General features: G+C 43.1%; 196 protein-coding genes, 5 tRNA genes, 3 pseudogenes and 1 other annotated feature. Of the genes and pseudogenes, 142 read left to right on the top strand and 62 right to left on the bottom strand.

The window, feature by feature from the left end:
• The 3 genes from EV690_RS18275 to EV690_RS13695 all read left to right on the top strand — a co-directional run.
• Nucleotides 1-598: MBG domain-containing protein (locus tag EV690_RS18275; RefSeq protein ID WP_267901934.1), on the top strand; the 598-nt coding region annotated here is incomplete at its 5' end.
• On the top strand, nt 573-2,360 hold the full coding sequence (locus EV690_RS13690) for a ShlB/FhaC/HecB family hemolysin secretion/activation protein (protein WP_224054995.1): 1,788 nt from the start codon (nt 573-575) through the stop codon (nt 2,358-2,360). The genes EV690_RS18275 and EV690_RS13690, both read left to right, overlap by 26 nt.
• Before the next feature lie 85 nt (nt 2,361-2,445).
• Nucleotides 2,446-3,030, top strand: coding sequence for an invasion associated locus B family protein (locus EV690_RS13695; protein WP_131913574.1), 585 nt, complete (start codon nt 2,446-2,448; stop codon nt 3,028-3,030).
• 401 nt (nt 3,031-3,431) lie between these two features.
• On the opposite strand, the gene hutC is transcribed toward EV690_RS13695, so the two are convergent.
• Nucleotides 3,432-4,172: a histidine utilization repressor gene (hutC, locus tag EV690_RS13700; protein ID WP_131913575.1), complete on the bottom strand. Its 741-nt coding sequence runs from the start codon at nt 4,170-4,172 to the stop codon at nt 3,432-3,434.
• Between the two features lie 114 nt (nt 4,173-4,286).
• Complete coding sequence (hutH, locus tag EV690_RS13705; protein WP_131913576.1) at nt 4,287-5,822, bottom strand: histidine ammonia-lyase; 1,536 nt, start codon at nt 5,820-5,822, stop codon at nt 4,287-4,289.
• 537 nt (nt 5,823-6,359) lie between these two features.
• On the opposite strand from hutH, the gene EV690_RS13710 reads away from it, so the two are divergent.
• Complete coding sequence (locus EV690_RS13710) at nt 6,360-6,995, top strand: RpiB/LacA/LacB family sugar-phosphate isomerase (RefSeq protein WP_131913577.1); 636 nt, start codon at nt 6,360-6,362, stop codon at nt 6,993-6,995.
• Between the two features lie 47 nt (nt 6,996-7,042).
• Here EV690_RS13710 and EV690_RS13715 read toward each other — a convergent pair whose 3' ends face one another.
• Complete coding sequence (locus EV690_RS13715) at nt 7,043-7,597, bottom strand: lipocalin family protein (protein ID WP_131913578.1); 555 nt, start codon at nt 7,595-7,597, stop codon at nt 7,043-7,045.
• 192 nt (nt 7,598-7,789) lie between these two features.
• On the opposite strand from EV690_RS13715, the gene EV690_RS13720 reads away from it, so the two are divergent.
• The gene (locus EV690_RS13720; RefSeq protein ID WP_131913579.1) at nt 7,790-8,944 is read left to right on the top strand and encodes a pyridoxal phosphate-dependent aminotransferase; all 1,155 of its coding nucleotides are present in this window, start codon (nt 7,790-7,792) and stop codon (nt 8,942-8,944) included.
• A 514-nt stretch (nt 8,945-9,458) separates the two neighbouring features.
• A complete protein-coding gene (locus EV690_RS13725; RefSeq protein ID WP_131913580.1) occupies nt 9,459-10,412 on the top strand; it encodes a LysR family transcriptional regulator in 954 nt (317 codons plus the stop codon).
• Between the two features lie 22 nt (nt 10,413-10,434).
• On the opposite strand, the gene acuI is transcribed toward EV690_RS13725, so the two are convergent.
• Entirely contained in the window at nt 10,435-11,415 is a 981-nt protein-coding gene (gene acuI, locus EV690_RS13730; RefSeq protein ID WP_131913581.1) for an acrylyl-CoA reductase (NADPH), read from the bottom strand.
• A 335-nt stretch (nt 11,416-11,750) separates the two neighbouring features.
• Here acuI and EV690_RS13735 point away from each other — a divergent pair, with 335 nt between their 5' ends.
• From EV690_RS13735 to EV690_RS13755, 6 genes are all read left to right on the top strand, one after another.
• Nucleotides 11,751-14,765 carry an NADH-dependent flavin oxidoreductase gene (locus tag EV690_RS13735; protein WP_131913582.1) on the top strand — a complete coding sequence of 1,005 codons (3,015 nt, stop codon included), beginning with the start codon at nt 11,751-11,753 and terminating at the stop codon, nt 14,763-14,765.
• Between the two features lie 72 nt (nt 14,766-14,837).
• A complete protein-coding gene (locus EV690_RS13740) occupies nt 14,838-15,806 on the top strand; it encodes an FAD:protein FMN transferase (protein ID WP_131913583.1) in 969 nt (322 codons plus the stop codon).
• 1,028 nt (nt 15,807-16,834) lie between these two features.
• A complete protein-coding gene (prfC, locus tag EV690_RS13745; RefSeq protein ID WP_131913584.1) occupies nt 16,835-18,424 on the top strand; it encodes a peptide chain release factor 3 in 1,590 nt (529 codons plus the stop codon).
• Nucleotides 18,425-18,610: 186 nt separating this feature from the next.
• A complete protein-coding gene (locus EV690_RS18280; RefSeq protein WP_165872765.1) occupies nt 18,611-18,784 on the top strand; it encodes a hypothetical protein in 174 nt (57 codons plus the stop codon).
• 50 nt (nt 18,785-18,834) lie between these two features.
• Complete coding sequence (locus EV690_RS13750) at nt 18,835-19,533, top strand: TatD family hydrolase (protein WP_233458711.1); 699 nt, start codon at nt 18,835-18,837, stop codon at nt 19,531-19,533.
• Nucleotides 19,534-19,718: 185 nt separating this feature from the next.
• Entirely contained in the window at nt 19,719-20,978 is a 1,260-nt protein-coding gene (locus tag EV690_RS13755; RefSeq protein WP_131913586.1) for a NupC/NupG family nucleoside CNT transporter, read from the top strand.
• Between the two features lie 47 nt (nt 20,979-21,025).
• Here the strand turns inward: EV690_RS13755 and EV690_RS18770 are convergent, their stop codons facing one another.
• Complete coding sequence (locus EV690_RS18770) at nt 21,026-22,201, bottom strand: IS1/IS1595 family N-terminal zinc-binding domain-containing protein (RefSeq protein ID WP_131913587.1); 1,176 nt, start codon at nt 22,199-22,201, stop codon at nt 21,026-21,028.
• A gap of 922 nt (nt 22,202-23,123) precedes the next feature.
• Here EV690_RS18770 and tal point away from each other — a divergent pair.
• From tal to deoD, 5 genes are all read left to right on the top strand, one after another.
• The gene (gene tal, locus EV690_RS13765; protein WP_131913588.1) at nt 23,124-24,077 is read left to right on the top strand and encodes a transaldolase; all 954 of its coding nucleotides are present in this window, start codon (nt 23,124-23,126) and stop codon (nt 24,075-24,077) included.
• Between the two features lie 134 nt (nt 24,078-24,211).
• A complete protein-coding gene (gene add, locus EV690_RS13770; protein WP_131913589.1) occupies nt 24,212-25,228 on the top strand; it encodes an adenosine deaminase in 1,017 nt (338 codons plus the stop codon).
• A 3-nt stretch (nt 25,229-25,231) separates the two neighbouring features.
• Nucleotides 25,232-26,554: a thymidine phosphorylase gene (deoA, locus tag EV690_RS13775; protein ID WP_131913590.1), complete on the top strand. Its 1,323-nt coding sequence runs from the start codon at nt 25,232-25,234 to the stop codon at nt 26,552-26,554.
• Between the two features lie 12 nt (nt 26,555-26,566).
• Entirely contained in the window at nt 26,567-27,799 is a 1,233-nt protein-coding gene (locus EV690_RS13780; protein WP_131913591.1) for a phosphopentomutase, read from the top strand.
• A 55-nt stretch (nt 27,800-27,854) separates the two neighbouring features.
• Nucleotides 27,855-28,559, top strand: a complete 705-nt coding sequence (gene deoD, locus EV690_RS13785) for a purine-nucleoside phosphorylase (RefSeq protein WP_131913592.1) — start codon at nt 27,855-27,857, stop codon at nt 28,557-28,559.
• Here deoD and EV690_RS13790 read toward each other — a convergent pair.
• The gene (locus EV690_RS13790) at nt 28,542-29,198 is read right to left on the bottom strand and encodes a YtjB family periplasmic protein (RefSeq protein ID WP_131913593.1); all 657 of its coding nucleotides are present in this window, start codon (nt 29,196-29,198) and stop codon (nt 28,542-28,544) included. The genes deoD and EV690_RS13790 overlap by 18 nt on opposite strands.
• A gap of 161 nt (nt 29,199-29,359) precedes the next feature.
• Between EV690_RS13790 and serB the strand changes: the two genes are divergently transcribed.
• A complete protein-coding gene (gene serB, locus EV690_RS13795; protein ID WP_224054996.1) occupies nt 29,360-30,313 on the top strand; it encodes a phosphoserine phosphatase SerB in 954 nt (317 codons plus the stop codon).
• On the opposite strand, the gene EV690_RS13800 is transcribed toward serB, so the two are convergent.
• The gene (locus EV690_RS13800) at nt 30,307-32,652 is read right to left on the bottom strand and encodes a PilZ domain-containing protein (protein WP_131913594.1); all 2,346 of its coding nucleotides are present in this window, start codon (nt 32,650-32,652) and stop codon (nt 30,307-30,309) included. The two genes, serB and EV690_RS13800, sit on opposite strands and share 7 nt — an antisense overlap.
• Before the next feature lie 137 nt (nt 32,653-32,789).
• On the opposite strand from EV690_RS13800, the gene radA reads away from it, so the two are divergent.
• Entirely contained in the window at nt 32,790-34,157 is a 1,368-nt protein-coding gene (gene radA, locus EV690_RS13805; protein ID WP_131913595.1) for a DNA repair protein RadA, read from the top strand.
• Here radA and EV690_RS13810 read toward each other — a convergent pair whose 3' ends face one another.
• Both EV690_RS13810 and EV690_RS13815 read right to left on the bottom strand, forming a co-directional pair.
• On the bottom strand, nt 34,158-34,535 hold the full coding sequence (locus EV690_RS13810) for a PilZ domain-containing protein (protein ID WP_131913596.1): 378 nt from the start codon (nt 34,533-34,535) through the stop codon (nt 34,158-34,160).
• 132 nt (nt 34,536-34,667) lie between these two features.
• Nucleotides 34,668-35,279 (bottom strand): lysophospholipid acyltransferase family protein, encoded by a 612-nt coding sequence (locus EV690_RS13815; protein ID WP_165872766.1) that lies wholly within the window; start codon nt 35,277-35,279, stop codon nt 34,668-34,670.
• Nucleotides 35,280-35,592: 313 nt separating this feature from the next.
• On the opposite strand from EV690_RS13815, the gene EV690_RS13820 reads away from it, so the two are divergent.
• Nucleotides 35,593-36,339 (top strand): hypothetical protein, encoded by a 747-nt coding sequence (locus EV690_RS13820; RefSeq protein ID WP_131913598.1) that lies wholly within the window; start codon nt 35,593-35,595, stop codon nt 36,337-36,339.
• A 261-nt stretch (nt 36,340-36,600) separates the two neighbouring features.
• Here EV690_RS13820 and EV690_RS13825 read toward each other — a convergent pair whose 3' ends face one another.
• The 4 genes from EV690_RS13825 to ygfZ are packed head-to-tail and all read right to left on the bottom strand — an operon-like array spanning nt 36,601 to nt 39,792.
• Nucleotides 36,601-37,818 carry a flagellar assembly protein T N-terminal domain-containing protein gene (locus tag EV690_RS13825; protein ID WP_131913599.1) on the bottom strand — a complete coding sequence of 406 codons (1,218 nt, stop codon included), beginning with the start codon at nt 37,816-37,818 and terminating at the stop codon, nt 36,601-36,603.
• Nucleotides 37,806-38,564: a flagellar basal body L-ring protein FlgH gene (locus EV690_RS13830; protein ID WP_131913600.1), complete on the bottom strand. Its 759-nt coding sequence runs from the start codon at nt 38,562-38,564 to the stop codon at nt 37,806-37,808. Before EV690_RS13830 ends, EV690_RS13825 begins: the two co-directional genes overlap by 13 nt.
• Nucleotides 38,565-38,620: 56 nt before the next feature.
• Nucleotides 38,621-38,806, bottom strand: coding sequence for a DUF1289 domain-containing protein (locus EV690_RS13835; RefSeq protein ID WP_131913601.1), 186 nt, complete (start codon nt 38,804-38,806; stop codon nt 38,621-38,623).
• A 41-nt stretch (nt 38,807-38,847) separates the two neighbouring features.
• Nucleotides 38,848-39,792, bottom strand: a complete 945-nt coding sequence (gene ygfZ / locus EV690_RS13840; RefSeq protein ID WP_165872767.1) for a tRNA-modifying protein YgfZ — start codon at nt 39,790-39,792, stop codon at nt 38,848-38,850.
• A gap of 234 nt (nt 39,793-40,026) precedes the next feature.
• On the opposite strand from ygfZ, the gene EV690_RS13845 reads away from it, so the two are divergent.
• From EV690_RS13845 to EV690_RS13905, 12 genes are all read left to right on the top strand, one after another.
• Nucleotides 40,027-40,299, top strand: coding sequence for an FAD assembly factor SdhE (locus EV690_RS13845; RefSeq protein ID WP_131913603.1), 273 nt, complete (start codon nt 40,027-40,029; stop codon nt 40,297-40,299).
• A 618-nt stretch (nt 40,300-40,917) separates the two neighbouring features.
• Entirely contained in the window at nt 40,918-41,499 is a 582-nt protein-coding gene (rpoE, locus tag EV690_RS13855) for an RNA polymerase sigma factor RpoE (protein WP_131913605.1), read from the top strand.
• A gap of 15 nt (nt 41,500-41,514) precedes the next feature.
• A complete protein-coding gene (locus tag EV690_RS13860; RefSeq protein ID WP_131913606.1) occupies nt 41,515-42,090 on the top strand; it encodes a sigma-E factor negative regulatory protein in 576 nt (191 codons plus the stop codon).
• Between the two features lie 5 nt (nt 42,091-42,095).
• Nucleotides 42,096-43,181, top strand: a complete 1,086-nt coding sequence (locus EV690_RS13865; protein ID WP_131913607.1) for a MucB/RseB C-terminal domain-containing protein — start codon at nt 42,096-42,098, stop codon at nt 43,179-43,181.
• Entirely contained in the window at nt 43,174-43,626 is a 453-nt protein-coding gene (locus tag EV690_RS13870) for a SoxR reducing system RseC family protein (RefSeq protein WP_131913608.1), read from the top strand. The genes EV690_RS13865 and EV690_RS13870 overlap by 8 nt, the downstream gene beginning before the upstream one ends.
• 91 nt (nt 43,627-43,717) lie before the next feature.
• Entirely contained in the window at nt 43,718-45,511 is a 1,794-nt protein-coding gene (gene lepA, locus EV690_RS13875; protein WP_131913609.1) for a translation elongation factor 4, read from the top strand.
• A gap of 3 nt (nt 45,512-45,514) precedes the next feature.
• A complete protein-coding gene (lepB, locus tag EV690_RS13880; protein WP_131913610.1) occupies nt 45,515-46,429 on the top strand; it encodes a signal peptidase I in 915 nt (304 codons plus the stop codon).
• Nucleotides 46,429-47,103, top strand: a complete 675-nt coding sequence (gene rnc, locus EV690_RS13885) for a ribonuclease III (RefSeq protein ID WP_131913611.1) — start codon at nt 46,429-46,431, stop codon at nt 47,101-47,103. The genes lepB and rnc overlap by 1 nt, the downstream gene beginning before the upstream one ends.
• Nucleotides 47,100-48,020, top strand: a complete 921-nt coding sequence (gene era / locus EV690_RS13890) for a GTPase Era (RefSeq protein ID WP_131913612.1) — start codon at nt 47,100-47,102, stop codon at nt 48,018-48,020. Before rnc ends, era begins: the two co-directional genes overlap by 4 nt.
• Nucleotides 48,021-48,024: 4 nt before the next feature.
• Nucleotides 48,025-48,705 carry a DNA repair protein RecO gene (gene recO / locus EV690_RS13895; RefSeq protein ID WP_131913613.1) on the top strand — a complete coding sequence of 227 codons (681 nt, stop codon included), beginning with the start codon at nt 48,025-48,027 and terminating at the stop codon, nt 48,703-48,705.
• 54 nt (nt 48,706-48,759) lie between these two features.
• Complete coding sequence (gene acpS, locus EV690_RS13900) at nt 48,760-49,131, top strand: holo-ACP synthase (protein ID WP_131913614.1); 372 nt, start codon at nt 48,760-48,762, stop codon at nt 49,129-49,131.
• Between the two features lie 124 nt (nt 49,132-49,255).
• Nucleotides 49,256-50,443 (top strand): MFS transporter, encoded by a 1,188-nt coding sequence (locus tag EV690_RS13905; RefSeq protein WP_131913615.1) that lies wholly within the window; start codon nt 49,256-49,258, stop codon nt 50,441-50,443.
• A 9-nt stretch (nt 50,444-50,452) separates the two neighbouring features.
• Here EV690_RS13905 and barA read toward each other — a convergent pair whose 3' ends face one another.
• Complete coding sequence (gene barA, locus EV690_RS13910; protein ID WP_131913616.1) at nt 50,453-53,260, bottom strand: two-component sensor histidine kinase BarA; 2,808 nt, start codon at nt 53,258-53,260, stop codon at nt 50,453-50,455.
• A 154-nt stretch (nt 53,261-53,414) separates the two neighbouring features.
• Between barA and rlmD the strand changes: the two genes are divergently transcribed.
• Entirely contained in the window at nt 53,415-54,653 is a 1,239-nt protein-coding gene (gene rlmD, locus EV690_RS13915) for a 23S rRNA (uracil(1939)-C(5))-methyltransferase RlmD (protein ID WP_165872768.1), read from the top strand.
• A gap of 19 nt (nt 54,654-54,672) precedes the next feature.
• Nucleotides 54,673-56,901, top strand: a complete 2,229-nt coding sequence (gene relA / locus EV690_RS13920; protein WP_131913618.1) for a GTP diphosphokinase — start codon at nt 54,673-54,675, stop codon at nt 56,899-56,901.
• A 400-nt stretch (nt 56,902-57,301) separates the two neighbouring features.
• Here relA and EV690_RS13925 read toward each other — a convergent pair whose 3' ends face one another.
• Entirely contained in the window at nt 57,302-58,156 is an 855-nt protein-coding gene (locus EV690_RS13925; protein WP_131913619.1) for an AraC family transcriptional regulator, read from the bottom strand.
• Between the two features lie 226 nt (nt 58,157-58,382).
• Between EV690_RS13925 and EV690_RS13930 the strand changes: the two genes are divergently transcribed.
• Nucleotides 58,383-58,775, top strand: a complete 393-nt coding sequence (locus EV690_RS13930) for a hypothetical protein (protein ID WP_131913620.1) — start codon at nt 58,383-58,385, stop codon at nt 58,773-58,775.
• Nucleotides 58,776-59,109: 334 nt separating this feature from the next.
• On the opposite strand, the pseudogene EV690_RS13935 reads toward EV690_RS13930, so the two are convergent.
• Nucleotides 59,110-59,247: pseudogene (locus EV690_RS13935) on the bottom strand (phage integrase N-terminal SAM-like domain-containing protein); the annotation flags it as partial.
• 435 nt (nt 59,248-59,682) lie between these two features.
• On the opposite strand from EV690_RS13935, the gene EV690_RS13940 reads away from it, so the two are divergent.
• From EV690_RS13940 to EV690_RS14035, 20 genes and pseudogenes are all read left to right on the top strand, one after another.
• Nucleotides 59,683-63,381, top strand: coding sequence for a hypothetical protein (locus EV690_RS13940; RefSeq protein WP_131913622.1), 3,699 nt, complete (start codon nt 59,683-59,685; stop codon nt 63,379-63,381).
• A gap of 131 nt (nt 63,382-63,512) precedes the next feature.
• A complete protein-coding gene (locus tag EV690_RS13945; protein WP_131913623.1) occupies nt 63,513-64,052 on the top strand; it encodes a hypothetical protein in 540 nt (179 codons plus the stop codon).
• A gap of 116 nt (nt 64,053-64,168) precedes the next feature.
• The gene (locus EV690_RS13950; RefSeq protein ID WP_131913624.1) at nt 64,169-64,930 is read left to right on the top strand and encodes a DUF2971 domain-containing protein; all 762 of its coding nucleotides are present in this window, start codon (nt 64,169-64,171) and stop codon (nt 64,928-64,930) included.
• Nucleotides 64,931-65,055: 125 nt separating this feature from the next.
• Entirely contained in the window at nt 65,056-66,105 is a 1,050-nt protein-coding gene (locus EV690_RS13955; RefSeq protein ID WP_131913625.1) for a hypothetical protein, read from the top strand.
• Nucleotides 66,106-66,252: 147 nt separating this feature from the next.
• Nucleotides 66,253-66,300 (top strand): annotated as a pseudogene (locus tag EV690_RS18495) (hypothetical protein); the annotation flags it as partial.
• Between the two features lie 156 nt (nt 66,301-66,456).
• Nucleotides 66,457-66,816, top strand: coding sequence for a hypothetical protein (locus EV690_RS18500; RefSeq protein WP_224054997.1), 360 nt, complete (start codon nt 66,457-66,459; stop codon nt 66,814-66,816).
• Between the two features lie 118 nt (nt 66,817-66,934).
• Nucleotides 66,935-67,429, top strand: a complete 495-nt coding sequence (locus tag EV690_RS13965) for a GNAT family N-acetyltransferase (protein ID WP_131913626.1) — start codon at nt 66,935-66,937, stop codon at nt 67,427-67,429.
• A gap of 80 nt (nt 67,430-67,509) precedes the next feature.
• Nucleotides 67,510-68,205, top strand: a complete 696-nt coding sequence (locus tag EV690_RS13970) for an aspartate/glutamate racemase family protein (protein WP_131913627.1) — start codon at nt 67,510-67,512, stop codon at nt 68,203-68,205.
• Nucleotides 68,206-68,296: 91 nt separating this feature from the next.
• Nucleotides 68,297-68,671: a VOC family protein gene (locus EV690_RS13975; RefSeq protein WP_131913628.1), complete on the top strand. Its 375-nt coding sequence runs from the start codon at nt 68,297-68,299 to the stop codon at nt 68,669-68,671.
• Between the two features lie 291 nt (nt 68,672-68,962).
• Nucleotides 68,963-69,223: a hypothetical protein gene (locus tag EV690_RS13980; protein WP_131913629.1), complete on the top strand. Its 261-nt coding sequence runs from the start codon at nt 68,963-68,965 to the stop codon at nt 69,221-69,223.
• Between the two features lie 89 nt (nt 69,224-69,312).
• Complete coding sequence (locus EV690_RS13985) at nt 69,313-69,720, top strand: hypothetical protein (protein ID WP_131913630.1); 408 nt, start codon at nt 69,313-69,315, stop codon at nt 69,718-69,720.
• Nucleotides 69,721-69,797: 77 nt separating this feature from the next.
• Nucleotides 69,798-70,148: a hypothetical protein gene (locus tag EV690_RS13990; RefSeq protein WP_131913631.1), complete on the top strand. Its 351-nt coding sequence runs from the start codon at nt 69,798-69,800 to the stop codon at nt 70,146-70,148.
• A gap of 85 nt (nt 70,149-70,233) precedes the next feature.
• A complete protein-coding gene (locus EV690_RS13995) occupies nt 70,234-70,743 on the top strand; it encodes a GNAT family N-acetyltransferase (protein ID WP_131913632.1) in 510 nt (169 codons plus the stop codon).
• Between the two features lie 138 nt (nt 70,744-70,881).
• Nucleotides 70,882-71,397: pseudogene (locus tag EV690_RS14000) on the top strand (GNAT family N-acetyltransferase); the annotation flags it as partial.
• A 158-nt stretch (nt 71,398-71,555) separates the two neighbouring features.
• On the top strand, nt 71,556-72,560 hold the full coding sequence (locus EV690_RS14005) for a S66 family peptidase (protein ID WP_131913633.1): 1,005 nt from the start codon (nt 71,556-71,558) through the stop codon (nt 72,558-72,560).
• 114 nt (nt 72,561-72,674) lie between these two features.
• Nucleotides 72,675-73,205, top strand: a complete 531-nt coding sequence (locus EV690_RS14010; protein ID WP_131913634.1) for a GNAT family N-acetyltransferase — start codon at nt 72,675-72,677, stop codon at nt 73,203-73,205.
• Between the two features lie 71 nt (nt 73,206-73,276).
• Complete coding sequence (locus EV690_RS14015; RefSeq protein ID WP_131913635.1) at nt 73,277-73,591, top strand: putative quinol monooxygenase; 315 nt, start codon at nt 73,277-73,279, stop codon at nt 73,589-73,591.
• A gap of 70 nt (nt 73,592-73,661) precedes the next feature.
• Entirely contained in the window at nt 73,662-74,024 is a 363-nt protein-coding gene (locus EV690_RS14020; RefSeq protein ID WP_131913636.1) for a VOC family protein, read from the top strand.
• 75 nt (nt 74,025-74,099) lie between these two features.
• Nucleotides 74,100-74,375, top strand: a complete 276-nt coding sequence (locus EV690_RS14025) for a putative quinol monooxygenase (RefSeq protein ID WP_131913637.1) — start codon at nt 74,100-74,102, stop codon at nt 74,373-74,375.
• 136 nt (nt 74,376-74,511) lie between these two features.
• Nucleotides 74,512-75,024, top strand: coding sequence for a GrpB family protein (locus tag EV690_RS14035; protein ID WP_131913639.1), 513 nt, complete (start codon nt 74,512-74,514; stop codon nt 75,022-75,024).
• 627 nt (nt 75,025-75,651) lie between these two features.
• Here EV690_RS14035 and EV690_RS14040 read toward each other — a convergent pair.
• A complete protein-coding gene (locus tag EV690_RS14040) occupies nt 75,652-76,557 on the bottom strand; it encodes a beta-1,6-N-acetylglucosaminyltransferase (protein WP_131913640.1) in 906 nt (301 codons plus the stop codon).
• Nucleotides 76,558-76,838: 281 nt separating this feature from the next.
• On the opposite strand from EV690_RS14040, the gene EV690_RS14045 reads away from it, so the two are divergent.
• The 19 genes from EV690_RS14045 to mazG all read left to right on the top strand — a co-directional run bounded on the left by EV690_RS14045 (nt 76,839) and on the right by mazG (nt 91,913).
• Nucleotides 76,839-77,345 (top strand): GNAT family N-acetyltransferase, encoded by a 507-nt coding sequence (locus EV690_RS14045; protein ID WP_131913770.1) that lies wholly within the window; start codon nt 76,839-76,841, stop codon nt 77,343-77,345.
• Nucleotides 77,346-77,433: 88 nt separating this feature from the next.
• Nucleotides 77,434-78,069, top strand: coding sequence for a DUF4937 domain-containing protein (locus EV690_RS14050; RefSeq protein ID WP_131913641.1), 636 nt, complete (start codon nt 77,434-77,436; stop codon nt 78,067-78,069).
• Between the two features lie 116 nt (nt 78,070-78,185).
• Nucleotides 78,186-78,704 carry a phosphoribosyltransferase gene (locus tag EV690_RS14055; protein WP_131913642.1) on the top strand — a complete coding sequence of 173 codons (519 nt, stop codon included), beginning with the start codon at nt 78,186-78,188 and terminating at the stop codon, nt 78,702-78,704.
• Nucleotides 78,705-78,944: 240 nt separating this feature from the next.
• The gene (locus EV690_RS14060; protein WP_131913643.1) at nt 78,945-79,652 is read left to right on the top strand and encodes a dihydrofolate reductase family protein; all 708 of its coding nucleotides are present in this window, start codon (nt 78,945-78,947) and stop codon (nt 79,650-79,652) included.
• 95 nt (nt 79,653-79,747) lie between these two features.
• Nucleotides 79,748-80,209: a RidA family protein gene (locus tag EV690_RS14065; protein WP_131913644.1), complete on the top strand. Its 462-nt coding sequence runs from the start codon at nt 79,748-79,750 to the stop codon at nt 80,207-80,209.
• Between the two features lie 111 nt (nt 80,210-80,320).
• Nucleotides 80,321-80,686: a VOC family protein gene (locus EV690_RS14070; protein WP_131913771.1), complete on the top strand. Its 366-nt coding sequence runs from the start codon at nt 80,321-80,323 to the stop codon at nt 80,684-80,686.
• Between the two features lie 63 nt (nt 80,687-80,749).
• Nucleotides 80,750-81,214, top strand: a complete 465-nt coding sequence (locus EV690_RS14075; RefSeq protein WP_224054999.1) for a GNAT family N-acetyltransferase — start codon at nt 80,750-80,752, stop codon at nt 81,212-81,214.
• A 170-nt stretch (nt 81,215-81,384) separates the two neighbouring features.
• Complete coding sequence (locus EV690_RS14080) at nt 81,385-81,849, top strand: GNAT family N-acetyltransferase (RefSeq protein ID WP_131913645.1); 465 nt, start codon at nt 81,385-81,387, stop codon at nt 81,847-81,849.
• A 106-nt stretch (nt 81,850-81,955) separates the two neighbouring features.
• Nucleotides 81,956-82,396, top strand: coding sequence for a GNAT family N-acetyltransferase (locus EV690_RS14085; protein ID WP_131913646.1), 441 nt, complete (start codon nt 81,956-81,958; stop codon nt 82,394-82,396).
• Nucleotides 82,397-82,506: 110 nt separating this feature from the next.
• A complete protein-coding gene (locus tag EV690_RS14090; RefSeq protein ID WP_131913647.1) occupies nt 82,507-82,983 on the top strand; it encodes a GNAT family N-acetyltransferase in 477 nt (158 codons plus the stop codon).
• Nucleotides 82,984-83,184: 201 nt separating this feature from the next.
• Entirely contained in the window at nt 83,185-83,673 is a 489-nt protein-coding gene (locus EV690_RS14095) for a 2-thiouracil desulfurase family protein (protein ID WP_131913648.1), read from the top strand.
• A gap of 672 nt (nt 83,674-84,345) precedes the next feature.
• Nucleotides 84,346-85,929, top strand: a complete 1,584-nt coding sequence (locus EV690_RS14100; RefSeq protein WP_131913649.1) for an ABC transporter substrate-binding protein — start codon at nt 84,346-84,348, stop codon at nt 85,927-85,929.
• A gap of 46 nt (nt 85,930-85,975) precedes the next feature.
• The gene (locus EV690_RS14105) at nt 85,976-88,090 is read left to right on the top strand and encodes a methyl-accepting chemotaxis protein (protein WP_131913650.1); all 2,115 of its coding nucleotides are present in this window, start codon (nt 85,976-85,978) and stop codon (nt 88,088-88,090) included.
• Nucleotides 88,091-88,420: 330 nt separating this feature from the next.
• On the top strand, nt 88,421-88,669 hold the full coding sequence (locus EV690_RS14110; protein WP_131913651.1) for a hypothetical protein: 249 nt from the start codon (nt 88,421-88,423) through the stop codon (nt 88,667-88,669).
• Nucleotides 88,670-88,697: 28 nt separating this feature from the next.
• The gene (locus tag EV690_RS14115) at nt 88,698-88,940 is read left to right on the top strand and encodes a putative quinol monooxygenase (protein WP_131913652.1); all 243 of its coding nucleotides are present in this window, start codon (nt 88,698-88,700) and stop codon (nt 88,938-88,940) included.
• 11 nt (nt 88,941-88,951) lie between these two features.
• Nucleotides 88,952-89,503 carry a nucleotidyltransferase family protein gene (locus EV690_RS14120; protein ID WP_131913653.1) on the top strand — a complete coding sequence of 184 codons (552 nt, stop codon included), beginning with the start codon at nt 88,952-88,954 and terminating at the stop codon, nt 89,501-89,503.
• Between the two features lie 132 nt (nt 89,504-89,635).
• Nucleotides 89,636-90,022 carry a hypothetical protein gene (locus tag EV690_RS14125; protein WP_131913654.1) on the top strand — a complete coding sequence of 129 codons (387 nt, stop codon included), beginning with the start codon at nt 89,636-89,638 and terminating at the stop codon, nt 90,020-90,022.
• 434 nt (nt 90,023-90,456) lie between these two features.
• Complete coding sequence (locus EV690_RS14130; RefSeq protein WP_131913655.1) at nt 90,457-90,993, top strand: GrpB family protein; 537 nt, start codon at nt 90,457-90,459, stop codon at nt 90,991-90,993.
• A gap of 116 nt (nt 90,994-91,109) precedes the next feature.
• Nucleotides 91,110-91,913, top strand: coding sequence for a nucleoside triphosphate pyrophosphohydrolase (gene mazG / locus EV690_RS14135; RefSeq protein ID WP_131913656.1), 804 nt, complete (start codon nt 91,110-91,112; stop codon nt 91,911-91,913).
• A 10-nt stretch (nt 91,914-91,923) separates the two neighbouring features.
• Here mazG and acs read toward each other — a convergent pair whose 3' ends face one another.
• Nucleotides 91,924-93,837 (bottom strand): acetate--CoA ligase, encoded by a 1,914-nt coding sequence (gene acs / locus EV690_RS14140; protein ID WP_131913657.1) that lies wholly within the window; start codon nt 93,835-93,837, stop codon nt 91,924-91,926.
• 445 nt (nt 93,838-94,282) lie between these two features.
• Here acs and EV690_RS14145 point away from each other — a divergent pair, with 445 nt between their 5' ends.
• The 11 genes from EV690_RS14145 (at nt 94,283) to rpoS (ending at nt 103,849) form a co-directional block, all read left to right on the top strand.
• On the top strand, nt 94,283-95,920 hold the full coding sequence (locus EV690_RS14145) for a CTP synthase (protein ID WP_131913658.1): 1,638 nt from the start codon (nt 94,283-94,285) through the stop codon (nt 95,918-95,920).
• 51 nt (nt 95,921-95,971) lie between these two features.
• Nucleotides 95,972-97,270, top strand: a complete 1,299-nt coding sequence (eno, locus tag EV690_RS14150; RefSeq protein WP_131913659.1) for a phosphopyruvate hydratase — start codon at nt 95,972-95,974, stop codon at nt 97,268-97,270.
• Nucleotides 97,271-97,500: 230 nt separating this feature from the next.
• Nucleotides 97,501-97,791 (top strand): cell division protein FtsB, encoded by a 291-nt coding sequence (gene ftsB / locus EV690_RS14155; RefSeq protein WP_131913660.1) that lies wholly within the window; start codon nt 97,501-97,503, stop codon nt 97,789-97,791.
• Entirely contained in the window at nt 97,784-98,473 is a 690-nt protein-coding gene (gene ispD, locus EV690_RS14160; RefSeq protein ID WP_131913661.1) for a 2-C-methyl-D-erythritol 4-phosphate cytidylyltransferase, read from the top strand. Before ftsB ends, ispD begins: the two co-directional genes overlap by 8 nt.
• A 2-nt stretch (nt 98,474-98,475) precedes the next feature.
• Nucleotides 98,476-98,955, top strand: coding sequence for a 2-C-methyl-D-erythritol 2,4-cyclodiphosphate synthase (gene ispF, locus EV690_RS14165; RefSeq protein WP_131913662.1), 480 nt, complete (start codon nt 98,476-98,478; stop codon nt 98,953-98,955).
• Nucleotides 98,948-99,970: a tRNA pseudouridine(13) synthase TruD gene (gene truD, locus EV690_RS14170; RefSeq protein WP_131913663.1), complete on the top strand. Its 1,023-nt coding sequence runs from the start codon at nt 98,948-98,950 to the stop codon at nt 99,968-99,970. The genes ispF and truD overlap by 8 nt, the downstream gene beginning before the upstream one ends.
• Before the next feature lie 9 nt (nt 99,971-99,979).
• Nucleotides 99,980-100,732: a 5'/3'-nucleotidase SurE gene (gene surE / locus EV690_RS14175; protein ID WP_131913664.1), complete on the top strand. Its 753-nt coding sequence runs from the start codon at nt 99,980-99,982 to the stop codon at nt 100,730-100,732.
• A gap of 5 nt (nt 100,733-100,737) precedes the next feature.
• The gene (locus tag EV690_RS14180) at nt 100,738-101,373 is read left to right on the top strand and encodes a protein-L-isoaspartate(D-aspartate) O-methyltransferase (RefSeq protein ID WP_131913665.1); all 636 of its coding nucleotides are present in this window, start codon (nt 100,738-100,740) and stop codon (nt 101,371-101,373) included.
• Nucleotides 101,370-101,945 (top strand): YqaA family protein, encoded by a 576-nt coding sequence (locus EV690_RS14185; RefSeq protein WP_131913666.1) that lies wholly within the window; start codon nt 101,370-101,372, stop codon nt 101,943-101,945. The genes EV690_RS14180 and EV690_RS14185 overlap by 4 nt, the downstream gene beginning before the upstream one ends.
• A gap of 13 nt (nt 101,946-101,958) precedes the next feature.
• Nucleotides 101,959-102,816 carry a peptidoglycan DD-metalloendopeptidase family protein gene (locus EV690_RS14190; RefSeq protein WP_131913667.1) on the top strand — a complete coding sequence of 286 codons (858 nt, stop codon included), beginning with the start codon at nt 101,959-101,961 and terminating at the stop codon, nt 102,814-102,816.
• Between the two features lie 55 nt (nt 102,817-102,871).
• Nucleotides 102,872-103,849: an RNA polymerase sigma factor RpoS gene (gene rpoS / locus EV690_RS14195; protein ID WP_131913668.1), complete on the top strand. Its 978-nt coding sequence runs from the start codon at nt 102,872-102,874 to the stop codon at nt 103,847-103,849.
• 49 nt (nt 103,850-103,898) lie between these two features.
• On the opposite strand, the gene mutS is transcribed toward rpoS, so the two are convergent.
• Nucleotides 103,899-106,475: a DNA mismatch repair protein MutS gene (gene mutS, locus EV690_RS14200; protein ID WP_131913669.1), complete on the bottom strand. Its 2,577-nt coding sequence runs from the start codon at nt 106,473-106,475 to the stop codon at nt 103,899-103,901.
• Nucleotides 106,476-106,856: 381 nt separating this feature from the next.
• On the opposite strand from mutS, the gene EV690_RS14205 reads away from it, so the two are divergent.
• From EV690_RS14205 to luxS, 18 genes are all read left to right on the top strand, one after another.
• On the top strand, nt 106,857-107,804 hold the full coding sequence (locus EV690_RS14205; protein ID WP_131913670.1) for a bile acid:sodium symporter family protein: 948 nt from the start codon (nt 106,857-106,859) through the stop codon (nt 107,802-107,804).
• A gap of 356 nt (nt 107,805-108,160) precedes the next feature.
• A complete protein-coding gene (locus EV690_RS14210; protein ID WP_131913671.1) occupies nt 108,161-109,123 on the top strand; it encodes an ABC transporter substrate-binding protein in 963 nt (320 codons plus the stop codon).
• 103 nt (nt 109,124-109,226) lie between these two features.
• A complete protein-coding gene (locus EV690_RS14215) occupies nt 109,227-109,973 on the top strand; it encodes an ABC transporter permease (protein WP_396022823.1) in 747 nt (248 codons plus the stop codon).
• Entirely contained in the window at nt 109,970-110,755 is a 786-nt protein-coding gene (locus EV690_RS14220; RefSeq protein WP_131913672.1) for an ABC transporter ATP-binding protein, read from the top strand. Before EV690_RS14215 ends, EV690_RS14220 begins: the two co-directional genes overlap by 4 nt.
• Before the next feature lie 182 nt (nt 110,756-110,937).
• The gene (recA, locus tag EV690_RS14225) at nt 110,938-112,011 is read left to right on the top strand and encodes a recombinase RecA (RefSeq protein WP_131913673.1); all 1,074 of its coding nucleotides are present in this window, start codon (nt 110,938-110,940) and stop codon (nt 112,009-112,011) included.
• 79 nt (nt 112,012-112,090) lie between these two features.
• Nucleotides 112,091-112,540, top strand: a complete 450-nt coding sequence (locus EV690_RS14230; RefSeq protein ID WP_131913674.1) for a regulatory protein RecX — start codon at nt 112,091-112,093, stop codon at nt 112,538-112,540.
• Nucleotides 112,541-112,785: 245 nt separating this feature from the next.
• The gene (alaS, locus tag EV690_RS14235; protein WP_131913675.1) at nt 112,786-115,401 is read left to right on the top strand and encodes an alanine--tRNA ligase; all 2,616 of its coding nucleotides are present in this window, start codon (nt 112,786-112,788) and stop codon (nt 115,399-115,401) included.
• Nucleotides 115,402-115,432: 31 nt separating this feature from the next.
• A complete protein-coding gene (locus EV690_RS14240; RefSeq protein ID WP_131913676.1) occupies nt 115,433-116,671 on the top strand; it encodes an aspartate kinase in 1,239 nt (412 codons plus the stop codon).
• 102 nt (nt 116,672-116,773) lie between these two features.
• Entirely contained in the window at nt 116,774-116,965 is a 192-nt protein-coding gene (gene csrA / locus EV690_RS14245) for a carbon storage regulator CsrA (protein WP_131913677.1), read from the top strand.
• 310 nt (nt 116,966-117,275) lie between these two features.
• Nucleotides 117,276-117,368 (top strand) — tRNA-Ser (locus EV690_RS14250).
• 25 nt (nt 117,369-117,393) lie between these two features.
• Nucleotides 117,394-117,470: transfer RNA gene (locus EV690_RS14255), tRNA-Arg, on the top strand.
• Between the two features lie 34 nt (nt 117,471-117,504).
• Nucleotides 117,505-117,581: transfer RNA gene (locus EV690_RS14260), tRNA-Arg, on the top strand.
• A 29-nt stretch (nt 117,582-117,610) separates the two neighbouring features.
• Nucleotides 117,611-117,687: transfer RNA gene (locus EV690_RS14265), tRNA-Arg, on the top strand.
• Between the two features lie 28 nt (nt 117,688-117,715).
• A tRNA-Arg gene (locus EV690_RS14270) sits at nt 117,716-117,792 on the top strand.
• Between the two features lie 391 nt (nt 117,793-118,183).
• Complete coding sequence (locus EV690_RS14275) at nt 118,184-118,777, top strand: beta-phosphoglucomutase family hydrolase (protein WP_131913678.1); 594 nt, start codon at nt 118,184-118,186, stop codon at nt 118,775-118,777.
• 110 nt (nt 118,778-118,887) lie between these two features.
• The gene (gene gshA / locus EV690_RS14280; RefSeq protein ID WP_224055001.1) at nt 118,888-120,453 is read left to right on the top strand and encodes a glutamate--cysteine ligase; all 1,566 of its coding nucleotides are present in this window, start codon (nt 118,888-118,890) and stop codon (nt 120,451-120,453) included.
• 2 nt (nt 120,454-120,455) lie between these two features.
• Nucleotides 120,456-121,073 carry a transglycosylase SLT domain-containing protein gene (locus EV690_RS14285; protein ID WP_131913679.1) on the top strand — a complete coding sequence of 206 codons (618 nt, stop codon included), beginning with the start codon at nt 120,456-120,458 and terminating at the stop codon, nt 121,071-121,073.
• Nucleotides 121,074-121,209: 136 nt separating this feature from the next.
• Entirely contained in the window at nt 121,210-121,719 is a 510-nt protein-coding gene (gene luxS / locus EV690_RS14290; RefSeq protein ID WP_131913680.1) for an S-ribosylhomocysteine lyase, read from the top strand.
• Between the two features lie 66 nt (nt 121,720-121,785).
• Here luxS and EV690_RS14295 read toward each other — a convergent pair whose 3' ends face one another.
• Together EV690_RS14295 and EV690_RS14300 are read right to left on the bottom strand one after the other, a co-directional pair.
• Nucleotides 121,786-123,069: an HlyC/CorC family transporter gene (locus EV690_RS14295; RefSeq protein ID WP_131913681.1), complete on the bottom strand. Its 1,284-nt coding sequence runs from the start codon at nt 123,067-123,069 to the stop codon at nt 121,786-121,788.
• Nucleotides 123,070-123,235: 166 nt separating this feature from the next.
• On the bottom strand, nt 123,236-124,021 hold the full coding sequence (locus EV690_RS14300) for a cytochrome C assembly family protein (protein ID WP_131913682.1): 786 nt from the start codon (nt 124,019-124,021) through the stop codon (nt 123,236-123,238).
• Nucleotides 124,022-124,244: 223 nt separating this feature from the next.
• On the opposite strand from EV690_RS14300, the gene ffh reads away from it, so the two are divergent.
• On the top strand, nt 124,245-125,624 hold the full coding sequence (ffh, locus tag EV690_RS14305; protein WP_131913683.1) for a signal recognition particle protein: 1,380 nt from the start codon (nt 124,245-124,247) through the stop codon (nt 125,622-125,624).
• Between the two features lie 96 nt (nt 125,625-125,720).
• Here the strand turns inward: ffh and EV690_RS14310 are convergent, their stop codons facing one another.
• From EV690_RS14310 to hpf, 5 genes are all read right to left on the bottom strand, one after another.
• A complete protein-coding gene (locus tag EV690_RS14310; protein ID WP_131913684.1) occupies nt 125,721-127,388 on the bottom strand; it encodes an alpha-keto acid decarboxylase family protein in 1,668 nt (555 codons plus the stop codon).
• Between the two features lie 70 nt (nt 127,389-127,458).
• Nucleotides 127,459-128,646, bottom strand: a complete 1,188-nt coding sequence (locus tag EV690_RS14315) for an amino acid aminotransferase (RefSeq protein ID WP_131913685.1) — start codon at nt 128,644-128,646, stop codon at nt 127,459-127,461.
• 258 nt (nt 128,647-128,904) lie between these two features.
• Nucleotides 128,905-129,399: an Lrp/AsnC family transcriptional regulator gene (locus EV690_RS14320; RefSeq protein WP_131913686.1), complete on the bottom strand. Its 495-nt coding sequence runs from the start codon at nt 129,397-129,399 to the stop codon at nt 128,905-128,907.
• 51 nt (nt 129,400-129,450) lie between these two features.
• Nucleotides 129,451-131,457 (bottom strand): chorismate mutase, encoded by a 2,007-nt coding sequence (locus EV690_RS14325; RefSeq protein WP_131913687.1) that lies wholly within the window; start codon nt 131,455-131,457, stop codon nt 129,451-129,453.
• A gap of 19 nt (nt 131,458-131,476) precedes the next feature.
• Nucleotides 131,477-131,603 (bottom strand) — a sequence feature (Phe leader region).
• A gap of 80 nt (nt 131,604-131,683) precedes the next feature.
• Nucleotides 131,684-132,019: a ribosome hibernation-promoting factor, HPF/YfiA family gene (gene hpf, locus EV690_RS14330; protein ID WP_131913688.1), complete on the bottom strand. Its 336-nt coding sequence runs from the start codon at nt 132,017-132,019 to the stop codon at nt 131,684-131,686.
• 235 nt (nt 132,020-132,254) lie between these two features.
• On the opposite strand from hpf, the gene EV690_RS14335 reads away from it, so the two are divergent.
• Together EV690_RS14335 and EV690_RS14340 are read left to right on the top strand one after the other, a co-directional pair.
• Entirely contained in the window at nt 132,255-134,483 is a 2,229-nt protein-coding gene (locus tag EV690_RS14335) for a sensor domain-containing protein (protein ID WP_131913689.1), read from the top strand.
• Between the two features lie 57 nt (nt 134,484-134,540).
• A complete protein-coding gene (locus EV690_RS14340) occupies nt 134,541-136,487 on the top strand; it encodes a transglycosylase SLT domain-containing protein (RefSeq protein ID WP_131913690.1) in 1,947 nt (648 codons plus the stop codon).
• On the opposite strand, the gene pdxH is transcribed toward EV690_RS14340, so the two are convergent.
• On the bottom strand, nt 136,468-137,127 hold the full coding sequence (gene pdxH / locus EV690_RS14345; protein ID WP_131913775.1) for a pyridoxamine 5'-phosphate oxidase: 660 nt from the start codon (nt 137,125-137,127) through the stop codon (nt 136,468-136,470). The genes EV690_RS14340 and pdxH overlap by 20 nt on opposite strands.
• A gap of 264 nt (nt 137,128-137,391) precedes the next feature.
• Here pdxH and EV690_RS14350 point away from each other — a divergent pair, with 264 nt between their 5' ends.
• From EV690_RS14350 to EV690_RS14370, 5 genes are read left to right on the top strand one after another with little or no spacing between them, the layout of a single operon-like run.
• Complete coding sequence (locus EV690_RS14350; protein WP_131913691.1) at nt 137,392-138,225, top strand: SDR family oxidoreductase; 834 nt, start codon at nt 137,392-137,394, stop codon at nt 138,223-138,225.
• Nucleotides 138,225-139,232 (top strand): low-specificity L-threonine aldolase, encoded by a 1,008-nt coding sequence (gene ltaE, locus EV690_RS14355; protein ID WP_131913692.1) that lies wholly within the window; start codon nt 138,225-138,227, stop codon nt 139,230-139,232. Before EV690_RS14350 ends, ltaE begins: the two co-directional genes overlap by 1 nt.
• 9 nt (nt 139,233-139,241) lie before the next feature.
• A complete protein-coding gene (gene yciA / locus EV690_RS14360) occupies nt 139,242-139,709 on the top strand; it encodes an acyl-CoA thioester hydrolase YciA (RefSeq protein WP_131913693.1) in 468 nt (155 codons plus the stop codon).
• 54 nt (nt 139,710-139,763) lie between these two features.
• The gene (locus EV690_RS14365; RefSeq protein ID WP_131913694.1) at nt 139,764-141,032 is read left to right on the top strand and encodes a CinA family nicotinamide mononucleotide deamidase-related protein; all 1,269 of its coding nucleotides are present in this window, start codon (nt 139,764-139,766) and stop codon (nt 141,030-141,032) included.
• Nucleotides 141,029-141,226, top strand: coding sequence for a hypothetical protein (locus EV690_RS14370; protein ID WP_131913695.1), 198 nt, complete (start codon nt 141,029-141,031; stop codon nt 141,224-141,226). Before EV690_RS14365 ends, EV690_RS14370 begins: the two co-directional genes overlap by 4 nt.
• Nucleotides 141,227-141,229: 3 nt before the next feature.
• Here EV690_RS14370 and mltC read toward each other — a convergent pair whose 3' ends face one another.
• The 4 genes from mltC to EV690_RS14390 form a co-directional block, all read right to left on the bottom strand.
• Nucleotides 141,230-142,414, bottom strand: coding sequence for a membrane-bound lytic murein transglycosylase MltC (gene mltC, locus EV690_RS14375; RefSeq protein ID WP_131913696.1), 1,185 nt, complete (start codon nt 142,412-142,414; stop codon nt 141,230-141,232).
• A 14-nt stretch (nt 142,415-142,428) separates the two neighbouring features.
• A complete protein-coding gene (locus EV690_RS14380; RefSeq protein ID WP_131913697.1) occupies nt 142,429-142,701 on the bottom strand; it encodes an oxidative damage protection protein in 273 nt (90 codons plus the stop codon).
• A gap of 89 nt (nt 142,702-142,790) precedes the next feature.
• Nucleotides 142,791-143,807, bottom strand: a complete 1,017-nt coding sequence (mutY, locus tag EV690_RS14385) for an A/G-specific adenine glycosylase (RefSeq protein WP_131913698.1) — start codon at nt 143,805-143,807, stop codon at nt 142,791-142,793.
• 67 nt (nt 143,808-143,874) lie between these two features.
• Nucleotides 143,875-144,348, bottom strand: coding sequence for an Lrp/AsnC family transcriptional regulator (locus EV690_RS14390; protein WP_131913776.1), 474 nt, complete (start codon nt 144,346-144,348; stop codon nt 143,875-143,877).
• A 156-nt stretch (nt 144,349-144,504) separates the two neighbouring features.
• Here EV690_RS14390 and EV690_RS14395 point away from each other — a divergent pair, with 156 nt between their 5' ends.
• Together EV690_RS14395 and trmB are read left to right on the top strand one after the other, a co-directional pair.
• Entirely contained in the window at nt 144,505-145,785 is a 1,281-nt protein-coding gene (locus EV690_RS14395) for an L-cysteine desulfidase family protein (RefSeq protein ID WP_131913699.1), read from the top strand.
• A 152-nt stretch (nt 145,786-145,937) separates the two neighbouring features.
• Nucleotides 145,938-146,654 carry a tRNA (guanosine(46)-N7)-methyltransferase TrmB gene (gene trmB / locus EV690_RS14400; protein WP_131913700.1) on the top strand — a complete coding sequence of 239 codons (717 nt, stop codon included), beginning with the start codon at nt 145,938-145,940 and terminating at the stop codon, nt 146,652-146,654.
• Nucleotides 146,655-146,685: 31 nt separating this feature from the next.
• Here the strand turns inward: trmB and hemW are convergent, their stop codons facing one another.
• The 9 genes from hemW to EV690_RS14445 form a co-directional block, all read right to left on the bottom strand.
• Complete coding sequence (gene hemW, locus EV690_RS14405; RefSeq protein WP_131913701.1) at nt 146,686-147,831, bottom strand: radical SAM family heme chaperone HemW; 1,146 nt, start codon at nt 147,829-147,831, stop codon at nt 146,686-146,688.
• Nucleotides 147,825-148,421 (bottom strand): RdgB/HAM1 family non-canonical purine NTP pyrophosphatase, encoded by a 597-nt coding sequence (gene rdgB / locus EV690_RS14410; protein WP_131913702.1) that lies wholly within the window; start codon nt 148,419-148,421, stop codon nt 147,825-147,827. The genes hemW and rdgB overlap by 7 nt, the downstream gene beginning before the upstream one ends.
• A gap of 95 nt (nt 148,422-148,516) precedes the next feature.
• Nucleotides 148,517-150,205, bottom strand: coding sequence for an NAD-dependent malic enzyme (locus tag EV690_RS14415; protein WP_131913703.1), 1,689 nt, complete (start codon nt 150,203-150,205; stop codon nt 148,517-148,519).
• A 24-nt stretch (nt 150,206-150,229) separates the two neighbouring features.
• On the bottom strand, nt 150,230-151,069 hold the full coding sequence (locus tag EV690_RS14420; RefSeq protein ID WP_131913704.1) for a response regulator: 840 nt from the start codon (nt 151,067-151,069) through the stop codon (nt 150,230-150,232).
• A gap of 15 nt (nt 151,070-151,084) precedes the next feature.
• Nucleotides 151,085-152,959, bottom strand: a complete 1,875-nt coding sequence (locus tag EV690_RS14425; protein WP_131913705.1) for a sensor histidine kinase — start codon at nt 152,957-152,959, stop codon at nt 151,085-151,087.
• Between the two features lie 11 nt (nt 152,960-152,970).
• Nucleotides 152,971-157,845 carry an EAL domain-containing protein gene (locus tag EV690_RS14430; RefSeq protein ID WP_131913706.1) on the bottom strand — a complete coding sequence of 1,625 codons (4,875 nt, stop codon included), beginning with the start codon at nt 157,843-157,845 and terminating at the stop codon, nt 152,971-152,973.
• Nucleotides 157,846-158,121: 276 nt separating this feature from the next.
• Nucleotides 158,122-158,670 (bottom strand): YggT family protein, encoded by a 549-nt coding sequence (locus EV690_RS14435; RefSeq protein WP_131913707.1) that lies wholly within the window; start codon nt 158,668-158,670, stop codon nt 158,122-158,124.
• A gap of 17 nt (nt 158,671-158,687) precedes the next feature.
• Nucleotides 158,688-159,506 carry a pyrroline-5-carboxylate reductase gene (gene proC / locus EV690_RS14440; protein ID WP_131913708.1) on the bottom strand — a complete coding sequence of 273 codons (819 nt, stop codon included), beginning with the start codon at nt 159,504-159,506 and terminating at the stop codon, nt 158,688-158,690.
• 26 nt (nt 159,507-159,532) lie between these two features.
• Complete coding sequence (locus EV690_RS14445; RefSeq protein ID WP_131913709.1) at nt 159,533-160,231, bottom strand: YggS family pyridoxal phosphate-dependent enzyme; 699 nt, start codon at nt 160,229-160,231, stop codon at nt 159,533-159,535.
• 225 nt (nt 160,232-160,456) lie between these two features.
• Here EV690_RS14445 and yaaA point away from each other — a divergent pair, with 225 nt between their 5' ends.
• Nucleotides 160,457-161,227, top strand: coding sequence for a peroxide stress protein YaaA (gene yaaA, locus EV690_RS14450; RefSeq protein ID WP_131913710.1), 771 nt, complete (start codon nt 160,457-160,459; stop codon nt 161,225-161,227).
• 603 nt (nt 161,228-161,830) lie between these two features.
• Here yaaA and EV690_RS14455 read toward each other — a convergent pair.
• The gene (locus EV690_RS14455) at nt 161,831-162,436 is read right to left on the bottom strand and encodes a uracil-DNA glycosylase family protein (RefSeq protein WP_131913711.1); all 606 of its coding nucleotides are present in this window, start codon (nt 162,434-162,436) and stop codon (nt 161,831-161,833) included.
• 197 nt (nt 162,437-162,633) lie between these two features.
• Nucleotides 162,634-163,824, bottom strand: coding sequence for an SAM-dependent methyltransferase (locus EV690_RS14460; protein WP_131913712.1), 1,191 nt, complete (start codon nt 163,822-163,824; stop codon nt 162,634-162,636).
• 745 nt (nt 163,825-164,569) lie between these two features.
• Between EV690_RS14460 and EV690_RS14465 the strand changes: the two genes are divergently transcribed.
• The 6 genes from EV690_RS14465 to rlmM all read left to right on the top strand — a co-directional run bounded on the left by EV690_RS14465 (nt 164,570) and on the right by rlmM (nt 169,657).
• Nucleotides 164,570-165,853, top strand: a complete 1,284-nt coding sequence (locus EV690_RS14465) for an O-antigen ligase family protein (protein ID WP_131913713.1) — start codon at nt 164,570-164,572, stop codon at nt 165,851-165,853.
• A gap of 2 nt (nt 165,854-165,855) precedes the next feature.
• On the top strand, nt 165,856-166,326 hold the full coding sequence (locus tag EV690_RS14470; protein ID WP_131913714.1) for a YhcH/YjgK/YiaL family protein: 471 nt from the start codon (nt 165,856-165,858) through the stop codon (nt 166,324-166,326).
• Between the two features lie 387 nt (nt 166,327-166,713).
• On the top strand, nt 166,714-167,628 hold the full coding sequence (locus EV690_RS14475; protein WP_131913715.1) for a transcriptional regulator GcvA: 915 nt from the start codon (nt 166,714-166,716) through the stop codon (nt 167,626-167,628).
• Nucleotides 167,615-168,256, top strand: a complete 642-nt coding sequence (locus EV690_RS14480; protein ID WP_131913716.1) for an alpha/beta fold hydrolase — start codon at nt 167,615-167,617, stop codon at nt 168,254-168,256. The genes EV690_RS14475 and EV690_RS14480 overlap by 14 nt, the downstream gene beginning before the upstream one ends.
• Nucleotides 168,229-168,600 (top strand): DUF423 domain-containing protein, encoded by a 372-nt coding sequence (locus EV690_RS14485; protein WP_131913717.1) that lies wholly within the window; start codon nt 168,229-168,231, stop codon nt 168,598-168,600. Before EV690_RS14480 ends, EV690_RS14485 begins: the two co-directional genes overlap by 28 nt.
• A gap of 4 nt (nt 168,601-168,604) precedes the next feature.
• A complete protein-coding gene (gene rlmM, locus EV690_RS14490; RefSeq protein ID WP_131913718.1) occupies nt 168,605-169,657 on the top strand; it encodes a 23S rRNA (cytidine(2498)-2'-O)-methyltransferase RlmM in 1,053 nt (350 codons plus the stop codon).
• Between the two features lie 45 nt (nt 169,658-169,702).
• Here rlmM and EV690_RS14495 read toward each other — a convergent pair whose 3' ends face one another.
• The 6 genes from EV690_RS14495 to queF all read right to left on the bottom strand — a co-directional run bounded on the left by EV690_RS14495 (nt 169,703) and on the right by queF (nt 178,096).
• Nucleotides 169,703-170,710, bottom strand: a complete 1,008-nt coding sequence (locus EV690_RS14495) for an isocitrate dehydrogenase (RefSeq protein ID WP_131913719.1) — start codon at nt 170,708-170,710, stop codon at nt 169,703-169,705.
• A 254-nt stretch (nt 170,711-170,964) separates the two neighbouring features.
• On the bottom strand, nt 170,965-171,753 hold the full coding sequence (locus EV690_RS14500; protein ID WP_131913720.1) for a 5'-3' exonuclease H3TH domain-containing protein: 789 nt from the start codon (nt 171,751-171,753) through the stop codon (nt 170,965-170,967).
• Nucleotides 171,746-173,116 carry a nucleotide 5'-monophosphate nucleosidase PpnN gene (gene ppnN, locus EV690_RS14505; RefSeq protein ID WP_131913721.1) on the bottom strand — a complete coding sequence of 457 codons (1,371 nt, stop codon included), beginning with the start codon at nt 173,114-173,116 and terminating at the stop codon, nt 171,746-171,748. The genes EV690_RS14500 and ppnN overlap by 8 nt, the downstream gene beginning before the upstream one ends.
• A 159-nt stretch (nt 173,117-173,275) precedes the next feature.
• On the bottom strand, nt 173,276-174,811 hold the full coding sequence (locus EV690_RS14510; RefSeq protein ID WP_131913722.1) for a GGDEF domain-containing protein: 1,536 nt from the start codon (nt 174,809-174,811) through the stop codon (nt 173,276-173,278).
• Nucleotides 174,812-175,013: 202 nt separating this feature from the next.
• A complete protein-coding gene (locus tag EV690_RS14515) occupies nt 175,014-177,227 on the bottom strand; it encodes a tetratricopeptide repeat protein (RefSeq protein WP_131913723.1) in 2,214 nt (737 codons plus the stop codon).
• Nucleotides 177,228-177,247: 20 nt separating this feature from the next.
• Nucleotides 177,248-178,096: an NADPH-dependent 7-cyano-7-deazaguanine reductase QueF gene (queF, locus tag EV690_RS14520; protein ID WP_131913724.1), complete on the bottom strand. Its 849-nt coding sequence runs from the start codon at nt 178,094-178,096 to the stop codon at nt 177,248-177,250.
• 70 nt (nt 178,097-178,166) lie between these two features.
• On the opposite strand from queF, the gene syd reads away from it, so the two are divergent.
• On the top strand, nt 178,167-178,715 hold the full coding sequence (syd, locus tag EV690_RS14525) for a SecY-interacting protein (protein ID WP_165872769.1): 549 nt from the start codon (nt 178,167-178,169) through the stop codon (nt 178,713-178,715).
• Between the two features lie 47 nt (nt 178,716-178,762).
• On the opposite strand, the gene EV690_RS14530 is transcribed toward syd, so the two are convergent.
• Genes EV690_RS14530 through EV690_RS14545 form a run of 4 tightly spaced genes read right to left on the bottom strand, consistent with a single transcriptional unit; the run spans nt 178,763 to nt 181,203 of the window.
• The gene (locus EV690_RS14530) at nt 178,763-179,533 is read right to left on the bottom strand and encodes a Zn-ribbon-containing protein (RefSeq protein ID WP_131913726.1); all 771 of its coding nucleotides are present in this window, start codon (nt 179,531-179,533) and stop codon (nt 178,763-178,765) included.
• An 8-nt stretch (nt 179,534-179,541) separates the two neighbouring features.
• Nucleotides 179,542-179,817: a hypothetical protein gene (locus EV690_RS14535; protein ID WP_131913727.1), complete on the bottom strand. Its 276-nt coding sequence runs from the start codon at nt 179,815-179,817 to the stop codon at nt 179,542-179,544.
• A complete protein-coding gene (locus tag EV690_RS14540) occupies nt 179,817-180,176 on the bottom strand; it encodes a DUF3301 domain-containing protein (protein ID WP_131913728.1) in 360 nt (119 codons plus the stop codon). The genes EV690_RS14535 and EV690_RS14540 overlap by 1 nt, the downstream gene beginning before the upstream one ends.
• Nucleotides 180,169-181,203: a DUF3549 family protein gene (locus EV690_RS14545; RefSeq protein WP_131913729.1), complete on the bottom strand. Its 1,035-nt coding sequence runs from the start codon at nt 181,201-181,203 to the stop codon at nt 180,169-180,171. The genes EV690_RS14540 and EV690_RS14545 overlap by 8 nt, the downstream gene beginning before the upstream one ends.
• An 817-nt stretch (nt 181,204-182,020) precedes the next feature.
• Between EV690_RS14545 and EV690_RS14550 the strand changes: the two genes are divergently transcribed.
• Both EV690_RS14550 and EV690_RS14555 read left to right on the top strand, forming a co-directional pair.
• Entirely contained in the window at nt 182,021-182,341 is a 321-nt protein-coding gene (locus tag EV690_RS14550; protein WP_131913730.1) for a YqcC family protein, read from the top strand.
• Nucleotides 182,325-183,077, top strand: a complete 753-nt coding sequence (locus tag EV690_RS14555; RefSeq protein WP_131913731.1) for a pseudouridine synthase — start codon at nt 182,325-182,327, stop codon at nt 183,075-183,077. Before EV690_RS14550 ends, EV690_RS14555 begins: the two co-directional genes overlap by 17 nt.
• Nucleotides 183,078-183,127: 50 nt before the next feature.
• Here EV690_RS14555 and EV690_RS14560 read toward each other — a convergent pair whose 3' ends face one another.
• From EV690_RS14560 to map, 4 genes are all read right to left on the bottom strand, one after another.
• Complete coding sequence (locus EV690_RS14560; protein WP_131913732.1) at nt 183,128-183,505, bottom strand: DUF3461 family protein; 378 nt, start codon at nt 183,503-183,505, stop codon at nt 183,128-183,130.
• Between the two features lie 235 nt (nt 183,506-183,740).
• Complete coding sequence (dapD, locus tag EV690_RS14565) at nt 183,741-184,778, bottom strand: 2,3,4,5-tetrahydropyridine-2,6-dicarboxylate N-succinyltransferase (protein ID WP_131913733.1); 1,038 nt, start codon at nt 184,776-184,778, stop codon at nt 183,741-183,743.
• Between the two features lie 19 nt (nt 184,779-184,797).
• Nucleotides 184,798-187,425 (bottom strand): bifunctional uridylyltransferase/uridylyl-removing protein GlnD, encoded by a 2,628-nt coding sequence (gene glnD / locus EV690_RS14570; RefSeq protein WP_131913734.1) that lies wholly within the window; start codon nt 187,423-187,425, stop codon nt 184,798-184,800.
• A gap of 35 nt (nt 187,426-187,460) precedes the next feature.
• Nucleotides 187,461-188,252, bottom strand: a complete 792-nt coding sequence (map, locus tag EV690_RS14575; protein WP_131913735.1) for a type I methionyl aminopeptidase — start codon at nt 188,250-188,252, stop codon at nt 187,461-187,463.
• A gap of 336 nt (nt 188,253-188,588) precedes the next feature.
• Here map and rpsB point away from each other — a divergent pair, with 336 nt between their 5' ends.
• The 18 genes from rpsB to tilS all read left to right on the top strand — a co-directional run bounded on the left by rpsB (nt 188,589) and on the right by tilS (nt 208,879).
• Nucleotides 188,589-189,323 carry a 30S ribosomal protein S2 gene (rpsB, locus tag EV690_RS14580; RefSeq protein ID WP_131913736.1) on the top strand — a complete coding sequence of 245 codons (735 nt, stop codon included), beginning with the start codon at nt 188,589-188,591 and terminating at the stop codon, nt 189,321-189,323.
• A gap of 99 nt (nt 189,324-189,422) precedes the next feature.
• Complete coding sequence (tsf, locus tag EV690_RS14585; RefSeq protein ID WP_131913737.1) at nt 189,423-190,298, top strand: translation elongation factor Ts; 876 nt, start codon at nt 189,423-189,425, stop codon at nt 190,296-190,298.
• Nucleotides 190,299-190,379: 81 nt separating this feature from the next.
• The gene (gene pyrH / locus EV690_RS14590) at nt 190,380-191,132 is read left to right on the top strand and encodes a UMP kinase (protein WP_131913738.1); all 753 of its coding nucleotides are present in this window, start codon (nt 190,380-190,382) and stop codon (nt 191,130-191,132) included.
• Between the two features lies 1 nt (nt 191,133).
• A complete protein-coding gene (frr, locus tag EV690_RS14595) occupies nt 191,134-191,691 on the top strand; it encodes a ribosome recycling factor (protein ID WP_131913739.1) in 558 nt (185 codons plus the stop codon).
• A gap of 60 nt (nt 191,692-191,751) precedes the next feature.
• Complete coding sequence (uppS, locus tag EV690_RS14600) at nt 191,752-192,516, top strand: polyprenyl diphosphate synthase (RefSeq protein ID WP_131913740.1); 765 nt, start codon at nt 191,752-191,754, stop codon at nt 192,514-192,516.
• Between the two features lie 20 nt (nt 192,517-192,536).
• Nucleotides 192,537-193,382 carry a phosphatidate cytidylyltransferase gene (locus tag EV690_RS14605; RefSeq protein WP_131913741.1) on the top strand — a complete coding sequence of 282 codons (846 nt, stop codon included), beginning with the start codon at nt 192,537-192,539 and terminating at the stop codon, nt 193,380-193,382.
• The gene (gene ispC, locus EV690_RS14610; RefSeq protein ID WP_131913742.1) at nt 193,379-194,572 is read left to right on the top strand and encodes a 1-deoxy-D-xylulose-5-phosphate reductoisomerase; all 1,194 of its coding nucleotides are present in this window, start codon (nt 193,379-193,381) and stop codon (nt 194,570-194,572) included. The genes EV690_RS14605 and ispC overlap by 4 nt, the downstream gene beginning before the upstream one ends.
• A complete protein-coding gene (rseP, locus tag EV690_RS14615) occupies nt 194,572-195,924 on the top strand; it encodes a sigma E protease regulator RseP (RefSeq protein WP_131913743.1) in 1,353 nt (450 codons plus the stop codon). Before ispC ends, rseP begins: the two co-directional genes overlap by 1 nt.
• 20 nt (nt 195,925-195,944) lie before the next feature.
• A complete protein-coding gene (gene bamA / locus EV690_RS14620; RefSeq protein ID WP_131913744.1) occupies nt 195,945-198,371 on the top strand; it encodes an outer membrane protein assembly factor BamA in 2,427 nt (808 codons plus the stop codon).
• A gap of 20 nt (nt 198,372-198,391) precedes the next feature.
• Complete coding sequence (locus EV690_RS14625; RefSeq protein ID WP_131913745.1) at nt 198,392-198,901, top strand: OmpH/Skp family outer membrane protein; 510 nt, start codon at nt 198,392-198,394, stop codon at nt 198,899-198,901.
• 20 nt (nt 198,902-198,921) lie between these two features.
• The gene (lpxD, locus tag EV690_RS14630; protein WP_131913746.1) at nt 198,922-199,959 is read left to right on the top strand and encodes a UDP-3-O-(3-hydroxymyristoyl)glucosamine N-acyltransferase; all 1,038 of its coding nucleotides are present in this window, start codon (nt 198,922-198,924) and stop codon (nt 199,957-199,959) included.
• 28 nt (nt 199,960-199,987) lie between these two features.
• Nucleotides 199,988-200,443 (top strand): 3-hydroxyacyl-ACP dehydratase FabZ, encoded by a 456-nt coding sequence (fabZ, locus tag EV690_RS14635; RefSeq protein ID WP_131913747.1) that lies wholly within the window; start codon nt 199,988-199,990, stop codon nt 200,441-200,443.
• On the top strand, nt 200,440-201,228 hold the full coding sequence (lpxA, locus tag EV690_RS14640) for an acyl-ACP--UDP-N-acetylglucosamine O-acyltransferase (protein ID WP_131913748.1): 789 nt from the start codon (nt 200,440-200,442) through the stop codon (nt 201,226-201,228). Before fabZ ends, lpxA begins: the two co-directional genes overlap by 4 nt.
• A complete protein-coding gene (gene lpxB / locus EV690_RS14645) occupies nt 201,228-202,379 on the top strand; it encodes a lipid-A-disaccharide synthase (RefSeq protein ID WP_131913749.1) in 1,152 nt (383 codons plus the stop codon). Before lpxA ends, lpxB begins: the two co-directional genes overlap by 1 nt.
• Complete coding sequence (gene rnhB, locus EV690_RS14650) at nt 202,376-202,990, top strand: ribonuclease HII (protein WP_131913750.1); 615 nt, start codon at nt 202,376-202,378, stop codon at nt 202,988-202,990. The genes lpxB and rnhB overlap by 4 nt, the downstream gene beginning before the upstream one ends.
• Nucleotides 202,980-206,459 carry a DNA polymerase III subunit alpha gene (dnaE, locus tag EV690_RS14655; RefSeq protein WP_131913751.1) on the top strand — a complete coding sequence of 1,160 codons (3,480 nt, stop codon included), beginning with the start codon at nt 202,980-202,982 and terminating at the stop codon, nt 206,457-206,459. The genes rnhB and dnaE overlap by 11 nt, the downstream gene beginning before the upstream one ends.
• 13 nt (nt 206,460-206,472) lie before the next feature.
• Nucleotides 206,473-207,429: an acetyl-CoA carboxylase carboxyl transferase subunit alpha gene (gene accA / locus EV690_RS14660; RefSeq protein WP_131913752.1), complete on the top strand. Its 957-nt coding sequence runs from the start codon at nt 206,473-206,475 to the stop codon at nt 207,427-207,429.
• A 94-nt stretch (nt 207,430-207,523) separates the two neighbouring features.
• Nucleotides 207,524-208,879, top strand: coding sequence for a tRNA lysidine(34) synthetase TilS (gene tilS / locus EV690_RS14665; RefSeq protein WP_131913753.1), 1,356 nt, complete (start codon nt 207,524-207,526; stop codon nt 208,877-208,879).
• On the opposite strand, the gene EV690_RS14670 is transcribed toward tilS, so the two are convergent.
• The 6 genes from EV690_RS14670 to EV690_RS14695 form a co-directional block, all read right to left on the bottom strand.
• Nucleotides 208,800-209,768 carry a GGDEF domain-containing protein gene (locus tag EV690_RS14670; RefSeq protein ID WP_131913754.1) on the bottom strand — a complete coding sequence of 323 codons (969 nt, stop codon included), beginning with the start codon at nt 209,766-209,768 and terminating at the stop codon, nt 208,800-208,802. The genes tilS and EV690_RS14670 overlap by 80 nt on opposite strands.
• Nucleotides 209,769-209,842: 74 nt before the next feature.
• On the bottom strand, nt 209,843-211,552 hold the full coding sequence (locus EV690_RS14675; protein WP_131913755.1) for a proline--tRNA ligase: 1,710 nt from the start codon (nt 211,550-211,552) through the stop codon (nt 209,843-209,845).
• A gap of 65 nt (nt 211,553-211,617) precedes the next feature.
• Nucleotides 211,618-212,250, bottom strand: a complete 633-nt coding sequence (locus EV690_RS14680) for an acyltransferase (protein WP_131913756.1) — start codon at nt 212,248-212,250, stop codon at nt 211,618-211,620.
• On the bottom strand, nt 212,220-212,897 hold the full coding sequence (gene tsaA, locus EV690_RS14685) for a tRNA (N6-threonylcarbamoyladenosine(37)-N6)-methyltransferase TrmO (protein ID WP_131913757.1): 678 nt from the start codon (nt 212,895-212,897) through the stop codon (nt 212,220-212,222). Before tsaA ends, EV690_RS14680 begins: the two co-directional genes overlap by 31 nt.
• Nucleotide 212,898: 1 nt before the next feature.
• On the bottom strand, nt 212,899-213,291 hold the full coding sequence (gene rcsF, locus EV690_RS14690) for an Rcs stress response system protein RcsF (RefSeq protein ID WP_131913758.1): 393 nt from the start codon (nt 213,289-213,291) through the stop codon (nt 212,899-212,901).
• A gap of 45 nt (nt 213,292-213,336) precedes the next feature.
• Nucleotides 213,337-214,371 carry an NADP(H)-dependent aldo-keto reductase gene (locus tag EV690_RS14695; protein WP_131913759.1) on the bottom strand — a complete coding sequence of 345 codons (1,035 nt, stop codon included), beginning with the start codon at nt 214,369-214,371 and terminating at the stop codon, nt 213,337-213,339.
• 187 nt (nt 214,372-214,558) lie between these two features.
• Between EV690_RS14695 and gmhB the strand changes: the two genes are divergently transcribed.
• Nucleotides 214,559-215,116: a D-glycero-beta-D-manno-heptose 1,7-bisphosphate 7-phosphatase gene (gene gmhB / locus EV690_RS14700; protein WP_131913760.1), complete on the top strand. Its 558-nt coding sequence runs from the start codon at nt 214,559-214,561 to the stop codon at nt 215,114-215,116.
• Nucleotides 215,117-215,520 lie beyond the last annotated feature (404 nt).

Here is a 215,520-nt window from a genome sequence, read left to right on the forward strand (position 1 = left end):
TAACGCATCTGGCGGAACCTTCAATCCAGCCAACTACACCATCACTTATGTACCGGGCAAGTTGACGGTGGACAAAGCGCCACTGACGGTGACGGCCAACGATGCCTCTAAGACGTTTAATGGGCTGGCGTATAAAGGTGGCAATGGTGTGACCTATTCTGGTTTGGTGAATAACGAAACCGGTTCAGTCATAGGTGGAACACTAACCTATGGTGGTTCTTCCCAGGGGGCCGTCAATGTGGGCAATTATACCATCGACGTGTCGGGCCTGACGTCGGGGAATTATGCCATCAGTTATGTACCGGGTCAGTTGAATGTGACGGCACCACCCAGCGCCCAGCCGAATGCCAGCTTAAGCGTCAATGCGCCGACCCTTAAACCGGTTCAATTGTTTGCCAGCGCAGGAAGTCAGTTAGTGACTTATCCAGCTGGCTCTATTGAGACTACGGTCCGTAAGGGTGCGGGTACTGAAGGGGCTTCCGCTACTGGTGCAAATACCAATGGGCAAGGGGATATTATGAGCACGCAAGACATTCACCTGTCGGGTGCGGTGTGTTTTTCGGGCAGTGATAATGCAATTTCTTGCAGCGCTAACTAAAGGGCGAGATAGATTTATGATGGTATCGAACAAACTGACGCCAGTGATGGCAGCACTTGCATTGGCCGGATGGTCCCTGATGGTGCCAGCCCCCGCGTTTGCTCAGACAGCGAGTCAGGTAACACAGCCCAGCTATGCTCCGCCGGTGACCCGTCCGGCACAAGGTGGCGGTCTGAATGTCCCAGCGACGTCCGGCCTGACGGCTCCGGCGGGCGCGGATAAACTGTTTGTCACCCCTTCAGGGCTGGCGGTTCAGGGGCAATTGCCTGCACTGCAAGCTGCGACGGCCAAAATAGCGGCGACTATCAAAGACAAACGCGTGAGCGGGACGGCCCTGTTTGCGGCTGCCCGGGCTCTGGAAACCGCCTATGTGCGAGCAGGCTATCTACTGGCCCGTGTCACCCTGCCTCCGCAGACTCTTAAAAGCGGTATGCCGCTAAAATTGATTGTGACCCTTGGGTATGTGGAACGCATTGATGCGTCGGCCTTTCAGGGGGCCACACGTCGTCGGATTGAGGCGGTATTGCAGCCTCTGGTGGGCAATCATGCGATCACCAAGGGCGAACTGGAACGGCGGTTGTTGCTGGCGGGGGATATCCCTGGGGTGTTGCTGAAATCCACCCTGAAAGCGGGCGACACGCCGGGTGCCACCGAGCTTGTGGTGACGGGGCGCTATAGCCCGGTGACATTTAGTGCCGCCGTTGATAACAGTCTGGGCTCGGGACTGGGGCATTACAGTGCCAGTCTCGGGGCTAACTTTAACAATACTCTGGGCCTTGGCGATGTAGAGTATTTGCAATTAGGGGGCTATCCGGGGCGCAACAACAACGTGTTCACGGGGGAACCACGCAACCGCCAGATGGTCGCAGGGGTGACCGTGCCCCTGTCCATCAATGGAGTTTGGCTGAACGTGGAGGGGGTGGACAGTCGGACCCATCCGACATCTAGCCTCAGTTATACGCTGCTTGACCACTATCAACGGTTGTCGGCGAAGGTGGGCTACAGTTGGATCCGTAGTCGTAACCTGAACACCAGCTCCGAGATTGGTTTTGGTATCGAAAACGAAACGCAGAAACTGGCCATCGGCGGAAATCGCACGAACTGGAGCAAAGACCGGCTGCGGGTGCTGCGGGTGACCCAAAATGCCAATGTGTACACTCGCTGGGGTGGGGTTCTGTCGGGGAGTGCCACGGCGTCTTTCGGATTCGACGGATTAGGCGCCCGGCATGGGACAACGGCGTTGCCCCTGTCGCGCAGTGGTGCGAGTCCGAATTTCACCAAGCTGGCCATCAGCGGGCGCTATTCGCAACCGTTTGCGCAGAACCGGGTTCGGTGGTCCTTGTCTGGCAAGGCCCAGACCTCTTTTGGGGATGTGATGGCGTCCTCTGAGGAATTTGGCGTGGGCGGTTTTGATGGACTCTCGGCGTTTGAGGGCGGAGCCTTGATGGGCGATTCAGGGGCGATGGTGCGCAGTGAGCTGGCCTTTCCATTGGTTCTGCCACGGTTTGGGTCTGAGTCCACGTTGGGCACAGCCGTGGCCCCGTATGTGTTTGGGGCGGCCGGGGTGACCTCGTTGGAACAACCGACAGCGGTGGAGCATGCCACCACCTATGCCAATTCGTTCGGGGTTGGTCTGCGCTTTGGGGTGTCGCAAGCGGACTCATCCAATGGCACGACGCTCATGCTGGAATATGCCCACGGGGATCAAACCCATGGCCCGGTGGAAAACCGTTTCAATTTACGCTGGCTCGCACAGTTCTGACGGGCCGGTTGAGCAAGGCGCCTTCAGCCGTGATGGCGGCTGAGGGGGTGGTATTTTAACCCAAAAAGAGTGAATAAAGAGAGTGATGAGAATTCGTTTGAAGGCGGTTTTAGCATGGTGGACCGCGTCCCTTGTTGTGGCCTCGCCGCTGGTGTTGGCCGCAGGCACTGCGACATCGGTATCTTCTGAGCCTGTTGCGACGAGCGCCACTTATGGCAATTGGGTATTGCACTGTGTCCGAACCCCTTCGTCTGCAGCGGGCAAGCACACTCAGGTGGGTGCGGATAGTTGTGAAATTGTGCAATCAGCGCAAGTGCGCGGGCAATCACGTCCGGTAATGGAAATGGCCATTGGGCGATTGCCGGGGCAAAAAACGTACCGGGTGACGACGGTCCTGCCGACGAATGTATCGATCCCGGGCCGGGTTCACGTGTCGATAGATGGCAAAGCCGATAATAAAGAAAAAGCGGGGTTTGACCTTGCGCTGACGCGCTGTCTGCCTGGCGGGTGTGTGGCCCAAGCGACATTGCGTCATCGGATGCGAGAGCAGATGAGTGCGGGGAAAACCGGACAGCTTCGCTTTATGAGCGCCGATGGGCAAACGGTCGGCATTCCGCTGTCCTGGATGGGCTTTTCTCAGGCCATGAAGGCGTTAGAGAAAAAGGATTAGATAGATAATAGGTAACACTGGGCGCATGTGCGCTCTGGTGTAACTATTCTGGCCCCACAAATTTTGCATGAGATCTGTTTATTATAGAAACGATCTCATTTTTTTATCTTCCTCTTTATGAATGCTTTATTCTGCCATCCAAAAGGTTGTTATCACCGAGAAGACGTTGCAAATACAATACTGAACAGAGAGCGGGTAGTTTTAGCTGTTTATTGGAGATCTTGAAGCGTTTTGAACGGTTGCTAAAGGCGTTAGATTGGTTCCAATCAGTCAGTCAACGCCCTGTTGATCCAGCAAAACATTCGCGTTTTTGGCTTTGCCCGGCGGCTTAACCACGATTAGATTATGCCGTCATCCTCCATGATAACGCGTAAGTTAATAGTGAGGAGTGTCGCGAATGATTATCCAGCCGAATGCGTGGGTGAAACATGCATTCTCCCACCTAGACGGTAGCGAGAAGACGGGTGTAAAAAGCGTACATAAGTTACAATTTGATTGTGTGCCCAAGTGCGTCGCATGAGCATCAGGCAGGGTTCATTCTGTTCTATTTGGAGCACTTTGGCTTGTTCCTGTTCCGGCATAGTTGCATCCACAATATGCTCCATCTCATCAACGGGTAATTGCCCAAGTAGGTATTGTGAAGGCGTTAGCTCTTCACTAAAGTTTTGTTCAATAAAATTGCTGGCAACGGCAGGATTGACAAACCGATTCTCCAATTGTACAGGCATATCTTCTTCATAGTGGATGCAGATGATGTGATAAACCGATTGGCCTGTTGAAATGGATAACGCTGCAGCGATTTCAAAAGATGCAGATTCTCGAGAAAGTTTAATGACTTCACAGCGGTATCGATGATTACGGGCACGAATTTCATCCCCAATATTGGCAATCATTAACAGGCTTGACTGAGGTTTGCGATCAGCAACAAAAGTGCCAACTCCCGCTACACGGTTGATGATCTGCTCTTGAGCGAGTTCTCGCAATGCTCGGTTAACGGTCATCCGTGATATTTTAAACTGTTCGACCAACTGATGCTCTGATGGAATTAACATGCCGGGTAACCACTGGCCAGATTCTATCTGGTTTGTCACATATAGTTTGACTTGCTGGTACAATGCTTGGGGAAGTTTCTGACCCGGCATGTTGTTCTCCAAAATAGGTGCTATCACAGAGGTTAAATTGCTTCGCCAACGCCGTTAGGTGCGATAAAAGCACGTTATTGTAGCAGTGCACGAAGCTGAATCAAACCAAGTCGATTAGTGTTCTTCATACATTTCGCTGGGACTGAGCCATTGGTTTAAGGCACTGGTTTCAATGAGTGCTCGCGCTTTGGCTAAATCAGGGGCAAAGAAACGGTCTGTTTCATAATGTGGTACTTGCTTGCGAACCACATCAATGACCTCTTGCAAAGCGGGGCAAGTTTTTAAAGGTGTATGAAAATCAACCCCTTGCACACTGGCAAGTAGTTCAACAGCAACGATAGCACTGCTATTGCCTGCCATCTGTTTTAAGCGCCGAGCTGCATACGTTGCCATGGATACATGGTCTTCCTGGTTGGCTGAGGTTGGTAAACTATCAACGCTGCCAGGATGCGCCAAACTTTTGTTTTCTGATGCTAGTGCCGCTGCGGTCACTTGAGCAATCATAAAGCCTGAGTTAACACCGCTTTCTTTAACTAAGAAGGCGGGCAGTCCTGACATATTCGGATCCACTAACTGTGCAATGCGTCGTTCACTTAAAGCGCCCATTTCGCTAATTGCAATCGCCAAGTTATCGGCAGCCATGGCAACAGGTTCAGCATGAAAATTGCCACCAGAGAGCACATCGCCTTGTTCGGCGAAGATCAGAGGGTTATCAGAAACTGCATTGGCTTCGCGTAAAATAATAGCTGCGGCATGGTTAATCTGATCAAGACACGCCCCCATGACTTGCGGCTGACAGCGCAATGAATAGGGATCTTGGACGCGGTCACAATTGATGTGTGAATGGTGGATTTCACTATCAGTTAACAGTTTACGATAATGGCTGGCCGCTCGGATTTGTCCTAATTGGCCCCGAACTTCGCCGATGCGTGGATCAAATGGAACATAGGATCCTTTGAGTGCTTCGACGGTTAATGCTCCTGCGATCACGGCACTGGTATAGACCTGTTCTGCACCGAACAACCCGCGCAGCGCTAAAGCTGTGGATGTTTGTGTTCCGTTGATTAGTGCCAACCCCTCTTTAGGACCCAATTCGATTGGTTGTAATCCTGCTTCGCTAAGCCCCTCGAGAGCATCTTTAATTTGCCCTTTATAGCGAACCTGACCGACGCCAATCATTGCGCAGGCCATGTGTGCCAATGGCGCTAAATCGCCAGAAGCGCCAACAGAGCCTTGTTCAGGAATACATGGATAAACGCCACCGTTGTACATTGCTAATAAGTGTTCGATTAACTCTATACGAACGCCAGAAAAGCCTCGTGACAATGAACCAACTTTTAATGCCATAATCAGCGCTACACTGGCATCATCGAGCAATTCGCCAGTTCCTGCTGCGTGGGATAATAATAAATTACGCTGCAGTTGACTCAGCGACTCGGCTGGGATTGAGGTTTGAGCTAGCAAGCCAAAGCCCGTATTAATTCCATAGACAGTCTGCGAATTGTCTAAAATGGTTTTAATCTGCTGATGACTGGTCTCAATCTCTTGATACGCGCTTGGTGCCAGTGTCAGTGTTGGTTGTTGAGTAAAAATCTGTCGCAGTTCATCTAAGGTGAACTGTCCGGGGTGAATACATATCGATGTTGGCATGTCGTCCTCGTGTACAACGTGTTTGTTATTTTATCTCTTTAATATAAGTACATGTATATACAGCTGCAAGCTATTCTTCACTTAAATTTACCATTTAAGTGTTATTAGGGACTGTTGACCTTTGGTGATTAGTTTTGCAGAAATCTGAGAGGGATTTAGGCAAGGCAAACGTTGTGCCGTGTCGTTATTCTCCACAAAGAACGTTTAACGCTGGATAAATTCCTCTCAGATACTGCCCTTGGGGTTCATTTAAACGCATCCTGAACTTTGTTGCCCGCTGCTTGCTTAACTCATTAAGCGACGCAGGGGGCGCCGCGTTCAAAATGCGTTTAATTTGAACAAAATTCAACCACCAAAGGTCAACAGTCCCTAGTTAATGGAACGCTGGTTAAAGCTGCTGATCGGCACTTAAAAAAGTGAAATGGATCAAGCTGTACAGAATTCTTCAGGTAAAAGTGGTACGGATAAAGAAATAGTGTGGTATTTTATTTGAAACATTGTTTTATTTATATATTTGTTCGATAAAAGGAGCGCACCATGCAAATCGCGTTGATGAACGAATTTAGTCAAGCGGCTAAAAACCCAATGATCTTAAAAGAGCTGCAGGGCGTTGCTAATCAACAAGGTCATCAAGTCTTTAATGTCGGAATGAATGGCGATGATGATCATCGCTTAACGTATATTCATCTAGGCATTATCGCCAGCTTATTATTAAATTCCAAAGCAGTTGATTTTGTGATTGCGGGCTGTGGGACTGGCCAAGGTGCCTTGATGTCTCTGAATGCTTATCCTGGTGTCGTTTGTGGTTACTGTATTGATCCAGCTGATGCTTATCTATTTGCGCAGATTAATAACGGTAACGCGCTGGCTATTCCGTTTGCGAAAGGCTTTGGTTGGGGAGCTGAACTGAATCTTCGTTATATTTTTGAAAAAGCCTTTACGGGTGACACGGGGTTAGGCTACCCACCAGAACGGCGTGATTCTCAAGTTGCCAATGCTGGCATTTTAAATCGTGTGAAACAGGCGACTGGAAAAGCGTATTTGGATGGGCTCAAAGCGCTTGACCCTGAACTTGTTAAAACGGCGGTTGGTGGTGAACGCTTCCAGCAATGTTTCTTTGAAAACTGCCAAGATGCCCAATTGACCGATTTTGTTAACAGGGTATTGAACTAACAATACAAACTTCCTTGGTTGAATCAATAAAGCCGCAATTGCGGCTTTTATTTTTGAGCCACGGTGGTCGGCGGGGCGGGTACTTTGCTTGTTTGAGCAACCATGATTAATTGGTCAGTCGCAAATCCTTTTGATTTGGCTTCGTTTATCAGTCTATTGAGGGTTTCTTTCGGCAGCGTTGGTGTGCGTGATAATATCCACAAGTAGTCTTTATTGGGGCCTGCAACCATGGAATAACTATAATCACTGGCTAAATCGAAGATTGCATAGGTGCCATAAAACGGACCGAAGAATGAAACCTTAAGATAGCCTTCGTGATCTGAGTGCACAAAATAAGCCTTGCCAATAGCCTGACTCCATTTCTTTTTCGCAATGGAATAGCCACGATTAATGACTTTTATCCCGCCATCATCACGCAGACTATATGTTGCACTCACGTGGCTTAAGCCAGATTCAAAGCTGTGGTCAAGGCGCGCTATTTCATACCATTTGCCGAGGTAGCGTTGTGCGTTAAAGTCGCGAACTGGTTGAACACCATGGGGCAAACTAGTACAGCCAGTTAACAGTAATAGCGGTAGGGTTGCCAGAGTCCATCTTTTCATCTGCTTCTCCTTGGATGATCACGTTTATTTTAACGCCTTTGTTGATTAAGCAATAAGTTAGTTATATCTGTTAGAAAGAATTTTTGCATCTTATATAGCTTGATTTTTTAGACGTCTATATGTCTTTATTGCTAAATAAAGTCGTCATGATATAGTAATCGCCATACATGAGATACTTTAATAGGGGGATAAATGGTCAGGCTTTCTTTGGATTCTAAGCTACCATCTCTGGGAACCACGATTTTCTCGCAAATGAGCGCATTGGCACAAAAATATCAGGCGATCAATTTGTCGCAAGGTTTTCCCGATTTCGATGGTCCTGACTATTTGCAGCAGCGATTGGCGTATCATGTTGCTCAGGGTGAAAACCAGTATGCCCCGATGACGGGCGTTCGGTCACTGACTAAGGCGATCGCTCAGAAAAACAAAACTCTTTATGGTGATACGATTGATGCAGATAGCCAAGTTACAGTAACTGCCGGTGCCACTGAAGCTTTGTATGCTGCGATTACTGCATTGGTTCGCCCCGGTGATGAAGTGATCTGTTTTGACCCCAGTTACGACAGTTATGCCCCAGCTGTTGAACTGTCTGGCGGCGTGTTAAAACGTTTGCCTTTGCAACCCCCTGAGTTTCGCGTGGATTGGCCGGCGTTTAGCAAGTTACTTAGTAAACAAACGCGGTTGGTGATTTTAAATACGCCACATAATCCGACTGGAACGCTCTGGCAGGCCAGTGATTTTGCAGCGCTCTGGCAGGCAATTAAAGATTTTCCGGTGTTTGTCTTGAGCGATGAAGTGTATGAACATATCTGTTATAACCCCGGTGGCCATGTCGGTGTGCGAAGCCATGCACAGTTAAAAGAGCGCGCGGTGGCTGTATCATCTTTTGGTAAAACGTTCCATATGACGGGATGGAAAGTGGGATATTGCATTGCTCCAGATTACATTAGCAGCGAAATCCGTAAGGTACATCAGTTTCTAACATTTGCTGTCAATACGCCTGCACAACTGGCGTTGGCGGATATGCTGAATGCCCAGCCTGAACACTATCTTGGATTACCCGAGTTTTATCAGGCTAAACGTGACCGCTTTATTGATGCGTTATCCAATAGTCGCTTTAAAGTTTTACCCTGTCAGGGCACTTATTATTTGGTCGTGGATTACAGTGCAATTTCAGATATGAATGATGTGGATTTTTGTGTGTGGTTGACTGAGGAAGTTGGTGTTGCTGCGATTCCTTTGTCCGTTTTCTGTGGTCAGCCATTCGATCATAAACTGATCCGTTTGTGTTTTGCGAAACAGCAAAGAACCTTAGATGCTGCGGCAGAACGATTGCAAAAAATCTAGTTTCTCAGGCGTGTGGCTCGCTATTATTTTTTTGGGGCATTGCCTCGTTAGATTAAGTCAGCGCCAATAAAGCGTGCTTTTGAATCAGGTTAATCAGTGTGATATGAAGCCGTTCGGTAACCGAAGTGTGTGGTGATTAAGTGCTTTGTCGTACTTTGTGACCCGAGCAGTATCATTGTCCTTATTAATTTAATACCAGTTGGCAGTTATTCGGCCAATAGTTGGTGTTTAGGCTTGAATCAAAACGATCTCTGATGCCATCTTAATGCAAGAAATTGCCTATCGTCGCCCCTTTGCGGTTTCCGCTGCCTCGGATGCCGCCTAGCGTTTCAATGCTTAAAATCATCAAGGTTTGTTATTGTTTTTGTGGTTGTTGCAAATTCAGCGAGTCAATTAACTCAGCGGTGCTTTTTCGATGGAGAATTTTATCAGCATGAAATTCTCCAACTTAACAGATATTTTCCACAATTTATTGGTTACACTATCAATATTGTTAGCTCGCTTAAGATTGGGTATGGAAGTAGAAGAGATTTATCGTCGAGATTTAAATCTGTTAGTGGCGCTACGAATTTTGGTCGAAGAACGCAGTGTCAGCCGAGCTGCGAATCGTTTAAACCTAAGTCAGTCAGCCATGAGTCGGGTTTTAGGTCGCTTACGTAGTTTACTAGCGGATCCCTTATTCACACGTCAGGGACAATATCTTATTCCGACTGAAAAAGCGTTATCGGTGAATAAGGCTTTAGGTGAACCGCTTGAGTCTCTTCGACAACTCTTGTCCCCCATCGATTTTGATCCCAAGTGTTGTGATCAAACATTCACGATCGCAACGACTGACTATGCGATGCAAACCATTTTACCCTTTGCTTTGCCGCGTATTTATCAAGAAGCACCGAATGTTGCATTTGAGTTTTTGCCACTCCAAAATGAGCATTTGAAAGATCAGCTCACCTATGGCAGAGCTGACTTAGCGATTTGTCGCCCAATCCACTCAATTGAAGCATTGCATTATGAAATCTTGGGTCGTGTCGGGGTGTTATGCTTATTGTCGAAGCAGCATCCACTAGCGAATGAACAAATGGGAATCGATGACTATTTGAAGTTCCCGCATGCCATGATTGCCATTAGTGATGGGGTGAAATCACTCATTGAACAGGCTCTCGAAGATAAACCTAAACGGCGTATGGTTTTGAGGGCATATCATTTAGAGGCGGCGTTAGCGATTATCGAGATGATGCCTCTTATTATCACCGTACCTGCCGATTTGGCCTACTTAGTCTCTGAGCGTTATGATCTGAGTGTAAAACCTTTACCATTTCATTTTACGCCGTTTGATTATTCAATGATTTGGCACCCTCGTTGTGAACATTCACCTGCTCAGAAGTGGTTGAGAAGCATCGTAAAAGAAGAATGTGGCAGGTTAATCGCTAAGCGTGTGGAAGATATGGGGCTGGATGAATTAAGGCCCTGAGAGGGCCTTACTCGATAGAGATCTAAAGCTTTATGACAACACGCCCGGTATTCTGACCGGTGGTGATTTTCTCTGCATATTGTGGTGCTTCATTTAAGGTGATTTCGGTACACGCTTGTTCAAAATACTGAGCAGGTAATAATTCTGCCAGTGTTTCCCATGCGGCCATACGTTTTTCACGTGGACAGCTGACTGAGTCCACACCTTGCAAGCGTACATTACGCAAAATAAATGGCATGACCGTCGTGGGCAGGTCAAATCCTCCGGCAAGGCCACAGGCCGCGACCGCGCTGTTATAATCCATTTGCGATAAGACTTTGGCTAACACTTTGCTGCCCACTGTATCAATGGCACCTGCCCAGACTTGTTTTTCTAACGGACGGGCCGGTTCTTCAAATGCGCTGCGATCAATCAGTTGATTTGCACCGAGTTGTTCGAGTAATGGACCATTTTGTTCGATACGGCCCGTCACCGCAGCGACTTTATAGCCAAGTTGAGAGAGTAGGGTGACTGCAACAGAGCCGACACCCCCACTGGCACCGGTCACCAAAATCGTGCCGTCTTTGGGTTGAATATCCGCGTCAATTAAAGCCTGAACACACAGCATCGCAGTTAGGCCAGCGGTGCCAACCATCATGGCTTGTTTGGCGCTGAAGCCATGTGGCAGTGGAACCAACCAGTCTGCCTTCAGGCTGGCTTTTTGCGCCATCCCTCCCCAGTGGTTTTCGCCAACGCCCCAACCGGTCAATACGACAGAGTCACCTTCTTGGTAACGCGAGTCATCTGAACGGAGTACTTGTCCTGCTAAATCGATTCCGGGGACCATCGGGAAATGACGGATAATTTTGCCCTTGCCGGTAATCGCTAGGCCATCTTTATAATTCAGTGACGAGTAATCGACTGCGACTAGCACTTCACCTTCCGGAAGATGTGATTCATCAAGTTGTTCGATCGTTGCAACGGTTCTTTTCTCTTCTTGATTTAGGATTAAAGCATCAAACATAAAGGTCTCCAAATAGGGCGAGGACAAATTGACGGCAGTCTAGCGCTGATAGCTCTATGAATTAAATGAAGCTTTAGCATATATGGATATGCAAAATAGTCATACATATTGTAGGTGTATCGAATGAATGTGTATGGCGCTGAACAGGCTCGCTGAGGTTATATATGCATAATAATCATGATTTAAATGTAAATAAGTCATTTTACTCATACACTCATTTCCATGATATTAATGCGGTTATTTGATCCTGAAGTTTTCATATTAAACAGGCTCATGCGCCCACAATCTTGGGGGGCACGTTTGCTATGAGAATTAATCAGTTAGAGGAAAAATCAATGACTAAGTTAACGGATGACATCGTATTCCAATCGGGTGGTAAGCTGCATAATCGCATTGTCATGGCACCCATGACGATCCAATCTGCGTTTTTCGATGGTGGGGTCACCGATGAAATGATCACTTATTACGCCGCGCGCGCGGGTGATGCAGGTGCGGTCATTATCGAAAGTGCGTTTGTTGAAAAGCATGGCCGAGCATTCCCTGGTGCGCTGGGGATCGATACGGACAGCAAAATAAAGGGCTTACGCAAGCTCGCTGAAGCGATTCAAGCCAAAGGCTCAAAGGCAATTTTGCAGATCTACCATGCAGGACGGATGGCAAATCCAGAATTCAACGGTGGGCAGCAACCTATTTCTGCCAGTCCAGTTGCAGCTTTGCGTGATAATGCAGAAACGCCATTGGAAATGACTCAAGCACAAATCGAAGATATGATTGAACGCTTTGGTCACGCTGTGAAACGAGCGATTCTTGCCGGTTTTGATGGGGTCGAAATTCACGGTGCAAACACCTATCTCCTCCAGCAGTTTTTCTCTCCACATTCAAACCGCAGAAGTGACCAATGGGGAGGCGATATTGAGAAACGTACGACTTTCCCGCTTGCTGTGCTGGCAAAGACAAAAAAAGTGGTTCAAGAACAGGGTACATCCGATTTTATTATCGGTTACCGATTCTCTCCAGAGGAGATTGAACAACCAGGTATTCGTTTTGCAGATACAATGTATCTGTTAGATAAGCTAGCAACATGTGGTTTGGATTATTTACATTTTTCCATGGGGAGCTGGGCTCGTAACTCGATTGTGACGCCAGAAGATCTCGAACCGCTTATCAATAAGTACCGTCAACTGCAGTCGGATACGTTGGCGAAAGTGCCGGTGATTGGTGTCGGGGGGATTGCGCAACGTCGTGATGCTGACCAAGCCCTTGAACAAGGTTATGACCTCGTTGCCGTGGGTAAAGGTTTCTTGGTTGAGCCCACTTGGGCGGCGAAGGCGCTTAACAATGAATCGTGTGCCGAATTTGCTGATATTGAGCAACAAAAAGAGTTAAAAATCCCAACGCCATTATGGGAAATCATGGACTACATGATTGTCGATAGTGCCGCTGAAGCGATTAAACACCAACGAATTAAAGAATTGCAGAGCATTCCGATCAAGTTTAATGCGGGTGAATATACGGCATTCGGCCGTGGTCATAACGATGACTTGCCTGTGACCGTGACTTTCTCTGAAGAAAAAATTCTCAATATCGTTGTCGATTCCTCTAAAGAATCAGATGGGATTGCCAACCCGGCATTTGAACGCATTCCACAACAGATTCTCGATGGTCAAACGCTCAATATTGATGTGATTTCAGGGGCAACGGTGAGTAGCCAAGCTGTGATTGATGGTGTGGCTAACGCTGTGGATCTTGCTGGCGGTAACTCTGAAGCACTGCGCTGTAAAGCGAGAGAAGCGATTGAGTGGTCAACTAAAATTGTTGAAGAAACAGTCGATATTGTGGTCGTTGGTGGTGGCGGTGCCGGTTTAAGTGCAACACTGACGGCATTGGATCAAGGCAAATCGGTTATTTTACTTGAGAAATTCCCTGCGATTGGTGGGAATACCGTCCGTACCGGGGGATGGGTGAATGCGGCTGAACCTGCGTGGCAGAATGCGTTTGATGCACTTCCTGGTGAAAAAGAGACATTAATGCACCTTGCCGATACCCCTGAGTCTGAGTTTGCTGAGGAATATTTAGCCGACTTTAGAACGTTGAAATCTCAACTGGATGGTTATTTCACAGAGCTAGAAGCAGGCAAACACTATCTCTTCGATTCAGTTGAACTGCACCGGATTCAAACTTATCTGGGCGGTAAACGTACCGATCTCAATGGTGAATCAATTTATGGTCAATATGATCTGGTACAAACGCTCACTGCTCGTTCAATGGAGTCCATTGATTGGCTGACTGAGAAGGGCATCGATTTTGACCGCAGTGTGGTTGAGATTCCAGTGGGGGCATTATGGCGTCGCGCGCATAAACCCAAACGTCAAAAAGGCGTTGAGTTTATTGACAAGCTATCAAAACGCGTTCAGGAGCAAAATGGTCGCATTATCACGGATACACGTGCGACGGATCTCATCGTTGAAGATGGTAAGGTTGTTGGAATTAAAGCGCTGCAAGCCGATGGGACAAAACTTGTTCTGCATGTGAATAATGGTGTGGTCATGGCCTCGGGTGGTTTTGGCGCTAATACGCAAATGATCAAGAAATACAACACCTATTGGAAAGAGATTGCCGAAGATATCAAAACAACGAACTCCCCAGCACTGGTTGGTGACGGGATTGAGATTGGTGAAAAAGTGGGTGCCGATCTCGTCGGTATGGGCTTTGTGCAGTTGATGCCAATTGGCGATCCAAAATCGGGTGCATTGTTGACGGGCTTGATTGTACCCCCTGAAAACTTTGTGTTTGTGAACCAACAAGGTAAACGTTTTGTGGATGAATGTGAGAGTCGCGATGTGTTATCTGGAGCCATCTTCGACAACGGTGGTCTCATTTATATGATTGCCGATGAAAATATTCGTCACACTGCGGCTAATACGTCAGATGAAACCATTGAACGAGAAATCAAAGAAGGCATCATCATTAAAGCGGACACCATTGAAGCATTAGCTGAAAAAATTGGTGTGCCTGTACAGACGTTGTCGAATACGATTACCCAATACAATCATTACGTTGAGCAAGGGCATGATCCTGAGTTCAATAAGGGTGCGTTTGGCCTCAAAGTGGAACAGGCCCCATTTTATGCTACGCCACGTCAACCGTCAGTCCACCACACGATGGGCGGCTTGAAAATTGATACCAAGGCACGGGTTATTGGTAAAGATGGTCAGGTGATTCAAGGCTTATATGCAGCTGGTGAAGTTGCCGGTGGGATCCATGCGGGTAACCGTTTAGGGGGGAATGCCCTGATTGATATCTTTACCTATGGTCGTATTGCGGGTGACAGTGCTGCTAATCTTGTGTAGCAGCAGCTCAATAGAGTAGGTTGTATAGAGGGGAGTTTTGCTCCCCTCTTTTATTTTATACGCGATGACGATATGACGATGAATAGCTATAGCGTAAGATTTGAAATGATGGGCACCTTTATTGATTTGGTGGTTTACCATCCAAACGGTGAGCAGCTCATTAAAGAAGCCTATCTTCAATTACAGGATTACGCGACTCGATTTACGGCCAATCAAGCCGACTCTGAGTTGATGCGCGTTAATCAAAGTGCCGGTATTGCACCTATCGCCGTTGCACCAGATCTCTTTGAGCTGATCAAGCTCGGTAAATATTATAGCGAAGATGTCAGCACTCCCTTTAATATTGCGATTGGTCCTTTGGTTAAGACGTGGCGTATTGGCTTCAAAGAAGCGAGCGTTCCATCCCAAGCAGTTGTCCATGAAAAACTGGCATTAGTTGATCCCAATCAGATTATGTTGAATGAGCAAGAGCACTCGGTGTTTCTTCGCCAGAAGGGAATGGAGATCGACTTAGGTGCGATTGCGAAAGGTTATTTTGCCGATCAAGTGAAGCAAAGGCTGATAGACGCAGGGGTAGAGAATGGCTTTATCAGTTTGGGTGGCAATGTGCTCACGATTGGACATTCACCTAAGAATAGCAATAAAGCTTGGAACGTGGGGATCCAGAATCCATTATCCGAACGCGGTGATGTGATACGAATCGTCCCGCTTAAAGGGATGTCGATGGTTACTTCTGGGATCAATGAACGTTTCTTTGAATTCAATGGCCAGCGCTATCACCATTTGTTGGATGGCAAAACGGGAATGCCGCTTGCTACCGATATTGCAAGTCTGACCATTGTGTCTAAGCGTTCCGTGGATGGCGAGATTTGGAGTACTGCGGGCTTCCTTTCTTCTGCTTCGCAATCGATCCATTATCTCAACGCGATTGAAGGGATTGAGGCGGTGGTTATCTCAGTAAAAGGCGATGTGATGATAACGAGTGGGTTAGTCGAGTATAAACAACACTCAACGGACATCGCTCTGTTGTTGATGCAATAGTATTTAGTGCCAACAAGCGATCGCTTCGTTAGCTTGAAGATGCAAAGCACACCGGCTAGATCCAAAGAAGGTCATGGCCTAACGTTGAATGACTCTGGTTTTATAATTCTAAGCAATTCTATTTTTTTGCGCTTTTTCCCATAACTTATCTATCCGGTTTTACCCGTGTTAATTCAATTGATGGTGATGTGTTCAACATGGCGTTTGTTGATTTCAGTTTGGCTGATACTGATTTGTTAGTTTTTGAGTGTATCTACAGAGGCATGAAAATAAATAGTGTCATGATGAAGTATGCTGCGATATTAATGTGCATGAGCTTGAATGCATGGGCTGCACCTCATACAAGATAGATGTAAGAATTGAAAGTCATCAACAGGTTGTATAGTTTGAGCCTTTTTCTGTTGCTTTGAGCCGATGGGGAAAGACAGAAGCGAGTATTTGCGCGTATCATGGCCAATTACTTGGCAAAATAATGGTCTGCTACTTGAAACTAAGATGAAGTTACCGTGATGGTAATATGGCTTCTCATTCTTAAATGTGAGTCTTCGTCGTGGCGAGTCTAGGTAAAAATGTCAGCATCGCCTACAAAGATGGAGTTTATTTTTGGACATACTCAGCAAAGATTCATCCTGCAAAATGGCACTTAGTCACGCAATAGTGGGTCATTGATGGTAAATAAAAATACCTCAAACCTTGGAACTCTTAATCCCCTGCAATAACAGACACCATCTCATGAGTGTCGTTTGATAAGCTATCATCGGCTGTGGCTAGCGAAAGAAATTTATGGTTTCGCTATAGTTGCTCAGAGCCAAAGCAGTAACAATTGCCAATAGCTACAACTGAGCATTGGCAGATGCTGAGAATAAATGGTAGCCGATTAGATGACCATTGATTGTTTATAAAGCTAAGATCAGCGAAAATAGTGGCCAGTTACGATTAACACGACGGATTTGACAGGCGAGGCACTCTAAAGAGAGTACTTCTAAAAGCGTGTACAAATCCGTGTACAAACTAAAAAGAATTTATACATGGAAAACCAAAATTTGCTTAATGAAATCAATAAGCGAAGAACCTTTGCGATTATCTCGCACCCGGATGCGGGGAAAACAACTATTACCGAAAAAGTACTTTTGTTCGGACATGCCATTCAAACAGCTGGAACGGTGAAAGGACGGGGCAGTGATCATCATGCAAAATCTGACTGGATGCAGATGGAGCAAGAACGTGGGATTTCGGTCACTACCTCGGTGATGCAGTTTCCATATGCTGATTGCATTGTGAATTTGTTGGATACGCCTGGACATGAAGACTTCTCAGAAGATACTTACCGCACGCTGACCGCGGTCGATTCATGTTTGATGGTGATTGATGCCGCCAAAGGGGTCGAAGCTCGAACGCGAAAATTGATGGAAGTAACGCGGCTGCGTGATACACCGATCCTTACCTTTATGAACAAGTTAGATCGCGATACTCGTGACCCAATGGAGTTACTTGACGAAGTTGAAGATGAGTTAAAAATTGCTTGTGCTCCGATTACTTGGCCAATTGGTTGTGGGAAAGAGTTTAAAGGGGTTTATCACATTCAGCGGGATGAGATTATTCTCTATAAAAGTGGTCAAGGCCATACAATTCAAGAACGCCGGGTGATTGAAGGTCTGGACAATCCGCAAGTTGAGCAAGCGATTGGTTCTGCATTGGCCCAATCTCTGCGAGAAGAGTTGGAACTGGTCATTGGTGCCTCAAATGAGTTTGATGAAGAGTTATTTTTGGCTGGTGAATTAACGCCTGTATTCTTTGGTACCGCACTGGGTAACTTTGGTGTGGATCATATGCTTGATGGTTTAACCGAATGGGCACCGGCACCGAAGCCTCGACAGACTGATCTCGGTGAAGTGACTGCTCAAGATGCCAAATTCAGCGGTTTTATCTTTAAAATTCAGGCGAATATGGATCCTAAACATCGTGACCGTATCGCTTTTATGCGCGTGGTTTCGGGTGAGTATACCAAAGGTATGAAAATGCACCATGTGCGTTTAGGCAAAGGGGTTAGTATCTCTGATGCCGTGACGTTTATGGCCGGTGATCGAAGTGCTGCAGAGCGAGCAATTGCTGGAGACATTATCGGTTTACATAACCACGGAACAATTCAAATCGGCGATACCTTTACTCAAGGTGATGCATTTAAGTTCGCTGGGATCCCTAATTTTGCGCCAGAAATGTTCCGTCGGATCCGCTTAAAAGATCCGCTTAAACAAAAACAGTTACAAAAAGGGCTGATTCAGCTCTCGGAAGAAGGCGCGGTGCAAGTTTTTCGACCGCTTCGCAACAATGATTTGATCGTTGGTGCCGTAGGGGTATTGCAGTTTGATGTGGTGGTTCACCGACTTAAAACAGAATATAAAGTTGAAGCGATTTATGAAGCGATCCATATTGCGACTGCACGATGGTGTGCATGTCAGGACTCTCGTAAATTAGATGAGTTTCAGCGCAAAGCTTCAGAGCATTTGGCATTAGATGGGGCTGATAACTTAACCTATTTGGCGCCGACAATGGTCAACCTGAATTTAGCGATTGAACGGCATCCTGATATTGAGTTCTTTAAAACTCGTGAACATTAAGCACAAAGTAGCATGAAGGGATATTAGCGTCAGCTCTCTTCTTTGCGGTTGTTAGATGCATTCCTTAGCGTTTTAATTGTCTTATAGGATGATTAAAACGCTTTTTTGTGCGCTCTTTCGATAGACAATGTGTCGATATTTTATACACTCTAAGTATCGGTGATTTGAATCAGGGGCGCATTGATTATGAATAAACTAGCCGCAAAAGTAAGGCAATGGCTTGCCAGTTATGACCGATGGTTAGCTCATCTGGGGTTGCACGATTATGGCTGCCCTTGCGCTAATATGGGCAAAGCGGTTAAAGATAAAAAGCTTGTAAAGCACTCAGATGACAAGGAGTCTGGTTCATCGCATTTATAGATACGCATTGCCATATTGATTTTCCCTGTTTTGAGCCGCTGGCTAGGCAACTGTCCAAGTGGCAATCTTTGGGGATTGAGCAATTTGTGGTCCCAGCCATTGGGCCTGAAAATTGGCAACGGGTCATGGATATCAGTGCTCAGCATTCGCAGATTATGCCCGCTCTTGGCATTCATCCTTGTTTTAGCGATGGGTTTAGCTCGCTCGGTGAACTTTCTCAATGGGTTGAGCGCTACCGTCAACAGATCGTCGCAATTGGAGAGTGCGGTTTGGATCGGCGCTTTAAAGAGACAATGGAGCGCCAAAAAAAGGTATTTATTGAGCAACTGCGATTGGCACAGCAGTTTGACCTGCCGGTGACGATTCACAGTGTTCGGATGAATGATGAAATATATGCACTTTTAAAACAGTACCCATTGGCTCGTGGCGGAGTGATCCATGCCTTTCAGGGCTCACTTGTGCAAGCCCAAGCTTTTATTAAGCTTGGTTTTAAACTCGGGATTGGTGGCGCCATTACTTGGCCACGAAGTGGCAAACTGCGGGAGGTTGTCGCAACCATTGGCCCCGAGAATTTGGTGTTGGAAACTGATTCGCCCGATATGCCGATTGTGGGGCAACGTAAAGGTGAGAATACCCCAGCTACAATTTGTTTCATTTTTGAAATACTTAGCTCTGTTTTGGTTATGAGGCCAGAATTTTTATCTGAAGTTTTATATAAAAATAGTAGAGATATCTTTTTTGCTTCATGAGTTTTTAATTCTATGGCCTTTTTATTTAATTTGTGATGAATCGTTCATTTAACTCGGTGTTACTCGTTTGGAATCAGAGGGGTTTTCAGGCAAAATATGGCTCCAACGAGCTTTCCCAGTTGGTTTTGGATTATCTCGTCAAAAAACTCTCTTCTTAAATCTATGTTGACTATCGGAACTTCACGATGAATGTATTGATGAGTCTAATAGGTATGGCTGTATTGTTGTTTATTGCTTACCTATTATCAGAGAACCGCAAAGCGATTCGATTACGGACTGTCGGACTGGCTTTTTGTATTCAGTTTGGTATCGGTGTGTTGGTTTTATTTAGCAGTAGCGGTAAAACCGTGTTAGGGGATATGGCAACTGGTGTGCAGGTCGTCATTGATGCTGCTCAAGCCGGGATGTCCTTCCTTTTTGGTGGATTAGCAACGGGCGCGGCTGGTAAAGCTGGATTAGGGTTTATTTTCGCAGCACAAGTTTTGCCGTTAATTGTCTTTTTCTCCTCATTAATTACGGTGTTATATCATCTCGGTATTATGCAGTGGGTGATTCGTATTATTGGTGGATTCTTACGGTTTTGCCTCAGAACCAGCCGCACGGAATCTCTTTCGGCGACGGCTAATATCTTTATGGGCCAGACTGAAGCGCCTTTGGTTGTACGCCCGTTTATCGCCAAAATGACTCGCTCGGAACTGTTTGCTGTGATGGTCGGAGGGTTAGCTTCTGTCGCTGGGTCGACATTGGCTGGTTATGCTGGATTAGGGATCAAACTTCAGTATCTGATTGCGGCTTCATTTATGTCGGCGCCAGGTGGATTACTGATGGCCAAAATGATTGTGCCAGAAACACAGAAATATCATGATGATATAGAAGGCGCCTTGGCCGATGTAGAAAAAAGCGTCAATGTCATTGATGCGGCGGCATCAGGGGCTGCATCGGGGATGTCGCTAGCCTTGAACGTAGGCGCGATGTTATTAGCATTCATCGGTATTATCGCCTTATTGAATATGATCTTAGGTGGTGTAGGTGGTTGGTTTGGCGTCGATCACTTGACGATTCAGCTCATTCTTGGTTGGATATTTGCTCCTATTGCGTTCTTAATTGGTGTGCCTTGGCATGAAGCTGTGGTTGCTGGCTCATTTATTGGCGAAAAAATAGTCTTAAATGAATTCGTGGCCTATACCCACTTAGTTCCTTATATTAAAGGAACCGAATTGGTTGCTGCAACTCATGCGGTGATGACGACCCATACTCGAGCGATTATTACCTTTGCGCTCTGTGGGTTTGCTAATATCAGCTCCATTGCAATTTTGCTGGGGGGATTGGGTGGAATGGCACCTAATCGTCGCCATGAAATGGCTGAACTGGGGGTGAAAGCGGTGATTGCCGGCACACTTTCTAACCTGATGAGTGCGACAATTGCCGGATTATTTATTCATTAATTGATGAGCGTAAATTGTCATGCAAAGGCCAGCAATGCTGGCCTTTGTTATTTATGCGCTTGTTTGGCATCAACATAGGCGTTATAAGCGGCGTGCAACAGCGCTTCACTGGTTTTAAATGTTGGCATATTTAAATAATGAGCAGGTGGTGCTTCGGTTGCCCGGTGAATGAAGTTATAACGGCATCTTTGGATCTGTAAATGGTCGTTGAGTGGGGCTAAGCGTTTCACTTTAGAGTTTAGATTGACACTCAAATAATCGAAATAATGTTGATTCGTGTGAATGTCACGCATCTGGAAAGGATAACTGTACTGAACTCGTTCAGTGATTGGGCAATAGCCCCCAAACGGTGTGCTAAACCAGCGATCTTTCCACCAGCCAACTGGGCGTCCATCGGCTAAAAAAGCAGTTTGTCGATCCGGATGGGCAAACAGATAGAAAATTTCAGCTTGTTGTTGAGCGATCTCATCGACGACGCCCATGATAGCGGCACTACGAATACAGCTATCTTGTTCCAGATAATGGTGAATGTGTTCTTTGTTCGAATACGTTAAGCGCAGCAGTTGAAAATGAGCATAAGCGATAGGGGCGGGTTGTATCAGAGGCGCATCTGGCCACCCCTTACTCGCACCATATTGTAGGTCTTCAAAGTGATAGCGATTCATTAATTGCTGATAACGTTTTTTTAGTGCATCCGTCAATGGTCGTTCGGCAAAAGTATCCAACCGGTTATCAACGTCCCCCTGATAAATCCCACGGCTTGTTCCTTTGGCGCCAATATTATGTGTCGTTAAGAGTTGGTAACCACTTACTGATTCGGCACTAGTAATGAGCCAGACTCTCAGTCCTGATTGCAAATTAAGAACATAACTTTCACTTTGCAAGGCCAGGAAGTTAGTGGGTAGGCAGAGTGATTCAAGCAAGCGACTATAGCCAGTTAAGATAATGGCGCACCAGTGCAGTAACTGATAATAGCGTTTGGGTGATAAATTTAGCCTTTCGATAGCAGCTGTTGCTGGGCGCCTTGCCACTATTTCTTGCATGAGTAACGCAAGCTCTGCGTAATCAGGTGGCTTCGGTTGCGTAAAGACCTTTGCGCAATCACGGCAGCGAAATCGTTGGTTCCCTGAAGCCGTTTTACCACTGCGTTGAATGTTCAGTTTTTGACAATTTGGACAACGGTTGCGCCAGGTTGGCAGCTGGACTGGGATAAACTGTGTCATAAGTGTCTCCACTAATGAGTTATCCACTAGCGGTGGGTAACTTCCACAGTTTTTACAATGCAGTGCAGGATAACCAAGATGATAACTTATTGGTTCATAGTCAGGACTGTTGGGTTTTCCAAAGTTTTTACATCCCCAACTCTTACAGCAATTTAATTGCAAGGCGTCTAGTTACATTGTGGTGTATTTGAGCCAATCATGATAATGGATTAAAAATAAATCAACATATTTGGGAAATATTTTTTAAAAAGTATGATTTTATACGCAAAAGATGGTTTTTTAGCTTTTTCGGTGGAGTTATTGCTATAAAATATGCCTGTGTGTTGCTGGTAATACCAGTTCACTAGGCGTTAAGCCTAATCCACATTCAGTTCGGCTAATTTGGGCAAATTTCCTTGCTGCTTGCTCGATTAGTATGGTTATCAGTTAGTTGTAGTGTATGCGTGGACCAATGGGGGGGACACTATTCCTATACAATTGCGCTGATGATCGAATTGAATGTGGCCTTCCTTACTTCTCTTTTTTCTTCTAAATCCTGGTTAGCGGTTTTATCCATCGATAAAAATAGATTAGCTATATCTATTGTTCCTATCAGATTTGTAAAATTTTATTTGTAAATTACTATGTTAATATAACACAAAGACTGAATTGATTTATAAAGGTCTGTTGTTACAAATTGTTATTGTTGTTCCTAAAAGGCAGAAGCCGAGCGCTCTATAGTCTGTTCATGATGTTGCTTAGATTTTAGAAAGTTTGTGAAGATCAACAGTTGATCATTGGCGCTCTATTCTATCTAATGGTGAATAATATGTTTACAACATGGTTGACCTTGAGCAATAAGAATTTTTTCCTTTTTACTCACTGATGATTCATGTTAACCGTATTTACGAATACAGAAACGATAGTAAGAGGTTTATTATTCATGGCGACTTTACTAAGTCAGTTAAAACAGTACACAACCGTTGTCGCTGATACCGGCGATATTGATTCAATTGAGCAGTATCAGCCAGAGGATGCGACTACCAACCCTTCATTGGTACTTAAAGCTCTGCAAAAGCCCAGTGGTAATGAACTTATTAGTCAGGCTGCTAAATGGGCTGTGAAAAAAACGAGTAAGGTTGAAGAGCAAATCATCGAGGCGGGTGATTGGCTGGCCGTTCATATTGGGACTGAAATTTTAAAACTTGTCCCTGGGCGTGTTTCTACCGAAGTCGATGCTCGTTTGTCATATAACACGGAAGCTAGTGTTGCTAAAGCCCGTAAAATTATTAGCATGTATGAAGAAAATGGAGTTGGCCGTGAACGAGTGCTGATTAAACTCGCTTCAACCTGGCAGGGGATTAAAGCCGCAGAGATCCTTGAAAAAGAAGGTATCAACTGTAACCTGACACTGCTGTTCTCATTCGCTCAAGCTCGTGCATGTGCAGAAGCCGGCGCATTTTTAATCTCGCCATTCGTAGGGCGTATTCTTGACTGGCACAAAGCAAAAACGGGTGAAGAATATACGGCTCAGAATGATCCTGGCGTGTTATCCGTTACTCAGATTTATAATTATTACAAAAAACATGGTTATAAAACTGTGGTTATGGGCGCAAGTTTCCGTAACATTGGCGAGATTTTGGCTTTGGCTGGGTGTGACCGGTTGACCATCAGTCCTAAATTGCTTGAAGAACTTAATAGTTCTGAAGACAAGTTAGAACGGCATTTGACTGATAATTTCGAAATCCAATCATCACCAGAGAAAATGTCTGAACACGAGTTCTACTGGGAACATAACCAAGATCCAATGGCCGTTGATAAGTTGGCCGAGGGGATCCGTAACTTTGCAGCTGACCAGTTAAGTATGGAAGAGATGATTCGCGCTAAATTGAGTTAATTTTCCAACTCACTGATGCTCATAATGGCTGCCTACGGGCAGCCTTTTTGTTAGCTGAAGACTCTCAGAGAGCATGAACAAATTTTCAATGGTATAGTGGTCATCGTCAGTTATTTCTTTGCGGGGGATATTTTTTGTTTGATCCATCACTACCACTAGTTGATCTGCACCGACACCTGGATGGGAACGTCCGTGTTGAAACTATTTTTGAGTTGGCTCAACAACATCAGATTAGCCTTCCGGCTAACAATGTTGCAGATATGCGTCAGTTTGTACAAATTCAGGGCAGAGAAAACGACTTACTTGGCTTTTTAAAAAAATTGGACTGGATGGTCAATGTGCTTGTTGACCTAGAGGCAGTGCGGCGTGTTGCCTATGAGAATGTCGTGGATGCAGCTCAGTCAGGATTAGATTATGCAGAATTGCGGTTTAGTCCCTATTACATGGCGATGAATCATCAACTGCCAATGGTTGGGGTTGTTGACGCGGTGATCGATGGAGTTTATGCCGGATGCCAAGACTATCCGGTCAAAATTGCCCTTATTGGTATCATGTCGCGAACGTTTGGCCAACAAGCTTGTTTAGATGAACTTGAGGCGATTTTAGCGCGTAGGAAACATTTTGTCGGGGTTGATTTAGCAGGGGATGAAAAGGGCTTTCCGGGTGAGTTTTTTATTAAACATTTCAATAAAGTGCGTGATGCAGGATTAAATATTACGGTGCATGCTGGCGAAGCGCTAGGGGCTCAGAGTGTCTGGCAGGCAGTAACACAATTAGGGGCAATGCGTATAGGTCATGGTGTGAGAGCTGTTGAAGATCCGCGCTTGATGGATTATCTCTACGAGCACCAAATTGGTATTGAATCTTGTCCGACGAGTAACCTACATACTTCGACGGTCAGTGATTATGCACATCACCCATTAAAACAATTTATTAATGCTGGGATCCCCGTTAGCTTGAATACGGATGATCCTGGGGTGAGCAATATTGATATTGCGCATGAATATGCAGTTGCTCACCATCAATTGGGATTGTCATTTAGTCAGTGTCAGCAATGTCAGCGAGACGGTGTTGCAATGGCATTTTTGACTCAATCAGAGCGATTAGAGCTTTATCAAAGAGCAGTAGGCCATATTAAAAATAGAGGATAAAACATGTATCTGCCACAGGAGTTAATTCGTCGTAAAAGAGATGGTTATACATTGTCAGATGATGAAATTACCTTTTTGGTGTCGGGAATCAGTTCTGGGCGGCTGGTGGATAGCCAGGTTGCTGCATTGGCGATGGCCATTTATTTTAAAGATATGTCAGTTCAGGAATGCACCGCTTTAACTACAGCCATGTTAAACAGCGGTGAGCGCTTGAATTGGCAAGAATTCTCGTTGCCGGGCCCGATTGTTGATAAACATTCAACGGGTGGTTTAGGGGATATGGTTTCTCTGGTTTTGGCGCCGATTATTGCCGCTTGTGGTGGCTATGTGCCGATGGTTTCCGGGCGAGGTTTGGGGCATACCGGTGGGACAATCGATAAGCTTGAATCGATTGCCGGTTATAATGTCAATCCGAATCGGAGCCAATTTCAGAACCTAGTCAAAGAAATAGGGCTAGCTATTGTTGCGCCAAGTAGTGATATTGCCCCGGCCGATAAACGGCTTTATGCCATTCGGGATATTACCGCCACTGTCGATTCACTTGCGCTGGTGTGTTCTTCTATTTTAAGTAAGAAATTATCCGAAGGGCTGAATTCATTGGTCATGGACATAAAAGTCGGAAGCGGTGCCTTTATGCCTAGTCAAGAGCAATGTGAGCGGCTAGCCCGTCGAATGGTTGCCGTAGCAACACAAGCAGGGTGTAAAACTAGCGCTATATTAACCGATATGAATCAACCACTTGCTCCTAGTTGTGGTAATTCACTAGAAGTGATGGAAGCGATGGATTATTTGACTGGTCAGAATAAGAGTTCACGGTTGCATCAAGTTGTGATGGCGTTATCTGAAATGTTGTTAGTTGACAGTAAACTGGTGGATAATGCTGAACAGGCAAGACTAAAAATTTCACGAGTGCTGGACAGTGGTGAAGCCGCTGAGCGCTTTAATCGGATGGTTGCAGCGTTGGGTGGCCCCCGTAATCTGCTTGAGCAGGGCAAGAGTCATTTCCCGAAAGCACCGGTGATAGCACCGCTGTTAGCTGAGAGTTCAGGTTATTTGACGCATCTTGATTGTCGCGAGATTGGCATGAGTGTGGTTGCATTAGGTGGTGGTCGCATTCAAAGTGATCAGATGATTGACCATCGAGTTGGACTGAGTCGTTGGCGACAAATTGGGGATTATATCCATGAGAATGAACCTTTGGTTATGATTCATGCCAATGATCAAAGTAGCTGGCAAAAAGCAGCTCGAAGACTACACGGGGCGATTAGTCTTGAGGGTGAACCGGGCGAAATTCCGTCAGTTGTTTACCAACAAATTGTTAGCTGATTTGGAGAAGGTATGAAAAGAGCAGTCTTATTAGTTCTCGATTCTTTTGGTGTGGGCGCAGCCGATGATGCTGAACGTTTTGGGGACCAAGGTTCGGATACTCTGGGCCATATAGCTGAGCAATGTTTTAAAAATTTAGCCGAAGAGAATCGGCATGGACCACTTGAGGTGCCACATCTTAATCAACTTGGGTTAGGTCGATTAGCTCAGAATAGCCGGGCAAAAGCGGTTGATGGGCTAGCTGAAATTGCTAAACCGAGTGGTGCATATGGATATGCCAAAGAAATTTCCAGTGGCAAAGATACACCGAGTGGCCACTGGGAAATCGCCGGGGTTCCGGTGTTATTTGATTGGGGATATTTCCCTGATAAAGAAAATAGTTTTCCCAAGGAACTGTTAGATGAAATAGTTGCTCGTGCTGAATTGCCTGGGTTCTTGGGAAACTGTCATGCTTCAGGAACGACCATTATTGAACAGTTAGGGCTTGAGCATATGCAAACAGGTAAGCCCATTTTTTATACATCCGCTGATAGTGTTTTTCAGATTGCCTGCCATGAGCAAACGTTTGGTTTAGAGCGACTCTATGATTTGTGCCACATTGTTCGAGAACTACTGGATGACTATAACATAGGCCGAGTGATTGCCCGGCCATTTGTTGGGGATCAACCGGAAAACTTTAGCCGTACTGGTAATCGCCATGATTATTCAGTAACACCACCGAGTGCAACGGTTCTTGATAAGTTGGTAAAAGCGGGTGGCAGTGTGATTAGTATCGGTAAAATTGCTGATATATATGCGCATCAAGGGATCACTCGAGCGGTTAAGGCAACGGGATTAGAGCAACTGTTTGATACGACTCTTCAAGAGCTCGCAGTAGCCGGGGAAGATTCGCTGGTCTTTACTAATTTTGTCGATTTCGACTCTTCTTATGGACACCGTCGTGATGTGTCAGGATACGCCCGTGCTCTTGAGTATTTTGATCGGCGTCTACCTGAATTATTGTCAGCGCTTAACGATGATGATCTCCTGATTATGACCGCTGATCATGGCTGTGATCCCACTTGGCAGGGCACTGAACATACCCGCGAACATATTCCAGTTCTTGTTTATGGTAAAAAAATACAGTGTGTTGATTTAGGTAAGCGTGAGACCTTTGCCGATATTGGGCAGACACTAGCTGATTATTTTTCATTGACTGCAATGGAATATGGCAGTAGTTTCTGGCCGGATATCAAGCCAGAGTAAAGGTTGCTTTTGCTCTGATTTTTTCGGAATAAACGAATGATTGTAAGGATAAATGATGCCTACACCGCACATTAATGCTAACCCAGGTGATTTCGCTCAGACTGTTTTGTTGCCTGGCGATCCGCTTCGAGCGCAATATATTGCAAAAACTTTTTTACAAGATGCTAAAGAAGTCACCAATGTTCGCAATATATTAGGTTTTACTGGGACCTATCAGGGACAGAAAGTCTCGGTGATGGGATCCGGTATGGGGATCCCCAGCTGCTCTATTTATGCGCATGAGCTTTATAACGAATATGGTGTTGAAAACATTATCCGGGTAGGCAGTGCCGGTGCTATTAGCCCAGATGTACACATTCGTGACGTCGTTATTGCAATGGGAGCTTGTACTGACTCTAATGTAAACCGTGTACGGTTCAAAGGTCATGATTTTGCTGCGATTGCTGATTATCAGCTTCTGCGCCGTGCAGTAGACAGCGCTGAGAGTAAAAATTTACCCGTTCGGGTTGGCAATATTTTCTCTGCTGATCTGTTTTATACACCTGATGCACAGATGTTCGATGTGATGGAAAAACACGGTGTATTGGCCGTTGAAATGGAAGCTGCTGGTTTATATGGTGTCGCGGCTGAATGCGGTAAAGCGGCTTTATGTGTCGTGACGATCTCGGACCATATTCGTACGGGTGAAGCGACTACTTCTGAAGAGCGCCAGAGTACCTTTAACGATATGATTGAACTCACGCTAGACTCGCTTTTGTAAGCGTCTTTTCTGAGCTCGGATAGCCCGTTTTCTGCGGGCTATCTTCATTTGACGGCGACGTTTTCGAGAGATCTGCCGGGCGATGACAAATCCAACCCATAAGGCTAACAACAGCATGAACTGCAAAGAGTGCTGAGCAGAATGGACATAACGGGTTGCACGGCTCAATAATGAACTTTCCTCGAGCGTGATCCGTAAATATCCTAACGCGTTACCCTGAGCATTATAAATCGTTGCCACATAAGGACGGCGACCAATTCCTTGTGTGGGGGTGACCAAGTTCCCAGACATGGGTAATAGTTCTCGTAAAGGCAATGCATTAGCACTTTGTGCCAGAGGGATCCCTTTGGCATCATAGATGGTCGCATCAAAAACAAAGTTCTCTTTGACCAGCGCATTGACCAGTTGCTGAATTTGCTTTTTTTGATCGTGGACGATGTAGTTGGCGGCATTAAATGCTGCCAGTGAAGTAAGCGAGCGCGCTAAACTCTCTGTATTGTTTTCTAGCAATGATTGCCCCCGCATCGTTATGCCCCAATACATTGAAACAGCAATGATAATTGCAATGAAGGCACTACTAATCTCAAGCCGATTAAACCATCGTAGTAGACGTAAATGTTGGGTCACAATCTGTTGCATCCTATTCCATTGAATCGTTGCAGGCTTGCCAAAGTAGATAGCAATAGCTATTGTGAAGCGCTACATCATCTGTGTATTAACCTAAAATATAGAGTTGGGACCGTATAGTGATTCCTAATACCCTTTTAACATATTTAGACAACTTGCCCAAGTGGCCAGCGGTGCCTGTTTCGATCGCCGCTGATGGGCAAATCACTCAGCAAGCGATTCGTCATTCATCCACAGATACAACGATTATTGGTTGGTCTAAGAATGAAAGTGATATTAAACAACTCGTTGCGAACCTTTATCAGGAACATGAGTGTTGGCGAATTTATCCAGCAATGAGTATTCTGGCAACCCATATTTTTGTACTGACCACTCCTATTGCAGAGCCTTTGGTAAAAGAGCGTATTGAGCGTGCGAATTTAGATTTTGACATAGTCGCAATGACCCATATCCCTAACCTTAATCAACCGGGCATGTTAGTGATGGATATGGATTCAACGACTATTCAGGTCGAATGCATTGATGAAATTGCCAAACTCGCGGGAGTGGGGGAACAGGTTAGTGCCGTCACTGCCCGGGCAATGCGTGGTGAGCTTGATTTTTCGCAGAGCCTGCGCTCGCGAGTGGCACTTTTAAAAGATGCGCCTGTCGCTATCCTTGATGATGTGAAAGATAATCTGCCGTTGATGCCGGGCGTGCAAGTATTGCTCAGTCATCTACAAGTGAACGGCTGGAAGGTGATTTTAGCCTCGGGTGGATTCACTTATTTTGCCAAAGCATTGCAGCAACGGCTCGGTTTTGATGCCGTTTTTGCCAATGAACTTGGTTTAAAAGATGGGGTGCTCACCGGAGAGGTTGTGGGCGATATTGTCGATGCGCAATATAAAGTCAATGTGTTAAAACGCATGTGTCAGCAATTTCAAATAGAACCCACTCAGACGATGGCAATTGGAGATGGTGCTAATGATTTGGCCATGTTATCCGAATCTTCGTTGGGGGTGGCATTACATGCCAAACCCATTGTGCAGCAACAAGCTAAGATTGCCATTAACTACAGCAATCTTGAAGGACTGCTCTTTGTGTTAATGGGTGGCGTTATTCGCGATCATGTCGCTTGTCATCACTGATTTGACAAACTCTGAGAGCCTTTAAGAGCTTGCCATTCGGTGCTGAGATCATTGATTTCAACCACGGCATAGGTATTTTTCAATAAAATGGCGAGCTCTTTTGCCTTATGGGTCGCATAATGCCCTAAATAGGCCATCTCTGCTTTGATGTAGTCGGCATCCGGTTTGCCAGTTAGTGAGGCTTTGAGTTCAATATATTTAAAATCACCATGCGTCATGGCTTGGACTACAAATTGATTTAACTGCGCTTCTGACTGGAAATCTTCCTCGCGGTGACAGGCAATCACCTTCTTGTTGTTTTTATGTAATTGCATCAACAATCTAAGCGTAATCACTTTTTGTTCTTCATGCAGGTTTTGCAGTGGCGATAATACCCATTCTTGCCAGTGATCTGGATGGATTAGCTGATACATATTGGCTTTGTTGCGTGCTCGAGAAAGATACAGCAATGGATCGACCGATGAAGGACTCTGCCCATAGGCCAGTAGCTTAAGCTTTAACAAACCACCTTCTTTGTTTATAAATAGCACATGTTTGAATAGATCATGGCAATACAGTTGTCGCAAAGCTTCTGATAGTCCTTCAAACACATTGATTTCAGGCATATGGCCGAGCTTATCGATATTATTGGTAATTAATTGGCTGAAAAAACGTGAGCCTTCGTGAGCATTACCAACGGTCTGTAAGTGTAGGGTCTGACCATTTTGTTGAATGTTAACCACCTGATAAGGCAGTTGAGTCAGCTTAAATGTACGGACCAGTTTCTGGAATTGCGGGAGATTAACCAGAATTTGATCGCCGACTGCAAGTTGCACGGGGCTATCCAAGTCAAGTTGTAGGCCGCCTGTTGAAAAGTTATTCACCCAACCTTCGACTATTTGTGAGCTAAAATTTACTTCTGCCATCGAGCGATACTGATAACGCGCCTCTTTACGCAGTTGCATATATTTATGGGCAATGACTTTAATTTCTGGAATAAGGTGGCGATATTGCCCAAATGGGGCTAATTCATTCGGGTTCTTGTCCGAATGGAAGCTTTGTCGATAGCGGTTCTTTGAGCACTCATTGGTAATGTCAGTTAGCAGTCCAAAGACGGATAAATCAGCCAGCTGTTCACGTAGTGCTTTCTCATCGGTTCGACGCTGTTGGTTTGGCACAATTGGCGGAGCAAATGCATTATCCAGGTGGATCTGTTGCCACTGGAAGGTAAAAACTCGCCAGCTGGTTTTATTGGCACCGAAATAAAAGAACAATTGTCGAAGTTCGGGCTCCGCTAGTAGCTCTTCATGGGTTGCAGAATAAAAATAGAGTTTGCGATTGTAACTGTGTACAAAACTATAAAGAATAGTTTGTCCACGAGGTTTTATCATTAAGGCCCGTGTTCTCTGGGCATGAAAGGCTTGACCTAGTACATTTTGTCGGAATTCATTATACCAGTAGTCCAGTGTGTTGCGGCTAAAATCGTTGCATAACACATAGCGTAACTGGGGCGGTTGTTCACCACTAAAGTATAACGGTAATGAGCTGCTGCGGGGTAAAAAGAACTGCTGATAACTTTTGACTAAAATGGCATCGACTAGATGCACTACATCCACTCGATATCGGCCTTTGTACTCTTTTAAAAAGCTTTCAAAGAATGAATCAAATTCTGGATCGTTGGTGTTAAGCCGCTTTAATCTGGCCCAGAGGCCTTTATCATTACGCTCGGTATCGATAATGACATAGTCTGTGCCACGGGAGAGAACTGGGTTAGCAAATTCCTTCTCAAGCCCTGTGAAGTAGATTTTGATATGTTCGCCAATGGTTGGGTCATCTTCGCGATCATAGCGAATTCTCATCCCTGAAACTGACATATTAGAAGACATACCCGCATAGACCATCATTTGTTCGGTCTGAATTTCAATGGGCATGCTGATAAACATCCGCTCTTCGACCCGGCCATGATAATGACCAAATTGAAATGCTTTGACTCGGGTATCCACTCGGCCCCGTTTATTGGGCTCTTGACGGCGTAATTGTTGCATTTGCTCATATACACCTTGTGTATAACTGCCATCATAGTGTTGGAGCAATTGCTTAAATGTTTCGATATGAGACTCACTCATAAAGTGAGTTAGACCATCATATTGAAATGGCTGGCAATTGGGGTCGTTTGGACTGCTACGCAGGTCAATGATCCGCTTTGAGGGGGCGACTAGTCGTTTCAGTTCCATTTTGAGCAGGAACTGTTCGTTTTTGTTTTCCCCGGCCGTAATATATTGAAATATATCAGCAAAATCGCTATTGCGATGCATTGGGATCAACTGTGCCAGAAGGTCGTTTTTACGTTGTTCATCCATAGGTTTAATCGATAAAGCGTTAACTGATTCATTGTTCTTAATATTTTATATGTCCATTTTAGCATCAAAATTTGTGCCGAAATGGCAAACTCCGTTATCCTTGCATCTATTATCGGCAGCGAAGAGCAAAAATGTAGATGGCGAAGACAAAGACAGCTTATGTATGTTGTGAATGTGGCGCAGAATATCCTCGTTGGCAAGGGCAGTGTAGCGAATGCAAATCCTGGAATACGATAAGTGAGATTCGTCTCGTATCTGCCACCCAAAGTACGCGTAATGATCGTTATCAGGGATTTGCCGGACAGACGCAGGCCAAAGTTCAGACGCTTGATCATATCGATTTAGCCGACTTACCCCGTTTTAGCTCTGGATTTCGTGAGCTCGATCGGGTTCTTGGCGGCGGAATCGTCCCTGGCAGTGCCATTTTAATTGGTGGGCATCCGGGAGCCGGGAAAAGTACGTTATTACTGCAGGTGATGTGCCATTTAGCACAGTCTATGTCTGCACTTTATGTGACTGGCGAAGAATCTTTGCAGCAAGTTGCGTTGCGGGCAAAACGTTTAGAACTGCCCAGAGAAAACCTGAAAATGTTGGCTGAGACTAGTGTTGAAACGATTGGTCAGATTGCCCTGCAGGAAAAGCCAAAGATTATGGTGATTGACTCGATTCAAGTGATGCATATGGCTGATATTCAGTCTGCCCCCGGCGGTGTCTCTCAGGTTCGTGAGAGTGCGGCCTGGCTGACTCGGTTTGCCAAACAGCACCATGTGGCGATGTTTATGGTTGGGCATGTCACCAAAGATGGTTCGCTGGCCGGTCCGAAAGTATTGGAACACTGTATCGATAGCTCTATTTTACTTGAAGGAAGTGCAGATAGCCGTTACCGAACACTGCGGGGACAGAAAAACCGTTTTGGAGCGATCAATGAGCTCGGGGTGTTTGCCATGACTGAACAAGGGATGAAAGAAGTGAATAATCCCTCCGCGATTTTTCTCTCGCGAGCCGAACAGGCGGCGCCAGGGTCGGTCGTGATGGTCGTCTGGGAAGGCACTCGTCCCTTGCTGGTTGAGATCCAAGCACTTGTTGATAGTAGCCCACTAGCCAACCCTCGGCGTGTCTCAGTTGGCTTAGAGCAAAATCGACTTTCCATGTTGCTGGCGGTATTGCATCGCCATGGTGGCTTGCAGATGGCGGATCAAGATGTCTTTGCCAATGTGGTTGGCGGGGTAAGAGTTACTGAAACGGCAGCTGATTTGGCGCTGTTGGTCGCGATGATTTCGAGCTTTCGCGATCAAACCTTAGATCAGGATCTGGTTGTCTTTGGTGAAGTGGGACTGTCGGGAGAAATTCGCCCGGTCGCTAATGGTCAGGAACGACTGCATGAAGCGCAAAAACATGGCTTTAAACGTGCAATCATCCCCATTGCGAATATGCCTAAGACTAATCCTCCGGGGATGGAAGTGATTGGGGTGAAAAATCTTGCCGATGCCTTAGAGGCCCTTTAATTAGTTTAAATCAGTATCAAGCAGTTGCTCTAATTGACGCATGAGCAGCTGTTCATCACCTAAATTAAGTTCTAGAAGTCGGCGTAATTGGCTAGCGCTTTCGATATCCATTTTTAGAAATTCGATGCCGATTAATCCATCGTGGCAGTGACGAACCCGACTTTTAATCTGCAGGTCATAGCCACTGTTCGGTTCGCCCAGATGCATGCATAGCTCCAGTTCCTGAGTTTGTTCATGCCATTGTTCGGGCTCAGAGATGAGCGCTCCATGCATAGAAATATCACGGACTTCGGTTTTGAATGAGCTATCTTGAGTTAAGATGCGAACGTCATGGGAGAAATTAACTCGAATAAAATGGCGTTGATCTTTGAGTTCCATCAGCCGATCCTTCTCGTGTATGTTTTATTCATTATAGGCAAACATTGCCTGAATGCATCGGTTTATCGAAATATCAGATCACGGAAATAGAGAAAAAAGCGCTACTGTGAAATATAGCGCTATTGGGTGAGATTAGTCAGCCTGACCAATTTTTTTGGCAATAATTTCTCGGGTTTGTGCACACAGTTGTTGCGCGGTTTTACTGGCAACTTCATCCGCTTCAATCGGCTCTAATACCGTTAAGCGCATATTGGCTTGGCCGACCATAATCGAGCTTTTAGGGAGGGCATCAAAGGTGCCTTCAATTGCAATTGGAATGATTCCTACACCACAGTGTTTAGCCATGGCAAATGCGCCTGTTTTAAAGCTACCAAGTTTGCCATCTTGTGAACGACTACCCTCAGGGAACATATATACCGAACTTCCTTGCTCGATATGTTTTTTAACTTCGGCTGACATCTTCGCAACGCTACGACGGTCACCGCGCTTTAGAGCAACGTATTTATTTAAATACATGTTCCAGCCAATAAATGGGACATGAAATACTTCTATTTTTGATAACCATTTAAATGGTCTATAAAGTCCGAATGCCAATAAAATATCAATACCAGATTGGTGGTTAGAGACCAAAATATAAGGCTTATCTTTTGGGACTCGTTCACGGTATAAAATTTGCGTCTTCCACCCTGGGTATAAAGAGATTAAAAACTTTGCCCAGATAGAGGTGAAGTAATGTAAACACACTAAACGGGTATCCCACCAGATTGTAAAGACCCATATAAGACAAGCAATTAGAAAAAATAACGGGGCTGTGATAGAGGTCATACACAGCAAAACGATTGAATAGCACCTTTGCAGCACAGATCTATAACTCTCTAGTAAAATTTTGGTTTAAAATTTGCATGATAACATCAGGAGTTTATGTCATCACCTCTAAAATTAAGCAAATCCTACCAGAGGGTGATGTTTGATGCTAGTTTCACGGCATATTGGCGGCAAGGTTTTGCCGCATAGTTGCAAAAACGTCCATTCACTATAATGGCAACGGAGAATGAACATGCAGGTTAACAATAATCAGTCGGTCATGGATAAATTATCGAGTTGGATGGGCTCAAAAGCTGCCCCAACTCAACAGAGCAATAATTTCCAGGAACAGTTTTTGAAACTGCGTAATGCCGGACAGGGGGATTTGCGTCAAGGGTTGGCAGGGCAACAGGGCCAGTCAGCTAATGGTGGAGGTCTGTCATTGTTCGGGTCTTCTGCAGACAAGAATGCACTAAGTCATCAATTCACCCAGATTGGTGAAGGTATCGGTCTCGGTTTGTTGGCCGCGTTTGCGAGCACAAATGGTGGCGGGCTTCAATTTGGCACGACTGGCGATAAAAAATCAGCAGCGGCCGCTAACTCAGCAACCAGTACGGGTAATTCTAAGACGAAGAACAATTCGACAGAGTTGACTAGCATGAATACTAAGAATTTAGCTTTTGGGGTGAAATCTGATAAACCTCAAGGTGCTAATTCAACCCCTGCACCAGCCGCTGCCACTGAAAATAAGGCCAATACATCCTCTCAGAATAATGGCAATACCGAAGAGAATAATACTAACCCTGTGCAGGCAGCTAATAACGGTCAAACAGCTGGTAACGGTCAAACAGCGAATGCGTCAGCTAAATCGGCCAGTTCTGGATCTTGGAATCCATTTTCCAACTTTTTTAAAGACTTACTAGGCAGTGGCGATAAAACGGCGGCTTCTGCAACTGCAGAAAATCAACCAAATAACACTAATACGGACACAACAGCTTAATTATTGAACTGATACCCCTAAGAGCTGATTGCCGTGATGAGTATGGGGGTCTAAACGTAATGTTGTTAGTGATTAAGAAGGTTAGAGTGTTGTTTGATCTTTCTGACCTGGTTCGGGAATGTTGTGAGTTATGTATTTGTGAAGGTCTGCGTGGCTGTGGGTTGAATGAAAGGGAATAGTATTGCACCGGCAAAAATTATTATATAAAGATAAAACAACAAGCCCTGGGCCGTTCAAGTCCAGGGCTTTGTGTTTTGCTCTTTAATCATCCAGATTGGCGCGCAGTTTATTCTGCGAGCTAGCGATCATAATATCCCGCAGTTGAATGTTGGCCATATCTGAGTAACGAACAGCTTGTAATACTGAGCGATGGGTTTGTACAGAAACCACTTTAAATTTAGGTGACTGGGTTTGATTAAAAATAGGACCGCTTTGTGTGCCATTTTGTGAGAGCAGATATCGGGTTCGCATTAGACGAAATGAATCTCCCGTTTGCACGCCGTCGCGTTGCCCTAAGTTAATGATCAACTGATTGTTATCAATGCCGACGACGTTGGCTAGTGTTTGCTTACAGTACAAACTGACCTGAACATCCTGAATGGCTCGTTTCATAATGTAGTGTATCGCTTTGCCATATTTGGAGGTCCAGAATATGTCACTGTCAGGGTTCACTTTCATAGTAAAGTTGAAATCCCATTTTTGATTCGTACTATAGCTTTTGCTAAAGACGATATTGCTTTTAATTCCATCCACTACATACAAGGTCATGCGGAAACTGCGATGATGCTTGGTTTTGGTGATTCCAGTGAGCTGCGAAGTTGAGTCGGTAGTGTAATTCGATAAATCGTCGATTGTGCCAAACATGACATATTGCACATCATTTTGTGCCGATAGCGAACGGGCGACCTCGAGCATACTGCTTTGGTCGCGATAATCAGATAATGATGCAATCGGCGAGGTCATGAGCTGACGGGCATCAATACGGCGATTGCCTAATTGTAACTGTTGAAAAATTTGCTGTGACAAGGTTGCGCCTAACTGATAGATCCCCCCCAACTGTGCCTGTTGGCGACTGCGAATGGTAATGGGACCAATCATCATGGTTTTGGCGTAGTTGTCTTGATTGCATGTTTTCATCGGAAAAATATCCGCTCGAACAGTCACCGTGATTCTATCACTCGTGCGTTTTTCGCGGATGACCTGCATATCATGTATTTCACCGTTTGTTCGTACGGTCAATTTATCGCTGGCTAAAACGCCTGATTTAACGACCTGTACTGAGCGAATACTGGCGCCGCCTTTATACATGAGACCCAGTAGCGCATTTTGCACCGCTTCATGGCGAGCTTTATCAACTTCACCCTGTTTAATGGTGGCACTTCCTTGTCCTTGAAACCAGACTGCATGAGCCATCATCGGTACGGTCAATAGCGCTATAGTGATAGCAGATAGTTTCTTCTTCATGGTTAAAATGGCCATAAGCTTCCATTAAATAAGCGTGATAACCAACCTTGAGTTTGGGTATTTGCTTGATCGCCTGTTCCGCTAAACTCAATGCGTGCATCTGCCACCTGCGATGAGTCAACAGTATTCCCCTCTGTGACATCTTTAGGGCGAATAATTCCGGTTAAACGGATATATTCTTTACCGTTGTTAATGACCAACCATTTTTCACCTCGAACGACGAGATTGCCGTTATTGAGAACATCAATCACTGATACGGTGATTTTTCCGCTCAGAGTATGGCTTTGGGCAGAGTTGGCTTTACCGTCAAAATTCTGTGACTGCTTCATCCCGAGTTCAACAGTATTACCATTAACGGTGAGTTTCCCGCCAGGGACGGTAATTGGATCGAGATTGTAGTCATTGTTATGAGACATATCGGTGGTTGCCGATTTTTGAGCTGAAGCTGACTCAGTTAATACCACTGTGACCGTATCACCGACAGAGTAAGCAGGCTCATAACTATATAAACTGGTTGATGTCGACGGATTAAATGCCGAACCTGTTGGAATCACATGTTTCGGTTTAGGCGCTGGATCTACAGGGGCATAAAAAGGGTCATTCGGCACAGGTGAGTGATCATCGGTTGAAGTGGTGACCTGCCGCTGGCTATTGTCGACTTTCTTTTGCGCATTATCGGCTATTTTCTCACCGGTTTGCTGCGCGGTGGCACAGCCAGTGAGAATGATGGCCATGGATAAATAAAGCCAATATTTTCCCATTGTCGATTCCTATTACATCACGTCCGACCACACCTTTTTGTGGCGGAAAATTGTCGCTAGCGGATGTAATGCAGAATCTGTTCCATATATTGTTGTTTACGTTTTACACAACGTTTTAAAATTTCTTTTTGCTGTTTGTCAGAAGCTTTTTGCCAGCCAGTAATTTCATTTAGATGGCGAAAACATCCCATACAAATATCATCATGATTCAGCGTACAATGGCGAATACAAGGCGAGTGCATGAGATGTCTCCTTTTTGACTACTGCTAGTACCGTTTCGGCGTTACGACTCATCTAAAGAATAAGGTAGATGGGCCAATGTCAGGTGACTTTGCGGTTGACCTTCAAGGCGATATGACTGATCTGCTTCGCTGTCTTTTCGGACCACAGCCAGAACCTCGGTATAGCCGTCGTCCTGACGATAACTATTGATCACTGTGCCGCAGCGCCGCCAGTTACCATTCAGTGACATTTCAAGATCACAGCCATTTTCAATTTCTTGTGATGATTGACCGACAAAGCGCATCGTTGCCCGTTTATTGGTGCCACGATATTTCGCTCGTGCGACAATTTCTTGTCCAGTATAGCATCCCTTGGTAAAGCTAATGGCATTCAGTAGATGCAGATTGAGCGCCTGCGGGATAAATTCCTGACTCGTTCGCTCAGATAAACTAGGTAATCCGGCGGCAATATCGAGCCCTTGCCATAACTTATTCAAAGAGCCTTCATTGATCGAGAGTTGTTGCGCCTGTTCTGTGGAGATAATTAACAGATAGCGCATCGGCTGTCCGACATAGCTTAGGCAATAACCATTTTCTAAAAGACCACCTTGAGCCGCAATAGCGGCTCCAAAATGTTGCTCAATAAACCCTTTGGCTTGTTTCCCGATGACAGCGACTACGCAAAATTGTGCTTCAGGTTCAATGTTAACCTTTGAAAATACGCTATATTTCTTTAATTCGGGGAGTTGAACTGTCTCGGCTGATGTAGGCTGTAACATCCAAATCCATTCGCCTGCATTAATAAGACGAAGGATGGACCAGAGTTTACCTTTTGGATCACAGTGGCCTGATAACGTCTGAGCTCCGTGGGGCAGTCCCTGAATATCAGCTGTTAATTGTCCTTGCAAGTAAGTTTGTCGGTCTGCGCCACTGATACGAGTTAATGACCAATCAGTCAACGGACCAACGCGCAAATTTTCAAATGTTGATAATTTGTCTAATTCCACTTTTCTTGCTCCCAATTCATTGGTTTCATATGGGTCAATGTTATAGTGATGGTATATTGCTCAGCAGCGTTTGTCAGCCATTGTCTAGGAGCTTTTAGCTTTTCAGTTCTAGCGCATGTGAAGTTTAGCCGATTTTTGACGAAAGCCTTAAATCTGGCTTAGTGTGTTAAAAAAATATGACCGAACAGATGCCATTGAACAAACGTTGACCAATATTTTTTATAAGGAACATTCATGGATACTTCGTTAGAAAAATCCCGCTTGTTATGGGCTTGTCGCAGAGGCATGTTAGAGCTTGATGTTCTCCTGCAGCCGTATGTAGAGAACTGCTATGAACACCTTGCTAAAGAACAACAGCAGCTGTTTTGTCGGTTGTTAGAATGTGATGATCCAGATTTATTCAGTTGGTTTATGCGTCATCGCCAGTGTCCTGATGAACAATTAGGTAAGATGATTGATGCTATCTTGCGCTACAACAACACACATCGCCCTGCTTTATCCAAGTGATCACGTCAAGCGTCTCGGGGTTTGGCTAAGTCTGGGGTGGGCTTTAGGGCTCTATCTGTATCAGGCTAATTTGTGGCTATGGTTGGGGTGGAGCATCACCGCCGTTTTTGCTTATTGTTCCATAAAGTTGCCTGTGCCGCGCTATTTGGTGATTCGAGCGAATCAAATATGGATTGATCAACATTGTTATACGATTGATCCTCGATCGCGTGTAGGACTGGGATTTTGTTGGCTTTGTTTATGTGCAAACAACCGTCGACGTTCTCTTTTAGTATTTGCCGATATGTTGGATAAAATAAGTTATCGGCGTTTGTGTTTTTCATTATTGCGTGCTTGATACCCTAACTTGGTAAACTATTGTTAAATGATTGGAAGTCGTTGCTAATTTAGGTATGCTCGCAATTTTGATTTGGATGCAGCTAAAGGCTCGTTTTGGCAAATGTTTTTGAGGTTAGGTGAGCGGCTGTGTATCTTTACGGTATGTTTTGTTAAGAATCGTAAATTTTTTTAAATTTAATTTAATTAGAAGAGAACTTTCTTGAGCAATCGTAGTCATATTAAGTGTTCACGTTGGCAATTTGTTGTCGTGGCTGTTATTTGTGGGGATAGCCACGCGGAATGAAACAACATCAGTGGACAGATCAAACTCTTGTCGAACGGATCCAACAAGGCGATAAGCAGGCATTTAATTTGTTGGTTGGAAAATACCAACATAAAGTTGCCGGATTGGTTGCAAAGTATGTCAACAGTTCTGGTGATGTTGCCGATGTTACCCAAGAAGCTTTTATTAAAGCTTATCGGGCGTTGCCTAATTTTCGTGGTGAGAGTGCGTTCTACACTTGGTTGTATCGTATTGCCGTTAATACGGCTAAAAATTACATCGTGGCACAGGGAAGGCGTCCCCCAGCGAATGATATTGACGTAAATGACGCAGAATTTTATGACGGCGGGGAAGTGATGCATGAAAGCTCCACGCCAGAATCTGTGCTGCTTACAGATGAAATTCGTCAGGTTGTTTTTACCACAATTGAACAGTTACCTGATGAATTGCGAACAGCAATTACACTGCGTGAGATAGACGGAATGAGCTATGATGAAATTGCTCAAATTATGGAATGTCCTGTAGGGACCGTCAGATCACGTATTTTTCGAGCTCGAGAAGCGATTGATAAACAGATCCAGCCGTTAATGAGACGGTAACTGAAGGGAAATTTTATGGTCGATAAAGACGAACAACTCTCAGCACTGATCGACAGCGAGTTAAAGGATGAACATGCATTGCAATCGTTAGTATGTGATAGTCAAGGTTGCCAAAAGTGGCAACGCTATCATTTAGTGGGCGATATTATGCGTGGCGGTGATTTACCCAGTTCTCTTAATCTGGATCTTAGTGATAGTATTGCTAAAGCATTGGAGAAAGAAGCCAGTTATAATGCATTTGCCCCAGCAAATGATAGTGGTGTTGAACAAACAACTGAGTCGGTCAGCTGGCTTAAACAGTTGCCAGTCGCAAATTGGTTTAAAGGGGTTGGTCAATATGCGATTGCTGCATCAGTTGCTGTAATATCGATTTTAGGGGTGCAACATTATCAGCAGTCTTCGTCACAATCTGCTAATGGTAGTCAGCCTTTACAGGTATTGGATACGGTTCCGATTGGTGGCACGGTTGCCCCGGTTAGTTTAGAGACGCATTTTTCGAATAAGTTAACTCAGAAACAGTGGCTCGAACAACGTAAGGAAATTGCGGCTTTCTTGCAGGATCATCAACTGCAGCAACGTCAAGATAATTAGGTTATATGCATTATCGGATTTTTTTTGTATGCCTGTTGGCTTTGTTAAGTACACAGGTTATTGCTTCTCCAAACTTAGGAGAAAAATCACCTGCTAAGCTTTATTCTCATGAACCGTCTATCCCTTCGCGTCAGTCATCATCTTCGGCCAGTCAGACATCTGACAAAAGCAATCCTAAAACACTTTTAAGCCAGTTTCAAAAAGCATATCACCATGATAATTATGAGCTTTCATATATTCGGGTACGTCAAGGCAGCATTGAGCCAATGCGCCTATTTCACGGTGTGATCCATGGGGTTGAAGTGGTTCACCGTATTCATCTGAATGGTCCAGTGCGGGAAACGGTTCGTCGAGGCGATCAAGTTGCGCATTATACTTTTGGTCATTCGGCTTATTCGGTGAAGGCTTCGCGGATGTCAGGGATGATGGATACATTGGGTGATATTTCGTTATCCCATTTGATGGCTAATTATGATTTAGTGGTTTCAGGAAAAGGTCGCGTCGCAGGACGAGTGACACAGGTCATTCGAATTATTCCTAAGCATGACCGATTATATGGTTTATATTTGTGGCTGGATGAAACGAGCCATCTTCCTCTTCGAATCGATATTGTTGACCGTCATGGAAACCTAGTTGAGCAGCAGATGGCTTTGGATTTAGTCTTATTTGCCAAGCCAACCCGGTGGATGGAAAAACTGTCATCGATTGATTTACCCGCGATATCCGATCCGGAGTCGACGAATAAGCCCAGTGATGTCAAATGGCATGTAGGTTGGATGCCAATGGGGATGCATATTGTTAGTCAAAATCAACATGTTCTGCCCATTACCAAACAGCATGTTAATTATTTGAAACTGAGTGATGGTTTATTTGATGTGTCGGTCTATGCGTATCCGGCGGGCGGTAATCAAATATTGCAGGGAGAAATTGTTCGTCAAGGAGCCACTTCTTTACATTCGGTCGTCAATGATGGGATGGAAGTGACTGTTGTCGGAGAAGTTCCTCCACAAACGGCTACTTTAATTGCGCAATCTGTTACACTGTCGTCCTCCAAGACGGGGAATAATGCGCAGGAGGTAAGCCATGACTGATGTCGATAATATGGTCACTGAAACGGCTCTGGTTGTTGATGTCGAAAAAGATTATGCATGGGTTGAATGTGTTAGCCGCAGTGCGTGTGGCCAGTGTCATGCTGCCGATAGTTGCGGCAACTCTGCGGTTGCTAAAGCGTTTGCCCCTAAAACGCATCGGTTTAAAGTTCGTTTGAAACACCCCGTGATACCGGGGCAACGGATTGAAATTGGTTTGCCTGCGCAAAGTTTGGTTCGTAGTGCAATGCTGGTGTATCTGTTACCACTGGTGACTATGGTGATCGGCGTTATACTTGCAGCGGTATTTTTTGGCAGTAGTAATAATATTGTACTGGTTGGCTGTATTATCGGGGTGTTAATCGGTTTTTTGCTGGCCCGATTGGGGGCGAAACGATTAAGTCGCCATCGTGAATATGAACCGGTCATGTTATCAATTAGCCAGTAAATTTGCGCATTAATAGCCTTAATCAAACAAATCGAGTAAAATTCTCCGCCTTAAGTACATTCCTTTAACGTTGAGCGAAAGCCTGTATTCCATGAAGCATATTCGTAACTTTTCTATTATTGCCCATATCGACCATGGTAAGTCGACTCTGTCTGATCGTTTAATTCAACATTGCGGGGGGTTAACTGATCGTGAAATGGCTGAGCAGGTGCTTGATTCAATGGATCTTGAGCGTGAACGCGGGATCACTATTAAAGCGCAGAGCGTCACTTTAGATTATACCGCGCGTGATGGTGAGACTTATCAGTTGAATTTCATTGATACTCCGGGACATGTCGATTTTTCCTATGAAGTTTCTCGTTCACTAGCTGCCTGTGAAGGGGCGTTGCTGGTGGTCGATGCCGCTCAGGGCGTTGAAGCCCAAACGCTAGCAAACTGCTATACCGCCATCGATATGGATTTGGAAGTCATTCCAGTACTCAATAAAATTGACCTGCCTCAGGCCGATCCTGATCGCGTTGCTCACGAAATTGAAGATATTGTGGGTATTGATGCGCTCAATGCAACCCATTGTTCAGCGAAAACCGGGATTGGGATTGAAGATGTTTTAGAAGCGATTGTGACTCAAATTCCGCCCCCAGAAGGGGATTCGGAACAACCGCTACAAGCATTGATCGTCGATTCGTGGTTTGACAACTATCAGGGTGTGGTCTCACTGGTTCGGGTTAAAAATGGGGTGATTCGTGCTGGCGACAAAATGAAAGTAATGTCTACGGGCGTCTCGCATGTGGTCGATAAAGTTGGTATTTTCACACCGAAGCCAAAAGAGACCGGGGTACTTCACGCCGGGGAAGTTGGATTTGTGATTGCCGGTATTAAAGAGATCCACGGTGCACCTGTGGGCGATACCTTGACCATTACTAAGAACCCTACAGAAAAACCACTGCCTGGTTTTAAAAAAGTGAAGCCGCAAGTTTATGCTGGGCTATTCCCGGTTAGCTCGGATGATTATGAAGCGTTTCGCGATGCTTTGGGTAAATTAAGCCTGAACGATTCATCGTTGTTTTATGAACCTGAAACATCGGCCGCTCTGGGCTTTGGTTTCCGGTGTGGCTTTTTGGGCATGTTGCACATGGAGATTATTCAAGAACGCTTAGAGCGTGAATATGATCTTGATTTGATTACAACTGCTCCGACCGTCGTCTATGAGATTTTGCTGACTAATCAGAAAATTGAACATGTGGATAGTCCTGCTAAGTTGCCTCCGATCAATGATATCGAAGAGCTACGGGAACCTATTTCTGAAGTGAATATTCTGGTTCCGAAAGAATATTTAGGAAATGTTATCACGTTGTGTGTTGAAAAACGTGGTATGCAAACCAACATGGTTTACCATGGTAACCAGGTGGCGCTGAGCTATGAAATTCCTATGGCTGAGGTCGTCTTGGACTTTTTTGATCGACTCAAATCCACCAGCCGCGGATATGCTTCGCTTGATTATAACTTTAAGCGTTTTGAAGCTTCCGATATGGTCCGAGTTGATATTTTAATTAACGGTGATCGAGTGGATGCACTAGCTTTGATTACCCATCGCGATCAGGCTGCTTTTCGAGGTCGCGGGGTTGTTGAAAAAATGAAAGAGTTAATTCCCCGGCAGATGTTTGATATTGCTATTCAGGCGGCTATCGGTAACCATATTATCGCTCGCAGTACGGTCAAACAGCTGCGGAAAAATGTCCTGGCTAAATGTTATGGTGGGGATGTCAGTCGTAAGAAAAAACTACTGGCGAAACAAAAAGAAGGTAAAAAACGTATGAAACAAGTGGGCAATGTGGAAGTTCCTCAAGAAGCTTTCCTTGCCGTATTGCATATCGGTAAGGATTAATTCATGGCGGCTTATTTTTCGACTGTTTTAGTTATTGTTACATTGCTCACTGGGATTGTTTGGGCTTTAGATCGTTGGGTTTTTCGTAAGCAGCGTCAAGCAAAGTTGCGCATTGCTCAAGACTCTGCACAGGGCGAACTGCCTGAAGAGGTTAGGGACGAAATTTTAAAAGAGCCAGGCTGGATTGAAAACTGTAAATCAGTTTTTCCAGTGATATTGGTAGTGTTGTTGCTGCGTTCGTTTTTATATGAACCGTTTCAAATTCCTTCTGGGTCAATGAAGCCAACGTTATTAGTTGGTGATTTTATTCTGGTCGAAAAATTTGCCTACGGTTTAAAAGATCCGATTTTTAACGATACGTTAATTCCAACCGGTAAGCCCAAGCGTGGCGATATTGTTGTGTTTAAATATCCGCGCAATACGAAGCTTGACTACATTAAACGTGTAGTGGGTCTGCCGGGCGATACAGTTATTTATAAAGATAAACAACTGACGATTATTCCTAAATGTAATCAAGATAAATGTCCGGCACCGATTAAGGTGACTCGTAAGCTGATTGCGAAAGGTCAGTTCCATGAGTTGGGATATCCTCTAAATACCTATCGAGAGCAATTGGGTAAGGTTTCACATCTTATCTTGATTAACCCGTATTTAAGGGATAATCCGAGTACATATTTCCAGCAAAGTGGTACGCCTTCCACTGAATTTATTGTGCCGAATGGTGAATATTTTGTGATGGGCGATAATCGTGATAATAGTGACGATAGTCGCTATTGGGGATTCGTGCCGTCCCATAATCTGGTAGGGCGGGCAGTTGCGATTTGGATCAGTTTTGAATTTAATCACTCGGCGAACTCTTGGTTGCCAAGTTGGATACCAACCGGTGTTCGCTTCAATCGGATTGGAGCCATTCATTAATGGTGGATGATAAAGGCCGACTACAACGGTCATTAGGATATACATTTAAAAATAAACAGTTATTGGAGCAGGCACTGACACATCGTAGTGCCAACTCAGTTCATAATGAACGTTTAGAATTTCTAGGTGATGCCATCTTGAGTTGGGTCATTGCAGATGCACTGTATCTGCAATTTCCCAAATCACCTGAAGGTGATTTGTCCCGGATGCGGGCCACATTGGTTAAGGGCAAAACATTAGCGGAATTTGGACGCGAATTTCAGTTAGGTGATTATCTACGGTTGGGCCCTGGTGAACTTAAAAGTGGCGGGTATCGGCGTGAATCAATTTTAGCAGATGCGGTTGAAGCGCTGATCGGGGCTATCTATTTAGACAGCGGAACCGATGTCATTCAGCCGTTGCTGCTAAAATGGTATGAAAGTCGACTCTCTACGATAAAGCCGGGTAACGATCAGAAGGATCCGAAAACTCGATTGCAAGAATATTTGCAAGGACAAAAAAAAGCATTGCCGGAATATGAGGTCGTCGAAGTCAGTGGCGAAGCGCATAACCAGCAGTTTACGGTAAGTTGCACGACAGAATTAACAGAGTCTGCTATTGAAGGCAAAGGCACCAGTCGGCGAAAGGCCGAGCAAGATGCCGCCCAACGCATACTCAAGGAGTTTGATGCATGAGTGAAGTGCCAGAATATGGAACTCACTGTGGTTTTGTTGCTATCGTTGGTCGCCCTAATGTGGGGAAATCAACTTTATTGAATCAGTTATTGGGGCAGAAAGTAAGTATCACTTCGAAAAAGCCGCAGACCACTCGCCATCGGATCTTAGGGATCCATACTGAAGGGGAATATCAAACCATTTATATTGATACTCCCGGGCTTCATATTGAAGAAAAACGGGCGATTAACCGGTTGATGAATCGGTCTGCGAGCAGTTCGTTATCTGATGTTGCCATGGTGATTTTTGTTGTGGACGGAACGCGTTGGAATGCTGACGATGATATGGTTCTCAATAAGTTGCGCAATATCAAAGCTCCGATTATTCTAGCTGTGAATAAAATCGATAATATTGGCGAAAAAGATGAAGTGCTTTTGCCACATCTTAAAGTGTTATCTAGCAAATATGATTTCACACAGATCGTGCCAATTAGTGCCAAGCATGGCACGAATGTCGATAAACTCATGGAGTGGGCGAAGCAGTCGCTGCCTGATAATGTTTTCTTTTTCCCAGAAGATTACATTACCGATCGCTCATCACGGTTTATGGCCCAAGAAATTATCCGTGAAAAACTGATGCGTTTTACCGGCCAGGAATTACCTTATTCAACCACTGTTGAAATAGAACAGTTTCGGATGCAGGAAAATGGCGTTTATCAGATTAATGCGCTTATTTTAGTTGAACGGGCTGGACAGAAGAAAATGATCATTGGGAGTAAAGGGGAAAAACTGAAAACCATTGGTCGAGAAGCTCGTGTCGATATGGAAAAACTCTTTGAAAACAAAGTGTTTTTAGAGATTTGGGTGAAAGTAAAATCTGGCTGGGCTGATGATGAACGAGCCCTGCGTAGTTTAGGTTACGGAGACGAACCGCTCTAAGACTATGGATCTCACTGACGCATTTGTGTTGCATCGGCGCCCTTATCGAGAGAATAGTGCTTTGGTGCAATTTTTCAGTTGGCGTTATGGCAAGGTCAGTGCGGTGGCCCGGATCACCAAAGATAGTCGTGGGCTTTTACAGCCCTTTATGCCACTGCGTTTATGTTTTAAAGGACGTGGTGGCTTAAAAAACGCGAGCCAGGTGGAATCTGATTCTCTGGCGATTCCTCTTTTTGGCGATGCGTTATATAGCGGTTTTTATCTAAACGAATTACTTTATTATCTGCTTTCTGATGAAGAACCTGTTCCCGTCATTTACACCGCGTATCAGCAAGCGTTGGTTAGTCTAGCAACTGCTCAAATGTCATTAGCTGCAGTGCTAAGGCCATTTGAACTGACTTTGTTAACCCAGTTAGGTTACGGGATCCCGAATGGACAATCCATTGAGGATGACCGCCATTATCAGTTTGTCAGCGGAGAAGGCTTTATTGTGAGTGAAGCGAGTCCGCAAAGTATTTATGGCGCAGACCTTAAACGTTTGGAACATCTTGAGCGTGCAGATCCAGTTTTGTTGCAGCAGGCTAAGCGATTATTCAGACAATTGATCGATGAATTGCTCGGTGGTCGAGTATTACGCAGTCGGGAGTTATTGGTGCAGCATCATTTAAGTAAACGTCAGAGTTAATCTTATCTGCTGAGGGAACCCTCGCATAGCAATCTACTATTTTCAGGAGTATGTATGGCCATCGTGGGACTGGGGAGCGACATCGTACAGATCGACCGCTTAAACGAGACGCTGCAGCCTCGTTTGGCGAAACGAATTCTAACCGAATCTGAATATACTCAGTGGTTGGAATCTTCTCGTCCTGGAGCCTTCTTGGCCAAGCGGTTTGCAGCCAAAGAAGCAGCGGCTAAAGCACTGGGCACAGGGATTGCGAAAGGGGTTAGTTTTCAGGATTTTATTGTTGAGAACGACGCATTAGGTAAACCTCATTTAAACGTTCAAGGTAGAGCGGAGCAGCTTTCGGTAGCCCTTGGGGTGAGTCGCTGGTTTTTATCAATCAGTGATGAACGTGATTATGCAATGGCAGTGGTGCTTTGCGAAAGTTAAAAAATCTAGTTAGCATATATTGTAATAATTGAGCCTCTTTATGAGGCTTTTTTATTTTGGGCATGCCTAGTATAAATGAAGAATGTCTCAAGTGTCCATTTCGGAGCCAATTTAAGGAGTTATCATGGGCTTAAGCAGTGCTCAGTCTCATTCGCATACAAAGGTTGTGCTATCTCTATTAGTACTGGCGCTTGGTACTTTTATGTTGGGACTAACGGAATTCTCAATGATGCCGATGTTGCCGTTAGTTGCTCAAAGTTTTGATGTCGCCACTGGTCGAGCCGGAGAGGCGATTAGCGCCTATGCTTTAGGAGTTGTAGTTGGCGCACCATTGTTGATGATTTTAACGACCAAGCTTAAGCGGCGTACGGCTTTGGTTTTATACGCATTCCTGATTTTTTTATTTAATGGCTTAAGTGCATACTCACAGTCGTTTTCTCAATTGATTTTGTTTCGATTTCTCAGTGGGATACCGCACGGTGCTTATTTTGGCACGGCATTATTGTTTGGTGCTAAGCTGGCGCCCGAAGGTCGCAATACGTTGTTTATGTCGCGAGTTTTCTTTGGCTTAACGATTGCCACGATTATAGGTGTTCCGGTTGCAACACTCATCGCACAACTTTTAAGCTGGCGCTTGTGTTTGATAGTCGTTGCGCTGATTGCGTTTATCTGTTGTGGATTATTACGCCAAGTCTTACCTGATATCCAGGTTTCTCAAGGTTCACTTCGCCAAGAGTTAGCGGTGCTCAAAGATCCCTTGATTTGGCCTATTGTTGGGATTGTGGTGGTTGGTTTTGGCGGCGTTTTTTGTATTTATACGTACCTTGCTAATACCATTTTAAACGTGACTCATATCTCTGGATATTTTATCTCAATCGCTATGGTGTTATTTGGTATTGGGTCAACTGCTGGGAACTGGCTTTTGGGTAAGCCTCATGACCGTTTTGCCGAGCGGGTCACAGGGGGCGCTTTGGTTTATAGTGTCCTCGTGGCTTTGGCCTATGTTAAGGCTGCACAGTACCCCATTTTGCTCTTTGCGGTTGTCTTTCTGCTAGGAGCTTGTTTGGGGTTAACCACTGTGATTCAGTCGATGTTGATGCAAGTGGCAAAAGGGGGCCATGAAGTGATTGGTGCACTATTACAGTGTGCCTTTAATACCGCCAATGCCATTGGCCCCATCGTGGGGAGTGTGGTTTTTAGCTACCATCACCCAGCGAATCAGACCGGTTATATTGCAGCATTGTTATTTGCCGGTGGGTTGCTGATGTGGTGGCTCAGTGGCATCCAGCGTCGCCACTATGCCTATAAATAATTGGAATGGCTAATTTGTCGATGGGGTTGGCACGGTTTCACTGATCGTTGCCAAAGCCTGACACGCATCGATGAGCTCAAATAACTCTGGTTCTATATCAGCAATGGGCTGACCTTGTAGCAGTGCTGTTTCTAGCTGTTCGGTTAGTTTTTCCAATGCTCTGGCACCAGTATAAGCAACGCCGCCATGGAATTTATGGATCACCTGACGTAACTGGGCCTCTTCCATCTGTCCGTTGAGCGCTTTTTCTATCTCATCGGGTAGCTGCAGGGCCGAGGCCTTGAGCATTTGTAGCATTTCTTTGGCCAAATCGGGTTTATTGGCAGAACGTTTAAGCGCTAGCTTCCAATCATAGCCATCATGATTAGATGACTCTTCTTTTGTCGTCTCTGTTGGTGGTGAGAGACGCTCAACTGGTTGATGAATGGAGCCGATTACGGTGGGACAGCAGCGATGAATCACTGCGATTAGTTCATCTTCATCAACGGGTTTGGAAAGATAATCATCTAGCTTTTCATTGAGTAAGCGCTGGCGATCTCCTGCGCTTGCATGCGCGGTGACCGCTACAATGGGGGTTGAAAAATCGGGATAATGTTCTCGAATAGCCGCGGTGGTTTGAATACCGTCCATTCCTGGCATCTGAATATCCATTAAGATCAGATCGTAATGGTGCTGTTGCAGTTGTTCCAGCGCCTGTTGTCCACTTTGGCAACAATCAACAGCGGTTACTCGGTGTGCCAAAATAGTCGCGATCAGTTTCAGGTTGGCCGGATTATCATCGACAGCTAATATCCGAATCGGATAATGGCTTGGCATTGGATGTGGGTCAAGCAATGGCAGTTGTGACTCTTTGAGCGGGGTGTGATCGACCAGTTGTGCCGCTAATTTACGATATTGCAGTGGTTTAACCAAACAATGGGTTGCGCCAGCATAAATTAATTGGCGGATGGATTCAGAATCATGAGCAACGACTGCAATCAGCAAGTTATCAGTGAGCTGGCTAAAGCGTTGAACTTCTTCTAATAACTCTTGAGTGGATTGTTCTGCTGTCATGCCCAGCAGCACATTAGGCTTATTCCCCCGAATATGGCATAACTCATTTAACATGACTGAACTTGAATCAAAGCTAACCAGACGAAAGCCGAGACGTTGCGCTGTATGTTCAAGGCTCAAACGGGTCGCGGACATTGGCTCATAGACAAAGAGAGTTTGTTGGCTCAATTTTTCCATTGGCAGTGGATCGCCCAAAGCAATATCTGCGACTTCACACTCGATTGTAAATGTAAAGCTCGACCCTTGACCCGGAGTCGATTCAAGCTGGATATCCCCGCCCATCTGTTGCACCAATTTACGGGTAATCACAAGCCCTAGACCCGTGCCACCATAGTGGCGACTGATGCTCGCATCGGCTTGGCGAAAGGCCTGAAATAGTTGTTCTTGTTGCTCTTGAGCGATGCCAATCCCACTATCTTGAATGGTAACTTCGAGTATAAATGGCGTATTCGCTACTTGTTTTCGAGCATTGACGTAGATAACAACATATCCTTGGGATGTGAATTTAAGGGCATTGCCAATGAGGTTAGTTAGTACTTGCTGATAGCGTAGAGGGTCTCCATAAATGCCGGTTGGAACATCAGGTGCCACATCGAGCACCAGCTCAAGATTTTTCCCAGAGGCTGAGTGCGCGAGTAGGGTAACGACTTCTTCAGTGGTATCCACTAAATGAAAGGCAATTCGTTCTAAGTTCAGTTGACCGGCTTCAAGCTTCGAAAAATCGAGGATATCATTGATAATCGACAGTAGATTCGTTGCCGAGTTTTCGATCGTTTGCAGGAAGTCGCGTTGTTCAGTATTTAATGGCGTTTTCTGCAATTGGCGGGCAAAACCAAGTACCCCATTAAGAGGCGTGCGGAGCTCGTGGCTCATATTTGCCAGAAACTCTGATTTGACTTTAGCAGCCTGCTGGGCCTCACGTTTAGCCATGTCTAAGTCAATATTTTGAATTTCTATCTGTTCTAAGGTTTCGCGCAGATCGCTGGTCGCCTGTTCAATGCTCTGGTGCATCTCTTCGTGATATTCTGCCAGCGATTTAGCCATGGCATTAATGCCCGTTTTCAGCATTTCTAGTTCACCTGGGTATTCATCGTTGGGGAGTCGGGTGTCTAATCGACCCTGGCGAATGCTGTCGACAACCTCGACCATCTTGGCGATAGGACGTGTCGCATTACGAACTAATTGATAAGCAAATAGCATACTTAAAATAATGCCAAGACAGACAATAAAGATAGCGATTGTCGTATCGCGAAACTGTAACAGGATGGCGCGTTCTTTATCGAGTCGTAACGCGATATAACCTAACAGTTCAGGTTGACCACTGGTATAGCGGCTAAAGCTGTCTTCACTATCCGCCCAAATTGGTGCCCGAACGATGATATAATCAGGTTTTTCAATTACTTGTGTTGAAGTTGGTAATGGCTTACCAGCAGGGACTTGCAATAATCCCAACGAGCGATGGTAACTGCCCGTGACAAACAACTGGTTATTGGCGGTAAAAACGGCAATGCTGTGAATTTGTGTGGATTGCTTACGCCGATTGATATTAATGACTTCTTTCACTCGTTCACGGCTGTTTCTTGCAAGACCAAATTCACTAGCAATTGCCAACGGCTCAATGGCATCGATGCCTTGTTGAATTGCAAAGTGTTGTAATTGCTGGTTGCGATTGTAAATAAAATAAGTCGCTAGCAATACGCCAATCAAAAGAGTTGGTAAAATAGTAAGCGTGTAAACGCGTGCGCGTAATCCGTATTTGGTCATAAGATTTTGAACGATACGATAAGTCAGTAAGCCGCTTGGCTATGATGACATAACCTTTATATAAATGGTATGAATAGGCCCAATAGATAATATGGTTCAATTTTATAAAATAAAACACTCTAGCAAGAATAATCCTACTGTTTTTAAAGGCTTTGTGAGTGCTATCGATCATCGTTTACAAGGCATTATTCACTATCAACAGCAGACTTATTTTGCCCAAGACGTTCTTCCAGAGGAAGAAGTTCAGTTAAAAGTAACGGGTAAGCGCAAGGCCCAGTTACTGAAAGTGCTGCAAGCGGATCCGCGGAGGATCAAGCCAGCATGCCAATATTATGGTCAATGTGGTGGTTGTCAGGGACAAATTTTAAGCTTTGATGAACAGCTTAACCTCAAAGCGCCTGAGGTTAAGCGTTTAATCGAACAACTCAGCGGTTATGAACAGCTCATGCCCCCACAGTTGTTTTATGGACAAGATTGGCGGTATCGACGAGTGACTCGGTTGGCCACTTGGTTCGATCATCGACGAGGTTGGCAGTTAGGGTTTCGCCAGTCGCAAAGTAAGCAGCTGGTGCAAATTGATAGTTGCCTAGTGTTGCAAGAGTCGTTGAATGCCTTGATTCCGCCCTTGCAAGGGTTATTAAATGCGTTCTCTAAATCAGCGAAACTGGGCCATGTTGAACTTTATGATTGTCTTCCACAACCGGCTGTTCGGCTGCGCTTAACGAGTGCTTTGACGGCCAAGCAGCGGCAGTTGTGTACGCAATTTGCCAATGAACAGCAAGTGAGTTTTTTTGTCAGTGATCTTAAGTCCGAGCAATACTTAGTCGGCTCAGACTGTTATTATCAACTTGGTGAACTTGCAATTCATTTTACGCCCGGTGATTTTATCCAAGTGAACCCATTGTTGAATGAACAAATGGTTCAATTAGCGCAGCAGTGGTTGGCGCTTAAGGGTGAAGACCGATTATTGGATCTATACTCTGGGGTTGGAAATTTTACGCTGCCCTTGGCTAAACAAGTTCGCTCAGTGGTTGCCATCGAGGGCATTGAGCGCATGAGTGAACAACTGCGAGTCAACGCCAAACTTAATCAGCTTAATAATATCAAAGCGCTTAGTGGTGACTTGGATGACCCCAAAACATTAGCTGGCATTTGTGAAACTATTGACAAAGTTTTACTCGATCCGGCTCGTTCTGGCGCACAAACTGCACTGGAGTCAGTTGCGAAGGCTGGGGTCAAAGCCGTACTATATATTGCATGTGATCCAGCAACGATGGCCCGAGACTTGGCAATCGCCCACAAATACGGATATAAAATCCAACGTTGGGCATTGATTAATATGTTTAGCCAGACCAGCCATGTTGAAACAGTAGTGCTTTTATCTGCCGACTAGCTTTATTCAAGGATATCTTATGGTTTCTATCCGCGAAACACATTTGAACAAACAGTTATTAACCAACGAACGCCAATGGGCGGCGGCTTTAAATATTGGCAAAGAAGAGCAGCAAGCGTTGTTAGTGATATGTGAAGCGTTTCGTCAGATGGATGTCGATAAAGACCAGATTCAGCAATGCCTGAATAAAGGCAAGGAGATGGTCGAGATATTGATCACGCTGAACATGGATAAAACAACGCTCGAAGCAGCCTTGTTATTTCCGTTTAAAGATGCGGGGGTCTATTCAGATGAGCAGTTTACCGAAGATTTTGTGCATACCGATGTAATCGATTTAACTGGCAAAGTCGTCCAAATGAATGCGATTCACGATTTACGCAGTGGTGGCCATAATTTATCGGCTATCCAGGTGGATAATGTGCGACGTATGTTGCTGTCCATGGTAGGGGATGTTCGCGCGATTGTAATTAAAATCGCCGAGCGGATTTGCTATTTGCGTCGCGTGAAATCAGAACCTGAGGATGTACGAGTCCTTGCTGCCAAAGAAAGCCAAGATATATATGCTCCATTAGCCAATCGTCTGGGGATTGGTCAGCTTAAGTGGGAACTCGAAGATCTGATGTTTCGTTATCAACATCCAGAAACCTATCAGCAGATAGCCAAACAGCTCGATGAAAAGCGATTGGATCGCGAAAAATATATCAAGAATTTTGTCGAGACACTGTCGCAGGCGATGAAAGAGTCTGGGATCGATGCACAGGTTTATGGACGGCCGAAGCATATTTACAGCATCTGGCGGAAAATGCAGAAAAAGCATCTTGCTTTTGATGAGTTATTCGATGTGCGAGCGGTGCGCATTACCGTTGAAAAACTGCAGGATTGCTATGGTGCACTCGGGGTTGTGCATACGCTCTGGCATCATCTGCCAAATGAGTTTGATGATTATGTCGCTAACCCTAAACCGAATGGTTATCAGTCGATTCATACCGTGGTGATGGGGCCAGAAGGAAAATCGGTTGAAATTCAGATCCGAACTCGCAAGATGCACGATGATGCTGAATTGGGGGTGGCGGCTCACTGGAAGTATAAAGAAGGTCCCAATACCGGTAAGAGTGGCTATGAAGACAAAATCGCCTGGTTACGTAAGCTTCTGAAATGGCAAGAAGATATGACCGAAAGCGGGACACTGATGGATGAGGTGCGTTCGCAAGTCTTTGATGATCGCGTCTATGTTTTCACTCCTAAAGGCGAAATTGTTGATTTGCCATCAGGTTCTACCCCTTTGGATTTTGCTTATTATGTTCACAGCCAAGTTGGACACCGTTGTATTGGTGCTAAAGTGGGGGGCCGAATTGTTCCGTTTACTTATCAATTGCAAACGGGGGAACAGGTTGAAATTATTACCCAGAAAGAACCGAATCCAAGTCGCGATTGGCTCAATCCTAATTTGGGGTATATTCGTTCATCACGGGCTCGCAGTAAGGTTGTAACTTGGTTTAAAAAGCAAGATCGCGATAAAAACATTATTGCTGGGAAAGAGTTGCTGGATACCGAATTAACACGTCATGGTTTTAAATTGGCTGATTTAGAACTGTGTTTGGCTCGCATGAATGTTAGCACGCTTGAAGATTTAATGGCCGCAGTTGGGGCCGGTGATGTGCGAATTAATCATTTGGTTAACCAGCTTGAAAGTATTTTGCATCAGCCATCGGCTGAAGAAGAAGACCGCCAAGCCTTAGAGCAGTTGGAAAAAACCAGTGCTCATGTGAAGAATCAGTTGAAAAAGCCCAAAGCTAAAGATCATATTGTGGTTGAAGGTGTGGGTAATTTAATGACGCATATCGCCCGTTGCTGTCAGCCTATTCCAGGGGATTTGATTCAGGGATTTATTACTCAGGGGCGGGGAATTAGCATCCATCGAGCTGATTGTGAACAGCTTGAAGAGCTTAAACTACGTTCTCCTGAGCGCGTGATTGATGCGGTTTGGGGTGATAATTTCTCAGGAGGCGGTTATTCGCTCACCATTCGGGTGACTGCCAATGATCGGAGTGGGTTGCTTCGAGATATCACCACTGTATTGGCAAATGACAAAGTTAATGTTTTAGGCATGAACACCCGTAGTGATGTGAAAGTTCAGACGGCGACGATGGATATCGAAGTGGAAGTTTATAATATTGATACGTTGTCGCGGATATTAGCTAAAATCAGTCAACTTCAAGGCATCATTGATGCCAGACGTTACCACTAAAAGACCAAGCAGCCTCGGCTGCTTTTGGTGTGAGTGGTTTTGATGATAAAGTTGTTTAATGGTTTTGGTGGATTTTTGCTCACTCATGCGTGTCAACGAGCTTAAAGAGTAGCATTACTCTGTTATTCTCAGCTGTCACAAGAGATTAGCAAGTAAATTGTGCCTCATGACTTTTATCCCCTTGAGCTTAGGGGCATTTTTTACATTTATTGCGGTTGCGCTTAATGGTGCAGATTGCAAATAAGCAGCTAATAACAAATCTAAATATCACATGACGCCATTCGTTAGCACTGAATAAAGTATCACAACCGTCTCGATGACCAGCGACTCCCACGGAATCCGCCGATGGCCTGATTCGGTGGGCCACTCAATCACAGGGACTAGCTGTCACGGAACTCATTTAAGTTAGTAGACCATGCTCAGAAAGCATGATGCCTGGTACAACCTTCGTCTCTTGGTTGGTTATTCGTTCCGAGATGTACCGTGCTGGAGGTTTGCCTACGGCCTTGCGAAACATGGTGACGAAACCACTCGCATTTTCGTAACCCAATTCTAACGCCACCGTCTGCACGCTTTCGCCTTTGCTCAGGCGTTGAAGGGCAAGGAGGACATGTAGTTGCCGGCGCCAGCGTCCGAAGCTCATGCCGATGTCGTTGTGCAAAAGCCGACTCATACTTCGCTCGCTCATCCCAATGCGAGTCGCCCAATCCCCTTTCAAGGTTTTATCTGTGGGGGCGGCCAGTAGCATTTCGGCGAGCCGACGCAATCGCGGGTCGCGCGGCATCGGTAGATGAAGGTCTTCTACCGAAGCTACCGCTAACTCATCGAGTAAAGTGGCGATCAGTCGCTCTTGCCAACCTCCTAGTTCATATAATTCAGGAAAGCCCACCACCTTTAAAAGCAACTCTCTAAGCAGTGGTGATACCGAAATTGTGCAGCAATTTTTAGGAAGATCCGGTGCGGCATCCGGTTCGACGAATAGGCAATAACACTCCGTTGCACCAGCTCCTCGCGCTGAGTGGGTCAAGTTTCCTGGTATCCATATGGCGCACTGTGGAGGCACAATCCAGACACCATCTTCGATTTCACAGTTGAGGATACCGCGAACGGAGTATAGCAGTTGCGCTTTGTGGTGCTGATGGTTCGCATATTCCCAGTCCTTGGATACTGATGTGGCACTCAGCGCGACAACGGGCCTAGGAACGTTATCAACATCTCGAATGGTGTCTAAGTCGGTGATAGCAATGTTGGACATGGTTAAACTCTGAACCTCTGCGCGAAGATGAGATATCTGCTGGCCTAATTGAAAAATATTATGGCTAAATTATGCAATGACGTCCAGACATCCTGTCGGTATCTTAGGATAAATAACGCTGCTGTTCGGCTCGCTCTGAGTTTGACTCTTCCTGAAAGGGATAACTCCATTTTCTAACCAGACATAGCACTCAGCAATTTTTCCTTATATTTCAAGGAGTATTGGTATGCAGATTGATGCCTCGCAGTTTCCTCTTATTTGGATGCGATTCAATGCACCGGGCCTCGATCCCGAAGTTTCGCCTTTTGCTGAATTCGAAGCATTGCTTGCTCGTCAGGAAGTTTTCGTTTTGCTCAACGACGAGGGGCTTGATAAAGGAGACCACGAACATTCGTCGGAAGAAATGAAGCAAACATCGCGCTGGATGAAACGCCACAAAAGCGAATTGAAATCCTTCGTTAAAGCAGCGATCTACATCGAACCGAATACTGCCAAGCGTCTCGCGACCAAGGCGTTCAGTTTGGTGTATGAGAAATTCTGGGGCTATCCTATGCTCATGGTTGCGACCAAAGATGAAGCCCTTGCTCTGGCGCAGCAGTTATTGTCAGACGAGCAGTAGATAGGACCAAGATACTCCGCCTTAGCATAAAGATGCTCTGATCAATCGTCACTCAATCGCTTTTATGCGAATCAAAGTGATGATTGTTCAACTCTCATTCCTATATAAAATTATATCGATGCTCTGGCTTAGCTGATTATGGATGCTAGATTCATTTTTTATGAACGAGCAGCATCATGCTATGCCGGGGGGGCAGGTCAATAGTCTCTACGCGAGGTCATTATTGATGACGAAGAGTCGTTTGACCCTCATCAAAAAATAACCCATTCATCATAGCGTTCTATATAAAGCCCTCTACCGTGAAAAAAATCAATTATCTCAACTCGCACTATTTCATCTGGGATGGATGTTTTTTCTGATGAAACAGAATAAAAGCCTTAATCCAATACAGATAGCTTTTTTCAGTAAGAATACTGTATCCGCGAAGTCGGATATTTTGACAAATATCTTCTAAAAAAGGGCTATTGTTCAAGCGATTCTATTGGATAGAAAATCAAGCACATTCTGTCATTTTTTATTCACACTTTGTTTTGGGAGATATGATTAAAATTTTTTAAAATTATGATGTTATAAAATATTGCTGGAGAGTTATCGTGCACGCGCACTTTGTTTTGAGGTGTATCAGAGCAATAGTGTGTATCTATATGATATAATTATCATTATAATGATTTTTAGGATAAAAATGTGCAGGTGGTTTTTGAGCGTGCACAATATACAAATGTTATACGGAGTTCGTACTAAATCTGCTCACAATTCAAGTATGCATAATCAAATAAACGGCTTTTAAGAAAGCGGAAAATCAAGACTATTTACCCAATTCCCTATAGGGGTTAGATAGACTCAATAGTTTAAATTTAAGCTATCAATAACAGGATAATATTATCAGGAAAATGGTCGGGGGATTTTTATGGTCGATTTGCGATCACAGATATGCAGAGACGTAAGCGAATATCTGTCTGGATTTAAATACAAAGAAACGGTAGCTATTGCTGCAGGTCTTTTAACCCTTCCAAGGCTTTCGGCAAATTCAATCAGGTGTGAAACTCTCGTTCATCTTGCAGTTGCTTATTCGAGAGGAGCTAAGCAACCAAACCGAACAACCTTCAAGACCGTTCTTAATGATTTATTGGGCAACACACAGGTTGCAATGATTGAAGACCCTCAAGAGGACGTTTTCGTTTCTAACATCTTGACAGAGCATGGAGATCTTAGGGTTTTTAATGCTCTTTGGGAGGCTAATGACTACTTTATTCAAGCCCTGATTGATATCGTAACTCGGTATCAAGTCCCTGATAATCTCCAGCAAATAAGAGAAAGCAGTATATCCTTGCTCAAGTTAAGTGAAGAGGTTGCTTCACGGTCAGGCTTAAGCCGAAATTCCTATGAAGATTCATTTGATAAAGAAAGTATCAATGTCCCTAGGTCTGGTGAATATAGTTCGTTGTCAAAGCGAGTAACCTTCACTCGTGATGAACTGGATTCCCTAGGTGTTTCGGTTGAATCAATTCAGCCGTTCATTATTTCAAATGACGATATATTCGACCTAAAGCAGTCTACAGTTGGAAATTCGATTTTAGAGAGGAAACCCATCGTTGAAATTGATGGCAGTTATATCCTTTCTATTCCTAGTGCAGTGGGTGTTGCTATCAGATATTACTTCCTATCCAGTTGTAAAGAAGATGGTAGTTTGAGAGCTTTTTCGCAATTACTAGCAAACTACCAAGCGGAGCAATTAACAGATGAAATTCTTCGTGAGTTCAGAGGTAGATTTGAATCGATAACCCCAGAGCTGTCAGCAATCGAAAACATGCCCTCAATGCATGCGCTGTTATTAAGGGATAATTCAGGAAATTATCTTCATGCTGTAATCCTTCATGATGAAATCCATCAAATAATTGATGAAGGGATGGGTAGTTACCACACCCCATCGGAAGAACAGGTTGACGCTCTTGGTAAATTTTTCCATGAAGTTGCTGAATATTGTAAATCACAGGATGATTTTGTATCAGGGGTATCGCTTATTACACACGGAGGTTTTGGTAGAGGGTATAACTTTAGGGTCGAAAAGTGGCCAGATGACTGGGGTTTTTCCGCAATAAGTTTGAATGACTTAATTCTTTTGTGTAACTCTAAAAGTAAGCCCTTGGAAGAGTTCTTCCAGTGTATAAAGCAGAAGCGATGGATGGAAGATGAAGGGGTGAAATTATATAATGTAAACGGAGATTTCAATTATTTTGGTTTTTGGAAGGACTGTGAATATAAGTGTGTCCCTGATGAGATACCCGTTTCAGAAAGTGGATTTATAACCTTATATACAGACTTTGTCTTTTCACTCAGGAGAGAGCTGAGAACTGAAGGAGATAAACATAGCGCAAAATACATTGATGGCACCTGGAAAAGAGTTGAACGGTTAACAAAAGATTCTTTTTATGTGGGTATGAAAAGCAAGCCTATATATGTATCTGTCGATCATTTGGTTAATGGAGTTCTGAATGGGATTATTGAATCTGGATTTGTTGACCTTTGGTTTGGAGCTGAGTTCGAAGAGAAAACTGCCAATAGATCAATAATCTATGAATGGTGGTCTGGTTTTATTGATGCGGTTGAAGAGGCTCTTAATTATATTTCCTCATTTGTAAGCTTTGAAGACCGTTATTCATTGCGGGTAGTTATCGATTTCTCTGATATGGTTCCAAAAGACCAGATTGATTTAGAGTCGCAAGAAAACAGAGGAGCCAATATATTTTGGGGGGCTAATTCCTGTAGGATACAACTTGAATCAAACTTCATGGCTAATTTTGCCCAAGTTAATAATACGGGTGAGAAGTTAGTTCTTAATCTAATCCTATCCTCGCTGGCAGAATTTCTGGTTGATAGAGGCTCAGATATTAATGAGCATGTTGATAATGCTATTAACCATGTTTTGGGTGACTCGGCAGTTAGGCTTGTTCATATATTTAGATCATATGATTCCGTTGACTTTCTACTTCATACGGTGTCTCGAAAGCCAAAATTTGTTGATAGAAAGAAAACCTCATTTGATCGTATTCGTATAAGTAAGTCATTAGAGTTATCCAGCCAAGAAATTACAGGAAAATCTAATTGCAAGGCTGTTTTAAATAGGATTGTTGACGAAATATGGGGGAGAATTAAGGTCATTCTGTCTCAAGTAGATAGAAGATCTATATTAAGTGAGCTAGTTTCACTGGTTAATGCTATTGAGCAAGATCGAGGTCAATGGGATAGGACAGCAAGAGCGGTATTCGCTATCTATTCAAAGCATGATGATGTTATTCGTGTGGCTCACGAGAGGGAGTCGGATAGAAGCTTGGCGTCTTTGTGTTTGCGTTCGTTGATTGAAATGTCTTTAAGTGAATGCCCTGATAATTCAGGAGTACCTGTAAATGAAGGCATTGTCGCTGATTTACTTTCTCTTACATCTCTATTGGTAAACACGGCTTCTGATTCTGATGCTATTCACTGGGGGCTTGTGGCTCCAAAAATAGTTTTCAATATGAATGGCACATATATCATACCCACGGAAGTGATGGAAGAATTGCTTTTGCCTTATTTCTCAGGGTATTTTGGGATTCAATTTAGTGGGGCTATAGATGATTACGAAGAGCTATATAATGCCAAGCTTGTTGAGAAATCAGAAGTGCAAGAAGGTGTTTTTGGCGAAGAATTTGATAATGCTTTGTCAGCTGAATATGGTCTTCTAGCTCATCAGCTTGTTGAGTGCTGGGCGGAAATTATTGACCTGCATCTTGAGACCTCTCAGCCCATTATAATAATGGGGTTGGAAGAATTAATATGTCGTATTGTGGGAAAAAGAAATTTGGAAGCAGGTGTTGTGAGGCGGTTTTTCCAAGCATTCACATTATATTCAAGAGCTGAATGGTCTGAACTACCCGAAGGATTCGTCTTTAGAGATATAGCACCTTGGAAGTTTAAAAGAAGGTTAAGTTGTTTGGTTAAACCTGTTCTTCAGCTCAATGAAGATGAGGTTTTCTTAAGCCTTTCATTGATTCATCTTGGCGTTGGCTATTTCCTCGATAGAGCAAAAGAAGGTGAGTTCAATACAGAGTTTTTTGACTCTGCTGTTATGCGTAGTTATGTCGGGTCTATGGTAAAAAAAAGAGGGGCGGATTTTACAGATTTGGTTGCTTCAAAACTTGAGTCTGATGGGTGGTATGTCAGGAAGGAAGTTCTGATGACAACAGTGGGGGCATCTCAAGAGCTTGGTGATATTGATGTTCTGGCGATTAAAGACGGTTTAATGCTTCTTTTCGAATGTAAGAAACTCCAGATGGCTAAGACAATCTCCGAAATTGCAGATGTGTGCAATAGGTTTAGGGGGGCGGAAAAAGATGAGCTTAGAAAGCACTTAAACCGTGTCAGTTGGTCTGTGGATAATTTAGATACGGTTTTGCAGAGACTCAATTGTAGAGAGGATGTCTTGTCCGTAAGGAATGCACTTCTAACAAGCACCGAAATGCCTATGAAATATAAAAAGGATCTACCGATAGCGAGTGAAGATATCATCTCATTTAGGGAGCTTGAAGATTGGTTGTCGACAGTAGGGTGTCATGGGCAGCTTGGGTAGTGGAATTATTGTTTTTGGTCGGACCTGGATGGGACAATGATTCCACAGATCGCGTATAACAAGCGCAAGCAATCGGAACAATTTTCCGCTGCGCTTCAAATTGTCCGGTGTTGCGGGCGTTGGCTTTAATAATGAAAGAACTTCAGCACGAACTAGATACGGAACAATATAAAGCCGAGCTGGCAAGCTTGAGGCGTATTGTTGTTCAACTCAATGATTTAAGGAAATGGCTTCTTAATGTCAGCTTGGCTAGCCTGGCATTTGCATTCACGATAATGCTCAAAGCCAAAGAAGGTTCTTATATTCCCCACGAGACTCTCGCTACATTCACGCTTGTTTTTCTCATTTTGTCTGTAATTGGGGCAATACTCATTCGCGGAAAATATGAATTTGATAATTGCATTACTGATTCAATTAGCTTTTCCAAACTACTCCCCGAGTTTCGACATTTGATAACAAAGTCACCAGAGATTTCTCAGTCAGAAAAGGATGAATTGATTGGTTATCTAGACAGAGCTATCGTACATTATGAAAAGCACAAAAATGAAAAATCAGGACTAGCATCATCGCTGCGTGCGGATCTAGTTCTAATTGTTGCCGAATTACTATTTTTTATTTTAGGGCTCGGCTGCTTATGCTTATATTTGTGGCAGTTCTTATTCAATGTGTAGAGCTAACAAGTACAGCCAGCAGGAAAAACATTCCGCTGTCGCTTCATGTTTTCCTCTGCCGTAGGCGTTATACCACTAAACTTCCGCCGCGGGAAAATTATAAAGGTTTTGATTGTATGCATATATATCAGTATACGGATTTAAATGCTGTAAAAAAAATTCTAAAGACAGGGAAGTTGTGGGCAACTCATTATAAATATTTAAATGATTATTCTGAAGTTTTGAAGGGTATCGAAATCCTTGTCGATAGTATCTCTGATACAAAGAAACTATCTAACACAGAAAAAAATGCCTTAAAAAAAGAAACTATGAATAGTTTGGATGATTTGGATATATTTGTCTCATCTCTTTGTTTGGCTGGGGACGAGCTAACAATGTGGAGAACATACGGTAATTGTGCAGTAATTTTTAATATGAGTTTGGTTACATTAGCTTTGACCTGTGAAGGTTCATTTAGACAAAACTCCGTTGAATCGTGCGTTTACCCAAAAAATAACAAAGATATTAATTTATCAAGACAATTTGACTCATTACTATTTTTATATGATGAATATTATCTAGGTTCCCATAAAGATTGGTTTATAAGCTCTTTAGTCTACGATGCAACATCAATAAAACATGATGCATTTTATGCCGAACAAGAACATAGAGCAGTTGTCTCTCTAAATAAAACTGACAATACTCCGATTCTCTATCGAAAACGAGGTGAAAAGGATATTCCCTATATTGAGATGGTGTTGCCTCAATCATGTATTGAAGGTGTTTTTATTGGTCCGGGGAAAGACCAAGATAAGTTGGTTTTAGATATGAAAGAGTTTCTACAGGAAAACAAATTCGATAATGTAGTAATATATAAATCGTCTATACCATTTGTTTAAAATCATTTTTCGAAAAGTGGTATAACAAGACGTTCCAATTGACAAAATAACTGTCACGAATTTTGCTTCGCAAATATAGTGCCGGCTATTTTGCAACTGAACTTAGCGTTAGGCATACATAAAGAATGAGTTGGATTCAAACATTGAACGTAAAAATACAAGCCGCTCTAATAGCATCAATTGTGACATTGCTCGGAATTTTTCTGAAGGATTTCGTTTTTCAAAAATTAAAGGAGAAACGTGATCAATCGAAAAGTACGCAAGATGTGTATAAAAAATATGCGGAGCCCTTGGCGGCCGCAGCCGAAAGTATGTTTTGGAGGCTTAATGAAATATTTAATGTTAAGGGACGGGCTCATTTCTTAATAAGAAGTGACGTAATAACAGGTTTCGAAGATTACAAATATAAAAGTACACTGTATCGGTTGGCATCTCTTATCGGCTGGATTTATGCGATTAAGAAAGAACAATCTTACATGAAGCCTGTTGGTACCGTGTCACAGGCTTCTATATCAGAATCCATGCGTGTATTTGAGTCTGCCCTTGCCGATGGTCCTCATGTGGAAACTGAAAGGCTGACACGCCTTGTCGAATTATGGTCGCTAGGATGCTCTCCCGAGAACTCTATTGATTTGTCAATTGCTTTAGAAAAAAAACACAAATCTTTCCTTAAAAGTAAGAGTGTTACTCTAGCTACAGAGCTCGGTGAGCAAGACTTATTCGATCTTTGTAAGGAATGTGCAGATTATTTATGTGGTCAGCTTGATTGTAACAAACTGCAAGACGAATTGATTAAGGAAACAATGCAACAGTCTGCCCGACGACTTTCTATCCGTGAGGCGTGGATATATCGAGACTGGCAAGCGGGAATCGGGGAGTTGATGGTTCGTAAGTCGGAATCCGATGCAAGAGATTTTGATGTTATTGGATTTAAAGAGTTTGAATCGATGCTTGAGTCTAATGACCCAGAAATTTCTAAATGGATTTCTCGAATCGAAAATACTTTTAAGGATCTTGATATAGACAAATTGGATGGTCAGGATGTAAGGGGTGAACAAATACGGTCAACTTTTAAGGCCGTTGCCAAACTAATTGTCGAGATCAATAATTCGGGCTTAGAAGTGAGTCCGTTTGGAAACAAAACGATTGCTGCTGCGGAGGCAAACAATGCCTAACAAAGTGCTGCTAGGGACAAACCTACGCTGCGCTTCAATTTGCCGCAAATGCGAGCGTTATACACTGAGATGGAGTTTGTTACATGGACGATATTATTGATTCCGTTGTCAGGGATTTAAAAAAATAAGTATGCCCCTCATACGATAATTCTATATGGCTCAAGAGCCAGGAATGAATCTACAGCTACAAGTGACATTGATATAGCTTGCTTCACAGATAAAAAAATTGATTCTAAAGAACGGAAGGATGCCCGGGAGTTTCAAGGGATTTTTCTCGATGCATGGATTTATCCTACCTCGGAGTTAAGTCGTGATGTTGCTGAATATTTGCGTTTCTCTGATGGCTATTGTTTGCTAGATGATCAAGGGTTTGGTTCAAAGTTAATGGTTGAAATTCGGCAGCGTTTAGCTCAAGGACCAGATCCATTAAGGCCTGAAGATTCGGATCACTTAGTGAAATGGATATTTAAGATGATAGCTCGAATAGAGAGCGGTGGTTTAGAAGGAAATTATAGGCGTTGTTGGTTGCAAACCGATTTACTGGAAATTTATTTTCAAATGAGGCGGCTATGGTTTTTGGGACCGAAAAAGAGTTTTAAGTATTTAAAGCAACATGATCAGGCTGCGTATAATCTTTTTTCTACAATGTATGAAAATAATAATAATTTAGAAATGCTAAAAGAAGTGGCGCAATACGTAACACATGTATAACGAAGCAAATCAATGGACGCTTAACGCTTCGGTGTTTGTTGTTTTAGTTTTTAAATGGCTGCAGCTTTGGTAAAAGCGCCACTGTTTGCAACGTTATTTGCTTTTGAGGAAAATTGACATGGAAGTAGTAGAAGCGAGTCCAGATTTAGCTCCAATATTAGTGAGTTACGCTAGAGAATGCTTGGACTCGGGTATCCCGAAATACACGGGTGTTGAACAAAATCCTGAAGCTTATTTGTCTGGTTTGGTTGAACGATCGAAGGCAACTTCTGAGTTACCAAATGGGTATTTACCGAGCACAACTTATTATTGCGTATCGGATTCTGAAATTTTAGGTTCTATTCGAGTTCGTAAAGGCACTAATCCCAACGTAGAAAATGCAATTGGTCATATTGGTTACGAAACTAGACCGTCAGCTCGAGGTAAAGGTGTTGCCTCATTTCTCCTCGCTTGGGTGCGAGACCACGTTGTTACTGACGCAGTTATTGTTACTTGTTCTATTGACAATCCAGCATCCCAAAAGGTTATCGAAAACTGTGGCGGTGAGTATCTTGGCAACTACACAAGTGAAAACGAGGGCACTGTAAGGCGCTACCGTTTAGCACGCACATAACAAACGCGTCAATTAGGACGCTCGCAAGCTCGCGTCTATTACGCAAGCGGTATATTGCAATTTGAGTAAAGAGGCATCAAGTGAAAACGATAGGGATGTTAGGTGGTATGAGCTGGGAATCTACAACCAGCTATTATCAAGAAATCAATGAGTCAGTAAAAAATAAATTGGGGGGTCTTCATTCAGCAAAAATCTGCTTGTATAGCGTAGATTTTGACGACATCGAGAAATTACAGCATCAAGGGAATTGGGATGAAACAGCCAATGTATTATCTACGGCTGCAAAATCTGTCGAATTGGCTGGGGCAGATTTTTTGCTAATTTGTACAAATACCATGCATAAAGTAGTTCCTCAAATAGAAGCGGTCATAAATATTCCAATTCTTCATATTGCTGATGCGACCGCAAAAAGGTTGCAAGCCGATGGGGTCATGAAAGTTGGGTTACTAGGAACGCGTTTCACCATGGAACAAGAGTTCTACAAGAATCGCATATCCGATAATTTTGGTATTGATGTTATTGTCCCGAATAGCGATGAGCAGACAATAATCCACGATATTATTTACCAAGAACTTTGCCAAGGCGTAATCAAAGAGAGTTCTCGAAAGCAGTATTTAAGAATCATCGCAAATCTAGCAAGTCAGGGTGCAGAAGCCGTTATCCTAGGTTGTACAGAAATAGCGCTTTTAGTAAAGCAGACGCATACTGACGTAAGGCTTTACGATACAACTGCTATTCACGCTGAAGAAGCTGTTTTGTTCTCATTAGAGGACTAGTCAGGCAATATAACAAAACAAATTAACTCGGTTGCAAATTTCGCTGCGCTCCATTCGCACCAGTTGTTTGCAACGTTATGAGGAGAAATAAATGCAAATCAAAGAAATACTTACAAGAATATTTTTGCATCCTTCAAAATTAGAAAAATCAATCAAGTTCTATGAAAATCTTTTTAAGAAAACTTGTTCTCTTAGATTTATATACAAAGAAATGAATATAGAATTAGCTCAGATTTCTTCTATCTTGTTATTAGCTGGTGAAGAAAAAGATTTGGAAAAATTTAAATCAACAAAAACAACTTTCCTTGTTGATTCATTAGATGATTTTCATGATTATTTTTTAGACAATGGAATACCCATTTTAGAAAAACCTAAAAAAGTTCCAACAGGTAAGAATATGCGAATACAACATCCAGATGGATCTATAATTGAATACGTTGAACATAAAAAGGATTGTTTTGTATGATGTAGCTAGGTATTTAATATGGGTGTCTCACAAAAACTCATTCGAGTGTGATGCTTGGAGTTCTATCTGACGTTCGTTCTTGTTATCGCTATCTCAATAGAGGAGCCAGCGTTCTATCGCTCAAATTCGTTCCGGCCACAAAAAGCCTGGCCTCCACCGGACTCGCTAACGCTTGCCGTTTAGCGGAGCGTTATATTGTTTTTAAGTCCATCGCATACAAAGTCATTTACTTCTATACCGTATATAATTTCAATAAATTGTATTCCCATTGTCAGGTGTAAGGATTAGAGTATGTCTACTGAGAATTATCAAAATGTCCGTTCTGCATATTCATTTTTTCACGAAAATTTAGGTAATAAAATTAAACTTCAAGACGTGTCAAATGCAACGGGATGGAAGGACAGCACTGTTTCTACATATTTTAATAAAAAGTGGAAGGGTATAATTCTTACCAGAGTCAAGCCCGGAATATACAGAGTATGCATGTCTGAAAATATGTCTCTTGAAGAATTCGGTGAATTACATTCTCAAGTGGATCAACGGCTACGTTGAGTCTGAGCTAATACAACATAACAATGTGCATCAATTGACAAAATATAGTGCCATATATTTTGCAACTGTGCTTAGCATTAAGGGTATAGATGAAGCTCGAAACACAGGTCACCGGAAATATCGGCCTCTACTATGTATGCTATCGCCTCTCTCGGCTCGGCTGGAATGTGATGCCAACCGCGAGGAATGCCCGCGGGATTGATGTCATCGCTTATGACCGCACAGGTACCGAGTTTATTGGTGTTCAAGTAAAGACGCTCACTAAGCGTAACCCCGTCCCTCTGGGCAATAACCTGGACAAGATCATGGGTGATTTTTGGGTCATCGTTAATAACATCGAAAAAGAGCCGCAGACCTACGTGCTTCTCCCTGAAGAGGTTAAAAGGCTTGCTCATAGGGGCGAGAAAGATGGCCGGGTCAGCTATTGGCTGCAGCCCAAATCCTACTGCGTCGATGACTATTTTGAGGCGTGGGGCCGTATCGGGAATGGACAGTAAACCTTTAAAAGTCGCGTAAAACGGACGTCCCTGACGAGCCGCCGCTTCGCTCAGTGTTAGTATTCAAGGAAAATTCAGTGTATACGGAAAATGACAAATCACTTTTAATATATATTGCAGATTATTTTGTTAAAACAGGTAATAATAGCATAATGGTTTCTGAACTCGAAACTCTAGCATTTTATTCAGAAGCATCAATAAACAAATTCAGGGCTCTAAAGTTGGTAAAATATGATACAGAAATATCAATTCAGATTTTTCCATCTATAGTTTCAGAAAGGGACAAGCTTCAAACTCTACCTGATTACTTTAAAAACACCAAAAAATGGTGGTTTAGTAAAAAGTGGGCTGTACCAATAACAGTCATTTTTTTAGTTTTGCCTGCGCTGAAGACATATATAGATCTGGTTAGTTTGCTTTTTAATTGAATGCTAATAAACGAGTCAATTAGGACGCTCGCAAGCTCAAGCCTATTATGCGGGCGTTATAAAGCTCGAAGAAAAAGGACATTTCGTGGAAATTCGAACAGGTAAACTTGATGATATTGCTGGTATCACCGACATCTTTAATTTTTATATTGAACACACCAATGCACGCTTTGAAGAAGTGCCATTTACGCTGGAAAATCGTCAGGAATGGTTTTCTCAGTTCTCTAGCACGAGCAAATATCAACTATATGTGGCTATAGAAAACGGCGTATTGCTAGGTTTTGCCTGTTCTCAACAGTACAGAGCAATTGCAGCTTTTGACGACACTGTAGAAGTGAGCGTTTATCTGGCACAAGAAGCTAAGGGAAAAGGTTTAGGTTCTAAACTATATACTCAGTTGTTCTCATCCATTCGTGCTTATGGCGTCCACCGTGTATTGTCGGGTGTTGCATTACCAAACGATGCCTCAGTTGCATTACATAAGCGGTTTGGTTTCAGAGAAGTCGGTGTTTTCAATGAATATGCGAAGAAACATGGGCAGTACATCAGCTCATTGTGGTTAGAAAAGGCGTTTAACGTAGAGTCCGCTTTATAACAATTTAAGTGATTCACCACGCTTGGCATTCTTGGTTTGAGTTTAGTTAAATGATTAGGGCGTCCAAATTGAGTGGTGTGGTAGCGTCGTTCACACCTTAACCAGGCGTTATGCCTTTCAAAGAAAAAGGAACCTTCGATGTTTAAAATAGAGACTAAGCGTTTGATCATTCGGGATATGACTCCGAACGATGAGAGGGCTTTTGTTGCTATGTCTCAGGATGCTAAATATCAGCGTTTCTATGATGAAAGTGATTGTGATCCTAATAAATATCGAGAGTTGACAGACTTGTTCATTACTCAGGCTTCTGAGAAGCCACGAAAATCATACCAATTAGCTGTTGAATGTAAGGCATCAAGGGAGTTCATCGGGACGGTTTGTCTACGCCTAGAGGATAATCAGCAAGCTTCAATGGGGTGTGCGTTTTCAAAGGAATCTCAAGGTCATAAATTGAGTCATGAAGCCGCCTTAGCTCTTGCAAACTTTGGCTTTACAGAATTGGGCGTTCACCGTATCTATGCGGAGACAATCAGTAGGAATCTGCCAGCCATTAAGCTTTGTAAGTCTTTAGGTATGCGCCAAGAAGCTCATTTTAGAGAGCATCGCTTTTTCAAGGGACAGTGGTGGGATACAGTCGTTTTGGCAGTCCTTCGAACAAGGCATAATCAACGCTTGCTGTTTGACCTTAAACCAAACCCTACGCGTTTTTGTGCTACTCGCTATGCTCAAACATTAACACCAAAGCACTTCTGTGTTGGTGCAGTTGAAGCGGGCGTTTTTTTGCTTATTTGAATTATGGAGAATAAGGGTAAGTGATATTCCCACAAGCTTTAAAAGTTGGTGATAAAATTGGCTTTTTTTCACCGTCATCACCAGCAACGGCTTTTGCGCCAAATCGTTTCAAGCGAGCAAAGTCTTATCTGGAATCTCAAGGCTTTGAGCTAATCGAGGGGCATCTTACTGGCCGTTCTGATTCATATCGCTCAGGTTCAATTCTAGAACGCGCAGAAGAGTTTAACCGATTAATCCGTGACCCTAATGTACGGTGTATCATGTCTACAATTGGTGGTAGCAATAGTAATTCTCTATTGCCCTACATCGATTATGAAGCACTCAGGAACGATCCCAAGATTATCATTGGCTATTCTGATGTAACGGCTTTGCTATTGGGTATCTATGCTCAAACAGGTCTTATTACATTTTATGGCCCAGCACTGGTTGCATCATTTGGTGAGTTTCCACCCTTAGTCGAGGAAACGCTTCAATCCTTTCTGGAAATCTTGTGTTCGGAGTCTGATTCGTATCAGTACACAATGCCTCCGTCGTGGACAGACGTGAAGCACGACTGGGAAACTCAAAACTCACCAAAATCTACTTACATAAATGAATGGCAGTTTTTAGGTCGTGGCCAAGTTAGAGGCCGTATAATTGGTGGTAATCTCAATACTATGGCAGGTATATGGGGTAGCCAATATATGCCAGAGATAGAGTCAGGTGACATCCTCCTGCTTGAAGACTCTCTTAAAGGTATAGAAACTGTCGAACGTTCTTTTGCCCATCTAATGGCCTGTGGTGTGTTTGAAAAGGTGGGTGCAATTGTATTAGGCAAACATGAACTGTTTAATGACAAAGGGACGGGGCGTACGCCGCTTGATGTTTTGCTTGAAGTGTTAAATGGTAAAAATGTTCCTATAGTTTATGGTTTCGACAGTTGTCATACGCATCCCATGTTGGTTACCCCACTAGGGGTCCAGGCTTCAATTGATTTTGACAGCCAAACTATTGGGCTTGAAAGTCGGTGGGTATCAGCAAAATAACAAGGTATTTTAGAGTGATTCACAACGCTTGGTATTTTCGCTTCGCTCAAGTATAGCCAAGCGATGTTCCCACTTTAATGCGGCGTTAGAAGCCTTAATTGGAGATTGTTATCTATGGAAACAGAAAGGCTTAAGCTACTTCCTCCGTCAATGGAGTATCAGCCTTTGATGCTCGAAGCGATACGAGAGAGCCAAGATGAGCTTGGTGTTTATCTCCCTTGGGTTCCATATGCGTTGACTGAAACAGAATCCATCGAAAATACAAAGCAGGCTATCAGCAATTTTGAGAACTTTGAAGGTGAGTTACGATATTCAATCATCGAGAAAAGCACGGGTCGTTTTCTAGGAGTAATAGGGCTTATTATTCGTGACAAAACAATTCCGTATTTTGAAATTGGTTATTGGCTACGCAGTTCGAGCGTTGGTTATGGCTTCATTTCGGAAGCTGTTAAAGCTGTAGAAACATACGCATTCAAAGAACTTAAGGCTAATCGTCTCGAAATCAAAGCTGCGGTAGATAACTTGAAAAGTCGATCTGTAGCAGAGCGTGGTGGATATACATTCGAGGGGATACTGTGCAATGACCGAAGATTGCCGTCAGGTGAGTTGAGTAGTACGGCAATGTATGCGAAAATAGGCTTATAACAAACGTGTCAATTAGAACGCTCGCGAGCTCGCACCTATTTACGTGGGCGCTAGGACTTGTGGGAGATTTTATGGCACTTCAAGATCAACCCGCTTACATTATCAAAATGCGAGCAAAACCGGGTCTAGGCGACAAGCTTTTCGAATTGGTTCGCGCTGGAATGACGAAATCTGGGGCTTCCGAACGATTCATCATTGCTCGTGAGGACGGAGACCCAGACATCCTTTGGAATGTTGAGGTCTTTAAATCCGACCAAGCTAAAGTCAACTATGAGAATAGCCCGCTCGCTGACGAACTCAGCGACGAGATCATTAATCTTTTGGCCGAGCCGCCTATGCGCATTCCAGTCCATCCATATGCAGCTCTTCCCATCAATGTGTCCTAACTATTCATTCAAGCCAACGCCGCTCTGTGGTGCGCCTTAATTCAGTCGTTAAATCTAGGGGAGTCATAAAATGATCTTCGGAATAAACCACGTACAGATCAGTATTCCAAAGGGGGCAGAAGAGCAAGCACGCCTTTTTTATTGTGAATTACTAGGACTAACGGAATTGGAAAAGCCGGAAGTGCTAAAGCGTAATGGCGGCCTTTGGTTAAAAGTTGGTTCAACTCAGCTTCATTTAGGCATAGAAGACTTAGAGAATCGACATAAGTCAAAAGCGCATGTGGCTTTTGAAATTGAAGACGAACAAAGCATGCGTGAATTGCTTCAATGCAATAATGTTGAAGTTATGGAAAATACTCAAATCAAAGGTTATAAACGCTTTGATATTCGAGATCCATTTGGTAATAGACTTGAATTCATGGAAAAAATTTAACAAATTGTAGTACGCAGCCCTTACCGGGCTTTGGGCGGCAACTGAGCTTCGGCGTCATGTATCAAAAGGTAATTCATGTCAAAAGTAACATTGAAAGGCTTTATTTTAGTTCTTGAGTCGGAGCTTGAATTAGTAAAAAGTGAGTTGGTAAACCATAAACGTCTGACTCTCGAAGAAACTGGGTGTATCACGTTTAGTGTCATTCAAAATTCGGAAAATTCTCTTCGTTTCGACGTTTATGAAGAGTTTGCGGATAAAGCGTCTTTTGCACAACATCAGAAAAGAGTTAAAGCTTCTCATTGGGGTAAAGTGACAGTTAACGTTGAACGTCACTATGAAATCTTTGAGTAAATGCACCACAAACAATTTAAGAGTGATTTGGCACACGTGGCATTTTGGGTTTGCATTGGGTTTAGTGGTTAAGGTGGTATGCGGCGGCATCGGTATTGCGCGTCGCACTACTTAATTGGGCGTTGGAATCTATTAAATGAGTATCGGATTAAAAAGAGGCACAGTAAAACTTTCTGAATATTCAGATGATTGGCCTAATGAGTACGAAAAAGAATCCTTGTTAATAATGACGTTGGCAGGAAAATATATTTCTCGAATTGAACATATAGGTAGTACAAGTGTTCCAGGGTTGAACGCAAAGCCAATTATTGATATCAGCATAGAAGTCGATTCAAAAGCACAATTGGAAATGTTGGTAAAATCATTACCAAGTGACATATATGAGTACTTTGGCGAACGAGATATTCCTGGAGATTATTTTTTTGCAAAGGGTTCAGAGGCAATGCGTACTCACTACATTCATGTTTCTTTGCGAGCGAGTAATCGGTTAGATAATTATATAAAATTTCGTGATGCGCTTCGGTCAAATCCAATTTTGGCTTCAGAGTATCGAAATTTGAAGGAAAGGTTATCTAATCAATACCAAAATGACAGAAAATCGTATACAGAGTTAAAAGGTCAATTGATAGCAGAGGTGATCAATTCCTAATAAGGCGCTTAAGATGGACCAACAAATTTTCGGCATTTTTGGTTCGCTTGAGTGTAGTGTATATGGTGGTCAATTGAGTGAAGTGGTAAGTTTGTTAGCCACTTAGCTCTGTGTTAGGTATCATAAATATGAATTCACTTTGGTTTACCTACATTACCGGCGTCGCTTCTCTTTTGGGGTTTATTGTCCAAGTTTTCGATCTATTCCCAAAATACGGGGTCGCTAGAAGATCTGTGTTTTTGGTCGTTTCCGGTGTATTTCTGGGCAGTCTGAGCTTCGCACACCGGATTCAAGTGAGTTATATCGCTTCTTGAAGTCCGAAGAGTGTAGTTCAGTAGAGCATTCTATCTTTTCGCCTAATCGTAAATCGGAACTAGATCAGCTATTTATTCATGGTGTTCCGGTTATTTTTGGGGGGCGTAAATCAAGCTTTAATTCCTTTGGCTAAACATGCTATAGAAGCTTTGTGCATTAGTAATCATCTTGGGATTTTAAAGCCAAACACAAAATACTCGTACTATCACCCACTACCGAGAATCTAGCAAAGCAACTTGAGTGGGTGCAGTATGTAACGAGTCAAATCAGTCAGATGGCTAAAGCCGTCGCTGTTTGAGGCGTTAGGTGAAACTACATCGCCACTGTATCGGGTATCGGCGTATCAGTACGTAAACGATTTTTTTGGGGTTGCTTAATTATGTGTGAGAATTCATTTAAATGAAGTTCTATTTGATTTAAGACGACATCATCAACAGTAGAATCAAATTTTCGTGCAAATAATTTAGGACTAGCAATAAGATCTTTTGTATCCTCTGAAGTAAAAGTGCGTGGCCTTAGCTTTATATCGCCATCAGCCACCCAATCAATTAGACGTAAATCATCCTGAATAATATTCCCATGACAATCATTGTTCATCATAACAGTTTGGAAAAAACCTTCATCCGCAATAAAGCAATTTTTATAATATGATTTGTATCGCTTAGATTCTTTTGCTGTGGATACAAATTCGCAAAATCTTCTGCTTACGATCATCCATTGAGTTCCTATATGGGGTGTTACTCCTTTTAAGAATTGACGAGAAATATTAGGCCTAAAAATATGATTTCTAATTTCAAAGCACATATCAAGGACACGATTCATGGTGTCAGGACGTACTTGAAGCTGATCTTTCGCAAGAATATATTCGTTATCTGGATTTTTTTCTAAAAATTTACGGATGTAATTTTGAGTTTTTAACGGGAAATCTTGACCACTGAGATTAATAAAGTGCGTCCAATCTTTATTGATTTCTAATAGCTTTTTTATTCCTCTAAGTTCGATATTTACTAGGCTATAACCACCCCATTTAGCTTTTTCTGGTTTAAGTATGTAGGCATTTGGATAATCATTTAAAAATGTTTTGATGCTTTCTGAGATTTCACGGCTAGAGGATTTGTCTACATGAATGAGATAATGATTCAGAGGGTGATATATTGCTTTAAACATGCGTTTAAACTGTTCTGGGTATCGGTGAACAAGAATAAGGTATGCGATCATGGTAACTCCTGAGAAAACAGGAATTTTGATTTTTACGCTCCTGTTCATTTTAAGTAAGGAATAATGGCAAGGCGTATTCTTGTCGCCTATATATATGGGGACTAAAATCAACAATTCAATGGCGCAAGTATTATATATCACCTAACGAGATGCTTAAGATGGGCCAACAAATTTTCGGCATTTTTGGTTCGTTTGAGTGTAGTGTATATGGTGGTCAATTGAGTGGAGTGGCAAGTTTGTTAGCTACTTGGCTCTTTGTTAACCCGTTTAAGAGGCTTAGTTTGAATATTGAAGTAAGTCGTGAGAAACCCGGTGATGATGCGAGAATACATCAGGTCACAGAAAAGGCGTTTTTAAGCGCTCCTCATGCTGATTATACCGAGCAGTTCATTGTAGATGCCCTCCGCCGTGCAGGCGTGTTGACGGTCTCTAAAGTGGCTAAAGCTGGTGGCGAAATTATTGGTCATGTTGCGATTTCTCCGGTCACTCTCTCAACTGGGGCAACTGGCTGGTTTGGGCTTGGGCCAATATCTGTTCTTCCTCAATTTCAACGGCTCGGTATTGGATCTAAGTTAATGCAGAGTGCTCTTGCTGCGCTTGAAGAAATGGGAGCATCTGGCTGCGTGGTACTCGGAGATCCTGCTTATTATGGTCGCTTCGGGTTCAAGGTTATCGATGGGCTGGTTTTTCCCGGTGTGCCTGCTGAGTATTTTCAGGCGTTATCGTTTTCCGGTGAGTTCCCACAAGGGGAAGTTACTTACCATGAGGCTTTCTCAGCTCAGGGGTAACAAGGCCAAGCAGAGCGACAGCTGTTCTGTTGCGGCTTTGCCTCCATGCCAAACCAGCCGCAAATGCGAGCGTTAGGGGCTGATCATCATGATAATTAAGTTCATAGAATGTATTCCTGTTCCTGGAAAAGAAAATGCTTTCTCTCAAGCTCAGGAAGCTTGGAAGTCAGTATCAGAATGTAATGGGTTTATTTCACAGTATGGTGGCTGGGATCATAATAGCTCTAATGCAGTAGTTCTTTCTCTGTGGTGTGACCAAAGTTCTGTTAATGAGTTTATGTTATCAGTGCATGACGACATTGCAGAAAAGAACTTTCAATATCAGACTTATCAACAATGTACAGTTCATTACCTTACTATTGAGCAATTAATATCAAATCATAAATATATAAATCCTAGTGAAGTTGGATTTATTCGTATAGCTGACTGCAAACTCAAACAAAATGGTCAGCAACATTTTTTCAAAGATCAGCAGTCAATCTGGAATCCTTTCATGTCCTCTTGCTCAGGGATGTTAGGCGGCTATATAGCAAAGTTTAACGACGAGCCTGATCGGTATATGGTTATTTCCTTCTGGCAAGACCAGCAAAGCCATAGTCAATACATAACCAATCAATTTCAAATGGCAAGGAATCAAGTTAATCTTGATGCTTATGTGGATAGTTTAGCCGGTTATCAAATTCCAGCAGTCAAAAGCTGGGGGTTTACCAAAAAAATCTTTTAACACGCATATTAAGTTGACCAAAAACACTCGGTAGTTTTGTTATGACTTATCTGTGGCGTGGTGTTGGGGCAACTTATCCGTGACGTTATGCTGCAATCAGAAAATAGGAAATAATTATGAAATTTCCACATATTGGTGAATTGGTCTTGAGTGAGCAACAGATTCAAAAAGGTGTTGAAATTGTTGCTAATAAGCTGAATAGTCAGTTCAGTGATGCTGTGGTGATCACAGTGGTACCTGGTGGCATTTTGTTTACGGCTGATCTCGTTCGTAAGCTGAAGTTTGATATCAAAATGGATTATATTTCTTGTCCCCATACGCCGGGAGATAGCCAAAACCAATCGGCAATCGTATTCCATGAGAATATTTCACTTCATAGTCAAGATGTCATTATGATTGATGATGCCATTGAGTCAGGTGGAACAATGAAGAGGTTGGTTGCTCATATTCAAGAAAACTATGTAGTAAAGTCACTCTCAATCGCGACATTGTTCGTGAAACCAAATCGTGTGGACATTTCAGTGGCGCAAAACTATGCATATGAAATGGATAATGATGACTTACTTGTAGGTTACGGTTTGCCGTGGGGCGATAAGTTAAGAAATATCCCTTATGTGTCTAAATTGGTGAAGTAGATGGCCAGCAGCACAACAACGCGTTAAAGACCGATTCGCAATGTGTTGTATTTTTCGCTTAAGTTAAGTTTTGTGTTTACGGTGCAATGATTTAGGTTAGGTGGTCGCGTTGCTCACCACTTGAGCGGGCGTTAGTTGGCGAAACTGATAAATATGGTTTTTATACCACGTAAGCAAAAAAGCAGGGGTAGACTAAGCAATTATTAAAAGAACAGATTATTAAATGATAAAAGGACAGACATGAGCAAACCAATGACAACCCTCTTTATGTTAATGTCAGTTGATGGAAAAATTTCTACAGGTAGTACTGACCATAGAGACGCAGATAAAGATTTATATAAAATACAAGGCATCAAAGAAGGCTTGCCGCAGTATTATGATTTAGAGCAGAAAACTGATTTGCATTCTCTAAATTCTGGTAGAGTGATGGCAAAAATTGGCATCAACAGTAACAATAAATTGTTTAATGGATTTGATGCAGTAAATTTCATCATCATAGACAACAATCATTTAGAATCATCAGGAATTAAAAATCTGACCAATAATCTCAAAAAATTATATTTAGTTACATCAAATAAACACCATCCTGCGTTTCAATTGACAAATATAGAAAATCTCGAAATCATTTCTTATGAAAGTGAAGTAGATTTTGTGGATTTATTTGAGAAACTCAGAAATGTATATGAGATTGACAATATTACAGTTCAAAGCGGAGGCACGTTAAATTCAATTTTTTTAAGAAATAAATTGATTGATAAAATTTCAATTGTTGTTGCTCCTGCCTTAATTGGAGGTAAAGATACGCCTTCTTTGATAGATGGAAAATCTTTATCTGTTGATGATGAACTAAAAAATATTAAAGCTTTGCAATTGGTAGATGTAAAAATGCTAAATGATTCATATCTACATTTAAAGTATGATGTGATTAATGATACTGTTCTTGACTAAATATTATGTATTATTAAAAAAATAGCTAACTAACAAAGTCGGTGCAGCAGCTGATCTTGACGTTAATTTTTAAATAGAATCGAGATATTTTAAACATGAAAATTGCAGAACATTTGAAGTCATTAAATATTGAGCTGCCACAGCCGAGCAAGCCAGGTGGTAGTTATGTTCCATATTATCTTAGCGGTAATCTATTGTTTTTGACAGGTCAACTATGCCATTGGAATGGTAAAAGGCTTTATGTAGGTAAGCTTGGTGCTGAATTCAATGTAGAGGAAGGTCAGGAAGCAGCGAGAATTTGTGCGCTGAATCTTATTTCTCAAATTGATGTCGCCCTTGAAGGGCAACTAGATCGTTTGGTTAGAGTCGTTCGATTAGCTGGGTATATGAACTCAACCCCTGATTTTTACGGTCAATCACAAGTCATGAATGGTGCGTCAGATCTATTCGTAGATATATTTGGCGAAAAAGGCCGTCACACTAGGTTAGCGGTAGGCGTTAATGCATTACCCTATAATGTGGCTGTAGAAGTAGAATGCATTTTGGAAATAGCTTAAAGCCAACCAGCTCAGCCAATGCGACGACCTTTTCGTTGCGGCTTCGCCTTCAATACAAAGCCGCGTGTGCTGCGAGCGTTAGATATAAAAAGCATAAAGGATATTAATATGATCATTGATCACATTGGGTTTTCAGTATCAGATTTTAAAAAGAGTCATGAATTTTACTCCAAGGCTTTGGCTCCTCTGGGTATTGAAAAGATAGTGGAGGTTGAAGACGCTAGTGGTTTTGGAAAGAATGGAAAGCCAGAGTTTTGGCTTGGAAAGGGTCACTTACCCCAGTCATCCATGCATGTTGCCTTTACCGCTGATAGTCGAAAACAGGTAGACCAATTTTATGAGGCTGCCTTGGCTTCTGGTGGAAAAGATAATGGTGCACCAGGAATAAGGGAGCGGTATCATCCAAATTATTATGGGGCTTTTGTTATTGATCCCGATGGTCATAATATTGAAGCAGTATGTCATCACGCAGAATAATGCATAACAAAGTAATCAGGTCGCGGCTATCGCCGCCGGACTCGCTAACGCTTGCTGCTGTTTATGGCGTTAGTTGTTCATCAAAAAAGTACGGAGACAGAATTGAAAATTGATTTTACGTTATCACCGAAATCAGAAGATATAGAAAGTATCTATGAGAGTTTGGGTGAGTTTAACCAGAAATTTGCCCCTGAAGTGAAAGATATTTCGTATGGTTTTTTTATTAGAGATAATTCAGGCAAAGTTATCGGTGGTTTAACTGGCTTTATTTTTGTTACATCAATTCAAATCAGGTTTCTTTGGTTATCAGAAGCGTTAAGAAAGCAAGGTATCGGTAGTCAATTAATGCATGAAGTTGAATGTGAAGCCAAACGTCGGGATATTGAAAATATCATGGTTGATACATTTACATTCCAAGCGCCTAAATTTTACGAATCATTAGGCTTTAGAGAAATAGGACGTTATGAAGATTATTTAGTAAAAGGAGTTGATAAAATATTTTATCATAAGAGTTTGAAAAACAACTAACCAATGGTTGCAATAGATGCATTTAACGTTTTGCATTTTGGGGATGGAGTTACGAATTTGTTGTGGGGTCAGTATGTGCGTCACTGAGCTCTGAATTATGCATATTGAAGATTTTGGGAAAGGAGGAAAAGCAGGAAATCTTTTTCTCTAGCGAATGTGGAAATATTAGAATGATCAAAATTCGAAATTATAAAGAATCAGACGCACAAGCTTTGTGGGATATTTTTTATCACACGGTCCACAATGTGAACATTCGAGACTATTCCAAGGCTCAAGTATCGGCTTGGGCTCCAGACAATTTTGATTTTGCTATATGGCAGCGCAAAATGAATTCTATATTACCCATCGTTGCGCAAATTGATGGTGAAATTGTGGGATATGCCGATGTTCAAAATAGCGGTTTGATTGACCACTTCTTTTGTCACTATGAGCATCAAGGTAAAGGGGTTGGACGCAGTTTGATGGAACGCATTATGGTTGTAGGGAAAGCGAAAGGAATATCTCGATTCTTTTCAGAAGTAAGTATTACTGCGCGTCCGTTTTATGAAAAATTTGGCTTTATCGTTGTGAAAGAGCAAACGGTAGAAATGCGTGGCGAAAAGCTACAGAACTTTGTCATGGAGAAATTTAGCTAACAAAACGTTGCCGTTGCAATTGACTTCGTATTGTCTCCCCCTAAATGTTGCGCCATATATGTTGCAACTGTGCTATGTGTTGTTCCCCTAAAGAAGTTGTGCAAATATGAAGATTTTAGAAGCAAAAAGTTCAGATATTCCTTTGCTTATCAAGTTAATGAGTCAGTTTAACATTGAAGAATCAATTAAACTTTCCGTTGAGGCAATGAAAAAAACGATTGAATTGTCTCTTTCTAATCGTAATTACATACAAACTTTCATCGCTTATGAAGGTCATTCGGTTATCGGTTATATTCACATATGCTACTCGTTCAGTTTTGAATACCAAGGGCTAGAAGCCTCGATTGATGAGATATTCATTCTCAAAGAGTTTAGGGGGTTAGGGCTGGCCAAGGTTCTTATTGACGATATTGAGAATGAAATTAAGTCGAAGGGCGTAGTGGCCATTAGGGCCGATGTGTCAGATGAAAAGCCGTGGCTTGACGGTTTTTACAAAAGATTGGGATTTTGTCAGGTAGGTTATAGGCCGTACTATAAGCAGTTATAACAATTTATTGTCCTCAGACCCAACTCTGCGCTGTTTGCTGCGCAAACTTTGGGCCAGTAAGCAAGGTTGTTATGTTGCAGATGGATGTCATCGTATTAAAAGGAATATAAATGGTTGTACTTCGGGAAATGCAGCAAGAAGAATACCCTGCTTATTGTCAGTATTTTATCGACGATTACAGTCAGGAAATAGCCCAGAATTATGGGCATTCTATAGAGTTGGCAATGGACCTGGCTAAAAAAGAGCTCCATCGTAGTTTTCCTAATGGTTTACAGGGAAGTGAGCATTCTTTGTTGTGTATTGATGCACAAGTTGATGGACAGCTAAAGCATGTCGGTTATTTGTGGCATTCAATGAATGCTACAGATAAATCGACGTTTATATATGATTTTTTTGTGTCTGATGAATATCGTGGCCGGGGTTATGGCACTCTAGCTATTTCTGCTTTGGAAAAGCAGCTACAAGAGGTTGGTATTAATCAAATAAAGCTAAGAGTCGCTTATCAAAATGAACGTGCTTTGAAGTTATATCAAGAAATCGGATTTGTGATTACTGGTTTTAATCTGTCCAAGAATATCGGTATGTAGTGACAAGCTGTTTTGTGTCAGAAAAAGTGATCCCAGATATGAAAATGTGGGCTTTCACTGAAGATGCTTTAGAATTCTGATGTGTTTAACAAAACGCATCAGCAGACGACAAATAAACTGGGCAGCTTTTGCTAAGGCCGCCAGTTGAGTACTGCTGTATTTGGTGTTTTAGCTATCTATCGTATTAAATAGGAGCCACATTTGGAAAAAGTTTTAGTCAGTTCGTGTTTGGTCGGTAATAAAGTTCGATATAACGCGAGTTGTTTGTCTGTACAAGAGTCTGATTTGAACTGGCTCCACTCAAGAGTTGAGTTGGTCGTTTTTTGTCCAGAGGTGTCATCGGGTTTACCGATTCCTAGAGCTCCTGCTGAAATTATCGAAGGCAACGGCGGCGATGTCCTTCTTGGTTTTGCAAGTGTGGTTGGAAATGATGGCATTGATGTAACTCAGCCATTTCTTTCTGGCGCTCATAGTGCATTGAAGCTTTGCAATGCACAACGAATCAAGTATGCAATTCTTGCAGATGGTAGTCCCTCGTGTGGTAGTTCAAAGATCTACGATGGAACTTTTAGTGGTAGAAAAATAGATGGCTTAGGGGTAACGGCTGCCTTGTTGGAACGTGAAGGTATTAAGGTATTCAGTCAGAATACGATAGGTCGCCTCAGAGCCGAACTGGAACAAAATAGCTAAAAGGTGCTCCAATGGGCGAATTACAGTACGGTGAATGTGGCATAACATAATGAATTTATTTGAAATTTATCGAGTTGTCCATTTGGCTTAGCTTTATGTTTTTGCGGGTTGAATGGTCAGCGCTATCTCAACACCCATGTCTATATTCTGATTCATTTTTGTATTCATAATAAGGGCCATAGCGTTTAATCCATGCATATAGGCCTGTCGGTGGTCGTACTTAAACAGTCGGCTGCCTCCGTGTCAGAATGGCCAGCTACAGTGATTTATTCACTGGCTTCAATGTTAACTTCTTCGGGGTCATGTTTGCTGCTCATAAATACCTTTGTAGTTATTCTATCTAACTAAAAGGTATTTAGATAATTGTCTGTGATTCAAATAATTACCATGAGTAGTAAAATACTATTTTCATAAATTCAACATATGTTTTCATAAAAGCAACATATTATTTTTTTGCACTCCCCAAAACAGCTGCTATGCTTTTTTTAAAGTAAAAAATAGATAAAAAATATGATGATGCTAGAGAGTGAACAGGGATACGAGTTTGCTTAATCATCATGATAGATTGACAAATCAGAGCTTATAGTCTGGTTTAATATTTATTGATAAAACTAGATGAATGATAAAGCTAATCAATCATTCGCTCTATGTTGCTGAGTTTCGGAGAAACATATGTGTAGTTCATTTTTACGCAACACATTTTCATTACTCTTGGTATTTTTTATTCTATCTTTTTTACCGATGGCTGGTGCCGCACCAGTGAAAGGTTCACATGTCAAAATATATGTCTCAAGTCTTCCTTATCTTTACACATCCCATGCTGTCAATGGTTCACTTTTAAGACCCGCTAATAATGAACGTGGTTGGGAATACTATATGGCCACATCCCATTCAAAAATTAGCGATACCATCTATGAATTTAAATTAAGACAGGGTGTTAAGTTCCAAGATGGAACGCCATTCAATGCCGATTCGGTCATTGAAAATATGAAGTACTTTAAAAAGAAACCTTTTTTATTTAGCAAAATTAATACCGTATATGATCACGCCGAAAAAGTTGATGATTATACGGTAAGGTTTTATTTAAAAGAAAAGTATGGAACATTTCTGAATGATGTGATTTGGATTCAATTTTATACAACAAAATATCTCAAAAAGTTTGGCTGGAATGGTAAGGCAACCTGCCCGAATTTGGCAGAAGCTGGTCCTTATGGATTAGGGCCTTATATTCTTAGTGAAGGTTATATAGAAGGTGATAGAAAAACAGATAAAGCAGTATTAATTGCTAACCCTTACTACTATGATAAGGATTCAGTGAAAGTAGAAAAATTCACTATTTACACGAAGTTAGATTCCAAGGTCGCATTATATGACATCATGGAATCCGAAGGCCATCTGGATATTATGCCAATTGCATTTTCTGACGTTAAATTAGTCAGTTCCTCTCCTTATGCTAAATTAGTTACTGGGCCATCAACAGATAATATAGCCATTCATATCAATATGATTAATGGTAATGAAAAATTAAAAGATAAAAAAGTTCGTCTTGCTCTGAACCGGGCAATAGACCAGCGGGAGCTATTAAATTATGCATTTTCTGGTTATGGTCAAATCAAGCCTACGCTAGCTTCACCTAATTTTCCTGGTGTTAAAGATGCAGTGAAAAATCTGAAGGCCTATTCAGAAATTGAGTCACCAAAAGAAATACGGCAAGAACTAAAGAGTACTTTAGATGGGCTACAACTGAAAGTACTGACACAACAGAAGTACATGTTTCTTTGGCGTTCATTGGACAGAGATTTACGTAAAGTTGGTGTGAAACTTGATTTTGAAATTGTTGATGAAACGACCATTTTTAAACAAATTTTGTCTACCAACGCGGGTAAAAACACAAAATCATGGGATTTGATTGTGTGGGGTGATGATGATTGGTACTTCAATCACCCATGGGCTGCAACCTTTGTTTATCAGCCAAATAGTGTTTGGAGTACGATGCCAGCGGATCCTCTGATGGGTAAGTATATTGATGAAATGTTTAGAGCCACTGCTAATACGCCACAGTTCAGTGAAGTTCTAACGAAAATGATAAACCATGTTTACAAAAATGCTTATATGCTTGTTGTCCCGGCACCTAACAAGGTCGTTGCAGTCAATAAAAAGGTTTCTTACACCCCATTACCAATGGCTTCTCTGCCATTATGGGATATTGAAGTGAGCGATGATCACTGGTCGATAAAAAATAACGGAGATAAGTAGCCACTGCTCAAATGTTGAAAAAAATTATTTTTATCGAGATAGCTATATGAAAATGAAATTAAAACTTAGAAGTCAATTGTTGCTGATTTTTTCTTTAATAGGGATATTGCCAGTTGCAATTGTTGCTGCGATTTCATTAATGAAATCCAGTTCAGCACTGGAAAGTAACGCCTTAGCACAACTGGTAAGTTCACGAGATGTTAAGGCAAGTCAAATAGAAAGCTATCTTGATGGTGCTAAAAAAGACATTTCTATTCTATCAAATAGTAGAGATATATTTGATTTATACCGTGCGCTGCAAGTGTATCAAGAGCTAGAAGAAATTAATTCTGAAAATGATAAATTTGGTGTCGACAATATAGACTATAAAGCCATTTGGAAAGAGCGGAGTCAAAATCTATTAAAATATGTAGATGTTCTGGGGTATCGGGACCTTTTATTATTGTCTGCTGGCAAGGGACATATTATATATAGTGTGAAAAAAGGTAAAGAGCTTGGTTTAAATGTTAAGAAGAACTTCGATAAAAAAAATCCAATCTCATTACTATGGAAAAAAGTGTTAGAAACAAAGCGTGTAGCGTTTCAGGACTTCACACCCTATAACTATCGGAATAATACTCCAAGATTCTTTATTGGTGCGCCTGTGTTTAATTTACGTGGCGATGTCGTCGCGGTCATTATCTTAGAACTGTCCGGAGAGGTCATTAATGACATTATGTCCCAGCGCTCGGGGCTTGGAGAAACAGGTGAAACATTTCTCGTTGGTAAAGATCATTTAATGCGTTCTAACTCTTATTTGGATAGTGCCCGTTATTCGGTTGTGAATGCATTTGCTAATCCAGAGAGTAATAAAGCAAAAAGTATCGCCATTGACGATGCCCTGTCGGGGAAAACAGGCTCAAAATTGATCGATAGTTATTTAGGGCGTGAAGTGTTGTCGGCCTATGCACCCTTAAAATTTGAAGGAACAACATGGGCGATTGTAGCAGAAAAGTCACGGGGGGAAGCTTTTGCATCGGTGAATGCAATCAAATGGGTCATTATATATTCAATCATAGTTATAGCTGTCATTATCATTGCAATAGGTATTGTATTGAGTCGCTCTATTACCAATCCTATTCTTAAAATGACCGAAATCGTTAATCAATTGGCAAGTGGTAATGTTCGTAAGAGAACAAACATAAAACGCTCAGATGAACTTGGCGATATGGCATCGTCGTTAGATAATTTTGCTGAAGAGCTGGATACGGTGTTCGTGAGTAGTTTAGAAAAAATATCAGAAGGTGATTTGACCAGTAATTTAACGTCTAAAGGCCAACAAGATGTCATCACCAATGCACTGATTAAAACAAATGCTGATTTGAAAAGTATCGTGACTGATATTTCAGGTTATACCAATAGCATCGTTGAGCAGAGCAATAAGGTCATGCTTTCCAGCGAAACAATATTGTCTAATACAGCAAGTTCTGAACAATCAATACAGTCGATTTCAGTAGCGATAGTTGAGGTAAACGAGCAAGTCAATACCACGGCTAACACGGCTAAGGAGGCTGATGAACTGGGTCAAAAAGCGAAGCAGTCGGCTTCGCTCGGTAGTGAACTTGCTAGTAAAACCGTGTCAGCTATGAATGATATCAGAGAGGCTAGCAGCAATATTTCTTCTATTCTTTCAGCGATAGAAAACATTGCAAACCAAACGAATCTGTTAGCCTTAAATGCGGCGATTGAGGCTGCCAGAGCCGGTGAATCAGGCAGAGGTTTTGCTGTGGTTGCCGATGAAGTTCGTGCTTTAGCAGCACAAAGTACAAAAGCGGCCAATGAAACAGCTAAGTTAATTGATGTCGTGGTTGAAAAAACGAAAGTCGGTGCAGAAATTTCTGAACACTCATCTGAGAGCCTTAAAGAAATAGTTGATTCTATTGAAGAGGTCTGCAATTTGATGGGGAATATTGCGATTGCTTCTGAGGAACAGGCTAGAACCATTAATGATACAAGTAATAATTTAAATCGTATCGCTGCTAAAAATGTTGAAACAACATCAGAAGCTGAGGAGGGGGCTGGTACTTCTCAGAAACTAACAGAGATGTCGTCTGGACTTAAAGGTATTGTGGAGAAATTTACCCTTAGCTCTGAATCTAGTCATTCTAGCCGTCGGTTGTAAATGTCTTTGTCAAAAATAGTCAGTCAGTAAATGCAGAGATCAACGAAAAGAGACTGTTCTGAGTTTTGTGCCATTGTCTCAGCTTAAGCCTTAAAAGGCTAAGAATAGACAATATGGATAAAAAAGAGGACAGTTTCGTTTCTTTGTTAATTGAGTTAGTTTTATAGCTAACACTTCAAGCAGATTTTTTATGCATAGCATTTTTATTTCGAACTAATATTGAGTGTTTAAGGCTCGATGCAACAGGAATTTAGGCTGAGTTACTGCACTGCTTAAGCGGGCGTTATGTATTTAGGCGGAGATGTTTTTGATCGTTGTTGAAGAGTCAAAATGATTCATTTCAGTATGTCGCAAATGGGAGCGTTGATTCTTCTCGAGAATTTTAAGCTTTCAAATTTATTAATATCTCAAATCGTTGGAGCACCGTCGAAGGCCGATACATGGCACTTACGGTGTGAGAAAGATGAGTTGTTAACACTTCAAAAAGCGCTCGCAGAAAATTTCAAAAAAAATGAAGAAAGCTCTGCTTTAGGCATAGTTTTGGAAGAGTTGGATGAAATATGCAGAGAACACTTATAGCAATTGGGTGTAGTGGCATAGCGCCTCTATGCTAACGAAAGAGACCGTTGGAAAACGAAAAGGTTGTATATCTTATTCGTTTAATCAACGTATAGATGTGCCAACAGAATTCGTGCTTTATGAACAATGGGAATCAGAAGAAGATTTACATGCGCATATCGAGTATTTAAAAGTACTTTTAGGTCCTGCTAAACTTGGCGGATTTTTGCCAGAAACACTCATCAATATGTTTGAATCAGGGCGTCCTTATTACTACAGTGTGGTTGAATAAAGAGCATCATCATGGCACAAAGTAAGATAGATGCGATCGTCGATCTCATCAAACAGGATCCCGTTAGAGTCGAGGCGCTGAAGTGCGTGTCTCAATTAGCTTTGCCTCAGTGCTATGTTGCCGCAGGATTCGTCCGAAACCTAGTTTGGGACACATTGCACTATTATAAAGTTTCAACGCCTCTGAATGATGTGGATGTGATCTATTTTGACCCTACCGAGCGCCCCCCTAATGCCTATTTAAAGTATGAAGCACAGTTAAAAGAGCATATGCCCCAGTTTAACTGGCAAGTTCGCAATCAAGCGAAAATGCATGTGCGTAATGGTGACGAACCTTATCAAAGCTCTTTGGATGCAATGAGCTATTGGCCTGAAAAAGAAACAGCAATTGCAATTCGTCAAACTGAATTAAACCAGTATGAGTGTATTGCTGCCTTTGAGCTTGAATCTCTATTTAATTACTGCATCACATATAATCCCAAAAGGTTAAGAGAGACCTTTGAAAATCGCGTCAATTCAAAAGGGTGGCTGACCATCTGGCCTTCTTTGCGAGTTGTCCTATAACAAACTGAACAGGGCGATGACTCACGCGCGGCATTTTTAATAAGCGGCGCATTGCGATACCTTGGTGATAGTGTCATGAGAGTATGACAAAGCGCTATGTTCTTATTCCGTTTTGTACTGGTGGAGGTCGTCGTGGAACAACATGTTGTATTGAAAAATTTCAATGAAGTTGAGGCATTGTTGAAGACGCAAGATAACGTTCTGAGTGATCTTTGGTCTTACACTCAGAGCTATAAGGTTGGCCCTTCAGACATCATCAACATGGATTTTTATGAGTTTGATTTCGAGCCTTATCGTTCGTTAGCTGTATCTGTTGGGATGAGTTGCTTTGGAATTAACGGCTCAGGTAATGGGTTTTATTTAACCCATATAAACCTTGGAGGACATGCGCCGTTATGTACGGTCCGCCCGGTTAATTTATCGCAGTTGCAAGATTTAGACTATTTGGCTCAGATGAGTAGTAATTATTGCGCTAACTTAGAATTAAATGCGCAGCCGACAGGGGAGCGTCGGTTATAAAGATGAACATTACAAAATACGCCGTCGATTTTGTACTGCCACCAATTTTACGTCGCAAAATGTAGTGCCTAGTCGATTTGGTAACTGATCTCAGCGAATATCACATAGGAGAGCTATTGAGATACAGCGAGTAGTTTTGCGCTACTTTTAAAGCTTGCTGATTTGTGTTTACGCTGTAATGGGGCCAGTGAGAGGGACGCGTTGGTAATCTTCTCTTGTGAAATGCGCTGGTGTTAAGGATGCAAAATTTGGATTGAAATATGCAGAGCTTCCAAATGCAGTTGGCATGCACATAGAATAGACATAGCAATATATCAAAAGATCAAAGCAATGGTCTGTTAAGTCCGGTCTATTATTGGGACTGCCGCTGGTTTGATTGGGTGAAGACTATAGAGTTTTATCCTTTTGTTGGATGTTTAAAAAGTGGAGCAAGAATGCGTTCGAGAATCATTGAAGTGGTTGATTATCGTGATTCATGGGTTGATGCGTTTAGCCAGGAGAAAACACTGCTGCAGTCGACCTTGAGTCTAGACAATGTGATGGCCATTCATCATATCGGCAGTACTTCTGTTCAAGGTCTTTGTGCCAAACCCATCATCGATATCCTCATTGAAGTCAATTCACTAGAAGTGTTGGATAGTGAAAGTCATCTGATGGCATCCCTTGGATATCAAGCGAAAGGGGAGTTCGGTATAAAGGGGAGACGTTATTTCCAAAAAGGTGGTATCCAACGCAGTCATCAAGTTCATGCTTTTTTGGTTGGTTCTTTAGAGGTAAAAAGACATATCGCGTTTCGCGATTATTTAATTGCGTTTCCAGAAATTGCGTCGGTATACGGCACGTTAAAGCAAGAAGGGGCGGCCATTTGTAATCATGATATTGATGTCTATTGCAACTACAAAGACAGCTTTATTAAAGAGCATGAAGCCAAGGCTTTATGCTGGAAATTTCCTTCCTCAAAAATGGGTTAGAAAATCGGTTACGGTTCGCTGAATACCGATTTTTAATGTGTCATCAGCTCTGAGCCAGTTGCTTTTTAGGTAAATCATGCGGGAAAATAATTTACCGTTTTTTTAAAGGAATTTTTATGTCGGTTTTTCAACCGCCTTACACGTTTGATACGTTATTGGAAATCATGGCACGACTGCGTGATCCTCAACAAGGCTGTCCTTGGGACTTGCGTCAGAGCTTCGAGACATTGGTTCCTCATTCTATTGAAGAAGTATATGAAGTAGCTGAAGCAGTGCGTCTGAGTGATGATGATGCGTTGCGTTTAGAGTTAGGCGATCTGTTATTTCAGGTGGTTTTTTTCGCGCAAATTGCTAAAGAGAATCAACAATTTGATTTTGCTGCAATTATCGATGGGTTATGTGAAAAGCTTTTACGCCGTCATCCTCATGTATTTGGCTGCGCACAGTTTGCTAGTGAAGCGCAAGTTAACGCTAATTGGGAGGCTGAAAAAGCCAAAGAGCGAGCCGATAAAAAAGCGCAGAGTGTGCTGGATGATGTTCCTTTGGCGTTACCTGCGTTGAGCCGAGCTCAAAAGCTGCAAAAGCGCGCTGCAAATGTTGGGTTTGACTGGGACAATGCTCAGCAGGTGACAGATAAAGTGGCTGAAGAGCTTGAAGAGGTCCGAGTAGAGCAACAGCGTGAGGATAGCGATGCGTTAGCCGAAGAGATTGGTGATCTGTTATTTGCCAGTGTCAATTTGGCTCGTAAGCACGGCTTTGACAGTGAAACGTTGCTGCGAAAAGCCAATGAGAAATTTGAGCGCCGCTTCCGTCAAGTTGAACAATTCGCATCCGACAGTGATAAAACCATCAGCGAACATTCCTTAGACGAGCTGGAAAATTACTGGATTGAAGTGAAGGCTCAGGAGCAATCTCACTGAGCCTATCGGGTTAGCGTTTTACATCAACGAGTGCTTCATTGATGATAATATCTACAATCTGTTCATCAAGTAGTGTTGATATATCCCCTAGTGAGGTAGCATCGCCAGCGGCAATCTGGCGCAGAATACGGCGCATAATTTTACCACTGCGGGTTTTAGGCAGATTCGGCACAAGCTGGATCAAATCTGGTCTCGCGATTGGGCCGATGAGTTTATTGACGCCCTGTTCAATACTCTGTTTAATACCCGCTTCACCACCGGTTGAAGTCTGTGGGCAAACAACAAAGGCATAAATTCCCTGACCTTTGATCGGGTGAGGGTAGCCTACGACGGCCGATTCATTGACCAATGGGTGTTCGTTGATCGCGTTTTCTATCTCTGCGGTACCCAAACGGTGTCCAGAGACATTAATAACATCATCAACACGACCTAGGATACGGTAATAACCATCTTCATCGCGTCGTACACCATCGCCAGAAAAATAGTAGTGCTCAAACTGGCTAAAGTAGGTTTGTTTAAACCGTTCATGATCGCCCCAAATACTGCGTGCCATGCCTGGCCATGGATAACGAATGCAGAGGTTACCTTCTACCGAGTTACCTCGCTGCTCTTGACCATCATTGTCGATAATCACTGGTTGAATACCGGGTAAAGGGAGTGTCGCAAATGAAGGTTTTGTTGGGGTGACACCCGCGATAGGCGCAATCATGACACCGCCTGTTTCAGTTTGCCACCAGGTGTCGACCACTGGGCAACGATTTTGACCAATGTGATCATGCACCCAGTGCCAGGCATCTTCATTGATGGGTTCGCCAACGGTGCCGATCACTTTAAGAGAACTTAATGCCTTACCTTCGAGATACTCATTGCCCATGGTTAATAAAGCACGAATCAGCGTTGGTGCCGTATAAAAATGAGTGACTTGATATTTGCCGACAATATCCCACATCCGTCCAGAATCAGGCCAACTTGGAACGCCTTCATACATAACAATATGAGCGCCATTTAATAATGGACCATAGACTAAATAGGAATGGCCTGTGATCCATCCAACATCGGCAGTACAAAAATAAACATCGCCGTCTTGGTATTGGAAAACATTAGCAAATGTGTAGGCACTATAGACCATATAGCCACCCGTCGAGTGGACAATCCCTTTTGGCTGGCCTGTTGAACCTGATGTATAAAGGATGAAAAGTGGATCTTCACTGTCAAGAATTTCGGCAGGACAATCAGTACTTGTGTCTGCTAAAAATTCATCCCATAAAATATCGCGATCTTTTTTTAATGGCACTTCTTTTTGGGTGCGCTGGTAGACCACCACGCGTTGGACGAGGTCGCTTTTCTCCAATGCTTCATCAACGATCTGTTTTAAGGCGATGGTCTTCTCGGCGCGATAGCCAAAATTAGCGGTGAGAACAATCTTAGCCTCCGCATCGCGAACGCGATCAGCTAGCGCTTGGGCGGAGAATCCAGCGAAGACTACGGAGTGAATCGCACCAATTCTGGCACAAGCGAGTACTGCAATGACCAGCTCTGGGACCATTGGCATATATAAGATAACCGTATCCCCTTTTTTTATGCCTTCACGTTTTAATGCATTCGCAGTTTGATTAACAACACTTAATAATTCCTGATAAGTATATTGGCGGCTCGCTTCGTTGGGGTCATTGGGTTCCCAGTCAATGGCGATCTGCTCACCATGGGTATAGAGGTTTTTTTCAAAGATGTTCTCGGTGATGTTTAATTTTGCATTGCAAAACCAGTTAATGGTCGGTTTTTCAAAATCCCATTGGGTCACATGGGTCCAGCGTTGACGCCAATAGAAAGAATCGGCCTGTTGGGCCCAGAATTTTTCAGGTTCGCTGACACTCTTTTGATACTCATGAAAATATCCACCTAACGTATTGATTTTATTAAACATTATTATTAACTCTTGGTTAGCCGTATATAGTTTCATCATATAAGCCGGAGATATAACATTCAAAACAAATGTTTTTTTTACGAAATTTAATTAGTTTTTTATATGTATTTGAATTTTAAATAAAAATTAATTATATATTGATTTTTAACGATAATTTCCCAAGTATTTTTTGCTAAAAATGTGACCATTGTTGGGTGTTCTTGCGGCACTACAGGAGAAAAAGCTGTAATGTTTGCAGCTTTTTCTGAAAGAAAATTACAAAAATTGATTTGTAACAAAATAATGCCATACTGGCGCTGTTATATTGCTACCAGTTGAAAAAAGCTAGAGGCAAAACCCGTTGGAAGAGACGTTTGAATTGTGGATAGATTAGCACGCTGTTATACTACTGCCCCGTCTTTTGAAATTCCTAATTCACCGTTTTATCCTTACTTTCAGGTTCGGCATGACTACAAAATATATATTTGTTACCGGGGGCGTTGTGTCCTCGCTTGGGAAAGGTATTGCTGCAGCATCACTGGCTGCAATTCTGGAAGCCCGTGGTTTAAAAGTCACTATCATGAAACTGGATCCCTATATCAACGTGGATCCAGGGACGATGAGCCCGATTCAGCATGGTGAAGTGTTCGTCACCGAAGACGGCGCTGAAACTGATCTGGATCTGGGTCATTATGAACGGTTTATCCGTACCAAGATGTCCCGTCGTAATAACTTCACTACCGGACGCATTTATGCAGATGTTTTGCGTAAAGAACGTCGTGGCGATTATTTGGGGGCGACGATTCAGGTTATTCCTCATATTACCAATGCAATTAAAGAACGTATTATTGCTGGTGGTGAAGGGGTTGATGTTGCGCTGGTTGAGATCGGTGGGACAGTCGGTGATATTGAATCGCAACCTTTCTTAGAAGCCATTCGTCAGTTAGCAACGGAACTGGGTCGTGAAAACACCATGTTTATGCATCTGACTCTGGTGCCTTATCTGGCAGCTTCCGGCGAAGTCAAAACAAAACCTACACAACACTCGGTAAAAGAGCTTCGTTCGATTGGTATTCAGCCCGATATTTTGATTTGCCGTAGTGAACATCCCGTACCCGCGCATGAGCGTAGCAAAATTGCGCTGTTTACGAATGTGGTTGAACGCGCCGTGATTACATTGCGTGATGTTGACAGTATTTATAAGATCCCATCGCTTTTAAAATCGCAAGGTTTGGATGAGCTTGTGACGCATCGCTTTGCGCTTGATTGTCCTGAAGCTGATTTAAGTGAATGGGAACAAGTTATCTATGAAGAAGCGAATCCAACCAAAGAAATAGTGATTGGTATGGTTGGTAAATATGTTGAGCTTCCTGATGCTTATAAATCTGTTAATGAAGCGCTTAAACATGGTGGGTTGAAAAATCGTTTGAGTGTTAAAATTAAGTATATTGATTCCCAAGATCTAGAAATTAAAGGAACTGATATGCTCGCTGAATTGGATGCCATTTTGGTGCCGGGCGGGTTTGGTTCACGTGGGATTGAAGGTAAAATTCTAGCGGCACAGTATGCTCGCGAAAATAAAATTCCATATTTGGGAATTTGTCTGGGATTACAGGTTGCACTGATTGAATTTGCCCGTAATGTCGCCGGGATGACTGATGCCCATTCAACAGAATTTGAAACGAAAACACCATATCCAGTTGTCGGTTTGATTACTGAGTGGATTAATGAAGATGGTGAGGTTGAAGTTCGTGATGAAGATTCTGATTTAGGTGGGACGATGCGCCTGGGTGCGCAGTTGTGTCATCTCAAAGAAGGCAGTAAAGTACGCCAGCTTTATTCAAGTGCGACTATTTATGAGCGTCACCGGCACCGTTACGAAGTCAATAATAACCTGTTACCAAAAATTGAAGCGGCAGGTTTAAACGTCACCGGTTTGTCTGCTGATAAAAAGCTAGTAGAAATTATTGAGAATCCAAACCACCCGTGGTTTATTGCATCGCAGTTCCATCCTGAGTTTACGTCAACACCTCGCGATGGACATCCTTTATTTGAGGGCTTTGTGGCTGCGGCTGGGGAATACAATAAGCAACGTAATTCCTAATAAGCAAAATACGTTTTAAATTCGTTATCTATAAACTAGAGGAAGTTAAAAATGACTAACATCGTTAAAGTCATTGGTCGTGAAATCATCGATTCACGCGGTAATCCAACTGTTGAAGCTGAAGTTCACTTGGAAGGTGGTTTCGTCGGTATGGCTGCTGCGCCATCAGGTGCCTCGACTGGTTCTCGTGAAGCTTTGGAACTGCGTGATGCTGACAAGTCTCGCTTCATGGGTAAAGGCGTATTAAAAGCGGTTGGTGCTGTGAATGGTCCAATTGCTGAAGCTCTGATTGGTAAAGATGCACAGGACCAAGCTAACATCGATAAAGTTATGATCGATTTAGACGGTACTGAAAACAAATCTAACTTTGGTGCAAATGCTATTTTGGCGGTTTCTTTAGCGAATGCTAAAGCGGCTGCAGCTGCCAAAGGTATGCCTCTTTATGAACATATCTCAGTACTGAATGGCACTCACGGTCAGTATTCAATGCCACTGCCAATGATGAATATCCTTAACGGTGGTGAACATGCTGACAACAACGTTGATATCCAAGAGTTTATGATCCAGCCAGTGGGTGCGAAAACTCTGCGTGAAGCTGTTCGCATCGGTTCAGAAGTGTTCCACAACTTGGCTAAAGTGCTTAAAGGTCGTGGTATGAACACTGCTGTTGGTGATGAAGGTGGTTTTGCACCTAACTTAGGTTCTAATGCTGAAGCTTTGGCCGTTATCAAAGAAGCTGTTGCTGCTGCAGGTTACGAGTTGGGAGTGGATGTCACTCTGGCTATGGACTGTGCTGCTTCAGAATTCTACAACAAAGAAACTGGTAACTATGAACTTAAAGGTGAAGGTAAAACTTACACTTCTGAAGAGTTCACTCATTATTTAGAAGAACTGACTAAAGAATATCCAATCGTTTCTATTGAAGACGGTCAAGACGAATCTGACTGGGATGGTTTCGCATATCAAACTAAAGTTTTAGGCGATAAAATCCAATTGGTTGGTGATGACTTGTATGTCACTAATACCAAAATCTTCAAACAGGGGATTGAAAAAGGTATTACTAACTCAATTCTGATTAAATTTAACCAGATCGGTTCACTGACTGAAACTTTGGCTGCTATTAAAATGGCTAAAGATGCAGGTTATACCACTGTTATTTCTCATCGTAGTGGTGAAACTGAAGATTCAACTATTGCTGATTTGGCAGTTGGTACTGCTGCAGGTCAAATCAAAACTGGTTCTATGAGTCGTAGTGACCGTGTTGCTAAATATAACCAGCTGATTCGTATCGAAGAAGCTCTGGGTGAAAAAGCAGCTTTTAATGGTTTGAAAGAAGTTAAAGGTCAGTAATATCCTTGCCCATGTGGTAGCGATCACTGATTATTAAACGTTAAACCCAGCCTGCTTATGTAGGCTGGGTTTTTTTATGCCAGTATGGCTCTTGGCTGACAAGGTAAAACAACGGCGTTTTAAAAAACAGCCTGATATACTTAAGGTTAAAATGTATTTTGGGTAATGATTCAATAGTGGAGTATTACGAGCGAATGTGGGATGATCGGCTGCACTTTGGAGGAGGCTTCATGCGGTTGTTAACCTTAATACTATTGGCATTGCTGCTATTGCTACAATACGACTTATGGTTTGGTAAAAATTCGCTCAGCGATTATTTTCAGGCAAAACACGAAGTAGTTGAACAACTGCAGAAAAATCAAAAGCTAACGCAGCGTAATAAAGTTCTTAAAGCAGAGATTGATGATCTGCGCAATGGCGATGCTGCCGTTGAAGAACATGCTCGCAACGAATTAGGCCTGATCCGTCAAAACGAAACTTTCTATCGCTTTATTCCTGCTCAATCTAAATCGAATGAATAAACCTTTAAGCTTTACCGCCGTGATTCCCGCGGCTGGAATCGGCCAGCGAATGGCCTGTGATTATCCAAAACAATATTTGCCGATTAATGGTCAGGCGATGTTGTCGCATAGTGCCCGATTGTTTATAGAACACCCTGCTATTGAACGTGTGGTGATTGCTCTTCATCCTCAAGATCACTGGTTTGCTGGCCTTCAGATAGCCAATCATTCTAAAATATCGACAGTAATCGGTGGCGAGCAACGTGTGGACTCGGTATTAGCGGCACTGGATGTCATCGATTCAACGCACTGGGTTTTGGTGCATGATGCGGCGCGCCCCTGTTTAGTCAAAGATGATCTGGATAAGTTGATTGCACGGGCCGAACTCAATCAATGTGCTATTTTAGCAAGCCCTGTACGTGACACGATGAAATGCGCGATGGCTAATCATGTCATTGATCATACCGTTGATCGGAGCCGACTCTGGCATGCGATGACTCCTCAGAGTTTTCCGTGTGATAAACTACGCAGGGTTTTGCGTGATGCATTAATCGGTGGTGTGAATGTCACCGATGAAGCGTCGGCTATGGAATGGGCAGGGGAAACGGTTCATTTAGTCGTGGGTCGCCAGGACAACTTAAAAGTGACACATCCTGAAGATTTGGCTTTAGCTGAGTTTATTTTGGCACGGCAAAAGAGGTAAATATGATTCGAATCGGACATGGTTTTGATGTACATCGTTTTGGCGGCGTCGGACCATTAACCATTAATGGGGTTAAAATTCCTTATGAACAGGGATTTATCGCCCATTCTGATGGGGATGTTGCGTTGCATGCTGTGTGTGATGCGTTGTTGGGCGCTTTAGCTCTGGGGGATATTGGTCATCATTTTCCTGATACTGATCCCGCATATAAAGGTATCGACAGCCGGGAGTTGCTCAAAAAGGTCTACCAGAGGGTGAGAGAAAAAGGCTATCAGCTGGTCAATCTGGATGTCACTATTATTGCTCAAGCACCCAAAATGGCGCCGTATATTGACCAGATGCGCGAGCAATTGAGCGGGTGTTTGGAAAGTCAGCTTGACCAGATTAACGTGAAAGCGACAACGTCTGAACAGCTTGGGTTTACGGGGCGCAAAGAAGGGATTGCTTGCCATTGCGTCGTATTAGTGAGCCAATATGCTTGATTCTCTGGCTTATTTTCATGGGGAACCTGCGACAACGGCTGCTTTTAAGGTTGAACCCGAAGATTTTCAAGTGACTGAAATATTGCCTTTTGCGCCAAGTGGGCAAGGTGAGCATGTTTTTATTCAATTGCAAAAACGCGGCGAGAATACGCTCTGGGCGGCCAATGCGTTAGCTCAAAGCCTTAAAGTGTCGCCTAAATTGGTTAGCTTTGCGGGCCTTAAAGACCGACAAGGGGTGACGAGCCAGTGGTTCAGTATTCAATTACCGGTTTCATCTAAAGTTTCCCCTGCATCGTTGGCTTTGCCCTCATCGTTAAAGGTTTTACAGACTGTCCGTCATCATAAAAAGTTGCGTCGAGGCGTACTCAAAGGTAACCAGTTTGTTATAACCCTAAAAAACATCTCTTCAGTAGAAGCACTGCTGGAGCGTTTAGATTTAATTAGAAATCGTGGAGTACCCAATTATTTTGGGGCACAGCGGTTCGGCCATGGTGGTAATAATTTAACCAAAGCAGCTCAAATGTTCGCAGGTAAGCGGATAAAAGATCGAGAAAAACGTGGCTTATACTTGTCAGCCGCACGAAGTATGCTGTTTAATCAAGTCACTAGCGCTAGATTTCAGAATCAGTTACAGCAAACTTTAATGGTAGGTGATTGTGTGCTGCTAAGGGGGAGTCACTCTTTTTTTGTTGTCGAGGCGATTGATGACATGCTCCGTGCACGCCTAAAAAGTGGTGATATCCAAATTTCGGCGCCGCTGTTTGGGGATGGAGACTTATCATCGTCAGGTACTGCTAGAGAATTTGAACAAGCTCAGTTAGCCGCTTACCCTGAATTTTGTGAAGGATTGGTTCGAGCCCGCTTAAAACAAGAGCGTCGAGCAATACTGGTTTTTCCAGAACAAATACAATGGCGAGTGATTGACTCGAGTACATTACAATTGGAATTTTTTCTACCTGCTGGTTGTTATGCAACGAGTGTTATTCGAGAGTTAGCAAACGTTTGTCCAAGCTAAGGAGAATCTATGAGAATACTGGTCAGTAATGATGATGGGGTAAATGCACCGGGAATTCGGGCTTTAAGCGATGCCTTATCAACCATTGCACAGGTGACTACTATTGCACCCGATCGTAATTGTAGCGGTGCCAGTAATTCGTTGACGTTGGAGCAACCCTTACGAGTACAAAAGCTAGAAAACGGATTTTACTCAGTGAATGGGACTCCTACAGATAGCGTTCATTTAGCGATCAATGCATTATTAACGCAGCAGCCTGATTTAGTGGTTAGCGGTATCAATCGGGGGGCCAATTTAGGCGATGATGTTTTGTATTCGGGAACTGTTGCAGCGGCGACAGAAGGTCGAATGATGGGACTGCCAGCGATTGCTATATCGTTATCAGGGAATCAACCTTTTCATTATCACACTGCGGCAAAAGTTGCGCTGAAGTTGGTGCAAAATGCCAGTGCTTATAATTTATCAGGAAGTACCATTTTAAATGTGAATGTGCCCGATTGCCCGTATGAAGATCTCAAAGGGTTCAGGGTGACTCGATTAGGGAATCGTCGGCATGCTGAGCCTGTGATCGTGGATGAAGATCCGCGAGGGCAAGCTATTTACTGGATCGGTCCTCCTGGAGAACTTGCTGATGCCGGTCCTGGGACCGATTTTTCGGCAATTGAACAAGGGTATGTTTCAATTACCGCACTGAGTGTCGATATGACTGCTCATCAGCAGCTCGATAGCACTCAACAATGGATTAATCAATTGGAGATATAGTAACGATGCAGTTGGGGACAACTCCGCAGAGTCTCAATCTTTGTCAGCAACTGCGGGAACAAGGAATTACCAATGAACAGGTATTAGCTGCGATCGCTAATTTACCGCGTCAGTATTTTGTCGATGAGGCGTTATCACATAAAGCATGGGATAACGCTGCATTGCCCATCGGGCAGGGACAGACTTTGTCGCAACCTTATACTGTGGCTCGGATGACTGAGCTTTTGATGGAGGTAAAAGCACGCCGAGTTTTAGAAATTGGTACTGGATCCGGATTTCAGACCGCTGTGCTGGCTCAGCTGTTTGAGCAGGTTTATTCTGTGGAACGAATTAAGATACTGCAGTTTCAGGCGAAACGGCGGTTAAATAATTTAGATTTGCATAATATCTGGACTAAACATGGTGATGGTTGGCAGGGCTGGCCAGCTCGAGCACCATTTGATGCAATTATCGTCACCGCCGCAGCTGTTGAGCTACCCGCTCAGCTAACCGAACAACTCTGCGATGGTGGCATTTTGATTATTCCGCTGGGGTCTGAACAGCAATTGCTTTATCGCATTGAACGTCAGGGTTCGCAGCTATTTCAACAACAAATCGAGTCGGTGCATTTTGTGCCGTTGATTAACGGTGAGTTAGCTTGAAGATATTTACTGTTCTGTATGACTGGGCATTGCGCTGGTCGCAAAAAAAACATGCGCCATATTATTTGGCTTTAATGAGTTTTGTTGAATCGATTTTCTGGCCTATTCCTGTGGATGTGATGCTGGCTCCGATGGCATTAACTCGGCCACAAAAAGCCTGGCGATTTGCCCTCATCGCAACCGTATTTTCGGTGACTGGCGCAGTGATAGGATACTATTTAGGACGTTATTTTTATGACGTGTTAACGCCTGCTATTGATGCGGTAGGTTATCAGAGTGAAATGCAGATGGTGCAGGGATGGTTTAACCAATGGGGGGTTTGGATTGTTTTTATTGCCGGCTTCTCGCCCATTCCCTATAAAGTGTTTACGATCAGTGCCGGCTTATTGCAGATGTTATTCTGGCCCTTTATTGTTGCTTCTTTGATTGGTCGGGGAATGCGCTTTTTTTTGGTAGCCGGACTGATGAAATGGGGTGGCAAGAGAATGGAGGAAAAACTTCGACAGTATATCGACTGGCTGGGTTGGATTATTGTCATTGGCGCCCTTATCGCTATTTTGGTTTTTAGATAATGGTTGCTATGGCATGTTCGGGCTAAAATGGACCAGCATTAGCATCATTTTTGTTATCTTCTTATGCAGCGCTTGTAGTAGTGATCCGCAGCCTGTGCCTGTCGTCGCCGCTGGGACTTATAATAAGTACAATCAAGGGGTTCTTGATTTAACCTGGTATAAAGTTAAACGTGGCGATACGCTTTATTCGATAGCTTGGCGGGCTGGATTACATCTAAAAACACTGGCTCAGATGAACCATATTCGTCCTCCATATCGAATTTATGCGGGTCAAAAGCTGCGCTTAAAGTGGCCCCAAAAAACAGCGCATAGATCTCACAAGAAAACCTCTCGTAAAGCTTTATCTAGATCGCATTATTCGAAAAAAACGCCATCAATAGCAAAAAAAACAATAAATCAACCTAAAAAACGTAACACGGGAGTTGTAACAAAACCCACAAAGCAGTATGTTGAATCAGTGCCAAGCAAAAATAAGCTGGATATCAATAAAAGTGGTCCAATACACCACTGGGTATGGCCAACTAAAGGTCGTATCATAAGCGGATTTTCTAGTAAAGTAACAGGCAACAAAGGCATTGATATTGCTGGCCACCGGAATCAGCCAATTTTAGCAGCGGCTGCTGGTAGGGTGGTATATGCGGGGAATGCACTCCGTGGATACGGCAATTTGATAATTATTAAGCATAATAACGATTATTTGAGCGCTTATGCACATAATAGTCGTATTCTGGTGAAAGAGCATCAGTCAGTTAAAGCGGGACAGCACATTGCCGATATGGGTGAAACTGGTACTACAAGTGTTAGGCTTCACTTTGAGATTCGGTACAAAGGTAAATCGGTTAATCCATTAAGGTATTTACCGAAACATTAAACTTGGCTGTTATCGTGATCGCGTTTGCAGCCGGGCTATAAAGGGAGATTACCTCATGAGCCAAGCTAAAATCACTGTTGATGTAAACGTAGCTCGAATGAGTAACTATAAAAATGCTGCAAAGGATTCTGTAGCGGAAGACGATCATTTCACCGATTTTGATTCTCAAGATGATTTGATGGCGATGGAACAAGCGAAAAGCTTAGATGCCACTCAAATGTATTTAGGAGAAATTGGTTATTCCCCGTTGTTATCTGCTGAAGAGGAAGTTTTATTTGCCCGTCGAGCATTACGTGGCGATGAAGCATCCCGACAACGAATGATTGAGAGTAACCTACGTCTGGTTGTAAAAATTGCCCGCCGTTATAATAATCGAGGCCTTGCCCTGTTAGATTTGATTGAAGAAGGAAATTTAGGGCTTATACGGGCTGTTGAAAAATTTGATCCAGAAAGAGGTTTTCGTTTTTCTACCTATGCGACTTGGTGGATTCGTCAGACAATTGAACGAGCCATCATGAACCAAACCCGTACCATTCGGTTACCTATCCACATCGTTAAAGAATTAAATGTTTATCTGCGTACAGCAAGAGAGTTAGCGCAAGAACTTGATCATGAACCCACCGCTGATGAAATTGCTGAACGGCTGGATAAACCAGTCGACGATGTTTCTAAAATGCTTCGGTTAAATGAGCGGATTGGTTCAATCGATAGCCCCATTAGTGGTGAAAACGATAAAGTCCTGTTGGATATTGTCGCTGATGAGAACGCTTATGGGCCAGAAGATACGACTCAAGATGATGATATGAAATCCAGCATCGTTCGTTGGCTGGAAGAGCTTAACTCGAAACAACGAGAAGTTCTTTCGCGGCGTTTCGGACTACTTGGATATGAGCCTTCAACATTAGAAGATGTTGGTAAAGAGATTGGTTTAACTCGGGAACGAGTTCGTCAGATTCAGGTGGAAGCTCTGCGTCGCTTACGTGATGTTTTAGGTTCACAAGGACTTTCGTTAGAATCAATTTTTAAAATTTAATCGTTTTTTCGATAAAAACAGCGCTTAATTGCGCTGTTTTTATTGGTCCCTAGAGTAATTTCTTGAGTTGGTAAAGTACTTCAAGTGCTTGTTTGGGTGAAAGGTCGTCTGGATCTAATGTTTCTAGTTTATCAAGAGCCGCGTTCGTGGCTTTTTTCGGTTCTGAAAAGTTCAGCTGTGTTTGTCGTTCTTCATCGACCATGATGGCTTTGGTCCTTTCTTCAGGCTGCTGTTCTAACTGTGCAAGTTTGTGTTGGGCCAATGTAATGACATCTTTGGGAATACCGGCTAAAGCTGCAACTTGCAATCCATAACTTTTGTTCGCGGCCCCTGGTTGAACTTGATGCATAAAGGCAATGGTATCATCATGTTCGATAGCATCTAAATGAACATTTGCTGCAAAAGGCAATGATTGGGCCAGCTCTGTGAGTTCAAAATAATGGGTTGCAAATAAGGTTAAAGCACCAATCTGCGAAAGTTTTTCAGCACAGGCCCAAGCGAGTGATAAACCATCATAAGTACTCGTTCCTCGGCCAATTTCATCCATCAGTACCAGGCTGTGACGAGTCGCATTATGCAGAATATTAGCTGTTTCGGTCATTTCAACCATAAAGGTAGAACGCCCGCTTGCCAGATCATCTGAAGCTCCGATGCGAGTGAATATGCGATCAATCTTTCCAATCGTGGCCTGACTTGCTGGCACGAAACTACCGATATGCGCCAGCAAGACAATCAGGGCACTTTGGCGCATAAAAGTCGATTTGCCCCCCATATTCGGACCTGTAATGATCAGTAAACGCTGCTGATCGGTCAGTTGGGTAGGGTTGGCTATAAATGGCTGTGAGGTGCTTTGTTCAATGACTGGATGCCGACCATCTTCAATTAAGATCTGTTCACTATCATCTAACTGGGGACGACTATAACCCAAAGTTTGGGCTCGCTCACTGAGGTTGGTTAATACGTCGAGTTGCGCAATGGCATCACTTGAGTTTTGTAATTTACCGATGCTCGGTAACAGTTGCTCAAGTAGCTCATCATATAAACGTTTTTCTAAGGCCAGTGCTTTGCCCTGACTAGAGAGTACTTTATCCTCATACTCTTTGAGTTCTGGGATAATGTAGCGCTCCATGTTTTTCAAGGTTTGGCGGCGAACATAATAATCAGGGACCAAGTGTGATTGACCACGACTGACTTCAATGTAATAGCCGTGTACTTTGTTAAAGCCTAATTTGAGCGTATTGATTCCGGTAAGGTCGCGTTCGCGTTGTTCAACCTCAGTTAAGTAATCGGTGGCTCCGTTGCTGAGTGCTCGCCATTGATCGAGCTCTTCGTTGTAACCGGTGGCTATTACACCGCCATCGCGAATGAGCACTGGCGGATTCTCAATAATGGCTCGTTCAAGTAAATTGAGTAATTCTGGAAATTCACCAATTTCATGGGCTAATTGCTGCAGTTGCGGGTTATCACTACTTTGCAATATGGGTTGCAATAATGGCAGTTGGGTAAAGGCATTTCTCAGACGCACTAAGTCACGGGGCCGAGCACTCTTAAGTGCTAAACGTGCCAATACTCGCTCAATATCTCCAATGTTTCGCAGCAGCGGCTGGAGTGCTTCCCCTAATCCTTGCTCGATAATATGTTCGATGGCATTGTGCCGATGATTCAGTGTTGAATGATCGGTGATCGGTTGATGTAGCCATCGTTTGAGTAGGCGACTGCCCATGGCAGTGACGCACCGATCAACTACGGAACTAAGTGTGTAATCGGTAGTGCCTGACAGATTTTGCGTCAATTCAAGGTTGCGCCGAGTTGCAGCATCCAACTGGATATACTGAGAAGTTTTTTCGGCGCTGATGGCTCGCAAGTGAGGCAACTGGGTTCGCTGGGTATCTTTAACATAGTTTAATAGACAACCAGCCGCTGCCAGTGCTACCGGATAACTACTGACGCCAAAACCATCTAGATGTTGTGTGCCAAATTGTTGGTTTAATAAGTTGATTGCGGTTTGCGTATCAAACTCCCAATCACCACGCCTGCGTAACCCTTTGTAATGTTCAAGGAGCGATTCGTAAGCAAACATCTCTGGATAGAGCAATTCAGCTGGATTCAGGCGTTGCAACTCGGCGCTGAGGTGATCCGTTGATTGAAACTGTTGAATGACAAAACGGCCGCTCGTGATATCAAACCATGCGAGTCCGAATGTTTCTTGCTGGTAGCAAATGCTTACCAGTAAATTATCACGGCGTTCATCCAGTAATGCCTCGTCACTGACTGTTCCAGGTGTGACGATACGGGTAACTTTACGCTCAACAGGGCATTTACTTAGAGCTGGATCGCCGATCTGCTCACAAATTGCGACGGACTCACCCTGTTCAACTAATTTGGCTAGATAGCTTTCAACTGCATGATAAGGAACACCGGCCATCGGAATCGGTTCGCCTGCCGACTTACCGCGTTTAGTTAAAGATATATCCAGTAATTGAGCGGCTTGTTTAGCATCATCAAAGAAAAGTTCATAAAAATCACCCATCCGATAGAACAGCAGAATATCGGGGTGTTCTGCTTTGATCGTCAGATATTGACGCATCATCGGGGTATGTGATGCTAGGTTGTTATTTGAAGTCATAAATATTGCGCGCTCATCTTAAATCATCAAGAAGGTTAAGTCCGGTGTAAAAAATTGTTTTTAGAATAGTTTTGTGACTGAGCTGCCTATCATAACAGACTCTGAGAGCGAGCAAAATTGAGTGTTATAAGTTTCACGGATGCATGGTTAATGGTTGAAGGCGATTGTTAATTAAAGGTTAATAAATTGTTTAAATAGTTTTTTGTCCTGGATTTTTGAGGGTTTTAAAGATTAAGGGTGGCTATAATCTATATTTTCGGTTTAATATTTTTTTTGAGCTATTTTTCTATATCTACGGTTAAAAATAGTCAATTATTGCTGTAATGTTTGTTTACTTGGCTGTTTATAACAAACGAACTTTATCGTAATTGAGTCCTAACTATGTTAAAAAAGATCATTCAGTTATTCCCTTTGTGGGCTATATTGTTATCGGTATTAGCTTTTAACCAACCGCAATTATTTGCTCCGTTAAAAAGTCAGATTGTGCCATTGCTCACTATTATTATGCTATCAATGGGACTGACCCTGCGAGGCAAAGACTTCCTAAATGTTGCCCATAGCAAGCGCGCCATTATTACCGGCCTGATCCTGCAGTTTACTGTCATGCCTTTCAGTGCGGTACTGATTAGTCATCTGCTTAATTTTGATACTAATTTAACGGTCGGAATGGTCTTAGTCGGTAGTGTTGCTGGAGGGACTTCATCAAATGTGATGTGTTATTTGGCCAAAGGCGACGTAGCACTATCGATTACCATGACCGCAATTTCTACTTTAATTGGGGTTGTGATGACACCACTGTTAGTCAAACTTTTAGCTGGCCACAGTGTTGATGTGCCAACGTTGAGTATGATCGTTAGTTTGGTGAAAATTGTGCTAGTTCCAGTGATTTTAGGGATTTTAATCAATACCTATTGCAATCGTTTAGTGACTAAGATCGAGCCGGTGCTTCCGCTTGTTTCCATGGTAGTCATTATTACGATCATTGCTATTGTGGTTGCTTTAAATCATTCAAAACTAGCACTAATTGGTCCAATGGTTGCGGTCGCTGTGATTTTACATAACGGGATTGGCTTGGCAGCGGGTTATTGGGTCTGCCGACTTTTGCGCTTTAATGAAACAATTTGTCGTACGGTTGCATTTGAAGTGGGGCTGCAAAACTCGGGACTTGCCACGGCGCTGGCGATGAAATTCTTTACGGCCACGGCAGCTGTTCCTGGGACATTGTTTTCGGTTTGGCATAACATTTCTGGTTCATGCATGGCTGGGTTTTGGTCAAAACGTTCAGTTAAAGACGGTTCGAACGTTCAACCCGCGAAAGCAACCCAATAGTGCTTAATGGTTTTAGCCTCGATTTAATTCATAGCTCAATGGTTCTGATGCTGTATAGGCAACGGCAATAGTGGTGGAAGATGACAATAACCACTATTGCCGTTTAATGCTCGTTCGTATTGCTCTCATTTAGCGCGTCAAAATAGTGCTTTATGGGATGTTCCTCACCATTTTTGAGCAAAAAACAATAGGTCAAATAATAATCAGTGGTGTATCGCTACTAGTTCTGATACGGTTAAATCATGATGTATCGACCTGTATATACAATTTTATCTTAAACGTGCTTTTGGCATGTTTACTGCTTGACCTTCAGACAGACTTATATTTGTGTTTCCCTTTACAAGGAATTAGATGTTATGACTGACAGACAAAAACAAGTAAAATTATCAGGATACTTATTAGCGTTGCTGGGCGGACTTATGTATACAACGCAGGCTAGTGCTAATACACCCGTTGCAATTGGTATTTCTGGCTGGACGGGGTTTGGACCTCTGGTCCTTGCTGATAAGGCAGGTATTTTTAAGAAAAATGGTGTCGATGTGGATCTTAAGATGATCCCGCAAAAAGACCGTTTATTATCAATTGCCTCGGGGTCACTCCAATGTGCTGCCACAACTGTTGAGACATATATTCCCTGGGATTTACGGGTTCATCTTAAACAGATTGTGATGCTCGATAAGTCATATGGTGCTGATGGGCTTGCTGTGCGTAACGGCATCAAAAGCTTCAAAGATTTAAAAGGTAAAACCATTGGGGTCGATGCTAAAGGGACCACTTCTTATTTTACTCTGGCATGGATGTTAAAGAAAAATGGCATGTCAATGAAAGATGTGCAACTTAACACCATGTCTCCGAGTGCGGCTGCACAGGCGTTTGTGGCTGGACAAAATGATGCGGCAATGACTTATGAGCCATATCTGTCAGAGATTCGAGACCATCCTAAAGCGGGCCACATTTTAGCGACGACTTTACAATACCCAATTGTGATGGACTCTTTGGGATGTCAGAGTGATTGGCTTAAAAAGCATCCTAAGGCTGCTCAAGCGTTAGTTAACAGCTATTTTGATGCGCTTAAAATGATTCATAAGCAACCGAAAAAATCCTATGCAATTATGGGTTCCGTTGTGAAACAAACTGGCCCTGAATTTGCGCAGTCTGCTAAATACTTACGTTGGCAGACCAAAGCAGATAACCGTCAGTTCTTCCACGGTGTATTGCAGAATTTTAGTAAGCAAGCCGGCAAAATCATGCTCGAAGAAGGTATTGTGCCAAGACTTCCTAAAATAGAGGACACTTATGATGGGCAGTTCATTAAGTAACAACGCCAAATTATCGATGTCTAAGTCAGAATCCTCCAAGGTTGGAATTAGAGATTTACCTGTTAAAAAGCAGTGGTTTAGACCACTGCATCCTGTTCACCCCATGTGGCGGATTATCCTTGGGGTGAGTTTCTTTATTCTATTTTTTGCTTTGTGGTCATTAGTTACTCTAAGCGGCATGGTTTCTTCAACCTTTTTAGCTGATCCATTTACCATGTTTGAGCAAGGGGTGAAGCTTTTTACTCAGTACGATTTTGCTTATGATGTTTGGGTGACGATTGCTCGAGTACTTGGTGGTTTTATTTTGTCAGCCATTATCGGTGTTCCCCTAGGGATTATGATGGGGTCTTATAAAGTCGTAGAAGCACTGCTCGAACCATTTGTTTCTTTTTGTCGCTATCTTCCTGCATCGGCATTTATTCCTTTGTTGATCTTATGGGCTGGGGTGGGTGAGTTACAAAAAGTACTGATTATTTTCATCGGTTCTTTTTTCCAGATTACTTTGATGGTTGCGGTGAGCGTTAGTAGTTGTCGCAAAGATTTAATTGAAGCGGCATACACATTAGGTTCTTCTCGTTCGAGTGTCGTTAGACGTGTGATCATTCCTCATAGTGCGGTTGATATCGCAGAAGCATTACGTTTGGTACTTGGCTGGTCATGGACCTATGTGATCGTTGCTGAGTTAATCGGTGCGCAAAGAGGGATTGGCCATATGATTGTCAATAGTCAGTCATTGCTTAATACCGGTCAGATTATCTTTGGGATTATTACGATTGGGGTGATCGGTTTGGTGAGTGATGTGTTATTCAAACGCGTTAATCGTAAATTATTTGCCTGGAGTTATTCATGAGTTCACCACTTGTTGCGATTGAGCAACTCTCTAAGACATTTCAGAGCCCAGGACAAAGCGCTGTACAGGCGCTGACGCCTATCGATTTTTCGATTCAGGAGAATGATTTCGTCACCGTGCTTGGTCCATCGGGCTGTGGTAAATCTACTTTATTGCGTATTGTGGCTGGATTAGATAATCCAACGAGCGGACGAGTGTCGCTAAATAACAAGCCCATTTTAGGTCCAGGGGCCGACCGAGGAATGGTTTTTCAAAGTTATACACTGTTCCCATGGTTAACCGTGGCAGAAAATATCTGTTATGGATTAGTTGAAAAGGGCTTAAGTAAGACTCAACAGCAAGAAATTTGTCAGTATTATATTAATAAAGTTGGCTTAAAAGATTTTGCTGACCATTACCCCAAACAGCTTTCAGGCGGGATGCAACAGCGCACAGCAATTGCTAGAGCCTTGGCTAATTCACCCAAAATGTTGTTGATGGATGAACCATTCGGAGCCCTCGATAACCAGACCCGAGTCATGATGCAGGAGTTATTGTTGGGTATTTGGGAGCAGGAAAAAACGACAGTGATGTTTGTGACCCATGATATTGACGAAGCAATTTTTATGGCGAACCGAGTGGCAATCTTTAGTGCTCGCCCGGGACGGATTAAAACCGAAATTGCGGTTGATTTTCCACATCCTCGTGACTATACACTGAAAACCTCACCTGAATTTATGACCTTGAAATCTCAGATTACTGAGCAAATTCGTCAAGAAATGGTCGATGCATTTGCTGCTTAATCGTTCTTTTTAAAAGAATTCATTGTATATAAAGTAAAGCCCCGTAGTTGGGGCTTTACTTATTGGGGGCTACCTTCAGGCGGTGTTAATGTTATGATGATTAAAATTGCCACTTGATACTGTATGTATAACCAGTATACTTAATAACAGTTAAGCCAAATATTAGCTTTGATGAGGATCGAATGGATCAGAACAAACAGAAGGCTCTGGCTGCCGCGCTAGGTCAAATTGAAAAACAGTTTGGGAAAGGCTCTATCATGCGTTTGGGGGATGGTGCTGCCGCAATGTTGGATATTGAATCGGTCTCGACTGGTTCTCTGGGACTGGATATTGCGTTGGGTATTGGTGGCTTACCATACGGCCGTGTTGTTGAGATTTATGGTCCAGAATCATCAGGTAAAACCACTTTAACACTGTCGGTGATCGCCGAAGCTCAGAAACAGGGCAAAACTTGTGCGTTTATCGATGCAGAACATGCTCTTGATCCGATTTATGCTCGTAAGCTGGGCGTAAATGTTGATGACTTGCTAGTCTCTCAACCTGATACTGGAGAGCAAGCTCTGGAAATCTGTGACATGTTAGTGCGCTCTGGTGCGGTCAATGTTGTTGTGGTTGACTCCGTTGCCGCTTTAACACCGAAAGCTGAAATCGAAGGTGACATGGGTGATAGCCATGTGGGCTTGCAAGCTCGTTTGATGTCTCAGGCATTGCGTAAATTGACCGGTAATATCAAACAGTCAAATTGTTTGGCTATTTTCATTAACCAGATCCGTATGAAAATTGGAGTTATGTTTGGTAACCCAGAAACAACCACTGGTGGGAATGCCCTGAAATTTTACTCATCGGTTCGTTTAGATATTCGTCGTATTGGTGCAGTTAAAGATGGTGATGAAGTCGTTGGTAACGAAACGCGTGTGAAAGTGGTTAAAAATAAAGTTTCGCCCCCATTTCGTCAGGCTGAATTTCAGATTATGTATGGCGGTGGGATTAACCGCTTAGGTGAGCTGGTTGATTTAGGCGTGAAAGAAAAATTAGTGGAAAAAGCCGGGGCTTGGTTTAGTTACAATGGTGTGAAAATTGGCCAAGGTAAAGCAAATGCCTGTAAGTATTTAACTGAACATCCGCAAGCGGCGGAAGAGATAGAGTCAAAACTGCGGGATTTGTTACTAGGTAAATCTGGTTTAGAACCAGAACCGGCAAAAAAAGTGGAAAAAGAGCAAGCCACTGCGGTTCAGGAATCTCCAAGCAATAAGTAATTGAAGAATTGGATCGAATTAAAGGGCCTTTGTCGGCCCTTTTTCGATCTTAGATTTTAAGTCCAATGGAGGAGAAAGCATGAGACCAAGAGCACCTTTGTCTGCACAAGGGGCGATGGTTGAATTATTGTCTCGACGGGGCTATAGCCGTGCCCAGCTTTGTCGCAAACTCCAAGATAAAGGTTATGCTTCTACTGAGATAGCAGAAGCCTTAGATAAAGCACAATCCGAAGGATGGATTAATGATCTGGAATATGCCAGAAGTCTAACTCGCTCACGTGTGCAAAGCGGTTATGGACCTGCTTATATTCGCCAGTATCTAATTGGCAAAGGGATCAGCAATGAAATCGCCCAAGATCTCATGAACGATGACCAATGGGATTGGTGGCAGGCGATTGAGAGAGCCTTTGCCAAAAAATATCATGCAGTCCCAGACGACTTTAAGCAAAAGCACCGTTGTCAGGCTTATCTATATCGGCGTGGTTTTAATAGTTCTATAATCCGTGAATGGCTGGACTCGTTAACATAACGTACAAATGTTCGTTAATGATTATGCTTATCCATGCTTAATGGGTTTATTTTATTCGGCATGTAGGCTGTGCATATCTTTCTATGATATTGCGTGCATGCTATATTGTGCCTCATTTACTCATTCACCTTTGCCGGGGGATGAAGAGTAGTATTTGCTGAAATTATCACAAGCCCTAAGGCAAGTTAGGCAGATGCTAAAAACTCACTCTGACCAGCAGTATTGCAAGAATCAGGACTTTATCGATGAAAATGACTTCCGCTGAAATTCGGACGGCGTTTCTGGAGTACTACCAACAACGTGGTCACCAGATTGTACCGAGCAGCTCGTTGGTGCCACATAATGACCCAACGTTGCTATTTACCAATGCCGGGATGAACCAATTTAAAGATATCTTTTTGGGATTGGAAAAACGTAATTACTCCCGAGCGGTAACCGCGCAACGATGTGTTCGAGCGGGTGGTAAACATAATGATCTGGACAATGTCGGGTATACCGCACGTCACCATACTTTCTTCGAGATGATGGGTAACTTTAGCTTCGGAGATTATTTTAAGCGTGATGCGATCCATTTTGCCTGGGGCTTTTTAACTGAGGTTTTAGGATTACCGCAAGAGAAATTACTTGTTACGGTTTATGCCGAAGATGATGAAGCCTTTGGGATCTGGAATAAAGATATAGGATTACCTGAGGAAAAAATTGTTCGTATTGGCGACAATAAAGGGGAGCGGTTTGCGTCGGATAACTTCTGGCAGATGGGCGATACCGGTCCTTGTGGACCCTGTAGTGAAATTTTCTACGACCACGGTGAAGACGTTGCCGGAGGCCCGCCTGGGTCACCCGAGGAGGATGGCGACCGTTTTATTGAGATCTGGAATTTGGTCTTTATGCAGTTTAATCGCCAGAGCGATGGTCAGATGCAGCCGTTACCCAAACCCTCTGTTGATACTGGGATGGGACTGGAGAGAATGGCGGCTATTATGCAAGGCGTTCATTCCAACTATGAGATCGATATTTTCCAAGATCTGATCCATTCAGCTGCGCGTGTGATTGGCACAACTGATCTTCTTGCTAAATCATTATGTGTGATTGCAGACCATATTCGCTCATGTAGTTTTCTGATTGTTGACGGCGTTATGCCATCGAATGAAGGTCGTGGTTATGTGCTACGGCGTATTATTCGTCGAGCTGTTCGTCATGGTAATAAACTAGGTTGTCGGGAAATTTTCTTCTATAAACTGGTGAGTGATTTGGTGCGGATCATGGGCGATGCCTATCCAGAAATTAAATCACAACAGGAAATTATTGAAAAAGTACTCCGTTTAGAAGAAGAACAGTTTGCGAAAACACTGGATCGTGGCTTGCAGATTTTAGATGAAGAATTAAGCGAGTTAAAAGAAAAAGTTATTCCTGGTGATGTGGTCTTTAAACTGTATGACACTTATGGCTTCCCCGATGATTTAACCGCTGATGTTGCTCGTGAAAGAGGTTTTAGTGTTGATCACGAAGGCTTTGAAGCCGCGATGAAAAAACAGCGCCAACAAGCCAAACAAGCGAGCCAGTTTAGCGTTGATTACAGCAAAAGCTTACAGATTAACGAAACGAGTGAATTTATTGGTTACCATCAGCTGGAAAGCGATGCCAAAGTCGTCGCTCTATTTGCCGATGGTGAGCCGGTCACCAGTGCTCAAAGTGAATGCTTGGTGGTTCTGGATAAAACGCCTTTCTATGCAGAATCTGGTGGTCAAGCGGGTGACACAGGATCAATGAGTTTTGCACACGGCCAGTTGAGTGTGGGCGATACTACCAAAATTGGTGATGCTATTGTGCATCATGCTGTCGTTACTGAAGGTTCGCTTAACGTGGGGATGAGCGTTCATGTGAGCGTCGATTCGCGTAAGCGCCAAGCGACGGCACTAAACCATTCTGTGACCCATTTGCTCCATGCTGCATTACGTCAGGTCTTAGGCGATCATGTGGCCCAAAAAGGCTCTTTAGTTGAGGCGCAGCGGTTGCGGTTTGACTTCTCGCATTTAGAAGCGATTGATGCCCAGACGCTAGAGAAGATTGAACATCTAGTGAATGCCAATATTCGGGCAAACTTACCTGTTTCAACTACGATCATGGGTCTTGAAGACGCGAAGCAAGCAGGCGCCATGGCGCTGTTTGGCGAGAAGTACGGTGATGAAGTTCGAGTTGTGAAAATGGGAGAATTCTCTACCGAATTATGTGGTGGGACGCATGTTCACAATACCGGTGAAATAGGTTTATTTAAAATTATCCATGAAACCGGTATTGCTGCCGGAGTGCGCCGTATTGAAGCAACTAGCGGTCAGTTTGCACTAGATTATGTGCAAAAAATGCAGCAACAGCTCAGTGCCGCAGCCAGTGAGCTCAAGGGCGATCAGTTTAGCTTGGTATCGCGTATCGTACAGCATCAAGAGCATACCCGCGCTTTAGAAAAAGAATTGGCACAGTTAAAAGATAAACTGGCGGCTCAGGCTGGTGCAAATATTATTGATCAGGTCGAAGTTATCAATGGAGTCAAGGTGTTGATTGCTGATTTGGCGGGTGTCGAAGCCAAATCACTACGGACGACTTTAGATGATCTGAAAGTAAAACTTAATAGTGCTGTGATTGTGTTAGGGACGGCATCTGAGGATAAAGTGAATTTAATCGCAGGTGTTACCAAAGACCTGACTGGGAAAGTTAAAGCAGGCGATTTGGTAAATGTTGCTGCGGCTGTGGTTGGTGGTCGTGGTGGTGGGCGTCCTGATATGGCTCAGGCCGGCGGTTCGGAGCCAAAACAATTGCCTCAGGCGTTAGCCGCAGCTAAAGCCTGGTTAGCCGAAAACCTTTAAGTTGCTCATGGCTCACGAATAAGGATAAACAGTGGCTCTTTTAGTACAAAAGTATGGTGGTACATCTGTCGGCTCCATTGAGCGGATCGAGGCTGTTGCCCAGCGAGTTAAGCGCTATCGTAATAACGGTGATGATATCGTGGTGGTTGTTTCTGCGATGTCTGGTGAAACGGATCGTTTGCTAGCGCTGGCGGCTGAACTTGATGAAAATGCCTGCGCACGAGAAAAGGATGTATTGGTCTCTACTGGAGAACAAGTCACAATAGCATTGCTTTCGATTGCGCTGCAAAAAATTGGCTGCGATGCGGTCTCAATGACGGGCGATCAGTTGCGGATGCATACGGATGATGCCCATGGGAAGGCTCGTATTACCCAAGTTGATGACTCGAAAATTCTGGAGCAGTTACAAAAAGGTAATGTGGTTGTGGTGGCTGGTTTTCAGGGCCGCGCGCCTGATAATAGCATTACCACATTAGGCCGTGGCGGTAGTGATACCACTGCGGTTGCTATTGCTGCTGCTGTGAAAGCGGATGAGTGTCAGATTTATACCGATGTCGATGGTGTATACACCACTGACCCGCGTGTTGAACCAAGGGCGCGCCGATTAGCGAGCATTACCTTTGAGGAAATGCTTGAAATGGCTAGCTTGGGTGCAAAAGTCTTGCAAATTCGCTCGGTTGAATTTGCTGGTAAATATAATGTTCCGTTGCGAGTACTTTCGTCGTTTGAAGAAAATAGTACCGGAACATTAATTAGTTTTGAGAGGAAGCGAATGGAATCAGCAATTATTTCTGGTATTGCTTTTATGCGCGATACGGCCAGCCTGACAATTCTAGGTGTTCCTGATCGCCCAGCAATTGCTGCCACAATTCTTGAACCGATTGGCCAAGCAGATATTGATGTGGATATGATTGTTCAGAATAGCATGGGCGATGGTACTGCTGATTTTACCTTTACGCTGAATCGCAATGACTATGCAAAAGCGAAAGAATTGCTAGAGCAATCAGCAAAAAATCTTGGCGCTGGAGTCGTTTATGGGAACGATCGCATTGCTAAGTTGTCTATAGTTGGTGTCGGAATGATGAATCACCCCGGGGTGGCCAGAACTATGTTTGATACACTTGGCCAAGAAGGGATTAATATGGAGCTCATTTCTACATCTGAGATAAAAGTCTCAGTCATTATTGATGAGAAGTACTTAGAGCTGGGTGTTCGAGCTCTGCATCGAGCATTCGGGTTAGAAAATGTAGCCAAAGAAGAGAATAACTAGCTATTACGATATTGGATTGTCTATATAGAGTCTATCTCCTAAATAGCTTTATTATAGTATCATCTGTTTTAGGCGAATTTTTCAGGATTTAAGGAGCAACGAATGCTTATTTTAACTCGTCGAGTAGGGGAAACTCTCATGATTGGTGACGATGTCACCGTCACTGTTTTGGGTGTCAAAGGTAACCAGATTCGTGTTGGTGTAAATGCTCCAAAAGAAGTTTCTGTCCATCGTGAAGAGATTTATATGCGGATCCAGGCCGAAAAAAAGGCCAGTCAAGCCGCGAATAGCTAAACAGATCTATTTTAGCGTCCGGCTATAAACGAAACATAAATTTGGAAGCTTCGGCTTCCTTTTCATTTGAAGACCAGAGATTTTTTTCTGGTCTTTTTTATGAGCGATAAAAAATAATTTATGCTGGGGGTGTTGACGAGCGATTTTTATTAAGCAAGTTGAGCAAAATTATTACCTCGTCTTTGACCTTGTTTGACATTATTATGCTTGAGCTGTGATCAAACTGGTTGTTTGCTAACCGAATAGTCGGGATTTATTAAAAAAGGTTTGACTATATTTTTTAAGGCAGTAATATCTGCACCCGAATCGCGGTGAGGTGGCCGAGAGGCTGAAGGCGCTCCCCTGCTAAGGGAGTATAGGGTTTGTAGCCCTATCGAGGGTTCGAATCCCTCCCTCACCGCCATTAATAGTGGTATAATTGTTGTAACGCGTGTGTAGCTCAGCTGGATAGAGTACCTGGCTACGAACCAGGCGGTCGGAGGTTCGAATCCTTCCACACGCGCCATATCATTTGCCCAAGATGGTTATTACAATTCGATGCGTGTGTAGCTCAGCTGGATAGAGTACCTGGCTACGAACCAGGCGGTCGGAGGTTCGAATCCTTCCACACGCGCCATTTTCCTGATAACGGTCTTATATTTCGACGCGTGTGTAGCTCAGCTGGATAGAGTACCTGGCTACGAACCAGGCGGTCGGAGGTTCGAATCCTTCCACACGCGCCATTTCTTGATAACGGTCTTATATTTCGATGCGTGTGTAGCTCAGCTGGATAGAGTACCTGGCTACGAACCAGGCGGTCGGAGGTTCGAATCCTTCCACACGCGCCATCTCTTTTTAATATTTCCTTTAAAGCCTTCTTATCATCAATTACTTAATTGCCTGTTAAAACGATCATCAATGCTAAAAAAGATGATATTGCCAGTGCTAATCCCCCAATCCAAAATAAGCCATACCGAATGGTCCGACTCGGCAAATGAAAATAGAGGCTGATCGCACCCCAAAGCAATGTTAGTATCAGTGGTATTAAAAATAATCGTGTCATCTTCTAACTGATTTGCCAAACGTCTATTGTTAAATTTTAGTGAATATCAGCTATTTTCCCAGTAAGTTTTTGTTGTGAGTTTCATGTTTCATGAGATAACTCAGTTCAGCGTTTCTATAGTTAGAGATAAAATATCAACGGTTATTGATGATTCAAACAAACTCAGTTGAGGTTTTATGTACGATAAATATGCTGCGCTTATTTTTGATATGGATGGCACTGTGATTGATTCCCTACCAGCTCATCAGCGGGCTTGGGAGCAAATCCTAGCAAAATATCAAATACCTTATACGGCTAAGGTCATGAACCATCTCAATGGCTGGCCTGCGCTGCAGACCGTTAATTTTTTGTGTAGCCGTGCTCAGATCGAGAATTTGGATAATGTCCAAATTAGTGCTGAGAAAGAGGCTCTTTATCAGCAGTTGGCTCCACAGATGGTTAAAATTACACCTGTAATTGATATTGTTAAAAAATATACTGGTAAAAAACCAATTGCTCTGGGTACTGGTGCGAGCACAAGTGAAGCCACCAATTTGCTCTCTCACTTGGGGATTACTGAATTGTTTGATCATATCGTGGGTTCTGATCAGGTTGAAAAACATAAACCTGCCCCAGATACCTTCTTGCGCTGTGCCAAGTTATTAAATGTTCCATCCGATCAATGTATTGTTTTTGAAGATGCTCAAGCTGGTTTTGATGCTGCTCAGGCCGCTGGAATGGCTCATTTTGATGTTCGCGCTATCTGTAAACCGAGTTATTTTGTTCAATAGCTGTTTGCTTGTGGTGGCTTAGCGATGACTTCGATAGGTCGCACATATTGGATCTTTTTAGTTAATCCAGATATGCTTGCGCGATACATATTTAGCTTGAGAGTTATAGTTTGAATCAAGATTTTTCAGGGCTTTTGAATAGCCTCAAACAGTTGGCTCAAACCGGTTTAGGTGAGCAGATTGGCCGCGGTATTGAACGTGAGACATTGAGAATAAAAGCTAACGGACAACTTGCTCAGACGCCGCATCAACGTCAGCGTCTGGGAAGTAATTTAACCAATCCGCTGATCACGACTGATTATGCTGAAAATCTATTAGAATTTGTGACTCCGGTTGAACATAATCATGCGCAACTGATGGATGCGTTAAAAGACATTCATAGTTATACCATTGATGCGATCGGTGATGAATTGCTCTGGCCGATGAGCATGCCATGTTTTGTCGGTAATGACGATGACATTCCATTAGCGACATATGGCCAGTCCAATGTAGGTATGATGAAACATATCTATCGACGGGGCTTAAAAGCTCGCTATGGTAGCACCATGCAGATCATCGCCGGTATTCATTATAACTTTTCTCTGCCAGAGAGTTTTTGGCCCCAATGGCAGAAAATCCTAGGTAATGAGCAACCCTTGCAAGAGTTTATCTCTGATCAGTATATGCATATCATCCGTAACTTTTATCGCTATGGATGGGTAATATCTTATTGGTTTGGGGCATCTCCTGCTCTATGTAAAAGTTTTATCCAAGACCGACAGAGTCGCTTGGAATTTAAGTCGCTCGGTCAAGGTTCGCTCTATCTTCCTTATGCCACCTCGTTGCGGATGAGTGATTTAGGCTATACCAGCAGTGCACATTCTAATTTGCAGATTAGTTACAACTCTCTTAAAGAGTATGTCTGTAGCGTTCGTAAAGCGACCCAGACACCTTCTAAGGAATTTGCCAAGCTTGGTGTTAAGGTGGATGGCGAGTACCGTCAGCTCAATAGTAATGCTTTGCAAATTGAAAATGAGCTTTATGCTCCGATTCGCGCCAAGCGCGTGACTCAGTCTGGACAAACTCCCTCGCAAGCATTGTATGAAAAGGGCATTGAGTATATTGAAGTGCGATCTTTGGATCTCAACCCGTTTGTCCCTCAAGGGGTTGACTCATTTCAACTGCAATTTATTGATTCGTTGCTGCTTTGGTGTCTAATCATGCCGTCAGAGTCCTTTGCGCCCGGTGAATTACAGCAGTGTCGTGATAATCTCAATCAAGTTGCTGTAGAAGGCCGCGATCCGGAGCTGAAATTAGCAATTAATGGACAAGAGCGTTTTGTTCATGATTGGTTAAGCGAAATCAATCAGGGAATGAGTCAATTGGCTAGTGCTTTAGGCGAACCTTATGCGGCTGCCTTTGAACGGGTGACTCAGCGTCCACCGCTTTCTGAGCAACTATTAGCTCAGTTGTTAAGCGAAGATGAAGATAACAATAAGCTGGCACTGGAGTTGGCTAAGAATCACAAACTAGCCTTACAGGAGCATTCACTCAGTGTTTGGAGTAAAGCCCAGCTCGATGAGGTTGTAGCGCAGAGTTTGGAGAAACAGAAAATGATTGAGCAGCAAGATACATTAAGTTTTGATGAGTACATTCAGGACTACTTTGCTCGAGCCAGAGAACCTATTTCTTCATAGTTATGTCTTTTTATCGTATTCTTGCTATCGTCTCTTTTATTAGTGTACTGGCTGGATGTGCTAGTCCACCGCCTACTCATCCTAATAATTTATGTGATATATTTCGTGAAAATCACAGCTGGTATGAAGCGGCTAAAGCGATGCATAAACGCTGGGGAACCCCGGTGCAGGTGCCGATGGCGTTTATATTTCAGGAATCTCGATTTCATTATGATGCGGAACAACCCATGAAATATTTTTTGGGATTTATTCCGATTGGTCGTAAAAGCTCAGCGTATGGTTATGCTCAAGCTCAGGATAGCACTTGGGCTGATTATAAACGAGCGACACATCGCTACGGTGCTGAGCGAGATGATTTTGCCGATGCGATCGATTTTATAGGTTGGTATACTAATAAAACATACATTATAAATGGTGTTTCGAAATGGGATGCTAAGGATCAGTATCTCAATTATCATGAGGGATGGGGAGGCTATCGGCGTGGGACCTATAAGCATAAGAGTTGGTTGCTGCGCGTTGCTAAACGGGTTGATGAGCGAGCTCGTCGTTACGGTGCTCAATATCGGCGTTGTAAGAAAGAGTTAGATCATGGCTGGTTGTATCGCTTCCTGTTTAGTTAAAGTATGGTGCCTTGGTTAGGAAAGCGTATAATGAGTTTTACTCAGAGTCGTTTTAAGGCTTCGCGATAAGTATGTGGCACCGGCTTAGAACTTGTCCGTAGAACCGCCGAAAGGCCTAAATAGAGAGAGATTTTTTATGCCATTATTAGATAGTTTTACTGTAGACCATACTCGTATGCACGCTCCTGCTGTACGAGTTGCTAAATCCATGACTACGCCGGCTAAAGATACCATCACTGTCTATGATCTGCGCTATTGTGTTCCAAATGAGGAAATTTTGCCAGAAAAAGGCATTCATACCTTGGAACACCTTTTTGCTGGTTTTATGCGTAATCATTTAAATAGCTCAAATGTTGAAATCATTGATATTTCTCCTATGGGATGTCGTACCGGTTTCTATATGAGTCTGATTGGCAATCCAACAGAACAGCAGGTTGCTGATGCGTGGCTGGCATCAATGAAAGATGTACTGACGGTTCAGTCTCAAAGTGAGATCCCAGAGCTGAATAAATTTCAATGTGGGACGTATGAAATGCATTCGCTAGATGAAGCAAAACAAATTGCTCAAAATATTATTGCTCGCGGGATTGCAGTTAACCACAATGAAGATATTGCTCTAAGCAAAGAACAGCTTGCAGCTTTATAACGCATCTTTCAGTATTTCAAGAATAAAAAACCGGCTTTTGGCCGGTTTTTTATTGGCTACAAAAGGTTACTGACTTAGCTCTATATTCTGGTAAAACTGCGGCATAATGCGTGCTTGACGAATTGCGTTATTATCAATTTCTAGCACTTCGATTGGATATCCAGCGATACGCATACCGACTGGAGATTTTGGAATATCTTCAAGATATTCAACAATCAATCCATTAAGGGTTCGTGGTCCATCGGTTGGTAATGCCCAACCTAACTCTTTGTTTAGGTCACGAATATTAGTCGTTCCTTCGATGATATAACTACCGTCTGGTTGTGGGTGAATTTCTTCACTTGGTGTGGGTGAGATAGTCGTTGTGAAATCGCCGACAATTTCTTCCAGAATATCTTCTAATGTGACTAGTCCTTGGATATCACCGTATTCATCAACAATTAAACCAATGCGTTCTTTACGACGCTGAAATTTCCCCAGTTGGATATTGAGTGGGGTATTTTCCGGAATGAAGTAAATTTCTTTAACCGCACGCAGCAGCGTGGTTTTATCAAACTGTTCTTTAACCAACAACCGTAGTGCATCACGAGCATGCACAAAGCCGACAGCATCATCAATGCTATCTCGAAACAATAGCAAACGCGTGTGCGAAGTGTGAGCCAACTGTTTTAAAATTGATTCCCATTCATCATTGATGTCGATTCCGGCAATGTCATTACGCGGTACCATAATGTCATCAACACTGACGTGTTCAAGATCGAGGATACTGAGCAGCATGTCCTGATGACGACGAGGAATGAGCGTCCCTGCTTCATTGACTACAGTGCGAAGCTCTTCTGGGTTTAAAGCTGATGTTGCCGCTTTTTTGGGATTCATTCCAAAAAGCAGTAATAACACATTGGAGATGCTATTAATTAACCAGATAACCGGAAATAACACTTTCATCAATGGACTTAATACCCAGGACGATGTAAATGCAAAACGTTCTGGGTAGAGTGCTGCCATTGTTTTAGGGGTGACCTCGGCGAATATCAGAATAATCAGTGTCAACCCAATGGTCGTAATGGCTAGTCCATAATTAGGGAACCAACGCAAGCCGACAACGGTTGCAATAGCAGATGCCAGAATATTAACGAGGTTGTTACCGATAAGGATCAGACTAATTAGTCGGTCGGTTCGTTTTAATAATGCATCTGTGCGCTTTGCGCTGCGATGATTATTTTTCACCAAGTGCTTCAACCGATAGCGGTTGAGTGACATCATGCCTGTTTCTGAGCTTGAAAAGAAAGCTGAAATAGCAATCATCAAAACGAGTATGCCTACCAAGACACTCGTCGAGATATCGTCCAAGAAATTTACTCCTGTTAAGTACCAAAGCCCATTAAAAGTGTTGACTTAAATGCTGTCAAGTAACAAATACTTTCTCTGTAAATGATAACAATAATATTGAAAAATTAGATCACTATTGCGATAGCGATAAAATGCATAATAGGCTGATATATACCAGCCTAAGTGATTAGTAGAAATTGGGTAGGAGTCGGCTTCCAAAGTAAGAGAGAATAAGCAAGATAGCTCCAAGTAGGGTCAATATGCCAACGGTCCGTCCGCGCCAGCCCCAGTAACGATGTCCGATGAGTAACAGCAGATACACGAACCAAGCAACAACTGCCAGAATAGCTTTATGCACATGATTATTATCAAAAATATGGTTGAGAAAAATAAATCCAGTGATCAGTGAAATAGTGAGTAGAACCATACCGATTTGAATCAGTGCAACCAGTTGATTCTCAATTTTAATCAATGGTGGCATGGATAACTTCAAGGCATTAGGGCGGTGGCGTTTTAAGGAGTAATCCAAATAACCTAGTTGCAATGCAAACAGCGCTGCAATCATCATCACGGTAAAGGCTACTAATGCAAAGCCAATATGAACCATTACTTGTGGGTAGATCCCCAAGTGTAAGATGTAAGGTGTACGAATAAAGTGTGCTAACAGCAGTGTAATGACGCTTGCCACATAGACAACGGGCAACATAATCCACAGCTTAAAGTGGGAACATCCCAGTGTCACCGATAAGCTGAGCAACAGACATAATAAAACGGCTACATTGACAATGCTTAAATCTTGGCCATTAGTCAGCAACATATGCTGGCTTACCCAGATCCCATGAAAAATTAAGGCGCAGCTACCACAAATAAGAACGCAACGTCGTTTCTGGGTTTCTTGAGATAGTAACGATTTGCCACAAGCATAAGATGCAATGAGATAGCAGATAATTGCTGGTAGCAAGACTAAATTCATATCAATTCAAATAGTAGTTTAAGGAACTGTCTTGATAGTATACCGTTGACTCTTTTTAAGAGCTACCCGATAAATGTGTTGTTCATACATTGATTTGCAAGATCGAGCCAAGGGCCCCCTGTTGGTCAGTTAAAAATTAGGTACAATAGGGCCCATATATCTAACGGGTGGCTTGAGTTTCCAGTGATGTGTGGATGGCTCAACCGGTCATATAAGGATTACCATGTTTGAAAATTTATCAGAGCGTCTGTCCAAGACGCTAAAAAACATAAGCGGCCGTGGCCGGCTGACCGAAGACAATATTAAAGAGACGCTGCGAGAAGTGCGTATGGCGCTGCTTGAGGCTGACGTTGCACTGCCAGTGGTGCGCGATTTTGTCAAACGAGTTAAGGAACGTGCCGTTGGCCAAGAAGTCTCGAAAAGTTTAACGCCGGGTCAGGCCTTTATTAAAATTGTTCAGTCTGAACTTGAGCAATCGATGGGTCAGGCTAACGAAGGCCTTGATCTGTCGGTAACCCCTCCAGCCACTATTTTAATGGCGGGGTTACAAGGGGCCGGTAAAACAACCAGCGTTGCTAAGCTGGCTAAATTTTTAACTGAGCGTGAAAAGAAAAAAGTTTTGGTTGTCAGTGCCGATATTTATCGTCCTGCAGCGATTAAACAGCTCGAGACGTTAGCATCAGAGGTTCAGGTCGAGTTTTTCCCAAGTAGTACTGAGCAAAAACCAGTTGAGATCGCTTCAGCTGCTTTAGATTATGCCAAATTACACTTTTTTGATGTATTGATTGTCGATACCGCTGGCCGTTTGCATGTTGATGAAGACATGATGGCCGAAATCCAACAGTTAAATGATTACCTCAAACCGGCTGAAACACTGTTTGTTGTTGATTCAATGACAGGTCAAGATGCGGCAAATACAGCGAAAGCGTTTCATGAAGCTCTCCCGCTAACTGGGGTGATATTAACTAAAGCTGATGGTGATGCCCGCGGAGGGGCCGCGTTATCGATTCGTCAGATTACGGGCAAACCCATTAAATTTATTGGGATGGGCGAAAAAACTGACGCCCTAGAGCCATTTTATCCCGATCGGATTGCATCGCGAATTCTTGGGATGGGCGATGTACTGTCGCTGATTGAAGAAGTCGAGCGTAATGTCGATCGAAAACAGGCTGAAAAGCTTGCCTCGAAGGTAAAAAAAGGCAAAGGGTTTGATCTGGCTGATTTTCGTGACCAACTTCAGCAGATGAAAAAAATGGGCGGCATGATGGGCCTCATGGACAAATTGCCAGGCATGGGGCAGTTACCGGCAGGTGTGAAGGATCAAATGGATGATTCGATGACAGTTAAAATGGAAGCGATTATAAATTCCATGACTGTTCAGGAGCGCGCGCATCCGGATATTATTAAAGGGTCTCGTAAACGGCGAATTGCTACTGGTTCTGGGACGCAGATCCAAGATGTGAACCGTTTGCTAAAACAATTTACCCAGATGCAGAAAATGATGAAAAAAATGTCGGGTAAAGGTGGTATGCGCAAGATGATGCGACAGATGAAAGGGATGATGCCTCCTGGTGGTATGGGGGGCGGTAGAGGCCCATTTTAGAAGATTCTGATCTTTTATGGCAACCTGACAAAGCCAGTATATAAATACTGGCTTTGTTCTTGGATGATGGTTTTTAAATTGAGCGAAGCCAAATCGCTATTTGTTTTGCGGACCGCGAGGGCCATAGTCAAATAAAGCAACGCTTGGGCCAAATTGTTTCAGTCGTTCTGGTGCATCCATCGCACTTAATTTGAGTTCAATAAATGATGCTTTTGTTTCATCGAGTGCATCGAGAACCTCACTGAGCTGCTGATGTGTTGTCACGTTTTGATACGTAAACTCAATATCTGGGGCAAACGCCTTAAGTAGTAGGTGATAATCCCACTGCGGAATATCATTATAGGTTGCGCTTTTGCCCATGATGTAACGTTCAATGGTGTAACCGGAATTATTAAGCATCACGATAATTGGTTTTAAGCCTTTTTGGAGTATATTGCTCAGTTCTTGAACTGTCATTTGTAGTGAACCATCGCCAATAAATAACCAGTGGCGTTTGTTCGGTGCGGCCATCATAGAGCCCAATAGGGCCGGGAGGGTATAGCCAATGGATCCCCAGATAGGTTGACTTAGATAGTGGCAGTCTTTGGGAAATGGCACTGTTTGCAGTGCTATATTAGCGCTGCCGTTTTCTCCCAGAATCAAGTCGCCGGCTTTAAAATAATGGCGCAATTGTTCCCAGAGCTTGCTTTGTTGCAGTGGTCCCTCAAAAGAAGTGCTAGAACGAGTCTGGGGCGGTTGTTTAGGAATATCAAACTGGCATTCAATCGATTGCTCGAGTAACTGGTTGAGTAACACCGGGGCACAGATCCCTTCGAATGTTTGTTGCTCAAAGGTGATATCAAATCCGCGCAGATAAATTGTTTCTTCGACGGGAAGATCTTGTGTTGCAACCATTGAGCTCCCTTCGATATAGCAAGGTGCTGTAGCTAAGATAAAATCTGCTTTAGCTAGATATTGGTTGAGTGTGTCGTCTGTTTGCCCCGGGTAGTAGCCAAGCCATAATGGTGAACTTTCATCTAAGATCGCTTTGCCAGTTGAGAAACTGGCGTAAGGGATTTGATAGCGATCACACAGTTGCTGCAGTTGTATGGCCATTTGCGAGCGTTCTGCATCCATATCTACCAGCAACAGTGGATGTTTGGCTTGACAGAGTCTCCCCGTCAGTTTGCCGATGATAAGCTGGTGTTGGCGTTTGTCATAGCTGGCATATTGGCGAGTCAGTGGTGAAGAGGCTTGCGCGATTTCCAGATAACTTAAGTTCGAAGGAATTTGTAGATAGACCGGACAGCGTTCTTGCCAACAGTAGCGTAGTGCTCGGTCAATTTCTTGGCTTGCGTTCGATGGGGTGAGTCTGGCTTCGGTGAGGGTAAATTGACGCACTGCGTTACGCACATTATCAAAATCTCCCTCGGCCATAGTGTGATGAATGCGGAGTCGGTTGCGTATCGCAAACATGGGGGGAACGCCACTAATCATTACAACTGGAATATGTTCGGCTAGACTGCCTGCAACACCGCATAATGCACTGAGATCGCCCACTCCATATGTAGTTAAAAGTGCGGCGATGCCGTTGGTTCGGGCGTATCCGTCAGCAGCATAAGCGGCATTGAGTTCATTACAGGTGCCGACAAATTCAATACCATCGACCTCATCTAACTGTTCTAAAAGTTGCAGATTAAAATCGCCCGGAACCCCGAACACATATTTGACATTAAGTTGACGAAGACGTTGCCATAGATATCGGCCAATCGTGACTGATTGCATGACACACTCCTTAGTGAATTTAGATTGAAGAATTAAAAAAGGTCGCTTGAAGCGACCTGTGTCTCGTAGGTTAAACGACTGCGGCAAAAGCCTTCGCGACCTGTGCCACGTTATATTTATTGAGTCCGGCGACGCAGACTCGGCCACTCTCAATCAAATAAACGCCATGTTCGATGCGTAATCGCTCGACCTGTTCTGGGGAAAATCCAGTGTAACTGAACATTCCTTTTTGTGTTAAAAAGTGGCTTCCATCGAAATCAGGCTGCACGCTCTTCATGGTTTCAACCAGAGTCTGACGCATTTGCTGCATTCGATTGCGCATTTGAGCGACTTCTGTGCGCCATAGCTGATTGAGCTCTGTCGTATTGAGCACGGTTGCTACGACATGTGCTCCAAAAGCAGCGGGACTTGAGTAGTTACGACGTACGGTAAATTTCAGCTGCCCTAATACCCTCAACATCTGTTCTTGGTCATCACAGATCACTGATAATCCGCCAACTCGCTGTCCATACATAGAAAAGATTTTTGAAAACGAGTTCGCTATGAGAGCCGGAACTTGTTCACTAGCTAACAGCCGTAATAAAAAAGCATCCTCTTCTAAGCCGTTAGCAAACCCTTGGTACGCGATATCTAAGAATGGAATCAACTTGCGTTGTTTAATAATTTCAACGACTTCACCCCATTGTTCATGAGTTAGATCCGCTCCTGTTGGGTTATGACAACAAGGGTGCAGTAACACAATACTTTGAGCGGTTAACTGGTTAAGACATTCGCACATCTTCTCAAAGTTAACGCCTTTGGTCTGGGTATCAAAATAAGGATAGTGATTTACTTCAAAACCTGCGCCAGCAAAGATAGCTTCATGGTTATCCCAGGTCGGATCGCTGACCCAGACTTGCGAGTGCGGGAAGTATCGTTTCAGAAAATCGGCGCCAATTTTCAGTGCTCCGGATCCCCCTAAAGTCTGAATTGTTGCGATTTGTTGTGCAGCTAAAATCGGATGTTCCTCGCCGAATAGCAAATTTTGCACGGCTTGACGATAAGGTGCAAATCCCTCCATCGGCAGGTAACTGGTAGGTTTGGTCAAATCAAGTTGAGTGATTGCTTTCTTTACTGATTCTAATTGAGGGACCTGACCGTTTGGGTCGTAATAAAGACCAATGCTTAAGTTGACCTTATTTTCTCGAGGATCGGCAAGAAAATCCTCCACAAGCGATAAAATAGGGTCACCTGCATAGGCTTCAACGTGTGAAAACATGAATTATTCTCCTAGACTAACGAACGGTTTGGTCAATAACATGGGTGAGCATCAGTTTTAAACCTGTTCGGCATTGACCGTAACTGGACATCTTTATCGCCGGTGCCAACAAGATGGACGACCGGATAGATTTGAATCGGTTTAGTCATACTCTAGATGCCACTTATAACGCCATTTTTAACACAAACAAAGCGCAAAATTGAGTTGTTTTAACTTTTCTGTGCATTTCTTTGTGGTTTTTAATGAATCAACTGAAATCTAAACATGCATGTCATCTGATGACTCGAGTTGCTCTCGATGGAGCACAATCTGGTTTTCTTTTAGCCGGTCTAAAATAACTGAGGTTTTAATCTGACTGACTTCAGTATAACTGGCTAACTCATTGAGCAAAGTATTTAAACCATTCAAATCGTATGCTCCCACTTTAAGCTGATAATCATATTCACCTGTCACTTTATAGGCATCCAGAACTGCTGGGTTGGCGTTGATTTGATGATGAAAGCGTTCCATCGTTTCAGGATCATGGTGATTTAGGGTGATTTCAACTAACCCTTGAACCTGGCGTTTTTGTGCTTTGAGAGCTAGTCGCGCTTGATAACCTTCGATATAACCATTTTGTTCCAGTGCAATGCGTCGTCTTGAGCATTGTGAGGTGGACAGACCGATGATCTGACTCAGTTCCTGATTGGTTAAACGGCCATTCTGCTGCAGCAGATTGAGTATTTTCCAATCATAGTTATCAAGTGTTGTCATAAGGTTATTCCTTATCCATAGCTAGCCTGATATGGCATGTTGGAGTTCGTGTTAAAAAAGTTGATTCATCAAATGTACAAATTGTTCAAAGTTAAGTGTTTGATGGGGGGCTACTTTGGCATTGAGTGGATCGGGATGAATGTTTAGCATGATTCCATCGACTCCCAATTTACGAGCGGCTAAGGCGAGCGGTGCGATGTCATCTGCTTGGGTGACGCCATCACAAGGATTGAGTAAAATTGGCAGATGCGTTCTCTCTCTGAGCAGAGCAATAGCACTCAAATCGATAATGGAACGAGTTTGATGATCGGCACTTCTAATCCCTCTCTCACATAGGATGATTTGTTGGTTTCCTTGGCTGAGTAGATAATCGGCCGCTTTAAGCCATTCATCAAGGGATACAACACTGCCTCGCTCAAGCACGATAGGGCGGGTTGTATTACCGGCTGCTTTTAACAAGGGGTAGTTTTGCATATTAGCTGCCCCAATTTGTAAAATGTCCACCTGACTGGCGATCTGGCGCAAATGTTCAAGGTGAGTGACCTCTGTCATAACTGGCACTTTGATTGGTTGAGTGGTTTGATTAAACCAATCGAGTCCAGCCAGTCCAGGGCCTTGATAATCATATGGGTTACTGGATGATTTAAAGCAAGCACCATGAATGACTTGTGCACCATGATCAACGGCCATAGCAACACATTGGGCAAATCGCTGAGGGTCTTCGAGTGTATCGGGGCCGGCAAAGACTGCGAAATCACCACCGCCGATATGGCAATTGCCCAGACTAATTCGTGTCGGTTGCGGTTTATGGGCCAAGCTTGAAAGTGGTGCGTTTAGACCCCGGCTAATCACGGATGGCTTATCGACAATAGCATCGAGTGGCTGTCTAGCTAACACCGGGGCTGGTATTTTTGCGCTATGGACATCAGCTGTTGGATAGCAACCTAAAACTTTAACAAAACGAGTAATGCGGGTGAGTTCTGAGAGAACTTCTTGCATCGGAGCTGATTCAACGTTAGCCATTACATCGACATAAAATAACTCTTGCCAAGGATTACCTTGTACCGGGCGTGACTCTAAACGAGTCATATTGATTTTGCGTGACGCAAAAACTTGCAGAGCATCAGCTAGTGCGCCTGGATGTTGACCTGTCGACATAATAAAGGTGGTCTTGGCTGGTACTGCTTCAGAAACTTCAATTGGACTTCTGGCGACAGCTATAAAGCGAGTATAGTTTTCTTGTTGGTTGGCAATATTACTTTCAATACTACATAAATCATACATTTTACCACCAGTTTCGCTGCCAATGGCAGCTATGTATGGGTCATCACTATCGGCGACTAACTGCATCGCTGTCGATGAGCTATCGACATATTCAAATTTTAGATGAGGATATTGCGCTAAAAACTGGCTACTTTGAGCAAATGGTTGAGGATGCCCATACAGTGTATGGATTTGATTCAAATCCGTATGCCCCTTAACTAGAATGCCGTGATCGACGGGGATTGTTAACTCGCCAATAATCGCAAGGCTAGTTTGCTGGAGTAGATCATAGACTTCGTTAATACTTCCCGAACTGGTATTAACCAGTGGCAATAGGGCGTAATCAGCATGTCTTTGTTCGACCTGATTAAATATCATGCGGAAATTATCACAGCCGATTTCAATCACATCTTGGTCGACCGATTCGAAATAACGACTGACTGCAATATTACTATAGGAACCTTTGTTTCCTAAAAAGGCAACTTTTATGGCAGAGAGTTCTTGGGCAACATGGCTCTGTTGTTGACTAAATTGCCGCTGTTGGGTGCGTACAGAATCTTCAATAATTAATTGGAAAAGTCCTGTCACATAATGGGGACTTAAATTATGTTGACGGGCTTTTTCGACTAGTGCTGTTAAAAGGGATTCCTCGCGTGGGATATCACGAATCTTCAACTGATTGTCGAGTTTGTGCTGCCCAACCTGAAGACTTAAAGATTGACGCTTGGCTAACAAAGCGATGAGTTTATCATCAACGGCATTAATCTGGTGGCGAAGTTGTTGTAAGTCAGTCATGACATCGTTGCTCTTATATATAAAAAAAGCCTCCCGTTTGGGAGGCTTTATGGATTGTTTCTTGGTTTCTTATGGACAAACAAATCCGGCCTCCCTGTTTGGGGGGATAAAAAAGAAACCAAAAAAATAAAATTGCATTAAATATTTCATGCTAACAGATTAAAAATGTCGTATTTAAAAGTCAAGCCTTGATGATATTAAGTCACCAAGGCTTGGGACTTGTAGGTTATAAATTTGAGGATGCAGACTGATTAACGTCCAGGCTGCTATCGACTCTTTCGGTAATCGGTTTGGTATGATGACGCCGCAATTGGCGTTCTAATTTGTGGCCCAAGCCATTAATTGCCGCATAGAGATCTTCGTGCTGTTCTGATGCGAATAATTGACCATTAGGGACGCCAATCTTAGCCTCGACCTTATAATCTTGTTTTTCTCGTGTGATGATGACCTGCGGTTTAATGAGCGGTATTTGGGGTTTTTCCAATTTTGCGAAACGGTTTTCAATTCGTTCACGGATGGTTGGTGTGATATCAATGGATTTACTCGTGATATCAATAATCATATAAGCCCCCTTATAACAATGGATTGGGTCATAAAACGAATCTGATTACAGATCCAAAGAAACTCTCTTGATAGGCCTACTGTAACCTATTTCACCTTTAGTTAAGCAACTTTTGATGAGAACTTCCATCTATTCTACGATTTTTATAAAAACTTTTTAAAAGTCCTTGTTCTTAGCTGTAAAGTCAGGCAAATTTAAACCGATACGTTCAGTGATAGCAAGAGATGGATGAGGCATGCTATTGCTGAATCATGAGAGTATTGCGATGGTCAATAACAACCAGCGACTTAACTTGAGCTGTGATTTGGATTTATATCAGGCGAAGACTTATTTAGCAGATGGATTAGCAAATCAAGCTTCTGATTGCTTTTTCCCCCAGTTTTGTCAATTGCTCGCAAAGCTGATTGATTGTCATAGTGTTGGGGTTTTTTGTATCGAAAACCGCAAAGCACGAAATAAGACGTTACGTAATATTGGTTATGCCAGTACTGTTGACGTGAGTAAGCAAGCTTGTTTAATTGGCGAGCCAATTCCCCTGACTGATACGCCATTTGTCTCATACCCTGCCTTCGTTCAGCACGTTGTTACCCGATATAGCACTTTTGCCCAGTTATTTGTTCCGAGTATCGATTCTGTCTGGAGCATGCCGTTTTTTGACGCTGGGCAAGTCGTCGGATACGTCAGTTGCCAATTTAATCAGTTACCAAAATCTGCGGATTTTCTAGAACAATTATTAGCATCTTTCAATTCGCGTATTGTCTACGAATTTAAGTTATATGAAAAAAATCTCCTACCGCATTTGGTCGACCTTGCGTTTCAGCATCGAGAAGGCATTGTTATAACTGATTCGCAATTTAATATTGTACAAGTCAATGAAGCATTTTGTCATATTAGTGGGTATCGTAAAGAACAGCTTTTAACGCGATCTATTGACCAGTTTTTGCCTGGTCTGCGAGCGGTTTATTTGCGTCAGCCAGAAAGAAAATCAACCGAATACATTCGCCAGCGTCCCAATGGCCAAACCTATCTGCAACACGAAGAGATCATTGCCATTGAGCCGAGTGAAAGCCAGAACAAATATTACGTAATTCACTGTCAAAGTATCACCCATAAACAAACGCCTGATGATCAGATTTATAAGTTGGCATACTGTGATGAATTAACAGGTTTGGTGAATCGACGCAAATTACTGTTTGATGTTGATCAAGCGTTTCGCGCCGCCCAAGGCCATGCTCGAATTGGTGCATTATTGTTTATCGATCTGGATCATTTTAAAAATATTAATGATTCGCTTGGCCATTCAGTGGGTGATTGGATATTGCAACAGGTTGCCAACCGTTTGCGATTTATTGTTCGAGACAGTGATATTTTAGCTCGTTTAGGTGGGGATGAGTTTGTTGTTTTGCTGAGCGATTTAGGCGATAACCCCGCTGCGGCAGAGCCACAAGCGGCGATCGTTGGTAAACGTATTATTGAGGATATTTCTAAGCCGTATCTTTACCATCAGCAGTTGTTGCATTTAGGCGCTAGCGTAGGGGTGAGCTTATTTCCGGGGCGTGGACAAAGTGCCGATGACTTGCTGCGCCAAGCGGATACAGCGATGTATCAAGCCAAATCGGCTGGACGCAAAGCGTTGCGCTTTTTTGAAAAAGGGATGCAACGTGAAGCGGATCAGCGATTGCGAGTCTATAATCAGTTGCGTGAAGCACTGTCTGAAAATCAGCTCCGTTTATATTATCAGCCACAACATCTGTTGAAGACCGGTGAACTGATGGGCGCTGAAGCATTAGTGCGCTGGCAGCCACCTGGTAAAATGCTGGTGGGACCACACTCGTTCATTCATATTGCCGAAGAAAGTGAATTAATCTGGGATATCGGTTGTTGGGTTTTACAAGAGGCTTGTAAAACGTTTGTTAAGTGGCAGAGTGAAGGGCTGCGGTTGCCTGAGATCTCCGTGAATATCAGTGCTCGGCAATTTGCACAGGAAGAGTTCGTTGATTTTATTACCGAGGTTTTAGATAAAACGGGGATGGATGCTGGATATTTAAATTTAGAGATTACCGAATCCATGCTAGTGAGTCATGTAGAGACGACGATTTCTAAAATGAATGAATTGAAAAAGCTGGGAATTCGGTTTTCGATTGATGATTTCGGGGCTGGATATTCCTCGTTAGCCTATTTAAAACGTTTGCCGGTTGATGAGTTGAAAGTGGATCGTTCCTTTGTTCGAGATATCCCTCATGATCGTCGGAATATGGCCATTGTCGAAACGATTATCGCCATGGCTCAACATCTGGGCTTTAGTGTGACCGCCGAGGGGGTCGAAACCCATCAGCAGCGGGATTTTTTAACCCATCGAGGCTGTTTATTTTATCAGGGGTTCCTCGTTAGTAAGCCGTTATCTGCTGAAGCGATGCGCCACTATATGCAGGAACACTTGCAAAGAAAGCTACTTAGATCTTGATCTGCTAGGCAAGCTGCTCGACACTGGATGCATTATGCTTCTTTCCGTGGATAGTTAATGCGCTATAAGCAAGCCTTTATTTTGGTGTTGGTTTTTTCGATTTGTTTGATGATGGCTGAACGTGCTTTTGCAAATGATTCACTGGCACAGCAACGGCTGTTATATCAACAGGCTCGAGACGCACAAAAACAAGGCAACTGGAGTGTCTCTCGCCAGTTGATGAGCCACCTCAAAGATTATCCACTTTATAGTTATTTGCGTTTCTATGATTTGCTCGCTCATCTAGATATTTCTCATTATCAGCAAATTAAAGACTTTCGGGCGACTTATCGGCAGTTGCCCATTACTGATATTCTCGAACGTCGCTACATGTTTGTGTTGGCGCGCGGACATCATTGGGCTAAGTTACTCGATTTCTTTGCCAAAGAGCCAAATACCCCTTCCCTGAAGTGCAGTTATTTTTATGCGCACTATAAGTTGGGACAAAAATCGTTAGCATTCAGAGGGGCTAAAAAAATGTGGTTGTATGGTTATTCCCGGCCACAAAGTTGTGATCCGCTGTTTGCTGCGCTTTCTCGTTCTGGACATTTAACGGCGAGGATGGTTTGGCAAAGATATCTACTAGCGTATGAAAATTATCAAGGACGCTTGCAAAACTATCTTGAGCGACGTCTAAGTGGTAAGTATCGACTCGCGGCAAAAATTCTTAAACGTGACGATGCAAATCCAGAAAATTTGTTACATCGCTCTGCTAAATTAAGTGCATTGCATCAGCAATCATTAACGCTAGTGCTAAAGCGGCTGACCTGGCAACAGCCCCGTTTAGCTGTGGCCATTTTTAATCGCTATGCGAATGCATTGAAGTCAAACAATCACAGTAATAATGCCCTTATTATTCAACTAGTGCGCTCAGTGATCCGATATCCTGATTCAAAGCTGTTGGATTGGGCTGATGCACAGCTATACCATCATCGTGATTTGACGACTTTGCAAAGACGTATCCGCTTGGCATTGGCACAACAAAACTGGGCTGATGTGGCAAAGTTTTTAAGCTGGTTACCGAAAAAAACTTATCACAAAGACGTGTGGCAATATTGGCAGGCTCGTGTTGATGGCAAACAAGGTAAGAGTGATAAGGCTCACCAGATTTTCAAAAAAATTGCCAAGCAACGCAGTTACTATGGCTTTTTATCAGCGCAGCGTCTAGGGCTGAATTATCACTTTAATCGTGCCATTTTACCTGCGAATATGCCCAACGATGCGCTGCGCAATCCAATGTGGCAACAGGTTCGAGAGTTAATGTTCCAGCAAGATTTCCGCCAAGCCTATCGCTTGTGGCAGGTATTTTTAACGCGGCAATCGAAGCAACAACTGCGTTGGGGCGTCGAGGCCATGCAAAATGGCTGGCCTCAACTGGCTATTTATAGCACGATTCATGCTAAAGCGTGGGATATGCTCGATCTACGTTTCCCATTTGCGTATCAGCATATTTTTACCAAGCAAGCCCATCGGTTTGCGATTAATCCATTATTAGCCATGGCACTTGCTCGTCAAGAAAGTGGCTTTTATCGGTTTGCGCATAGTCATGTTGGGGCTCGGGGATTGATGCAAATTACCACTTCAACCGCCCGCCACTTATTGGCGAAGCAGGGTAAAAAACTCAGATCAGTCACGCAGTTATATAATCCAAAACTGAATATTGAGCTGGGCAGTTTTTACCTTTCAAAATTGTTGGATCGTTATCAGGGAAATCGTTTTGTCGCGATGGCCGCATACAACGCGGGGCCATCACGAATTGATCAATGGTTTGACCGTTTTGGGTCTTTACCAGCAGATATTTGGATTGAAGTGATTCCTTTTAATGAAACCCGCCGTTACGTGAAAAATATCCTCAGTTTTCAACTTATTTATGCATATAATTCAGGCCAACAATTGGCTTTGATTAAAGATAGTGAAGTTCACGTGAATCCGACCGCAATTCTGGCTAAGGACTCAGACGAGTGACATTCCAGAGGGCGTGTTCATCTTCTCTTGAATAGACATAACGGTCATGTAGACGGTCGGCTTTGCCCTGCCAAAATTCAATCACTCGTGGTACGACTCGATATCCACCCCAAAATTCAGGACAAGGAATTTCTTTGTCTTTAAAGTGTTCCTGAAAATGTTGTACCTGTTTTTCAAGTTCGCTACGAGAGTTAATGGGATGACTCTGATGGCTTGCCCACGCCCCGATTCGACTACCGCGACCACGACTTTGAAAATAGGCATTGGATTGTTCGTAGCTGACTCGCTCGACACGCCCTTCAATACGAACCTGACGCTGCAAAATATTCCAGTGAAAAGTTAGATTGGCATGCGGGTTTGCATCTAGCTCTGCTGCCTTGCGGCTTCCATAGTTGGTATAGAAAACAAATCCTTGCTCATCAACCTCTTTTAGTAACACGACTCGGGCCGAGGGGATCCCTTCTTGGGTCGCCGTTGAGACTAACATTGACTCGGGCAAGACAATCCCACATTTTTTAGCAGCAGCGAACCACTGATCGAAAAGTGCAAATGGCGGTTCATCTCCCTTGGGTTCTGGTAGAGAAACCAATACTCCCTGACCTAAGGTTAATGCGCAGCGAATTTTACTAAACAGCGACATAGTTCTCTCTTGTTCTTGATTCCTATCCATCTTTTTAAATCTTACCATGAATCAAGACGGTTCAGGGTAAATAAAGCAATGATTCAGCAGTGCTATGGCCATGGTTGGGGCGAATTGGTACATGCTCTTCGATAGCCGCTTGCCCCGCGTGTCGAATAATAATCATTCATCTTAAAAAATCAGATAAATAAAACTGATAGAATCACCTCATAAAAGATTTCTTCAGCAGTTATTTTCAGGATAATAGAGCCAAAGGAGATGATTATGACAAAACATATCCAACAAATTGCGATTGTTGGTTGCGGGTGGCTCGGAACTCCACTGGCTTTTCATTTAAAAGGACTCGGTTTTGATGTTCGAGGTTCTCGTCAGCATGTTAGTGCTCGATTGGATTTAACTCAGGTGAACATTGCCAATACAGCTTTGTCCTTAACCCCAGAGCTGGTTTGTGATGATGCCCCTTTACTCTTTGATGGCACCGATCTGCTTATTATCAATATTCCGCCACGGCGAAAGTCTCACGATAGTCATTATCATATAGCTCAGATTAACGCACTTAAGCAAGCTGCGATTGATTATCATATTCCCCGTATACTTTTTGTTAGTTCCACCTCGGTGTATGGTCCGGATCAAGGCCTCGTTGATGAATCGACTCCGTTAAAGCCTGTGACTGAGTCAGGTAAAACTTTGGTTGCCATTGAGCATGATTTGCAAACTAGTCCATTGCATTGCTGTATTTTGCGTTTTGGGGGGTTGATTGGGGCTGGCCGTCATCCTGGCCGTTTTTTGTCAGGACGCAAGGTTGATGGGGCTGATGCACCAGTGAACTTAATTCACCAAAAAGACTGTATTGCGATTATCCAAGCTGTAATTGAACGAGACCTGTTTGATGGCTCATATAATGCGGTGTGTGATGCCCATCCATGTAAGCAAACATTTTATGAGGCAGCAGCCAAGGCTTTATCTTTAGAATTACCGATATTTAGTCAAATGAGTACTGGTAATAAATTAATTAGCAATCAAGCACTAAAACAGGCGCTTGATTATTCCTTTATTTATCCCGATCCCATTCGCTGGGTGAGTGAACAGGAGATCTAATGATCGATTTTCGTAGTGATACAGTAACCCAACCCACTGAACAAATGCGTCGTGCTATGGCCAATGCGCCAGTCGGGGATGATGTCTATGGCGATGATCCGACGGTTGAGTTTTTGCAAACCAGTGCGGCTGAGAAACTCGGTAGTGAGGCTGCCTTATTTTGTACTTCAGGTACCCAAGCTAATTTATTGGCACTGATGAGTCATTGTGGGCGTGGTGATGAGTATATTTGTGGGTTAAAGGCACATAACTTTAAATATGAACAGGGGGGCGCTGCGGTTTTAGGGAGTATTCAGCCGCAACCGGTGGTCAATCAATCCGATGGCACGCTGGCTTTAGCGGATGTTGAAGCGGCTATCAAACCAGACGACATTCATTTTGCGCGAACTCGAATGGTTTCTGTGGAAAATACGATTGGTGGGCAACCTATCGCGATGGATTACTGGCCCCAGATTAGTCAGCTTTGCCACACTCATCAGTTAAAATTACATATGGATGGGGCAAGGTTATATAACGCTGCTGTGAAATTAAATGTTGATATTCGCGATATTACCCGGCATGTTGATACTTTTACATTGTGTTTATCCAAAGGGTTGGCTGCCCCGGTCGGGTCATTGTTACTCGGGTCTAAAGAGTTTATAAAAACCGCTACTCGTATTCGCAAAATGTTAGGTGGTGGTTGGCGACAGGCTGGCATTCTAGCTGCTGGTGCGCAAATAGCCTTAGACGAGATGCCTAAACGGTTGCATGAAGATCATGAGCTGGCCGAGTATTTAGCTTTGCGCCTTGAAGAAGTGGAACAGCTTGAGGTCGACCGAGAAAGGCTGCAAACCAACATTTTATATGCACATTGCCGACTTGGAAAAGCACGTGAACTGGAAGCATTTTTGAAACAACGGGATATCCTCATTTTTGGTGCTCAACCGATTCGGTTTGTTACTCATTTAGATGTCAACCGAAATAGCGTTGATCAACTGGTTGCTGCGATAAAAGAGTTTTATCGCTAAGGAGGTCATATGAGTGAAGTTGAACGAGAACCTGAAGGCCACATGTTGTTGCGAACTCTCGCCATGCCTGCTGATGCCAATGCCAATGGTGACATTTTTGGTGGATGGATTATGTCGCAGATGGATATTGCTGGCAGTATTCTGGCTAAAGAAATTGCTCTTGGGCGAACCTGCACGGTTTCAGTAAACGGTATGACATTTATCGCTCCAGTACAAATTGGCGATGTCGTTTGTTGCTATGGTCAGTGTCAGCGCATCGGCAATAGTTCACTGACTGTTAAACTTGAGGTATGGGTGAAACCGGTGTTGCGCCAAAGTAGTAGTGAAAGTCGTTTTTGTGTCACTGAGGCAACGTTCACTTATGTCGCCATTGATGATGAAGGCAAACCACGGCGAATTCCAGAACACACTCGTAAAGTTTACCAAAATAGTGATGCCAATGCGGTTCAAGCCGGTGATAAAGTCAATAACAGTTAGTCACTGTCATAGCCGCACAGTCGTTTTAGCGGCTGTTTTTATCAAGGAGTTGTCGTGATTATTGAAATGCTTAGCACGGGTGATGAAGTGCTGCAAGGTGACATCGTCGATACGAATGCTGCTTGGGCGGGTCAGCAATTAGCCGAACGAGGACTGAAGTTTTCTCGTCGGCAGACGGTTGCTGATGATCTAGCGACGTTAGTCGAGGTGATGGATGAATGTTGCCAGCGTGCAGACTGGCTGTTGGTTAATGGGGGATTGGGGCCGACCAGTGATGATTTAAGCGCGGAGGCTGCTGGCAAGCTACTAGGGGTACCGCTTGAGTTAAATCAGCAGTGGGTCGCAAATATGCAGCAGTGGTATCGGCAGAAACAGCGTGAGATGCCACCAAGCAATCTTAAACAAGCCATGCTTCCACAAGGCGCTGAATTGATCGACAATCCAGTGGGAACGGCATGTGGTTTTATCATTACTCACCATCAATGCCATGTTTTGTTTACCCCAGGTGTTCCGAGCGAGTTTAAGCATATGCTGAGCCATAGCTGGTTGCCACGTTTAAGTGATGGTGACAGTACTCGTGTGAAACGTTTTTTTGCCTTTGGTCTTTCTGAATCAGGACTCGCTCAGCAGTTAGCCGATATTGAATTGCCAGCGGGCGTTCGCTTAGGATTTCGGGCTGCTCGTCCAAGCATTGAAGTTAAAGTTTTTTCCCAAAAAGTACTCACACCTGAGATAAAGCGTGTCTATGAACTGATTCGAGCTCAGTTAAAAGAGCAGCTATTTAGTGAGGATAATGGCAACTGGGCAGAATTTGTGCAGCACAAGATGATTGCTAAAGGGCTTAAATTAACCTGTGCTGAATCATGCACAGGAGGAATGCTCGCAAGTCAGTTGGTCAGTGTTCCCGGAAGCTCTGCTTATTTTGAACGAGGGTTTGTGACCTATACCAACCAAGCTAAAGTACAAATGTTGGGGGTGTCGAGTCAGCTATTAGAGCATTATGGTGCGGTTTCTGTCGAAGTCGCTCAGGCGATGGCAAAAGGTGCTCTGGCTCATAGTGAAGCGGATCTTGCACTGAGTATTACCGGAATTGCAGGTCCAGATGGTGGCAGTGATGACAAACCAGTTGGAACTGTTTGTTTTGCACTGGCAACAGCACAATCGTGTTTTACTCAGCGTTTACTGTTGACGGGACGAACTCGTCAAGCGATTCGCGAAACAGCTGCAGCAACTGCATTGGATATGTTACGACGTTATTTAAATGAGCAACCTATCTGGGGGGATTATGATTTAATTCGCCGGATTCAAACTGAGCAATCATGAGTCATTTTAACGAGTTTAATCGTCGTCATAAACAGTCTTTTGCCGAGCAACAGCGTTGGTTAAAAAAGGTATTGTCAGGCCAGACACTTAAATGTGAAGTTTGCAATCAGCCTTTGAAAACTGAACGCAGTGGTGATCTGCTTATTGTTGCATGTAATCAGGGCTGTACGCATGTTGAATTGACCGTTGGGTAATAGTTACCCAGCGGTATCAAGGTATTTGAATTGTTGTTCGGCTTTATTGACTTTATAGAGATACCGTCGCGATTCTAAGCTTGGATGATCTTGAGTCAAATAGCGATACACTTGTGAAGCGCTTAAGCGATTAATACGGTTAATTGCCCAAGATTGACGGGAGCTAAAGGTTTTAAAGACATTACCTGCACCACCATTGTATGCGGAAATAATACTGTAGCGTCTTGATAGTGGATTACGAATCTTCCTAAGATAGACGCTCTTGAGGATATGCAAATAAGCTGTGCCAATATCAATATTAAAACTAGGGTTAAGCAAAGCTCTGCCAGTAGGGCGCCCGGAACGTTTTTTTATTCGTCGGTAAACATCTGCTCCGGCAGTTGCTGGCACGACTTGCATCAATCCGTAGGCATTCGCGTGGCTAACGGCATAAGGGTTGAAGCTACTTTCTGTTTTTATGATTGCGTAGATGAGCGCTTCGTTAATTGAGTAACGTTTAGCATATTTACGAATAATATTGCTATATCGATATTCACGGATCTTAAGGCTATCTTTGCTCATTGGAAAGTCGACATACCAGATCTTTTTATAGCCAACATGACGGGTTTGCAAATGGTGTTTGATCAGGTAATCTGCATAGCGATTGGCTCGCCAACTCCACTCAATCGGCTGATGATCTTGATCTAAAACTTGTTTGTACAAAAACGGTTTACCACTGCCGAGAATAAACGCTTTATCAGAAAAAAGATCGACTTTGGTTGGATCATCTGGGGTGAGTAACGTCGCCACAATAGCTTGTTGTAGTTCACGTTTTGGTTTTACTGTGGCCAAGGTTTCAACTTGCACAAAACCTTTTTGAAAATTGATAGCGGCGCGAGTTCGGTAGTGGTTGGTGTATTTGACGTAGGTTTTGCGGCTGGCAATTAAGTTATCTTTATTGCCCCAAACTTCATGGACATTATCGGTTAGTTTGGCAATGAGGCGGTTAAATCCTGCGACGTCTTTTTTGATGGCCCGAGGATGGGTGGCATAGTATCGGCCTTGGTCTCTGACCAGTTCAACCGCTGCGCCTTTCGGATCATGAGAGACTAAGATCCTTACAATCCGATCAGGACTAATTCCATTGCTACATCCCGTTAGCACTATCAATGTTAGTGCTGACAAACTTCGGGTCCATCTTTTTATCATAAGCCGTGCATTAGTTACTCAGAAGGCGGTGTATATCCATCAATTGAGACATCTTCTTGATTAAACAAAAAATTGACCATGGCTTCTTCGAGAACTTTGCGGTCATCAGCATTCATCAAGTTTAATTTCTTTTCATTGATGAGCATGGTTTGTTTGTGTTGCCAGAGGCTCCATGCTTCTTTGCTGATATGATCATAAATTCGCTTACCGAGTTCACCGGGAATAACTTGGTAATCCATTCCTTCAGCTTCTTTTTGTAAGCGCTGACAAAAAACCGTCCGCGTCATATCATCCTCTTTATCATTGGTTGTCCACTTTAGTATGGACGAGTTATATCAGACCTGATAAAAATCCGCCAGTTCCCATTGATTTTTCATCATTTAGTGTTAGCTAAATGCTTGCCTATAAATTTGCGGATCGGAGTTGGCAGTCCCAGTGAAACAATTTGCTTGGGGGAGAAGAACTGTCCGGATAATTGCTCTGTGCTGTTGGCGTTAAGCACTTCAGCATCGAGTTTATAGTGGCTGAATACATGCTTAAATGTCCCTTTTCTTTGACTGGGTGCAACTTCGCGAATTTGCTCTGTATCTAATTGCGGCAGGCACCATAATCCAGCCCAGATCCCAGGCGCTGGGCGCTTTTGTAAATAGAGCTGGTTATTTTGCTCAATCCACAAAAATTGCCCTATTTTAGTCGGGGTGTGTTTTTTCGGTTTCGGTGTGGGTAATTGCGCGACTCGGTCGGTTTGATAGGCTTGACAGCTATCATTGATTGGACAGTTTGGGCAGTCGGGAGATTTTGGTGTGCAGATCATGGCTCCCATATCCAGTAGTGATTGAGCATATGCGCGACAATTTTTAGCTAAAGTGTAATGCTCGGCATATTGCCAAAGCTTGTTATTGACTTCGGTCGTCGATGGCACGCCTTCGATAGCAAAATAGCGACAAAACAATCGTCGGACATTGCCATCGACGATGGGGCCTCGTTCGTTATAGGCAAATGAAACAATCGCGCCGGCTGTATAACGACCAACGCCGGGGATCTGCTCGATCTGTTTGAGTGTGCGTGGATAGTGTCCGGAAAATTCATCGACCAGGTAGCGAGCGGCCTTTTGTAAATTCCTGGCTCGTGAGTAATAGCCCAACCCTTGCCAATGGCTCATCACTTCATCTTCATCGGCATTCGCTAGTGCCAATAGGTTCGGAAAAGCGCTCATCCACCGTTTAAAATACTCAATGACAGTTGTCACTTGCGTTTGCTGGAGCATGATTTCTGATACATGCACCGAATAAGGCGTCGGGTGTTGTTGCCATGGTAAGTCGTGGCGGCCATATTTTGAGGCCCAGTTGACTAGGGTTAAATTGAAATGTTCAGGGGATAAAACGTCTTTCATAACTGACTCTGCGACCAAAATCTCAAGCACTATAGCATGCCCCTATACTGACAAAAACCGCATAAATTCAACGGTTATCTTGGGGGCGATAGTCAGTTGGGAGTTCTGTGGTTTTTTTAAATGTTTCCATGGCAAAAGCAGAACTGATATCCGCAAAATCGAGGTGTTCAATGAGCTTTTTATAGATCACATCATAACGATCAATATCGGGGACGACGATCTGTAGCAGATAATCCACATTACCACTTAAGCGATGGGCTTCAATAATTTCTGGAATATCACTGAGTAATTGTTTGAATCGGTCTAGCCAAGCTTGCGAATGTGAGGACGTTTTAATTGAGACAAAGACAGTGACGCCGAGATTGAGTTGTGTTTTATCCAGTAATGCAACTTTGGCGCGGATCACACCGTTTTGCTCAAGTTTTTGTATTCGCCGCCAACATGGGGTCGGGGATAAGCCAACCCGTTGCGCAATCGTTTGTAACCCTAGGGTCACATCGCGTTGCAGTATACTTAAAATTAAACGGTCTTTCGTATCCAGTTCCATTTTAAAATATCGCTAATTATAAAAATATATTCTTTTAATTTAACTTAAAAAGAAAAAATTTTCTAAATTTAATTGATTTATGAGTCTAATTTGCAAATTCTTTCTTTGCGCTCTGCGATAAGCTATTGAGTATTAGTCAAGGAGATAGATATGTCGTCTGAGTCATTATTTTTAAACGCCCTGAAACAATCATTAAAGCCTGCCCTTGGGTGTACCGAGCCTTTAACCGTTGCTTTAGCTGGCGCATGGGCTCGTTATTATAGTTGCGGTGAACTTAAAAACATGGATGTGAAAGTCAGTGCGAATTTGTATAAAAATGCCGCCGGTGTTTTTGTCCCTGGCACAGGGATGACTGGACTGGCTATCGCGGCTGCGGCGGGCTGGTGGGGGGGCGATCCGAAACAAGGCCTGCAGGTCTTGGGATCACTGAATAAAGCGTCATTAGCTAAGGCTAAACGGACACTCTCGCGTCAGCCGATTCAGGTGAATTATGTTGAACATCCAGATGTATTTTATACCCATCTTAATGCACACACCGATAGCGACCATATCAGTGTATTGATGGGGCAGAGTCATGATGGTTTGCTGCAGGTGACTGTTAACAGCGAGGTTTGTTATCAACAAAATGTCGGAGAGTCGTTACCATCTTCTCCGGCAACGCTCGATAAAGCATGGTCCGTTGCGGCTATTGTTCGCTTTGTTGAACAGGTGGAACTGCACAAGCTGACCTTTATCGAGCAAAGTGCCACACTGAACGTGGCGTTAAGTGAATTAGGTGAGCGCGAGTCGATGGGGCTAGCAATTGGCGCCCAATTGCGACATCAACAGCGTAGTGGCTATATCAGTGACGATTTATCCACTGAAGCGATGATTTTATCCGCCAGTGCCAGTGATGCTCGAATGGCTGGTGCGCCACTGGCAGCAATGAGTAATTCCGGTAGTGGTAACCAAGGCATTGCAGCGACCTTGCCGGTAGTTGCGGTGGCTAAACGTTTGCAAAGCAGTGCTGAGCAAAGGCTACGTGCGTTGGCAATGAGCCATCTATTAGCGATTTATATTAAGAAATTACAGTCGCCTTTGTCAGCACTATGTGCTGCAACAACTGCGGCGATGGGCTCCGGTGCCGCTATTAACTGGCTGTTAGGGGGAAATTCGGAGCAAGTTGAACAGACCATCCGTTATATGCTCGGCGATATCAGTGGTATCTATTGTGATGGGGCAAAACCAGGATGTGCTCTGAAAGTTTCAACGGGGGCACAGACCGCAGTAAAAGCTGCACTGTTGGCACTCGGCGGTCGTTCTCCTTTAAGCGACGGTGTCCTTGAAAACTCGGTCGATGAGTCATTAAAACATTTAGGTGAGTTGACCTCTCAGGCGCTGATTCCAACGGATCAAGCTATTATTGGCTGGATTGCGGCACGCCAAAACTAAGAAATTGATGTTGCGGATAAAATCAAACGGTTCAATTTATTGAATATGGCTTGTTTTAAGTTTTTGCACTGAGAGTGGGGTATTTTGTCTTGCGCTGAGTGCTGCTTTTTGGATAATGCAGCCCATTATAGTGATCAAAAAGAGAAAGCTGAATGAGTGACACGCATGAACAGGCGGAATTTGATGCAGCTAAACCTAGACGTCAAATCAGAAGCTTTGTGAAGCGAGAAGGGCGTTTAAGCCATCGTCAGGCACGGGCATTAGAAGAATTCTTACCTGTATATGGTTTAACCCATCAGAGTGGGCGGTTTGATTTAGATGCTATTTTTAAGCGCAAAGCACCACGTATTTTGGAAATTGGTTTCGGTATGGGCAAATCACTCGTACAGATGGCCAAAGAGCATCCTGAGTGTGATTATATCGGGATTGAAGTCCATCGTCCGGGGGTTGGTGCATGTTTGGCAGATATGCAAGATATGCAACTGACGAATATCCGGGTGATTGAACATGATGCGGTTGAAATTCTCAAAGAGAATATTGCTGATAGCTCACTTCACAAGCTACAACTGTTTTTTCCTGATCCTTGGCATAAAAAACGCCATCATAAACGTCGCATTGTACAGCCGGAATTTGCTGATTTGGTTCGCCAAAAATTAGAAGTTGGTGGTGTTTTCCATATGGCAACGGACTGGCAAAACTATGCCGAACATATGTTGCAGGTCATGAGTCAGGCACCAGGATATAAAAATTTATCTGACAGTGCTGATTATGTCCCGCGTCCCGATTCTAGGCCTTTGACCAAGTTTGAGAATCGAGGGCAGAAGCTCGGTCATGGGGTGTGGGATTTGATGTTTGAACGTACTGAATAGCGGCAATCAGCCGCTGTTTATGGGGTGTCAATTATTCGACTAAAAAGAGATCCAATAGATCATTTAAAAACAGATGGCCTTTGCGGGTGACTTGCCAGCTATCACTGTTTTCGAGCATCAAACCTAACTGTATTGCTCGTTGGATTGGCGCATGAATGTCAGATGGTGCTAGATCAGTGAGCGATTGATATTCATCTTTTGGAATAGCTTCGTAAAGGCGGAGTCGGTTTAAAAAATATTCAAAAGGACGATCCTGATTTTCCACTTTCCAGCATTGATCTAATGCTGGTCGCAGCTCATCTAGATATCCCTTCGGGTGCCGAACTTTCACATGACGAACAATGGTATTGTCACTTAATTGGGTTAATTTGCCATGCGCACCGCAGCCGATCCCGATGTAATCACCGAATCGCCAATAATTGAGATTATGTTGTGCTCGGTCATCGCCCAGCCCGTAGGCTGACACTTCGTATTGCTGAAAGTTATTTTCTCTAAGCAGTGCCTTGCCCGCCGTTTCAATATCCCAGAGTCGTTCATCATCAGGCAATTGGGGCGGTTGGCTAGCAAAGGCTGTATTGGGCTCGATGGTTAGCTGATACCAGCTGATATGAGTGGGGGCAAGTTCAATGGCTTGTTTGAGATCGCCTAAGGCACCTTGGGCATCTTGGTTAGGGAGCCCATGCATCAGATCAAGATTTATACGTTCAAAGCCACTGCGCTGCGCCATTTTAACTGCTGCAATCGCTTGAGCACTATCATGGATTCGCCCCAGTCGCTTAAGCTTTTCATCTTCAAAGCTTTGAATACCGAGTGATAAACGATTGACACCAGCTTGGCGATATCCGGCAAAACGTTTGGCTTCTGCGGTACCGGGGTTCGCCTCCATGGTGATTTCAATTTGATCTTCAAATGTAATGCGTTTAGCGGTGGCGTCGAGTAATCTCGAAATTGCCGCTTCACTCAGTAAACTCGGTGTGCCACCACCAATAAAAATACTGTGTAGAGAACGCCCCTGCACCCACGATAGCTCTTGATCCAGATCGTGAATCAATGCTGTTATATATTCTTTTTCGGGCAGAGGACCTTTTTGTCCATGCGAGTTAAAATCGCAATATGGACATTTTTGTACGCACCAAGGAATATGGATATACAGTGAGAGTTTAGGCAGCGTTAGCATAGGTTTCCTAGCTGTTCAACGAGTAACTTCAGGGCCATTGCTCGGTGGCTGATGGCATTTTTTTGTGCTCGACTGAGTTCGGCCGAACTTTGCTGGTAGCCGTCAGGGATAAATAGTGGGTCATATCCAAAACCATTCGCACCATGCAGTTCGGTACTGATCGTCCCTTGCCATTGGCCATGGCAGATGAGCGGTATGGGGTCCTCGCTATGGCGCATATAAACTAATACGCAATGAAAACAGGCTTGACGCTTGTTCATCGGCACATTCTTTAAAGCTTGTAATAATTTTTGATTATTTCTCTCATCATTACCTTCAACGCCGCTATAGCGGGCCGAATATACACCTGGCGCACCGTCTAGTGCTGGTACGCTTAGACCGGAGTCATCAGCAATGGCAGATAGGCCAGTTTGCTGGGCTGCGTGACGTGCTTTGATAATGGCATTTTCAACAAATGTGGTTCCTGTTTCTTCAGCACTTTGAATTTTAAATGCGGATTGGGGCACTATATTGAGTGCATAAGGGGTGAGTAATTCTTGCAGCTCATTGACTTTACCCTGATTGGAACTGGCTAATACAACCTGAGTCATGACATGATCCTAAAATGTAAAAAATGAGGCGATCATAACCCGTTGTTGGGCAGATGCAACCTATCTGCATCTGCCGAGGTTGTTATCCAATCGCACTAAAATGAGGTGCGTCTATAGTTTCGATATTGCGTCTGCCAAAAATTATCTTGGATCGACTTCTCTAAATAGTCGTCATTGACTTGTGGCGCAAATCCTTCAGCAATTGCTTGTTTAGAAACTTCTAAAGCAATGGCTTTACTCAGTGGCTGAATTGCATCTAATGGAGGGAGCAATAGCCCTTTACCATAGCGCGCCAGAGGCGAGTGTTTGGCTAAAGTCTCGCTAGCCTTGATGAGCATTTCGTCGCTAATTTGAGTAATCTTAGCTGCAATGACTGCCAGCCCAATACCAGGGAAGATATAGCTGTTGTTACATTGAGCGATAGGATAGGTTTTCCCTTCAAACTCGACGGGTGGAAATGGACTTCCAGTTGCAATCAGTGCTTTAGCGTTACTCCATTGGATCAAGTTCTCTGGTGTTGCTTCAACTCGGCTGGTGGGGTTTGAGAGTGGGAAAATAATAGGGTGTTCACAGTAGCTGCAGATTTTACGAATCAGTTCTTCATTGAACATCCCCGCCACCCCAGAAACGCCAATTAAAATGGTTGGCTGGGCATGATCGACGACATCTTGCAGACTAAGGGTCATATCGGCGACTGACCATTGTTCTTTTAATGTCGCGCTTTGGCAAAGTGGTTCTTGGAATGACTTAAGATCGTCTGAGTCATCCAGTAGCAGGCCCTGTCTATCCACCATAAAAATATTTTTACGAGCCTCGGCATCGCTAAGACCTTCTTTGCACATGGCCTTAACAATCGCTTCGGCGATACCACAACCAGCCGAGCCTGCCCCAACAAAGCAGACCCGTTGGTCACTGAGGGGCTGATTTTTGGCTCGACAGGCAGCCATTAACGAGCCGACGGTCACAGAAGCTGTGCCTTGTATATCATCATTAAAACAGCAATACCGATGGCGGTAACGTTTTAATAGCGGGTTGGCATTGGCCTGCGCAAAGTCTTCAAATTGAATGAGCGCTTCCGGCCAGCGTACATGAACTGCTTGCATGAACTCTTCAACAAATTCATCATAGTCGCTGCCTTCTATGCGCTCGTGGCGCCAGCCCATATACATTGGGTCATCAAGTAATTGCTGGTTATTGGTCCCCACATCTAATACCACTGGCTGGGTATAAGCTGGGCTAATTCCGCCGCAAGCGGTATAAAGTGATAATTTTCCAATGGGAATCCCCATTCCGCCAATACCCTGGTCACCAAGGCCCAAAATGCGTTCACCGTCAGTCACTACAATCACTTTGACATGATGGCGAGTTGCGTTATTGAGGACTTGTTCAATATTATCTTTATCTGGATAGGCGATAAATAGCCCGCGCGAGCGACGATAAATATTAGAAAATTGTTCACAGGCGAGCCCTACGGTTGGCGTATAGATGATCGGCATCATTTCAACGATATTTTCAGTGATCAATCGATAGAAAAGCGTCTCATTGGTGTCTTGAATGTTACGCAAAAAAATATGTTTATTGATATCGCTGCGGAAGCTTCGACACTGTTCCAATGCCCGTTGGGTTTGTTCTTCAATAGTTTCAATTGCCTGTGGAACCAGTCCGGTGAGATTGAAGTCACTGCGCTCTTTCATGGTAAAGGCGGTGCCTTTGTTGAGTAATGGCGTTTCTAGTAGTGCAGGCCCCGCATAAGGGATATATAAAGGACGTTTGTTATTTTCCATTGCAAATTTATTCCCCAAAATGAGTTATGTCTCTTGACTGTACCACAGAGAAAGCTGTGTGAGCATATTCAATAATAGTTCTCGATTATTTTCTTTTAGTTGTACGGCTCGAATAGGGGACTCATCCAGACAACGGGTTGCTAACGCTGTCTTATTTAGATCAATTAAGTCTGAGGGATCGGCATGGACATCGCCTAATTGGCGGATAATTGTTTTGATGAGATTTTCTATTAACTCATTATCCTCACTCGTTTTTTCTGAATCTGCATAGAGGACAATCAACTCTTGTTGGATTTTACAAAGTTCCGCAAATAGATCTGGAGCGGTATTTCTTAATGGCTTATCGTCATCGGTGTCTTTGCTTAAATAATAATTGTTGTCTGAAGCGGATTTTTGTGGTTGCTCAGAATGGCTCTGTGCTGGGTGATGGGAGCGGGCAATGGCATACTGAATCGTTTTAACTAATAAATTAGCATGCGTGACCTGACTTTTACTTAGATAATCATCGGCTCCCATCGAAATCGCTTTTAATCCGAGAGCATTATTTTCATACCCTGTTAAAACAATGATAGGTGTTCCTGGATATAGCTTTAACACATTCGTTAATGAGTTAAGCCCCTGTGAATCGGGCAGGTTCAAATCCAGTAAAATGATATCAAATTGAGGGCAAGATGGTTGGGCTAAGAGCTGCTTTGCCTGTGTTATATTAGCAATCTGAGTGAGATCGTAGTGCATTTCATTGCGCTGTTCAAGTACCTCCTGTACGAGGATTTGATCAGCCATATTGTCTTCAATATGTAGTAATTGATAGCAATGGGCTGAATCTTCAAACCAGTCATCAGAATTGGATTGTGTATTATTCATAACTTCCTCATAGTTTTATGAGTGAAACTCATCATCGATGTCATCTAGCTCCTGAGTTGCGAATTTGGGTAAAGTAATGAGAAAAGTGGTTCCTTTTCCTAGCTCTGAAGCCAGTTCGATCTGTCCATTGTGGTTTTCGACAATGGTTTTACAAATAGCTAGCCCGATACCCGTCCCCTGATATTGATCGCTTTGATTGAGTTTGCGAAAAATATCGAAAATCTCTTGTTGATACTGTTCTTCGATACCAATGCCATTGTCTGTGACTCTGATTTGCCAGTGTTGTTCTGTTTCGATGGCACTAATGGTAATTCGTGCAATTTCATCTGGCTGGGTAAATTTAAGAGCATTGGTCAGTAAATTTAAAAAAAGTTGGTAGAGTTGACGTTGATCGCCCCAAACTATGGGGAGTGGGGTTGTGTAATCAATTTGGGCATTTTGCTTGGCAATTCGGGCACTGAGATCAGAGTGTATTTGCTCAAATACTTTCTCTAATGACACTTCATGAAATGCACGAGGTTTCGCCTGGACTCTAGAATAATCAAGTAGATCAAAAATCAGATGGCGCATCCGAGTCGTTGCGTCGGTGATATAAAATAGATATTTTTTGACTTTGTCATCCACGTGTTGTTCATAGTGTTGGGTAAACAGGTCCACATAACTAGCAATCACTCGCAGTGGTTCTTGGAGGTCATGCGAGGCGATATAGGCAAATTGTTCAAGCGAAGCGTTGGATTTTTCCAGAGCAATCATGGTCTTTTGTTGTTTTCGTTGCAGATTGACAATAGCCGCATATTGTTGGTCGATTTTTTTGCAGCGTTTATAATCAAGCCAACCAAAGCCAATCACCATAAATGTAATTAATATCTCACCGATTAACCATTGGGCAACAAAATGGCTAAATATTTGTTGATTATTCGCTCCAAATTCTTTTGCCGATAGAAAAGAGATGACATAAAAGTGATTAAAATCAGATTTCAAGTTGTGGGTACACTGCTTAATCAGCTGCTTTTTGATGTTGACCTCTGAAAAGGTTAGCATCTCTAGCGAGTGAGTATTGCGACTATTTAAGTCGCACAGTTGAGCCCATACTTGTGGGTAGAGTGTTTCTAATTTTTGGTTTGCTCGGCCTGCTATTTGCCATCCCCATTCATCTTGAGGGCTCGGTCCTTTTATAAAATAACTAGCTGAATTAACCACCCATAATGGGACCTTAATGTTGGTACTAAGTTGATTCAATTGCCTTAGGATATCGGAGCCATCGCAGTTGAGTATTAAAAATACCTTGTGACCTTGCGCATCTCGACCCAGGTTAATGACAAATCGGTAGGTAGGTTGAAATGGTCGGATAATTTTATGGTGCTCAACGTTGAGATCAAACCGGGAGATATAAATATCTCCGGTTTTCAAGCTTGCTGAGTTCATAAAATAAGTGCGATGGGCTTTGTTTTGTAATTGCCCGGAACGGATGATTTGAGCGTGTTTGTCATTGGTACTCTTATCTATACGAATCAGTTCTTGACCTTTCTCATTTAATATTCGGGCCTGCAGATAAGAGCGATATTTGGTTGATATAAATTGATATAAATCGGCAGTGACCTGTGCTTTATTCTCGGGTCGTGTAGGATTGGTTAAAAATGCTTGAATGCTAGATAACTTGGCCAAATACCGTATGTCATTAAGTGATGACGCAAAGTGTCTCTCTAGAATATCGTGGCCAAATTTGACCACTTGGTTTTGTTCGGCAATCGTTTTGATGCGAACGGCTTTGATCTCGGAACGATAAAGTAAATATTCAACGGTGCCGAACGCAATTAGAAAAATGAGCCAGATTGTAACGACTTTTAAAAACCACAGTTGGTAGTTAAATAAAGACTGTTTTGTGTCCATACCTGTCCCATTTAATGCAGAAATTTGCTATCAATTTCCCGCATCGGGACGGGTTTTGAAAATAGATAGCCCTGCATTCGATCCACACCGAGATGTTCCATTAATACCGCTTGCTCTTCTTGTTCAACGCCTTCGGCGACAACAATTGAACCAATGCCATGGGCCATTTTGACGGTTCCCTCAACCAAAGCTTCATCCCGTTTTTTGGCGTGCGCTTCAGTAACAAATTCCCGATCAATTTTAATGATATCCACCGGAAATTTGCGAATATACGAGAGTGATGAATACCCTGTTCCAAAATCGTCTAATGCAATGAGTGCGCCTTTACTTTTTAACCAGTTAATATTTTTTAAGACCAGAACTGTATTACCGATAAATACTGACTCTGTAACTTCTACTGTCAGCCAAGAGAGATCGGCTTGAATGTCGTTAAAAAGTTCTTCAATCTCAATATCACGTAGCAACTTGGGACTGAAATTTACAGAGATAGGGATGTCATACTCACAATGTTGTTTTAAAAAGTTCATTTGTGTCACAACATCTTCAAGGACTAATCGCGTGATGGGTAAAATGAGTCCAATCTCTTCTGCGTAAGGAATAAATTCATTCGGTGGTAAAATACCTAATTTAGGATGTTGCCAACGAACCAACGCTTCCATGCCAACAATCTGGCGTGTTTTAGCGGCTAAAATTGGTTGATAGTAAACGATTAACGAGGTGTCCTTAATCGCTTGCCGCAGTTCTGCTTCTAAACTAACTCGAAGTGCGGCATCCTGATTCATCTGTGGTTGGAAATAGGCAAAATTATGCCGCCCTGATGATTTTGCTTGATACATCGCTGCATCAGCATTACTTAATAGTTCTGATGCCGCTAGGCCATCTTGTGGATAGACCGAAATGCCAATTGAGGCTGAAATAAAAATGGTTTTTCCCTTGATAGTAAACGCATGGTCGAGTTCGTGTAAAATGGATTTTGCGATGATTTCCGGCGCTTGGTCACGATGGTATTTGGGCATTAACAAAATAAATTCATCGCCCCCAAATCGGCTCAAGGTATCGGATTTGCGGATTAGCTGTGTAATTCGTTGAGTGACTAACACTAAAAGTTCATCACCAGCCTCATGGCCTAATGAGTCGTTTACCTCTTTAAAACGATCAAGATCAATGAACATGAGTGTCAGGCTGGTTTGTTCTCTTTCGGCATGTTTTAACTCAGTATTGAGTCGATCGATGAGTAAGGCGCGATTAGGGAGTTCTGTCAGTGTGTCGAAATTGGCTTGTCGATAGATGGTTTCTTCAAATGAGCGGCGCTCTGTGATATCGGTAAAGACAACTGTATAACGACCTTCATCATCGGCATGGGTTTTATTAAGCTCGGTCAGCTCCACTTCTAGCGTCACAAAGTCATTGTGCGTCGTTTTGACATGAACTTCACCAAACCAGTGATGATCACTCTCCAGAGCCTGAATAATATCGTCGCTGAATACTTTTGTATTATTTACATTCCGGAACAGATTAGGTTTTTGCCCAATGAGATTTTCTTCCCGTTTGTTGAGTATTCTCAGCGCAGAAGGGTTAGCGGTTAACACTAATCCTTCATCATCAAGGATCAGCATGCCATCACGAGTGCTGTTGAAGACCTCAGATACTAACTGATTTTTCTTCGAAACTGGTAGGCTAGCTTTTTTATGTTTTAAGACAATCAGAGCCGCATATTTACTGTTGGTTTGCAGCGGTTCAGTAGTGATGATTACCTCTTCAAAATGGTCTGCGGGCGGCGTCTTGTGTCGTTTATTGGGGCAGATAAATTTTTTGCGGCCACTTTTTTTATCACGGAGCTGATGCTGAAGATAGGCCCATTGAGCTTTCGTTAAAAAACTCTCTGGACTTTGATCTTTGTATTGGCTGAGTTCTTGATCAGTCTGGGAGATTAATTGAATGGTCAAGTCTTGATCGACCCCTAGAATTAGATCATCGCTTTGATCAACTAAGATATCGAATAGGCTGTCGAGGCCAATATCTGGTATTTTTTGCTCAATTTCCTGAGTGATGTCATAGGTGATTCCTGACAGATATAGGATCTCTCCTTCTTTATTCGCGACTGGGAAAATTCGGGATTCGAGCCAATGTTTGGCACCGTCTATTGGATGGATGATCTGAAAACGAAATGACCACGGTGTATTATGACTGTTCATATGCTCTTGACGGTAGTGACGAGCATCTTTGCTGGTCATGATTTTAAAGATATATTCACTATCGCGCAGTAACATCACCGGATCTAGCCCTAACACAGTGGAACAGGCAGGGCTGACATAACGCATTCGGCCAAACATGGGTTCTTGGATCCATAATATTTGCGCAGTACTTTGTGTAATATCTTCAAATAGTTGATTTATTTCTTTTAGTGCTGCTTCGTGAGCCTTCAAGTTGCTGATATCACTGAAAGTTAAGACTGCGCCTAGAATGTCACCATTCTGGCTGCGATAAGGCTGAATGGAAACTTGCAATTGTGATTGGCCATTGTCTATCTCCATATTTGGCACTCGTTTTGCTGAAATGACGCGAGCGATATTTTTAGTGATTGACTCAAGCGGTAGACGCAATGACAAGGTCGAAAAATCGCGGTTAATATCGCTTTCTAATATACCTATTGTTCGTCCTGCGACGGCATTGACTCGTTTAATCCTGAATTCTAAATCAACGACCACAATGGCAACCGATGCGGCATTTTGAATATTAATGAGATCATCGAGTGCATTGGATAAACTGCGGCTTTTGTGATCCAATTCGTCATTGACACTAGATAACTCTTCATTGGTGGCTTGGAGTTCTTCATTCGAGGTGGTTAATTGTTCATTTGAGGCTTGCAGCTCTTCACTTGATGATTGCAGTTCTTCATTGAGTGATTGCAATTCCTCATTAGAACTTTCTAATTGTTCTACAACACTTTGTAGATGTTCACGGGTATTAGAAAGCTCATCTTGTAAGATGGTGATCTGTTGCTCACTGTAGTCATCAATGGACTGTTGTGGTTTATCACTTGTTATGGCCTCTTCAGTCTGCGGTGGCTCAAACGATATACTAATTGGAGATTGAGGATCTTTGGGATAAAGTCGATTGATTCTCAGTTGATGGTGTTTTTTATCGTGATGATAAATTGGGCTAACCACCTCGGTGCCATTTTTACTGAGTTTGAAAAGTAATGCTCGCAGTTCAGCACGATGTTCTTGGGGTATTAAATTGAATATATCATAATCAACTTGGCCTGAAGGGAAGCGTAAAAGAGAATTAAGTTCTCCATATGTTTCAATAATTTGGTTGTGGTGTGAAACTAAGACACTTGGGGGCGCATATTGCTCAATGAGGTGTTTTTGTAGTGCTGAGATCGCTTCTTTTTTCTTCTTCACACTGTTGTTGGGTATGAGTTCGGTTTGATAGTGAGCTATACGGTTGAGCCGTGAATGAGTAAAGTTATTTCGAATGAAAAAGCGTTCATTTGTGGCCTGCGTAAAATAGTCGTTTTCTCCAGAGTAGACCTCAGAAACGCCGAGAATAAGTACACCTTGTTCATTGAGTGCGTAATGAAAATTGTTGAAAATATTTTGTTGCAATTCATTCTTGAAATAGATCATGACATTGCGGCAAGAGATCATATCTAATTTTAAAAAAGGTGGATCTTGGATGAGATCATGTTTAGAAAAAATGGTCATTTCTTGTAGTGTTCTATCGATGACCATTTTTTCAGGGTCGCTATTATCGAAATAGCGTTCAGTTAACTGAGTGGGTAATTTGTCAGTGGCTTGCGGACTATAGATGCCTTTTCTGGCAAAATTAACGGATTGTTCGTCTAAATCTGTGGCAAAAATTTGAATGGGATATTCCTGAATATCGCCATCGTTGATTTGGTCCCAAAGCATGGCAATGCTGTAAGCTTCTTCGCCAGTGGCACAACCTGGAACCCAGATTCGTGTTTTCTCACCAGGTTGTTTTTGCGATTTGATATTTTTCAGACATTTTTCCATTGTTTTGAAAGCATCTTTATCACGGAAAAATTCGGTAACGCAGATGAGAAAGGCACGAATCAGATTTTCATATTCCTCATTATGTTGGCGGATATAGCGGACATAATCCCCTAAATTGTCGAGTTGCAAAAGCGTCATTCGGCGTTCACTTTGACGAATGAGTGTTGCTGTTTTATAACCAGAAAAATCGATTTGGCTGTGGTGCCAAATCCCTTGTAGTAATTGTTCGAGTAGCGGTTCTGAATGCCCATCAGCAGATGATTTCTGGACGGTCATTTTTTGCCAGTCAGAGTGAATCAACTCGTTTAATTGGTCTCCAATCTGTGCTGCCGGGAAAACTCGTTCAATATTTGCTTGGGTGATAGCAGCATCTGGCATCGAATCATATTCCGCCGTTTTAGGATCTTGACAGATAACGAGCCCCCCTGCATTTTGAATACTAACAACGCCTTTGGCACCATCTGTGCCTGTTCCTGACAAAATAATCCCGATGCAATGCTCTGGGTATTCTTTGGCAATACTTGCAAACAGTCGATCAACCGAAGGCTTGGGAGATATTTTGCGGGTTGTTTTGATAAGTTCCAATTGCCCTTGCTTTATTTCAATGTCGTAATCGGAAGGACAGACATAGATATGACTATTTTGAATGGATTGCGACATCTTAGCTTCACTAACAACTAGTGGCGTCTCTTTTTGCAATAATTCTGTTAGCAAGCTTTTATAGGTTGGTGATAGATGTTGCGCGATAATAATTGCTGCATCAAGATCAACTGAGAGTTTACAGATAAGCTCTCGAAGGGCCGCCAAACCGCCTGCTGACGCGCCAATTCCAACGACATTTTTAGGGCTTTGTTGATTCGTCAATCTGTACTCCTTTGGCTTAATTCAAAGGCAGGTACAAGCATAAGTAAGACACAAGGACAACACTAACGGATGCTTTTTTGCCTTTATTACTGTTTTTTTACATCTAATGCGCTTGAGTTGATGTTCTTCTAGTTAGGGTAGCGCATCAGTAAGTGATTGCTTTAAATTAAGATGAGTATAGATGGCAGTAGTTTGTTTAGCCAAAAATGAGTTAGAAGTTAAATCTCAAATGAATGTATAGATAGAATAAAGGGCGCATGGTTGCGCCCTTATGATTTAGACAATGTTCCAGTAAGGAATATGAGTCGCAAAGAGGATGTTGATGAAATTAAGTAAAATAAATACTACCAACACTGATAAGTCTAATCCGCCAATGACAGGAATGATTCGGCGAATGGGTGCAAGCAATGGTTCGGTTAGCTGCATCATGACATATTCAACTGGGCTGCGTCCTTGACTGACCCAGCTTAAAACAGCCCGAATCAACAATATCCAGAATAATAACTCCCCAAATTGTTTGACGACTGTTAAGAGCGCAAAGATTGGAACGAGTCCCCAGATCATGGCACCTGTGATGAAATGTAGCAGTAAGATACTTTTCACGGCACCGACAATGAAAGCAAAAATAATCCCTGCCCAGTCAACCCCTCCGTAACCGGGGATGATTCGTCGCAGAGGTTTTAAAAAAGGATTGGTTATTCTGACTACAAATTGGCTGAATGGATTGTAAAAATCAGCTCGGGCAAATTGGAGCCAGACTCTTAATATTACGACCATCAGATACAGGTCAAATATAGTTTTAATTAAGTAGTTTAAAGCCATCATAAAGTTGTTGGTTCTCGTTACAGTTGATCTTCGAGTTGTTTGCTTTTGTCTATTGCTGCCTGCATAGCCTGCCTGACTGTATCACGTAGCCCGGCATTTTCAAAAACATTGACTGCTTCAGCGGTTGTGCCCCCTTTGACAGCGACATTGGCGCACATCTGTCCTAGCGATGTGTCACTTTCTTGGGCGGCTAGTGTTGCACTACCAAGGGCTGTTTGCGTAACGATCTCTCTGGCTTGTTCGGCGCTTAACCCAAGTTGCTGTGCATATTGACTCATCGCATCCATTAACAAAAAGAAATAGGCCGGGGCACTCCCCGCAGCTGCAATAATATGGTTAATTCCCTGTTCGTTTTCAACCCAGATGACTTTCCCCACCGATTGAAGCGCTTGGGTCGCTATTTGTTGATGCGCGTCATTAGCCACGGAGTTGGCAAATAATGCGGTTACACCAAGACCTACTTTAGATGGAAGGTTCGGCATGGCTCGAATAACAGCTACATCACCCAACCATTTTTTTAGATGTTCACAGGTGATCCCTGCCGCGAGTGAGATAAACAGTTTATCTTGAATAGCACCTTCTTGTTTCAGTTGTTCACATAGACGCTGCATTACTTGGGGTTTAACTGCCAAAACAATAACATCGGCATTAGCAAGAGCTGTGAGGCTGTCTGGATAAGTATGAATTTGGTATTGCTTATGCAATGCTGCAAGCTTAGGAGGGTTGTGATCACAGGCGCCAATAAACTGTGCATCCATCCCTTGTTTGACCATCCCGGCTATCAAACTGCTGGCCATGTGGCCTGCTCCGATAAATACAATGCGTGGGGTACTCATAGCTCTCCTGTTATTTAGTTATTTGATCAATGATGTTGCTGACTATAATCCCGCTCACCAAAAATAGCAGTTCCAATTCGGACTAATGTGCTGCCATAAGCAATAGCTTGTGGCATATCATCTGTCATTCCCATCGATAGCGTATCTAGTTCGGGGTAGTCATTTTTCAAATGATGAAATGCGTGTTGCATTAATGGAAATTCTTCACTGGCTTTGCCTTTGCTGCCGATCGTCATCAGCCCTCGGAATTTTAAATTTGGCAATTTTGAGATGAGTTCTGCTAGAGTACTTAATTGGTTTAAGTCAATGCCAGATTTGCTTTCTTCATGACTAATATTTACTTGAATACAAATATTGAGAGCAGGTCGGTGAGATGGGCGTTGGTCGTTTAGACGTTGCGCAATTTTGGCCCGATCAACGGTTTGTACCCAGTCAAAATGTTCAGCAACCAAGCGTGTTTTATTCGATTGTAATGGACCAATAAAATGCCATTCGAGTGGTTGTTGACACCAGCTTGACTGTGCTGCTGCCTGAATTTTATCAACGGCTTCCTGAACATAATTTTCGCCAAATGAGCGTTGCCCCGCGTGGTAAGCCTGTTCAATGGCACTTAGCGGTTTGGTTTTACTTACGGCTAGCAATTTTACTTGCCCCTGACGATGATAACGATGCTCAGATTCTGCTATCTGGTTGCGAATAGATTGTATTTGTTGTTCGATACTCATGGTTTTACTACTTTAAATGAAAAGTAAAAGCATACACTTTGAGTTAGTGTAAAGCATAAGCCTTGATAACTACACCATTTTAACTGCCACACTGGCCCGTGTATATCCGTAGACATATAGTTGGATTGATTGTTAACACAACTGATATTGATATGAGGTATTGATTAGACGTTGTTATGATTGCTCGGTAAACTTCTCTCATTGATCATCGTCAAGGACTTAAACATGTTAGCAGTCATCTCTCCGGCTAAAAGTTTAGATTTTAAAACGTCAGCCCCGAAACGCGAATATACACAACCTATGTTGCTTGAACATAGCCAGATCTTGGCTGACAGGGCGAAACAACTCACTCCGGCGCAAATCGCTTCGTTAATGAAAATCAGCGATAAACTGGCGGGTTTGAATGCGGCTCGTTTTACTCAGTGGCAGACCCCATTTGTTGAGCCGCAGGCTAAAGCATCTATTTATGCGTTTACCGGTGATGTTTATACAGGGGTTGATGCGCTTTCTCTTGATGAGTCTGCGACACAATGGCTCAATGAGCACTTGCGCATTCTATCTGGTTTATACGGAGTTTTGCGGCCGTTTGATCTGATGATGCCGTATCGGCTGGAAATGGGGATTAAGCTTGATAATTCTCGAGGTAAAGACTTATATGCATTTTGGGGAAATATCATCACCGATTTGCTAAATGAGGTGATTCGTGAACAACAAGCTGAATACCTCATTAACCTCGCATCAAACGAATATTTTAAATCGGTGAATGTTCAGCATTTGACGGTTCCAGTTATCAGCCCAGTTTTTAAAGATTTTAAGAATGGTCAGTATAAAATTATTAGTTTTTATGCGAAAAAGGCTCGCGGTATGATGGTTCGGTATATGGCTGAGAATCAGCTTAAAACTCCCAATGAGCTGCTGCAATTTGATGTCGATGGTTATCGATATTGCCCTGATGAATCGACCGAGTTAACTCCTGTGTTTAAGCGTCATCCGTAGTATAAACGGGTTTGTTAACATTCCTGTGATACGCTTCATTGGTTTGAGCGACTTGTGGTTGTGTTGGTTAATCTGGAGAGCGTGTTGGGTCAGCTGACCGTTAGTCACATATTCATGCCAATGATTGTTGAATTTCTATGGTATTCAAGCTGTAAAGTGATACCTAGATGGTGTTGATCTTTGGTGATTATTTTTGCAGCAATCATAGGCGGATTTAGGCAAGGCAAACGTTTGCCGTGTCGTCATTTTCCACAAAGAACGTTTAATGCTGAATCAATCCGTCTCAGATGCGGTCCTTTGGGTTCTTTAAACGCATCCTGAACTTTGTTGCCCCCTGTTTGCTTAACTCATTCAGCAGCATAGGCTACGCTGCGTTCAAAATGCGTTTAATTGGAACAGACTCAACCACCAAAGAGCAACCCCCCTAGGGTGATGACAGCAAACCTGATGGTTTAACGAATTGGAATCATCAGTGATAGATTTTTTATAGCAAACAATTTATCTATCAGTGCGATGAGCAAAATGCTTTTTTCAAACCAAGGACAAACTATTAGAATTTGAGCCAATGTATTTGTCTTATTGTAAAGCAGATAGCTGGCTTTATTATTTAATATTACGGTTAACAGCGTGAGCAATGACTGGAACAAGTTCTGCTTCGAACCACGGATTCTTTCTTAGCCAGATGTTATTACGTGGTGATGGATGAGGGAGGGGAATGATGCTAGGAGCCCATGTCTGCCATTGTTTGACGGTTTCCGTTAAAGTTTTGGGGTGCGGGGTTGGCAAGTAGGCTTTTTGTGCGTATTGCCCTACCAATACCATAGTCTTGATATAGGGCATATGATCTAGCAGTGTTTGATGCCACTGTGGAGCACATTCTTTACGTGGGGGTAAATCACCATGTTTGCCCCGACCCGGATAACAAAAGCCCATCGGTAAAATTGCGATAAGTTTGGGGTTGTAAAAGGTGTCTTTATCGATTCCCATCCATTGCCTGAGGCGATTGCCACTAGCATCATCCCAAGGGACACCGCTTTTATGTACTTTTAACCCTGGAGCTTGGCCTACGATTAAAATACGTGCATCTTGATGTACTTGGAGGATCGGGTGAGGACCTAGGGGTAAATACGTGTCACATAATTTGCAGCGTTTAATTTGGCATAATAAGTCGCTGAGATTTTCTTGGTGAGTAGAGATATGAGCAGACATAGGATTTCCGTGAAATCGCGCATGAGCAGAACAAAACTATAATTTTAAGCAGAACGAATTCCAATGTTAGTGGAGCATATGCCAGTTTTTCCCTCTAGGCCATATAATCGACTGTTATTAATCTGTTTTTATTAGAAATAAAGTGATTTATGCCACAAATCCTTTTGTAGCATATAATCAACCATCTCTTAAATCACTTATTTATAAATATAATCACGGGTGAGTGGTAATACGTAACGGCCTGCTTTGGTCGCAACTAACTGATGGAGCGCAACCCAGTTTTGGTGAAAAGCATAAGCACACCCGGCCAGATATACTCGCCAGATCCGAAAATGTTTTTCATCAACCATATTTTGCAGTTTTTCACTCTTCGCTTCAAAGCGCTCTGCCCAATGTTCTAGCGTAATTGCATAATGCCGGCGTAGGTTTTCAATATCGGTACTTTCAAGGCCGGCCCGGGTCATTTCCTGTAAAACCAACCCAATATGAGGCAGTTCACCATTAGGGAAAACATATTTGTCGATAAATTCGCCACCACCTGCGGGTGCACCAGTGGATTCTGGATCTGAAGAGGTGATCCCATGATTCATAAGAATGCCATCATCGACTAATAGTGAGTTCAATTTTGAAAAATACTCATGTAAATTTTTAAGGCCGACATGTTCAAACATCCCAACACTGGTTATCCGATCAAACTGACCAGTAACATCCCGATAATCTTGGAAGCGTACTTCACATCTGTCTTCCAGTCCGGCTTCTTTAATGCGACGTTTGGCTTCTTCATATTGCTGTTCAGAAATCGTAATCCCTACGGCTTTAGCACCATATTTTTGTGCAGCTCGAATAATTAAAGCCCCCCAGCCGCAGCCGACATCCAATAAAGTTTGCCCTGGTTGTAAGCGAATTTTATTTAAGATGTGGTCTATTTTTTGTTCTTGAGCTTGATCTAGGCTGTCATCAAGTGAATGAAAATATCCGCAAGAATAAACCATATTTTTATCTAACCATTCACGGTAGAACTCATTGGACACATCGTAATGATAAGATATCGATTCTGCATCGACTTTTTTTGAATGGTGGAATCGTTTGGATTTTGTTGCTGCCGGTAATCCATCATTAGATACTTCGACAAGCTGTGTCGCGATTTCAATGATATCTTGTACTTTGCCGTTTACCTGTAATTTTCCCTCTACATAGGCTTCGCCAAGACTGTCTAAAGATGGATGCATTAAGTAGCGTAATGCAGCAACCGATGGCACATTAATGATTACCTTTGGGTCTTTAGCAAGGTCTATTTCCTTACCATTCCAAAGATGAATCCCCATGGGTAATTCGCGCTTGGACACAATATGCGTGACAAATTCATCCAGTTTTCGTTCCCAAAACATGGTTAACCTCCTCACATGAATACCGTCTCGTTGCTTTAAAATGCTGCTGTCAGAATCCCATCAGGCAGGACAGTGTAGGGAAGGGTAATCTATAATGAATTGATTATTTATAAATAAACCTTAAACTTGCCCAATTGAGCAAAGTCTAACTCACAGCGAAGTCATTTTTAATGGATTGCTTTTCTGCTTATTTACATTTAAGTGAAAGGCATTCTGATTGTATCACACATGTAAGTTGACTCAAGTCGCATTTTAGAATAATTCATCCAGAGCGATAAGTTAAGCTAATGGTCTTTCATTCAAAGGTGGTGGGAGTTGTTCGTATTTTCGGACATGAAGCTTTGTAAACGTATTGATATACAAAAAGTACTGGTTTAATCGTTGGTTTGGGTGGAATGCTTAGGGAGCATCCAAGATAAAAAATATCTCATACTTTTGTGCTTAATTATTCATCAATCATTAATTAATTCGCACCATTTTTAATGATTCCTTATTTTATCCTGCCATCTAATCATAAATTCACATAAACTATAAATGAATGTAATGACCTTGAGATATATGAGCCATGCTGAAATGAGACTCATTTATCTAGCCTGTTTTTATTCGAAAGAATCAAAGCATTATCCATTTTTATGATGGACCTTCCTTATTGTACTCAAGTGCTGACAAGGAACCGAGCCTATTTAAGGGCAATATTGTTCAACTTTAGATGCTAGCTCTATAGTTTGCAGATAAGAACATAGAAGTGATTAATTCTACTGGTTATATTATGAATGTGTCTGAATTTAAATCCAAGCTGGTTGCGTATTGGTCTTCGGCAGGGATTTTTTTAATTTTCGCGATGGCCCTCACCGTGAGGAGTGGTTATAGTTATGGTGCCACATTATTGTTGTTAGGCGCTTTAGTCATGTTGGCATGTCGCTCTTGTGGTATTTTTGAAGGGCTTGATAAGGCTGATAAATATCTTTTAGCAACATTTGTTATTTATGGACTGAGTTTTATATTGTTTCGATTTGTGCATGTGATCGAAGCGGCTGGTTTTGATAAACCATCAAGATTTGTCATTGGCGTTGTTCTCTATCTATTTTTGCGACGCTACCCGTTTAAAATCAATTGGTTGTGGTATGGCATTGCTATGGGAACGATTGCTGGCGTGATGATTGGTGGCTATGAACGGTTTGTCGAAGGGTTTTCTCGCGCTCAATCGAATCTGCATCCGATTATGTTTGGCGATATTAGCATGTTGCTTGGCTTGTTAAGCTTAACCGGTATTTTGTATTTTAAAGCCCTTAATGCTAATCGTAGCATCGTGTTTATGATGTTGGGGAGTGTGAGTGGCATTTTTGCTTCGATTTTATCTGGTTCTCGTGGGGGCTGGATTGCTTTGCCGGTGGCGATTATCTATATCTTCTGGCAAGGCAGAGAATTGTTGGGGAAAAAACAGGTCAGAATGATTTTTGCTGGATCGGTACTTCTTGCTGTCGCAGTGGGGTGTGTTCCCCAATTAGGCGTGAGCCAGCGGATTGAAGAGGCTACATCGAATATTCAAAATTATGTTAGTGGCCATAACGAAAATACCTCTGTAGGAATGCGTTTTCAGATGTGGAAGGCGGCCCTTTATATGTTTAGTGAACATCCCGTGCTAGGGGTGGGCAAATACGATCTTCGCCAATACAAACAACAACTAGCAGATCAAGGGATTATTGATCAAGCTGTTGTGCATTTTGGTCATGCACATAATGAATATCTCACGAATTTAAGTGAGTACGGTGCGATTGGGTTTATTCTGTTGTTATTGGTCTATTTAGTTCCTATGCGGTTATTTGCGCAAAAAGTGATTCGTTATCGAAACCATTGGCAGTTGAAGAGTCTTGCCATGGCCGGTGTTTTAGTGCCGGCTAGTTTTATGGATTTTGCTTTGACTCAGTCACTGTTTTCGCATAACTCAGGGGTTATGATTTATATTCTGGCCATTTTGATCATCTGGGCAGCCATTCGTAATCAAGAAATCTTACCCGTTAAGGAATAGCTATGTTACAAGGCCAACTGAGCGAAATAGCTCTTATTGAACCGATTACCCCCACTCTTGGCAAAATATTAAAGTCATTACTGGCTTCTTTAAATGCCGATGCTCCGGTTGGACGCTATGAAGTTCAAGGGGATAAACTTTTTTATACCGTATCACAGGATAGAACCCAGCCGTTCGCTGAGCGTCGCAGTGAGTGCCATCGAAATTATCTCGATATTCAGGTGGTCTTATCCGGTGAAGAGTGCTACGGCTACTCGTTAGAACCGTTGGAAAAAGTGACTGAAGACTTGTTCAATCAATGTGATTTAGCATTTGGTCAGCCTCGTAGCGAACGTTTTGTGACACTGCATTGTGGTGAGTTTATTGTATTTGCTCCGAACTGCCCTCATCGGCCTTTAATTGCTATTGATGATAAACCGGCCGAGGTAAAAAAGGCTGTCATTAAAGTTCATCGCTCACTTTTAAGTGAGTAGTATTTGATTACTGGATCTTTTGCTCTTTATCTACATACTTATAAATGATCGCATGGGATGATGCTCAAGATCTGGCCTTAGTTTTGCTCATAGCCAACTGTAGTAAAAAAAAGGCTAAGCAAATTTTGCTTAGCCAAGAAGTGATTTGACAGACAAGTCAAATGTACAGGAGGTAAGTCGGCAAAGAGCCGACTAATGCAAACACAACATCGCAACCAAATAACCACTATAAAATGGTTGGACTTATATCTGTAGCAGATGGAGCTCTGCAACATTTAGAAGCCCCCGTTTGGTGCAAGTGCACTATATTGGTTTACTGGATTGGCGGCAATAGATAAATTATAATCCACTGAGATTAGAAAATTTTATCCGTTAACAGGTTGTTAAATGGCTCGTCGTTTACCCCCACTAAATGCATTGAAAGCCTTTGAAGCTGCGGCAAGGCACTTGAGTTTTACACGTGCTGCAGAAGAGTTATTTGTGACTCAGGCAGCTGTGAGTCACCAGATCAAAGGACTTGAAGAGTATTTAGGTCTTAAATTATTTCGTCGTAAAAACCGCTCTCTACTTTTAACCGAAGAAGGGCAAAGTTATTTTTTAGATATTAAAGATATTTTTATCTCTTTAAGTGAGGCGACCGATCGATTACTCGCCCGCGGTGAAAAGGGGGCAATTTCTGTAAGTTTGCAACCAAGTTTTGCCATTCAGTGGCTCGTGCCTAGGTTGTCGCAATTTAGTCAGTTACATCCAGATATTGATGTGCGAATCAAAGCGCTTGATATGAATGAAGGCTCATTAACTGATGATGTTGATGTGGCTGTTTATTATGGACGTGGTAAATGGAGTGGACTAAGAGCTGATAAATTACATACTGAATATCTAATTCCCGTCTGTTCACCGCTGTTGCTCAATGGTGATAAGCCGTTAAATAAACCCGAAGATTTGCGTTACCACACATTGTTGCATGATTCATCGCGACGTGACTGGAAGGCTTGGTTTAAACAAATTGGGGTAAAGGTGGATGTGAATCAGGGACCTATCTTTTCTCACTCAACGATGGTGTTACAGGCTGCCATTTATGGCCAAGGGGTGGCGCTCGGCCATTCTGTGCTGGCGAAACCTGAAATTGAAGCAGGCCGATTGGTTTGTCCATTTGAGCAGGTTTTGATGAGTCAGAATGCCTATTATTTGGTTTGCCATCCATCGCAGGCTGAGCAGGGTAAAATCGTGGCATTCCGTGACTGGATGGTTAATTTGGTCAATGAAGAGCAGCGTGAATTCGGAGCCGATGTTGTTGAATAGCCCATCCAGTGTTTTGCAAGGGCCTAAAGATGCTCCTCTGTTGGTGTTAGCGCATGGTGCAGGAGCTGGGATGGACCACGAATTTTTTCAGCTGTTGGTTCCCTTGTTGATTGATGAGATTGCGGTTCTGCGTTTTAATTTTCCGTATATGCAGCGTATGCTCAGTGAGCAAAAACGGCGGCCTCCGGATCGCTTTAATGTGCTTGTCGATGCGTTCAATCAAGTGATTCCAACCGACTGGTCTGCTCCTATTTTTATTGGTGGTAAATCGATGGGGGGAAGGATCGCAACTCATGTCGCATTAGATAATTCAAAGTTATCGGGTGTGATTGTGTTAGGCTTTCCGTTCCATCCGCCGGGTAAGCCAGAGCGAAATAAAGGTGAACATTTGCCCAAACTGACCAAGCCGTTATTGATTGCTCAAGGGCAGCGAGATCCTTTTGGAAATTGTTCTGAAATAACCTCTGATATGTTACCCGACAAGTCCCAACTATATTGGCTTCATGATGGTGAACATAGTTTTAAGCCGCGTAAGAAAAGTGGCTTAAGCTGGCAAGATAATTTACAAAGTGTTGCATTACAAATGAAAGGTTTTATTCAATGTCATATTCATTCCCTTGGCGACTAGCCATTGCGATTGGTGGTTTGCTTGCCGTTGTGATGGGCGCAAGCGCTGCACATGGTTTATCTCATCTACTCGCCCAGCAAGCGCTTGGCTGGATCCACACGGCGGTTATGTATCAATTGATTCATTTAGGATGTGCTTTGGCTGTGGCGAATAGCGCCACCCGTAGTGGTAAATTCTGGATTGTTGGCAGCTGGTGTTTTTCGGGTAGTCTTTATCTATTAGCTGTGTTACCTGAGCATCTTCGTGCATCTTTGGCGATGATGATTGGTCCAATCACTCCTATTGGGGGCATTTTGATGATGGTTGGTTGGGTGATGCTGATTAAAGTGAAACACGCAGGGTAAATTTGTGGCTCGTTCGTTATTATTAAGTTGTCGGGGCGGTTTTGAAAATGACTGTGCGGCTGAAATGCAGCAAAGTGCTAGTCAGTTACAGGTGGCGGGGTTTGCCCGGACCAAACCGAACCAAGGGTATGTTGTTTTTGAATGTTTTAATGAGAACGATGCAGACTACCTGCATCGCCAGATTGATTTTCGCTCATTAGTTTTTGCTCGTCAGTGGCAGGTTATCACCTGTTTCTTAGAGCTTGATGAAAGCGATCGAATCAGCCCTATTATTGAGTCGCTAGAGACATTGCCTGATGTCTGTTGTGTTGCCCAAGACTGGCCCGATACTAACGATGGTAAGCAGATGTCAGGGTTTTGTCGAAAATTTTCCAGACCGCTTGAAAAAAAACTATGCGAACGAATGCAGTGTCAAGCTCGAGCAGTGTTACAGCTCTTTTGGCTGGATGGCAGACATGTGTATGTGGGGTATCGTCTAGTTGACAATTCTAGCACCTATCCAATGGGCATTTTAAGACTTCGACAAAGCAGTGAGGCGCCTAGCCGATCCACCCTCAAGCTGGATGAAGCATTTGCGGTATTACTTAATGATGATGAGCGTGAGCAATATGTGCAAAATGCTCAGCATGCTGTTGATTTGGGGGCTTGTCCTGGGGGTTGGACCTATCAGCTGGTGCGTCGCAATATGTATGTGGCCGCTGTTGATAATGGACCAATGGCCGAAAATTTGATGCAATCAGGATTGGTGAAGCATTATCGCGAAGATGGTTTTAAGTATGTCCCAGAGCGCAATAATATCAGCTGGTTAGTGTGTGATATGGTGGAAAAACCATCGCGAGTTACACGGTTAATGTTGAAATGGCTAACCGAAGGCTGGTGTCGTTATGCAATGTTTAACTTAAAACTACCTATGAAAAAACGATATGCTGAAATTGCTCAAGATTTGCAATTTTTACGACAAGGGTTAGAGCAAACGGGTCAGCAATTTGAGCTTAGAGCAAAGCATCTGTATCACGATCGCGAAGAAGTCACTGTATTTGCGTGTCTTCATCGTTAACTTAAGTTGCTTTGGCAGCACTTAAAACGCGCTGCCAAAATCAGATTACAGGTGGTCAATGATTGCCTGAGTGAATTCATTGGTAGAGCCTGTGCCTCCTAAATCTTGAGTCACTCGGTCACCCTGTTTGATCGTTTTTTGCAGAGCACTGAGAATCTGTTCGGCTTGTGTATGCATCGCTAAATGCCGTAACATCTGGATGCTAGCGAGGACAATTGAGGTTGGATTGGCAATGTTTTTTCCAGCGATATCTGGTGCACTGCCATGAACTGCTTCAAAAACAGCCACTTTTTCCCCAATATTTGCCCCAGGGGCCATTCCTAGTCCACCTACGAGTCCGGCACAAAGGTCGGAAGTAATATCACCAAATAGGTTGGTCGTCACGATCACGTCAAAGCGCTCTGGATACATCACTAAGTTCATGCATGCCGCATCAACAATCATATCTGAGCTTTCAATATCTGGATATTCTTTAGCAATTTCACGAGCGACTTCTAAGAACAAACCTGATGTGGTTTTTAGAATATTCGCTTTATGTAGTGCGGTTACTTTTTTACGCCCTTCGCGCCGCGCTAATTCATATGCGTAGCGGATGACCCGTTCTGAACCTTTTCGAGTAATGACGCTTTTGGCTTCTGCAATGGTGCGATTATCATCAATAATCTGTCCTTGTCCAGAATACATGCCTTCAGTATTTTCACGAACAGTAATGATATCAATATCACTATAATGCGCTTTCGTTCCTTCAAAGGTTTGCACTGGGCGAACGTTTGCATAAAGCTCAAAATGTTTACGTAATGTTACATTAATGGAGGTGAATCCCTTACCTACTGGTGTCGTGAGAGGGCCTTTGAGCACAATCTTATTATTCTCAATGAGATCCATTGTTTGCTGTGGAATCAGTTCACCCGTTTTCTCAAGTGCTGTTAGTCCAGCAAGAGCGTAATCATAAGTGAAGTCACATCCAATGTGGTCGAGGATGCGAGTTGCGCTGGCTACAATATCTGGTCCGATGCCATCGCCAGGGATGACGGTAATTCGGGTTTTTGACATAGTTACTTCCTGAATTGTTATAGTTGGTCAAAGCAGAGTTTAGTGTACTCTGAAGACATTTTTTATTTTAAGGCGCGATCGTTATTTGACGCTAGTGTAAAACGTCATTCATTTTGCCTTTAGCATCATCAATGTTATACCGTTTGATGCTCAATAAATTAAATTGTTACTTTATTGTGTCAAATAAAACTAACTGTAAATGAATTGTTTTTCAACTTGCGCAATAAAAATGAGATCTAATGCACATTGTCAGACTATGATAGGCAATTTGTGTAACGTAATTGTTTGAGATTAAAGCCAAGCGGGAGTGAAGTGACTAGCTGCATCAGTTGATAGGTTAATTTTGCATCAGAGCGATGGTTCAGGATTTTATCAATGGTTTTATCCTGTCCTTGGGGAAGATTTAGTAATGTCTCTAGGTGATGATATTTATTGATTAGCTTGGCGGCTGTTTTGGGGCCAATTCCTGGGACTCCTGAGAGATTGACACCACTATTTCCGGTTAGAGCCCAGTAATCGACCAAAAATTGGCTGGGCAACTGGTAGCGTTTGAGAACATCATCTGGTGTGATCTTCTGGTGTTTAAAGTAATCATATACTTCTATGTTATGTCTGTGCAGCAATTGCCAGTATCCGTGATCAGTTGAGACAATCACAGTCGGTAGGGCGTGAGCAGCGGCTTTACTTGCCAATGTAGCAATTAAATCATCAGCTTGAATTTCAGGGTTGAGCAGGGAATCGATTCCCTGCTCCAGTAATTTATCCTGGATCACTTCAAGTCCCTGACTCAAATGGGACGGCATAATAGTGCGATTCGCCTTATAAGCTGGATAAAGTCGATTTCGCCAATCGACTCCAGAGCGCTCAAATACCGCTACAACATGACTAGGATTAAATTGAGCCAATAACTTATGAATGCTATTGGTTGTTGCCGCTAACGTTGCTTTAAAGCGCTCTTGTTCTGTATGGTATTGCTTGAGTGAAATCGCATCGAGTCGTCTTATTAAATTGAGTGCATCAATAATCAGTAGCTGTCTATTCACGTGTTTCCTTGCTGATAATCTGATAACACGGTTCGTAATGACTGCCTGGTAGTTTCATCCGATGCTGAGCAATAAAGTCTTTTAGTAATGCATCGAGTTGATGGATAATTTGTGGATCGCCATGAATTAAAAATGGCCCTTTCTCTTCAATTGCCTTAATCCCTTCATCTTTGACGTTTCCTGCCACGATAGCTGAAAAAGCACGCCGTAGATTTGCAGCTAACAGTTGAGGAGGTTGATCTGGATATAAATTGAGCTGACTGACATTGTCATGGGTTGGGTTAAACGGTTGCTGAAAAATGGGATCAACTTGCAGACTCCAATTAAAAGAATACGCATCGCCCATGGCCCGACGAAATTCTTTAACTTTAGGCATAGCTTGTTTGATAATACGTGCAACTGTTGGCGCATCATCGATGATAATTTGATAATACTTGTGAGCGCTTTGACCTAGTGTCGTTTGAATAAATGCATCGATAGAACGAAAGTATTGTTCACTACTTTTAGGACCAGTCAGAATAATCGGGATGGGTTGGCGAGCGTTGAACGGATTCATCATCACACCAAGCAGGTAGAGTAGTTCTTCTGCGGTTCCAGCTCCCCCAGGGAAAATAATAATCGCATGGCCTAAGCGGACAAATGCTTCTAAACGTTTTTCGATATCAGGCAAAATGACCAGTTCGTTCACAATCGAGTTGGGCGGTTCTGCTGCGATAATACTCGGCTCAGTTAAGCCAATATAACGGCGGTTGTTATAGCGTTGTTTGGCATGGCCTACAGTTGCACCTTTCATTGGGCCTTCCATTGCGCCAGGGCCGCATCCCGTGCAAACATTTAGTTCGCGAAGTCCCAATTCTGAGCCTACTTGATGGGTATATGAATATTCCTCTTCGTTGATCGAATGTCCACCCCAGCAAACCACTAAATTAGGATCGCTAGCTGGATTAATGGTACGGGCATTACGCAAGATTGAAAAGATCAGATTGGTGATATGAGCTTGACTAGTCGGATCAAAATAACTTTCTTGCTCAAGTTGACTGGACACATACAGAATATCGCGTAACACGCTAAATAGATGTTCCTGGATACCTCGAATAATTTCGCCGTCGACAAAAGCATCTTCTGGCGGATTGAGTAGCTCCAGTTTGACACCGCGTTCACGACTGAGAAGGTTTATGTCAAAATTTTCACATCGATTAAGAATGTCTCGACTTGAGTCGGTGTGTGCTCCCGAATTCAAAACTGCCAGAGAGCAGTTGCGATATAGCTGATATAGTTCACTGGAAGCAGTTCGAGTGAGCTGGCTGACTTCTAACTGAGACAGCAAATTCATGCTGCCGACAGGATTGACATAAGTAATCATAAGCGACCCAATGGTTACGGTAACGTTCTAATATGTGATTTTTAATAAATATTAGTTTGTTACCTTTACTCAAATGAAGGCTGTGATAATCAATCTTATTTTGAGCAATTATTTTTTCAGAGGCTTCAAGTCTAACACCTGTTGGTAAAACTGCCAGTTTTATAGGATCACGTTAGTGTGATTAAGCCCTTGATTTTTAGCTTCATATAGCGCTTGGTCGGCCCGTTCGAATGCATCTAGCAGACGATCATTATCACGAAACAATGTGGCACCGATGGTTGCGGTAATAGAGATTTGTTGTTGCTTAAAGCGAAACGGTAAGCTCGAGATATGTTCACGAAGATGATCCAGAGGCAAATGCAGGTCATCGGCGTTAATTTTGGGCATCAATAATACGAATTCTTCACCACCAAAGCGAGCGAGAAAATCAGTATCACGCAGAGAACTTTGCAGTGCTCTGGCAATTACTTTTAATGCCTTGTCGCCAGCGAGGTGTCCAAACTGGGTGTTGACTGCTTTGAAGTGATCTAAATCGATGATAGCTAACCCTAAATCATAGCCATAACGGCGCCAACGCTTAAACTCTAACTCCATGCGTTCATCGAGTGCACTACGGTTATAAATCTGTGTTAGCTTGTCTATAAATAGTTGCTGTTTTTGACTGGTGATTTTCTTTTGCTGTTCGCTCGATTGCTGACGGAGCTGATCGAGCTGATTGTTCAGGTTTTGCAACTGTATTGTTAAATCTTGAAACTGGGTTTCCAACTGCTCATTTTGTTTAAAAATGCTTCCCATCTGGATAATGCGTTGTTGCATTAGCTCTTTGGCATATTCGAGATCATCAACTTCTTTTAATTCGACGCCCATATTCAAGACTTGTCGTTTAAGTGTTTTATTTTGGACGCCATAGCTTTGTTGGAGTTGTTTGCTTAAGTCAACATGTTGCCCAAAGTTTTTATCCATGTATTCCAGATCTTGATTCAGCGATAAGAGATATTCCTGAGTTTGCTTTCGTTCCTCACGAAAGCCGTTGATCATGAGCTGAATGACCCGTTGGCAAATACTAGGAATAAGTTCAGGTGCAACGCCATCAAGCAATTGATTACGAATATGATTAAGCTCGTCATTCGTTGGCTTTTCAAAATCCAGCTCACTGATAATACACTGCAATTCATCACAAATTCGCTGATGTTGTTTATCATCTAATAAGCTGTGTTTGGGGATTGCTTTTGACTCAGGCTGCTCTACAACTTGTCCGATACCGCCAGGTTTATTGGTCAGAGCTTGATGATAAAACTCCAGAATAGCTCCTAATCGGGCTATATTTTCCTGATAGCTATAGGGCGCTGACTGACTGATAAACTCTTTAAGCTGCTGGCGAATTTTCGGCGGTAATCCATTAATATTCTGCAGTTTATCTGTGGCTGTATTCGCGAGTGCTTGAAATTTTAAAATCGCATTTTGGCTATTCTGCCGATAAGACGATTCAAGCCGTTTAGTAATATTTTCAATCGCCTCATGGATATGTGAGGGCGGCGCATTGTGATCGATTTTTTGGCGCAATTCAGCTAGACGATTATCCAGAGCCAAATCGAAACCCTTACAGACGATACTTAGCCGATAAAGAAGCGAATAAGATGCTTGTAGGGCGTCATTCGTGTTGACTATAGTTGTTAATTCAGAATCACTACTCATACCATATATAACTTTATAGTTGCTTTGGCTTTTAGCTGGTTTCGGTTGGTATGCTCTTTTTCACTTAAGAAGTTGAGCGCATTTAATCACTTATATCACGCAAACAGCATACCATGCGATAGTTGTCGAATAAAAAATTCAAATTTATTGTTTAACTCACTGATATTAGGTACCTATGTTGTTAAAAACTGTTCAGTATTGTTTACACTGAGCGCTCAAATGAAGCGATCACATCTTTTTTATTGGCATTGGTGCTAAGTTTTACCAGACCTTTGTGCACGGCTTCTTGAATGTCATCATGAATATGCTGTGATTGAAAAAAAGCAGCTGGAGAGCAATGTAAAGCTTGGAGCAATACCCAATGATGTTTAAGTGTTTTATAGGTTTGGTTAATTGCTGCTTCAAGTGCTAAATGCGCAATTTCAACAATGCCTAAATCATCAATCGCATCCGGGGCTTTTACCAAAAAAGGAGTAGTACAGCAACCTAAAGCAACTTGCTGATGCAGCGTTCGAATCTGAATGAATTGACTGATCACATCGAGCAATTGCATGCATAATTGCTCAGCTGAGCATTCTTTTAAAGGGGCAATAAACAGATAATTAGGGCCGCCTAAGTGGCAGGCCAAAAAACGTTTGCCTAAGTGATGGTAGATATGGTGAGCAAATGATGTCTCAAGTTGTTTACGTTGTTCAAATCCACCTAACTGGTTTTGAGACATCTCATCACATAAACGGATGAGCATAATTGCATGTGCACTGCTAGGGTTAAATCCTTGCTGCATTGGATAATGGTTCAATTGACGCAATAATGTCAGAGGCGACTCAGCTGTTTCCAGCGAAGGCCAGCCCGTCCGCGGGTGATAATACAATTGATCGGTGAGCTCGCGTCTGTGCATCATCGATCTACGCAGCCGTAGCCGAGTCATCATACAGATGCTCAGTAACATGAGACAGATCATGATGAGAATGACAATCAAAATTCGCCTGTCACCACTTTGTACTTTGAGCATCTGGTTTGTTTCATGAAGCTTATTAAGTTGTTGTTGTTGCTCAATCACTTGGTAATGATTATTCAACTGGTTGGATTTTGGGGGCGCAGGAAGAGCTTTTTTTTGTTCACTAAGTTGATGGAACAACTGATAATGTTTTAACGCGAGAGCATAAGCGCCACTTTGTTGGTAAGCTTTCGCTAAAAGTTGTTGTACTTGCGCTGCGATGTTTTTGAACGAGCTACTCTCAGAGAGCTTTTCTGCTTTAGTTAATTGTAAGATAGCTATCGCGGTTTCATTATTATCAAGGTGTAAATGCGCGAGTGATAACAGAGTTTTGCTCAGCCAATTAATACTGAGGGGATTTCGAAAAGCATAACGCGCCAGTGATAAATGCGCTAACGCTCGGGAAGAGTCGTCCATAGCGATGTAGGTTTGTCCTAGCCAGTAATTAATTTTGCCGCTGAGTAGATTGTTATGCACTTGTTCAGCTAATGTCTGGGCATTGAGGTAGTTCACTAATGCCATATTATAATTGTGCATTTTTCGGTAGATGTGGGCGAGTTGAGCGATACTATTTGCTTGCAAAATAGTGTTCTGTAACTGTTGTGCGGCGCGGATTGCAGTTTGTTGATAGTCAATTGCTTTGGGCCACTGTTTTTGTCGTTGATAAATTAAGCTAATCGCATGATGAAGATGGTTTCTGAGATAAAAAGCCGCATCACTTTTTGAAGAGGCATAACGAATGGCTTCGGTGTAATGACCCAAAGCTAGTTCCGATTGATTGAGTTTCTGATAATAGATCCCTTGCCAGATTTGTGCCCAACCCAATAACATTGGATGGTGACTCTGCTGTGCGATCTGGAGTGCCTTGTCTAATTCTGGTTTAGCTTGCTCTAATTGATTTGTGGCCAATGCCACTTGGGCACTCGTCAGTGCGAGTTCAAAACGTAATGTAATAGGAAGAGCATGATTGTCGTTGGATCGCTTCAGTGCTAAATCGAGTGCTTCTGGCGCTTTTTTTACGAGCTCTGGTTGTTTGAGTAAAAGCTGGGTGAGAATCAGATAAGAGCGCGTTTGTAGAGACGGTGAGGTAAGGCGTTTGCTTAATTCTAAAGCCGTCGTAATATGCATCTGGGCACGAGAGTATCGTTGTGCCATATTGGCACACAGGGCTGCAATTTGCTGCAGGTATATCTGATGGGTGAGCTGCTGGGCATCCAACTTTGCTTGAGTCAAATGAGTTTGGCGAAGCTGCTGCTCAAGATGCATCAGACATCGGTCTGGATCACGCAGCATCAGTTGCTGATCGCTTTGCATGTTATCAGGCAAAGTAATAATGCCAATGCCATAGGCCAAACAAGGCGAAGCTATCAGACACTGACACAGCAGTATAAAAAACCAACTCAGGTGGCGTTGTCGCATCAGATAACTTATCTTCATTGTTATTGTCGAATCAGCCGGTGGTGATCCGCTTGGGCTTCAAAATTACTACGAAACGGATTAATATCTAAGCCTCCGCGGCGTGTATAGCGAGCTTCGACGGTCAATTTATCAGGCTTACAATAACGCTGAATATCCATAAAAATTCGCTCGACACATTGTTCGTGAAACTCATTATGACGGCGAAAAGAAATAATATAACGCAACAATGCTTCCCGATTAATTTTTGCACCCTGATAGCGAATGCAAATACTTCCCCAATCCGGCTGACTGGTGACCAGACAGTTTGATTTTAATAAGTTGCTATAAAGTGTTTCGCTGATCTGCTGGGTTGGTTCAGTTGCGCCAGCAAGTAATGAGTCATCAAACTGATAGTCGGTTACCTCAATATCTAATGTATCGAGATTTTCCCCAGCGATCCCTGCTATTTTAACAGGCGTATCGATTGGATAGAGTGACACCGAGACAGGGCCTTGTACACACTGTTTAAGGTCATTTTCAATGGTCTGTTGTACTTGTTCAATATCAGTAAATGATGTTTGATTAAAACTATTTAGATAAAGCTTGAAAGATTTAGATTCGACTAAGTTGACTGAGAGCGCGTTGATAAACGCTTCACCTATTGCAACTTGCGGTTTTCCTTTTGGATTAAGCCAAGAAAGTTCATACATGTTCCATCGATCATAACCATGAAAAGGTAGCGGAGCGCTTAAGTTTAGCTGATTACGATTAAGTGATCGAGGTACCGCCTGCAATAGTTCCGGTTGATAGTGTTCGATATAGCGGCTTTTATGTCCTAAAGCTAACTGAGCTAATAGCGGAGCATTTTGATAGTCTGCTGATTCAGTCATAGTAATTACGATTAGTCTAAGTTAATCTTAAGTGTAACTGAATCAAGCATGAAACTCATCTATGATACTGATGAATGAGCAACAAAATACGGTTGATGCACTCGATCAATTGATCTCTCAAGCCGAACAATATTGGCAGCAGGTTGGTTACCCACAGGTTGAATACGATGCTCAATGGCCATCCCCCTGTCAGTGCAGTGATGTGGTGCATAACCGAGTCTATTGGCATCCAGTTTTGCGGGAAAAACCGCTTGATTTAAGTGCCACTGAAGACGCATTAGATTTAAGTTTCCATCCAAGTGTAAAGGTCTTTTATAGCCGCTATTACAGTGAAACAATGATCGTCCGTTTCAATCAGCAAAAGTTTGCATTGGTGCAAGTTTGGAATGATGACGATGGTGTGCGTTTACAAGAGAACTTGATTGCACATATTTTAATGAAACGTCGCTTAAAGCACCCTGAAACATTATTTATTGCCTCCGCTGAAGACGAGATGCAAATTGTGAGTGTCGTGAATCAAACGGGGGAAGTGATATTAGAAACGCTTGGGAAAAAACAGGATAAGTTGCTTGCGTCTTCGCTTGGTGAATTTTTATCACAATTGAAAGTTACCAGTTAGCGATCTATATGATTAGAAAAATCAATCACTATCGCTAATATAAAGTTTTATTTAAAATCCCAAGATAGATTAGAAACCAATCGGCAGTGGTCGCAGCGAAAGTCGAATAGATCGTGTAGCGGCGTTTCTAGATACCACTCGCGCCCACACAATGGGCAGCGCCGTTGGCGTTCTTCATCTAAGCTAGTGCCACCAACTCGGTATAAATATAAATAAGTTGGCTTATGACTTACATAACTGATTCGTTTGGTTAAATCCTGGCCTCGCTGAAATAGCCGAGTTCCTGGCTCACTCATCTGTGCAACACATTGAGTTTCTAAAATAGAGCCATTCATTTGCAGCTGATCGCAGGCACTCCAATCTTCCTGCCATTTGATAATTTGCCGTTGGTCACCATTGGCAACTGAGGGGATGCGATATAATGGAATAGGTAAAAAACGTTCCATTGACCGCAGTGGCGAACAGCTATGAATAAAACTGGTATAGAGGATCATGGCTTGTGAATCTTCGCCATTTTCACATTCGTCAGAAAAAAGCTCACGACCTAATTCTTTTATTTTGGGACGCAGTAAATTGGCTTCGCTGAGTTTGCTCATGGCATGACTGACCTGCAACGAATAAAAGTGTGGGTGCAGGGCATCGTGTTCGGGGGTGACAACATGGCAACTAAAAGTGCCATTCTCAAGAGAACAAGGAAATTCGCGCCCTAAGATTTGGCCGTTATAGCGCAAAGCATCAAGGACATTCATGATGGCTTGCTGAGCACTATCAATTGTGGTGTTTTCAAAACATTCAAAAGTGAGGCGTTGCTGATACATGGCGGTCTCTAATGGTTTGCCTTTTCAAGGGTATGGATACGCTCAATAAGCTCGATCTGAGTCTTTTCTAGCTGCTCAATGCGTTTGCTTAAACTGTCCAGTGTCGGTACTGAAATGGCTGGATCTTTGGGATCAAGAGGTTTACTTGGTGCCTGTTTAAGTGCATTAATTAACACGGGGAGAGGGTAAGACTGGCTTAATTTAGCTTTGAGCTGTGCCAGAGTCGGTTTTTTCCCCTGCTTGGCAAATTCATAGAGGAGTTGTTGAATTTCATTTTGTGGCATTAGGTATCCTCATCTGGGGTTGGTAATTGTGCTCGATCATCACTAATCGGGGGATTGCTCCCGACGTTTAAATCTGGATAAGGCGGCATTATAAACTCATACCCGGTGCGATTTAACCATAAAAAGCCACTATAACGATGCTGTGGAACATTCGTAAATTCAAATCGGTATTGAAATGTCAGCTGCAGCTTTTTAGCCATCGCTAAATTAATGCCGGCATAATGGACATCTAAAAGTTGCAGTTCAAGATGCCGACAATGGCGAACAATCAGCAGACGAGCCATCTCTGCTTGCTGGCGATGTCGCCAAAACAGCCCGCCTAAAACAAATAGGCCAAAAAGCGCAAAAACACTAGCCATGAGCTGATTGGATGAGTTGCCCGATAGCCTCGGCTAACGCTTTGCCTCGCTGTGGGTCGCGTAAACGACTAAGCACTTGATTGCGTAGTTTGGGAATGGCAACCAGATCTGCAAATAGCTGATTAAAAAGCATCTGGTCGCCAATTTTGGCTAATTGCTCAAAGAACAATCGATTCAGCTCTTCTTCCTCAAGATCGCTCCATAATCGCCCTGCAATAGCAACAAATAACTGAGGATCGCTGGATATTTCTAACTGCTCTTTTAACGCCTTTTGGCGCAGTTTTTTTTGTTGACTAGAGGCCATTGCCCGCAGCAATAAATAGCTTAATTGGGGGCGCTCTTTGAGCCAGATGCCATGCAGTTCACATAATTTGTGACACAATTTTTGGTCAAGGTTTTGATGCTCTAGCAGTTGGGTAAGGTGAACCCAAATTTCATCGTTTAAATGCTCGAATGCATGTGCTAATCGTTGGCTATTGTCTTCTCTGTCGAGGCGGGCGACAACATCCGCTAACCCTTGTAGAGCAATAGATGTCCAGTTTTCCCAACCTAGCTCTCCTGCTAAGTAGGATTGGGCATGTTCGTAATAAACGGATGCCGGGAGGTCTAAGTCGACTTTTAAACGCGCATTAAAGTAGGCTTTTTTTTCTTCGGAAGGGTTAAAAATACAAGGATTATTCGCTAATACTTTGGCTTGCTCATCCGTTGGTTTCTGGCTTAAATCGTGACCTAAAATAGTGACTATTAAATTTAAAAACTGGTCTCTGGCGGCTAGTTTTATAAATCCTTGTTCATCCACTGGAAATTGTAAGAACCAGATGTAAGGCGTTTCAGGTGCCTTGATCGACCAGAAACAAAGTGCTAGGCGTGCATGCCCAGCAATGGGGGCCGGATAGGGATGGACGGCTGTTTCCATTGCATAAAAAGCCTGGGTATCGATAGGCGTAATTCGTCGGCCCATGTCGTAAACTTTAAACTGGCTGCCTGCCAGCGTTAGAATTTCGCTGAGAGTTGAAAGCGCTTTCATAACGAAGATAATCGATGAATTTGAATCATTATAAGCAATCTAGGATTAAAAAAATATTGATGTGCATGATCTGATTTAATTAATCTTACCGAAGTCGCTGCGTTGGCTTTTTCACGGTGTTGTGGTGCTGTATTTAAGCGTCGTGAATTTATACTTGTTGTTGCTGTGTGATTTGCATTGAATAGGTAACTTGTTAAACTTTGCCTTTCGATTTGGCGCGAAGGGATTGGCAATGGATATCTGGAACAACCTTGGCTAATTTCTTGCTCTCATACATATTAGTTACGCTAATCTCAGCATTATTGATAAGCGTACATACAATGATGCTGTTTGCTAAGACAGTTTCGATTCAATTGTCGTCTGAAATTCACTTAGTGGTTAAGAATCAGGGAGACGTTGGCATGTTGAAGTGTGGTGCTCAATATACTTAAACTTTACGGATAATTCTGACACCTCTCCAACGTTTAGTGATGTCAAAGCCATTTCAGGTTTGCCGATAACGTCATCGTGTTAGAAAACGCTCTGGTTTTACGGCCTTAGTCAGTTATAAATTATGGCCGAAAATGAACCACCTCTATCCGGATGATGAATAGTCACCTCTAATATCGGCGATGGTGAGCAAGTCGCAGCGGCAAGAGAGAGATTGCGATCTGGCAAATCAAGAGCAGCAATTTGATTTGATAGACAACCGTTTTTTAAGGGAGATATTCCGTTCTCACCGAAGTCGATGGCATGACAAGTGAGAGTGTGATAAGACGCTCGTATCGAAATGATTTGGTAAATGTTTTCGTGGTTATCATCAAACACAGAGGCTTAAATGGCATCTATTCATACTCAGCTTCAACAGTATTTGATTAAGCTAGAGGGGCTGCTTAAAGCAAACGATCTATGGCAGGATTCTCAGCCTAGCATTATAGCACTATCGAGTACTAAACCATTTGCGCTGGATAAACTGAGTTTAGAACAATGGTTACAGTTCATTTTTATTCCCCGTTTTCAAGTGTTACTTGATGAGCAGTTACCCCTGCCATCAAAAGTTGCTGTTGCTCCTTATGCACAGGAAGTGTTTAAAGATTATGCTCAGTCTACGGCTGAAATTGAGCAGTTGCTTGAGGAAATAGATGAACTATTTAGCTGAAGATTTTGAGTACGAAGTTGAGCCGATCCCGGAGCAATTACCTGTTCTTTATGCCGATGAACATTTTATTGCTGTTTATAAGCCAGCTGGATTACTTGTTCACCGAAGTCCCATTGATGGTGAGAAAAGTCGTTTTGCTATGCAGATTGTGCGTGATCAGGTTGGCCATTATGTCTATCCGGTGCATCGCTTAGATAAACCAACTAGCGGCATATTATTGTTGGCTCGTAGTTCGTTTGTGGCTTCATTAATGATGCCGATGTTCGCAACTGGTCAGGTTAATAAATATTATGAAGCGATTGTGCGTGGATTTATACCAGAGCGACAACTGCTTGATTATGCTCTTAAAAATGAAGATAATCCACAAGTTGAGCCTAAAGTTGCTATGACCGAATATTGGCCGGAGCGTTTTGTTGAGTTACCAATGGCAACTGGTCGATATCCTACGAGTCGCTATTGCTGGTTAAATATTTCGCCACGAACCGGCCGTCGCCATCAGATCCGGCGTCATATGCACCATATTTCTCATCCGATCATTGGTGATACAACCCATGGGGATGGGCGCCATAATCGACTCTTTCGTTCGCAGGGATGGCCAGGTCTCTGGCTGTTGGCCAAAAAATTGACATTTACCCATCCACTAAGCCAGCACAATATTGTCATAGAGCTGGATTATCCAAAACGTTGGAAGAAAATCCAACAAGAACTTTTTCAGCGCTATCAAGTAACGATTTAGTAGTGTTATGAATATAGGTGTTCAGCCGCCTGAACACCTATATGATTTGCTTAGAGCTTGTTCAGCGCCTGCTCAATTTCTGCAATTTTGCTGGTTACAACTTTCTCTAAATGGCGCAACTCGTTTAAGATCTTCTCTTTACTGACCTGGTCGTCCTGCTCTTGTTGGGCCAACTGATCGAGTTCCTGAACGATATATCTGAGTTCGGGGCTAATTTCCGAGACTTCACGGTATTCGCTGGTTCCACCATTGATTAAAACCATTTTATGCTGGCGAGGGAATTTAAATTTCACACTTTTGGCAAATAGATCGCCTTTGTCTTTTTGATAGTAAATTTTGAGGATATCCGCAGCAGCTTCCTGACGCAGAGCATATCGTTCAATTTTTTCAGGATGGATGACTCCGATCGATTTTAAATTTTCGTACATCTTAGACTCCACAATTTTACTTTAACAAATAGCAGCGATGGATGAACCCTATCGGTTCAAAAGCATTTTTGGTCGAGTGTTTATAATAGTGTAATTCAAAAAAAATATCGGTTTATGTCCAAATATTTATGAAAAATAGCGTGGTAGAACACAATTGCTTTTACAAAATTTGGTCGATAATAAAAAAGCAGGCATAAATGCCTGCTTTTTTGAACTCGCGTCATCTAATGAACGATTAATTATGGGTATGTAATTCACTATTTAGGCTGATAGCACTTTTGTTGGTCAGGCATTCAATCATTCCGCTTTGACTGTTGCGGCGGAACAGCAAATCTGACTTGCCTGCTAATTCTCGAGCTTTAGCACTGCCTGCTGCTTGTTTATTCTCATCAATCAATGTGACTTTTGTTCCCGCCGTAATGTAAAGGCCTGATTCAATCGTACACCGATCGCCTAAAGGAATTCCCGTCCCTGCATTGGCACCAATCAGGCAGTTTTCTCCGATAGAGATCACTTGCTTACCGCCACCACTTAAGGTTCCCATGGTTGAACAACCGCCCCCTAGGTCTGAATTATTACCCACGGTGACCCCAGAAGAGATTCGCCCTTCGACCATGCTGACACCAAGAGTCCCAGCGTTAAAGTTACAGAATCCTTCGTGCATGACTGTTGTTCCTTCGCCCAGATATGCCCCCAAACGGACGCGAGAAGTGGCGGCAATCCGAACTCCTTTAGGCACGACATAATCGGTCATTTTAGGGAACTTATCGATAGAACGGATATTGAGGGTTTCGCCTGCTAAACGAGCTTTAAGCTGGTAAGCTGCAACTTCAGCTGGATCGATAGGGCCTTGATTAGTCCAGGCAATATTCGGTAAAACAGCAAAAATACCGGTTAAATCGAGTCCGTGAGGTTTAACTAAACGATGAGACAGCAGATGAAGTTTTAGATAGCCCTCTGGCGTATTTTGTGGGGCAGAATCAGTTGCCAGCACAGTCAGAACAGGGCTTTTGTTTTGAGCACTTCGAGTGGCAAATTGTTCGGCGAATTCAGCCCATTCACGGTTTGGGGCGTTTTTAGCAATCGCCTTTAATGTGTCGTTATTGAGCTCAATAACTTGATTGTCGCCAGTATAACCTACCGCATCTAAAACAGGCTGTATGGTTTGTGTGTCTATATGCACCAATGGTGCTGGATAAAATACTTCTAACCATTGGTTTTGGCTATTTTTACTACCGATTCCAAGGCCAAGGCTAAAAAGGGTCTTGCTCATCAAAATCTCCAGAGTTTGGTTAACGTGTTTGCGAACGGACTTCTTGATCCAAACGTTGCTCAAGCAACGCTTTTAATTGTTGCTGTTCTTGTTGATTTAAGCGAGTGCGATCTTCTTTCGAGATAATGAAAAGATCTTCGGCGCGCTCACCAATAGTGGTAATTTTTGAGCCCTGAATGGAGTAATTTAGCGTTTGTAGAACGGCGCCAACGCTGGCTAACAGGCCTGGCCTATCTAGGGTCATTAACTCCATGAGGGTTCGGTTCCCCCGGGTTGGTAAAAACTCAACATGAGTTGATACCGAGAATTGCTTGATCTGACGTGAAAGAGGCCGAGGTTCGAGTGTTGCGGGTCGGCCAAAGTGAAGCATCGTAATCAGGCTTTCTTTTATCAGATGCTGACGCTCTGGTGTAATTGGAGTGCCATCGGGTTCTAATACAATGAATGTATCTAGTACATAACCATCACGGCTGGACATGATTTGAGCATCGTGAATATTGAGATTTTTCTGTTCCATCTCGTTAGCAACAGATGCAAATAGATGAGGAATATCACGATTATAGAGAAATATTTCTGTACCACCATGACTGGAACGTCGACTAACTAAGACGAGTGGTTGATCATTGCTGTGTCCCCATAGATGCTCGCTATGCCAAGCAATTTGTTCAGGCGTATGACGAAGGAAATAATCGACTCTGAAACGGCGCCAAATGGAGTCAATCTGCTGTTTCGAAAAGCCTCTCTCAAGCAATAAAGCCATAGCGTTACGCTGTTTATCACGGACCAGTCCTCGCAGATCGACTGGGTTTTCTAAACCGCGTCGCAGTGCTTTAAGTGTTGCCTGATAGAGCTCACGCATCAGCGCGCCTTTCCAACTGTTCCACACATCATCATTAGTGGCGCAAATATCGGCAACTGTTAGACAAAATAGCATATCAAGATGGCGTTTATCACGGACCAGCTGGGCGAATTCACTGATCACATCCGGATCGTATATATCGCGGCGCTGTGCGGTGACAGACATCACCAGATGATTTTTCACCAGCCAGCTAACGGTACGGGAGGACGATTTACTAAATCCATGATGAAGACAAAACTCCTCTGCTTCAATTGCCCCAAGTTCACTATGATCGCCATGACGTCCCTTAGCAATATCATGAAATAATGCGGCTAATATTAGCAGGTCAGGTCGTTCTAAACGGCTGTATATTTCGCTGGCTAACGGAAAAGACTGATGAAACTCCTGCCTTGGATAATCATGAATATGTTTAATTAAGCGGTGAGTATGTTCATCGACGGGATAAGCATGGAATAAATCGAACTGCATTTGCCCAACAATCCGATTCCAAGCAGGAAAATAAGCCGCTAACACACCATAGCGATGCATGAGCGTAATTGCTAATCCACTGATATGCGGATGCTTAATGAGTTTTCGGAATTTTTTCCGACATAATTCATGATCTTCTAAATAACCAGCTTGCTGACGAAGTGCCTCGCGCAATTGGCGAAGAGTCGAAGAGTAAATGCCATTGATCTGTTCATGCTCAGCAATGAGCAAGAACATATCGAGGATTTGTTCAGGCTGATTAGTAAAGAGATGATTATCGCAGCTATCGATTAAAGTGCCACGTAAAATGAAGTTGCAGTTAAGTTGACGAACATCGATCGCTGTATTTCCCAAGATTGCTTCATTGAATAATTGCAGCAGCATTTCATTGAGTTCACTCACTCGGCGCACGGTTTGGAAAAACTGCTTCATAAGCTGTTCAACCGGTTCGTTTCGTTTGCCTTCATAACCCATGGCTTTAGCGACGGAGAGTTGGCGATCAAAGAGTAAACGGTTATCTGCTTTGTTTAATTGCAGATGCAAGGCAAAGCGAACCCGCCAGAGAAAATCGCGGCAATCTTCAAGTTCCTGATACTCATATTCGGTTAAAAAACCATGCTCAGCTAGTGCTTTAAGTTCACTTGAGCCAAAGTGTTTGCCTGCCACCCAAGCTATGGTTTGGATATCGCGTAGTCCACCAGGGTTGGCTTTTAAATCAGGTTCAAGTGAATAAGCTGAATCTTTGTAATGGCTGTGGCGATTGTGCTGTTCGGCCTGTTTGGCTCTAAAAAAGTCGGCAATAGGCCAAAATAATTCACTATTAACCTGCTCACTTAATTGCTCGTAAAGTGGTTCATTGCCCGTAATCAGCCGTGACTCGATTAGGTTAGTGGCAATGGTGATGTCTTGTTTACCTAATTTAAGACATTCACTTAAAGTGCGCACACTTTGACCAACATCGAGTTTGATATCCCAAAGAAAGGTAATAAAGTCCGATAATTGTTGTTGTGTGTGTGCATCCAATGTGGTGGGAATTAATATCAGAATATCGATGTCCGATTTTGGGTGAAGTTCCCCCCGGCCATACCCCCCAACTGCGATCAGGCTGAGATCGCTGCGACTATTGAGCTCAAAGTGCTGCCAGATTTGAGAGAGTAAATTATCAAGCTGTGCTGCTCGGGCTTTAACCAGTTCAGTCACTGGAAAGTCGTTGTTAAACCCATCTTGCAACCATGCCAACTGTTTGCAGAGGTAATGTTTACAGTTGGGAATGGTGATTTCACTCAGCTGCATATTGAGTAATTCATCGCCAGCATTCATAACCGCTTTATCCTTATACTTAACATCCGCCGTGATTAGCTGTGGTGAATCTCACGAGGAAAATCTTCATCGCTGCGTAATGTTAATACTTCTACACCATCTTCAGTAACTAATAAAGTGTGTTCCCACTGAGCCGAAGGTTGACCATCTTTCGTGGTTGCTGTCCAACCATCTTTCTTATTAACTTTACATTTATAAGTTCCGGCATTAAGCATTGGTTCAATTGTGAACGTCATGCCAGCTTTGAGGGGCATTCCTGAGCCTGGCATCCCATAGTGAAGTACCTGTGGTTCTTCATGAAACCCTTCGCCGATGCCATGACCGCAAAAATCACGAACGACAGAATATCCCTGTGGTTCGGCTACCTGTTGGCAGGCCGCGCCTATATCGCCTAAAGTGGCGCCTGGACGGACCAATCTTATGGCTGCATAGAGTGCTTCTTGCGCCGTCTTACAGAGTTTACGTTTTAGTGGTGTAGTTTCACCCACAATGAACATTGCGGAGCTGTCTCCGTGATAGTTATCTTTAATCACAGTCACATCAATATTTAAGATATCGCCTTCACGCAACTTTTTAAATGAAGGAATGCCATGGCAGACGACCTCATTTAATGAGATACAAACTGATTTAGGATATCCATGGTAATTAAGCGGCGCAGGGATCGCTTGTTGTTCATTTACTATGTAGTCGTGGCAGCGTTGATTCAGCTCTTCAGTAGTGACCCCTTTTTTTACATATGGAGTTATCATTTCCAAGACATCTGCAGCCAGTTTTCCGGCAATACGCATTTTGTTTATTTGTTCGGGAGTTTTAATTAAATTTGTCATTTGATTTAAGTATCACTTCAGCTTGCTTTAATCGATATTAACATATCGTGGTCAACATAATTTTGGCAGTGTACCCGATGCGCTTGTTAAGTTGTAGTCAACAAAGGCGATAAAAGGGCTTTAACGTTAAGATTTGCACTTTATCAATGTCTATGAATATGGTATAAAACGCGCCGGGAAATGTGGCTTGATAATAAGGCGCATAAAATCCCTGAATAAACGTGTTCTTTAACTTATAACACACACACATCGAGACCTACTCCGGGGTGCTGCTTTGAATGAGTAGTCGGTCAGTGGGGATGTGTGGAGGCCTAACCCCATAGAGGAAAATAGATTATGGCAAAAGTATCAATGCGCGATATGTTGCAGGCAGGTGTTCATTTCGGTCACCAGACTCGTTATTGGAACCCAAAAATGAAACCATTCATCTTTGGTGCTCGTAACAAAGTTCATATCATTAACTTGGAAAAAACATTGCCATTGTTCAATGAAGCAATGGATATTTTGAGCAACTTAGCTTCTAAAAAAGGTAAAATTCTGTTTGTTGGTACAAAACGTGCTGCAAGCGGTGCTGTAAAAGAAGCTGCGAGCCGTTGTGATCAGTTTTATGTTAACCACCGCTGGTTAGGTGGCATGTTAACTAACTGGAAAACTGTTCGCCAGTCAATCAAACGCCTGAAAGATTTAGAAGCTCAGAGCCAAGACGGCACTTTTGAAAAGTTGACTAAAAAAGAGGCGCTGATGCGTACTCGTGAAATGGAAAAACTGGAAAAAAGTCTTGGCGGTATTAAAGATATGGGTGGCTTGCCAGATGCACTGTTCGTGATTGACGCTGAACATGAAAGCATCGCCGTTCGCGAAGCAAATAACCTGGGCATTCCAGTTATTTCAGTTGTTGATACCAACTCAGATCCAGATGGTATTACACATATCATCCCAGGTAACGATGATGCGATTCGCGCTGTTAAACTTTACCTGGAAGCTGCTGCTGATTCGATTCTGGCTGGTCGTCAGGAAGATTTGGTTGTGCAAGCTGAAGAAGATGGTTTCGTTGAAGAAACTGCGGAGTAATAAGGAATTTTAATCCCTTATTAACCAAACCCAACTTGTTGGTTAACAGGGGCCTCAAAGGCCCCTGTGTTTTATCCGAAACGACAGAGGATTTAACAAATGGCAATTACTGCTGCTTTGGTAAAAGAACTGCGCGAACGTACAGGCGCAGGTATGATGGATTGTAAGAAAGCCTTGACTGAAACTGATGGCGATATCGAACTTGCGATTGAGAATATGCGTAAGTCTGGACAGGCAAAAGCGGCTAAAAAAGCTGGTCGAGTTGCCGCTGAAGGTGCTATTTTTGCAAAAGTTGCAAACGGTGTCGGTACACTGGTTGAATTTAACTGTGAAACTGACTTCGTTGCTCGCGACAAAAGTTTCCAGGCCCTGGGCGAAGAAATCGCAACAGTGGCACATGATGCTAAACTGAACGATGTTGCTACGCTGCTTGAAACAACATTAGCTAGTGGTGAAACTGTAGAAGTTACTCGTGCTAACTTGGTTGCTAAAATCGGCGAAAATATGACAGTTCGTCGTGTTGTTAGCGTTGAAGGTGACAACCTTGGAGCCTATGTTCACGGTGGCCGCATTGGGGTTATCACGGTGCTTAAAGGTGGTGATGAAGAACTGGCTAAAGACTTGGCGATGCACGTTGCGGCAGCCAGCCCACAGTTCGTTAAACCAGACGATGTACCTGCTGAAGTTGTTGAAAAAGAAAAAGCAATTCAAATTGATATTGCAATGAACAGCGGTAAACCTGCTGAAATTGCAGAAAAAATGGTTGCTGGCCGGATGAAAAAATTCACTGGCGAAATCAGCTTAACTGGTCAGGATTTTGTAAAAGATCCTTCAATGAGCGTCGCACAGTTGCTCAAATCGAAAGGTGCAGATGTTGAAACATTTGTTCGCCTGGAAGTTGGTGAAGGTATCGAAAAACAAGAAGAAGATTTTGCTGCTGAAGTTGCCGCTCAGATGGCTGCTGCTAAAAAGTAAAATTTCTGCTATCGATGGTTGTAGCAGCTAGACTGCTACAACCTTTTCTATGTCCCCCATGATTAAAGAGATACATAAGCGATGAGTATCAACCCCAAACCCGCATATCGGCGAATTTTGTTAAAACTTTCTGGTGAAGCTCTGATGGGCAGTGAAGGCTTTGGTATTGACCCTTCAGTTCTAGGCCGTATGGCACTAGAAATAAAAGAGCTTGTAGAGTTAGGTGTCCAAGTCGGACTCGTGATCGGTGGTGGTAACTTATTTCGTGGTGAAGGTTTAGCCAAATCAGGGATGAATCGCGTTGTGGGTGACCATATGGGGATGCTAGCGACTGTGATGAATGGTCTGGCAATGCGTGATGCCCTCGATCGAGCTTATGTTAATGCGCGGTTGATGTCAGCAATTGAGCTGACTGGTGTTTGTGATTCCTATAACTGGTCTGATGCAATTAGCAATCTTAAAGGTGGGAAAGTCGTTATTTTCTGTGCGGGTACGGGAAACCCTTTCTTCACCACCGACTCAGCTGCGTGTCTTCGCGGGATTGAGATTGAAGCAGATGCGGTTCTTAAGGGAACCAAAGTGGATGGCGTATATGATAGTGATCCGGCTCAAAATCCAGATGCTAATTTATACTCAGAACTTTCATATGCTCAGGTTCTCGATCAAGAATTGAAGGTTATGGACCTTGCAGCTTTCACTTTAGCGAGAGATCATGGATTACCAATCCGGGTATTCAATATGAATAAACCGGGGGCCCTGAAGCGTGTTGTCATGGGACAAAACGAAGGTACAGTTATTCATAAAATGGCCGATTCGCTTGGCGAGGACAAATAACGTGATTAAAGACATTAAACAAGATGCGCGTGAGCGCATGGAAAAAAGTATCGATGCTTTGCGTAGCCAAATGGCTAAGATCCGTACTGGTCGTGCGCACCCAAGCCTGTTGGATAGTATTACTGTTTCTTATTATGGCAGTGAAACACCACTGAACCAACTGGCTAATGTTGGGACTGAAGATTCTCGTACGCTGACTGTGACTGTTTATGATCGTTCGGCGATACAGGCAGTTGAAAAAGCAATTATGACCTCTAATCTGGGGCTCAATCCGTCCTCTGCGGGCGCTGTTATTCGCATTCCTTTGCCACCATTAACAGAAGAGCGTCGCAAAGACCTGATTAAATTAGTGCGTGCTGAAGCAGAGCAGGGTAAAGTTGCAATTCGTAATATTCGCCGTGATGCAAATAGTTCAATTAAAGCATTGCTTAAAGATAAAGAGATCAGCGAAGATGAAGATCGTCAGGGACAAGATGAGATTCAGAAGTTTACTGATGAGTTTGTAAGTAAAGTTGATAAACTCCTAGAAGGTAAAGAAAAAGAGTTAATGGAAATTTGATTTTCCGTGCTTAAAGCCGCGCCATCGCGCGCGGCGTTTTTATTTATGGGGTACAACTATATGAGCGCTAGCGAGTCAGCTGACCATGTTTCGGGAGCTTTCCCTCGCCATGTTGCGATAATTATGGATGGTAATGGGCGCTGGGCTAAGCGGCGAGGAAAGCTAAGAGTTTCCGGGCACAATGAAGGTGCCAAGACTGTTCGTAAAATAGTAAGAAGTGCATCAATTTTAGGGATTGAACAACTCACTTTATTTGCTTTTAGCAGTGAAAATTGGCGTCGACCGCTTGACGAAGTCAATAATTTGATGAAGCTATTTATGAATGTGCTTCAGCGTGAAAGTAAAAATCTTAATAAGAATAATGTTCGGTTGCGAATCATCGGTGGGCGTAGTGAGTTTTCTTTAGCATTACAAAAAAAGATGGCCGCAGTGGAAGCGAACACCGCTCAAAATAATGGACTAACATTAAATATAGCTGCCAATTATGGTGGCCGCTGGGATATCACCGAACAGATGCGCAGCCTTGCAGAAAGGGTAAGTTGTGGTGAATTGCAACCTAGTGATATGAATGAAACATTGCTTCAGCAGTCGTTTATTCAAAATAGCGTTGGTGATGTTGATCTGATGATCCGCACCGGTGGCGAGCATCGGATTAGCAATTTTCTGATTTGGCAGTTGGCGTATGCCGAATTATATTTTACTGAAACATTATGGCCTGATTTTGATGAACAAGCGTTTAGCGATGCGCTAGCCTCTTACGTGCAACGTGAGCGTCGATTCGGTTGTACGAGCGAACAAATTCAGCATTTGATTAGTGCAGAGTAACCTATGAATAGAGGATTAATTTGTTAAGGCAGCGGATTATCACAGCGCTCTTGCTGGCGCCAATTGCAATTATTTGTATTTTTTTCCTTCCTATAAAGGGACTAGCCGTTCTTTTATCGGCTATCGTTTTAATTGCCAGTTATGAATGGTCAGGGCTAGTGAGTCGCTCTGCTCTTACTCGCACTGGTATTACTGTTACTTTAGCCTTTTTCTGGTTCGCTAGTTTTTCAGTATTTTCTTGGCAGCGTGTTGCTGATAATAGTGGTTTAATCGCACTATTTTTTATTGCCGTTATTTTTTGGTTATTAGCTCTATTATTGGTGCTGCGTTATCCTGATAGTGCTCAATATTGGTCAACTAAACCGTTACTCAAATGCTGCGCTGGATTACTCGCATTAATCCCGTTTGGATGGTCAATGTTGATTTTAAGGAATACCAACACGCAGCATTCTTGGATTGGTGCTTTATGGGTTGTGTATGTGATGGCCTTAGTTTGGGCTGCTGATACCGGTGCTTATTTTGCAGGGCGTCGCTTTGGCCGTATTAAATTAGCCCAGAAAGTGAGTCCGAATAAGACCATTGAAGGGCTCGCCGGGGGCCTTATTGCTGCGATGGTGATCTGTTTGCTGGTGTTAACCATTGTTAACCCGGATATTAATGGTTGGGTTTTCTTCGGTACATCAGTACTGACTGCTCTGGTCTCTGTACTAGGTGATCTATTTGAGAGCATGTTAAAACGAGAGGCTAACATTAAAGATAGTGGTTCAATTTTACCAGGTCATGGCGGTATTTTGGATCGAATCGATAGCCTGACAGCTGCTTTGCCAGTCTTTACATTTTGTTATCTATTGTGGGTCGCTTTATGAATGCCCGTCGTCTAGTTATTTTGGGTGCTACTGGTTCAATTGGTCGTAGCACTTTGAAAGTTGTCAGAGAAAATCCGTCTTTATATCAGATCCATTGTTTAACAGGTCATCGTAACAGTGCCCGTATGGCCGAGCTTATTGATGAATTTAAACCCCGTTATGTGGTGATGTCTGATTTGTCTGCTGCGCGTGAATTAAAGCATCAGGTTAATGGGGTGTGTGATGTTTTAGATTCCTCTGAAGCACTGATTCAAGCTGCCAGTGATCCAGATGCAGATATAGTGATGGCTGCTATTGTCGGAGGTGCTGGACTTCGGCCAACCCTCGCAGCGGTAAGATCGGGTAAGACTGTATTATTGGCTAATAAAGAAGCATTAGTGATGACAGGCTTGTTGTTGATGCAAGAAGCCAAGCAAAGTGGTGCAAAAATATTACCAGTTGATAGTGAACATAATGCTATGTTCCAGTGTTTACCTAAACAGGTGCAAACTAATTTAGGATTTTGCGATTTAAGAGCCAATGGTGTTTCTAAATTGCTATTGACTGGCTCTGGTGGGCCTTTTCGTACGTTGGCTTTGGATAAGTTAGAAGATGTGAGTGTGGCTCAAGCTATTCACCATCCAAACTGGTCAATGGGAGCGAAAATTTCAGTTGATTCAGCAACGATGATGAATAAAGGTCTTGAGTATATTGAAGCTAAACGACTTTATCACGCAGCTCGCTGTGAGCTTGAAGTGATTATTCATCCGCAGTCGGTGATTCATTCGATGATTCAATATTGTGATGGTTCCGTTTTAGCTCAGTTGGGCGAGCCGGATATGGCAACGCCCATCGCTTGCGCAATGGCTTATCCACAAAGAATTTCTTCTGGTGTGGAACCTCTGGACTTTTTAGCACTCAAAGAATTGACTTTTGCTGCTCCAGACTATCAGCGATATCCTTGTTTGAAGTTAGCGATAGATGCTTGTTATCAAAGCCAGTTCGCGACGACCGCTCTCAATGCGGCTAACGAAGTCGCTGTTCAGGCTTTTTTAAAGGGTCAAATTAAGTTTACTGATATAGCTGGGGTCGTCGAATCTTGTCTGGCTCAGCTTGATGAGCAAAATCGGCAGTTGGAACTTGATGATTTGCTTGCTCTGGATGGGCAAATTCGCCAAGTTGCCGTTCAATATGTGCGGAATAGGTGCTAATGCAAAGTTTTATCTGGAATGCGTTTTTCTTCATTGTCGCGTTAGGTTTGTTAGTGGCAATCCACGAGTTCGGCCATTTTTGGGTGGCTCGGCGATGCGGTGTGAAAGTTGAGCGCTTTTCGATAGGATTTGGGAAAACAATTTGGTCACGTATTGGCCAGGATGGAACCGAATATATCTTGGCTTTAATTCCGCTAGGTGGCTACGTCAAAATGCTTGATGAGCGGGTGGAGCCTGTACCTGAGCAGTTGCGTTCCCAGGCTTTTAACAATCAGTCTTTGGCTGCTCGAGCTGCAATCGTTGCCGCAGGGCCACTGGCTAATTTCCTTTTAGCGATTGTGGCCTTCTGGGTTATGCTGATGATCGGTATCCCCGGAGTAAAACCCGTATTGGGGAATATCCCTGCGGATAGCCTAGCTGCAAAATCAGGGCTTAAAGCCGGTCAACAAGTGTTAGCGGTTGATGGCCACCCAGTGCAAGATTGGCACAATCTGATGTTGTCGCTTATTTCCCATGTTGGCGAAGATAATGTTACTGTTCGCGTTAACTCTGACACGGATGGTATTGAAGATCATCATCTTGACTTATCTTCTTGGCGCATTGGTAGCAATTCTGAACACAATCCGCTTAATGATATCGGTGTTGTGCAATATCTTCCCAAAATTTCTTTGCAAGTCGCAAAAGTCGTTCCTAAGAGCCCGGCTGCTAATGCGGGACTGCAACAAGGGGATCAACTTTTATCTGCGGGTGGACAAAAGCTTAATACTTGGGAGCAATTTACGACAATGGTTCGTCATCACGCAGGACAGTCGATGCCTTTGAGTATTGAACGCCAAGGTCAAATGTTGCATTTGAATGTGGTGCCAGAAAAACGACATGCGAATGGCCAGACATTTGGATTTATGGGAGTGGCACCAAAGGTTGAGCCGTATCCGAGTGATTACTTGATCACTATTCAATACGGACCGCTAGAGTCATTGTATAAAGGTGTTGAGCGTACTTGGCAGACAACGCGAATTACGATTGATATGCTTGTCAAGCTGGTAACAGGAAAAGTATCTGTACAGAATTTAAGTGGTCCAATTTCGATTGCCCGCGGGGCTGGACAGTCAGCACATTATGGGTTGGCTTATTTTCTTGGATTTCTAGCTTTAGTTAGTGTTAACTTAGGTATCCTAAATTTGGTACCTTTACCGGTTTTAGATGGTGGACATCTATTATTCTTCGCTATTGAGGCGGTAACGCGTCGTCCTGTATCCGAACGAGTGCTTGAAGTTGGGATGCGGATCGGTACATCCGTTTTAGTGGTTGTTATGATGTTTGCTCTTTTTAATGATTTAATGCGCTTATAATTAGGACCTCTTTCTTCTCTATGTATAAAAAGAAGTTTCTTGCAGCAGCATTGGCCGCTTTATGGTCAGGGATGAGTTTAGCTGCCCAATCTGGTGAGTTTAAAGTTAGTAGTATTCATGTTGAGGGGTTACAGCGAGTTTCGCTTGGGGCTGCATTATTACAGCTTCCTCTGCGGGTCGGAGATGAAGTAACTCGCGATGATATTAGTGACAGTCTTAAACAACTTTACCGTAGTGGTGATTTTCAGGATGTTTCTGTTTACCGGGATCATGATGCTCTTATATATAAAGTAAAAGAGCGCCCGGTCATTGCCAGCCTTGAATTCTCCGGTAATCACGATGTAAAAACAGATAAACTCAAAAAGAGCTTATCTGCTCAAGGAATTAAAGTTGGTGAGCCGTTGGACAGAACGAATCTGACCAACATTGAAAAAGGTTTAGAAGACTTCTATTACTCAGTTGGTAAATATAATGCTAGGGTCAAAGCAATTGTTACAACATTGCCACGGAATCGTGTTGACCTTAAATTTGCCTTTCAAGAGGGGTTGTCGGCGAAGATCCAACAGATTAACTTTGTGGGTAATAAACACTTTTCAAATCAAAAACTTCTAGATCAGATGCAACTGACTGATTACGTTCCTTGGTGGGATTTGATGGGTGATCAGAAATACCAAAAACAAAAACTTGCGGGCGATTTAGAAACAATTAAAAATTTCTATTTTGACCGTGGTTATGCTCGTTTTAAAATTACATCCACTCAGGTTGCGCTGACTCCTAACCGACATCAGGTTTATATTACCGTGAATGTTCATGAGGGAGGAGTTTATAAAATTAAGAAAGTAGCTCTTGACGGCGATTTGCTGGGTAAAAAAGCACAAATGGAAAAATTAATTCCCATTCAGCCTGGTGCTACTTATAACGGCTCTGATATTTCGCAGATGCAGGATACGTTAGAAAAATATTTGGGCCGATTTGGATATGCTTACCCACAAATTCAGGTGTATCCCGAATTTGATGACAAAGATAAACAAGTCACATTGCATGTCAATGTTGACCCAGGTAGGCGTGTCTATGTTCGTCATATTAATATCACTGGCAACACCGTCACCAGTGATAATGTGATTCGCCGCGAAATGCGCCAAATGGAAAGTACTTGGTTATCCAATCGTAATATTGAACAGTCGAAAAAAAGGCTCAATCGACTCGGTTTGTTTAAATCTGTTGATAGTAATACGACTCGAGTATCGGGAAGTCCGAATGAGGTGGACGTTGGTGTAGCTGTTAAAGAACAGTCTACCGGGTCAATTACCGCTGGGATTGGCTATGGTACTACCTCTAAAATCAGCATAAATGCTGGGATCAGCCAGAAGAACTTTATGGGTACAGGTGATTACGTGGCAATTAAAGCCTCTCGTAACACCTATTCAAAAGAGCTTAGCTTATCGCATACTAACCCTTATTTTACAAAAGACGGTGTAAGTTTAGGTGAACGGCTCTATTACAAAGACTTTGATGCATCAAAAGCCAACTTGGTCAGTTACACCAATAAATCAATTGGACTGAAAGGCACTCTCGGTTTTCCAGTTAATGAAAATAATCGCCTATCAATTGGCCTCGGGGGCGAGATTAATAAAATTTCTCAGGCTGACCCGTATGAACAGGTTCGACAGTTCTGGCGGATTTATAAATCTAATGTGAGTGGTACCAATAATTCACTGGACTTTAAAAATGTCACGCTCGATTTGGGCTGGACCCGCAATACGCTAGATTACGGTAAGTTTCCAACCGATGGTTCAAAACAGCAATTCTCGTTTGAGATATCAGTGCCGGGTTCTGATACCCAGTATTTTAAAACGAGCATTGATTCAAGTAATTATTTTCCATTAACAGATAATCACCATTGGGTACTGAAAACCTATGGGAAAGTCGGGTATGGTAATGGTTATGGCACAGTAAATGGTGGTGATCAGATCTTACCGTTTTTCGAAAATTTCTATGCTGGTGGTTGGGGATCGGTTCGAGGTTTTTCATCCAATACAATTGGGCCCAGAGCGATCTATGCTAATGATAATAACGGCAATACAGAGTATGTTCCTGGGGGGGCAATTGGCGGGAACGGAATGGCGACGGGGAGCGTAGAGCTGATATTCCCAACTCCATTTTTAAGTGAATCTTATGCCGACCAAATTCGAACCACTGCATTTTTGGATTTTGGTTCGGTATGGGATACAGAATATGACACATCTCAAGCAATGCGCCAATGTGTGAAAGATTGTGGTGAAATCGCTGATTATACAAATCCAGGACGAATTCGTGCTGCAGCTGGGATTTCTGTACAATGGTGGTCGCCGATTGGACCAGTGGTCTTCTCGCTGGCTAAACCAGTTAAAAAATATCCAGGTGATGATACCGAGTTTTTCTCATTTAATTTAGGTCAAACGTTTTAAGTAATTGATAGGAGTTCCCAGTGAAGAAAATCGTTCTAAGTGCTCTGTTAGCTGTTTCATTAATGGCTCCAGCGACGGCTGCTATGGCAGATACAAAAATTGCGACAATTAATATGCATGAAGTTTTCCAAAACTTGCCGCAAAGAGAAGCCGCAATGAAGAAATTGCAAAACGAATTTGCGGGGCGGATTAAGGAATTGCAAGGCTTAGAAAGCCAAATGAAGTCGCTCTATCAGAAGCAGCAAAAAAATAAAGGCCTGATGAGTGCTGATGAGCAGACTAAACTTCAACGCAAATTAGCTGAGTTGCAATCTCAATTTCAGTTGAAGCGTAAAAATTATCAGGATGACCGTCGTGAAGCCGGTGAAAAAGCGCAGAGTAAATTGATTAAAAAAATCCAGGCTGCCGTAGCTAAAATTGCTAAAAGCAAACATCTGGATTTAGTAATCCCAGTGGATGCAACTGCATTCTCAAAACCGGATATGGATATTTCCAAAGCGGTAATTGATGCAGTAAGTAAAGAAAACTAGAAAAATAAAGAGTAGGAACAATGACTGTAACTTTAGAGCAGATAGCGCAATGGGTTGAAGGGCAGCTTCAAGGACCAACAGAAGCTGAAATCGAACAAATTGCCCCATTATCCAAAGCAGGTCCAAGTGATGTGACATTTCTTAATGACAATCGCTATCAGCATCTATTAGCTGATTGTCAGGCTGGTGTTATTTTATTAACCGAGCAGAATGCACAGTACGCTAAAGGGGCAGTCATTGTTGTCGATGATCCATATCTGGCTTATGCCCGATTAGCTCAGCATATGGATAGCACACCTAAAAGTGCGGATTGTATTCATCCATCAGCCGTCGTTAGTCCTGATGTTACTATGGGGCAAAACGTCAGTATCGGTGCTAACGCCGTCATCGAAGCCGGTGTCGTGCTTGGCGATGACGTACAAATTGGCGCGAGTTGTTTTGTCGGACAAAATACTCAGATTGGTGCGGGAACTAAACTCTGGGCGAATGTGAGTGTATACCATGATGTTAAAATTGGTTGCCATTGCTTGATTCAGTCTAGTGCGGTTATTGGTTCCGATGGCTTTGGTTATGCAAATGATCGAGGAAAGTGGATTAAAATTCCACAAATTGGTCGGGTTATTTTAGGTGATCGGGTAGAGATAGGAGCATCCACTTGTATTGACCGTGGAGCACTAGAAGACACAGTGATTCATGATGGCGTGATTATTGATAACTTATGCCAGATTGCTCATAACGTTGAGATCGGCGAAAATACCGCAATCGCCGGTTGTACGACAATGGCCGGTAGTCTGAAAGTTGGTAAATATTGCATTATTGGTGGTGCTAGTGTCTTTAATGGTCATATGGAGATCTGCGATCAGGTTCACATCTCTGGTATGTCCATGGTGATGCGTCCCATCGATAAACCGGGCGTTTACTCTTCGGGAATTCCAGCCCAGACAAATAAAGAGTGGCGTAAAACAGCGGCTAGGGTTATGCAAATCGATCAGATGCATAAACGTATACGCGAATTAGAACATAAACTCGCTAAGCTTGACGCCGATAACAACAAGTAAAAAACAAGTAAAAACAGGAAATAAGATTTTGACTCAGGAACTTAATCGGTTAGAAATTCACGATATTTTAGAATTGTTGCCGCACCGTTACCCATTTTTATTAGTTGATCGTGTTCTTGATTTTGAAGTAGGCAAGTCAATGCATGCCATCAAAAATGTCACGTTTAACGAGCCTTTCTTTCAGGGGCACTTCCCTGATCGTCCAGTTTTCCCTGGCGTGCTATTATTAGAAGCAATGGCACAGGTTACGGGAATTTTAGCGTTTAAATCAGCTGGCAAACCTCGTGAAAATGAGCTTTATTATTTTGCAGGGATTGATAAAGCGCGTTTTAAACGGCCTGTTGGTCCTGGTGATGTCATTCATTTTGAAGTTGAGTATCTGCGTGATATGCGTGGGGTAGGTAAATTCAAAGCTGTGGCCAAAGTTGATGATGAACTTGTGTGCGCTGCAGACATTATGTGTGCCCGAAGAGAGTATAAATGATCGATTCAACTGCAATGATTCACCCTACAGCCCTCATTGGTAGCGATGTCACTGTGAAATCCGGTGTACAGATAGGTGCCTATAGTGTGGTTGAAGGTGATGTAACCATTGGAGAAAATAGCTGGATTGGCTCGCATGTGGTCATAAAAGGCCGCACAACCATCGGCCGGAACAATCGCATTTATCAGTTTGCTTCTATCGGTGAAGCCTGTCAGGACCTTAAATACCGAGGTGAAGATACTGAATTAGTTATTGGGGATGACAATACTATCCGAGAAAGTGTGACGATGCATCGTGGGACCATTCAAGATAATGCTCTTACTAAAGTAGGCAGTCATAACTTATTTATGATTAATGCTCATGTTGCTCATGACTGCATCATTGGTGATAACTGCATTTTTGCCAATAATGCGACATTAGCCGGTCATGTAACGATTGGTGATTATGTAATTTTTGGTGGATTAGCTGCAATTCACCAGTTTGGCAAAGTTGGGGCACATGCGTTTATTGGTGGATGTGCAGCGCTGAACCGCGATGTACCGCCTTATGTGATGGCAGTTGGTAACTATGCGCGCCCAGTGACAATCAACAGCGAAGGGCTGCGACGCCGTGGTTTCAGCAATGAAGCGATTAGAGCTTTGCGCCGCGCTTATAAGATCTTATACCGCGAAGGTTATACGGTTGAACAAGCCATTGAGCAGATGCAGACTATGAGCGATGAATTTCCTGAAGTGAAATTATTCGTCGATTTCTTAAGTAATCATGGTCGGGGTATTATTCGGTAATGGTTAAACCCGTTTCGCGTTCTTTAACTATTGCCCTTGTCGCCGGAGAAGTCTCCGGCGATATTTTAGGTGCTGGATTAATTAAAGAGCTTAAAAATATTTATCCTGATGCTCATTTTTGCGGTATTGCGGGCCCTAAAATGCAAGCACTTGGCTGTGAAGCATTTTTTGAAATGGATGAGCTGGCAGTGATGGGAATCGTCGAGGTTTTAGAAAAATTACCTCGTATTCTAAAGGTTCGCCGGCAATTAATTAAACGACTAAAAGCACTTAAACCTGATGTTTTTATTGGCATCGATGCACCTGATTTTAACCTGAGGGTGGAAGATAGACTCCATGCCGAAGGTATTAAAACTGTCCATTATGTGAGTCCCTCCGTTTGGGCGTGGAAACAAAAACGTGTATTTAAAATCAAACGCGCATGTGATTTGTTGTTGGCCTTTTTACCTTTTGAAAAAGCCTTTTATGAGCGCTTTGATGTTCCTTGTGAGTTTGTGGGACACACGATGGCGGATGCAATTGATCTCGATATAGCCAAAGCGCCTGCTCGTCAAGCTTTAGGGATTCATCCTCAAGGGCCTTTATTAGCTATTTTGCCCGGTAGTCGTAAGGCTGAAATTGAATTGCTTAGTGTGCCATTTCTTCAGGCTGTCCAAAACCTTAGTACTAAAATTGACGCTTTAGAAGTTATCGTACCGATGGTGAGTTCTGCTCGCCGTGCACAGTTTGAATCATTGTTGCAATCACATCCGGTCAGTCTTCCCGTGCATATTATTGACGGGAATGCGCGCCAAGCTATGGCGGCAAGTGATGCTATTTTATTGGCATCAGGAACGGCTGCGTTAGAAGCCATGTTGGTGAATCGTCCGATGGTTGTGGGCTATAAATTAAAACCATTCTCTTACTGGATTGCCAAACGGCTAGTAAAAACCGATTATATTTCTTTACCAAATCTGCTGGCGGGAGAGCCATTGGTCAAAGAGTGCATCCAAGATGACTGTAATGCTGATGTGCTCAGCGCAGCTTTACTTCCTTTATTAATCGATGATCAGAGCGCCTTGCAAGCTCGATTTCGGCAGTTACATGAACAAATTCGTTGTCAGGCGGATTACAAAGCGGCAATGGCTATTAAGCGAGTAATTGAATCATGACATTTATCTATCCGGAAGGCTTTCAATGTGTTGCTGGTGTTGATGAGGTAGGACGTGGGCCGCTTGTGGGTGATGTGGTGACTGCTGCTGTTATTTTGGACCCGGCCAAGCCTATATCAGGGCTGAATGATTCGAAAAAATTATCTGAGAAGAAACGTTTATCTCTGGCGATACAAATTAAAGAAAGGGCGCTGGCTTTTGCGATTGGCCGAGCGAGTCCGCAGGAGATTGATGAATTAAATATTTTGCATGCGACAATGCTCGCGATGCAACGAGCCGTGTCAGGTTTATCATTACCACCTGACTTTGTGCTGGTTGATGGCAATCGAACGCCGAAATTTCCTTGTGCCAGTCTAGCTGTCGTTAAAGGGGATGGGTTAGTCGCCGAGATTAGCGCTGCATCTATTTTGGCTAAAGTGACGCGAGACCAAGAGATGGTTGAGCTGGATGCTTTGTATCCGCAATATCAGTTTGCTAAACACAAAGGGTATCCGACTAAAGCTCATTTAGAACTGTTAGAGAAATATGGCCCAATTGCTCAATATCGGCGTAGCTTTAAGCCTGTTGCCCGCATTATTGGAATGATTGAGGAGCGTCACCATGCATGCTGAACCACGGTTTATTCATTTAAGAATTCATAGTGACTATTCGATGGTCGATGGGCTTAAAAAAGTGAAGCCCATCGTTGGTGCCGTTGCCCAACAGCAGATGCCTGCGATGGCTCTGACCGATCAGACTAATTTTTGTGGTGTCGTTAAATTTTATGGCGAGGCTCACAATAAAGGGATAAAACCCATTATTGGTGCTGATTTTTGGGTACACAGTGAGCCTCTGGGCGATGAATTAAGTCGCTTAGTGATTTTGGCTAAGGATAACACAGGGTATCAGAATATTACTCAGTTGATCTCCAAGGCTTATCTGCGCGGTCATTTGCAGGGGCGTCCGGTGATTGAGCGTGATTGGCTGATTGAACATCAAGAGGGGATTATCATTCTTTCTGGGGGACGAGAGGGTGATATTGGTCGGGCTTTGCTTAAAGGCAACCGGGCTATGGTCGAAGAAATTGCCGACTTTTACCGTCAATATTTTACCAATCACTTCTATATTGAGTTGATTAGAACTCACCGACCTGATGAAGAAACTTATTTGCATATGGCCGTTGAGCTTGCCAATGAATATCAGTTTCCAGTGGTTGCAACCAATGAAGTGATGTTTTTGCAAGAGGAAGAATTTGAAGCCCACGAAATTAGGGTAGCGATTCATGATGGGTATACTCTTGCGGATCGTCATCGGCCGAAGAATTACAGTCGTGAGCAGTTTTTACGCACAGAAGAACAAATGTGTGAACTGTTTGCTGATATTCCAGAAGCACTGGAAAACACAGTTGCTATTGCTAAACGCTGTAACGTTACCATTCGACTTGGGACTTATTTCTTGCCTGAATTCCCAACTGGAGGGCAAGAAATTGATTCGTATTTCACCGCAAAGGCCTGGAAAGGACTAGAGGAGCGACTCAAGTTTTTATTTCCGGATGAGAAAGTTCGAGCCGAAAAACGCGCTAAATATGATGCGCGTTTGCAGCGTGAGTTAGATGTTATCTTGCAAATGGGCTTTCCCGGCTATTTTCTTATTGTGATGGAATTCATTCAGTGGAGTAAGGATCATCAAATTCCGGTTGGTCCTGGCCGCGGCTCTGGTGCTGGCTCTCTAGTTGCCTATTCACTTAAAATTACCGACTTAGATCCACTGGCATTTGATTTGCTGTTTGAACGGTTTTTGAATCCAGAGCGTGTCTCAATGCCTGATTTCGACGTCGATTTTTGTATGGATCGTCGTGATGAAGTGATTGAACATGTAGGGGATCTATACGGCCATGATGCTGTATCGCAGATTATTACCTTCGGGACTATGGCAGCGAAAGCCGTGGTACGCGATGTGGGGCGCGTGTTAGGTCATCCTTATGGGTTTGTTGACCGAATTTCCAAACTTATTCCTCCTGATCCGGGGATGACATTGGCTAAAGCATTTGATGCTGAGCCTCGTTTGGGTGAGATTTACGAACAAGATGAAGAGGTTAAAGAGCTGATTGATATGGCTCGGATCCTTGAAGGTGTAGTTCGTAATGCGGGTAAACATGCCGGTGGAGTGGTGATTTCACCGACTACAATTACCGATTTTGCACCGCTTTATTGTGATGAAGAAGGGCATCATCCAGTCACTCAATTTGATAAGAGTGACGTGGAATATGCTGGTCTTGTGAAGTTTGACTTTTTGGGGCTGCGTACCTTAACAATTATTCAGTGGGCTGTGGATATGGCCAATGAAAAATTGCTTAAGCATGGTAAAGACCCTATTGATATTTCGTCTATTCCGCTCGACGATCATAAATCGTTTGAAGTATTAAAAGCCTATAAAACCACTGCCGTCTTCCAGCTTGAATCTCGCGGAATGAAGGACTTGATTAAGCGTCTCCAACCAGACTGTTTTGAAGATATGATTGCTTTGGTAGCTTTGTTTCGTCCTGGACCTTTGCAATCAGGGATGGTTGATAACTTCATTGAACGTAAGCATGGTCGTGAAGAGGTCTCTTATCCTGATTCGACGTGGCAGCATGAAAGCCTGAAACCCATATTAGATCCAACCTATGGGATTATCTTGTATCAGGAACAAGTGATGCAGATAGCCCAGGTGCTTGCCGGTTATACGTTGGGTGGGGCTGACTTGTTGCGTCGAGCAATGGGTAAAAAGAAAGCCGAAGAGATGGCTAAACAGCGTGCTGTTTTTGAAAAAGGTGCGATTGATAACGGTGTGGATGGCGAATTGGCCATGAGAATTTTCGACTTAGTTGAAAAATTTGCCGGTTACGGTTTTAACAAATCTCATTCGGCTGCCTATGCATTAGTTTCCTACCAAACGCTGTGGATGAAAGTCCACTACCCAGCATTTTTTATGGCTGCCGTGATGTCTGCGGATATGGATAATACTGATAAAATTGTGACGTTGGTTGATGAATGTTCTAACCTTGGTTTAACAATTATTCCACCCGATGTAAATAGTGGCGTCTATCGTTTCTCGGTGAATGATGAAAACCAGATCGTTTATGGTATTGGAGCCATAAAAGGTGTGGGTGAAGGGCCAATCGAAACAATAATTCAAGCTCGAGCAGATGGACCATTTCGTGATTTGTTTGATTTCTGTTGCAGAGTTGATCTGAAAAAAATTAACAAAAGAGTGATGGAAAAGTTGATCCTTGCCGGCGCAATGGATAAGCTCGGACCTCATCGTGCTGCTTTATTGGCCACTTTAGAGGTCGCAATTAAAGCGGCGAGTCAGCAAGCAAGTGCACAGTCTTTTGGTCAGAGCGATCTGTTTGGCGAGTTGATGCTCGAAGCTGACGTGAGTCGCCCACAGTTTGTAGATGTTGCTCGTTGGAGTGACAAAATATGGTTAGAGGGAGAAAAAGAAACGCTGGGATTGTATCTCACGGGACACCCCATTAACCATTATATACCAGAATTGAAAAAATTCGTTTCAGGACGATTGGCAGAGCTTAGACCGACCAGCCGCGATGTCACAACAATAGCTGCTGGATTGGTTATTTCCACCCGGGTCATGATAACTAAGCGGGGTTCCAAAATGGGGATTCTGCAGCTTGATGACAGAAGTGGTCGTTTGGATGTTATGCTGTTTTCTGAAGCGTTTGAACAGTATCAAGATTTAATTGAAAAAGATCGGATTTTAGTGGTCCAGGGGCAGGTTAGTTTTGACGATTTCTCCGGAGGTCTTAAAATGACAGCTCGCGAAGTAATGGATATTAGCCAAGCGCGTGAGCGTTGGGCAAACCGTTTGGATTTAGTTTTACAAAAACAACAGACTAATGAGTCTTTTTGGCAAAGCTTTATTGAACAGGTTGACCCCTATCGCAATGGAACATGTCCGGTTACAATTCACTATATCGGTGAACATGAACAAGGGACTTACCAGTTAGGGACTGATTGGCGAGTTACTCCAACGGATGAACTAATTGAGGGGTTATCTTCTCTTTTGGGCCATCAACAGGTTTCACTAGCATATAACTGACAGTAAAGAGATTATGAGTTTAAATTTTCTAGATTTTGAACAGCCAGTAGCTGAGCTGCAGGCCCAAATTGAAGAGCTTCGACTGGTAAATAGCGAGTCTAATATGAATGTCGATCTGGCTGAAGAAATTGCTCAGTTAGAGAAGAAACAGTTAGATCTGACTCGTAAAATATTTAGTGGTCTGAGTGCTTGGCAGATTTCACAGTTAGCTCGTCATCCGATGCGTCCTTATACGTTAGATTATATTGAACGTATGTTTACTGATTTTGATGAGCTCTGCGGTGATCGTGCTTATGCCGATGATAAAGCAATCGTTGGTGGGATCGCTCGATTAAATGGGCAGCCCGTGATGATTATTGGTCATCAGAAAGGACGGGAAACTAAAGAGAAAATTAAGCGTAACTTTGGGATGCCTCGTCCAGAAGGTTATCGCAAAGCATTGCGTTTGATGGAGATGGCAGAACGCTTTAAGATGCCAATTCTCACCTTTATTGACACGCCAGGAGCATATCCTGGGGTGGGCGCAGAAGAACGAGGCCAAAGTGAGGCCATTGCGCACAATCTAATGGTGATGTCTGAGCTTAAGGTGCCTACTGTGTGCACTGTTATTGGTGAAGGTGGCTCGGGGGGCGCTTTAGCAATTGGTGTCGGAGATCGGGTGAATATGTTGCAATACAGCACTTATTCAGTGATCTCTCCAGAAGGGTGCGCTTCTATTTTATGGAAAAGTGCAGACAAAGCGCCAGTTGCCGCGGAAGCTATGGGGATTATTGCTAGCCGTTTAAAAGAGCTGGAGCTGATTGATAGCGTGATCGAAGAGCCTTTAGGTGGGGCGCATCGGGATGTTGATAAGATTGCAGCTCGCCTTAAAGAAAAACTAGTGACTGATTTAGCCACTTTGCAGCAGCTTCCGGTCGAAAAGCTTCTAGAAGAGCGTTATAAACGATTAATGAGTTTTGGCTATTGTTAATTGTGTAGAAGTTATAAAAACCCCGCAGTCGCGGGGTTTTTACGTTTATTGGTATACTTATTTTTAACTCGGACTGCTTTTTCATATCATCATTATGGCAGAAAATCTTAGTTTAGACGTTGCATCCTTTCATGATGAACTGACTCATTGTCAGGTTCAATCTCAGCCTTTGATGGTGGCATTAAGTGGCGGGGTGGATTCAGTCGTTCTTCTCCATCTTTTGTGGCAATCTCGCCAGCTTTATCCAACGCTTCAGATTAAAGCAGTACATGTTCATCACGGATTGAATTTCAGAGCGCAAGAGTGGGCTAAATTTTGTCAAAAATTATGTGCGCGTTGGGATATTCCATTAGCGGTTGAATATATTCGAGTGCCGACTGGGCCTCGATTGAGTATAGAAGAACAGGCGCGTATTAAGCGCTATCAGGTTTTTGAGCGATACACACATCAAGGATTTGTGATTGTTTGTGCTCATCATCAAAATGATCAGGCTGAAACTTTCTTTTTGAATTTAAATCGAGGCAGTGGTTTGGCTGGGTTAAGTGCCATGGGGCAAACGCGCCCTTTAGGTCAGACAGCCCTGATCCGTCCACTGTTACATTTTAGTCGAGCGCAAATTGAAGCGTATGCCCAGTATCATCGACTAGATCATATTCATGATGACAGCAATGATGATACCCGTTATGAGCGAAACTTTATTCGTCACGAGGTGCTCCCCGTGCTCAATGAACGCTGGCCTCAGTTTAATCAGCAAGTTGCAAAAAGTAGTCAGTGGATTTGGCAAGCTCAGCAATTAAACGATGAACTGGCACAGATGGATTTAACACGATTAAGTGATGCAAAAGCACGTTTAAGCGAAAATGTGCGAGAATTATCAGCGATTCGGTTGGTCAATGTGTTGCGGTTTTGGTTAAAACAGCGCTCGGGGCGTTATCCAGCACAGGAATCTTTAGAGCAATTTATCCAACAGCTTTCAAGTGGTGAGGATCGTTCTCCTGAGATTTCGATTTGCGGTGGTATTGTGCGTCGTTATCAACACTATTGGCAGTGGGCTGAGGAACCTGTTTGTTATCAACCGGTGTCATGCGTATGGCCTAAACCTTATAAGGCGTTAGCCTGGTCATACATGTCATTATCGATTGTTGCACATGGTCGATTACGTCCTCCAAGGAGTGATGAACAGGTTATAGTTCGTTTTCGTCACGAGGTAGGCAATTTGAAAATGCGGCCTATTGGAAGGGGGGGGAGTCGCTCTCTTAAAAAATTGCTTCAGGAGCTAGCGTTTCCCCCTTGGCTACGAAATTGCGTTCCCCTTATTTTTTATGGTGACCAGTTCGTTGCTGTGGCTGATCGCTTAATCGATGAACGATTTATTGACCCTGAGCGGCAAGGGTGGCAACTGGTTTGGCAATTTTATGCCGATACATTGCCTGGTCCGCAGCCTCAATAAGATCTCTTACTTGCATGCCTGGGTGCCAATCGGCCCAACCACTGCTAATAGAGAGTTCCATATTTGGGACAATGGCTTGCAGCGGTAACTGGTTATTGACTCGCTCTATAACATTCAGTGCTGAGCGAGGCTGGGCAGGGCAAAGTATGATCGCAAATTCATCGCCACCGTAGCGCGAGACATGATCCGTTTTGCGGCAAGCTTGCAAAAGGGTTTTGGCAATAAATTGTAAGACCTGATCACCCGCCAGATGACCATGTTGGTCGTTAATTTGTTTAAAATTATTGACATCACATAGCAGTAGTTGCAGCCCCGTTTTAATGCGTGAATTTTGTGCGATCATTTGTGATAAATTTTCGTCAAAATTTTGCCGATTTTTAATTCCTGTTAAGTAGTCATGGTTAAGCTGGTATTGCAACCTGTCTATGTGCTCTATTTGTGGCAAGATGACTTGGAATAATCGACAAAAACGCTTCAGAAGACTAATTTCAGACAATTGCCATGGGTGACTAGAGTAAAACAGTATTTTGCCCGAAGCGTTATCACTCAATTGTATTTCATGAGCATAGCAATCACTATTAGTGTGACTGATATTCACATGCAATTGGTTGTGAACATTGATAAATGTTATTGAATTAAGCTTAACAAATGTTGTCAGAACCTGGGTAAACTGATCAAATAGTTCCGATAAATTCTGAGATTTTTGTAAGTGCTCTATAATCCGCAGTTGTTTATCAGCACTCAGATTATTAGGTGGTCGCCAAGTTAATGGCGGACGCATATTCCAGCAATGCTGATTATCACTTTGGAAAGTCGCCTGAACTTTTTCTGCCATTGAAATGCGCTCATAAAATAATTCCAGTGAAATAGAATGCAGGATCCAGACCATTGTGGACACAATATGGACAAAAACCAGGCTAAGGCCTGGTTTTTGAGCTATCAGTTATATGTTATCAGTTGTAACTATAACGATTGAATATGGGCGATAGCATTTTCGATGGCAACTTCGACTTTCTCACCAGTGCGACGTGACTTATATTCGATGACACCTTTATCGAGACTCCGTTCGCCAATGACGAGTGTATGGGGGATCCCAATGAGCTCTGCATCAGCAAACATCACACCAGGACGTTCTTTGCGATCATCGTATAAGACTTCGATTCCAGCATCGAGCGCTTGTTGATAGAGCTGTTCTGCGACATCTTGAACGCGATGTGATTTATGCATATTCATTGGAATAATGATCAATTTAAAAGGAGCGAGTGACTCAGGCCAAATGATCCCGCGCTCATCATGATTCTGCTCGATGGCAGCAGCAACAATGCGAGTAACCCCAATGCCATAGCATCCCATGCTCAGAACCTGACTCTTACCTTGTTCATTGAGTACTGTTGCGTTCATTGCCTTAGAATAGACATCACCTAGTTGGAAAATATGGCCAACTTCGATGCCACGTTTAATTTGCAGATGGCCATGGCCACATGGGCTAGGATCACCAGCAACGACATTGCGCAAATCCGCAACTTGTGGAAGCGGTAAATCACGTAACCAGTTGATCCCAAAATAATGCTTGCCATCAATGTTGGCACCTGCGCCAAAATCACTCATTTTGGCAACGCTGCGATCAATAATAACAGGAATAGGTAGGTTTACTGGGCCTAATGAACCCGGGCCTGCACCGATAACCTGACGAATTTGCTCTTCGCTGGCAAATTGCAATGGTGCAGCAACCAATGGATGATGTTCAGCCTTAATTTCGTTCAGTGTGTGATCACCACGTACCATCAGCGCGACCAACTCACTATCAGCCTCTTCAGAGGCAACGACAACCAGCGTTTTAACGGTTTTTTCAATCGGCAGATTGAACTGCTCAACTAACTGTTCAATGGTTTTGGCATTTGGTGTGTCAACTAATTGCATTTGTTGAGTTGGGGACTCAAGCTCATCTGTTGGCGCCAATGCTTCTGCTTTTTCCATATTAGCGGCATAGTCACTGCCATCAGAAAAGACGATATCATCTTCGCCAGATTTTGCCAGCACATGGAACTCATGGGATGCATTTCCGCCGATACTGCCGTTATCGGCTAATACCGGACGAAACTCAAGACCTAAACGTTCAAAAATTCGACAATAAGCTTCGAACATGACCTGATAGGTTTCATTTAATGATTCATTGCTTAAATGAAACGAGTAGGCATCTTTCATAATAAATTCGCGTGAACGCATAATCCCAAAACGAGGGCGAACTTCATCGCGGAACTTAGTTTGAATTTGATAGAGGTTTAATGGCAGCTGTTTATAACTACTGATCTCTTTTCTAACGAGCTCGGTGACAACTTCCTCATGAGTTGGCCCTAATACAAAATCGCGATTATGACGATCTTTAATTCGCAGCAACTCTGGTCCATATTTTTCCCAACGCCCCGACTCTTGCCATAAATCACCAGGTTGAACAACAGGCATACTAATTTCAATCGCGCCTGCTCGTTGCATTTCTTCGTGAACAACCTGCTCAATTTTATGCAAAACTCGCAAGCCTGTGGGTAACCAAGTATACAAGCCTGAAGCCAATTTACGGATCATGCCAGAGCGCAGCATGAGCTGATGTGAGATGACCTCAGCGTTGCTGGGATCTTCTTTTAAAGTACAGAGCAAATATTTGCTAGAACGCATGGTTGTCCTTTTTACATAAATAAGTAACCAAAGATATTTAATTTTATCAGGCAGCTGGCATGCTGTCAGGATTTGTCGCGCCGATCCCCGATAATTTTTGCGGGATTACCCGCCACAATCGCCCAACTCGGTACATTTTTAGTCACCGTTGAATGCATCCCGATTACAGCATGGTCGGCAACTGTTACACCATCGACAATTCCGACTCCAGCCCCAATCCAGACATCTTCACCTATTTTGACGCCTTTTGAGGTGGTATTTTGCTGACAAATACTCTGATCAGGATGCATGCCATGATTGAAGGCAAAAATTTGCACAGAATTGGCAATTCGAGTGCGGTTGCCAATTTCAATTCCGGCTGCTCCCCCATCAAAACTGCAACGATGGTTAATGCCAACTTCTTGGCCGATCGTTATCGGACCATGCAGGAAGCATTCTGCGGCAATGAATGACTGCTTGCCGATAGCGATATTTCGTCCTGGCTCGGCAAACAGTTGAGCTTGTGGTGCAATAAAACACGCTTGGTCAATCTGTACCGTTTCCAATCGACTCAATTGAGATTGTATCTGTTCTTGCCAAGGCTTAGCCCAACTTAGATGGCGTGGTTTTAGGCGGTAATATAGCCATGGCATCCAACTTAAGCGTTGTTTATGCTGTTCGATATAGTTTACAGAGGGGTCAGTTCGGTGATCAGACATAGACTATTTTCAATCACAAAGCGGATATTATAACGTAATAGCTTGACCCCATACTGGTGGTTATCCGGTTTTCCTTGACGATAACCGGGCCGAGGGTCTTGGGCTAGCACCTGTTCAATGAGTCGTTGTTCATCCATTACTAAATTGTGCTTGATCGCCCATTTAATCTCAAGTTGTGCCCGGGGCGCTTGCTCAGCATACCCACAGTGCGCATTAGTAATTGCATCAGCATAACCGATATAGGGTTTGATATCATAAACAGGGGTCCCATCGACTAGGTCCCCTCCTGCAAACACTAAAGTCGTACTAGGCTGGTATTCAATTTTGCTTAAAGGCAGAACCGACATCCCCATGCCATTGGGGCGAAAGGTTGAGCGACTCGCAAAAACTCCCACTTTCTTATTACCACCTAACCTAGGTGGGCGCACCTTATGTTGCCAACCTGCTGCAAAATTTTGGTGAAATCCGAAGATAAGCCAAACATGGCTAAAATCTGCTAGGCCTGCGACAACATCCGGTGAGTTATAATTTCCTTCAAGGACTAAACGGGTTTGAGCCTGAGTTACAAGCCCTGGCTGACGGGGAACAGCAAATTTCTCTTTATAAGGGGATTGAATATGGCCGATAGCTTCAATTGAATGACTCATATTATTTATCCAGCAATTTAACTGCTTTGGCGAAACAGCTCACAGAACTTAGACAGACATTATCGGCTGGAAAACTAATACAGTGCGCAAAAACAACCGCATCTGCATGACGATTTGCTGCTTTATTTAAAATATCAACTCTTGCGTGAACAATGTCGGCTGGGGGCTGATTGCTTTTCTCTTGGCAGCTATCACCCTCGATAGTCCCGATAACTTTATAATTGTGCGTTAGTAATTCATGAGGGCTCATGACTTGAACGCCTGACGTTTTGAAATATTCTTTTATATTATGCGGATCGAGATTACTTTTGACTTGATAATCTTGGCTACTGCAGGCCGATAATAAAAAAGTCGCAGTGAGCAGGACACTGCGAACCAATAATGTTTTTTTCATAGCTTCCTTAGAGTACGGGCAGTCAAACTATCCGTACTTAATCACTTATGGGCAAGGATAGGTGAACTGATGATGGATGGTTTCGATTTGTTCTAGGACCTCTTCATCTAATTCAAGTTCAAAACTCGCAATATTACTTTTAAGTTGCTCCATAGAGGTTGCCCCTATAATATTTGAAGCGACAAATGGGCGTGAATTAACATAGGCTAAAGCCATTTGAGATGGTTCTAGGCCATGTTTTTGAGCTAGATCGCAATAGGCTTGAGTTGCCGCTTTGCCTTGTGGGTTTAAATAGCGAGAAAAACGTTTAAACAAAGTCAGGCGAGCACCTTCGGGCCACTGTTCATTTGAATACTTACCGCTAAGCATACCAAAAGCCAGCGGTGAATAAGCCAATAGCTCAACTCCCTCGCGATGCGAAAACTCCGCCAGCGCCGTTTCAAAACTACGATTAAGCAAGTTATAAGGGTTTTGAATAGTTACGATTCTTGGTAGTTCATGTTTTTCGGCAAGACGCAGATATTGGCTAACCCCCCAAGCTGTTTCATTAGAAACACCGATATAGCGGATCTTTCCTTCCTTAACTAATTCACCTAATGCTTCTAAGGTTTCAATAATCGGAGTATAACTTTCATCTTGATCGATTTTATAACCTAATTTACCAAAAAAGTTAGCATTGCGATCGGGCCAGTGGAGTTGATAAAGGTCAAGATAATCGGTTTGTAAACGTTCCAGAGAGCTATGTACAGCTTCACGGATATTACGGCGATCCAGATGCATATTCTCACGAATATGATTGGTTCGATTCGGCCCCGCTACTTTGGATGCTAAAATTACTTTTTCTCGGTTGCCTGTTTTAGCCAACCAAGTCCCAATATACTGTTCAGTTAACCCCTGTGTCTCACCCTCGGGTGGAACAGGATACATTTCAGCAGTATCAATAAAATTAATCCCTTGTGAGAGTGAATAATCGAGTTGTTGGTGAGCATCACTCTCACTATTTTGTTTACCCCAGGTCATTGTGCCTAGACAAATTTTACTCACTTCAAGACTACTGTGCGGAATTTTATGATATTGCATTCGACTCGCTCCGGGCCCCGCATAGCGGGTAAATAAATACACTTATATGATCTTATTCAGTCTGCTTGAATTAGTTAATTTACGCAATAGCTTCAAGCCCCGCTAGAATCGACTGCTAAAGCTTTAGATATCAGTTAAACTAAGCCGCAATTATTTTGTGTTTTTCTTCTACATAACGAGACCTAGCATGGCTAAACAACCCGCTATTTTCTTAGATCGCGATGGCGTGATTAATAAAGACGGTAACTATATATGCAGTGTTGATGATTTCCAGTTCATCGATGGCAGCATCGAAGCAATGCAAGCTCTTAAGCGTGAAGGCTGGCTGCTGGTGGTTATTACCAATCAGTCGGGGATTGCGAGGGGCTATTTTAGCGAAGATGACTTCTTAGCTTTAACCGAGTGGATGGACTGGTCCTTAGTTGACCGCGGCGTGACATTAGATGGGATCTATTATTGCCCTCATCACCCTGAGGTCGGAGAAGGGGATTATCGGCAAGTCTGTGACTGTCGTAAACCAGAACCCGGCATGTTATTACAAGCTGCGAAAGAGCTTGATATTGATTTAGCAAATTCTTGGATGATTGGTGATAAAGCCTCGGATCTGCTTGCAGCTAAACGTGCTGAAGTTCCTCATCGGATCTTAGTTAAAAGTGGGAAGAATTTAACTGAGGAAGCGAAAGCATTAGCGGAGTCCATTGTGGATGACTTAAGTGATGCGGCCAAATTGATTTTATCTAACTAAGTGAAATCACCCCATTTTTGTGGATAAAACTGTGGCTAACATGTGCGAATGCTGTGTTTTTGAAAAAGTTTTAAATTTATTGAAAAAAGCACTTGCACCCTGCGTCGAGATCCCTATAATACGCCCCCACTGACACGGCACAAACGCTTCTTAAGTGATTGGAAAGGTTAGTTAAATCAAGCAGTTAGATATACATCGGCTGATTGGTTGAATCCTGATAAAGAGATGCAGAAAGTTAAAACTTTCGATTGACTTTAAGCAGGATGTGCGTAACATACGCATCCGCTTCAACGGCAAAGTGCTGAAGAGGCAACGTTCTTTAACAATCTATCAAGCAATCTGTGTGGGCACTCACAGAAGATGATTTGCAAAATGATTTAATCATCGACTGTTAGTGACTAACA

Origin of the sequence: Celerinatantimonas diazotrophica, assembly GCF_004339545.1 — a bacterium.
GTDB lineage: Bacteria > Pseudomonadota > Gammaproteobacteria > Enterobacterales > Celerinatantimonadaceae > Celerinatantimonas > Celerinatantimonas diazotrophica.

Coding starts and splice junctions, on each gene's coding strand:
- era (WP_131913612.1), top strand. CDS start 47,100: ATGAGTGAAGTGCCAGAATATGGAACTCACTGTGGTTTTGTTGCTATC.
- EV690_RS13950 (WP_131913624.1), top strand. CDS start 64,169: ATGCATATATATCAGTATACGGATTTAAATGCTGTAAAAAAAATTCTA.
- truD (WP_131913663.1), top strand. CDS start 98,948: ATGCTTGATTCTCTGGCTTATTTTCATGGGGAACCTGCGACAACGGCT.
- rdgB (WP_131913702.1), bottom strand. CDS start 148,421: ATGACTCAGGTTGTATTAGCCAGTTCCAATCAGGGTAAAGTCAATGAG.
- EV690_RS14275 (WP_131913678.1), top strand. CDS start 118,184: ATGTACGATAAATATGCTGCGCTTATTTTTGATATGGATGGCACTGTG.
- EV690_RS14115 (WP_131913652.1), top strand. CDS start 88,698: ATGCTAACGAAAGAGACCGTTGGAAAACGAAAAGGTTGTATATCTTAT.
- EV690_RS14335 (WP_131913689.1), top strand. CDS start 132,255: ATGCTATTGCTGAATCATGAGAGTATTGCGATGGTCAATAACAACCAG.
- EV690_RS14475 (WP_131913715.1), top strand. CDS start 166,714: ATGGCTCGTCGTTTACCCCCACTAAATGCATTGAAAGCCTTTGAAGCT.
- EV690_RS13710 (WP_131913577.1), top strand. CDS start 6,360: ATGCAAATCGCGTTGATGAACGAATTTAGTCAAGCGGCTAAAAACCCA.
- mutY (WP_131913698.1), bottom strand. CDS start 143,807: ATGAAAGACGTTTTATCCCCTGAACATTTCAATTTAACCCTAGTCAAC.
- ffh (WP_131913683.1), top strand. CDS start 124,245: ATGTTTGAAAATTTATCAGAGCGTCTGTCCAAGACGCTAAAAAACATA.
- proC (WP_131913708.1), bottom strand. CDS start 159,506: ATGAGTACCCCACGCATTGTATTTATCGGAGCAGGCCACATGGCCAGC.
- rnc (WP_131913611.1), top strand. CDS start 46,429: ATGGTGGATGATAAAGGCCGACTACAACGGTCATTAGGATATACATTT.
- EV690_RS14315 (WP_131913685.1), bottom strand. CDS start 128,646: ATGTTTTCACACGTTGAAGCCTATGCAGGTGACCCTATTTTATCGCTT.
- EV690_RS13865 (WP_131913607.1), top strand. CDS start 42,096: ATGCATTATCGGATTTTTTTTGTATGCCTGTTGGCTTTGTTAAGTACA.
- rpsB (WP_131913736.1), top strand. CDS start 188,589: ATGGCAAAAGTATCAATGCGCGATATGTTGCAGGCAGGTGTTCATTTC.
- trmB (WP_131913700.1), top strand. CDS start 145,938: ATGAGTGACACGCATGAACAGGCGGAATTTGATGCAGCTAAACCTAGA.
- EV690_RS13905 (WP_131913615.1), top strand. CDS start 49,256: ATGGGCTTAAGCAGTGCTCAGTCTCATTCGCATACAAAGGTTGTGCTA.
- EV690_RS14370 (WP_131913695.1), top strand. CDS start 141,029: ATGAGTCATTTTAACGAGTTTAATCGTCGTCATAAACAGTCTTTTGCC.
- EV690_RS14320 (WP_131913686.1), bottom strand. CDS start 129,399: ATGACAACACTTGATAACTATGATTGGAAAATACTCAATCTGCTGCAG.
- EV690_RS14545 (WP_131913729.1), bottom strand. CDS start 181,203: ATGAAAGCGCTTTCAACTCTCAGCGAAATTCTAACGCTGGCAGGCAGC.
- EV690_RS13955 (WP_131913625.1), top strand. CDS start 65,056: ATGAGTTGGATTCAAACATTGAACGTAAAAATACAAGCCGCTCTAATA.
- EV690_RS14230 (WP_131913674.1), top strand. CDS start 112,091: ATGAGACCAAGAGCACCTTTGTCTGCACAAGGGGCGATGGTTGAATTA.
- EV690_RS13830 (WP_131913600.1), bottom strand. CDS start 38,564: ATGGGAAAATATTGGCTTTATTTATCCATGGCCATCATTCTCACTGGC.
- recA (WP_131913673.1), top strand. CDS start 110,938: ATGGATCAGAACAAACAGAAGGCTCTGGCTGCCGCGCTAGGTCAAATT.
- EV690_RS13825 (WP_131913599.1), bottom strand. CDS start 37,818: ATGGCCATTTTAACCATGAAGAAGAAACTATCTGCTATCACTATAGCG.
- dapD (WP_131913733.1), bottom strand. CDS start 184,778: ATGAGCAAGACCCTTTTTAGCCTTGGCCTTGGAATCGGTAGTAAAAAT.
- EV690_RS14510 (WP_131913722.1), bottom strand. CDS start 174,811: ATGAGTAGTGATTCTGAATTAACAACTATAGTCAACACGAATGACGCC.
- EV690_RS14215 (WP_396022823.1), top strand. CDS start 109,227: ATGTGGCGGATTATCCTTGGGGTGAGTTTCTTTATTCTATTTTTTGCT.
- EV690_RS14435 (WP_131913707.1), bottom strand. CDS start 158,670: ATGATGGCTTTAAACTACTTAATTAAAACTATATTTGACCTGTATCTG.
- pyrH (WP_131913738.1), top strand. CDS start 190,380: ATGAGTATCAACCCCAAACCCGCATATCGGCGAATTTTGTTAAAACTT.
- EV690_RS14025 (WP_131913637.1), top strand. CDS start 74,100: ATGTCAAAAGTAACATTGAAAGGCTTTATTTTAGTTCTTGAGTCGGAG.
- ispD (WP_131913661.1), top strand. CDS start 97,784: ATGAATAAACCTTTAAGCTTTACCGCCGTGATTCCCGCGGCTGGAATC.
- acs (WP_131913657.1), bottom strand. CDS start 93,837: ATGTTTAATAAAATCAATACGTTAGGTGGATATTTTCATGAGTATCAA.
- EV690_RS14040 (WP_131913640.1), bottom strand. CDS start 76,557: ATGATCGCATACCTTATTCTTGTTCACCGATACCCAGAACAGTTTAAA.
- EV690_RS14020 (WP_131913636.1), top strand. CDS start 73,662: ATGATCTTCGGAATAAACCACGTACAGATCAGTATTCCAAAGGGGGCA.
- EV690_RS14555 (WP_131913731.1), top strand. CDS start 182,325: ATGAACTATTTAGCTGAAGATTTTGAGTACGAAGTTGAGCCGATCCCG.
- EV690_RS13820 (WP_131913598.1), top strand. CDS start 35,593: ATGCAGGTTAACAATAATCAGTCGGTCATGGATAAATTATCGAGTTGG.
- bamA (WP_131913744.1), top strand. CDS start 195,945: ATGTATAAAAAGAAGTTTCTTGCAGCAGCATTGGCCGCTTTATGGTCA.
- EV690_RS14010 (WP_131913634.1), top strand. CDS start 72,675: ATGGAAACAGAAAGGCTTAAGCTACTTCCTCCGTCAATGGAGTATCAG.
- EV690_RS13800 (WP_131913594.1), bottom strand. CDS start 32,652: ATGGATGAACAACGTAAAAACGACCTTCTGGCACAGTTGATCCCAATG.
- EV690_RS14395 (WP_131913699.1), top strand. CDS start 144,505: ATGTCGTCTGAGTCATTATTTTTAAACGCCCTGAAACAATCATTAAAG.
- csrA (WP_131913677.1), top strand. CDS start 116,774: ATGCTTATTTTAACTCGTCGAGTAGGGGAAACTCTCATGATTGGTGAC.
- ftsB (WP_131913660.1), top strand. CDS start 97,501: ATGCGGTTGTTAACCTTAATACTATTGGCATTGCTGCTATTGCTACAA.
- EV690_RS14680 (WP_131913756.1), bottom strand. CDS start 212,250: ATGTCTGATCACCGAACTGACCCCTCTGTAAACTATATCGAACAGCAT.
- lpxD (WP_131913746.1), top strand. CDS start 198,922: ATGACTGTAACTTTAGAGCAGATAGCGCAATGGGTTGAAGGGCAGCTT.
- radA (WP_131913595.1), top strand. CDS start 32,790: ATGGCGAAGACAAAGACAGCTTATGTATGTTGTGAATGTGGCGCAGAA.
- accA (WP_131913752.1), top strand. CDS start 206,473: ATGAGTTTAAATTTTCTAGATTTTGAACAGCCAGTAGCTGAGCTGCAG.
- queF (WP_131913724.1), bottom strand. CDS start 178,096: ATGACTGAATCAGCAGACTATCAAAATGCTCCGCTATTAGCTCAGTTA.
- EV690_RS14145 (WP_131913658.1), top strand. CDS start 94,283: ATGACTACAAAATATATATTTGTTACCGGGGGCGTTGTGTCCTCGCTT.
- EV690_RS13720 (WP_131913579.1), top strand. CDS start 7,790: ATGGTCAGGCTTTCTTTGGATTCTAAGCTACCATCTCTGGGAACCACG.
- luxS (WP_131913680.1), top strand. CDS start 121,210: ATGCCATTATTAGATAGTTTTACTGTAGACCATACTCGTATGCACGCT.
- EV690_RS14495 (WP_131913719.1), bottom strand. CDS start 170,710: ATGTCAAAAACCCGAATTACCGTCATCCCTGGCGATGGCATCGGACCA.
- EV690_RS14060 (WP_131913643.1), top strand. CDS start 78,945: ATGAGCAAACCAATGACAACCCTCTTTATGTTAATGTCAGTTGATGGA.
- EV690_RS13870 (WP_131913608.1), top strand. CDS start 43,174: ATGACTGATGTCGATAATATGGTCACTGAAACGGCTCTGGTTGTTGAT.
- EV690_RS14535 (WP_131913727.1), bottom strand. CDS start 179,817: ATGCCACAAAATGAAATTCAACAACTCCTCTATGAATTTGCCAAGCAG.
- EV690_RS13780 (WP_131913591.1), top strand. CDS start 26,567: ATGAAAAGAGCAGTCTTATTAGTTCTCGATTCTTTTGGTGTGGGCGCA.
- EV690_RS14675 (WP_131913755.1), bottom strand. CDS start 211,552: ATGCGTTCTAGCAAATATTTGCTCTGTACTTTAAAAGAAGATCCCAGC.
- EV690_RS14485 (WP_131913717.1), top strand. CDS start 168,229: ATGTCATATTCATTCCCTTGGCGACTAGCCATTGCGATTGGTGGTTTG.
- EV690_RS14460 (WP_131913712.1), bottom strand. CDS start 163,824: ATGTTTTGGGAACGAAAACTGGATGAATTTGTCACGCATATTGTGTCC.
- EV690_RS13740 (WP_131913583.1), top strand. CDS start 14,838: ATGACGATGAATAGCTATAGCGTAAGATTTGAAATGATGGGCACCTTT.
- mazG (WP_131913656.1), top strand. CDS start 91,110: ATGTCGGTTTTTCAACCGCCTTACACGTTTGATACGTTATTGGAAATC.
- EV690_RS14540 (WP_131913728.1), bottom strand. CDS start 180,176: ATGGCTAGTGTTTTTGCGCTTTTTGGCCTATTTGTTTTAGGCGGGCTG.
- EV690_RS14515 (WP_131913723.1), bottom strand. CDS start 177,227: ATGCGACAACGCCACCTGAGTTGGTTTTTTATACTGCTGTGTCAGTGT.
- acpS (WP_131913614.1), top strand. CDS start 48,760: ATGGCCATCGTGGGACTGGGGAGCGACATCGTACAGATCGACCGCTTA.
- rseP (WP_131913743.1), top strand. CDS start 194,572: ATGCAAAGTTTTATCTGGAATGCGTTTTTCTTCATTGTCGCGTTAGGT.
- EV690_RS13690 (WP_224054995.1), top strand. CDS start 573: ATGCAATTTCTTGCAGCGCTAACTAAAGGGCGAGATAGATTTATGATG.
- EV690_RS14055 (WP_131913642.1), top strand. CDS start 78,186: ATGAAATTTCCACATATTGGTGAATTGGTCTTGAGTGAGCAACAGATT.
- EV690_RS14285 (WP_131913679.1), top strand. CDS start 120,456: ATGTCTTTTTATCGTATTCTTGCTATCGTCTCTTTTATTAGTGTACTG.
- ppnN (WP_131913721.1), bottom strand. CDS start 173,116: ATGATTACTTATGTCAATCCTGTCGGCAGCATGAATTTGCTGTCTCAG.
- EV690_RS13735 (WP_131913582.1), top strand. CDS start 11,751: ATGACTAAGTTAACGGATGACATCGTATTCCAATCGGGTGGTAAGCTG.
- tal (WP_131913588.1), top strand. CDS start 23,124: ATGGCGACTTTACTAAGTCAGTTAAAACAGTACACAACCGTTGTCGCT.
- EV690_RS13845 (WP_131913603.1), top strand. CDS start 40,027: ATGGATACTTCGTTAGAAAAATCCCGCTTGTTATGGGCTTGTCGCAGA.
- EV690_RS14100 (WP_131913649.1), top strand. CDS start 84,346: ATGTGTAGTTCATTTTTACGCAACACATTTTCATTACTCTTGGTATTT.
- EV690_RS14035 (WP_131913639.1), top strand. CDS start 74,512: ATGAGTATCGGATTAAAAAGAGGCACAGTAAAACTTTCTGAATATTCA.
- mutS (WP_131913669.1), bottom strand. CDS start 106,475: ATGACTTCAAATAACAACCTAGCATCACATACCCCGATGATGCGTCAA.
- lpxB (WP_131913749.1), top strand. CDS start 201,228: ATGGTTAAACCCGTTTCGCGTTCTTTAACTATTGCCCTTGTCGCCGGA.
- acuI (WP_131913581.1), bottom strand. CDS start 11,415: ATGTTTGATGCTTTAATCCTAAATCAAGAAGAGAAAAGAACCGTTGCA.
- EV690_RS14310 (WP_131913684.1), bottom strand. CDS start 127,388: ATGCAATCAGTCACGATTGGCCGATATCTATGGCAACGTCTTCGTCAA.
- EV690_RS13715 (WP_131913578.1), bottom strand. CDS start 7,597: ATGAAAAGATGGACTCTGGCAACCCTACCGCTATTACTGTTAACTGGC.
- EV690_RS13810 (WP_131913596.1), bottom strand. CDS start 34,535: ATGGAACTCAAAGATCAACGCCATTTTATTCGAGTTAATTTCTCCCAT.
- EV690_RS14015 (WP_131913635.1), top strand. CDS start 73,277: ATGGCACTTCAAGATCAACCCGCTTACATTATCAAAATGCGAGCAAAA.
- EV690_RS14470 (WP_131913714.1), top strand. CDS start 165,856: ATGTTACAAGGCCAACTGAGCGAAATAGCTCTTATTGAACCGATTACC.
- lepA (WP_131913609.1), top strand. CDS start 43,718: ATGAAGCATATTCGTAACTTTTCTATTATTGCCCATATCGACCATGGT.
- EV690_RS14085 (WP_131913646.1), top strand. CDS start 81,956: ATGAAGATTTTAGAAGCAAAAAGTTCAGATATTCCTTTGCTTATCAAG.
- EV690_RS14105 (WP_131913650.1), top strand. CDS start 85,976: ATGAAAATGAAATTAAAACTTAGAAGTCAATTGTTGCTGATTTTTTCT.
- dnaE (WP_131913751.1), top strand. CDS start 202,980: ATGCATGCTGAACCACGGTTTATTCATTTAAGAATTCATAGTGACTAT.
- barA (WP_131913616.1), bottom strand. CDS start 53,260: ATGACCAAATACGGATTACGCGCACGCGTTTACACGCTTACTATTTTA.
- tsf (WP_131913737.1), top strand. CDS start 189,423: ATGGCAATTACTGCTGCTTTGGTAAAAGAACTGCGCGAACGTACAGGC.
- EV690_RS14415 (WP_131913703.1), bottom strand. CDS start 150,205: ATGGAAAATAACAAACGTCCTTTATATATCCCTTATGCGGGGCCTGCA.
- EV690_RS13860 (WP_131913606.1), top strand. CDS start 41,515: ATGGTCGATAAAGACGAACAACTCTCAGCACTGATCGACAGCGAGTTA.
- mltC (WP_131913696.1), bottom strand. CDS start 142,414: ATGATAAAAAGATGGACCCGAAGTTTGTCAGCACTAACATTGATAGTG.
- EV690_RS14425 (WP_131913705.1), bottom strand. CDS start 152,959: ATGGACACAAAACAGTCTTTATTTAACTACCAACTGTGGTTTTTAAAA.
- prfC (WP_131913584.1), top strand. CDS start 16,835: ATGGAAAACCAAAATTTGCTTAATGAAATCAATAAGCGAAGAACCTTT.
- EV690_RS14530 (WP_131913726.1), bottom strand. CDS start 179,533: ATGTATCAGCAACGCCTCACTTTTGAATGTTTTGAAAACACCACAATT.
- EV690_RS14380 (WP_131913697.1), bottom strand. CDS start 142,701: ATGACGCGGACGGTTTTTTGTCAGCGCTTACAAAAAGAAGCTGAAGGA.
- hpf (WP_131913688.1), bottom strand. CDS start 132,019: ATGATTATTGATATCACGAGTAAATCCATTGATATCACACCAACCATC.
- EV690_RS13985 (WP_131913630.1), top strand. CDS start 69,313: ATGAAGCTCGAAACACAGGTCACCGGAAATATCGGCCTCTACTATGTA.
- lpxA (WP_131913748.1), top strand. CDS start 200,440: ATGATCGATTCAACTGCAATGATTCACCCTACAGCCCTCATTGGTAGC.
- EV690_RS13725 (WP_131913580.1), top strand. CDS start 9,459: ATGGAAGTAGAAGAGATTTATCGTCGAGATTTAAATCTGTTAGTGGCG.
- hutH (WP_131913576.1), bottom strand. CDS start 5,822: ATGCCAACATCGATATGTATTCACCCCGGACAGTTCACCTTAGATGAA.
- EV690_RS14065 (WP_131913644.1), top strand. CDS start 79,748: ATGAAAATTGCAGAACATTTGAAGTCATTAAATATTGAGCTGCCACAG.
- EV690_RS13790 (WP_131913593.1), bottom strand. CDS start 29,198: ATGCAACAGATTGTGACCCAACATTTACGTCTACTACGATGGTTTAAT.
- EV690_RS13940 (WP_131913622.1), top strand. CDS start 59,683: ATGGTCGATTTGCGATCACAGATATGCAGAGACGTAAGCGAATATCTG.
- tilS (WP_131913753.1), top strand. CDS start 207,524: ATGGCAGAAAATCTTAGTTTAGACGTTGCATCCTTTCATGATGAACTG.
- EV690_RS14220 (WP_131913672.1), top strand. CDS start 109,970: ATGAGTTCACCACTTGTTGCGATTGAGCAACTCTCTAAGACATTTCAG.
- surE (WP_131913664.1), top strand. CDS start 99,980: ATGAGAATACTGGTCAGTAATGATGATGGGGTAAATGCACCGGGAATT.
- hutC (WP_131913575.1), bottom strand. CDS start 4,172: ATGCCGGGTCAGAAACTTCCCCAAGCATTGTACCAGCAAGTCAAACTA.
- alaS (WP_131913675.1), top strand. CDS start 112,786: ATGAAAATGACTTCCGCTGAAATTCGGACGGCGTTTCTGGAGTACTAC.
- uppS (WP_131913740.1), top strand. CDS start 191,752: ATGAGCGCTAGCGAGTCAGCTGACCATGTTTCGGGAGCTTTCCCTCGC.
- EV690_RS18280 (WP_165872765.1), top strand. CDS start 18,611: ATGAATAAACTAGCCGCAAAAGTAAGGCAATGGCTTGCCAGTTATGAC.
- deoD (WP_131913592.1), top strand. CDS start 27,855: ATGCCTACACCGCACATTAATGCTAACCCAGGTGATTTCGCTCAGACT.
- pdxH (WP_131913775.1), bottom strand. CDS start 137,127: ATGTCGCTGTTTAGTAAAATTCGCTGCGCATTAACCTTAGGTCAGGGA.
- eno (WP_131913659.1), top strand. CDS start 95,972: ATGACTAACATCGTTAAAGTCATTGGTCGTGAAATCATCGATTCACGC.
- ispF (WP_131913662.1), top strand. CDS start 98,476: ATGATTCGAATCGGACATGGTTTTGATGTACATCGTTTTGGCGGCGTC.
- EV690_RS14300 (WP_131913682.1), bottom strand. CDS start 124,021: ATGAATTTAGTCTTGCTACCAGCAATTATCTGCTATCTCATTGCATCT.
- EV690_RS14090 (WP_131913647.1), top strand. CDS start 82,507: ATGGTTGTACTTCGGGAAATGCAGCAAGAAGAATACCCTGCTTATTGT.
- EV690_RS13755 (WP_131913586.1), top strand. CDS start 19,719: ATGAATGTATTGATGAGTCTAATAGGTATGGCTGTATTGTTGTTTATT.
- rnhB (WP_131913750.1), top strand. CDS start 202,376: ATGACATTTATCTATCCGGAAGGCTTTCAATGTGTTGCTGGTGTTGAT.
- yciA (WP_131913693.1), top strand. CDS start 139,242: ATGAGTGAAGTTGAACGAGAACCTGAAGGCCACATGTTGTTGCGAACT.
- ltaE (WP_131913692.1), top strand. CDS start 138,225: ATGATCGATTTTCGTAGTGATACAGTAACCCAACCCACTGAACAAATG.
- EV690_RS14120 (WP_131913653.1), top strand. CDS start 88,952: ATGGCACAAAGTAAGATAGATGCGATCGTCGATCTCATCAAACAGGAT.
- EV690_RS14455 (WP_131913711.1), bottom strand. CDS start 162,436: ATGTCTGCTCATATCTCTACTCACCAAGAAAATCTCAGCGACTTATTA.
- EV690_RS14080 (WP_131913645.1), top strand. CDS start 81,385: ATGATCAAAATTCGAAATTATAAAGAATCAGACGCACAAGCTTTGTGG.
- EV690_RS13835 (WP_131913601.1), bottom strand. CDS start 38,806: ATGCACTCGCCTTGTATTCGCCATTGTACGCTGAATCATGATGATATT.
- EV690_RS13945 (WP_131913623.1), top strand. CDS start 63,513: ATGAAAGAACTTCAGCACGAACTAGATACGGAACAATATAAAGCCGAG.
- EV690_RS14325 (WP_131913687.1), bottom strand. CDS start 131,457: ATGACTGACTTACAACAACTTCGCCACCAGATTAATGCCGTTGATGAT.
- EV690_RS14190 (WP_131913667.1), top strand. CDS start 101,959: ATGTTCGGGCTAAAATGGACCAGCATTAGCATCATTTTTGTTATCTTC.
- EV690_RS14205 (WP_131913670.1), top strand. CDS start 106,857: ATGTTAAAAAAGATCATTCAGTTATTCCCTTTGTGGGCTATATTGTTA.
- EV690_RS14210 (WP_131913671.1), top strand. CDS start 108,161: ATGACTGACAGACAAAAACAAGTAAAATTATCAGGATACTTATTAGCG.
- glnD (WP_131913734.1), bottom strand. CDS start 187,425: ATGAATGCTGGCGATGAATTACTCAATATGCAGCTGAGTGAAATCACC.
- EV690_RS14130 (WP_131913655.1), top strand. CDS start 90,457: ATGCGTTCGAGAATCATTGAAGTGGTTGATTATCGTGATTCATGGGTT.
- deoA (WP_131913590.1), top strand. CDS start 25,232: ATGTATCTGCCACAGGAGTTAATTCGTCGTAAAAGAGATGGTTATACA.
- rpoE (WP_131913605.1), top strand. CDS start 40,918: ATGAAACAACATCAGTGGACAGATCAAACTCTTGTCGAACGGATCCAA.
- relA (WP_131913618.1), top strand. CDS start 54,673: ATGGTTTCTATCCGCGAAACACATTTGAACAAACAGTTATTAACCAAC.
- yaaA (WP_131913710.1), top strand. CDS start 160,457: ATGTTAGCAGTCATCTCTCCGGCTAAAAGTTTAGATTTTAAAACGTCA.
- EV690_RS14050 (WP_131913641.1), top strand. CDS start 77,434: ATGATAATTAAGTTCATAGAATGTATTCCTGTTCCTGGAAAAGAAAAT.
- EV690_RS14550 (WP_131913730.1), top strand. CDS start 182,021: ATGGCATCTATTCATACTCAGCTTCAACAGTATTTGATTAAGCTAGAG.
- hemW (WP_131913701.1), bottom strand. CDS start 147,831: ATGCTAACGCTGCCTAAACTCTCACTGTATATCCATATTCCTTGGTGC.
- EV690_RS13930 (WP_131913620.1), top strand. CDS start 58,383: ATGCAGATTGATGCCTCGCAGTTTCCTCTTATTTGGATGCGATTCAAT.
- EV690_RS18770 (WP_131913587.1), bottom strand. CDS start 22,201: ATGACACAGTTTATCCCAGTCCAGCTGCCAACCTGGCGCAACCGTTGT.
- rpoS (WP_131913668.1), top strand. CDS start 102,872: ATGAGCCAAGCTAAAATCACTGTTGATGTAAACGTAGCTCGAATGAGT.
- rcsF (WP_131913758.1), bottom strand. CDS start 213,291: ATGAAAAAAACATTATTGGTTCGCAGTGTCCTGCTCACTGCGACTTTT.
- EV690_RS14180 (WP_131913665.1), top strand. CDS start 100,738: ATGCAGTTGGGGACAACTCCGCAGAGTCTCAATCTTTGTCAGCAACTG.
- gmhB (WP_131913760.1), top strand. CDS start 214,559: ATGGCTAAACAACCCGCTATTTTCTTAGATCGCGATGGCGTGATTAAT.
- tsaA (WP_131913757.1), bottom strand. CDS start 212,897: ATGAGTCATTCAATTGAAGCTATCGGCCATATTCAATCCCCTTATAAA.
- EV690_RS13925 (WP_131913619.1), bottom strand. CDS start 58,156: ATGTCCAACATTGCTATCACCGACTTAGACACCATTCGAGATGTTGAT.
- ispC (WP_131913742.1), top strand. CDS start 193,379: ATGAATGCCCGTCGTCTAGTTATTTTGGGTGCTACTGGTTCAATTGGT.
- EV690_RS14350 (WP_131913691.1), top strand. CDS start 137,392: ATGACAAAACATATCCAACAAATTGCGATTGTTGGTTGCGGGTGGCTC.
- EV690_RS13965 (WP_131913626.1), top strand. CDS start 66,935: ATGGAAGTAGTAGAAGCGAGTCCAGATTTAGCTCCAATATTAGTGAGT.
- EV690_RS14445 (WP_131913709.1), bottom strand. CDS start 160,231: ATGAGTATCGAACAACAAATACAATCTATTCGCAACCAGATAGCAGAA.
- EV690_RS14560 (WP_131913732.1), bottom strand. CDS start 183,505: ATGTACGAAAATTTAAAATCGATCGGAGTCATCCATCCTGAAAAAATT.
- EV690_RS14110 (WP_131913651.1), top strand. CDS start 88,421: ATGATTCATTTCAGTATGTCGCAAATGGGAGCGTTGATTCTTCTCGAG.
- EV690_RS14480 (WP_131913716.1), top strand. CDS start 167,615: ATGTTGTTGAATAGCCCATCCAGTGTTTTGCAAGGGCCTAAAGATGCT.
- syd (WP_165872769.1), top strand. CDS start 178,167: ATGAATGAGCAACAAAATACGGTTGATGCACTCGATCAATTGATCTCT.
- EV690_RS14670 (WP_131913754.1), bottom strand. CDS start 209,768: ATGGTCTGGATCCTGCATTCTATTTCACTGGAATTATTTTATGAGCGC.
- EV690_RS13695 (WP_131913574.1), top strand. CDS start 2,446: ATGAGAATTCGTTTGAAGGCGGTTTTAGCATGGTGGACCGCGTCCCTT.
- EV690_RS14340 (WP_131913690.1), top strand. CDS start 134,541: ATGCGCTATAAGCAAGCCTTTATTTTGGTGTTGGTTTTTTCGATTTGT.
- EV690_RS14420 (WP_131913704.1), bottom strand. CDS start 151,069: ATGAATAATACACAATCCAATTCTGATGACTGGTTTGAAGATTCAGCC.
- EV690_RS13980 (WP_131913629.1), top strand. CDS start 68,963: ATGTCTACTGAGAATTATCAAAATGTCCGTTCTGCATATTCATTTTTT.
- lepB (WP_131913610.1), top strand. CDS start 45,515: ATGGCGGCTTATTTTTCGACTGTTTTAGTTATTGTTACATTGCTCACT.
- EV690_RS13975 (WP_131913628.1), top strand. CDS start 68,297: ATGCAAATCAAAGAAATACTTACAAGAATATTTTTGCATCCTTCAAAA.
- recO (WP_131913613.1), top strand. CDS start 48,025: ATGGATCTCACTGACGCATTTGTGTTGCATCGGCGCCCTTATCGAGAG.
- EV690_RS14075 (WP_224054999.1), top strand. CDS start 80,750: ATGGCGTTAGTTGTTCATCAAAAAAGTACGGAGACAGAATTGAAAATT.
- EV690_RS14695 (WP_131913759.1), bottom strand. CDS start 214,371: ATGCAATATCATAAAATTCCGCACAGTAGTCTTGAAGTGAGTAAAATT.
- map (WP_131913735.1), bottom strand. CDS start 188,252: ATGACAAATTTAATTAAAACTCCCGAACAAATAAACAAAATGCGTATT.